Origin of the sequence: Corynebacterium sp. MSK041 (genome assembly GCF_030232265.1) — a bacterium.
Lineage (GTDB): Bacteria > Actinomycetota > Actinomycetes > Mycobacteriales > Mycobacteriaceae > Corynebacterium.
The window spans coordinates 284626-447518 of sequence record NZ_JASPJK010000001.1; the positions used below are offsets into that span (position 1 = coordinate 284626).

The 162893-nt window shown below is 60.0% G+C and carries 156 protein-coding genes, 4 tRNA genes and 2 pseudogenes (1 of these 162 running past the window's edge); 101 read left to right on the top strand and 61 right to left on the bottom strand.

Annotated features, from left to right (window positions below; genetic code table 11):
- The 10 genes from QP968_RS01440 to pyk form a co-directional block, all read left to right on the top strand.
- Nucleotides 1-368, top strand: partial view of an MFS transporter gene (locus QP968_RS01440; RefSeq protein ID WP_284854582.1) — the 3' end only. Its footprint begins 817 nt before the window's first position; only the last 368 of its 1185 coding nucleotides appear in the window; the start codon falls outside the window, past its left edge; the stop codon is at nt 366-368.
- Between the two features lie 10 nt (nt 369-378).
- A complete protein-coding gene (hisH, locus tag QP968_RS01445) occupies nt 379-1017 on the top strand; it encodes an imidazole glycerol phosphate synthase subunit HisH (RefSeq protein WP_284854584.1) in 639 nt (212 codons plus the stop codon).
- A gap of 23 nt (nt 1018-1040) precedes the next feature.
- Nucleotides 1041-1790 carry a bifunctional 1-(5-phosphoribosyl)-5-((5-phosphoribosylamino)methylideneamino)imidazole-4-carboxamide isomerase/phosphoribosylanthranilate isomerase PriA gene (gene priA / locus QP968_RS01450; protein WP_284854586.1) on the top strand — a complete coding sequence of 250 codons (750 nt, stop codon included), beginning with the start codon at nt 1041-1043 and terminating at the stop codon, nt 1788-1790.
- A 13-nt stretch (nt 1791-1803) separates the two neighbouring features.
- Nucleotides 1804-2589, top strand: coding sequence for an inositol monophosphatase family protein (locus QP968_RS01455; protein ID WP_284854829.1), 786 nt, complete (start codon nt 1804-1806; stop codon nt 2587-2589).
- An 18-nt stretch (nt 2590-2607) separates the two neighbouring features.
- Entirely contained in the window at nt 2608-3363 is a 756-nt protein-coding gene (hisF, locus tag QP968_RS01460; protein ID WP_284854588.1) for an imidazole glycerol phosphate synthase subunit HisF, read from the top strand.
- Entirely contained in the window at nt 3360-3713 is a 354-nt protein-coding gene (gene hisI / locus QP968_RS01465) for a phosphoribosyl-AMP cyclohydrolase (RefSeq protein ID WP_284854590.1), read from the top strand. Before hisF ends, hisI begins: the two co-directional genes overlap by 4 nt.
- Complete coding sequence (locus QP968_RS01470; protein WP_284854592.1) at nt 3713-4333, top strand: TIGR02234 family membrane protein; 621 nt, start codon at nt 3713-3715, stop codon at nt 4331-4333. Before hisI ends, QP968_RS01470 begins: the two co-directional genes overlap by 1 nt.
- A gap of 39 nt (nt 4334-4372) precedes the next feature.
- Nucleotides 4373-5230: an indole-3-glycerol phosphate synthase TrpC gene (locus QP968_RS01475; protein WP_284854593.1), complete on the top strand. Its 858-nt coding sequence runs from the start codon at nt 4373-4375 to the stop codon at nt 5228-5230.
- Nucleotides 5231-5248: 18 nt separating this feature from the next.
- A complete protein-coding gene (gene lgt, locus QP968_RS01480) occupies nt 5249-6181 on the top strand; it encodes a prolipoprotein diacylglyceryl transferase (RefSeq protein ID WP_284854595.1) in 933 nt (310 codons plus the stop codon).
- A 69-nt stretch (nt 6182-6250) separates the two neighbouring features.
- Nucleotides 6251-7690: a pyruvate kinase gene (gene pyk / locus QP968_RS01485; RefSeq protein WP_284854597.1), complete on the top strand. Its 1440-nt coding sequence runs from the start codon at nt 6251-6253 to the stop codon at nt 7688-7690.
- A 17-nt stretch (nt 7691-7707) separates the two neighbouring features.
- Here pyk and QP968_RS01490 read toward each other — a convergent pair whose 3' ends face one another.
- From QP968_RS01490 to QP968_RS01510, 5 genes are all read right to left on the bottom strand, one after another.
- Entirely contained in the window at nt 7708-8451 is a 744-nt protein-coding gene (locus QP968_RS01490) for an aminotransferase class IV (RefSeq protein ID WP_284854599.1), read from the bottom strand.
- Nucleotides 8452-8936: 485 nt separating this feature from the next.
- Nucleotides 8937-10793, bottom strand: a complete 1857-nt coding sequence (locus QP968_RS01495; RefSeq protein WP_284854601.1) for a chorismate-binding protein — start codon at nt 10791-10793, stop codon at nt 8937-8939.
- A 29-nt stretch (nt 10794-10822) separates the two neighbouring features.
- Nucleotides 10823-13210, bottom strand: a complete 2388-nt coding sequence (locus QP968_RS01500; protein WP_284854603.1) for a glycogen/starch/alpha-glucan phosphorylase — start codon at nt 13208-13210, stop codon at nt 10823-10825.
- Nucleotides 13211-13270: 60 nt separating this feature from the next.
- Nucleotides 13271-14557, bottom strand: coding sequence for an amidohydrolase (locus QP968_RS01505; protein WP_284854604.1), 1287 nt, complete (start codon nt 14555-14557; stop codon nt 13271-13273).
- A gap of 53 nt (nt 14558-14610) precedes the next feature.
- The gene (locus tag QP968_RS01510) at nt 14611-15948 is read right to left on the bottom strand and encodes a DUF4921 family protein (RefSeq protein WP_284854605.1); all 1338 of its coding nucleotides are present in this window, start codon (nt 15946-15948) and stop codon (nt 14611-14613) included.
- Nucleotides 15949-15979: 31 nt separating this feature from the next.
- Here QP968_RS01510 and QP968_RS01515 point away from each other — a divergent pair, with 31 nt between their 5' ends.
- Nucleotides 15980-16375, top strand: coding sequence for a hypothetical protein (locus tag QP968_RS01515; protein WP_284854607.1), 396 nt, complete (start codon nt 15980-15982; stop codon nt 16373-16375).
- On the opposite strand, the gene QP968_RS01520 is transcribed toward QP968_RS01515, so the two are convergent.
- Complete coding sequence (locus QP968_RS01520; RefSeq protein ID WP_502870897.1) at nt 16345-17535, bottom strand: glycerate kinase; 1191 nt, start codon at nt 17533-17535, stop codon at nt 16345-16347. The genes QP968_RS01515 and QP968_RS01520 overlap by 31 nt on opposite strands.
- Nucleotides 17536-17695: 160 nt before the next feature.
- Between QP968_RS01520 and gdhA the strand changes: the two genes are divergently transcribed.
- From gdhA to smc, 8 genes are all read left to right on the top strand, one after another.
- A complete protein-coding gene (gene gdhA / locus QP968_RS01525; RefSeq protein WP_284854609.1) occupies nt 17696-19042 on the top strand; it encodes an NADP-specific glutamate dehydrogenase in 1347 nt (448 codons plus the stop codon).
- Between the two features lie 92 nt (nt 19043-19134).
- Nucleotides 19135-19854, top strand: coding sequence for a DivIVA domain-containing protein (locus QP968_RS01530; protein ID WP_284854611.1), 720 nt, complete (start codon nt 19135-19137; stop codon nt 19852-19854).
- A 29-nt stretch (nt 19855-19883) separates the two neighbouring features.
- Nucleotides 19884-20438 carry a YceD family protein gene (locus QP968_RS01535; RefSeq protein ID WP_284854613.1) on the top strand — a complete coding sequence of 185 codons (555 nt, stop codon included), beginning with the start codon at nt 19884-19886 and terminating at the stop codon, nt 20436-20438.
- Nucleotides 20438-21202: a ribonuclease III gene (gene rnc / locus QP968_RS01540; protein WP_284854615.1), complete on the top strand. Its 765-nt coding sequence runs from the start codon at nt 20438-20440 to the stop codon at nt 21200-21202. The genes QP968_RS01535 and rnc overlap by 1 nt, the downstream gene beginning before the upstream one ends.
- A 9-nt stretch (nt 21203-21211) precedes the next feature.
- The gene (mutM, locus tag QP968_RS01545; RefSeq protein ID WP_284854616.1) at nt 21212-22057 is read left to right on the top strand and encodes a bifunctional DNA-formamidopyrimidine glycosylase/DNA-(apurinic or apyrimidinic site) lyase; all 846 of its coding nucleotides are present in this window, start codon (nt 21212-21214) and stop codon (nt 22055-22057) included.
- A gap of 10 nt (nt 22058-22067) precedes the next feature.
- Nucleotides 22068-23618, top strand: coding sequence for an alanine/glycine:cation symporter family protein (locus QP968_RS01550; RefSeq protein ID WP_284854618.1), 1551 nt, complete (start codon nt 22068-22070; stop codon nt 23616-23618).
- Between the two features lie 5 nt (nt 23619-23623).
- Nucleotides 23624-23908, top strand: coding sequence for an acylphosphatase (locus QP968_RS01555; protein WP_284854620.1), 285 nt, complete (start codon nt 23624-23626; stop codon nt 23906-23908).
- Between the two features lie 22 nt (nt 23909-23930).
- A complete protein-coding gene (gene smc, locus QP968_RS01560; protein WP_284854622.1) occupies nt 23931-27386 on the top strand; it encodes a chromosome segregation protein SMC in 3456 nt (1151 codons plus the stop codon).
- Here smc and QP968_RS01565 read toward each other — a convergent pair.
- Nucleotides 27383-27913 (bottom strand): hypothetical protein, encoded by a 531-nt coding sequence (locus QP968_RS01565; protein ID WP_284854624.1) that lies wholly within the window; start codon nt 27911-27913, stop codon nt 27383-27385. The genes smc and QP968_RS01565 overlap by 4 nt on opposite strands.
- Nucleotides 27914-27997: 84 nt before the next feature.
- Here QP968_RS01565 and ftsY point away from each other — a divergent pair, with 84 nt between their 5' ends.
- The 4 genes and pseudogenes from ftsY to ffh all read left to right on the top strand — a co-directional run bounded on the left by ftsY (nt 27998) and on the right by ffh (nt 33236).
- Entirely contained in the window at nt 27998-29524 is a 1527-nt protein-coding gene (ftsY, locus tag QP968_RS01570; protein ID WP_284854831.1) for a signal recognition particle-docking protein FtsY, read from the top strand.
- A gap of 184 nt (nt 29525-29708) precedes the next feature.
- Nucleotides 29709-31078: pseudogene (locus QP968_RS01575) on the top strand (ammonium transporter).
- 20 nt (nt 31079-31098) lie between these two features.
- Entirely contained in the window at nt 31099-31437 is a 339-nt protein-coding gene (locus tag QP968_RS01580; RefSeq protein WP_284854626.1) for a P-II family nitrogen regulator, read from the top strand.
- Between the two features lie 176 nt (nt 31438-31613).
- The gene (gene ffh / locus QP968_RS01585) at nt 31614-33236 is read left to right on the top strand and encodes a signal recognition particle protein (RefSeq protein ID WP_284854628.1); all 1623 of its coding nucleotides are present in this window, start codon (nt 31614-31616) and stop codon (nt 33234-33236) included.
- Nucleotides 33237-33404: 168 nt separating this feature from the next.
- Here ffh and QP968_RS01590 read toward each other — a convergent pair whose 3' ends face one another.
- Nucleotides 33405-35576 (bottom strand): acyltransferase family protein, encoded by a 2172-nt coding sequence (locus tag QP968_RS01590; RefSeq protein WP_284854630.1) that lies wholly within the window; start codon nt 35574-35576, stop codon nt 33405-33407.
- A gap of 320 nt (nt 35577-35896) precedes the next feature.
- Here QP968_RS01590 and rpsP point away from each other — a divergent pair, with 320 nt between their 5' ends.
- The 12 genes and pseudogenes from rpsP (at nt 35897) to QP968_RS01650 (ending at nt 46974) form a co-directional block, all read left to right on the top strand.
- Complete coding sequence (gene rpsP / locus QP968_RS01595) at nt 35897-36442, top strand: 30S ribosomal protein S16 (protein ID WP_284854632.1); 546 nt, start codon at nt 35897-35899, stop codon at nt 36440-36442.
- An 88-nt stretch (nt 36443-36530) separates the two neighbouring features.
- Nucleotides 36531-37031, top strand: coding sequence for a ribosome maturation factor RimM (gene rimM / locus QP968_RS01600; protein WP_284854634.1), 501 nt, complete (start codon nt 36531-36533; stop codon nt 37029-37031).
- Nucleotides 37028-37885 (top strand): annotated as a pseudogene (gene trmD, locus QP968_RS01605) (tRNA (guanosine(37)-N1)-methyltransferase TrmD); the annotation flags it as partial. The gene rimM and the pseudogene trmD, both read left to right, overlap by 4 nt.
- A 347-nt stretch (nt 37886-38232) precedes the next feature.
- On the top strand, nt 38233-40515 hold the full coding sequence (locus tag QP968_RS01610) for a Tex family protein (RefSeq protein ID WP_284854636.1): 2283 nt from the start codon (nt 38233-38235) through the stop codon (nt 40513-40515).
- Nucleotides 40516-40626: 111 nt separating this feature from the next.
- Nucleotides 40627-40974, top strand: a complete 348-nt coding sequence (gene rplS, locus QP968_RS01615; protein ID WP_034661593.1) for a 50S ribosomal protein L19 — start codon at nt 40627-40629, stop codon at nt 40972-40974.
- 141 nt (nt 40975-41115) lie between these two features.
- Nucleotides 41116-41817: a signal peptidase I gene (gene lepB / locus QP968_RS01620; protein WP_284854833.1), complete on the top strand. Its 702-nt coding sequence runs from the start codon at nt 41116-41118 to the stop codon at nt 41815-41817.
- Nucleotides 41818-42465 carry a ribonuclease HII gene (locus QP968_RS01625; RefSeq protein WP_284854640.1) on the top strand — a complete coding sequence of 216 codons (648 nt, stop codon included), beginning with the start codon at nt 41818-41820 and terminating at the stop codon, nt 42463-42465.
- Nucleotides 42462-42767: a DUF2469 domain-containing protein gene (locus tag QP968_RS01630; RefSeq protein WP_034661585.1), complete on the top strand. Its 306-nt coding sequence runs from the start codon at nt 42462-42464 to the stop codon at nt 42765-42767. The genes QP968_RS01625 and QP968_RS01630 overlap by 4 nt, the downstream gene beginning before the upstream one ends.
- 166 nt (nt 42768-42933) lie before the next feature.
- Nucleotides 42934-43323, top strand: a complete 390-nt coding sequence (locus QP968_RS01635) for a YraN family protein (protein ID WP_102724206.1) — start codon at nt 42934-42936, stop codon at nt 43321-43323.
- A complete protein-coding gene (locus QP968_RS01640; protein WP_284854643.1) occupies nt 43310-44830 on the top strand; it encodes a YifB family Mg chelatase-like AAA ATPase in 1521 nt (506 codons plus the stop codon). The genes QP968_RS01635 and QP968_RS01640 overlap by 14 nt, the downstream gene beginning before the upstream one ends.
- Nucleotides 44827-46026 (top strand): DNA-processing protein DprA, encoded by a 1200-nt coding sequence (dprA, locus tag QP968_RS01645; RefSeq protein ID WP_284854645.1) that lies wholly within the window; start codon nt 44827-44829, stop codon nt 46024-46026. The genes QP968_RS01640 and dprA overlap by 4 nt, the downstream gene beginning before the upstream one ends.
- A 51-nt stretch (nt 46027-46077) precedes the next feature.
- The gene (locus QP968_RS01650) at nt 46078-46974 is read left to right on the top strand and encodes a tyrosine recombinase XerC (protein ID WP_284854646.1); all 897 of its coding nucleotides are present in this window, start codon (nt 46078-46080) and stop codon (nt 46972-46974) included.
- On the opposite strand, the gene QP968_RS01655 is transcribed toward QP968_RS01650, so the two are convergent.
- Nucleotides 46922-47413 (bottom strand): M23 family metallopeptidase, encoded by a 492-nt coding sequence (locus QP968_RS01655; RefSeq protein WP_284854648.1) that lies wholly within the window; start codon nt 47411-47413, stop codon nt 46922-46924. The two genes, QP968_RS01650 and QP968_RS01655, sit on opposite strands and share 53 nt — an antisense overlap.
- Before the next feature lie 405 nt (nt 47414-47818).
- Between QP968_RS01655 and rpsB the strand changes: the two genes are divergently transcribed.
- Both rpsB and tsf read left to right on the top strand, forming a co-directional pair.
- Complete coding sequence (gene rpsB / locus QP968_RS01660; RefSeq protein ID WP_284854650.1) at nt 47819-48637, top strand: 30S ribosomal protein S2; 819 nt, start codon at nt 47819-47821, stop codon at nt 48635-48637.
- Between the two features lie 213 nt (nt 48638-48850).
- The gene (gene tsf / locus QP968_RS01665) at nt 48851-49669 is read left to right on the top strand and encodes a translation elongation factor Ts (protein ID WP_284854652.1); all 819 of its coding nucleotides are present in this window, start codon (nt 48851-48853) and stop codon (nt 49667-49669) included.
- A gap of 57 nt (nt 49670-49726) precedes the next feature.
- On the opposite strand, the gene QP968_RS01670 is transcribed toward tsf, so the two are convergent.
- Nucleotides 49727-50146: a hypothetical protein gene (locus QP968_RS01670; RefSeq protein WP_284854653.1), complete on the bottom strand. Its 420-nt coding sequence runs from the start codon at nt 50144-50146 to the stop codon at nt 49727-49729.
- 96 nt (nt 50147-50242) lie between these two features.
- Between QP968_RS01670 and pyrH the strand changes: the two genes are divergently transcribed.
- Both pyrH and QP968_RS01680 read left to right on the top strand, forming a co-directional pair.
- A complete protein-coding gene (gene pyrH / locus QP968_RS01675; protein WP_274708420.1) occupies nt 50243-50950 on the top strand; it encodes a UMP kinase in 708 nt (235 codons plus the stop codon).
- Complete coding sequence (locus tag QP968_RS01680) at nt 50950-51864, top strand: DMT family transporter (RefSeq protein ID WP_284854656.1); 915 nt, start codon at nt 50950-50952, stop codon at nt 51862-51864. The genes pyrH and QP968_RS01680 overlap by 1 nt, the downstream gene beginning before the upstream one ends.
- On the opposite strand, the gene QP968_RS01685 is transcribed toward QP968_RS01680, so the two are convergent.
- Nucleotides 51861-52940 (bottom strand): amidase family protein, encoded by a 1080-nt coding sequence (locus QP968_RS01685; RefSeq protein WP_284854658.1) that lies wholly within the window; start codon nt 52938-52940, stop codon nt 51861-51863. The genes QP968_RS01680 and QP968_RS01685 overlap by 4 nt on opposite strands.
- Before the next feature lie 86 nt (nt 52941-53026).
- Between QP968_RS01685 and frr the strand changes: the two genes are divergently transcribed.
- From frr to rlmN, 3 genes are read left to right on the top strand one after another with little or no spacing between them, the layout of a single operon-like run.
- Complete coding sequence (gene frr, locus QP968_RS01690) at nt 53027-53584, top strand: ribosome recycling factor (RefSeq protein WP_284854660.1); 558 nt, start codon at nt 53027-53029, stop codon at nt 53582-53584.
- Nucleotides 53585-53589: 5 nt separating this feature from the next.
- Nucleotides 53590-54477, top strand: coding sequence for a phosphatidate cytidylyltransferase (locus QP968_RS01695; RefSeq protein WP_284854662.1), 888 nt, complete (start codon nt 53590-53592; stop codon nt 54475-54477).
- 43 nt (nt 54478-54520) lie between these two features.
- Nucleotides 54521-55627, top strand: coding sequence for a dual-specificity RNA methyltransferase RlmN (rlmN, locus tag QP968_RS01700; RefSeq protein ID WP_284854663.1), 1107 nt, complete (start codon nt 54521-54523; stop codon nt 55625-55627).
- 79 nt (nt 55628-55706) lie between these two features.
- On the opposite strand, the gene QP968_RS01705 is transcribed toward rlmN, so the two are convergent.
- Entirely contained in the window at nt 55707-56135 is a 429-nt protein-coding gene (locus tag QP968_RS01705) for a DUF2631 domain-containing protein (RefSeq protein ID WP_284854665.1), read from the bottom strand.
- A gap of 129 nt (nt 56136-56264) precedes the next feature.
- Here QP968_RS01705 and dxr point away from each other — a divergent pair, with 129 nt between their 5' ends.
- Genes dxr through map form a run of 5 tightly spaced genes read left to right on the top strand, consistent with a single transcriptional unit; the run spans nt 56265 to nt 62593 of the window.
- Complete coding sequence (gene dxr, locus QP968_RS01710) at nt 56265-57446, top strand: 1-deoxy-D-xylulose-5-phosphate reductoisomerase (protein ID WP_284854834.1); 1182 nt, start codon at nt 56265-56267, stop codon at nt 57444-57446.
- A gap of 21 nt (nt 57447-57467) precedes the next feature.
- A complete protein-coding gene (locus QP968_RS01715; protein WP_284854667.1) occupies nt 57468-58679 on the top strand; it encodes a M50 family metallopeptidase in 1212 nt (403 codons plus the stop codon).
- Between the two features lie 25 nt (nt 58680-58704).
- Nucleotides 58705-59868, top strand: a complete 1164-nt coding sequence (gene ispG / locus QP968_RS01720; protein WP_284854669.1) for a flavodoxin-dependent (E)-4-hydroxy-3-methylbut-2-enyl-diphosphate synthase — start codon at nt 58705-58707, stop codon at nt 59866-59868.
- A 4-nt stretch (nt 59869-59872) separates the two neighbouring features.
- Nucleotides 59873-61690, top strand: coding sequence for a penicillin-binding transpeptidase domain-containing protein (locus tag QP968_RS01725; RefSeq protein ID WP_284854671.1), 1818 nt, complete (start codon nt 59873-59875; stop codon nt 61688-61690).
- 30 nt (nt 61691-61720) lie between these two features.
- A complete protein-coding gene (gene map / locus QP968_RS01730; RefSeq protein WP_269964800.1) occupies nt 61721-62593 on the top strand; it encodes a type I methionyl aminopeptidase in 873 nt (290 codons plus the stop codon).
- 118 nt (nt 62594-62711) lie between these two features.
- Here the strand turns inward: map and QP968_RS01735 are convergent, their stop codons facing one another.
- From QP968_RS01735 to QP968_RS01750, 4 genes are all read right to left on the bottom strand, one after another.
- Nucleotides 62712-63122: a hypothetical protein gene (locus QP968_RS01735; protein ID WP_284854674.1), complete on the bottom strand. Its 411-nt coding sequence runs from the start codon at nt 63120-63122 to the stop codon at nt 62712-62714.
- 52 nt (nt 63123-63174) lie between these two features.
- Entirely contained in the window at nt 63175-63531 is a 357-nt protein-coding gene (locus QP968_RS01740) for a hypothetical protein (RefSeq protein WP_284854676.1), read from the bottom strand.
- A 182-nt stretch (nt 63532-63713) separates the two neighbouring features.
- Nucleotides 63714-65120 (bottom strand): mycothione reductase, encoded by a 1407-nt coding sequence (mtr, locus tag QP968_RS01745; RefSeq protein ID WP_284854678.1) that lies wholly within the window; start codon nt 65118-65120, stop codon nt 63714-63716.
- Entirely contained in the window at nt 65120-66127 is a 1008-nt protein-coding gene (locus QP968_RS01750) for an alpha/beta hydrolase (protein ID WP_284854680.1), read from the bottom strand. The genes mtr and QP968_RS01750 overlap by 1 nt, the downstream gene beginning before the upstream one ends.
- 220 nt (nt 66128-66347) lie before the next feature.
- On the opposite strand from QP968_RS01750, the gene mqo reads away from it, so the two are divergent.
- On the top strand, nt 66348-67778 hold the full coding sequence (gene mqo / locus QP968_RS01755) for a malate dehydrogenase (quinone) (RefSeq protein ID WP_502870899.1): 1431 nt from the start codon (nt 66348-66350) through the stop codon (nt 67776-67778).
- Between the two features lie 4 nt (nt 67779-67782).
- Here the strand turns inward: mqo and QP968_RS01760 are convergent, their stop codons facing one another.
- A complete protein-coding gene (locus tag QP968_RS01760; RefSeq protein ID WP_284854684.1) occupies nt 67783-68985 on the bottom strand; it encodes a protein adenylyltransferase SelO family protein in 1203 nt (400 codons plus the stop codon).
- 61 nt (nt 68986-69046) lie between these two features.
- Between QP968_RS01760 and QP968_RS01765 the strand changes: the two genes are divergently transcribed.
- From QP968_RS01765 to QP968_RS01775, 3 genes are read left to right on the top strand one after another with little or no spacing between them, the layout of a single operon-like run.
- Nucleotides 69047-69292, top strand: a complete 246-nt coding sequence (locus QP968_RS01765; protein ID WP_284854686.1) for a type II toxin-antitoxin system Phd/YefM family antitoxin — start codon at nt 69047-69049, stop codon at nt 69290-69292.
- Complete coding sequence (locus QP968_RS01770) at nt 69292-69546, top strand: Txe/YoeB family addiction module toxin (protein ID WP_076598803.1); 255 nt, start codon at nt 69292-69294, stop codon at nt 69544-69546. Before QP968_RS01765 ends, QP968_RS01770 begins: the two co-directional genes overlap by 1 nt.
- A gap of 26 nt (nt 69547-69572) precedes the next feature.
- Nucleotides 69573-70541: a class I SAM-dependent methyltransferase gene (locus QP968_RS01775; protein ID WP_284854693.1), complete on the top strand. Its 969-nt coding sequence runs from the start codon at nt 69573-69575 to the stop codon at nt 70539-70541.
- 7 nt (nt 70542-70548) lie between these two features.
- On the opposite strand, the gene QP968_RS01780 is transcribed toward QP968_RS01775, so the two are convergent.
- Complete coding sequence (locus QP968_RS01780) at nt 70549-71277, bottom strand: DUF1648 domain-containing protein (protein ID WP_284854695.1); 729 nt, start codon at nt 71275-71277, stop codon at nt 70549-70551.
- An 86-nt stretch (nt 71278-71363) separates the two neighbouring features.
- Between QP968_RS01780 and QP968_RS01785 the strand changes: the two genes are divergently transcribed.
- On the top strand, nt 71364-72227 hold the full coding sequence (locus QP968_RS01785) for a putative endonuclease domain-containing protein (protein WP_284854697.1): 864 nt from the start codon (nt 71364-71366) through the stop codon (nt 72225-72227).
- Between the two features lie 95 nt (nt 72228-72322).
- Here the strand turns inward: QP968_RS01785 and yaaA are convergent, their stop codons facing one another.
- Entirely contained in the window at nt 72323-73045 is a 723-nt protein-coding gene (gene yaaA / locus QP968_RS01790) for a peroxide stress protein YaaA (protein WP_284854699.1), read from the bottom strand.
- Between the two features lie 44 nt (nt 73046-73089).
- Between yaaA and QP968_RS01795 the strand changes: the two genes are divergently transcribed.
- Nucleotides 73090-74868 carry a proline--tRNA ligase gene (locus QP968_RS01795; RefSeq protein ID WP_284854701.1) on the top strand — a complete coding sequence of 593 codons (1779 nt, stop codon included), beginning with the start codon at nt 73090-73092 and terminating at the stop codon, nt 74866-74868.
- A 9-nt stretch (nt 74869-74877) separates the two neighbouring features.
- Here QP968_RS01795 and QP968_RS01800 read toward each other — a convergent pair whose 3' ends face one another.
- Nucleotides 74878-75687 (bottom strand): DUF4439 domain-containing protein, encoded by an 810-nt coding sequence (locus QP968_RS01800; protein ID WP_284854703.1) that lies wholly within the window; start codon nt 75685-75687, stop codon nt 74878-74880.
- Nucleotides 75688-75725: 38 nt separating this feature from the next.
- Between QP968_RS01800 and rimP the strand changes: the two genes are divergently transcribed.
- The 9 genes from rimP to QP968_RS01845 all read left to right on the top strand — a co-directional run bounded on the left by rimP (nt 75726) and on the right by QP968_RS01845 (nt 84923).
- Nucleotides 75726-76289 carry a ribosome maturation factor RimP gene (rimP, locus tag QP968_RS01805; protein ID WP_284854704.1) on the top strand — a complete coding sequence of 188 codons (564 nt, stop codon included), beginning with the start codon at nt 75726-75728 and terminating at the stop codon, nt 76287-76289.
- Nucleotides 76286-77332: a transcription termination factor NusA gene (gene nusA / locus QP968_RS01810; protein WP_284854706.1), complete on the top strand. Its 1047-nt coding sequence runs from the start codon at nt 76286-76288 to the stop codon at nt 77330-77332. The genes rimP and nusA overlap by 4 nt, the downstream gene beginning before the upstream one ends.
- 83 nt (nt 77333-77415) lie before the next feature.
- Nucleotides 77416-77727, top strand: a complete 312-nt coding sequence (locus QP968_RS01815) for a YlxR family protein (RefSeq protein WP_284854708.1) — start codon at nt 77416-77418, stop codon at nt 77725-77727.
- A gap of 129 nt (nt 77728-77856) precedes the next feature.
- On the top strand, nt 77857-80598 hold the full coding sequence (gene infB, locus QP968_RS01820; RefSeq protein WP_284854710.1) for a translation initiation factor IF-2: 2742 nt from the start codon (nt 77857-77859) through the stop codon (nt 80596-80598).
- Between the two features lie 104 nt (nt 80599-80702).
- Nucleotides 80703-81137 carry a 30S ribosome-binding factor RbfA gene (rbfA, locus tag QP968_RS01825; RefSeq protein ID WP_284854712.1) on the top strand — a complete coding sequence of 145 codons (435 nt, stop codon included), beginning with the start codon at nt 80703-80705 and terminating at the stop codon, nt 81135-81137.
- Nucleotides 81138-82139, top strand: a complete 1002-nt coding sequence (locus tag QP968_RS01830; RefSeq protein WP_284854714.1) for a DHH family phosphoesterase — start codon at nt 81138-81140, stop codon at nt 82137-82139.
- Nucleotides 82136-83431, top strand: a complete 1296-nt coding sequence (locus tag QP968_RS01835) for an MATE family efflux transporter (protein ID WP_284854716.1) — start codon at nt 82136-82138, stop codon at nt 83429-83431. Before QP968_RS01830 ends, QP968_RS01835 begins: the two co-directional genes overlap by 4 nt.
- A gap of 5 nt (nt 83432-83436) precedes the next feature.
- Nucleotides 83437-84261, top strand: coding sequence for a metallophosphoesterase family protein (locus QP968_RS01840; RefSeq protein WP_284854718.1), 825 nt, complete (start codon nt 83437-83439; stop codon nt 84259-84261).
- Nucleotides 84258-84923, top strand: coding sequence for a 4'-phosphopantetheinyl transferase family protein (locus QP968_RS01845; RefSeq protein ID WP_284854720.1), 666 nt, complete (start codon nt 84258-84260; stop codon nt 84921-84923). The genes QP968_RS01840 and QP968_RS01845 overlap by 4 nt, the downstream gene beginning before the upstream one ends.
- Nucleotides 84924-84927: 4 nt before the next feature.
- Here the strand turns inward: QP968_RS01845 and truB are convergent, their stop codons facing one another.
- On the bottom strand, nt 84928-85836 hold the full coding sequence (gene truB / locus QP968_RS01850; RefSeq protein ID WP_284854722.1) for a tRNA pseudouridine(55) synthase TruB: 909 nt from the start codon (nt 85834-85836) through the stop codon (nt 84928-84930).
- 31 nt (nt 85837-85867) lie between these two features.
- Here truB and QP968_RS01855 point away from each other — a divergent pair, with 31 nt between their 5' ends.
- From QP968_RS01855 to QP968_RS01870, 4 genes are all read left to right on the top strand, one after another.
- Nucleotides 85868-86842 carry a bifunctional riboflavin kinase/FAD synthetase gene (locus QP968_RS01855; protein ID WP_284854723.1) on the top strand — a complete coding sequence of 325 codons (975 nt, stop codon included), beginning with the start codon at nt 85868-85870 and terminating at the stop codon, nt 86840-86842.
- Nucleotides 86843-86868: 26 nt separating this feature from the next.
- A complete protein-coding gene (locus QP968_RS01860; protein ID WP_284854725.1) occupies nt 86869-87822 on the top strand; it encodes a nucleoside hydrolase in 954 nt (317 codons plus the stop codon).
- Nucleotides 87823-87976: 154 nt separating this feature from the next.
- Complete coding sequence (gene rpsO / locus QP968_RS01865) at nt 87977-88246, top strand: 30S ribosomal protein S15 (protein ID WP_284854727.1); 270 nt, start codon at nt 87977-87979, stop codon at nt 88244-88246.
- A 159-nt stretch (nt 88247-88405) separates the two neighbouring features.
- Nucleotides 88406-90676: a polyribonucleotide nucleotidyltransferase gene (locus tag QP968_RS01870; protein WP_284854835.1), complete on the top strand. Its 2271-nt coding sequence runs from the start codon at nt 88406-88408 to the stop codon at nt 90674-90676.
- A gap of 68 nt (nt 90677-90744) precedes the next feature.
- Here QP968_RS01870 and QP968_RS11310 read toward each other — a convergent pair whose 3' ends face one another.
- Genes QP968_RS11310 through QP968_RS01880 form a run of 3 tightly spaced genes read right to left on the bottom strand, consistent with a single transcriptional unit; the run spans nt 90745 to nt 91965 of the window.
- Nucleotides 90745-90819, bottom strand: coding sequence for a hypothetical protein (locus tag QP968_RS11310; protein WP_502870900.1), 75 nt, complete (start codon nt 90817-90819; stop codon nt 90745-90747).
- Nucleotides 90786-91346 (bottom strand): AMIN-like domain-containing (lipo)protein, encoded by a 561-nt coding sequence (locus QP968_RS01875; RefSeq protein ID WP_502870901.1) that lies wholly within the window; start codon nt 91344-91346, stop codon nt 90786-90788. Before QP968_RS01875 ends, QP968_RS11310 begins: the two co-directional genes overlap by 34 nt.
- A 10-nt stretch (nt 91347-91356) precedes the next feature.
- Nucleotides 91357-91965, bottom strand: a complete 609-nt coding sequence (locus QP968_RS01880) for an AMIN-like domain-containing (lipo)protein (protein ID WP_284854730.1) — start codon at nt 91963-91965, stop codon at nt 91357-91359.
- A 129-nt stretch (nt 91966-92094) separates the two neighbouring features.
- Between QP968_RS01880 and dapB the strand changes: the two genes are divergently transcribed.
- The 7 genes from dapB to QP968_RS01915 all read left to right on the top strand — a co-directional run bounded on the left by dapB (nt 92095) and on the right by QP968_RS01915 (nt 101545).
- On the top strand, nt 92095-92841 hold the full coding sequence (dapB, locus tag QP968_RS01885; protein ID WP_284854732.1) for a 4-hydroxy-tetrahydrodipicolinate reductase: 747 nt from the start codon (nt 92095-92097) through the stop codon (nt 92839-92841).
- Complete coding sequence (thyX, locus tag QP968_RS01890; protein ID WP_284854733.1) at nt 92842-93594, top strand: FAD-dependent thymidylate synthase; 753 nt, start codon at nt 92842-92844, stop codon at nt 93592-93594.
- A 58-nt stretch (nt 93595-93652) separates the two neighbouring features.
- Nucleotides 93653-94561: a 4-hydroxy-tetrahydrodipicolinate synthase gene (dapA, locus tag QP968_RS01895; RefSeq protein ID WP_284854735.1), complete on the top strand. Its 909-nt coding sequence runs from the start codon at nt 93653-93655 to the stop codon at nt 94559-94561.
- A gap of 2 nt (nt 94562-94563) precedes the next feature.
- Nucleotides 94564-96585 (top strand): ribonuclease J, encoded by a 2022-nt coding sequence (locus QP968_RS01900; RefSeq protein ID WP_284854737.1) that lies wholly within the window; start codon nt 94564-94566, stop codon nt 96583-96585.
- A 77-nt stretch (nt 96586-96662) separates the two neighbouring features.
- A complete protein-coding gene (locus tag QP968_RS01905; RefSeq protein ID WP_284854739.1) occupies nt 96663-97292 on the top strand; it encodes a TIGR03085 family metal-binding protein in 630 nt (209 codons plus the stop codon).
- Nucleotides 97293-97353: 61 nt separating this feature from the next.
- A complete protein-coding gene (locus tag QP968_RS01910) occupies nt 97354-100161 on the top strand; it encodes an FtsK/SpoIIIE family DNA translocase (RefSeq protein WP_284854741.1) in 2808 nt (935 codons plus the stop codon).
- 211 nt (nt 100162-100372) lie between these two features.
- Entirely contained in the window at nt 100373-101545 is a 1173-nt protein-coding gene (locus tag QP968_RS01915) for a TerC family protein (RefSeq protein WP_284854742.1), read from the top strand.
- Between the two features lie 10 nt (nt 101546-101555).
- On the opposite strand, the gene QP968_RS01920 is transcribed toward QP968_RS01915, so the two are convergent.
- The gene (locus QP968_RS01920; protein ID WP_284854744.1) at nt 101556-101840 is read right to left on the bottom strand and encodes a YciI family protein; all 285 of its coding nucleotides are present in this window, start codon (nt 101838-101840) and stop codon (nt 101556-101558) included.
- On the opposite strand from QP968_RS01920, the gene pgsA reads away from it, so the two are divergent.
- The 4 genes from pgsA to QP968_RS01940 all read left to right on the top strand — a co-directional run bounded on the left by pgsA (nt 101839) and on the right by QP968_RS01940 (nt 104215).
- Nucleotides 101839-102408 carry a CDP-diacylglycerol--glycerol-3-phosphate 3-phosphatidyltransferase gene (gene pgsA / locus QP968_RS01925; protein ID WP_284854745.1) on the top strand — a complete coding sequence of 190 codons (570 nt, stop codon included), beginning with the start codon at nt 101839-101841 and terminating at the stop codon, nt 102406-102408. The two genes, QP968_RS01920 and pgsA, sit on opposite strands and share 2 nt — an antisense overlap.
- A complete protein-coding gene (locus QP968_RS01930) occupies nt 102405-102902 on the top strand; it encodes a CinA family protein (protein ID WP_284854746.1) in 498 nt (165 codons plus the stop codon). Before pgsA ends, QP968_RS01930 begins: the two co-directional genes overlap by 4 nt.
- 8 nt (nt 102903-102910) lie before the next feature.
- Complete coding sequence (locus QP968_RS01935; RefSeq protein ID WP_284854747.1) at nt 102911-103258, top strand: helix-turn-helix domain-containing protein; 348 nt, start codon at nt 102911-102913, stop codon at nt 103256-103258.
- 111 nt (nt 103259-103369) lie between these two features.
- Nucleotides 103370-104215 carry a PspA/IM30 family protein gene (locus QP968_RS01940; RefSeq protein ID WP_284854748.1) on the top strand — a complete coding sequence of 282 codons (846 nt, stop codon included), beginning with the start codon at nt 103370-103372 and terminating at the stop codon, nt 104213-104215.
- A 61-nt stretch (nt 104216-104276) separates the two neighbouring features.
- Here the strand turns inward: QP968_RS01940 and QP968_RS01945 are convergent, their stop codons facing one another.
- Genes QP968_RS01945 through QP968_RS01955 form a run of 3 tightly spaced genes read right to left on the bottom strand, consistent with a single transcriptional unit; the run spans nt 104277 to nt 106177 of the window.
- Nucleotides 104277-104891 carry an energy-coupling factor transporter transmembrane component T family protein gene (locus QP968_RS01945; protein ID WP_284854749.1) on the bottom strand — a complete coding sequence of 205 codons (615 nt, stop codon included), beginning with the start codon at nt 104889-104891 and terminating at the stop codon, nt 104277-104279.
- Nucleotides 104888-105580, bottom strand: a complete 693-nt coding sequence (locus QP968_RS01950; protein WP_284854750.1) for an energy-coupling factor ABC transporter ATP-binding protein — start codon at nt 105578-105580, stop codon at nt 104888-104890. The genes QP968_RS01945 and QP968_RS01950 overlap by 4 nt, the downstream gene beginning before the upstream one ends.
- A 9-nt stretch (nt 105581-105589) precedes the next feature.
- Nucleotides 105590-106177 (bottom strand): biotin transporter BioY, encoded by a 588-nt coding sequence (locus QP968_RS01955; RefSeq protein WP_284854751.1) that lies wholly within the window; start codon nt 106175-106177, stop codon nt 105590-105592.
- Between the two features lie 74 nt (nt 106178-106251).
- Here QP968_RS01955 and QP968_RS01960 point away from each other — a divergent pair, with 74 nt between their 5' ends.
- The 6 genes from QP968_RS01960 to QP968_RS01985 all read left to right on the top strand — a co-directional run bounded on the left by QP968_RS01960 (nt 106252) and on the right by QP968_RS01985 (nt 111850).
- Nucleotides 106252-106467, top strand: coding sequence for a DUF3046 domain-containing protein (locus tag QP968_RS01960; protein WP_284854752.1), 216 nt, complete (start codon nt 106252-106254; stop codon nt 106465-106467).
- A gap of 192 nt (nt 106468-106659) precedes the next feature.
- Nucleotides 106660-107769, top strand: coding sequence for a recombinase RecA (gene recA / locus QP968_RS01965; protein WP_284854753.1), 1110 nt, complete (start codon nt 106660-106662; stop codon nt 107767-107769).
- Between the two features lie 3 nt (nt 107770-107772).
- Nucleotides 107773-108384: a regulatory protein RecX gene (locus tag QP968_RS01970; RefSeq protein ID WP_284854754.1), complete on the top strand. Its 612-nt coding sequence runs from the start codon at nt 107773-107775 to the stop codon at nt 108382-108384.
- Nucleotides 108385-108426: 42 nt separating this feature from the next.
- Nucleotides 108427-109968 carry a tRNA (N6-isopentenyl adenosine(37)-C2)-methylthiotransferase MiaB gene (miaB, locus tag QP968_RS01975; protein ID WP_502870902.1) on the top strand — a complete coding sequence of 514 codons (1542 nt, stop codon included), beginning with the start codon at nt 108427-108429 and terminating at the stop codon, nt 109966-109968.
- A 10-nt stretch (nt 109969-109978) separates the two neighbouring features.
- Nucleotides 109979-110608, top strand: a complete 630-nt coding sequence (locus QP968_RS01980) for an Rv2732c family membrane protein (RefSeq protein WP_284854756.1) — start codon at nt 109979-109981, stop codon at nt 110606-110608.
- A gap of 66 nt (nt 110609-110674) precedes the next feature.
- Nucleotides 110675-111850, top strand: coding sequence for a Fic family protein (locus tag QP968_RS01985; RefSeq protein WP_284854757.1), 1176 nt, complete (start codon nt 110675-110677; stop codon nt 111848-111850).
- Here the strand turns inward: QP968_RS01985 and QP968_RS01990 are convergent.
- Nucleotides 111842-112894, bottom strand: coding sequence for a GNAT family N-acetyltransferase (locus QP968_RS01990; RefSeq protein WP_284854758.1), 1053 nt, complete (start codon nt 112892-112894; stop codon nt 111842-111844). The genes QP968_RS01985 and QP968_RS01990 overlap by 9 nt on opposite strands.
- A 2-nt stretch (nt 112895-112896) precedes the next feature.
- Complete coding sequence (locus tag QP968_RS01995) at nt 112897-114264, bottom strand: DUF349 domain-containing protein (RefSeq protein ID WP_284854759.1); 1368 nt, start codon at nt 114262-114264, stop codon at nt 112897-112899.
- A 123-nt stretch (nt 114265-114387) separates the two neighbouring features.
- Here QP968_RS01995 and QP968_RS02000 point away from each other — a divergent pair, with 123 nt between their 5' ends.
- Genes QP968_RS02000 through dapF form a run of 3 tightly spaced genes read left to right on the top strand, consistent with a single transcriptional unit; the run spans nt 114388 to nt 116775 of the window.
- A complete protein-coding gene (locus QP968_RS02000) occupies nt 114388-114984 on the top strand; it encodes a hypothetical protein (protein WP_284854760.1) in 597 nt (198 codons plus the stop codon).
- Nucleotides 114977-115897, top strand: a complete 921-nt coding sequence (miaA, locus tag QP968_RS02005; protein WP_284854761.1) for a tRNA (adenosine(37)-N6)-dimethylallyltransferase MiaA — start codon at nt 114977-114979, stop codon at nt 115895-115897. Before QP968_RS02000 ends, miaA begins: the two co-directional genes overlap by 8 nt.
- Nucleotides 115894-116775 (top strand): diaminopimelate epimerase, encoded by an 882-nt coding sequence (dapF, locus tag QP968_RS02010; protein WP_284854762.1) that lies wholly within the window; start codon nt 115894-115896, stop codon nt 116773-116775. The genes miaA and dapF overlap by 4 nt, the downstream gene beginning before the upstream one ends.
- Here the strand turns inward: dapF and QP968_RS02015 are convergent.
- Both QP968_RS02015 and QP968_RS02020 read right to left on the bottom strand, forming a co-directional pair.
- Complete coding sequence (locus QP968_RS02015; RefSeq protein WP_284854763.1) at nt 116725-117234, bottom strand: hypothetical protein; 510 nt, start codon at nt 117232-117234, stop codon at nt 116725-116727. The two genes, dapF and QP968_RS02015, sit on opposite strands and share 51 nt — an antisense overlap.
- An 18-nt stretch (nt 117235-117252) precedes the next feature.
- Nucleotides 117253-118026 carry a hypothetical protein gene (locus QP968_RS02020; RefSeq protein WP_284854764.1) on the bottom strand — a complete coding sequence of 258 codons (774 nt, stop codon included), beginning with the start codon at nt 118024-118026 and terminating at the stop codon, nt 117253-117255.
- 89 nt (nt 118027-118115) lie between these two features.
- Between QP968_RS02020 and hflX the strand changes: the two genes are divergently transcribed.
- Nucleotides 118116-119705, top strand: a complete 1590-nt coding sequence (gene hflX, locus QP968_RS02025; protein ID WP_284854765.1) for a GTPase HflX — start codon at nt 118116-118118, stop codon at nt 119703-119705.
- A gap of 15 nt (nt 119706-119720) precedes the next feature.
- The gene (locus QP968_RS02030) at nt 119721-121034 is read left to right on the top strand and encodes a uracil-xanthine permease family protein (RefSeq protein WP_284854836.1); all 1314 of its coding nucleotides are present in this window, start codon (nt 119721-119723) and stop codon (nt 121032-121034) included.
- A gap of 38 nt (nt 121035-121072) precedes the next feature.
- Here the strand turns inward: QP968_RS02030 and QP968_RS02035 are convergent, their stop codons facing one another.
- From QP968_RS02035 to lexA, 5 genes are all read right to left on the bottom strand, one after another.
- Complete coding sequence (locus QP968_RS02035; protein ID WP_284854766.1) at nt 121073-121342, bottom strand: HPr family phosphocarrier protein; 270 nt, start codon at nt 121340-121342, stop codon at nt 121073-121075.
- Between the two features lie 62 nt (nt 121343-121404).
- Nucleotides 121405-123384: a PTS fructose transporter subunit IIABC gene (locus QP968_RS02040; protein ID WP_284854767.1), complete on the bottom strand. Its 1980-nt coding sequence runs from the start codon at nt 123382-123384 to the stop codon at nt 121405-121407.
- Between the two features lie 6 nt (nt 123385-123390).
- On the bottom strand, nt 123391-124368 hold the full coding sequence (locus QP968_RS02045; RefSeq protein WP_284854768.1) for a 1-phosphofructokinase family hexose kinase: 978 nt from the start codon (nt 124366-124368) through the stop codon (nt 123391-123393).
- A 140-nt stretch (nt 124369-124508) separates the two neighbouring features.
- On the bottom strand, nt 124509-125288 hold the full coding sequence (locus tag QP968_RS02050; protein WP_284854769.1) for a DeoR/GlpR family DNA-binding transcription regulator: 780 nt from the start codon (nt 125286-125288) through the stop codon (nt 124509-124511).
- A gap of 111 nt (nt 125289-125399) precedes the next feature.
- A complete protein-coding gene (gene lexA / locus QP968_RS02055) occupies nt 125400-126074 on the bottom strand; it encodes a transcriptional repressor LexA (protein ID WP_284854770.1) in 675 nt (224 codons plus the stop codon).
- A 244-nt stretch (nt 126075-126318) separates the two neighbouring features.
- On the opposite strand from lexA, the gene QP968_RS02060 reads away from it, so the two are divergent.
- The gene (locus QP968_RS02060) at nt 126319-126690 is read left to right on the top strand and encodes a hypothetical protein (RefSeq protein ID WP_284854771.1); all 372 of its coding nucleotides are present in this window, start codon (nt 126319-126321) and stop codon (nt 126688-126690) included.
- A 60-nt stretch (nt 126691-126750) separates the two neighbouring features.
- On the top strand, nt 126751-127215 hold the full coding sequence (gene nrdR, locus QP968_RS02065; protein WP_034661433.1) for a transcriptional regulator NrdR: 465 nt from the start codon (nt 126751-126753) through the stop codon (nt 127213-127215).
- On the opposite strand, the gene hrpA is transcribed toward nrdR, so the two are convergent.
- From hrpA to QP968_RS02085, 4 genes are all read right to left on the bottom strand, one after another.
- Entirely contained in the window at nt 127212-131138 is a 3927-nt protein-coding gene (gene hrpA, locus QP968_RS02070) for an ATP-dependent RNA helicase HrpA (RefSeq protein WP_284854772.1), read from the bottom strand. The genes nrdR and hrpA overlap by 4 nt on opposite strands.
- Nucleotides 131139-131171: 33 nt before the next feature.
- Nucleotides 131172-132134 carry a hydrogen peroxide-inducible genes activator gene (locus QP968_RS02075; RefSeq protein WP_284854773.1) on the bottom strand — a complete coding sequence of 321 codons (963 nt, stop codon included), beginning with the start codon at nt 132132-132134 and terminating at the stop codon, nt 131172-131174.
- 90 nt (nt 132135-132224) lie between these two features.
- Complete coding sequence (locus QP968_RS02080; protein ID WP_284854774.1) at nt 132225-134798, bottom strand: DEAD/DEAH box helicase; 2574 nt, start codon at nt 134796-134798, stop codon at nt 132225-132227.
- 8 nt (nt 134799-134806) lie between these two features.
- On the bottom strand, nt 134807-135880 hold the full coding sequence (locus QP968_RS02085) for a PAC2 family protein (protein ID WP_284854775.1): 1074 nt from the start codon (nt 135878-135880) through the stop codon (nt 134807-134809).
- Between the two features lie 256 nt (nt 135881-136136).
- Here QP968_RS02085 and QP968_RS02090 point away from each other — a divergent pair, with 256 nt between their 5' ends.
- Nucleotides 136137-137321, top strand: coding sequence for a DUF4192 domain-containing protein (locus QP968_RS02090; RefSeq protein ID WP_284854776.1), 1185 nt, complete (start codon nt 136137-136139; stop codon nt 137319-137321).
- Here the strand turns inward: QP968_RS02090 and galE are convergent.
- The 6 genes from galE to QP968_RS02120 form a co-directional block, all read right to left on the bottom strand.
- Entirely contained in the window at nt 137318-138280 is a 963-nt protein-coding gene (galE, locus tag QP968_RS02095; RefSeq protein WP_284854777.1) for a UDP-glucose 4-epimerase GalE, read from the bottom strand. The two genes, QP968_RS02090 and galE, sit on opposite strands and share 4 nt — an antisense overlap.
- A 3-nt stretch (nt 138281-138283) precedes the next feature.
- Nucleotides 138284-138976, bottom strand: a complete 693-nt coding sequence (locus QP968_RS02100) for an iron-dependent transcriptional repressor DtxR (protein WP_284854778.1) — start codon at nt 138974-138976, stop codon at nt 138284-138286.
- Between the two features lie 143 nt (nt 138977-139119).
- Entirely contained in the window at nt 139120-140115 is a 996-nt protein-coding gene (locus tag QP968_RS02105) for a sigma-70 family RNA polymerase sigma factor (RefSeq protein ID WP_284854779.1), read from the bottom strand.
- A 173-nt stretch (nt 140116-140288) separates the two neighbouring features.
- Nucleotides 140289-140723: a D-aminoacyl-tRNA deacylase gene (gene dtd, locus QP968_RS02110; protein ID WP_284854780.1), complete on the bottom strand. Its 435-nt coding sequence runs from the start codon at nt 140721-140723 to the stop codon at nt 140289-140291.
- 16 nt (nt 140724-140739) lie between these two features.
- Nucleotides 140740-142275 (bottom strand): DUF7782 domain-containing protein, encoded by a 1536-nt coding sequence (locus QP968_RS02115; RefSeq protein ID WP_284854781.1) that lies wholly within the window; start codon nt 142273-142275, stop codon nt 140740-140742.
- A gap of 22 nt (nt 142276-142297) precedes the next feature.
- A complete protein-coding gene (locus QP968_RS02120) occupies nt 142298-142780 on the bottom strand; it encodes a DUF3099 domain-containing protein (RefSeq protein ID WP_284854782.1) in 483 nt (160 codons plus the stop codon).
- A gap of 57 nt (nt 142781-142837) precedes the next feature.
- On the opposite strand from QP968_RS02120, the gene QP968_RS02125 reads away from it, so the two are divergent.
- Entirely contained in the window at nt 142838-143092 is a 255-nt protein-coding gene (locus QP968_RS02125) for a DUF3039 domain-containing protein (RefSeq protein ID WP_420840183.1), read from the top strand.
- Nucleotides 143089-144840, top strand: coding sequence for a DEAD/DEAH box helicase (locus tag QP968_RS02130; RefSeq protein WP_284854783.1), 1752 nt, complete (start codon nt 143089-143091; stop codon nt 144838-144840). The genes QP968_RS02125 and QP968_RS02130 overlap by 4 nt, the downstream gene beginning before the upstream one ends.
- A gap of 54 nt (nt 144841-144894) precedes the next feature.
- Here the strand turns inward: QP968_RS02130 and QP968_RS02135 are convergent, their stop codons facing one another.
- Nucleotides 144895-146655: an RNA polymerase sigma factor gene (locus QP968_RS02135; RefSeq protein ID WP_284854784.1), complete on the bottom strand. Its 1761-nt coding sequence runs from the start codon at nt 146653-146655 to the stop codon at nt 144895-144897.
- Between the two features lie 241 nt (nt 146656-146896).
- A complete protein-coding gene (gene ppgK, locus QP968_RS02140; RefSeq protein WP_284854785.1) occupies nt 146897-147673 on the bottom strand; it encodes a polyphosphate--glucose phosphotransferase in 777 nt (258 codons plus the stop codon).
- 43 nt (nt 147674-147716) lie between these two features.
- Between ppgK and QP968_RS02145 the strand changes: the two genes are divergently transcribed.
- Together QP968_RS02145 and QP968_RS02150 are read left to right on the top strand one after the other, a co-directional pair.
- Complete coding sequence (locus tag QP968_RS02145) at nt 147717-148583, top strand: inositol monophosphatase family protein (RefSeq protein ID WP_284854786.1); 867 nt, start codon at nt 147717-147719, stop codon at nt 148581-148583.
- An 18-nt stretch (nt 148584-148601) separates the two neighbouring features.
- Complete coding sequence (locus QP968_RS02150; protein WP_284854787.1) at nt 148602-149636, top strand: pirin family protein; 1035 nt, start codon at nt 148602-148604, stop codon at nt 149634-149636.
- Here the strand turns inward: QP968_RS02150 and QP968_RS02155 are convergent.
- On the bottom strand, nt 149633-150682 hold the full coding sequence (locus tag QP968_RS02155; protein ID WP_284854788.1) for an LLM class flavin-dependent oxidoreductase: 1050 nt from the start codon (nt 150680-150682) through the stop codon (nt 149633-149635). The two genes, QP968_RS02150 and QP968_RS02155, sit on opposite strands and share 4 nt — an antisense overlap.
- Nucleotides 150679-151299, bottom strand: a complete 621-nt coding sequence (locus QP968_RS02160) for an NADPH-dependent F420 reductase (protein WP_284854789.1) — start codon at nt 151297-151299, stop codon at nt 150679-150681. Before QP968_RS02160 ends, QP968_RS02155 begins: the two co-directional genes overlap by 4 nt.
- A 297-nt stretch (nt 151300-151596) precedes the next feature.
- Between QP968_RS02160 and QP968_RS02165 the strand changes: the two genes are divergently transcribed.
- Nucleotides 151597-151890: a DUF4193 domain-containing protein gene (locus QP968_RS02165; RefSeq protein WP_284854790.1), complete on the top strand. Its 294-nt coding sequence runs from the start codon at nt 151597-151599 to the stop codon at nt 151888-151890.
- Between the two features lie 26 nt (nt 151891-151916).
- Here QP968_RS02165 and QP968_RS02170 read toward each other — a convergent pair whose 3' ends face one another.
- Nucleotides 151917-152468 (bottom strand): DUF3093 domain-containing protein, encoded by a 552-nt coding sequence (locus QP968_RS02170; RefSeq protein WP_284854791.1) that lies wholly within the window; start codon nt 152466-152468, stop codon nt 151917-151919.
- A 112-nt stretch (nt 152469-152580) separates the two neighbouring features.
- Here QP968_RS02170 and dut point away from each other — a divergent pair, with 112 nt between their 5' ends.
- The 4 genes from dut (at nt 152581) to dxs (ending at nt 157243) form a co-directional block, all read left to right on the top strand.
- Nucleotides 152581-153063, top strand: coding sequence for a dUTP diphosphatase (gene dut, locus QP968_RS02175; RefSeq protein ID WP_284854792.1), 483 nt, complete (start codon nt 152581-152583; stop codon nt 153061-153063).
- A gap of 50 nt (nt 153064-153113) precedes the next feature.
- Nucleotides 153114-153893, top strand: a complete 780-nt coding sequence (locus QP968_RS02180) for a DUF3710 domain-containing protein (RefSeq protein ID WP_284854793.1) — start codon at nt 153114-153116, stop codon at nt 153891-153893.
- Nucleotides 153893-155167: a class I SAM-dependent RNA methyltransferase gene (locus QP968_RS02185; RefSeq protein ID WP_284854794.1), complete on the top strand. Its 1275-nt coding sequence runs from the start codon at nt 153893-153895 to the stop codon at nt 155165-155167. Before QP968_RS02180 ends, QP968_RS02185 begins: the two co-directional genes overlap by 1 nt.
- 135 nt (nt 155168-155302) lie before the next feature.
- Nucleotides 155303-157243 carry a 1-deoxy-D-xylulose-5-phosphate synthase gene (dxs, locus tag QP968_RS02190; RefSeq protein WP_284854795.1) on the top strand — a complete coding sequence of 647 codons (1941 nt, stop codon included), beginning with the start codon at nt 155303-155305 and terminating at the stop codon, nt 157241-157243.
- Here dxs and QP968_RS02195 read toward each other — a convergent pair.
- Nucleotides 157240-158448, bottom strand: coding sequence for an HRDC domain-containing protein (locus tag QP968_RS02195; protein ID WP_284854796.1), 1209 nt, complete (start codon nt 158446-158448; stop codon nt 157240-157242). The genes dxs and QP968_RS02195 overlap by 4 nt on opposite strands.
- A gap of 42 nt (nt 158449-158490) precedes the next feature.
- Nucleotides 158491-159054 carry a DUF3000 domain-containing protein gene (locus QP968_RS02200; protein WP_502870014.1) on the bottom strand — a complete coding sequence of 188 codons (564 nt, stop codon included), beginning with the start codon at nt 159052-159054 and terminating at the stop codon, nt 158491-158493.
- 197 nt (nt 159055-159251) lie between these two features.
- Here QP968_RS02200 and hemQ point away from each other — a divergent pair, with 197 nt between their 5' ends.
- Nucleotides 159252-159953: a hydrogen peroxide-dependent heme synthase gene (gene hemQ / locus QP968_RS02205; protein WP_284854798.1), complete on the top strand. Its 702-nt coding sequence runs from the start codon at nt 159252-159254 to the stop codon at nt 159951-159953.
- Nucleotides 159954-159969: 16 nt separating this feature from the next.
- On the opposite strand, the gene msrB is transcribed toward hemQ, so the two are convergent.
- From msrB to QP968_RS02240, 7 genes are all read right to left on the bottom strand, one after another.
- Complete coding sequence (gene msrB / locus QP968_RS02210) at nt 159970-160386, bottom strand: peptide-methionine (R)-S-oxide reductase MsrB (RefSeq protein ID WP_284854799.1); 417 nt, start codon at nt 160384-160386, stop codon at nt 159970-159972.
- Nucleotides 160355-161557, bottom strand: coding sequence for a glycosyltransferase family 87 protein (locus tag QP968_RS02215; RefSeq protein WP_284854800.1), 1203 nt, complete (start codon nt 161555-161557; stop codon nt 160355-160357). Before QP968_RS02215 ends, msrB begins: the two co-directional genes overlap by 32 nt.
- Nucleotides 161558-161655: 98 nt before the next feature.
- Nucleotides 161656-162306 (bottom strand): dihydrofolate reductase family protein, encoded by a 651-nt coding sequence (locus QP968_RS02220; protein WP_284854801.1) that lies wholly within the window; start codon nt 162304-162306, stop codon nt 161656-161658.
- 156 nt (nt 162307-162462) lie between these two features.
- Nucleotides 162463-162538: transfer RNA gene (locus tag QP968_RS02225), tRNA-Gly, on the bottom strand.
- A gap of 71 nt (nt 162539-162609) precedes the next feature.
- A tRNA-Val gene (locus tag QP968_RS02230) sits at nt 162610-162681 on the bottom strand.
- Between the two features lie 20 nt (nt 162682-162701).
- Nucleotides 162702-162775: transfer RNA gene (locus QP968_RS02235), tRNA-Cys, on the bottom strand.
- A 41-nt stretch (nt 162776-162816) separates the two neighbouring features.
- Nucleotides 162817-162892: transfer RNA gene (locus tag QP968_RS02240), tRNA-Gly, on the bottom strand.
- Nucleotide 162893: the final 1 nt, after the last annotated feature.

The window sequence follows — 162893 nt, forward strand, 5'->3', positions numbered from 1 at the left end:
CGCCCGGTGCGCTGATGATCCCCGCGCACCTGTTTGGTGCAGCCGGTATGGCTGGTTTTGCGTGGTGCCTGTATGCCGATAGTGCACCCGCATGGATCGTGGCAGCTGCATTTGTATACGGCATTGGTTTCGGCCTGGTGCAAAACGAGTCCTTGCTCTCCCTGTACTACCGTTGCCCGCCATCGCAGATGAGCCTGGCATCCACGGTGTGGAATATCTCCTTCGACGGCGGGCAAGCAGCCGGCTCCTTTCTCTTCGGCTTCCTCATCGTGGGTATTGGCGCGCCCTGGTCCTTTGTGGTCGGGGCGGTGATCTTGCTGCTCGGCTTGATTGGGGCAGTGACGGACTACGCGCGCAGCCCCAACTAACATCACCTACATGAGTTCAGTCGTGGCGCTGCTCGATTACGGCGCAGGTAACCTCCGCTCCGCTCAACGTGCGTTGGAGCATGTCGGTGGTGATGTTGTTGTCACCCGTGACCCGATGGTGGCAGTGGAGGCCGACGGTTTAGTCGTCCCTGGTGTGGGCGCTTTTGATGCCTGTATGCGCGGGCTGCGTGACGTTGCGGGCCCCCGCATTATTGGCCAGCGACTCGCTGGTGACCGCGCGGTGTTAGGTATCTGCGTGGGGCTGCAAGTCATGTTCGACCGTGGCGTGGAGCATGGCATTGATACGGAGGGGTGCGGGCAGTGGCCCGGGGTTGTGGAAAAGCTTGATGCCCCTGTCCTCCCACACATGGGCTGGAACACGGTAGACATCGCGCCTGAATCGCAGATGTTCGCAGGCCTCGATGAGGACACACGCTTCTACTTCGTCCACTCTTACGGCGTGCAGAACTGGGAGATGGAAGAAGACGAGTTCATCGCAGCGCCGAAGGTGTCCTGGGCACAACACGGCAATTCTCGCTTCGTTGCTGCCGTGGAGAATGGACCATTGTGGGCAACGCAGTTCCACCCCGAAAAATCGGGTGACGCGGGCCTGCAGCTGCTGAAGAACTGGGTCGATTCACTGAGGTAACACGCACACCATAGAATGCGGATATGGAAAACTCTGGTTTGTTCACTGTGCTTCCCGCTGTCGATGTCGTAGACGGCAAGGCTGTGCGCCTCGACCAAGGTGAAGCAGGCACTGAGAAGATCTACGGTGAGCCACTTGAAGCAGCGCTGAAGTGGCAGGCTGACGGCGCGGAGTGGTTGCACTTCGTCGATCTTGATGCGGCGTTTGGGCGTGGATCGAACCATGAGCTCATGGCGGAGATCACACGTGAGCTGAGCATTAACGTTGAGCTGACCGGCGGTATTCGGGATGCCGAGAGCTTGGAGCGAGCTCTCAACACGGGCGCAAAGCGCGTCAACATTGGTACTGCTGCGCTGGAAAACCCGGAGTGGGCCAAGGATGTCATTTCCCGCCATGGTGACGCGATCGCGATTGATATTGCTGTGCGGGAGGAAAACGGCCAGTGGCGTACGAAGGGCCGCGGCTGGACTTCCGATGGCGGTGATTTATGGGAGGTGCTGGAGTTCTTCGACGAAGCCGGTTGCACCCGCTTCGTGGTCACGGATGTGAGCAAGGACGGCACGTTGGCTGGGCCGAACGTGGAATTGCTGCGGGAAGTCTCCGCAGCCACGGATGCCTTCGTCACCGCATCGGGTGGTGTGTCCACCCTGGACGACATCGCTGAGATTGCCCGCTATGCGGATGAAGGTATTGACAGCGTCATCGTGGGCAAAGCGTTGTATGAAAACCGGTTCACCCTGCCTGAGGCTCTCCGGGTCGCAGGGGGTAAGTAGGGCACCGATGGCCATGGACGAAATGCGCGAGTACCTGCGCATCGCCGAAGAAGCCGCTGACGAAGCGCGCAGGATGTTCGTCGACGGCTTAGGTAGCGTGCCTGCTTTGTATAAAGACAGCGGCGACTTTGCCACGGAGATGGACCTGCGCATTGAGGAGATGCTGCGTGACCAGTTGACTCCGGCCACGGGTATTCCTGTCCTGGGGGAGGAAGAAGGCGGGGTTCTGCGCAATGATGCGAGTTGGGTGGTGGATCCGATCGATGGCACTGCGAACTACGCTTCGGGCAACCCAAGCTGTGCGGTGCTCATCTCCCTCGTGGTGGATAAGCAGCCAGTGGTGGCTGTCACCGATATTCCTTTGTTGAACATGCGGTTGACTGCACGTCAGGGTTCTGGTGTGCACCTTAACGGCGAGCTCTTGCCCCCTGTGAACATGGCGGCGCACGTGTCCAACCAAGTGGGTGTTGGTGCAGTGGGCTCCGATGAAGGAAGCAGGATCCCACCAGATAGTCGCTTGCGGTTGATCAAGGCGTTGGAGTACGAGAATATGCGCCCACGCATTAGTGGTTCTGTGGGTATTGACCTCGCATTTGTTGCCCAAGGCGTGTACGAAGCGGCGGTGAGTTTCTCCCCGCACCCATGGGATAATGCCGCGGGTGTGTTGCTTGCTCGCAGTGCGGGCGCTGTGGTCACGGACATTGAGGGCAATGAGTGGGAGCTCGGTTCCTTAGGCGTCATTGCCGGGTCCCCGGATGTGCATGAAGCCGTGCTGCGTACGATTAAAAGCGTTGCTTGACCACGAATAGGAGGCCCCATGACCGTAGCCACACGAGTCATCCCATGTTTGGACGTAGACAACGGCCGAGTGGTCAAGGGAGTGAATTTTGAAAATCTGCGCGATGCAGGTGACCCAGTGGAGCTAGCCAAACTCTACGGCGAGCAGGGGGCAGATGAGCTGACCTTCTTGGATGTCAGTGCTTCCAAGGAAGGGCGTGGCACCATGCTCGACGTAGTGCGCCGTACTGCTGAGCAAGTGTTCATTCCTTTGACCGTTGGTGGTGGCGTGCGTAGCGCGGATGATGTGCGCGAACTGTTGCGTGCCGGGGCTGACAAGGTGTCTGTGAACACTGCCGCTATTGCACGCCCGGAGCTCCTTTCTGAGCTCTCCCGTGAATTTGGGGCCCAGTGCATTGTGTTGTCCGTGGATGCGCGTCGCGCCGGGGAGGGGTTTGAGGTGACCACTCATGGTGGCACCCGTTCGGCGGGTATTGATGCGATTGAGTGGGCCAAGACCGGTGAGAAACTCGGTGTTGGGGAGATCCTGCTCAACTCCATGGATGGTGATGGCACGAAGGCTGGCTTTGACATCGAGCTGCTCGAGCGCGTGCGCGAAGCGGTGTCCATCCCCATCATCGCCTCCGGTGGCGCTGGTAAGGCTGAGCACTTCCCGCCAGCTGTGGCAGCAGGTGCAGATGCTGTGTTGGCCGCATCCATTTTCCACTTTGGTGAGGTAAGTATCGCTGAAGTCAAGCAGAGCCTGGCTGATGCTGGGTATGAGGTGCGCCTGTGACACCTGAAGAAGCAGTCCTGGACCCCCAGGTGAAAGACCGAGTTCGCTTTAATGATGCGGGTTTGGTTCCCGCGATCGTCCAGGCGGATTCTGGGGAAGTTCTCATGATGGCGTGGATGGATGAACACGCTCTTGCCTACACCTTGGCCACACGCCAGGGCACGTACTATTCGCGTTCTCGCGCTGAGTACTGGATCAAAGGATTAACCAGTGGCAACGTGCAAGAAGTGCTCGAAGTCAAGCTTGATTGTGATGGGGATACCGTGCTGATGGTGGTCCGCCAAACTGGCGGTGCATGCCACACGGGTGACCGTACGTGTTTCGATGCTGATGTGCTGTTGGAGCAGTGATGAACAAAATTGGCGCTTTGTTGATGGGGGTCGGCGCACTTGTGCTGTGGCTTGCCTCTCGCATGACGTGGCTGACGGCTGATTATGCCGATGACCGTACGGGGGATGGTTCTGCACCGATCAACGGTGCGGAATGGTCAACTGAAGTCACTGCCGTTGTGCTGGTGTTGCTCGCCGCAACGATCGCAGGTCTAGCGCTGCGGCGTTGGGGCCGGCGCATCGTGGGCGCAGTGGGCGCAGTCGCGGCAGCTGCCGTGACAGCTGCACCGCTGAGCTTGCTGCTGGGCACACCGGCCCCGGAGCGTGTATCTGCTCTGTTGCTGTATGACGTCGAAGACAATGACACCGCTATCACTTCCTGGGCTGATATCACCGCGGTGAACACCGCTGTGGTGCCACCACTGCTCGCTGTGATGGGGGCACTCATTGCCGTTGCGGGTGGTGTGCTGTTGGCCTTACGTCCGGGGCAGGATGCGGCTACGGTGAGCAAATACGAGAAGTCCTCCCAGCGTAAAGAGAAGATCGAGCAGGACCTCGAAGCAGAACCCCAATCAGGGCGTGTTTTGTGGGATGCCATCGATGCGGATATTGATCCCACGGAAGACCACCGCTACACCTGATTTCATTCTCACCACCACGAACAGATACTCTCTGAAGATATGACCGCGGTGCAGGGCAATCAACAGGTTGTCATACCGGCGAGCGAAAATCCCGTCGTCGCCGGTGTTCTCGCGGACGTTGCCGCCCGTGAGGCGGTCATTCCTTTTCAGGAGATCAAAGCTCGCTCGCGCAGTTTGTCCGATAACCGCGATGCACTCGCCGCCTTACTCGGGCCTGGCTGTGGCGTGATCGTAGAAATTAAACGCACATCCCCGGTGTTTGGTCCCACCCACGTGACGCACACAGCGCAGTCCGTGGGTGAACTCGCCGCTGAGATTGAAGCCGGGGGAGCCGCACTCATCGCTTGCCAGACAGAGCGCTTGCGTTTCGACGGCTCCTTGCAAGACATGCAGGAAGCCCGCCGGGCAACGAGTTTGCCGATGGTGTGCCGTGATGTCATTGTTGACCCTTATCAGATCCACGAAGCCCGCTGCTTTGGCGCCGATATGGTGCCACTGCAAGTCGGGCTTTTAGAACAAGCGCGGCTGGAAAGTCTGTTGGACCGCGTTGAATCACTGGGCATGGTGGGTATGGCTGAGGTGCGAACCCCAGAGGAAGCTGACCGTGCGCTCGCGGCGGGGGCAACAGTGATCGGTGTGAACTCGTGGACCTTTGATACGAATGAGGTTAACCGTCAGGCCTTCAGCGAGATCGAGCCAGGTCTGCCCGAAAGCGTGGTGCGCATCAGCCTGGGTGGTGTGCGTAACGCACGCGACCTCATGGCAGCTGCTTCAACAGGGGCTGACGCAGTCATTGCCGGCGAGGCAGTGATGAATAGTGATGACGTTGCAGCCGCAACCCGCAAACTTGTGGCCGCTGGCCAGCATCCGGCCTGCCCTTCACGCCGCGGAAGCTAGCGTGGCACACTATTGGGCGTGACTACGCAGATCCTTGCCAACATTCCCTCGCCTCCACAGGGCGTCTGGTACTTAGGTCCGGTGCCTATTCGCGCGTATGCGCTGTGCATCATCACTGGCATCATCGTGGCCATGGCGTTGACAGTGCGCCGCTACAAGGCACGCGGCGGCAATCCGGACACCGTGTGGGACGCTGCGATCGTGGCTATCCCTGCCGGGATCATCGGTGGCCGTGCTTATCACGTGATCACGGACTATGACAGCTACTTCGGGCCCGGCAAGGACTGGAAGCAGATTTTCAACTTCTCCGCCGGTGGCCTGGGCATCATGGGTGCGGTGACGCTGGGCACGTTGGCAGTGTGGGCCTTGTTCAAGTACAAGAAGGTGTCTTTACTGCCATTCGCCGATGCTGTGGCCCCAGGCATCATCTTGGCGCAAGCCATTGGGCGTTTGGGGAACTACTTCAACCAAGAACTCTATGGGCGTCCCACCGACGTGCCGTGGGCGTTGGACATTTACTACCGCGTAGACGAGTCCGGTGCTTTTGCGCCACTGACTGGTAGGTCAACGGGGGAAGTCATTGCGAGTGTGCATCCCACGTTCCTCTACGAGATGATCTGGAACCTGTCCGTCTTCTTCTTCCTCATTTGGGCCGAGAAGAAGTTCCGTCTGGGCAATGGCCGCGTTTTTGTGCTCTACATCGCGTCTTACGCCTTGGGGCGTATCTTCATGGAATTCATGCGCGATGATGCCGCGAACCTCATCTTTGGGCTGCGCGTCAATATGGTCGTCTCAACCGTCCTCTTCATCGTGGCCACAATCGTTTTCATATGGATGAAGTCGAAGCAGAACACTTCGGAGGAAGAAGACAAAGAAGTGGACAAAGAAGTGACTGAAGTCAGCGGTGGTGCGGAGGTTAAATCCGACGTTGAGAAGCCTAAAATGCCATAGAGCGAAACCCGTTTAGTTTCGGTAGCGTAGGCGAGGTATCAGATCCCTCGCGCAGATAAGAAGAAGTGGATGACAGTGGACAGACGCACCAAGATTGTTTGTACTCTCGGCCCAGCTGTAGCCAGCAAAGAGGCAATCCTTGGCCTTGTGCGTGACGGCATGGACGTCGCCCGCCTGAACTTTTCCCATGGTGACTACCCAGACCACGAACAGAACTACAAGTGGGTGCGCGAAGCCACCGATGAAACTGGTAAAGCGGTAGGTATTCTCGCTGACCTTCAGGGCCCCAAGATCCGTCTTGGTCGCTTCGAGGGCGATGGGAAGACGTACTGGGAGACCGGTGAAGAAGTGCGCATCACCGTCGACGATGTTGTGGGCACCCATGACCGGGTATCCACCACGTACAAGCAGCTTGCGGAAGATGCACAGGCGGGCGACCGCCTGCTGGTGGATGACGGCAAGGTGGCTCTCGTGTGCACCGCCGTTGAGGGTAACGATGTTGTGTGCAAGGTCGTCGAGGGCGGCCCAGTGTCCAACAACAAGGGCGTTTCCCTGCCGGGCATGAACATTTCTGTCCCGGCTTTGTCCGAAAAGGACAAGGCGGACCTGCGCTTCGCGTTGAAGTTGGGCGTGGATTTCATCGCGCTGTCCTTCGTGCGCTCGCCGTCTGATGTGGACTTGGTCCACGAGATTATGGATGAAGTGGGCCGTCGCGTGCCCGTTATTGCGAAGCTGGAGAAGCCGGAAGCTGTCGACGCGCTTGAGTCGATCATCCTGGCTTTCGACGCAGTGATGGTCGCTCGCGGTGACCTGGGCGTGGAGATCGCGCTGGAGCAGGTGCCGTTGGTGCAAAAGCGTGTCATCCAGATTGCGCGTGAGAACGCGAAGCCGGTGATCGTGGCAACACAGATGCTCGATTCCATGATTGAGAATTCGCGCCCAACGCGTGCGGAAGCCTCTGACGTGGCCAATGCTGTGCTAGACGGTACGGACGCAGTGATGCTTTCTGGTGAGACGTCTATTGGTGTGGATCCGCGGAACGTGGTGCAAACCATGGACCGCATCGTGCGCGTGGCTGAGTCCATGGGCAATGTCCCACCGCTCAACCACATTCCGCGCACGAAGCGTGGCGTGATTTCTTACTCCGCTCGCGATATAGCAGAGCGCCTGAATTCTCGTGCACTGGTCGCCTTTACCAACTCAGGTGAAACAGCACGACGTCTGGCGCGTTTGCGCTCCCACCTGCCGCTGCTGGTGTTCACACCCCGCCAAGAAGTGCGCTCACAGCTGGCACTGACGTGGGGTGCGGAAACCTTCCTGTGCAAGAAGGTCGATGACACGGATGAAATGATGGCAGTGGTGGATCAGTCGCTGCTAGCCATTGAGAAGTACAAGGAAGGCGACACTATGGTCATCGTGGCCGGCACCCCGCCGGGTGTTGCTGGCACGACGAACATGATCCACGTCCACCAGTTGGGCGAGGATACCCGCCATCCGAAGAAGCTCTAAGAGGCCCCAGGGGCCTCTTAGAGGAACTCGAAGACGAAACCGTCCCACCACCAGTCGCGCCACTGCGCGTAGTCGGGATGAGGCGGGGGAGTAATCACCCCGATGCTGGTGTGAATCTCGCTGACTGGGCTGATGCCATGCAGTGAGTTGAGGAACCACAGGGGATGATTGGCGGCGAGCTCTGGGGTGATGTGGCGTGACTCAACTCGAATCCCTACGCTTTCAGCACGCTCGATGACTTGGCGCAGTGTGACACTGGGCAAACAGACGCCGTCGGGGATGTACAAAGTGTTGTCGCCCCACATCACCAGCGCGCCGGTGGTGGTTTCGAGCATCGAGCCATCGGGTGCGGTAATCACCGTGTCGTCGGTGTTGTTTTTCTGGTGTAGCTCGCGGTAGGCACGCAGTGCATCAAAATCAGGCCCCTTGACCAGTGGGTGTTTGCGTGGATCCGGTGCGTTGACATACGTCAGGCACGTTTCCCTGCGAACGGGTGGGGCCGGGCGGACGTCGAGAAGCAAAAGCGACGAGACCGCAGCGATGCGGGGGAAGAGCTCGCCTTGTTCAACTTGTTCAAGTAGTGCGAGCATGTCATCCACGAAGCCTGAGGGAAGTGGCCCTGCCGTGCGTGAGAAGCGTTCCACATGCAGCTGTAACCCGTTTGTTCTTCCAGATGAATGACGCCAAGAATCCGCAACATCGAAAGGCTCGTGCGGGAAGTCACGGGGCACAAATCCGTCATGCCAGGCGTAGTTAGTCATCGAAGACTCCGAAAATAGGAAGCAGTGTCTTTCCAAAGGATGATTTCACAGACGAACGATTATGGGGAACAGTGTCCACACTGGTGAAGAAGGATAACTAAGGAGGAATGTAGAGTTTTTGCCGATCTAAGCGATAGGCGGGTTGTAAGGGTATTCCATGACCAACAAGGAGGCGAACAATGGTCCGTCAACGTATAGCCACCCTCGCACTTGCAGGCACGGTCGCCTTCGGGGCCGTCACAGTCCACACGCCGAATGCCACTGCTGAACCTGCTCAACCACCAGAGGCTGGAGCAACGCAGTTGTCCTCAGACTTCAACCTCGTAAGCTTTGCAAACTCGCTTATTAAGCTGCCTCTGCTCATGCTCGGGTTGTCGAGCATTGCATGTGGATCCTCTGTCCCAGATGAATATCGGTGTGAAGGACTTCTTCCGTATGTTTGCCTACCTAAGAATAGGTAGAAGCAGAGTGGCGCCGTGCGTCTGTTAGCCACCGAAAGCGCCCAAGACAGACTCTGCTTTGAGGTCACGCTCCGCTAGTTCTGCTTCAGCATCGGAGGCGAGAACGATCGCACCACCAGCGCCCACCGTTACGGTGGAGCCGGTACGCACAGCGGTGCGGATGACCACAGAGAGATCGGCTTGGCCGTCGTAGCCGAAATAGCCCAGTGCACCGGAGTAGACACCGCGGGGGCCGGTTTCTAGTCTGTCGATGATCTGGCAGGTGCGCAGTTTGGGTGCGCCTGTCATAGAACCGGGTGGGAATGTGGCGCGCACCGCGTCGACGGCGGTAGCGCCAGCTTTTAGTCGACCGGTGATGATGGAGACGAGCTGGTGGACAGTGGCATAGCTTTCCACTTGCATGAGACCGGGAACAGCGACGGTGCCTGGTTCACACACGAGGGAAAGATCATTGCGCACCAGATCCACGATCATGAGGTTTTCCGCACAAGTCTTCTCGTTGCCCAGCAAGGCAGGATCTTCGTTGGCAGCGACCGTTCCCTTGATGGGTTTTGCTTCCACCTCGCGGCCACGAACGGTGAGGAACCGTTCCGGAGAGGCGCTTGCTACCTCCACGCCGTCGAAGACGAGGTGCGCGGTATAGGGCGCGGGGTTGTGCTTGCGGAGGGGCGCATATAAGTCGCCCGTGACCTCTGCGGTGTACGTGTCGGTTAAGCACACCTCGTAGCTTTCACCGGCGCGGAGGAGCTCCTGGGCCTCCTTGATACGCGCCAGGTAATCCGGAGTGCGCCATGAACCTGCGTCCATGTTTGTGGGCTCGGAGGCGTCGGTGTGCTCGGTGCTGTTGAGATAGCTTTCGAGGCGGTCCAAGAGGGACTCTGATTCCGAGTTGGTCAGGCAGCAGAGGTGTGCGATCTCATTTTTGTGGTCGTAGACGATGAAGGATTGTGGCCGCACGAAATAGGCGTCCGGGTAGGGGGAGGAATGGGAGAGCGTGATCGGAAGCGTGAGCTCAGCGCATTCGTAGCCGAGGTAGCCGATCACGCCACCGGTGAACGGTAGATCAGGTGCATCAAAGATTGGGGTGGATAGTTCTTGATCGAGAATCTGGAGGATGTCATCGCCCTCGCAGTTAAGCGAGTAGCGGAACGACCGTGAAAGATCACCGGCGGTATCCCCGAGAATAGAGAAGTTCCCGCGTGCATCAGCAGAATCAAGGAAGAATGCGTCGTTGCCGTCTTGCTTGATCGCGTTGAAGACGCGCTGGCAATCAATCACGCCGGGGACCTCACGGTGGATCAGGCGCCAACCGCCGAGGAAATTACGCATGAGAGTGGCGCCGTGCTGAGTGAGGATGGATTCCGGGTGGAATTGCACACCCCAGTGTGGTGCGTTATCCACTTTGAGGGCTTGGATCACGCCATCCTCGCTACGGGCATGAACGGTGACGCCGGGGATTTCTTCCACGTGGAGTGAGTGGTAGCGCACCACCTCAACATCCTGTGGAATGCCCGCGAAGATGCCATCGCCGGAATGCTTAAGGCGAGAGACAAACCCATGGCGGGGTTCGGGCGCACGGGTGACGCGTGCACCTGCCAACATGGCTAGGCCTTGATGGCCCAAGCAGACACCGAGGAGAGGAATGTGTGCTTCCGCGGCGGCTTCAATGACACCCCGGGATACACCGAAGTCTTCTTCCCGTTCGGGTGTGCCTGGGCCAGGGGAGATCACTACATGGCTGAACTCACCGGCGCGGACTCGCTCCGGCAGGTCAGCCCCCTCGTGCGCGGGCACAACAAGGGGTTCAACCCCGCTCACCTCGGTGATGAGGTGGGCGAGGTTGAACGTGTAGGAATCGTAATTATCAACGAGCAGGATCATTACACAGCATCATTGCAGATGCGTTGCCACTAGTTGATCGGGGTCGGCTTAATGTTCCACACCTCAGTTGCGTAATCGCGGATCGTGCGGTCAGAGGAGAAACGGCCAGACTCGCAGATGTTGATCCAGCACATGCGTGCCCATTGCAACGGGTCAGCGTAGTACTCCTCTGCCATGCGGTCGCGGGTCTCCTTGTAGGACTCGAAGTCGCCCAGGACGTAGTAGGGGTCCGGGGTGTTCCAGCCGCCGTCGATAAGCAGAGAATCGCGCAGGTCAGAGAACATGCCGGTGTGGTTGTCATCCAACGTGCCGTCGATAAACGCATCGAGCACGCGCTTGATCGCGGGGTTGTTCTCGTAGACCTCAGTCGGGTTGTAGGACCTCTTCAGCACCGGCAGTTCCTCTTCGCGAGCGCCGAAAATGTAGGCGTTGTCCTCGCCGACGGAATCAACGATCTCCACGTTCGCACCATCCATCGTGCCCAGGGTGAGCGCACCATTCATCATGAATTTCATGTTGGAGGTGCCCGACGCCTCCTTGCCGGCGGTGGAAATCTGCTCGGAGACATCCGTGGCAGGAATGATGTGCTCAGCTGGGGAGACGTTGTAGTTCTCAATGAACACAACGCGGATGTACTGGGACGCCACCGGGTCATTGTTCACCAGATCACCGATGGTGTTGATCAGTTTGATGATCGCCTTGGCGCGAACATAGCCCGGCGCAGCCTTCGCGCCGAAGATGAACGTGCGCTTCGGGATATTGGTCTCCCCGTCCTTGATGCGGAAGTACAGGTCAAGGATGTACATGGCATTGAGTAGCTGGCGCTTGTACTCGTGCAGGCGCTTGATCTGCGTGTCGTAGATGGAGTCCGGGTCAATCTCCACGCCTTCATGGACGCGAACCCACTCGGCGAAGTCTTTCTTGTTCGCCGTCTTGATGTCGCTGAGTTCCTTCATCACCGCGTCGTCTTCGGCGTAGTGGCGCAGCTCTTTGAGCTTGTCCATGTTGGTGACCCACTCATCGGAACCGACGAGGCGATCAAGCAGCTCGGACAGGCGTGGGTTGCACATACGCAGCCAGCGGCGTGGGGTTACACCGTTGGTCTTGTTGTTGAACTTCTGCGGGTACAGCTCGTACCAGTAGTTCAGCGTGTCACGCTTGAGGATGTCGGTGTGGATCGCGGCGACACCGTTGATGGAGTAGGCGCAGTAGCACGCAATCCATGCCATGTGGACCTTGCCGTCATGCACCGGGGAGTAGTGGTGGATGGCATCCGGCTCCAAGCCACGGGACTCCATGTCCTCGCGGTAGCGGCGGTCAATTTCCACCACGATCTCCCAAATGCGGTGGAAGAGCTGCTGGAAGATAGACACATCCCAGGTTTCCAGGGCCTCCTGCAGCACCGTGTGGTTGGTGTAGGCGAAGGTCTTGGTGGTCACGTCCCAGGCGTCTTCCCAGGTCATCCCGTGATCGTCGAGAAGCAGACGCATGAGTTCTGGAATACCCAGCACCGGGTGGGTGTCGTTGAGCTGCACGGAGTTGAACTCGGCGAAGCCACGCAGGTCCTCACCGTGGTGCTCGATGTAGTTATCAATCATCTCCTGCAGCGAAGCGGAGACAAAGAAGTACTGCTGGCGGACGCGTAGCACCTTGCCCTGGTAAGTGGTGTCATTCGGGTACAGCACGCGCGTGAGGTCATGTACGGCCTCGCGCTCCAGGATGGCGTCGGCGAAGCGCTGGGAATTAAAAGCATCGTAGTCGAACTCACGCATCGGGGATGCGTCCCAGAGGCGCAGCGTGCCCACGTTGTCCGTGCCGTAGCCGGTGATTGGCATGTCGTAGGGGATGGCACGGACGTGCATGTCATCGAATTTCACAATGCGCTGCTGCGTACCACGTCGAACGATGAAGGGGTAGAAGCTCTCCTTCCAGGCATCCGGATGCTCCTTCTGGAAGCCGTCGGCGATCTCCTGGCGGAATAGGCCGTAGCGGTAGAGCAGACCGTAGCCGGTGACCGGGTAGTCCTGGGTGACAGCGGAATCGAGGAAGCAGGCAGCCAGACGGCCCAAGCCACCGTTACCCAGCGCAGCATCATGCTCAGCTTCGAGAACATCGACGAAGTTCTGTCCGTTTTCTTCGGCCGCCTTGATCGCGTCGTCGACGAGACCCAGGTTGGTCAAGTTGTTCAACAGTGCGCGACCCATGAGGAACTCAGCGGAGAAGTAGGCCTGTTGGCGGGTTGCCTTGTAGGCCGTGCGGGTGGCATCCCAGTTGTCGGCGAATTGCTCCATCGCCGCGAGGGAAAGGCCAGTCCAGAACTTCTTCGGGGTAGACGTGTCAGGAGCAGAACCGGAGACCGAGCGGACGTGGCCTCCGACAGTGTCAGTGAACCGGGGCTGGGGGGTTGGCAGATTCATTTCTGGAAAATACCTCTGGACATCAGATAGTTGTGTCTCTAACGCCCGCCACTGTACCCACTAGTTGGTGGCAAGGTAGGTCAGCACGGCTGCCGCTGCGGCATGCGTTGCCGCGTGGACGGTTGGTTCATACTCCGGAAGGAAGGTGGGCATGTGGTTGACCGGCACATCTAGGTTGACTCGGTTCTCCGCCACGGCCTTGTCCCACACCGTGCGCGGCGTGGATCCAATAAGCCAGAAAATGTAGGGCACGCCAAAAGCAAGCGGGATGTTGGCAAAGTCTTCGGAGACCGTCGATGGTTCCGCGTCAACGGAATCTGCACCAAAGACTGCGTCGAAGGTGGTGCGTACTGTGTGGAAGGCCTCAACGTCATTGTCCAGCAGCTCACCGTGTGCGAAGTACTCAAAGTGTGGCTCTTCTTGGATGCCGGAAGCTTCACACTCAGCAATAACCACGCGCTGGATAGCGTCGTAAACCTTGTGTTTCACATCGTCGTTGTAGAAGCGACAGTTGAGCACTAACTCTGCATGGCTGGGAATGATGTTGTTGGTTGTGCCGGCATTGAGCTGGCCAACGGAGATCACAGCGAAATCCTTCGGGTTGACCTCCCGGCCAACAATGCCTTGGAGGCGAAGCACAATATGGGCGGCGGTGTAGGTCGGATCGATGGACGCGTGTGGCATCGATCCGTGGGCACCGCGGCCCGGAATGTGAATGCGGATGGAATCACAGGCGGCAAACTGGGGTCCCGGCTTGGATTGCACTTGCCCGGCACGACCCGGCATGACGTGTTGGCCCAGGCAGATGTCCGGGCGGGGGATGCGCTCAACCAATCCGTCAGTGATCATTTCGCTAGCGCCCCGCCCAATTTCCTCGCCCGGTTGGAACAGTGCGACGAAGGTGCCCGCCCAGTGCTTACGGTTGTTGTCCATGATGTCGCACAGGCTCAGCAAGGCGGTGACGTGCATGTCATGGCCGCAGGCGTGCATGAGGCCGGTGACGGTGCCATCTGCACGCGTGGCAGTGTCCGTCGAGGCATAAGGTGCGCCGGTGGTCTCCGTGACCGGCAGGCCATCAAAGTCCGCGCGGAAGAGCACCGTGGGTCCAGAACGGCCGTTGGTTTGTGGCCCGTTGTGGAACACAGCGACGATGCCGTAGATGCCGATGGGCGCGATGATCTGGCAGTCAAAGCGCTCCAGTTCCATGAGGATTCGCGCATGAGTGTTTGCTTCCTGCATGGACAGCTCCGGGTGTGCGTGGAGCTCTTCATACAGTTCGCGCTGCCACACGGGGTCCACCGTGTAGTTCTGCAGAATGTCCTTGATGGTGTTCGGCTGAACAGTCATGAGCGGGGCGCCTCCTGAAAAATTGCTGGTGCGGAGCCAGTGTATTAGTGGTACTAGCGGTTGAGCACTGGGTTATAACGCAAAACGTTGAGTGCAGGGGAGCACTCGGTGGCAATGCGCAGGTCGCCGGCGATTTTTCCGGCATCACGCAAACTGTAAAGAGCGCTGACCGTACGGTCGCGGATGTCATAGGGCGACAGAGTGTTCACGTACACGCGCGTGCCTCCTTCAAAGCCAGCGAGGGTGGACACACGCCACTTAATGTTGATGCGCCATGGCATGGGCATGTCCAGGTCGATGGGTTTGTGGTGCCATTCTTCGTTGCACGCCACCGCAGTTCCGGTGGCCGCGTGTGCTGCATGGATGAGGTCAGACATACCGCGGACCTCATCGTTGGTATGCAACCACGGCTCAGAGATCTCGGACTTGGAGTAGATGCTGATGGTGGGGTAGCGGTGGCCAACGCCCGCGGCCATGATGGCGTACTCATTCTCCGCGATGATGAGGTTGTGGCGGCTGGCGTAGTTGATGCCCCACTCGTTGTACATGTTGGGGTTGGCGCGCAGTTTGGCTATTTCCATTTCGGCTTGGACCCCGTGCTCATCAATAGCCACGAGCTGCTTGTGCAAGTGCTCAAACGAAGCGCCGGCTGGGGCAAGCCAGTTCTGGAAAACGGATACGTAGGGTGCGTAGCGGTTGCGCTGGTAGAGGTCATGCAGGGAGTCGATGGTGAATGCGATGAAAGCATGGTGTTCTTCGGGGCTCATGCTCCCAGATGAGGCGAGCTGTGTGCTGTCCGTTGCGCCATCGACGTAGTGCCTGCGCGCGATGATCACATCGTGCCCGCCACCGAAGTAAGCAGGGGCATGGTCGAGCAACTCTGCTTCGCTGAAAGGCTCAGTATGGCCCGCGGCTTTCAGTCGTGTGCGCACAATGTTGAACACGTGACGGCGCCCTGCCTCGTCGGCCAGGTAGTGCTCCATGTGTTCAGCCCGGGATTCATCCATGCTGAAGCCATAGTTTTGCGCCCAGTAGTCATAAGAGACGATCTCAAACAAGTTAGGCACGCGCCGAAATAGCGGTTCGGTGTCGTGGAGTTCATGCGGCATCAGGTCGCGTAGGATCTCCCATTTCCCATCGCGTGCGATGATGCGGGATTTCTCTGGGGGAGTGGCCAGCATGTTGTCGGAGCAGAAACTACACGCCGCCGTGAAATCCTTATCAGTCAGCTCGCGGGGCTCCTTGTGGGCAGCAGCCAAAGGCCGATTGCCACGCCCCGGCACTGTCCACACCTGCGTTCCGGAAAAGGGGTTGAGCTGTTTAATCGTCCCATCAGCCATGATGGTCAGCGGCTCGCGGGCAGCGGGGAGGGGGAACGTCGGGTGCGTCATAGGTTCTCAGGTTATCCGCTAGTCTTTGCTCATGCCTAGGATCCACTTCGATGTTCTCGTGCCCGACGCGTCTGCAGCGCAAGCTGTCGGTGATGCTTTCAGCCGTGCTGTAGAGATTCTTGTTCAGCACGGAAAGCTTGAAGATGGCAGCGTGCTTATCGACGAATCACCGGAGCTTTCCTCCGACACCCACGCACAGTTGCGCCGCGTGTATGAAGACGAGCGCGGGGAAGATCCTGCTGGGGCGCAGGTTACCCGCTATGTCATCACAGCTACAGGTGCGAGTTCCATGAATCAACTGGCAATGGGCCTGTCCCGTGTGCTCACGCCGAAGGCGACGCTGCCACGTGATCCCGTGGCATTGGAACGCCAGATGGATTTTGAACTCCCCGCGGTCTACCCCTGGGTTGTGGAGGTATTGAGGTAATCCACAGCCGCCTGGGCGCCAGCGCGCACAAGCTGTGCCCGGACATCCTCGGATTCCTCCCCGATATTCACGGCGATGACGCCCTCCGGGGTATCAATGTCGAATCGCCCAGCGCACACGGCCAGCGTTGCACCGGCCTCGGCAGCCAGCTCTGTCACCACTGAGGCAACCTTGCCGTTGACGCTTTGCTCGTCGTAGCTGCCCTCGCCAGTAACCACGAAGTGGGCGTTGCTGATTTTCTCACGCAATTTGTGTGCCGTAGCGATAGTGCGTGCGCCGGACACCACGTGCACGTGGTCCGTGTTGCCGTGAAGCATCTGTGAAAGCCACGTGATCCCTACTGGTACAGCACCCGCTGCGCCATAGCCCGGCTGCTGGGAATCAACACTGGTGACCTGGCACAGGTGCTCCAGTGCGGCGTCAACCTTCTCCACATCCTCTTCGGACGCGCCTTTCTGCGGACCAAACACACGCGCCGCGCCCTGGGGGCCGGTAGCGGGGAATTCAGTGTCGGACAAAAGCACCCAATCAACGGAACCCGCGGGGATGTTCAGATGCGCAGTATCAAAATCAGCAAGCTCCCCCAGGTTGCCGCCACCTGGCTTTAGCGGGTGCCCCTGGGCATCAATCGGGGTGGCGCCAAGTGCTACGAGGATGCCGGTGCCACCGTCGATGGTCGCCGAGCCACCCATGCCCAGCACGATGGTGGAAGCCCCGCGGGATTGGGCATCAGCGATAAGGACACCTGTGCCGTAGGTATCGCCAGTCAGCGGGACCGGGGTGTCTTTGACGGCAGGCAGGCCGGTAGCAGCGGAGATATTGATATAAGCGGTGGCGTCGGCGGCGTTGAAGACATAGCTCGCGTCGGTGAGACGCCCAGCAGCATCCGTTGTTGGCAGCGTGATGGTTTCACCGGAAAAGAGCTCTGCGGTCCCTTCGCCACCGTCTGCCATGGGGATGTGTTCAACGTCACAGTCAATAATGATGGACTGGATTCCTTCCGCGATCCACTCCGCTGCCTGCCTCGCGTTCGCCGTTCCCTTGAAGGCGTCCGGGGCGACGATAACCCGGACAGTGTCCGCATTGGGTTGAAAATCTGCTGGTAATCCGGCGGTGTCTTCTTCCGGGGTGTGGGCGGTGGAGAAAGTGTGTCCGGTCACGGTACTGCTCCTGCTTGTTGGTCCGGTTCTGAGGCCGGATGAAAAAACTTTTTCTAATTACGTAACGACGTTAGCAATCGGACCGATCTCGACTCCCCATTTCGTGCCCAGTGCCACTAAAGTGACAAAACTGTCGGCTAATAGATAGAAGGGATCGACTATGGCAACGAACGAAGACCAGATCGCTGGTTATTACCAGAAGCTGTTGAAGCGCAACGCGGGGGAGCCAGAATTCCACCAGGCTGTCGCCGAGGTTCTGGATTCCCTGAAGATCGTTTTGCAGAAGGATCCTCACTACAACGACTACGGCCTCATCGAGCGTCTTTGTGAGCCAGAGCGTCAGATTATCTTCCGTGTTCCGTGGGTGGCGGATGATGGGGATGTCCGCGTCAACCGTGGCTTCCGCGTCCAGTTCAACTCTGCGCTCGGCCCCTACAAGGGTGGCCTACGTTTCCACCCGAGCGTCAACCTAGGCATCATCAAATTCCTTGGTTTCGAGCAGATCTTTAAGAACTCCCTGACTGGCCTGCCCATCGGTGGCGGTAAGGGCGGCTCTGACTTCGACCCGAAGGGCAAGTCCGATGCTGAAGTCATGCGTTTCTGCCAGTCCTTCATGACGGAGCTGCACCGCCACATCGGCGAGTACCGCGACGTCCCTGCCGGTGACATCGGTGTTGGTGGCCGCGAGGTTGGCTACCTGTTTGGCCAGTACCGTCGTCTGACCAACGAGCACGAGTCCGGTGTCCTTACCGGTAAGGGCCTGACCTGGGGTGGCTCCCTTGTTCGTACGGAAGCAACTGGTTTCGGTTGCGTGTACATCACGAACAAGATGATGGTTGCTCACGGTGATTCCCTCGACGGTGCAAAGGTCATCGTCTCTGGCTCCGGCAACGTGGCTATCTACGCCATCCAGAAGGCCCAGGAGCTGGGCGCCACCGTCGTTGGGTTCTCCGACTCTTCCGGTTGGGTGGAAACCCCGAATGGTGTGGACGTGGAGCTGCTCAAGGAGATTAAGGAAGTCCGTCGCGGCCGCGTCAACGAATACGTTGAGGAGGCAGCCGGCGCAACCTTCCACGCTGATGGTTCGATCTGGGACCTCAAGGCTGACGTTGCTCTGCCGTGCGCAACCCAGAACGAGATTGATGGTGAGCACGCCCAGAAGCTCGTAGAGAACGGCATCAAGTATGTCGCTGAGGGTGCGAACATGCCGTCTACCGCAGAGGCCATTGAGATCTACCGTAGGAACCACATTCACTTCCTGCCGGGCAAGGCAGCGAATGCTGGTGGTGTGGCTACCTCCGCGCTCGAGATGCAGCAGAACGCATCGCGTGACTCCTGGAGCTTCGATTACACGGATGACCGTCTGAAGCGCATCATGGAGAACATTTACCGCAACACGTCTGCCACCGCCGCTGAGTACGACCATGAGGGTGACTATGTGGTCGGCGCTAACATCGCCGGTTTCAAGAAGGTTGCGGACGCAATGCTCGCGCAGGGCGTGATCTAAACACCGCCCGCAGCTATCCGCTGTAGCAATCCTCTGACACACCGCCTCGGCTTGCCGGGGCGGTTGTCTTTTCGCAGGTACTGTTTTGTAATATGTACCGCGTTTTTGAAGCTCTCGATGAACTAGTCAATACAGTTGAGCAGGCTTACGGCGTCCCGATGACGTCGAACTGCATGGTCCCGCGCAACGAAGTGCTCGCGCTTCTCGACGATATTCGGAATGCCTTCCCGGTTGAGATTGATGACGCGCAGGATGTGCTGGACAAGCAGGATGAAATCCTTCGCGGTGCGGAGGATCGTGCTGACCAGATCATTGGTCAAGCTGAGGACGAGGCTCAGCGCCTCGTCAGCGATGCCCACAATGAATCCGAGTCGATGTTGAGTGATGCGCAGGAGCGCTCCACGCGCATGGTGTCTGATGCTGAGCAGGATGCTCACGCAACCGTGACCCGCGCCCGTGAGGAATCCGAGCAGATGGTGGAGCGTGCACGCCGTGAGGCTGAGCGTCTCGTTGCTGACGGTAATGAGTCGTATGACCGCTCTGTTGCTGAAGGTCTGGAGGAGCAGAAGCGCCTCGTCTCCGAAGCTGAGGTCACCCGCCGTGCGGATGAGGAAGCGCACCGCATCGTGGAGAACGCTCACACCGAGTCGAATCGTCTGCGCACTGAATGTGATGAGTTTGTGGACGGCAAACTGGGTGAGTTCGAAGAGGCTTTGACGTCGGTTCTGCGCACTGTCTCCTCGGACCGTTCGGCTCTGCGCCAGGGCGCTGGCGTGTCGGGCCGACGGTATGAGAGCCCGCGCCGTCGATAAGCCTTCGTGCGGGTAGGCTAAGGGCCGTTATGGCTACAAATCCTTTTGTTTTCGATGTCGCGGCTGTCATGCGCGGTGATGGCCTCCCGGAAACGGTAACCAAGACTGGTCCCGCGCCTTCCCGTATTGGTCCGGAAATGATCGCAGTGCCGGAAGGCGCTGAGGTCACGGTTGAAGCGACGCTGACTCCGCTGGGCAGCGGCGTGCTCGTTGACGCGACGATGACCGCACAATTGCAAGGCCAGTGCGTGCGCTGCCTGCGTGAACTGACTCCGACGGAGAGCATCACCATTTCTCAGGTGTACTCGGGTTCAGATGACTTCATCACCGGTGATGCGGAAGAAGATGTGGATTCCGGCTCGGGTGATGATGTGCCCACCATCGAGGAGGGCAACGTGAATCTGGAACAGGCCTTTGTTGATGAGGCCGGCCTGACCTGGCCGTTTAACCCACAGTGTGAGCCGGCATGCCCTGATGATGCGGATGTTCCTGCTCCGGATGGCGTATCCGGTGAGAAGAATGATCTGCTTGACCCACGGTGGGCTGGGCTGGAGAAATTTCTGAATACAGACGGGCAGAAATAGTGCCACGCGCGAAGAAAAACAAGATTCCGGGAGACCAGGCTTGGGCCCAGGCTTTTGCGGCGGTGGATCATGCGCCGTTAGTAAACAAGCTCGGTGTGGAAGTTGAACACGACCTGTTGAAGCTCGCGTTAACGCACCGTTCTTTTGCCAACGAGCATGGCTTTTTGCCAAACAATGAACGCCTCGAGTTCCTTGGCGATGCTGTGCTGGGTCTATCCGTGGCCACCAAGCTGTTTGAGCTGCACCCGTCGCGGCCGGAGTCAGATATTTCTAAGATGCGCTCGTCGATCGTCTCCCGTTATGGTTTGGCTGATGTGGCGCGCGAGATTGATCTGGGCGCGCATGTTCTGCTGGGCAAGGGCGAAGAGACCACGGGTGGGCGTGCGAAGGAATCGATTCTTGCTGACACGATGGAGGCCATCTTCGGCGCGGTATACCGCCAGCATGGTTTCGAGCCTGCCCGTGACGTGATCTTGCGGTTGTTCGAGTACAAGATCAACACTGCTACTGCCACCGGCCGCCACCACGATTGGAAGACCACGTTGCAAGAGCGCCTGGCGGAGCTGAAGGCGGAAGCAGCGCTGTATACCGCCACATCGGTTGGCCCCGAGCATGATCAAACGTTCACCGTCCATGTCTTCTCCGGCGAGACTGAGCTGGGCATGGGCACAGGGCCGAATAAAAAGTTGGCCGAACAGCAAGCAGCACGCCAAGCCATGATGTTCCTTCATGATCACGCGGCGGCAGTTGCTGTTATTGATTAGTAGGTTCACATGCCTGAATTGCCTGAAGTGGAAGTGGTGCGCCGTGGTCTAGAGGACCACGTGGTTGGCTACACCTTCAGGTCCGTGGAGGTGCTTCATCCGCGTGCCGTGCTGGGCAATGATGCGGATCTAACTGAGGTGCTGCCCGGTTTGACGGTCACCGGCACCGGGCGCCGCGGCAAGTTCATGTGGCTCGAGCTTTCAGATGGCAATGCGTTGCTGGTCCATCTACGGATGTCCGGCCAGATGATCGTGGGGAAACCGGGGATGGCAAACAGCCGTCATCTGCGTATCCGCTCGGTGCTGGAACGCGACGGGGAAGAGATCGAGCTCGCCTTTATTGACCAGCGCATCTTTGGTTCCTGGCAGTGGGTGCCCATGACCTTCGACCGCGACTTGACCGTTCCAGCAAACATTCCGCACATTGCACCGGATCCTTTTGAGCAGTCCTTCGACGTGGTGGAAGTTGCGCGCACGATGCGCCGTAAGAATGTGGCAGTGAAAACGATCCTGTTGGATCAATCCGTGGTTAGTGGCATCGGATCCATTTACGCGGATGAAGCGATGTGGGCAGTGGGCGTGAAACCCACCCGCAAGGGAAAGACATTGCGGCAGCGTGATGCGGTAGCACTCCTCGAGGAGTCTCGGGAAGTCATGGCTCGCGCCCTAGAAGCTGGTGGCACGAGCTTTGATGCGTTGTACGTCAACGTGGATGGTGCGAGTGGCTATTTTGCGCGCTCACTCAATGCCTACGGGCGGGAAGATGAACCGTGTCCGCGGTGCGGCGCTCCAATTCACCGGACCACAGTGAATCAACGGTCTTCCTATTACTGTCCGGAGTGCCAGACGCTATAAACTTTCCGACATGAAAGCTGCGTATCTTTTTGTTGATGACACGCTCAATGGTGTCATCTGGAGTCTCGTGCCCTGGTTCCTGCTGGCAGCAGGCGTCTATTTCGGGCTGCGGACCCTCTTTGTTCAAATCCGTGCCGTGCCGGACATGTTCCGTGCCATCGCGGAAAGCCCGAAGGGCAAAGACCGTGCAGGGCGTGATTTGGATGAGGAGTACGGCGGACTGTCCGCCTTCAAATCCTTCACCATTTCTGCTGCCTCCCGTGTGGGCACCGGCAACGTTGCCGGTGTGGCCCTGGCTATCTCCATCGGTGGCCCGGGTTCAGTGTTCTGGATGTGGATGTTGGCCATTCTGGGTGGTGCAACCGCATTCGTGGAGTCCACGCTGGCACAGCTGTGGAAGACCAAGGATGAGAATGGGAACTACCACGGTGGCCCTGCCTACTACATGACTCGTGGTTTGGGCTGGAAGCACTTGGCTGCTGTGTTCTCCGTCTTCCTCGCCTTCACCTACGGCTTTGTGTACAACGCCGTTCAGTCCAACTCCATCGTTGAAGCTGTTGGTGGTTCTTTGGGCAATGACTCCAATATGCTGAAGGGCTTTGCTGCAGTGGTGCTGGCTAGCCTGACCGCGTTGGTCATCTTCGGTGGTGTCACGCGTGTGGCTAGCTGGACCCAGATCATCGTTCCGTTCATGGCGGGCGCCTACATCATCGTTGGCATCATCGTCGTGGTGCTGAACATCAGCGAGGTTCCTAACATGATCTCACTCATCGTCGGCCACGCACTTGGCTTCAAGCAAGTGGCTGGCGCGGCCGTGGGTGTTGCGTTCATGCAGGGTATGCGCCGTGGTCTGTTCTCCAATGAGGCCGGTATGGGTTCTGCCCCGAACGCAGCGGCAACCGCAACCGTGTCTCACCCGGTCAAGCAGGGTCTTGTGCAGACGCTCGGCGTGTACTTTGACACCCTCGTGGTGTGCTCCATCACCGCCTTCATTGTTCTGCTTGGCCCGGCGGTGAGCTACGGCCGTGATGATATTCAGGGTGCTGCTCTCACGCAGTCCGCGCTGGCGGACTCTGTTGGTGCGTGGGGTGCCCACTTCATCACCTTCATCCTGTTCTTCCTCGCCTTCTCTTCCGTGCTGGGCAATTACTACCTTGGCCAGGCGAATATCGAGTACCTGACCAAGAGCAAGACGGTGCTGAACATTTACCGCACCGTGGTGCTCGGCTTCGTGGTCTTTGGTTGCTTCGGCTCTGTTCCGCTGGTGTGGGCACTGGGCGACACGATGGCAGGTCTGCTGGCCATCATGAACATCATCGCGATCATCCCGCTGGGTGGCATTGCTATCAAGCTGCTGAAGAACTTCAATGAACAGCGCCGCCAGGACATCGATCCGGTCTTCCACCGCGACATGATGCCCGAGGTCAAGAACGTTGAGTTCTGGGATGGCTCTGATCCAGTGACGCGCCGCAGCATCGAAGACCGCGTCACGGTCGAGGAAGCCCGCCGCGATGGGAACATTGACGGCAACAACGATGAGGGCGGCCTGACCCGCATTTAATGCCTATGAGCACAATTCGGTTGACAGCCTTTGTCACTGGCCACGTTCAGGGCGTGGGGTTCCGGTGGTGGACACGCAGCCGCGCCTTGGAACTAGGCCTGGCCGGTTACGCTAAGAACCTCACTGACGGCCGCGTTGAGGTGGTGGCGGAGGGGGAGCAAAGCGACGTCGATAAGCTTTTAGCTCTGCTGAAAGAAGACCCCTCCACCGCGAAGCGCCCCGGCACCGTGACCCTCGTCGTACCGCAGTACAGTGAGCCGCGGGGTGCCCAGGGGTTCGTTGAGCGCTAATCATCTGGGTTAAACTTTTCCAATGCACTTAACATCGCTGACGCTGAAAGGATTCAAGTCCTTTGCGTCTGTGACGACGATGAAATTCGAGCCCGGCATTTGTGCTGTTGTCGGACCGAATGGCTCAGGCAAGTCCAATGTGGTGGACGCGCTGGCCTGGGTGATGGGGGAGCAAGGCGCGAAGAACCTGCGTGGCGGGAAGATGGAAGACGTCATCTTCGCTGGCGCGGGGGAACGGAAGCAGCTGGGCCGTGCGGAAGTCACGCTGACGTTTGATAACTCGGATGGGCGTTTGCCTATTGAATATGCCGAGGTGGCCATCACTCGCCGCATGTTCCGCGATGGTGCCAGCGAGTATGAAATCAATGGCTCCAGGGCGCGCCTCATGGACATCCAGGAGCTGCTGTCGGATTCCGGTATTGGCCGTGAGATGCACATCATCGTGGGCCAAGGCAAGCTCAGTGAGATCTTGGAATCGCGCCCGGAGGATCGCCGCGCGTTCATCGAAGAAGCAGCCGGTGTGCTCAAGCATCGTCGCCGCAAGGAGAAAGCACAGCGCAAGCTCACGGGGATGCAGGCGAACCTGGATCGCCTCACGGACCTCACCGATGAGCTGGGCAAGCAGCTCAAACCGCTCGCGCGCCAGGCAGAAGCAGCGAAACGTGCCGCGACCGTGCAGGCTGATCTGCGTGACGCGCGCCTGAAACTAGCCGGCCACCAGGTGGTCACCCTGCGTGAATCGCTTATCGACGCCACACGCGCCGCCGAACTCCACGCCGAGAAAGCCGCCACCGTTAGCCGGGAGTTGGAAGAGGCTGAGCAGAACCAGTTGGCGGTGGAAGCGAATCAGGCGCGTGTGGCGGAGGCTTCCCAGGAAGCGCAGCGCCTGTGGTTTGGTTTGTCCTCTTTGGCTGAGCGAACGTCCGCGACGTTGCGCATCGCGGGGGAGCGTGCACAGAACGCTATGGCAATACCTGAATTCAGGGGCCAGGATCCGGACGAACTCTTAGCGCGGGCTGAACGCGCGGAAGAGGAATACGAGGCAGCGCAAGAGGAGTATGAAAACGCTGCGGAAGCTCTCGAAGAGGCTGCTGAGGAGACTGCGGAGTTGGAGCAGCGCGCCAAGGCCGCGGAGGCTGAGCACTTGGCGCAGGTGCGTGCGATCGCTGATCGCCGTGAAGGCGTGGTGCGTCTGCTCGCGCAGGAAGAAAGCCAGACTGCCGCGGTGGAATCAGCGAAGCAAGAGGTAGAACGTCTAAGTATTGCCGCGGAAGAAACCCGTGAGCAGGCCCGTGAAGCAGAAGCTCAAGCCGAAGAGACCGCGCAGAAGATGGCGGAACTTACCGCTGACCGAGAGCCACTGACTCAAGCTCATGTACGAGCCGTGGCGGAAGCGGGTGCTGCAGAAAAACGCCTGGACCAACTACGCGATGAGCAGAAAGCGCGAGAAAAGTCGGTGTACTCGCTGAGCTCGCGCATAGCCACCCTGGCCGAAACCGCACCTGTGACGGAAGCCGCCGATGTTCTTGGAGCTGATTACCACCCTCTCGCAGAGTGGGTGAAGGCTGAGGCAGGATTGGAAAAGGCACTCGCCGCCGCGCTCGGTGCACATGCGGAGGCATTGGCGGGTCAGCTGGATGATTCCACGGCCATGGAACTCTCCGATGCTTCACGCGCTGTCGTGGTGGACACGAAAGCCGGGGGCAGGCAGTGGCGCCTGGACGGTAAGCCCCCGACAGGCACGAGCTGGTTGTTAGACCATGTCACCCTCGCTCCCGAGGTCGCGGGCCCAATCACACGTGTGCTTGTCGACGTCGTGGTGGCCACCGACATCACTCACGCCCGCGCCACAGTAGCGGATGATCCGCGCCTGCGTGCCGTGATCGATGACGGCACCATCGTGGGCGAAGGGTGGATCGCTGCTGGCTCCGGTGGTGCATCGAGCGTGGAAGTGGCTGCCCAGATTGAGCAGGCCACGGCTGATTTGGAGAAAGCCCAGTCTCAGCTTGATGAGCTATCCGGCACCCTCGAAGGCGCCAAAATTGCTGCGGACGAAGCGCGCGTAGCAGCAGCGGCAGCAAAGGCAGCACTCAAGGAACACGATGCCCACGCTGAGTCGTGGAAGCGTGACTACCAGCGTGTACTCAGCCAGGCAGAAAGCACCAAACAACAGCACGAACGGGCAGCAAAGCAGGCCACGGAAGCAGAGATCCGCTTCAACGACCAGGTGAAGCAGTTGGAGGAAACCCGAGATCGTCTCGCCCGCGTGGAACACGATGACACGGAAGAAGACGTTGATTCCTCTCTCCGGGATGAAGCCAATGATGCGCTGGCACGGGCCCGTGCACGTGAGATGGAGTTAACGCTTCTGGCACGCTCCGCCCAGCAAGTCGTTGAACAGATCGCTGGACGTGGTGCCGCGTTGCGCAGACAAGCCGAGCACGAGCGTGAGGCAAAAACACGACACCTCGCGGCGATGGCGCGTAAGCGCGCTGAGGCGGAACTAGCCGAAACCGTGGCAGAGCACGCCCAGACATTGGCGGCGCGAATTCAGGTTTCATTAGAGCGTGCCACGCAGCACCGCGACGAACTTGCTGACCAGATTAAACAGCTCACTGCCCGCCAGTCGCAGGTGCGTGAAACGGTTAGCGCATTGCGCCAGCAGCTCAACCGACTGGGGGATACCGCTCATGCGGCGGATATTGCGCGGGAGCAGGCGCAGGTGAGGATTGATGAGGCGGAAGCAGGAATCGCGGACAAGCTTGGCATTGCCATCGCCGACCTGTTGGCTGACTACACGCCTGGCGAGGATTTCGACAAGGCCGCGGAGACGAAGCGCCTCAAGCAAGCTGAGCGCGACCTGGCATCCTTAGGCAAGGTGAATCCGCTTGCTTTGGAGGAGTACAAAGCACTCGAGGAGCGCTACAGCTTCCTGTCCACGCAGCTCGCTGATGTGATTCAGGCACGCAAGGACCTCACCGGCGTGATCGACGATGTGGACGCGCAGATTCTGCAGCTATTCACGGATGCGTGGCATGACGTGGAGAAGGAATTTCCCAAGGTCTTTAACACCCTGTTCCCCGGTGGTGAGGCTCGATTGGTGCTCACCGACCCTTCGGACATGCTCACTACCGGTATTGAGATTGAGGCCCGTCCACCCGGCAAACGAGTCAAGCGTTTGTCGCTGCTATCGGGTGGTGAGAAATCCCTCACCGCACTGGCCATGCTCGTGGCTATCTTCCGCGCGCGGCCATCCCCGTTCTACGTCCTGGATGAGGTGGAAGCGGCCTTGGACGATGTGAACCTGCGTCGTCTTATTGCATTGCTCGAGGAGCTCCGCGAGGATTCACAGCTCATCGTGATCACCCACCAAAAACCCACGATGGATGTGGCAAACGTGCTCTACGGTGTAACCATGCGTGGCGATGGTGTCACCCGCGTCATTTCCCAGCGAATGAACCCCGCGCCGCGCTCTTAACGCGCCGGGCTGAGCTTCAGTCCCGTGCCGTTTTTGCCCAGGTATGCGTTGGTGCCATCGAAATAGAACGTGTTGCCGTCGATGAGCGCGCCACGCACCGCGCCATCGTAGAGGTGTCTTTCCATGTCGCAGCCCATCTTGGTTACGGGACGATCCTCGTAGGTGTAAGTGGCCTTGCCTTGATCCACGATGAGAGCTACGCCAAACCCATTACACGCCCCGCCACGCACGAGGTAGAGGCCATTCTCTGTGGCGCCGTCGCCGCGGGAGAAAGAGAGAGTGCGCCCAAGCGGATGCGACGCGGTCTTCCACTGGCCGTTGAGGATCTTCTCTACCTGCTCCGGTGTCGCCGTCTTCGCATTCGCGGGGATGGCTACTACCAGTGCCCCCGATTCTTCTGCGGGCGGTGTCGGCGTACTCGACCCAAAAGCACCGAAACCAGTCGCGGCGCTAATGGCAACGATCAGTGCGGTGATCACTGACAGCGCGATCGTGACAATGGGGTTCTTCAGCGCATCCAGGTTCATAACCCGCAGCCTAGTCCTTCTGTGAGAGCTGATTGAACCCGAAAGAACACGAACCGGGGTGTCGGTGGCACACTGGTTCGCATGATGAACTCAACTGTTTTGTGGATCATTGTCGCCGTTGTGGTGGTGCTGCTTATCCTCCTAGGCATCATCATCGCCGGCAATAAGCGGAAGAAATCAAAGGCAGTGTCCTTTGAAAAGAAGGACCCGGCCGCACCGAAGGAACTGACCCAGCAGGAGAAATCCGGAAATTACCAAGCCCAGGGAGGCTTTAACTTTGCGCCCGCCGCCTCGCCGGATGTACAGAAGGAGCCGATCCTGCGGGAGGGACAGAAGCTTGCCCCAGAGCCCCCGGCGCCCGTTGTGCCCGAGCCGGCAGTTGAACCGATAGCTGAGACTGAAGCAGCCGAGGAGATCCCCGCGGAGACCCCAGTGGAAGAGACCATGGTGGTTGAGCCGGAGGAGCCGGTGGAGCCCGTTGAACAGATTGAGCAGGTTGAACCGGAACCAGTAGAGGCGGCACCTGAAGCGGTTGAGGAACCAGCACCGGAACCCGAGGTGGTGGAGGCAGCTGAGGAGGCAGCTGAGGCTGCTCACGCCACAGTGGAAGCTGCGGATGAGGCACTAGAGCAGACTCCTGTTCCGGAGGAAGAGCCCGCACCGACTCCGGAGCCGTTGGATGATATTGCCCCGGCGACGGGTCGACTGGGCCGTCTGCGTGGGCGTTTGTCGCGCTCCCAGAATGCGATCGGACAGGGCCTGCTGGGCATTCTGACAGCGGGTGATCTGGATGAGGATGCTTGGGAGGAAATCGAAGACACCCTCATCATGGCGGACATTGGTGCGCCGTTGACCATGAAGATCACGGAAACGCTGCGTGAGAAGATCGCGCAGCGGGGTGTTTCTTCGGAGGAAGAAGCTCGCGCGATGCTGCGTGAGACGCTCGTTGAGGCCGGCAAGCCGGAGCTGGACCGCTCGATTAGGGCAATGCCGAATGATGGTAAGCCGGCGGTCATCCTCGTTGTCGGTGTCAACGGTACCGGTAAGACCACCACGACAGGCAAGCTGGCTCGTGTGCTCGTTTCGATGGGGCACAGCGTGGTTTTGGGTGCGGCGGATACGTTCCGTGCGGCGGCTGCGGACCAGCTTGAAACGTGGGGTCGTCGCGTTGGTGCGACCACCGTGCGCGGTAACGAGGGGGCAGATCCGGCCGCGGTTGCTTTCGATGCTGTGAAGACCGGTGTGGAGCAGCAGGCGGATGTTGTGATCGTCGATACGGCTGGGCGATTGCACACCGCGACCGGCTTGATGGATCAGCTGGGCAAGGTCAAACGCGTGGTGGAGAAGAAGTCTCAGGTGGATGAAGTCCTGCTCGTCCTTGACGCCACGGTGGGGCAGAATGGCCTGACCCAGGCGCGTGTGTTCAAGGAGGTCGTGGAGATCACTGGTGTTGTTCTGACCAAGCTGGATGGCACCGCGAAGGGCGGCATTGTGTTCCAGGTTCAGGAGGAGCTTGGCGTGCCCGTGAAGCTCGTGGGACTGGGTGAGGGGGCCGATGACCTCGCGCCATTCGAGGTGGAAGGCTTCGTCGACGCACTGTTGGGGTCTTAGCTGGACTTTTTATTGAGCTGACGTGAACCCGGCACCGTATTCATGCGGTGCCGGGTTTTGTGATTTGAATTACAGAAAAACTCAACATCATTGACGGCAGTATCTATCGTTCTATAGATTTTTTCTTCGGTGCAAATCGGTCGATCGATAGGTATTCAAAACGATTGGAATTGAGGTGATAGATATGACTGCAGATCAGGTTGCACTGGCATCGGGGAATGCCGGATGGATGCTCGTCTCCGCTTCGCTCGTATTGCTTATGACACCGGGCTTGGCGTTTTTCTACGGAGGTATGACGTCCCGCCGTAGCGTTCTGAACATGATGATGATGTCGTTCACAGCCATGGGGGTGGTGTCCGTCATATATGTGCTGTGGGGTTGGTCGATGTCCTATGGTTCACAATCAATCGGTGGGATTTTTGCGAATCCCTTTGAGTTCTTTGGGCTCCGTAACTCGATCACCAACGGGGGCGGGGCCTACATCGCTGGGGGCAATGGCTACGCAAACGTCATTGATATCGCTTTTCAGCTGACTTTCGCGGTGATCACCGTGGCGATTATCTCCGGTGCGATCGCCAGCCGTGTGAAGATCGGCGCATGGATGGTGTTCACCGGCGTGTGGGTCACGCTTGTGTATTTTCCCTCGCACACATGGTGTGGGGTGGGGGCATTCTTGGTGAAGGGGCGCGCTCGATCGCTGCGTGGATATTCGGGAGTGAAAACGGTGAGGCTCACATTGCTCCCATTGACTTTGCGGGCGGCACGGTCGTCCACATCTCCGCAGCCACTGCCGCACTCATCTTGGTATTGGTGATCGGGCAGCGCGAAGGATTCCCGCAATCCAACTCGCGTCCCCACAATCTCCCCTTCGTCATGCCTGGCGCCGCGCTGCTGTGGTTTGGGTGGTGTGGTTTCAATGGTGGTTCTGCGCTTGCTGCTGATGGCTTGGCGGGTCTTGCTTGAGTGAACACCGCGGCGGCTGCTGCGGGCGCCATGCTGGGGTGGCTGGCGGTAGAGAAGATCCGGGATGGCTACGCAACGTCGCTTGGTGCATCCTCTGGTTTGGTGGCAGGACTTGTTGCCATCACCCCGGCGGCAGGAGCACTCACCCCTATGACGTCCATTCTCCTTGGCGCGGACGGCGGCATTCTTTCGTGCTTTCGTGTGAGCCTGAAATACCGTTTCAACTATGACGACTCCCTGGATGTCGTCGGTGTTCACCTCGTTGCCGCTGTATGGGGGACAATCGGACTCGCGTTCTTTGCTCAAGGGAATGGAGTCTTCACCGGTGGGGGAGCAGATGGGTGGAAGCTTTTCGCAGTCCAGACGGTGGTGGCTATCGCGGCGATGTTTTTCTCTGGTGTGTTGACGTATCTCATCGCAATCGTCGTGAAGCACACCATGGGGTGGCGTGTCACGCGGGAGCAGGAATTCGCTGGTGTGGACTACTCCGTTCACCGTGAGACAGGCTATGACTTCGGCGGACCGGGTCTTCGGCCTGATGGAATTCCAGCTGGCAATAAGTTGGCTGCTGAAGCCACGGCCAATCAATAGGCAGAAGGAAGGGAAGAGACATGAAACTTGTCACAGCAGTAGTGCAACCGTTCACACTCGGTGACATCCGTCAGGCTCTCAGCGAGGCAGGAGTGAAAGGCATCACCGTCACTGAGGCTCAGGGAGCGGGCCGACAAATGGCCAGCGTCGAGTATTACCGGGGTGCCCGCTACACGTCGAACTTTGTACAGAAGGTCAAGATCGAGGTCCTAGTCACCGACGACCAGGAAGAAACCGCCGTAAACGCGATCTTGAATGCGGCGCATACTGGGGAAGTCGGTGACGGAAAGATTTGGGTGACGGAAGTAACCCGCGCCGTGCGCGTGCGTACGGGAGAGGAAGACGACGCAGCTATCTAGTCCGGAGAACGGAACCGGTTGACGGGAAATCCGGGCAATAATGTGGGGGAGGCGGCGTCGAGCTGAACCGCATGTGATTTTCGTGGTGGGTAGCAGTTAGGCTGTAACCCACCACTTAATCTTTTTAGCCACCGGGCTAGAGACATTTACTCAAAGACTTTCAAGGGAGCTTTTACGTGTTCGAGTCATTGTCCGATCGCCTTCAATCAGCACTCACCGGGCTGCGAGGCAAGGGCAAGCTCACGGAAGGGGACATCAACGCCACTGCCCGTGAGATCCGCATCGCCCTGCTCGAGGCCGATGTCTCGCTCACCGTTGTTCGCGCCTTCATTCAGCGTGTGAAAGAACGCGCGCTTGGCGCAGCTGTGTCTGAGGCACTGAATCCGGCGCAGCAAGTAATCAAGATTGTCGATGAGGAACTGACCAATATTCTCGGCGGTGAAACTCGTCGCCTGAACCTGGCTAAGAACCCGCCGACAGTGATCATGCTTGCTGGTCTGCAGGGTGCTGGTAAGACGACTCTTGCCGGTAAGTTGGCTCTCCACCTGTCCAAGCAGGGCCATGCCCCGATGCTGGTGGCATGTGACCTGCAGCGCCCGGGTGCTGTGCAGCAGCTCCAGATCGTCGGTGAGCGCGCCGGGGTGAGGACGTTTGCGCCGGATCCGGGTACCTCCCTGGATTCCAATGACCACGAGATGGGCACGTCCCACGGTGATCCAGTTAAGGTGGCGCTGGCGTCCATCGAGGAAGCGCGTCGCACGAATGCGGATGTGGTGATCATCGATACCGCTGGTCGTTTGGGTATTGATGAAACTCTGATGACGCAGGCCCGCAACATTCGCGATGCGGTGAATCCGGATGAGGTCCTCTTTGTCATCGATGCGATGATCGGCCAGGACGCGGTGAACACCGCGCAGGCCTTTGCCGATGGTGTGGACTTCACCGGCGTTGTGTTGACCAAGCTCGACGGTGATGCCCGTGGTGGTGCAGCACTGTCCATCCGTGAAGTCACCGGTAAGCCGATTCTCTTTGCTTCCACCGGTGAGAAGCTCGAGAATTTTGATGTCTTCCACCCGGATCGCATGTCCAGCCGCATCCTTGGCATGGGCGACCTGCTCTCCTTGATTGAGCAGGCCGAGACCATGATGGACCAGCAGAAGGCGGAAGAAGCCGCCCGCAAGCTGGGTACGGGTGAGCTGACTCTCGAGGACTTCCTTGATCAGCTGCTCATGATCCGTCGCATGGGTCCGATTGGCAATCTGCTGAAGATGATGCCGGGCGGCAAGCAGATGAACCCGATGGCAGACATGGTCGATGAGAAGCAGCTCGACCGCATCCAGGCCATCATTCGCGGTATGACCCCAGCGGAGCGGGAGGATCCGAAGATCCTCAATGCTTCTCGACGTCGCCGCATCGCCGCCGGCTCCGGCGTCACCGTTGCTGATGTGAACCAGCTTGTGGAGCGTTTCTTCGAGGCGAAGAAGATGATGGGCAAGATGGCCAACCAGTTCGGCATGGGTGGAATGCCCGGTATGCCGGGCATGGGTCGTTCCGCAACAAAGAAGAAACCGAAGGGCCGTAAAGGCAAGAACGGCAAGCGTAAGCCAGCGAAGCGCCAGGGCGGACCGAAGATGCCAGGGATGCCAGGGATGCCGGGCATGCCAGGGGGCCAGGGCATGCCGAGCATGGAGCAGCTTCAGCAGATGCAGCAGCAGATGCCGCCAGGAATGGAAGGCCTGGACCTGAATAATCTGGACTTTGGCAGCGCGATGAAGCGCATGGGGAAGAAGAAGTTCTAGGGATCAGCCCCTGAGAACTCACTCCCGGTGTAAAACTTTACATTGCTGCGGTAACTACCGAACGGTAGAAATTTTCTACCAGGTGTTTCAGCCGCGTCGATTTTTCGCATTATAATTTTCTACACACACCCGGCGAAGAGAAGTGGCCAAGGACAACCCTCGCACCCCTTAACTCTCGATGATCTGAAGATCTTCGAGGACCTCTTCATTTCGGTAGGGCAGATCCAAAGCATCGAAGATGGGTTGGATACTCTGCCACATGATCGGTGCGGTGGATTCTGCGTAGGCGTTCGAGATGTGGTTCTGGTCGCGGTAGACGTAGATGTTACCGATGATCGGTGGGCAGTAGGTCTCTTCACAGAACCAGTCAGCGGTATCCACCGTCCACTGCTTATCAGCGGCAAAGAGGTACTGCTCAGCCGGGTTCGTAGGGGCGTAGACCGTGGAGCGCAGCGTGGAGCAATCATTCATCGTGTTTCGGGCGAGGAGGCACTCATTGGGGTCCATGTGATCGCCCTCGCGGGAGAAGACCCACGGGTTGTCGCGCAGCCCCACGAAAGGAATGCCATTGAGGCGCAGCTTGTCCCACACGGTGGCATAGGCATCCGGCACGATATCAGGACCGATGCCGCCGGAACCAGCACGGCCAGCGGGGCGGGTGGCATTGGAGATGGCCAGGTCAGGTTGCAGGGCGATGATCTCCGCAAAAGCATTGCGGGACCATTCTGCGCAGACTTCTGAGACCGTGTCCAAATCATCCAAAACCAGCGGGCACTCCTGGCGCACGTAAGTGATCACCTTGAACCCACGCTCACGGCCGATCTTGTCCAGTGGAACCACCCACGGTTCCGCATGCGAGCCACCGAAAAGGACCACGGTGACATCAGAATCCGGGTCGCCAAAAACGCAGCCTTCGTGGGGGAGTAAGTCTCCTGGCTGGTCCATGAAGATCATGCAGCCACGGTCAACGGTTGGGGGCCACATGTCCGAGATGAAGTGCGGGTCGGGTGCAGCCAAAGCACGCGGCACATCAGCCCCGAAATGCGCCATGGCGCCGGGATACAGTGCCGGGTCAAGCTCGCCGCTCGCCTGTTCCACTTGCTTGTTGAACATGGGCAAGATAGCAAGCGTGCCGGCGAGGAGCACGGCGATGGCAACGCCGCCGATGGCGCGGGCGCGGCCGAGGAACGTCGATAAGCTAGCAAGCGCATTACGCACTGGCTGATCTGTTGCCTTCGGGCGCTTTCCGTGCTGGCGCAGAGGATCCTCGACGAGCTTGTACGTGATGTGAGCCAACGCGAGTGACGCCGCGATAACGCCGATGCCCAGCAGCACGGAAGGCTCGTCCTTGCTCGTGTACACGGTGAGCAAGATGAGCAAAGGCCAGTGCCACAAGTACAGGGAGTAGGCGACCTTGCCCAGCCAGGTCATCGGGGAGGACGAGAGCAGCTTAGCCACGACGTGCTGCGGGCCGCTGAGTACCACCAGCGCCGCACCGAGCAGAGGAATGAGCGCGGCTGGGCCTGGGAAGGCAAGGGAAGTTGGAATGATGAAGCCGGTGGCTGCGATCATCGTGACACCCAAGCCAGTAGCGGGGGCCTGGAACCTCGCGGGAATAGCCACCTTAGCGGGCAGCATAGCCAGCAAAGCGCCGAAGCTCAGCTCCCATAAACGGGAGGGCAAAGCGTAGTAATTGGCGGGTGTGCCCACGAAACCAAAACGGGATGCATAGGCGAAAGATGCGATGGTGATCAGAGCGAGGATGACCACAATCCAGCGACGCAGACGCTGAACACCCACATGGGCGCGAGTAACCAAAATGGCCACCAGAATGCCAGAGGTAATGGCGAAGAGATAGAACTGCCCCTGCACACTCATGGACCACAAGTGCTGCAGTGGCGAAGTCTGCGAACCGGCTGCTGCGTAGGCAGCATCCTGGCTGCTCAGCTCGTAGTTCTGGTAGTAGAGCACAGACGCCTTGAACTGGCGAGCAATTTCCTGGCTCATGACCTGCGGCGTGAGATATCGGATGCCGGCGTAGACAGCTGCGAGTACCACTGCCAGCGCTGGCAGGAGCCTTCGTGCGGTGCGCCAGAAAGGCCACCACGGGTTCAGCGACGGGTTTGGGCGCATGGCATAACGCAGCTGTGCGCCCATGAAGAAATAACCGGACAACAGTAGGAACACGTCCACGCCGCCAGAGACCCTGCCCACGAAGACGTGGAACACAACCACGAGCATGATGGAAAAACCACGCAAACCATCAAGGTCAAAACGGTACGGTGACGACGACACCGGCTGCTTGACCGTTGGTGTAGAGGTGCGAACTGAGGTTGTCATCGGGCTTGTGTCACAGAAAAATAGGGGATACAGGGAAGTGAAAGTACTAAACCTTCCGGTGACCTTACCCGTGATACGAGGCAGAGCTATAACCCAGCATTGTGCGGCATGCCCATTTTGGTGTGGGTAGCACTTCCCAGGTAGGGTATTGCGGGTTGCTTAGCAACACTCCTGCGTTAGCGCCGGACCCGATGGGAATCATGGATTCCCCTTCGACCGGCCCTAGTCACACGCAGACGAAAACCAAGGGCTGAACCGGCCCGCCAAACACGTGGCGGGTGTCTGAACTGCCCAGTGACCGAAGTAAAGGACTTTTAACCATGGCTGTCAAGATCAAGCTGCAGCGTCTGGGCAAGATCCGTAATGCTCAGTACCGCGTTGTCATCGCTGATGCCCGCACCCGTCGTGACGGTGCTGTCATTGAGAACATTGGTATCTACCACCCGAAGGAAGAGCCGTCGCTGATCAAGATTGACTCTGAGCGCGCTCAGTACTGGCTCGGCGTTGGTGCCCAGCCGACCGAGCCGGTGCTCGCTCTGCTGAAGGTGACCGGCGACTGGCAGAAGCACAAGGGCCTCGACGGTGCTGAGGGCACCCTCAAGGTTGCTGAGGAGAAGCCGTCCAAGCTCGAGCTGTTCAACCAGGCTCTGGAGGAGGCTTCCAACGGCCCGACCGCTGAGGCCATCACCGAGAAGCGCAAGAAGGCTAAGGAAGAGGCAGAGGCTAAGGCTGCTGCTGAAGCCGAGGCTGAGGCTAAGGCTGCTGCACAGGCAGAAGCTGCTGAGGCTGCCGCTGAAGAGGCTGAGGAAGCTCCGGCTGAAGAGGCTGCTGAAGAAGAGAAGGCTGAGGAGTCCGAGGAGAACTAAACTCCCTCAAGCTTTGAAGCGACTGCCCGTGTGCCACTTGGTGCGCGGGCAGTTTTTGCATTGATGGGTGCTGGTAGCCTTAGCTCCCATGAAGTTGCTCATCGGCAAAGTAGTCAAGTCCCACGGTGTCAAAGGGGAGGTCGCCGTGGAGGTGTTGACCGACGAGCCGGACATCCGTTACGCGGTCGGGGAGGTGCTTCACGGGAAGCAGGCGGGGAAGGAACAAGACCTGACCATCGCCTCGGTGCGCCCGCACCAGAAGCGCCTGTTGGTCACGTTTGAAGAGATCCCAGACCGCACCGCCGCGGATTCGCTGCGTGGAATGCAGTTCTTTGCCGAGCCGCTGGAGCGCGATGAGGACTCGGATGAGTTCTATGACCATGAACTCATTGGTCTGAAAGTCGTGCAGGACGGCAAGGAGATTGGGGAGGTCACTGGTGTGATGGATACCCCGAACCGGAAAATCTTGGAAGTCGCGTATCAGGGCAGGGAAGTGCTGGTTCCCTTCGTCATGGACATTGTTCCGGAGGTGGATCTGGAGGAAGGCTTCCTGGAAATCACCCCACCGGAAGGGTTGCTGGATCTATGACGGGTACGCCGGCATTGCGCATTGATGCGATCACGATCTTCCCCGACTATCTCGAGCCAATGCGCCACGCGCTATTGGGCAAGGCGATTGAGCAAGGCATCTTGGCGGTCGGGGTGCATAATCTGCGGGACTGGGCCACGGGCGGGCACAAAGCGGTAGATGATTCGCCGTTGGGTGGCGGTCCGGGCATGGTGATGAAGCCGGATGTGTGGGGCCCAGCACTCGATGAGGTGCACGCAGGTCGCGCTGGGTTTGATCTGGCCACCGCGGCAGCACACCGCAATGACAAGGCACGCCACGATGAAGTGGCAGAGGTTGCCGCGCGCCCGTACACCGTGCCCGCAGATGTGTGCGAAGGGGAGGACCCGGACGCGCCGTTGCTCTTGGTGCCCACGCCAGCCGGCAAGCCTTTTACCCAGGCTGATGCGCAGGCGTGGTCGCGGGAGAACCACATTGTGTTCGCCTGTGGCCGTTATGAGGGTATTGATCAGCGCGTTTTTGAGGACGCAGCGCAGCGGTATCGTGTGCGCGAAGTATCCATCGGTGATTATGTGCTTATCGGTGGGGAAGTGGCGGTGCTCGTCATCGTGGAGGCCGTCACGCGCCTGATCCCCGGCGTGCTGGGTAATACGGAGAGCCACGAGGATGACAGCTTTTCCGACGGCTTGTTGGAAGGTCCGAGCTACACCAAGCCGCGCGTGTGGCGCGGGATCGAAGCCCCGCCGGTGTTGACGTCAGGCGATCACGCCAAGGTGGAGCTGTGGCGCCGTGAGCAGTCCCTCAAACGCACCAGGGAAGTGCGCCCGGAGCTTATCGCCGCCGCGGAACTCACCGAAGAGGATCGCTTCATGTTGGACGCCCGCGATGTGGTGACGGAGCTGGACGTTCTGGGCTGGAAGCCCGGCGCAGAAAAGAACATGCGCACGGCGTTAAAGAAAGCCGGCTACCGCGATGCGCAGATAAGCACAAAAGAGCGCGGGACCGACGTGTGCTTTGGGCCGTCGATGCTGGAGACAGAGTATGAGCGGCGTGAGGGGCGGCCGAGCCCTGATCCGCTGGTGAAGCTGCGCGTCCATGGGCGCACAGCATTGAGCCTTGCCGATGCCACGCAGGCAGTGGTAGCGGCATTGCCCAAGGGTGCGGACTGGTATGGCTCCACCGTGGTGCAGCCCTAAGGAGTCCGCCGACTAGACTTCCCCGAATGACTGTCGCAGAGATTATCGCGAAAGAAATTCACGTCCGCGCCACCCAAGTAGAGGCGGCGCTCACCCTTCTCGCGGAGGGCAATACCGTGCCCTTCATCGCCCGCTATCGCAAGGAAGTTACTGGTGGGCTGGATGATGCGCAGTTGCGGCACATCGAGGAGCGCAACACGTACCTGCTTGAACTCGCGGAGCGTAAGGAAGCAGTGCTGGCCAGCATCGAGGAGCAGGGCAAGCTCACCGACGAGCTCAAGCACGAGATCCTCGCCGCCGACACGAAGGCCCGCGTGGAGGATCTCTACTTGCCGTACAAGAAGCGCCGCAAGACCAAGGCGGATATCGCGCGCGAAGCAGGGCTTGAGGAGCTTGAGCAATTGCTTATCGACGCCCCCAGCACCAACCCCGAAACCACCGCCGAAAAGTTCATCTGCGAGGGCTTCCCGGACACCAAGGCTGTTCTTGATGGTGCGCGCGCAATCCTGATTGACCGTTTTGCCACTGATGCTGATCTGGTTGGCGCCGTACGTGACCGTGTGTATGCAGAGGGCGCGATGCGTTCTGCCGTGGTGGAAGGCAAGGAACAAGAGGGCGCGAAGTTTGCGGATTACTTTGAATTTGCTGAAGACCTGACCAAGCTACCGTCCCACCGCATCCTGGCGCTGTTCCGTGGGGAGGCAGAAGGCGTGCTCACACTGAGTTTTGATCCGGGTGATGAGGCTGTTTATGAAGGCATGATCGCCGAGCGCTTTGATCTGCCGGTGCAGGAGTCGGAGTGGTTGGCCAAGGCAGTGCGCTGGGGCTGGCGGACGAAACTGCAGATCTCCGCGAACGTGGACGCCCGCATGCGCCTGAAAGAGAAGGCGGATGAGGGGGCGCTGGAGGTGTTCAAAACCAACCTGCGCGATGTGCTCTTGGCAGCACCTGCTGGCCAGCGGGCAACCCTGGCGCTTGATCCGGGTTATCGCAACGGCGTGAAATGCGCCGTGGTAGATGGCACCGGCAAGGTCCTGGCCACCAGCATCGTGTATCCGCACCAACCGCAGAACCGGTGGGATGCGGCGCGTGCGGAGCTTGCCGCTTTGGTAGCTGAACATGGAGTGGAGCTCATCGCGGTGGGCAACGGCACAGCCTCGCGCGAATCCGAAAAGCTGGCCGGTGAAGTAGCTGACCTCATCGCGCAGGCGGGTGGCACTCGCCCAACACCGGTGATGGTGAGTGAGTCCGGTGCGTCCATCTACTCGGCTAGCGCAATCGCGGCGGAAGAGTTTCCCGACATGGATGTTTCCCTGCGTTCCGCGGTCTCCATCGCGCGGCGTTTGCAGGACCCGCTGGCGGAGTTGGTCAAGGTGGATCCGAAATCCATCGGCGTGGGCCAGTACCAGCATGACGTGAACCAGGTTGCGCTCGCCCAAACTCTGGATGCGGTGGTGGAGGATGCGGTGAACTCCGTCGGTGTGGATGTGAATACGGCGTCCGCGCCGCTGCTGGAACGTGTTGCGGGGCTGTCCAACACGGTGGCCAAGAACATCGTGGCCTACCGTGATGAGCACGGCAGCTTCACTACCCGCAAGGAACTGGGCAAGGTGCCACGTCTAGGGCCAAAGGCCTTTGAGCAGGCAGCGGGCTTTCTGCGTATTCAGGGTGCCAAGGATCCGTTGGATGCCTCAGCCGTGCACCCGGAGGCGTACCCAGTGGTGGAGCGCATTGCCACCGCGACTGGGATGGACACCACGTCCCTCATTGGTAATACCGCGGTATTGGCCAAGCTTGCGCCGGCCGATTTCGCCGATGAGACCTTCGGCGTGCCCACGGTGACGGACATCATCGCGGAGTTGGACAAGCCCGGCCGTGACCCGCGCCCGGAATTCACCACCGCTACGTTCAAAGAAGGTGTGAATGAGATCAAGGACCTCAAACCCGGCATGATTCTGGAAGGCACGGTGACCAATGTCGCTGCCTTCGGCGCATTCGTCGACGTCGGCGTGCACCAGGATGGTCTCGTGCACGTATCTGCGATGAGCAATAAGTTCGTCTCCGACCCGCATGATGTGGTGCGCTCCGGCCAGGTGGTCAAGGTGAAAGTCATGGACGTCGATGTCGCGCGCAATCGCATCGGGCTGTCGCTGCGGCTTGAGGATGAGCCGGGGAAGCCCAGCAAGCCCAGCAAACTCGCAGGGAGGAAGAATGGGGCGGGGAACGGGGGACGTCGACAAGCGAAAAACGCGAAGCCTGCGCAGGGCTCGATGGCGGATGCTTTGAAGCGAGCAGGATTTGGGAAGTGACCCGGGGCTATGCAAGAATAGTCGGGTCTTGTAGCCGACATGAACCAGTCGAGCGCCCCAGGAGGGGAAGAGCCGCTAGGTTCCTCTGTCCAAATCTGAAAAGGAATTCGTATGTCTAACGGCATCATCGATAAGGTCGACGCAGGCCAGCTGCGCGACGACATCCCGGACTTCCGTCCTGGTGACACCCTGGGTGTTCACGTCAAGGTGATCGAGGGTAGCGTCACCCGTACCCAGCTCTTCGAGGGCTTTGTTGTCCGCCGTCAAGGCTCCGGCATCCGTGAGACCTTCACTGTCCGCAAGATCTCCTTCGGCATCGGTGTGGAGCGTACCTTCCCGGTTCACTCCCCGAACATTGACCGCATTGAGGTTCTGCGTCGTGGCCGTGTCCGCCGTGCGAAGCTGTACTACATGCGCGACCTGCGCGGCAAGGCTGCCCGCATCAAGGAGCGTCGCTAAACTTCAGCGCCTTCACGCCCCCTTCACCCACCGCTTAGTCTCGCGTGGGGAAGGGGGCGTTTTGCGTGCTCAGTGTTAAAGTGGTTCTCCGTGACTGATACCCCCCGCCAGCGTCCTGATAGCACCGAAGAAGACCGCACGATGCCGTGGTATGTGGAGATCCCGATGGTGGTTCTTCTCACCCTCGGCCTCATCTTCTTACTGCAAACATTCGTTGGCCGCGTGTACCTGATTCCATCTGCCTCCATGGAGCCAACGCTTCACGGCTGTGAAGGGTGCAATGGTGACCGCATCTTCGTGCAGAAGGTGTCCTACTACTTCTCCGACCCGGAGCCGGGCGACGTGGTGGTCTTTGAAGGAACCCCATCGTGGAACACGTCCTACCAATCCAACCGGTCGGATAACCCGTTTGTGGCGGGACTGCAGCAACTGGGGTCCTACGTGGGGCTTGTTGCGCCGGATGAGAACAACCTGGTCAAGCGCGTGATTGCTACTGGCGGTCAGACCGTGTCCTGCCAGGCAGGCGACCCGTCAGTGATGGTGGACGGCCAGCCCACGGACCAGACGTTTACCCTTCAGCCACCGGATAATCCGGTGCTGCCGGAAGGCGGTTCTGAGGAGTGCGGTGGCCAGTACTTCGGTCCGCTGACCGTGCCGGAAGGCAATGTCTTTGTCATGGGGGATAACCGCACCAATTCCTTGGATTCGCGCTACCACATGGGAGATGAGTACCAAGGCACCATTCCTGAGGAGAATATCCGCGGCAAAGTCTCCTTCATCGTCTTGCCGTTGACCCGCATTGGGCCGGTGAAAAACGGTGATGTGGAGTTGCTGCAACAGTAAATGCGCAGGCTGAAGCAGCTCCGCACGTACGAGGTGGCGTTGGATAAAGCCGGCCTCGGTCCCGTGGCGGGCATTGATGAAGCGGGTCGTGGTGCGTGCTTTGGCCCCATCACCATCGCCGCGTGCATTCTGCCCTCGCGCCCGCTGCCTGGGCTGGAGGGTCTCACCGACTCCAAGAAGCTGACGCCGAAGAGGCGGGAGCTGCTTTTCGACGAAGTGATCTCGGCCGCCACCGCCTATTCCGTTGTGCACATCAGTGCGGGGGAGATTGATCGCCGCGGCATCCAGAACGCGAACCTCGATGGAGCCCGCCGAGCTATCTCCGAGTTGGCTGTCGCGCCAGGTTTCGTGCTTGTGGACGCCTTCCGGATCCCCGGCCTGACCACCCCCCAACTTCCCATCGTGGGTGGGGATTACACTGCACGCTGCATCGCGGCAGCGAGCATCCTGGCCAAAGTCAGCCGGGACCGCCTGATTACCCAGATGGCGGAAGAGTTTCCGGAGTACGGCTTGGAGGGGCACAAGGGGTATGGCACGCAGGCGCATATGGATGCGGTGCGCCGTCACGGTGGAAGCCCTGAGCATCGCTACACTTATGCCAACGTTGCAGCAGCCCACCAGACGTATATGAGGAGCACCAAGCCATGAGCGCTGAGGAATTGGAGAACTACGAAGCAGAGGTCGAACTTTCTCTGTACCGCGAGTACCGCGACGTGGTCAGCCAGTTTTCCTACGTGGTGGAGACTGACCGCCGCTTCTACTTGGCTAACGGCGTGGAGCTGATCCCGCACACCGAGGGCAAGGATGTGTACTACGAAGTGCGCATGTCTGATGCCTGGGTGTGGGACATGTACCGTGCTGTGCGCTTCGTCCGCTACGTGCGCGTGATCACGTACAAGGACGTCAATATTGAGGAGCTGGATAAGCCGGAGATGGTCATCCCGGAATAGCCCGTCGTGTGCGCGCTCTGTGGATTAACAAGCGTTATCCACAGGGTGTTTTGTTTATTTAGGGCCACTTTTCATTCTGAGGGATCCGTTTGGCCTTTTGTGTCGTCTAAAGCAGTAGACCGCCTTGATGCGCGGTGCACATTGACACAAAAGATCGGAGAACACAATGGTGAAAAGTACGCCTGACGCTGGTGTGGATACGAACCAGTGGGTGCTGGGCACGCTTGGTGAATCACGTACAGCTGCCTGGTACGAGGAGATGGGATATGAGATTGTCCAGCTTGGGTACAGAACTAGGCGGGGCGAAATCGATGTGATTGCCCGCGCGGAGGACGGCACGATTGTTTTCATCGAGGTGAAAACGCGACGTGGCCATAGCTTCGGCGCGGCGGAGGCGGTCACGGCGCGCAAACTTAATCGCATCCGCGCCGCTGCATCTGAGTGGCTGATGGATAAGCCGTATACGCCCGTGCGTTTCGACGTTGTCGAGGTGCTTTATAACGGCCACATGTTCTTCCACCGCATGTACCAGGGGGTTGAAGATGGCGCTTGCTAGTACCTATAGCGCGGCTGTTGAGGGCGTGACCGCCCACTTTGTCACGGTGGAGGCCAACGTGGGTCCGGGTCTGCCGGGAATCCACATCGTGGGTTTAGGGGATAAAGCGGTGGGTGAGTCCCGTGACCGCATCCGTACCGCAGTAGCCAACTCCGTGTTGCCGTGGCCGCGCACGAAGATCATGGTGTCTTTGTCCCCGGCGAATCTGCCCAAGTCTGGTTCCCATTTTGATCTGCCCATTGCGTTGGCGGTGCTGGCCAGCATGGATCCGCGGGCGGAGCGAAAACTTAAGCGTTCACTCATCGTGGGGGAGTTGGCCTTGTCCGGTGAGTTGCGCCGAGTTGATGGCATCTTGCAGATCATCGTGCAGGCACTGAACAGCGACATTGAGCACGTGATCATCCCCGCGAGCAATGCACGGGAGGCAGCGCTCATTGGGCATCCATCAGTGAGGATCGCGAACAGTCTCACCGAAGCGTGGCAGTGGGTGATCGGGGAGCGCGAACTTCCCGGTTTGGAAACCGTGACGCACACCGTAGAACCAGTCCGTGTGCCTGATTTCCGCGATGTGATCGGCCAACCTCATGAGCGCCGCGCCATGGAAATCGCGGCAGCGGGTGCGCACCACATGCTCATGATCGGTTCACCAGGCTCCGGCAAATCCATGCTGGCAGAAAGGCTCCCGTCGATCTTGCCGGACCTCACACCGGAGCAGGTGGTGGAAGCAACCGCGATCCATTCTGTTTCCGGGAATTCCTCCGGGGAGGTGATTATGAGGGCGCCGTTTGTGGCGCCGCATCCGTCGTTAGGCAGAGCTGCCTTGATCGGAGGAGGCTCTGGCATTCCGCGCCCTGGTGCGGTGAGCCATGCACATCACGGGGTGCTTTTTCTTGATGAGGTCAGTGAGATCGACGCCCGCACTCTCGACGCCTTACGTGTGCCCCTGGAGAAGGGTGAGGTGCAGCTGACACGCGCGCGCCGGGTGGTGGTGTATCCGGCGAATTTCCAGCTGATCATGGCCGCCAACCCGTGCCGTTGTGGTGTGGACAATGCGGCGAAATGCACGTGCTCTTCGGGTGAGCGCGCCAAATACCTGCGCAACCTGTCTGGGCCGTTGCGGGACCGCATTGATATCAGCCTGACCACCACCTCGGTGGGCGGTGTGGTCACGGCGGCGGATCAGGAATCCTCTGCTGTCATTGCCGAACGCGTCTTGGCCGCGCGGGACCGATCCCAATGGCGGTGGGCTAAAGCGGGATTACCAGCAACGACGAACGGGCGCGTCCCCGGCGCGGTGTTGCGGCGTGACTTCCCGGCGGCGGAAGACGGCATGGGCGTGATCAGCAGTGCTTTGGCAAGCGGCATGATCACTCAACGCGGGGTGGATCGCCTGCTCCGCCTGTCGTGGACGCTGGCGGATCTTGCCGGGGTGGATCAGCCGCGGCTGTCTGAGGTGATGGACGCGCTGAACCTGCGTGAGATGGAACAGCAGGGGGTGGCAGCATGAGTTCGCTTGAATCTTGGGCATACCTGAACCGCGTGGTGGAAGGCCCAAATCGCCACTTGTTGGCTCTGCTTGATGCGGGCCGTGATGCGGATGAGCTCGCGCACGGTATCCGCACTCGCGCGAGTTGGCTCGGCGACTTGGGCCCGGCGACTGAATCGCGGTACACGTGGGATCAGCCCGCTGAGGATCTCGCGGCGGCAGCACGGGAAGGCTACGCGCTGCTCACTCCCGAATCACCGGAATGGCCACGCGATGAGATCGTGGCGTCCTTTGAGGTAGCCCGTGCAAAAGCTGAGCGCGAAAAAGTAGGTAATAAATCGACACTTCCGCCCGATGCCTATGCGCCGCATGCCTTGTGGGTGCGGGGGAACACGAATCTGGCGCAGCTCTTCGCCAGCTCGGTGGGCATCGTGGGCACGCGTGCGGCCTCCGCGTATGGGCACCATGCCACGACTGATTTGTGCCAGGGACTCGCGCGACACCAGCACACGATTGTCTCCGGCGGGGCGCTGGGCATTGACACGGTGGCGCATTCCACAGCGCTTGATGCCGGCGGGACAACCGTCGTTGTTGCAGCGTGTGGTGCGGGGCAGGTGTATCCGCGACGTAATGAGCAGCTGTTCGCGCGGATTGCTAATGAAGGCGGTGCGATCATCACGGAGTACCCACCCGGGGTGACGCCGGACCGCCACCGCTTTCTCACTCGCAACCGGCTGGTGGCCGCGTTGACGCAAGGCACCATCGTGGTGGAAGCAGCGTTCCGGTCCGGTGCGCTGAACACCCTGAAGTGGGTGGAGGTGTTCAACCGCGTGGGAATGGCGGTGCCAGGGCCGATCCTCGGGCCGGGATCCCTCGGCACGAATCTGGCTATTAGGGATGAGCGCGCAGCGATGGTCTTGAGCGCGGATGATGCCCACGAGCAACTCAGCCCCATCGGCACATCGGATGTGGATGGCCAGTATGAGATCGACTACGCCGCCAACGCCGTCCAGCAGCTCTCCCGCAACGAGCTACGTGTCTATGACTCGCTGCCACTCGCTGACACCGGTGGGCTCGAGGCCGGGGACGTCGCCCAAGCTTGCGGTTTCACCATCGGACTCACAGTTCATCTGCTCATGGCTCTGAATAAGAAGGGCATGGTCGTCCGCAAAGGCCAGCTCTGGGAGAGAGCTGATGGCGTGCCTCTAGACATCTAGACCAGGAGCGGCCATATACTGCCGGGAGATCTAACAACGGCAGGAGGCACGATGACGCAACTCGAAGCAGCCATCGATGACTTCGCCGACCACGCCCTCCTGGTCAAAGGCCGCTCCGAAGCCACCGTCAAGGGCTACCGCAGTGACTTACGGTCACTTGCGGAATTCGCCCCGCTTTTCGACGATTTCACCCTCCCCACCCTCCGTTCCTGGCTCGCCGCTGGCATGCGCGCCGGGCTGGCCCGCTCGACCATGGCACGGCGCACTGCTGCTGCGCGGGCGTTTTCCACCTGGGCTTATGAACATGGCCATCTTGAATCCGATGTGGCTGCCCGCCTGGTCACCCCGAAAGTCAACCGCCACCTGCCTGATGTGGTGAGCCCGAAACGTGCGGGGGAGCTCGTTGAGGCACAGATCAACCCCGACGCCGATGGGCCTGAGTCAGCCCGCGACCGTGCGATGCTCGAACTGCTTTATGCGACGGGGATGCGTGTCTCCGAACTAGCGGGTTTGGATGTGGACGATGTAGACCTCGGCCGGGGCCTTGCAAAAGTGACCGGTAAAGGCAATAAGCAGCGCGTTGTTCCTTTCGGGGACAATGCCTGCGCGGCACTTGATGCGTGGCTGTCGCGCCGGTGCGAGTTGGTGGCTAAGAACAAAGAGGGAACAGCCGGTCACGCGCTGTTCCTCGGGTCCCGAGGCGGACGCATTGATGTGCGCCAGGTGCGCCGTGTTGTCGAACGCGCCGCCCAGCGCACAGGTGATAGTGACCTAAGCCCGCACGCGCTGCGCCACAGTGCGGCCACCCACATGCTGGAAGGTGGGGCGGACCTTCGCGTCGTGCAGGAACTACTCGGGCATTCTTCCTTGCAGACCACGCAGATTTACACCCACGTCAGCGCGCAGCGTCTGAAAGCGGTTTACGACCAGGCCCATCCACGGGCTTAAGACGAATAGTCGGTGCGTCTAGCAACGTCAGTGGATTGATGTAAGAATCCGGGCCGGTTTTGGCGCCCCAGTGCAGCCCATCGTGGTCCCCATTGGGCGAGGCCATCCTCCCAATCGGCTGCCCCTCCCGGACCGCGTCGCCGACGGTCACCGACGGAAAGACCGGCTGGTACGTCGTGCGGATGCCATCGGCGTGGTCGATGGAGATCACCGGCACCCCAACAATCACGCCGACAAATGCCACCACGCCATCCTCGGCTGCCAGGATGTCCTGGCCTGGCCGGGCCGCTAAGTCGACGCCACGATGGCCCGGCATCCAGTTCTTCTCCGGTATGTCAGCGCCACGCGTTACCCGCGTGGCGCTCGGCGCACCAGTCGTCGGATCCACATACGCCCACGCGGGAGAGGCACCTCCGAGGAGTGCAGCTGACACTGTCATGGTTATAAAAATGCGTTGAAAAGGAATCATGGTGTCGATTGTGGGGAAGGGGGCGTCGATAAGCGAAAAGGGCCTGTGGAAAACGAGAAGTTATCCACAGGGGCGTGCCGTAAATTGGCGCATACGCTGGAGCAATGTAGACTTACACGGCAGCAACGCGTCCATTCGGGCGAGTTGACTACGCGCGGTGAAAATGCCTGGTCACAGCCTATCTTTGATAGGGGTAGTGGAGCAGGTGCCGCCACTTGCGCCGGTCCTTCCGTAACTAATCTGCGGGCGGTTCCACGTCCACGGACTATTTTTAGATTCCACGGGAGGTGCGAGTACGGCTCACCGCTAGGGTGTGGGGCAAACCCACACAACAAGACAAGAAACCGAGATATTTACTCCAAAGGAGACATTCCCATGGCAGTCGTAACCATGCGTGAACTCCTCGACGCAGGTGTGCACTTCGGCCACCAGACGCGTCGTTGGAACCCGAAGATGCGTCGCTTCATCTTCACCGACCGCAACGGCATCTACATCATCGACCTGCAGCAGACGCTGACCTACATCGATGAGGCATTCGAATTCGTCAAGGAGACCGTCGCACACGGCGGCACCATCCTGTTCGTGGGCACCAAGAAGCAGGCTCAGGAGCCTGTCCAGGAAGAAGCACAGCGCGTGGGCATGCCGTATGTCAACCACCGCTGGCTCGGCGGCATGCTGACCAACTTCCAGACCGTGTCCAAGCGCCTCGCCCGCATGAAGGAACTGCAGGCCATGGACGCAGCCGAGGACGGCTACGCAGGCCGCGGCAAGAAGGAAATCCTCATGCTCACCCGCGAGCGCACCAAGCTGGAGCGCGTGCTGGGCGGCATCTCTGAGATGACCAAGACCCCGTCCGCACTGTGGATCGTGGACACGAACAAGGAGCACATCGCTGTCTCCGAGGCACAGAAGCTGCGCATCCCGGTCGTGGCAGTCCTGGACACCAACTGTGACCCGGATGTTGTTGATTACCCGATCCCGGGCAACGACGACGCAATCCGCTCCGTCAAGGTTCTCACCCACATCATCGGTGAGGCAGTTGTTGCTGGTAAGCAGCAGCGCGAAGAGCGCGCTCTGGCCAAGGCACGCGAAGCAGCAGGCGACGCACCAGCTGAGGCGGCAGAGCAGGCTCCCGCCGCAGAGCAGGCTGAGGCTGAGGCAGCGCCGGCAGCTGAGGCTACTCCGGAAAACTAAACTGAGGTCATTCCTCACAACAGGTAACCCCCGCGTCCAGCAGTGCCCCGCCCCGCCTCGCACGAGAGCGTGACGGACGCACGGGCACGGGGGTTTCCTCACAACACAGTTGGTTTTAGTGAGCTGGGCATGCCGGCAAGGCATGTGTCCACTACGCTGTCAACTGACCTTTTACAAACTTTGAACAACCACCACGAGGAGGGTCGCCCCACTATGGCGAACTACACCGCTGCAGACGTGAAGAAGCTGCGCGAAACCACCGGCTCCGGCATGCTCGACTGCAAGAAGGCTCTGGAAGAATCCGGCGGCGACTTTGACAAGGCCGTTGAGATCCTGCGCATCAAGGGCGCTAAGGATGTGGGCAAGCGCGCTGAGCGCAACGCTCTTGAGGGCCTGGTGGCTGTCTCCGGCAACACCATCGTTGAGATCAACTCTGAGACTGACTTCGTGGCTAAGAACGACGAGTTCAAGCAGATCGCTCAGCAGATCGCTGACGCTGCAGCCGCTGTGAAAGCTAACTCCGTTGAGGAGCTCGCTGGCGCTGACGTCAACGGCGAGACCGCTGCTGATGTCCTGCAGGCACTGTCCGCAAAGATCGGCGAGAAGCTCGAGCTGCGTCGTGCGGCTACCGTTGAAGGCGAGAACATCGCTAAGTACCTGCACCAGAAGGCTGCAGACCTGCCGCCGGCAGTGGGCGTGCTCGTGTCCTACACCGGCGACAACGCTGAGGCAGCACACCATGTTGCTCTGCAGATCGCTGCTATGAAGGCTCGCTTCCTGGACAAGGACTCCATCCCGGCTGACGTCGTGGAGAAGGAGCGCGCAGTTCAGGAAGAGATCACCCGCAACGAGGGCAAGCCGGAAGCTGCTATCGAGAAGATCGTCGAGGGTCGTCTCGGCGGCTTCTTCAAGGACGTTGCTCTGCTCGAGCAGCCGTCCCTGGCTGACTCCAAGAAGACCGTCCGCCAGTTCACTGAGGAGAACGGCATTGAGGTCAAGGACTTCGTCCGCTTCGAGGTTGGCCAGGCTTAAGCCCTAGCTCACAGCCCTAACGCAGCATGTGCCCCAGGTTCGCCTGGGGCTTTTTGCTTATCGACGTCTCAGCGCCCACACCCCATCCCGCCCCTCAAACACCATCTGCGCATCTGGGTTCAGCGCTAACACTGCCTCGGCGTCGCCTGCACACAAGTCGACCTGGGATCGTTCCAAAGCCACCTTTGACACTTTGCCGTTGGGTTGTTGGACGAGCACCCAATTGGTGGAGTCGTATGAGTCCTCATAGTTGCGAAACACATGACGGCCAAGGAGGTCATTTGCCGCCTGGCCCGCGTACGGGCAAACAAGGAGGACTTGCGTGGCGTTGGGATAAACGTCGCTGACATGCAGCGTGACAGAAGCGTCACCCGCGTGTTCTGACAGTGCGTCCTGCAGCGCGTGTTGGTCAGCATGTGTGCCGCAGGATGTTAGAAGCAAACAGGAGAGGGTGGCAGTGGTGAGTTTGGCGCGCATCTGGGTCCTTCTCCTCCGGCAGCGTAAGATTGTCGCCAAGTGTATCTGACCCCCTTTTCAAAGGAGTTGACAAACGTGACCGAAGCCACGGCACCCATGCGTACAGGCTACAAGCGAGTAATGCTGAAGCTTGGTGGTGAGATGTTTGGTGGCGGCAAGGTCGGCATTGACCCTGATGTGGTTGAAAGTGTGGCCAAGCAGATCGCTGAAGTTGCCCGTGGTGGCACCGAGATCGCCGTAGTGATCGGCGGCGGTAACTTCTTCCGTGGCGCTCAGCTGCAGCAGCGCGGCATGGACCGTGCACGCTCGGACTACATGGGCATGCTGGGCACCGTGATGAACTGCCTGGCGCTGCAGGACTTCCTGCAGCAGGAGGGCGTGGACTGCCGTGTGCAGACCGCGATCAACATGGCGCAGGTGGCTGAGCCGTACCTGCCGCTGCGCGCATCCCGCCACCTGGAGAAGGGCCGCGTGGTCATCTTCGGTGCAGGTATGGGTATGCCATACTTCTCCACCGACACTACGGCAGCACAGCGTGCGCTGGAGATCGGGTGTGACGTTCTGCTGATGGCTAAAGCTGTGGACGGCGTGTACTCCGATGACCCGCGCACGAACCCGGACGCGGAACTGTTCACCGAGATCTCCCCGCGTGAGGCACTGGAGAAGGACCTCAAGGTCGCTGACGCCACCGCGTTCAGCCTCTGCATGGACAACAACATGCCGATCCTGGTGTTCAACCTGCTCAAGGAAGGCAATATTGCGCGGGCGGTTGCGGGGGAGCGCATCGGCACCCTCGTGCAGTAATGCTCATCCTCGCTGCGATGGCGGTGGGGGCGGTCATTCCCGCTCAAACCGCCGTGAATAGTCGGCTGCGCACGAGCGTGGGTGCGCCGCTGCCAACGAGCTTCTACTCCTTCACCGTCGCTTTTCTGTGCGCGGTGTCCTTGGCCGTGGCCACGTCTGGGGTCCGCTGGGATTTTGTAGCCGCTGCTGCGGAACCCTGGTGGGTGTGGATCGGCGGTGTCATGGGCACCGTGTTCCTCACCGGCAACGTTGTGCTGTTTCCGCGACTGGGCAGTGTGGAAACAGTGGTCATACCGATCCTGGGGCAAGTGATCATGGCGTTGGTCATCGACCAGTTTGGCCTCTTCGGTTCCCCACAGACGGAAATCAGCGCGCTGCGTCTTCTCGGTGCGGTGGTGGTATTCGCTGGCATTCTGTGCATTCACGTCCTCCGTCGCAGCAACACAGGAGCCCACGCGGACGGTGGCCTCTTGTGGGGGTGGCGTGCCTTCGGCGTGTTCATGGGTATGTGCTCCGCCACCCAAACCGCGGCCAACGGCTACCTGGGCACTGTCCTGGGCAGCTCCATCCAGGCGGGCGCAGTCAACTTGGCTGTCGGAGCAACGCTGCTCCTGCTTCTCAGCCTGTCCGTCCGCACCTCCCGCCAGGCCCTCCTGTCCAGCATCGAGTCCGGCCCGTGGTGGATGTGGCTCGGTGGCGTGTTCGGCGCGATCTTCGTCGTTGGAATGGCAACCCTGGCACCAATCATCGGCACCGGTGCCACCGTCATTGGTCAGCTCGCCGGCACGATCATCTGCGGCCAGATCATTGAACGCTTCGGCTTCTTCGGCAGCCCACAAACACCCCTGCACGCCAACCGCGTGCTCGGCCTCATCCTGGTCTTCCTGGGCGCGGTCTTAGTGCGCGCGCTTTAACGCCACTGACGCACAACCGGCTCAATGGCCTGCGCCAGCTGGAGTACCGTCGCATCATCCACGGTCAGCCCGCCTAGGTGAACAGGCCCCACTGCAACGGCAGGCCCGCCTGTGAGGTTGAACAAGGAACACCATGGTGTCCATTCGGTTTGCGCTATGAAGCTATCCGCCGGGGACAAACCAGGGAAGTAGTTCACCGCGGGCGGGTCGGTTGCAATCGTGGGAGTCAGCAGCACATCCACGTCCCACTGCGCAGCCACATGCGTGGCCAAGCCCGCTGCTTGCTGTTGAGCCAGGGTGACATCGCCCGGGGTCAAGGCCCGTCCCTCACGGCGCAACCACGCCACATACTCACTGTCCGCCGGGTCCACGTCCACAAATTTATGTGTGATCAACGTACGGAAGTAGCCAAACGCACGCTCAGCGCCAGAGAACGGTTCAAGCACATGCTTTTCGACGCCCACTAGTTCCTCCAACACTTCCCCCGCACGCTCCACCACCGCGATGCGCTTCTCATCCACGGGTGCGCCGGGGGTGAAGAGGGGGGAGGTGCAGATGCCGAGGCGGAGACGTCGAAAAGCATTCTTGCGAAGCCCATGAAGAGTGAGTTGATCTGCGACCGTTTGGGTTAAGAAGCCGTCGACCGTGCCTCTGCCGGAAGGCTTGAAACCCACCACTTCACACGCGGCGGCGGGCACGCGGAGGGAGCCGCCCGCATCGCTGCCATGCGCCGCGCGGTGCAGGCCCTCAGCCACCACAACCGCCGCGCCCGAGGACGACCCACCCGGCGTGGCCCCCGGATAGGCCGGGGACGCGAGCTCCGGCACCCGCTCCGCGTACACCGTGGCACCCATCTCCGCGGTGACGGTCTTGCCGTTGATGGCTGCTCCCTGGCGTTGCAGCCTGCTGAGAAACGGCGACGTCGTGCGCGCTTTGTATTCGCGCGCGGGATTCCCCAGCGTGGTGGGCATCCCCGCGACATCCGAAAGATCCTTCGCAGGGATCACCCAACCAGCCAACCGCCCAGCCGTCTGGGGGCGCACAGAATTGTCGAGGTAGGTGAAAGCAGGATGCATCGTGAAGTTCAGTGTAGAAGCGGCTGCTAAGTTAGTACACGACAACGGCGCGCACAATGCGCGCGATGAAAGGATGAACACCCCCCATGATCGACGACGTACTGCTCGACGCCGAAGACCGCATGACCAACTCCGTGGAACACACCCGCTCCGAGCTGGTGACCATCCGCACCGGCCGCGCGAACCCCGCCATGTTCAACGGTGTCATGGCTGATTTCTACGGCGCACCCACCCCGATCAACCAGATGGCCACCATCTCCGTGCCGGAGCCTCGCATGCTGTTGATCAAGCCGTTCGACCCGTCCACGATGGGTGAGATTGAGAACGCTATCCGCAACTCCGACCTCGGCGTGAACCCGACCGATGACGGCCACGTGATCCGCGTGACCATCCCGCAGCTCACCGAAGAGCGCCGCCGTGACCTGGTCAAGCAGGCCAAGGCCAAGGGTGAGGACGGCAAGATTGCCATCCGCAACGTCCGCCGCTCCGGCATGGAAGCCCTGAAGAAGATTCAGAAGGACGGTGACGCAGGCGAGGACGAAGTCACCGCAGCTGAGAAGGAACTGGACAAGACCACCGCCAAGTACGTGGAGCAAATCGATGACCTAGTGGGCAAGAAGGAAGCAGAGCTCCTCGAGGTCTAAATTCCGTGACGGACAATCCTTCAAACCAACACCAGCGCCGGGTTCACCTGCCAAAGCCGAAAAACTCGGCGGGCCGGAACCTGCCCGTGGCCATTGCCACGAGCGTGGTGCTCATCGCCTTGGTGCTCGTGGCCACCTACGTGGGACCTGTCATGTGGTACCCCGTGGTTAGCGTTGCGGCTGCGCTGGCGATGTGGGAGACATTCACCCGGCTACGTGAACACGGCTTTGGCGTGTACCGGTTTGCCAGCATCGTGCTGGGCATATGCATGATTGTGTCCACGTGGCCTTTCGGCTATACGGGCCTGCTGGCTACGTTCACCGTGAGTGTTCTGGCGCTCATGTTTGCGCGCCTGTTCTTCCACGGCCCGGACACCGCGCCGCGCAATTACGTGCGTGATACAGCGGTGAACATTTTTGTCCTCGTGTGGATCGGCATGTTCGGCGCCTTTGCCGCCATGATTTCCCGCCTGGAGGCGCCGGGGGTCACGGGCGGATTCTTCATCATCACGTTCATCGCATGCGTGGTGGCCTCCGATGTGGGTGGTTATACCGCCGGTGTTCTCTTCGGTTCCCACCCAATGGCGCCGGCGGTGAGCCCGAAGAAATCCTGGGAAGGCTTCGCCGGCTCGGTGCTCTTCGGCGCAGTGACGGGTGTACTCACGGGCATGTACCTGCTGGGCACGCAGTGGTGGGCAGGACTCGTCTTCGGCCTGGGCATCGTCGTGTGCGCCACCTTGGGGGACCTAGTGGAAAGCCAATTCAAACGCGAACTGGGCATCAAGGACATGTCTGCGATCCTGCCCGGACACGGCGGCATGATGGACCGGGTTGACGGCATCCTGCCCGCGGCTGCAGCAACGTGGCTGCTGATGAACGTCGTCGTGCTGTAACAATTGGCTATGACGTAGCAAACCAGGCAGAATGGGCCACGTCATGAGTGATTTTCCAAAGATCCAGTTGCTGGCCCCCAAGCGCGGCATGCCGCCGAAGCACTTCGCGGACCTGACCGTTGAAGAGCGCATCACTGCGTTGGGGGAGCTCGGCCTGCCCAAGTTCCGCGCCGACCAGATCGCGCGCCACTACTACGGCCGCTATGAGGCGGACCCGTCCACGATGACGGACCTGCCCGCTGCCCAACGTGAGACCGTTAAAGAAGCCCTGTTCCCACGCTTGCTCACCCCGGTGCGCACCGTGGAAACGGATAACGGTGACACCACCAAGACGTTGTGGCGTCTTCACGACGGAATCCTGCTGGAGTCCGTCCTCATGCGCTACCCAGGCCGCGCGACCCTGTGCATCTCATCCCAGGCCGGTTGCGGCATGGCGTGCCCGTTTTGCGCCACCGGCCAGGGTGGGTTGGACCGTAATTTGTCCACAGCGGAGATCGTGGACCAGGTGCGCGAAGCAGCCGCCATGATGGCGGCTGAAGGTGGTCGCCTGACCAATGTCGTGTTCATGGGCATGGGGGAGCCGCTGGCCAACTACAACCGCGTGGTGCAAGCGGTGCGCCAGATCATCTCGCCCGCGCCGGAAGGCTTTGGCATTTCGCAGCGCAACGTCACCGTGTCCACAGTGGGGTTGGCGCCCGCGATCCGCAAACTCGCGGACGAAGGCTTCAACGTCACCCTCGCCGTGTCCCTGCACACGCCTGACGACGAACTCCGCGACACCCTCGTCCCCATGAACAACCGTTTCTCCGTTGCCGACGTCTTGGACGCCGCCCGATACTTCGCGGACCAAACCGGCCGTCGCGTGTCCATCGAGTACGCGCTTATCCGCGACATCAATGACCATGACTTCCGCGCGGACATGCTGGGCAAAAAGCTTCACGACGCTTTAGGCCCCCTTGTCCACGTCAACCTCATCCCCCTGAACCCCACCCCGGGCTCGAAGTGGGACGCGTCCCCGCGGGAGCGCCAAGATGAGTTCGTCCGTCGCGTCATCGCCCAAGGTGTGCCGTGCACGGTGCGTGACACCAAGGGCCAGGAAATCGCCGCGGCGTGTGGCCAGCTCGCCGCCGATGAGAAGGCCGAAGCTTAACTTCTTCAGAACAGAACAAACCCCAGCCAGCATCTGCTGACTGGGGCTGAAGCTTTGCCTGAGTGGAGCTAACGGAGAACTAGTTGCTGAGCTCGTGGCGGCCCTGGGATGCGCGGAATGCCTCCGGCTCAATGTTGAGGGCGCGCAGCTGACTGTCGGTGAGCTCAGCGTACGGGCCGGTCATGGTGCGCTGGAGTTCGGTCCAGTCCTTCTCCTGGTAGCCGACCGGCTGGTTGAAGGCGGTGACGGTGCGGACCTGGGACAGCTCCGGGCGGATGGCAAACAGCACGAGGCCGAGAGCGATGAGCACAGCCAGTGCGATGAGCCAGATGGTCTCAACATGGCCCTGGTGGTTGCCGAAGTTGTAGGCAATGAGGAAAGCCACGGACACCCAACCAGCGATCTGGATGGTCTTCGGGGTCAGTTCAGACCAGCCCCACTTGGCGGAAGGCACATCAGCCTCGGAAACACCGTTGTAGACCTGGGGTGCGTCATCCTTAGCGCTCACAGCAAACTCCTTGACACGGGTTAGGGAAAAGAGTCAATGCACCTATTTTGGCATACGTGGTGCTGTGTTTTCGATTCATCCCCCCGAAACACCCCGAACCTCACCGTTAGTATGACCCCACATTCACTGATGCCTGCTCTGTGTGACAATGAAGCGGTGCGCAAAGTTGTGATTTTGGGTTCTACAGGTTCCATCGGTACGCAGGCCCTCGAGGTGATTCGGGACAACCCCGATGCTTTTGAGTTGGTGGGTATTTCTGCTGCCGGATCGGACCCGGCCACCATCGTTGCTCAGGCACGGGAGTGGGGGCTGGGGGCGGGGCAGGTTGGCGTCGCTAAGCAAGAAGCTGCTGATGAGGTGAGCCGTGAGCTCGGCGGCGAGGTCTTGCGTGGCGACGCGGCCGCGGAAACGCTGGTGCGCAACGCGAATGCTGACGTGGTGTTGAACGCGCTGGTGGGGTCGCTGGGCCTGGCTTCGACGCTGGCCACGCTGGACAGCGGTGCGGTGCTGGCGCTGGCGAACAAGGAGTCACTCGTCGCGGGCGGTGACATCGTGATGGCGCGCGGCGGCGAGATCGTCCCCGTTGATTCGGAGCACTCCGCGATGGCGCAATGTTTGCGGGCAGGCAGAGCCCAGGACGTGGAATGCTTCGTGCTCACCGCCTCCGGGGGGCCTTTCCGCGGGCACACCCGCGAGCAGATGTGGGACGCCACCCCCGCGCAGGCCGCCGCGCACCCGACGTGGTCGATGGGGCAGATGAACACCCTGAATTCCGCGACGATGGTGAATAAAGGCCTTGAGCTCATCGAGGCAACACTGCTTTTTGGTGTCTCCCCGGACATCATCGACGTGACCGTGCACCCGCAGTCCATCGTGCACTCCATGGTGACCTTCGTGGACGGTGCGACAATCGCGCAGGCGTCACCGCCATCGATGAAGATGCCCATCGCGCATGCCCTTGCATGGCCGGACCGCGTGGCGGACGTGCAGCCGAAGCTTGACTTCACGCAGGCGATGGATTGGCGCTTCGAGCCACTCGATGAGGAGGCTTTCCCCGCCGTGCGCCTTGCTCGCGATGTCGCGCGCGCCCGAGGCACCTTCCCCGCCGTGTACAACGCCGCCAACGAAGAGGCAGCCGCCGCGTTCCTAGCCGGAAAGATCCGCTTCCCCCAGATCGTGGACACCATCGACTATGTGCTGGATTCGGCGTCGGATTTTGCGGTGGTACCGTCATCCTTCGACGATATCGTGGCCGTGGAAACCGAGGCCCGCGCCCGCGCCATAGAGCGGGTTAAAACCATCAGTGCGTAGCGCCAGACGGAAAGGCAGTTCGTGGGACCATTCATCCTGGGCATTGTTGCCTTCGCGCTGTGTATCGCTGTGTCGATCGCGCTGCATGAGGCCGGCCACATGCTCACAGCGAAAGCCTTTGGCATGCGCGTGCGCCGCTTCTTCGTGGGGTTCGGCCCGAAGCTTGTGTCCGTGAAGAAGGGGGAGACGGAGTACGGCATCGCCGCGCTGCCGTTCGGCGGGTTCTGCGACATCGCCGGCATGACCGCGATGGATCCGCTCACCCCGGAAGAAGAGCCGCACGCGATGTACCGTAAGCCGTGGTGGCAGCGGGTTGCGGTGATGAGCGGTGGCATTGTGATGAACCTGTTTCTCGGGTTCATGGTGCTGTACCTACTGGCAGTCTCGTCCGGCATTCCGAACCCATACGCAGATCGCACCCCGACGGTGGGAGAGGTGTCGTGCACGTCTGACCAGGTGGATGCCAGGACGGTCGCCGACTGCGCGGGCCCTGGTCCGGCCGGTGAAGCGGGAGTGTGCCCCGGCGACAAGATCTTGGCCATCGACGGCCAGGAGATGCGCACCTTCGTGGAGATCCGCGAGTACGTGCTCACACGCCCAGACCAGACGGTCACGCTTGATGTGGAGCGCGCAGGGGAGCGCATGCTTATCGACGTCCCCGTCGCCTCCGTCACCCGCCTCACCCCCGAAGGAACCGCTTTTGAAGCCGGCGCGATCGGCGTGAGCAATGCCCCGGTGGAAGATGCCGTGAAGCGCTTTGGTCCGGTCGAAGCAGTGCCGGCAACCGCGCGTGTATCGGGGGAGATGCTGTCAGCATCCGTGAAGGGGATCATCGCGTTTCCGGGCAAGGTGCCGGGGGTGGCGGCGTCGATCTTCGGTGCGGAGCGGGATATGGAAGGCCCGATCAGTGTCGTGGGGGCCTCGCGGGCTGGTGGCGAGCTCGTGGAGCGGTCCATGTGGGCCGTGTTCTTCTCGCTTTTGGCCTCCTTGAACTTCTTCCTGGCGCTGTTCAACCTGATCCCGCTGCCGCCATTGGATGGAGGGCACATCGCGGTGGTTCTGTACGAGGCAATCCGTGACCGGCTGCGCGCGCTGCGCGGGCTGCCGGCGGGGGAGCCGGTGAACTACCAGAAGTTGGCGCCGATCACGTACGCGATGGCGGCGCTGTTGTTGGGTGTGGGTGTGTTGGTCATTGTCGCCGACGTGGTCAACCCCGTGCGTCTCTTTGGCTGACGGAACCGGTGTTAGTCTTAGGTCTATGAATCTTCCCATCGGTTTGGGCATCCCGGAAGGCCCGCCTCCGACTCTTGCTCCGCGTCGTAAAACCCGCCAGCTGTTCGTGGGTGGGGTAGGTGTTGGATCCGATCACCCGATTAGTGTGCAGTCGATGACGACGACGAAGACGCACGACATTAACGCCACCCTGCAGCAGATTGCACAGCTGACGGCGTCTGGTTGCGACATCGTGCGCGTGGCCTGCCCGAAGACGGTGGACGCGGAGGCGTTGCCGGCGATTGCACAGAAGTCGCCGATCCCGGTTATCGCGGATATTCACTTCCAGCCGAAGTACATCTTCGCGGCCATTGACGCGGGTTGCGCTGCTGTCCGCGTCAACCCGGGCAACATCAAGGAATTCGACGGTCGCGTAAAAGAAGTGGCTAAGGCTGCTGGGGACGCGGGTATCCCGATTCGTATTGGTGTTAACGGCGGCTCTTTGGATAAGCGTCTGCTGGAGAAGTATGGCAAGGCCACGCCGGAGGCTCTCGTGGAGTCCGCGGTGTGGGAGGCGAGCTTGTTCGAGGAGCATGGCTTCGGCGACATTGCTATCTCCGTGAAGCACTCTGACCCGGTGCTCATGGTGGAGGCCTACCGCCAGCTCGCTGCGAAGACGGATTACCCGCTGCACCTCGGTGTCACCGAGGCGGGCCCAAAGTTCATGGGCACCATCAAGTCCTCTGTGGCTTTCGGTGCGCTGCTCGCTGAGGGGATCGGTGACACCATCCGTGTGTCGCTTTCCGCTGACCCGGTGGAGGAGATCAAGGTCGGCGATCAGATCCTGCAGTCGCTGAATCTGCGCCCGCGCAAGCTGGAGATCGTGTCCTGCCCGTCATGTGGCCGCGCCCAGGTGGATGTGTACAAGCTCGCTGAGGAAGTCACTGCTGGCCTTGAGGGCATGGAGTACCCGTTGCGCGTGGCGGTGATGGGCTGTGTGGTTAATGGCCCCGGCGAGGCGCGTGATGCGGACCTCGGTGTCGCTTCCGGTAACGGCAAGGGTCAGATCTTTGTCAAGGGCGAGGTTGTGGAGACGGTGCCGGAATCGAAGATTGTGGAAACGCTGATTGCGCACGCGATGCGCATCGCGGAAGAGGAAGGCCTCGAGGAGATCGCGGGCGCCAAGGCGGAAGTCAAGGTGACGAAGTAGAACGATGAAGTCTCGGGTCCTTGCGCTGCTTGCGGTTCTGGTTGTTGCGTTCGGTGTGACCGCGTGCACGCCGAAGCCGAATCCAGCAAAGCCTGTGGCGGAGGATCTGCTCGATGCATTGCAGGACTTCGATTATGAGGCCCTCGCGCAGCTTGTCGACGTCCCCCAGAACGCCACCTCCTCCGCCTCCGCCACCGTCAGTGGCCTGCAGGCAGAGGCGTTGGATGCGACGCTGAACTACATCGAGCAAAAAGAGAACATCGCTACTGCCCACTACACCTTGGAGTGGGCGTTGCCGCGGGACCGGCACGTGTCTTATGACGCATCGATGACGCTGACGCAGTCTAACGACGAGTGGACTGTGCGCTGGCAACCGTCAGTGTTGCACCCGCGCTTGGGTGCGAACCAGCACCTTGAGCTGCGCACGGTTCCGGCGAAGCAAGCGAGTGTTGTGTCCTCGGATGGTGTGGCGCTGTTGAGTCCGGGGGTGGCGTATCGGTTGCTCGTCGATAAGGGTTCCGTGCGTAGTGTCTCGGAGACCGCGATCTCGATCTCCAATGCTTTGGCCAATGCCCATGCGACGGATAAGGCGGTACCCACGCGCGATGCGGGGGACTTGCAGAAGGAGCTGGAGGCGGCTTCCGGAGCGTACTCCGTGGCGATGATCCCTGCTACCGCCCATGCGGTCGCTGATGCCGCACTGAAGGGCATCCCCGGAGTGCGGCTCAATGAGGAAGCCGCGATGGTCAATGCGAATCCGGGTTTTGCGCCAGACATCATGGCGCGCATCGGGGAAGTTGTGCGCGGGGACTTGGAAGGCGATGCGGGCTGGAAAATTGCCATTGTGAATGAGAACGGCAATGAGCTCGAAGACGTGGAGAAGCACGACGCGAAGCCGTCGCCGTCGATTGGCATCAGCCTCTCGCACAAGGTGCAGGTCGCTGCGGAGAAGGCACTTGAGCCGATCGCCGGGCAGAAGGCGATGATCGTGGCCATTCGCCCGTCGACGGGGGAAATCCTTGCCGTTGCTCAAACGCCTGAGGCGGACAAGGACGGCAACCTTGCCCTCATGGGCCAATACCCACCGGGCTCGACGTTCAAGATCGTCTCCGCTGCTGCTGGCCTGGAAAAGCAGGGACTCAACCCGGACTCTATCGTGCCGTGCCCGGGAACGATGAATATCTACGGGCGTATCGTGACTAACTACGCGGGTTCTGGTGCTGGCGATGTGCCGTTGCAGACTGCGTTCGCGCGTTCATGCAACACCACTTTTGCGGATATTTCGACGAAGTTGGCGCCGGGGGAGCTAAAGGACGTCGGAAAGCAATTTGGCTTGGGCGTTGACTATGACATCACTGGCCTGGATACCTTGACTGGCTCGATCCCCGTTGGTGAGGAGCCGCTCGACCGTACCGAGGCCGGCTATGGGCAGGGCCATGACTTGGCCAGCCCGTTTGGCATGGCGCTCGTGTCCGCAACGGCCGCGCGCGGGGAGGTGCCGACGCCGTACTTGATTAAGGGCAAGGAGACCAAGGCCAGCGAACAGGCGCCGAAGCTTGAGCCGCACGCAGTGGCGGGGCTGCAGGACATGATGAAAGCCGTTGTCAGTCCTGGCGGCACCGCTGGTGGCATGAGTGCTGGCGGCGACATCCGCGGCAAGACCGGCGAGGCTGAGATCAACGGCGGCTCCCACTCCTGGTTCACCGGCTACCGGGATGATGATATTGCCTTTGCCACCCTCATCGTTCTTGGCGGCGGATCTGAGGCTGCGGTTGCTGTCACGGATGCGATGCTGCGCAATATCGATGAGGCGGGCGCCTAGACAGAAACCCGCGGGACTACCATGGCACCCATGAACCCACGCGGAAAACTGACACCTGGAAAACCCACCCCGATCCGCACCGTGCCGGATTCCATTGAGCGTCCGGAATACGTCTGGAAGGACACGGTCGCGGAGAACATTGGCGAGCCGTTTGTGCAGACACCCGAGGTCATTGAGAAGATGCGCGAGGCATCCCGTATCGCAGCCAACGCGCTGGAGGCTGCCGGCGCGGCGGTGGCGCCTGGCGTGACCACCGATGAGATTGACCGTATCGCCCACGAGTACATGCTTGACCACGGCGCGTACCCGTCGACGCTCGGCTACCGCGGTTTTGAAAAGTCTTGCTGCACGTCGCTCAATGAGATCGTGTGCCACGGCATCCCGGACACCACCGTGATCCAGGAAGGCGACATCTGCAATATCGACGTCACTGCCTACAAGAACGGCGTCCACGGCGACACTAACGCTACTTTCCTCGCTGGTGAGGTTGCCGAGGAGCACAAGCTGCTGGTTGAGCGCACACATGAAGCGATGATGCGCGGCATCCGCGCCGCCAAGCCGGGCCGTCAGGTCAACGTGATCGGTCGTGTCATTGAGTCCTACGCCAAGCGCTTCGGCTACAACGTGGTCACCGACTTCACTGGCCACGGCGTGGGCCCCACCTTCCATAATGGGCTGGTGGTGCTCCACTACGACTCTGATGCGTACACGGACGTGTTGGAACCAGGCATGACGCTCACGATCGAGCCCATGATTAACCTCGGCGGGCTCGACTACGAGATCTGGGACGATGGCTGGACCGTCCAGAACACCGACGGCGAGTACACAGCCCAGTTTGAGCACACCATCCTCATCACCGAGGACGGCAACGAGATCCTCACCCTCCCTGATTCCCAGCGCTAACCATTAGACCGCGGTACATCGCGCCGAACCAGGAGGGCAAACAAAAAGAAGACCGCGGGATACGCGGTCTTCTTAAAGTATCTAGCGCGCAGCTTCTAGAACTGCGGGACGCTGAGATTTAGAGCTGCGGCAGCAGGCCCTCGTGCAGAGCCCAGTTGCCCAGGCCGATCAGTGCGCCGAGGCCAGCGAGCAGTGCGAACCAGTCGATAGCGTCGCGCCACATCAGTGCCCACTGCGGGGTTTCGCCGTCCTTCTTTTCCTTGCCGAACAGGAAGGTGAGGAATGCCGGCTTATCTGCGTCGGTAGCGTGACCGAATCCAGAGAAGCCCTTGCCACTGGACATACCATCAAAGCCCTGCTTCAGGACGTCCTTGATCTCAGTGTTGTTCGGGTTCTTGGTGCTGGAGCCGGAGACGAATGCGGACGGAGCGGTCTCCTTGGCCTCCTCAGCGCCAGCGACGGTGACGCCACCGAAAGCGACGGCGGTTGCGGTTGCTGCAGCGAGAGCTGCGTTGCGGAACTTACGCATGTTGTTTCCTTACTTTCTAGAAGTTGAAATGAGTATGGGAGTTCGAACGCAGTTACTTAGCGTGCGGGCCGTACTTGATGAAGTTGTCGATCGGAGCGATGATCATGCCGAGCACAGCTGCCGCACCGAGGATAACGGTCAGGGAGTAGAGGAGCTTCGCGCCAACCGGCTGCTCGGAGAGGCTGCTCTGGGTGCCGAAGATCTCGCGACCCTTCAGGGTGTCAGACTCGGTCTCAGCGCCCTCGATCTTGAAGATTTCCTTGCCGATCTTGTTTGCCAGGCTTCCGCCCTGCTGGGAGCTCTGCTGGGTCTGAGCGTTGGCATCCTCGGCGATTGCGACGGAGGTGCTGCCGAAGGTCAGCGCGACTGCGGTTGCGCCTGCGAGGGCGATGTTGCGAAGGTTACGCATATTTACGATTCCTTTTCTAGTCCAATATGGAGAACGGGTGCGCGGTGGCACTCGGTTCGCTTCCAGGGAACGTTGAACAGGCTAGCGCATTCATGCTGGTAGACGCAAAAGTTGGCGGGTTTTAACTGTGAAAAACTTAGGAGCATGCTCAGGTTGATTACTGAACGGTGAAAGTTTTTGGCTTAGACCTCGGGAAAAGTGAAATCGAGGCCTAAGATGGCGTTCTCAGTTACCTCACCTAATGCGGGGTGAATCCAATATTGGTGGCGGGCAACGTCGCGCAGATCAAGGTCGAAAGCCATCACCGTGATCATTTGCTGGATGAGGGTCGATGCCTGCGGCCCCATGTAGTGTGCGCCGAGGAGGCGGGCGGTGCTCCGGTCGGCGACAAGTTTCACAATTGAGGTGGTGTCCTCCATCGCCCAGCCGTAGGCGACGTCGCCGTAGTTCTGGATCTTGCAGGTGACGTCGTAGCCTGCCTCGATAGCCTGTTGTTCCGTGAGACCAACGGTAGCGATCTGCGGGGAGGTGAACACCGCGGATGGCACGTGGTCATGGGGCATGGGCACCATGCCGGATTCATCGCCGGCAGCAACGCGCAGGATGTTGTGGCGTACCGCGCGTAGTTCCGCGTTGGCCACGTGCTTGAGCATGAAGGGCGAGGAGACATCGCCCAGCGCCCACACGCCATCAGCGGTGGTGCGACCGAACTCATCAACTTTCACGCGGCCATCCTCATGCAGTTCCACACCGCCAGCAGCCGCGCCGAGGCGGTCGCCGTTGGGCACACGGCCAGTGGCGACGAGGAGGGCGGAGGAGGTGACGGCGGTGCCGTCGTCAAGCATGAGCGTGACGCCGTGGTCATCGTGGGACGCGGAGGCAACGGTGCGGCCAAGGTGCGTTTCGTAGCGGTCCGTAGCCAGCGTATTAAAGCGTGCAGCCAGGTCACGGTCTAGATGGCGCATCAAAGGCGAACGGTTCACAATGCGCACGTGGGTGCCCAGGGATTGGAAGATGTGCGCGAATTCCATCGCGATATACCCGCCACCGAGGATGGTCAGGGACTCGGGCTGCGCGGGCAGGCGCATGACGGATTCGTTGGTCAGGTACGGCACGCCGGATTCAGCGATGACATCCGGGATGAAAGAACGGGACCCAGCTGCCAGGACGATCGTGTCGGCGGTGATCTCCGCAGGCTCACCATCGCGGGAGGTGCGAATGGTCTTCGGGCCGATGAACTCAGCATGCCCGTCGTAGATGTCGATGTTCGGGCACTCATCGCCGCGCCGGTACTCCTCACCACCGCGCGAGATCGCGTCGATGCGGTTGGTGAACACGCGGTCCACGATCGCCGGCCAGTCCGCCCCCTCGAAGGAGGTACGGATGTTGAGGCGCGCCGATTCCGCCGCTGATTCCGCGGTATCCGCCGCGACAACGAACATCTTCGTGGGGATGCAGCCGTGGTTGAGGCAGGTGCCGCCGAAGCGCGGGGCTTCGTCGATAAGCGCGATGCTCTTGCCGTCGAACTCGGGTGTGGGAAAAGAATTGCCGGAGCCGGAGCCCAGCACAATGTAGTCATAATGCGTCATTATTGAGCCTTTCGCTTTTCGACGAGCCCCTCCAGCCACCCATCCAACTCCCGGAACGCATTCTGGCGGGCGAGTGGGGCGGAGAGGAAAACATCATGAAGAGCGCCGTCAATGACGGCAGTGGTGGAACCAGGTGCGCTGGAGACATGCGGTGCCCAGTGCTGAATCTGCTTCACATCGAGCACTGTGTCCGCCGTATCGGCCGCCGCTGAATACGGTTTGCTCAGGTACGAATGCGAGGAACACAGCGTGAGAGTGGGCACGCCGGAGTCCACTGCGCCTTCGTGGATGTCCTTCTGGGCGACCATGACCGCGCGGAACCAGCCGAGAAACTTCTTGTGGCCGCCCATGGCTTTCTTTTCCGTGTCATAGTCCCAGCGACCATGCGCACCCTTATAAATAGATTCTCCGTAGGTTCCCTCACCGATCGAGGGGAGCGGGAACAAAGGGAAGCGCTTGCCCGCGGCATTCACAAGGGGAGTTGCTACCGCTACCACCCAGGAAGGGAACTGCATATCCAGCCACGGGCTGTTGAGCACCTGTCCGGCAACGAGCGCGTGCGTTGTCGGGTCATGCCGGCGCAGATGATCCAGCCACAGCGGGGTGATGAGGCCACCGGTGGAATGCGCCAGGGGAATGACGCTGCCGTGTTTCTCGGCGATGCGCTTGGTTGCCTCCGTCAGCTCGTCGAAGTAGTAGCGCATGTCCGTGGTGTAGTGCCAGCGCTGACCGCTGCGGTGGGCACGGCCGCATTTGCGCAGATCCAGCGCGTAGAAGGGGTAGCCGAGCTCCTTGTAGTGCTGTGCCACATGGTCCTGGAAGAAGTAGTCCGACATGCCATGCACCCACAGCAGAGCCGGCTTGCCCGTCACCTCATCCGGGAGCGCCTGCACCAGAACCGCAGACACGTCCCCCGCGTCATCCGGATCAGGTCCAAGGGGCAACGTGGCGCTCCGGTAATTACTGCCGAGTTCGTCCGTGGTCCAACTCAAGGAATCGAGATTCATGTCACACATCATAGGGGGCTGGATTTTAGTTTGATGCGGACATTTGATTTGGGTCCGATACCGCGTTTCGGGTGGAATGATGGGGAGGGGTAGTATTCACGTAAAGCAAACACGGCGACAAGATCGAAGAGGTCAAAAGGTGTCAACGAAGCAGTCCCAAACAGCGAACAACCACTCGACAGGGGACGAGGTTGATGTCCTCCTAGTTGGTGCGGGTGTCATGAGCGCGACACTGGGGGCAATGCTCCGCCAGCTCGAGCCATCCTGGTCTCAGCTCATTTACGAGCGCCTTGATGGCGCAGCGCAGGAGTCTTCCTTCCCCTGGAACAACGCGGGTACCGGCCACTCCGCACTGTGCGAGCTCAACTACACGCCGGAGAAGAACGGCCGCATTGATGTGACCAAGGCTGTGGCAATCAATGAGAAGTTCCAGGTCTCCCGCCAGTTCTGGACCCATCAGCTCAATGAGGGCGTGCTGTCTGACCCGACCGAGTTCATCAACCCTGTCCCGCACGTGTCCTTCGCGCAGGGCCACGATCAGATTGAGTACCTGAAGCACCGCTACGAGGCGCTGTCCGAGAACTACATGTTCCCGGACATGCAGTTCACCGATGACCGGGAGAAGTTCGCTGAGAAGCTGCCTCTCATGGCTGAGCAGCGCGATTTTGACGCTGAGCCTGTGGCCATCTCCTGGGTTGACGCTGGTACGGACGTCAACTTCGGTGCACTGACCAAGCAATTCATCGATCACTCCCAGACCCAGGGCACCGAGGTCCGCTACGGCCATGAGGTTGTGGACATCAAACGTGAAGGCAGCTTCTGGAAGGTCACCGCCAAGAACCTGCACACCGGTGCCAAGGAAACCACCAAGGCTCGCTTCGTCTTCGTCGGTGCTGGCGGCTACGCCCTCGACCTGCTGCGCAAGGCCAAGGTGCCTGAGGTTCGCGGCTACGCAGGTTTCCCCATCTCGGGTGCATGGCTGCGCACCACCAACCCGGAACTCGTGGCTAAGCACCAGGCCAAGGTGTACGGCAAGGCAAAGGTGGGTGCCCCGCCGATGTCCGTCCCGCACCTGGACCTGCGCGTTATCGACGGCAAGCAGTCTCTTCTCTTCGGCCCGTTCGGTGGTTGGACGCCGAAGTTCCTGAAGGAAGGCTCCTACCTCGACCTGTTCAAGTCCATCCGCGTGGACAACATCCCGTCCTACCTGGGTGTTGCTGCATGGAACTTCGGCCTAGTCAAGTACCTGGTGGAGGAAGTGTTCAAGTCCTTCGACGGCCGCGTGCACGACTTGCACGAGTACATGCCGTCCGCTGACGGCAAGGATTGGGAGGCTGTCATTGCTGGCCAGCGCGTCCAGATCATTAAGCCAGCAACCCCGCCACACTTCGGCTCCCTGGAGTTCGGTACCGCCCTGGTCAACAACCAGGATGGCACCATCGCTGGCATCCTCGGTGCTTCCCCGGGTGCGTCGATCGCTCCGGCTGCGATGCTCGAGCTGCTTGAGCGTTGCTTCGGTGAGCGCATGATCGAGTGGAGCCCGAAGCTCTACGAGATGATTCCTACCTACGGCAAGACCCTCATGCGTGAGCGTGACCTGTACGAGAAGCAGTGGGCAGAGACCCAAGAGGCACTGAAGCTCAACCGCTAAGTGCTTAAGTACCGCAGAAGGTGATGAACGGTTCGCCGTCATCCCCCTCGGGCTCGGCCATCCAGGCCGGGCCCGCTTCTGCGTTATAGGGGTCCGTTACGGCGGTGAGCAGCTCAATGAACGGCTGCAAGTCGCCATCGCGTTCAGCACTGCTGATGGCACGATCAAGCATTCGGTTACGCGGGATGAACAGCGGACCGCCGTGGTGTTCGTGGTTGTACGTGGTGATGTCATCCGCTTGGGCCAGCGCCTGCGGGGCAGGCACGTGTTTCTCCCACGCGCGGTGCCAGGTGGGTTCCATGTCTGCGAGGACTTCCTGCATTGCGTCGGTGTTGCTCACTGGTAATAAAGCCTCCGCCAGGCGCGTGAGGTTCCATGCCATGATGTCCGGCTGATTCCCAAATGCGTAGCGGCCCTGCGCATCGATGGAGGAAAACACAGCCGCCGGCCGAAACTTCTCAGTGAAGGCGCACGGGCCATAGTCAATCGTCTCGCCGGACAAGGCAACGTTGTCGGTGTTCAACACCCCATGGACAAAGCCGATGCGCATCCACTGCGCAACCAGGTCGAGCTGGCGTGCCATGACGGTGGCAAGGAGATCTTCCGGCGCGTCGAATCCGGCGGCGTCGATAAGCTTTTCTGCGAGCTCCGGGGACCGTGAGGCTGCATACTGAACCGATCCGATACGCAGGTGGCTACGCGCCACTCGTACCACGATCCCGCCCGGCACATAACCCTGCTGCCGTAGTACCGTCTCCCCGGTGGTCAACACCGCTAAAGAGCGGGTCGTGGGAACACCCACCGCGTGCATGAACTCGCTCACCAGATACTCCCGCAGCATTGGTCCGAGTGCCCCGCGACCATCCGAACCCGGGCGGGAGAAAGGTGTCGGGCCGGAGCCTTTGAGCTGAATTTCTATGCGGCCGTCCGCGGTGGGGAGGTCGCCGAGGAGGAGGGCGCGGCCATCGCCAAGCAATGGCACAAACTGCCCGAACTGGTGCCCGGCGTACGCGGTGGCGTGCCCGCCGTCGGCCCCCGATATCCACCGGAGACCGTCGTCGCTGTGCAGCCACGTGGGGTCTAGCCCGAGGTCCCGCGCCAGCGCTTCATTGAGCACCACGATTTGAGGGGCCGGGAAGTCCGCGCCGCGTGCTTCGACCGCCATGGAGGGCAGTGCGTCGGCGAAAGAGTGTTTCAGGGCGAGCATATGGCCAGCGTAGACAGGCTGACCGTGTGGTACGGTAAAGCGGTACAACTAAGGAGGGGTCATGGCACTAAGCGCTAGTGAAGCACGGCGGACGCTGTTCCCACTCATTGAGCGTGTTAACAACGATCGCTCTGTCGTGGAAATAACGTCCCGTTCCGGCAACGCGGTCCTCATGTCGGCGGATGATTACGCCGCCTGGGAGGAGACTGCTCATATCTTCCGTTCCCCCGCGAATGCACGTCGAGTTCTCGATGCTTACGAAGCTGCGCGTGCGGGTGAGTTTGTAGAGCACGCGATCGAGAACTAATGCGTCTGGTGTGGGTCGCCCACGCGTGGGAGGACTATCAGTATTGGCAGCGTGAGGACCGTAAGACGCTGAAGCGCATCAACCAGTTGATCCGAGACACGATGCGTGACCCGTTCGAAGGGATCGGGAAACCGGAGCCCCTCAAATATGGTGCGGAAGGGGCCTGGTCGCGGCGGATCACGCAGGAACACCGGCTCATTTATTTGGTGGACGGTGATGATCTGATCATCCTGCAGGCCCGCTACCACTACTGATGTGCCCCACCCTAGACTTGGGTGCCATGAACGGAACCGCCACGATGCGCACGCTCGATCGCCTCATCATCGACGAAGCGCCGATCCGCGCCACCGCCACCACTCTCATTTGCCACGACCCCACCTTGGACCTCACCCGCGCGGCGCTGGCGGAAGGTGGCCCTGTGGTGTTCCTGGACTCGGATTACGCGCGCAGCCAGGAGGCCGCGTCGCTTGGTGTCGTGGTTGCCGGTGATGTGCGGCTGGACGAGTTCCTGGCCGGTGCGAGCAGATCCGCCGTGGCAATAGGGGAGATGCCCAAGTCCCTAGCGCGGCTGGACTACCTCGCGCGTTCTATCGCTGGTGCTGGCTACGAAGACGTCCGCGTGGTGCTCGGCGGGAATAACAAGCACCTCTCGCGCGGCATGAACGCGACGCTCGCGGAATCTTTCAGCGATGTCAGTGCCTCTCGCGGTCGCGGGAAATTCCGCTGCCTCGTTGCCACCGGCCCGCGCTCCGTGACCTACGAGCCGGTGCGTGGGGACGGCCTCGTTGCCTACGGCGGCGTCTTCTCCGGTGCGAAACCGGACCGCGGTGGGGAGCTGCTGCGCTCCTGCCTGCCCGCTGAGCCGGGCAGGCTGCTTGATCTCGGCTGCGGCAACGGTTCCGTTACTCGTGCCCTTGATTCGCAGGCGACAGACTCCGATGCTGACGCTGTCCTCTCCGCCCGCGCCATCGGCCTGGATGCCACGTGGGATGATGCTGGCTCACGGTTCCCGGATGCATCCTTTGACACCGTCGCCCTGAACCCACCGTTCCACGACGGTACTGCCGTCGACGCCACCTTGGTGCAGAAGCTTCTCGACGCCGCCGTGCGCCTCCTCACCCCCAACGGCGAGCTCTACCTGGTGCATAACTCCCACTTGCGCTACCGCGGGGAAGTGGAGCGCCGCTTCACATCGGTGAAACAGGTGGCGCGTGACAAAACCTTCACCGTCTTGCGCGCAACGCAGTGACCTCAGCCTAGAACGTCAAAAACGGCGCCACTGTCACAATCACGATCAGCACCACGAGCGTGAGGACGTACCGCTTCACCGGTGCGTGAGCCCAGTTCAGATCCACCTTGCTTTGGTTGAAGGGGGAGACCCAGGCGACCATCGGGTCGTTGGATTTGTTGTAGAAGCCCATGCCGCCACCGAAGCCGAAGTACTTCTGGCGGGTGCGCTCCTCATCGTCGGTGGGCATGGCTGCCAACTGGTCCTGCCAGCGGGAGATCTGAACAAACGTGTAGCCCAGTGCGGCGATGATGCTGACTATCAGCAGGATGATGGTGGCGATGAGGTAATCCCCATAGGAGGGGAAGGTGAGAGTGAACTGCATGAGGCACATCGGCACGACGGTGGCCAACGCCAGCCATGCGAGTGAGCGCTGGGTGATGCTGAGTAGGGTGGCAGCCTTATCGGCGGCGGTGTTGGAGAAGGGGATAGCGGGTTCCTCGGCAGTAACAGGGAATCGCATCTGAGCCATGGCTGGCCGTGGCGCTGCGAAAGCCACGAGCACGAGGAGCAGCACGGAGTACCACACGCCGAAGGTAGCGGAGGGGATGGACTTCGGCTGGGTCCGGTCGACCTCACCACCTGGGCCCACGTGCACAGGAATATTGTCCGGCGCGGCATCAATATTCAGCACGATCAACGCGAAGCTGAACAGCGCAAAAGCTACTGCGACACCATAAATAGTTCGGGAGGACATAGAACAACTTTAGCCACGGAGGGAACCAAATCGGGGTCTAGGGCAGTCCAAGTAAATGAGAACAACAATTCACTAAAGGGGGACATATGGACGTGGGGAGAGAGCTGGGGTTGGTGGCGGGGCTCGTCGATAAGCGAAAAAGCGATGGGCTAATGGTGGCAGTGAGCGCATCACGTGCGATGTGTGCAGAAATGTACGCAACGCTGAGCTCTCATGAGAGGCGCTGGCTGCGCGCGGCGGCTGTGGCGCAAAGTCACCCAAAGGCTGTGGTGACGGGGCGTGCGGCCGCGCGGTTGACCAACATGTGGGTTGTTGCAACCAGCGAAGAGACGGTCGAACTCATGCTGCCCAGCGGTGGTGTGCCGCAACGATCGCGGTGGGCGGAAGGGGTGAGCTACCACCGTGGTGCCCTCGCTCCACATGAGATTGGGTATATCGAGGCCTACGGAGGGTTCGCAGTGACCACGCCGATCCGCACCGCGATCGATATTGTTACCCGTCACGGATTCGCCGAAGGGATCGTGGCCTTCGACTGGCTGCTCGCATCGCGTAAGGTGACCCGCGATGAGCTCCGCGCCACCGTTGATGCCATGCGCGGTAAGAAAGGAGTCGCGGTTGTGCGGAAAGTTCTCGCACATGCGGTGGCCAACTCCCAATCACCGTATGAAAGCTATGCGCGAGCATTGCTGATTTGCGCGGGGCTTTTTCCCACGACCCAAGCACCCATCGGGCCGTACCTAGTCGACCTGCTCATTGGCTTAGTTGTCATCGAGATCGACGGGAAAGTGAAGTACGACGGCACCACCTACCGGCCAGTTGCTGAGACTCTCCTCCGCGAACGTGAGCGAGAGGTGCAGATCCAGAACAGTGGCTATGTGGTGCGCCGGGTGAAACCGGCAGACCTGCTACGGGACCCGGAGGGGTTCGTCGCGGGGATCATGACGGCGTAGGCCGCTGCCGGGTCGGTTTGACGATGGCAAGTGGCGAAACCTAAAACACCAGGTCAGTTTTGGCCTTCAGTCGCCATAGTCAAACCGTTCAACAGCTAGACGACGAGCGTCAGCCGGTTCCCATCCACTTCCACCGTCATCCCGGCAGCCTCAGCGATGGCTGCGACACCCTCGATATCAGTGACCGAGTCCGCATCGGGAGCGGTGGCCAGCACGCGGGCGAGCTCGCCTTTGTAGTGCTTGTTGAAGTGGCTGACCACCTTGCGTGTGCCATCCTCCTGCAACGACTCGACGCGGACGGTGATCGCGTCGGGCACAGGGCCGAGTTGCTGGTAAGCGCCGGAGCGCATGTCCACGATCAGATCATCCACCGCGAGCAGAGCGTCGGTGATGGCGGTGCCCCAGCGGGCTTTCATGGTGGGGGTACTGCGCTGAGACGGAAGTTTCGAGCCACCGGAGAGCCGGTAGCGGGGGATCATGTCGCCGGCGCGGACAACGCCGAAGAGGGCGGAGCCGATGGCCAGGCGCGCCAGGGCGGGGTCGGGGAGGGTGTCGGCAGACAATGCGTCATAAAGCACTCCCGTATACCGGTAGATGGCGGGCATGACGGGCGCTGAGCGCAGCGAGAGGTTCTCCGCGGCTTCCTCGCGCTTGGTCGGAGGGAGTTTGAGCGCGGACATCATCTCGTCGAGCTCGAGTGCGGCAAGGTCATCCATGATCTCATTGCGGATCGAATCGAGGGATGGGAAAGAGACGTCGATGCCATCCATTTCGCCGCCGGGAGCTTTGGTTTCAGAAGGCGGAAGCACAATCAGCATGCCGTCCAAACTACATGTCCACGGGCAGGGTTAAGATGACGGGCATGATCACACGTTTGTCCACGCTGTTCCTGCGCACGCTGCGCGAAGACCCTGCTGATGCTGAGGTGCCCAGCCACAAGCTGCTGGTGCGCGCCGGGTATATCCGCCGTGCGGCGCCGGGCGTGTATTCGTGGTTGCCGCTCGGTTTGCGGGCTGTGCGCAACATCGAGGAGATTGTGCGCGAGGAGATGAACGCGATCGGTGCACAGGAGCTCCTGTTCCCGGCGCTTTTGCCGCGTGAGCCGTATGAGGCGACGAACCGTTGGACAGAGTACGGCGATGATCTGTTCCGTCTGAAGGACCGCAAGGGCACGGACATGCTGCTGGGCCCGACGCATGAGGAGATGTTCACGCTCGCCGTGAAGGACTTGTACTCGTCGTACAAGGATTTCCCGGTGACGCTGTACCAGATTCAGACGAAGTACCGCGATGAGGCGCGTCCGCGCGCGGGCATTCTGCGTGGCCGTGAGTTCGTGATGAAGGACTCTTACTCCTTCGACATGTCCGATGAGGGCCTGGATGAGTCCTACACGAAGCACCGTGGCGCGTACGAGCGGATCTTTGACCGCGTGGGCCTGAAGTATGAGATTTGCCAGGCCACGTCAGGTGCGATGGGTGGTTCCGCCTCCGAAGAATTCCTCGCATACTCGGACAACGGCGAGGACACATTTGTTGTCTCCACCGCGGGGGATTTCGCGGCGAACGTAGAGGCTGTGGTGACGGTTCCTCCGGCGGAGCAGCCGATCGAGGGCCAGCCGGAAGCGGTCGTGCATGACACGCCGAAGTCGGAGACGATTGAGACGCTCGTCGAGTGGGCAAACAGCGTGGGCGTGCTTATCGACGGCCGCCCGGTCGAAGCCGCTGACACCCTCAAGTGCATGGTTGTGAAGGTCAACGATCCGCGCCAGGTGGACGAGGATGGCAAGCCGGTCGGCCCGCAGCTGACTGGTGTGCTCATCCCGGGTGACCGCGAGCTGGATGAAAAGCGCCTCGAGGCGTCCCTCGAACCGGCCACCTTTGAGCTGGCCAGCGAAGAGGACTTCAAGAACAATTCCTTCCTGGTCAAGGGCTACGTCGGCCCGAAGGCACTGAACGCCAACGGTGTGAAGGTCTACGCCGATCCGCGCGTGGTTGCTGGTTCCTCCTGGATCACCGGTGCGGATGCGCCGCAGAAGCACGTTGTTGGCCTGGTGGCTGGCCGCGATTTCGAGGTCGATGAGTTCATCGAGGCAGCGGAGATCAAGGAGGGTGACCCGTCGCCAAGCGGCAACGGCACTGTGAAGCTGGCGCGCGGCATTGAGCTGGGCCACATCTTCCAGCTTGGCCGTAAGTACACCGAGGCGATGGATGTGCAGATCCTCGACGAGAACGGCAAGCGTGCTGTTCCGACAATGGGGTCTTACGGCATCGGCGTGACCCGCATGCTCGCCGTGATCGCGGAGCAGACCCACGATGAGAAGGGCCTGGTCTGGCCGAAGGAGATCGCGCCGTACCAGGTGCACCTCGCCGTGGCTAACAAGGATGAGGCCGCGCTCAAAGAGGGTGAGCGCCTGGTGGGCGAGTTTGAAAAGGCCGGCATCGATGTGCTTTTCGACGATCGCCCGAAGGTCTCCCCAGGCGTCAAGTTCAAGGATGCTGAACTTCTGGGTATGCCGTTCATTGTGATCCTCGGTCGTTCCTTCGCCGACGGAATCATTGAGCTGCGTATCCGCGGTGGTGAAACGCTGGAGGTTCCGGCGGATCAGATCGTGGACAAGGTGCGCGAACTGGTCAACGGCTAGCGCTAACGGCTAGTTCTGGCTGGCTGCGCTTTGGGCGTGGCCGGCTAACAGGATGGCCAGTTCACGCCATTCGGGGGAATCAGCATTGGCGGCTGCGGCGCGCCAATGCTCAACCAGGTTGTTTTCTAGCGCGTCGACGAACGCCGTGGCTTCAGCCGGGTTTGTCGGTGCGCCGTCGGGGATCTCATAGCCGGCTTCGCGGGCGGGAAGCTCCGCAGTGGGGAAGGTGTGGTGGAGGGTGGCCACGCGGGCGTCATGAAGCAGCCGCAGATCGTTGATGCGGCTGTGGAGTTGCTCGTCGGCGTAGGCGCTGGCGATGTCCAGGCCGAATTCCACGGCGTACTCGGCGCTGACGAGCTCCTTGGCGGCATTGAGGGGCTCAAGCCCCTCAATGGGGGGCTTAAAGCCATCAATCGGGAGCTTCGCGGCGGCAGCAGCGTCGATCGCTTGAGCAATCACGAGATCGCGGGATTCGGCGGGGACTTTATCGGCGGCTGTGGCGGTGCGGGTAACAAGGTCCTCCGCGGTACCGCTGGCGGGAAGGTCGGTGTCGCCGTACGTGACGTTGCAGGAGGTGGGCACATCGCCGTGTTCATTGGTTCCACACAGGCGCCGTGCTTCCTCTTGAAGTTGGTCAGCGTGGGTGGCGCGGAGTTCGTTCCACTCGTTGTTGCCACCGAATTGATCGGCGGAGGCCTGCTTGGCTAGCTCCATGATGGTGCCGTTGGCGCGCGGGCCAAAGAGATCGGCGGGGGAGCAGGCGGTTAGTGGCAAGACTGCGACGATGCATAGGGCAGCGAAATGGCGGGGGGACTTCACGTGGTCGACCCTACCGGCAGGGCAGTACAGTGGCCTGCATGGCATTCCCGCAAGTTGAAGAACTCACTGCTCTGATCCGCCCAGTTACTGATGCGCGGGGCTTTGACATCGAAACCGTGAAAACGGTCAAAGCTGGCAAAAAGTCCCAGGTCGTTGTCGCTGTGTCGGGTGATGACGCGCCGACGCTGGACCAGTTGGAAGAGGTGTCCAATGAGCTTTCTGAGCTTTTCGACGCTGCCGAGGACCGCGGCGACGTCAACTTCGGCGCCGGCTACACCTTGGAGGTGACCACCCCTGGCATTGATCTGCCACTGACGGAGCTCCGCCACTGGCGCCGTAATCGGGGGCGACTGGTGAAGCTGAGCGGGGAGGTCTTCCGTATTGGCGCCGTGGATGAGGCAACCGAGCAGGTGGTGCTCATCGTGCCGGTGAAGAAGGGGGAGCCTGGTGTGCGCGTGGTTCCTATTTCGGATGTGTCGGGTGCAGTGGTAGAAATTGAGTTCAACGCTCCGCCACAAACAGAGATCGACGTGGCGGAAACACCCTTCGGCGAGATCGCTGAGATCGCCGAGGAAAGCACCACCGGGAAGGACGACAAGTGAATATTGACATCGCAGCACTAAAAAACATTGAAAAGGAAGCCGGCATTCCGGTTGAGGACCTTCTGGGCACTATTGCTGCTGCACTGCTGCACGCCTACCGCGAGCACAAGAACGATGGGATGACTCCAACGGCTCCTACTGAAGGTTCCAAGGCGCGGGTGGACATTGATACCGAGACTGGTGATGTTGAGGTCATTGTCAGCGAACTGGATGAAGAAGGCAACGCCGTCTCCGAATTCGATGACACCCCGGTGAACTTCTCTCGCGTGGGTGCTTTGGCTGTGCGCGACGCGATTCTGAAGCGTCTGCGTCAGGCTGAGGCGCAGCGTGCATTCGGTGAATACTCCGAGCTCGAAGGCAAGGTTGTCTCTGGTGTTGTGCAGCGTGATGCGAATGCGAACGCGCGCGGCATCGTCGTGGTGCAGTTGGGTACCGAGTCTGACCCGCAGGACGGTATCTTGCTTCCCGCCGAGCAGATCCCGGGTGAGAAGCTCGAGCATGGTGACCGCGTGAAGGCCTACGTGGTGGGTGTTTCCGGTGGTGAGCGAGGCACGACGGTGAACCTGTCGCGCACGCACCCGGAACTCGTCCGTGGTCTGTTTGCGCTCGAGGTGCCAGAGGTTGCTGATGGGGCAGTGGAGCTGGTGTCCATTGCGCGTGAGGCTGGCCACCGTTCCAAGGTCTCCGTCAAGGGTGTAGCTAAGGGCATTAACGCTAAGGGGGCCTGCATTGGCCCGCGTGGTGCGCGCGTGACCAACATTATGGAGGAACTTGGCGGCGAGAAGATCGACATCGTTGACTACTCCGATGACCCAGCCGTGTACGTGGGCAATGCGCTGGCACCGTCCAAGGTTGTCCGCGTGGAAGTTCTCGATCATGATGCCCAGACTGCCCGAGTGACCGTGCCGGACTACCAGCTGTCCTTGGCCATTGGCCGTGAAGGTCAAAATGCTCGTCTGGCAGCGCGCCTCACCGGCTGGAAAATCGACATCCACTCCGATTCCGGTGTGGGGACGACAGATCAGACCGACCAAGCGGAGTAACAGTTCGCGCCAAAGTGGCGTAAGGTGGTTCAGTGGCTTCAATCTGGCAGAACTGCTGGGGTAGGGGTCGTCGATAAGCGAAAATGAGCAAGAAACATGAACCAGTCCGCATGTGCATAGCCACACGCCAACTGCAACCAGCAACAAAGCTCCTCCGCATCGTCGTCGACCCGGCTGATCCAACACGGATCATCCCCGACCCCAAGCGGATCTTGCCGGGACGCGGAGCGTGGATCACACCCACGCTCGCTGCGTGTGAGCAGGCGGAATCACGCCGCGCCTTCGGGCGGGCCCTCCGCGTGTCTGCGAAAGTGGACACTAGCCATGTGCGCAAGTACATCGCCGACGTGGAAACCACCACGCCGGCGGGCAAAACAGTAAGTGAAAAGGACTAAAGAACTGATGAGTCTTCAACCATGAAGCAGAAAATGCATCAGCGATGAACGTCATGACCATCGTCTAGAGGTCGCCCGCGTAGCTCCGCGAGCTGCCGTGCCACCTCTAGCCTGACCAAGAGGAGACACGTGCCCGGAAAGCTACGCGTTCACGAACTGGCAAAACAGCTCGGCGTAACAAGTAAGGAACTACTCGCCACCCTGAAAGAGGAAGGCGAGTTTGTAAAGACTGCTTCTTCCACCATCGAACCCCCGGTGGTGAAGAAAATGATTGCGCTCTACGAAGAGCGCGGTGGCGGTGCTGCCGACGCGAAGGATGCGAAGGCCGCAGAAGCACCGAAGAAGCCGGCGGCGAAAACCGCTGCAAAGCCGGCTGCTAAGCCTGCCGCAAAGCCGGCACCGAAGTCTGCTGCTGCGAAGCCTGCTACGCCAGGTCCGAAGCCGGCTGCGCCGAAACCAGCTGAGGCTGCAAAGCCGGCTGCGCCCAAGCCTGCTGCGCCAGGACCGAAGCCGGCAGCTCCGAAGCCGGCCGCTAAGCCAGGGGATGCGGCATCTGCAATGCCACGCCCGATGCCGAAGCCGGGTGGTCGCCCACGCGTGGCTAACAACCCGTTCTCGTCCAACACTGGTGGCCCACGCCCACAGCCGCGTCCTGGTGGCAACCGTGGCGGCGGTGCAGGTGCTGGCGGGGGTCAGCGTCGTTCTGGTGGCGGCCAGGGCCAGCGTGGTTCCGGCGCACCGCGTCAAGGTGCACCGAGCCCAGCGGATATGGCTAATGCGCCAAGCCCGGGCCAGATGCCGTCGCGCGCCGCTACCCGCGGTGGTGGTCGTGGCCGTGGTCAGGGTGGCCCCGGTGGTGGTCGTGGCCGTGGACACGGCGGACCGGGCGGTCCCGGTGGCTTTGGCGGACCCGGTGGCGGGTTCCGCGGCCGTGGCGGTCGCCGTGGTGGTACCGCCGGTGCTTTCGGTCGCCCAGGTGGCGCACCTGGCCGTGGACGCAAGTCCAAGCGCCAGAAGCGTAATGAGTACGAGGAGATGCACGCACCGAACGTCGTTGGTGGCGTTCGCCTGCCGGATGGCGGCGGTAAGACCGTTCGCCTGCGCCAGGGTGCGACCCTGTCTGACTTGGCAGAAAAGATTGGTACTGAGGCATCGAGCCTCGTCCAGGCTCTGTTCAACCTCGGCGAGATGGTGACGGCGACGCAGTCTGTCTCCGAAGACACCCTGCAGCTGCTGGGTGCGGAGATTAACTACGAAGTCCAGATTGTCTCCCCAGAGGATGAGGACCGTGAGCTGCTCGAGTCCTTCGACTTGCAGTTCGGTGAGGACGAAGGCGGTGAAGAGGCGCTCGAGCAGCGTCCACCGGTTGTGTCCGTCATGGGTCACGTTGACCACGGTAAGACTCGCTTGTTGGACTCCATCCGCAACGCCAACGTTGGTCGTGGTGAGGCTGGCGGTATTACCCAGGGCATTGGTGCGTACCAGACTGAGGTCACGCTTGATGGTGAACCCCGCAAGATCACCTTCCTGGACACCCCGGGCCACGAGGCGTTTACCGCCATGCGTGCCCGTGGTGCGAAGTCCACGGACTTGGCCATCCTCGTGGTCGCTGCAGATGACGGCGTGATGCCGCAGACCGTGGAAGCCATTAACCACGCGAAGGCAGCTGATCTGCCGATCGTGGTTGCTGTGAACAAGGTGGATAAGCCTGAAGCACAGCCGGACAAGATTCGTGGCCAGCTCACTGAGTACGAGCTGGTGCCGGAGGAGTACGGCGGCGACACGATGTTCATTGACATCTCCGCGAAGAATGGCACCGGCATCGATGAGTTGCTGGAAGCTGTTCTGCTCACCGCCGATGCATCGCTGGAGCTCACCGCTAACCCGGACATGGATGCGCAGGGTCTGTCCATTGAGGCGCACCTGGACCGTGGCCGTGGTCCGGTGTCCACCGTGATCGTTCAGCGCGGTACCCTCCGCGTTGGCGATTCCATCGTTGTGGGCGGCAACTTCGGTCGCGTTCGCCGCATGATTGATGAGTGGGGCAATGACGTGGAAGAAGCAGGCCCGTCCTGCCCGGTCCAGGTCCAAGGCCTCAACGGTGTTCCGGGTCCTGGTGATAACTTGCTCGTGGTCGAAGATGACCGCGTTGCGCGCCAGATCGCTGCACAGCGTGATGCCCGCCAGCGTGCTGCTATGCAGGCCCGCAAGAAGAAGCGCGTCTCCCTGGAGAACCTGGATCAGGCACTCAAGGAGACGAACACGCTCAACCTCATTCTCAAGGGCGACAACGCCGGTTCGGTGGAAGCCCTGGAGGAGGCGCTGCTCAAGATCGAGGTCGACGACGAGGTGGATGTGAACATCATCGACCGCGGTGTCGGTGCGGTCACGCAGACCAACGTCTCTCTCGCTGCGGCGTCGGATGCTGTCATCGTGGCCTTCAACGTTCGCTCCGAGGGCAAGGCCACGGAAGAGGCCAATGAGGAAGGTGTGGAGATCCGCTACTACTCGGTGATCTACCAGGTCATCGAGGATGTGGAGGCTGCTCTCAAGGGCATGCTCAAGCCGGTCTACGAGGAGCGGGACCTGGGTACCGCGGAGATCCGCCAGATCTTCAAGGCATCCGCTGTGGGTCTCATCGCTGGTTGTATGGTCACCACTGGCAGTGTCAAGCGTGGTGCGAAGCTGCGCCTCGTGCGCGATGGCAACGTGATCACACCGGACGCAACCATCACCTCCCTGCGCCGGGAGAAGGACGACGTCACCGAAGTGGCCAAGGGCTACGAGTGCGGTATGGTCCTGTCCTACCCGGATATCCAGGTGGGCGATGAAATCCAGGCCTACGAGATGGTCGAGGTACCAAGGACGTAGGTGGGGGATGAGAGAGGTCGTCGATAAGCACATGCTTATCGACGACTTTCTTTAGCCCTGTAGACTTAAACCCTATTCTGCTGCTGACATCAAAGGAGTGACGTATGGTTGACAACACGCGCGCACAACGCCTGGCAAAGAGAATCCAGACGATCGTGGCTAGCGCTATCGAGCGCCAGATCAAGGACCGCCGCTTGGAATTGGTCACCGTCACTGATGTCCGCGTGACCGGCGATTTGCATGACGCGACTGTGTACTACACGGTGCGCGGCGCGAATATTGATGATGAGCCGGATTATGAGCAGGCGGCGGAAGCCCTCCACCGTGCTCGTGGTCAGCTGCGCAAGATCGTCGGCGATGAGCTGGGCGTGCGCTTCACTCCAACGCTGGCTTTTGAGCTGGACACCGTGCCGGAGGCATCCGCCCGCATGGAGGAGCTTCTCGCTCGTGCGCGTGCCCGCGATGAGGAGCTGGCTGAGCTGAAGAAGAATGCCACCCCGGCGGGTGATGCGGACCCGTACAAGACGAGGGACGAATAAATGGCCGGTGACATTCAGGCCGAATATCGGGCCTTGTTTGGCCCCGGTGAAGGTGACTTCGCCGGTGTGGCCGCGAAGCTGCGCGCGGCGGATGAGGTGCACATTGTCACCCACATCCGGCCGGATGCGGACGCGGTGGGATCTGCTCTCGGTCTGAAGTATGCGCTTGATGCGCTGGGTGTGCCGTCATCGGTGTACATCGGGCAGAAAGAGGAGCTCCCAGAAAACATCCGCACCGTGCCTGGTGTGGGAACGGTAGCGTTGGGGAAGCCGCTGCCATCTACCGGCCTGGTGGTGACCACGGATTGTGCGTCGTTAGATCGCACTGGCATGTACCACGACGAGCTGGCAAGCCACCCGGAGCGTGTTGTGGTGATTGACCACCATGCTTCGAATCCCGGTTATGGGGCGCTGAACTTGGTGCTGCCGTCTGAATCGACGACGGTGATTATCCGTGAACTGCTGTCCCATATGGGTGTTGAACTCACCCCTGATATTGCGTACTGCCTGTACGCGGGCCTGGTAACAGACACCGGGAGTTTCCGGTGGGGCACCGCCCGCATGCACATCCTCGCCGCTGAGCTGATGGAACATGGTGTGGACACCCGCGCCGCAGCGATGGACCTCATGGACGCGGTGTCTGCTGATGATTTGAAGCTCATGGGCGATGTCATGGCGGGTATGGAAACCCGCGTGGCGGGCCGCTACACCATCTCTGTACTGGCGATTGATGATGCGCATTTGCGTCACATGAACCAAACCGCGATCGAAGCCATCATTGAGTACTCGCGTGCGTTGACCGGCAGTGATATCGGTGTGGTGTTCAAGGAAATCCACCCGGGCTATTGGTCTGTGTCCCTGCGTTCGAGCGTGGTCAACGTTGCGGACGTGGCTGCCATGCACGGTGGCGGTGGACACGTACCGGCTGCGGGATACTCTGTGGCGGGGGCTGTGGACGCTGCTATCGACGCGCTGCAGCAGTCTGTTTCGGAGCTTCCGTGACGGATGTGACCGCCCGGCGGGTGCTTGCACTCGCCCTTCCTGCCCTTGGTGTGCTCGCGGCGAATCCGCTGTATCTGCTGCTGGACACCGCAGTGATTGGTCGCCTTGGCGCGGTGGAGTTGGCGGCGCTTGCAGCGGGTGCCACTGTGCAATCCACGGTGACCACGCAGTTGACGTTTTTGTCCTACGGGACGACAGCACGCTCAGCCCGTTTCTATGGGGCGGGTAATAAAGACCAAGCGATTGCTGAGGGTGTGCAGGCCACATGGGTCGCCCTAGGCGTGGGTGCGTTGCTGGCCACGCTGGTGTGGATCTTCGCCCAGCCGATCGCGCTGTTTCTTACCAATGATCCCGCGACAGCTGGCCAGGCAGTGTGGTGGATGCGCACCGCTGCTTTTGCTATTCCGTTGACGCTGATCATCATGGCGGGCAATGGCTGGCTGCGTGGCATTCAGAACACCCGGCTGCCGTTCGTGTTCACGTTGTGTGGCCTGATACCGGGTGCCATCGCGTTGCCCTTCCTTGTAGCCCACTTCGGACTCGTGGGGTCAGCGGTGGCCAACATCATCGGGATGGGGCTCACCGCAACGGGTTTCATCGTGGCGTTGACCCGTGCGCACAACGGGCCGTGGAAGCCGGATTGGCGTGTGATCAAGCAGCAGCTGGTCCTGGGGCGTGATCTCATCGTGCGCTCGCTGTCCTTCCAGGTGGCGTTTGTCTCCGCGGCGGCGGTGGCAGGCCGCGTTGGTGTGGCAGCACTCGCCGCGCACCAGATCATGCTGCAGCTGTGGAATTTCCTCACGTTGGTGCTCGACTCTTTGGCTATTGCCGCGCAGACTCTCACCGGTGCTGCGTTGGGCACCGGCAGGGTTGATACCGCACGCGATGTGGGGCGCCAGGTGGTGCGTCTCTCCGCGGGCTTCGCGCTGATCTTGGCGGCGATCTTCGCGGTCGGTGGTCCGGTTATCCGTCGTATCTTCACCTCCGAGCAGATGGTGTTGGATGCCATGGTGGTGCCATGGTGGGTGCTCATCGCCATGGTCGTGGCCGGGGGAGTGCTCTTTGCTCTCGACGGCGTGTTGTTGGGTGCCAGCGACGCTGCGTTCTTACGCACGCTCACAGTGGCCTCGGTGGTCTTCGGTTTCCTGCCAGGTATTGCCGTTGCCTACTGGGCTGGTACAGGTCTGACGGGTATCTGGTGTGGTTTGGCCGCGATGATCGCGCTGCGATTGGTTGGTGTGATCTGGCGGTTTAAATCCATGCGCTGGGCACTCACAGTGGTAGGAACATAAGTACGATGACTGAGCAGCCAAGAGACAAGCGGACCACCACCTTGTGGGCGGTCTCTGATTTGCATGCGGCGGTGAAGGCGAACCAGCCGCGGTTGGAGGAGATCCAGCCGAATGATCCCTCCGACTGGCTCATTGTCGCTGGTGATGTTGCAGAACGCACCGAGCTGGTGGTCCAGGTGATGCAACAGTTGGTGGAGCGTTTCCACACCGTCATTTGGGTGCCGGGAAACCACGAACTGTTTTGTCGTGGGATGGACCGGTACAAGGGGCGCGAGAAGTATGAGCACTTGGTGGAGAAACTGCGCGCCATCGGGGTGATCACCCCGGAAGACCCGTACCCAGTGTTCGCGGGTGTGACCATCGCGCCACTGTTCACCTTGTATGACTACTCTTTCCGCGGCCCCATGATGAGCGTGGAAGAAGCACTCGCGTCCGCACGGGCGCGCGAGATCGTGCTCACGGATGAGGTGGCCATCGCCCCCTTCGTGGATATTCGCGCGTGGTGCTGGGACCGGTTGGCGTACACGACCAGGAGGCTTTCCCGGGTCGAGGGGGAGACCATCTTGGTCAATCACTGGCCACTCATCCAAGAGCCAACGGACAAGATGCTGTGGCGTGAGATCGCCCTGTGGTGTGGCACCCGGCATACCCGGGGGTGGGCGAAGCGCTATAACGCCCGCGCGGTCATTTACGGCCACCTGCACATGCCTGGGGTGGAAACGTATGAGGGCGTGGACCACATTGAGGTCTCCTTGGGCTACCCGGATGAGTGGCGCCGGCGCGGGGATGTGCCACAGTGGCCGTACCCGGTGATGGAGGTGGAGCAGTGATTGATCGCGATCTGTTCCCCGCACCCGCTCGTGTGGTGTACATGTTCACCGACCAGGCCAATGGTGACACGGATTTAAGCAACTACAACGAGTTGCATCCCGAAGAGCGCATCGTGGTCAGCCGTGCTGTGGATTCCCGGAAGGGGGAATTCGGTGACGCACGCTGGTGCGCGCATGAGGCGCTGCGCGAGCTCGGTGTGGATTCAGTCCACGCGATTTTGCGTGGGGAGAAAGGAATGCCGTTGTGGCCGGAGGGCTACACCGGTTCCCTGACTCATACGGAGGGACTGCGCATCGCGGTGGCAGCGCCAACAAAGGAGTTGAGGACCGTGGGTATTGATGCGGAACCAGCCGAACCGCTGCCGGACGGTGTGCTGGAGGAGATCGCCCGGCCACAGGAGCGTCAGTGGGTAGATGCCCAAAAGGCTGCGGGCCACGACTGGGCGGACCGCCTGTTGTTCTGCGCGAAGGAAGCCACCTACAAGGCATGGTTCCCCATGACGTTGCGCTGGCTCGGCTTCGAGGACGCGGAGATTGATATCCGTGAGGATGGCACGTTCATCGCCTACATTCTGAAACGCCCAACGCCGGTGCCGTTCATCGAGGGCCGGTGGGTTGTCTGCGGCGGCTATGTGTGCGCCAGCACCTTCGTGGTGCGGTAGCGCCCTAGAGGGTGGACGGGCGAGCGACGAAGATCGTCGCTAAGCGTGAGCCTTTTTCTTTGACCAGCGCGACCGCGCGACCGTCCGGACCGACTGCGGCGTGCACGCCGTTGAGTCCGCGTGGCTCGAGCCATTTGCCCATTGCGAGCGCCGCGTACTCGTCGGCGGTGACCTCAAGGACAGGCCACGCGGTGGTCAGCGCCTCATCCAGCGACAAGGACAGCTGCGCTGATTCCTCCAGATCCTCCAGCGTGCGCGCATGCGCGAGGGTGAAAGGCCCCGATGCTTCACGACGCAACGCGGTCAAGTGCCCGCCCACCCCAAGTGCCTCACCCATATCGCGGGCAAGCGAACGGATGTAAGTGCCGGAAGAGCAATGCACGCGGGCGTCCACGTCCAGGAAAGAGCCCTCGTGGCGGATCTTGGAAACATCGAAGGAAAACACCGTTACCGGCCGCGCCGGGATGATCACTTCTTTGCCTTCGCGCACGAGTTCGTGGGCGCGCTTGCCGTCGATTTTGATGGCGGAGACCTTGGAGGGAACCTGCATGATATCCCCGGTCAATGCGGCGACTTGGGCCAGGATCGCCTCATCGGTGAGCGCGGAGGCATCTGTCTGCGAGACGATTTCGCCTTCCGCATCATCGGTTGTCGTAGCGGCGCCGAGGCGGATGGTCGTGGAGTACACCTTCTCATCGGCCACGAGGTGTGCCAGCAGCTTCGTGCCCCGTTCAATACCGGCGACAAGAACGCCGGTGGCCATCGGATCAAGCGTGCCAGCGTGCCCCACTTTGCGGGTGCCAAAGAAGCGTCGCAGTCGCGCGACAACATCATGGCTGGTCATGCCAGCTGGTTTGTCCACAACGACGATGCCGGATGTGGACAGGGGGTCAGGGTTTTGGCCAAGGTTCATGGGTCTAACCCTATGCACTACGCTAGCGCGAGTGGATATTTTGTCAGGGCTCGCTGAGGTTCCCGCCGGTCTGAATGGCCCGGTGGTCACCATTGGGGTCTTCGACGGGGTGCACCGTGGCCACCAAAAGCTCATCGGGCATGCGGTGGACCGCGCCCGTGAAGCCGGTGTGCCTAGCGTGTTGATGACCTTCGACCCGCACCCAGTTGCCGTGTTCGCGCCGGAGTACACCCCGGACGTGCTCATGCCGCTGGAAGAGCGCGCCCGCCTCATTGAGGAGCTCGGCGTTGACTACATGCTGGTCATCGACTTCACCAAAGAACTCGCGGGGGAGAGCCCGGAGGATTACTTCGTACAGGTGATCGTGGATAAGCTCCATGCTTCCCGCGTCGTCGTGGGGGAGAACTTCACCTTCGGTGCGGGAGGGCTGGGCACGGCGCGCACGATGCAGGAGCTCGGTGAAAAATATAGCGTGGATGTGGACATTGTTTCTTTGCTTTTCGACGGCTCCTCCCGCGTCTGCTCCACCTCCATCCGCCACGCGCTGTCCGAGGGTAATGTGGGCCAAGCGTCTGAATTCCTTGGCCGTGCTTTCTCCGTAACAGCGCGTGTGGAGCGCGGCGCCGGACGCGGTGGACGTGAACTGGGCTACCCAACGGCGAATCAGTACGTCTGCGATAACGAGGCCGTGCCAGGTGATGGCGTGTATGCCGGCTGGTTCACCGTGCTGCCTGAAGAAGGCACTGGCCCGATTGACGGGGACATGGAGCTTGGGGTCCGCTACCCGGCGGCGATCTCCGTGGGCACGAACCCCACGTTTGGGGATGCGCGCCGCAGCGTTGAGTCCTTCGTACTGGACCGTGACGCGGACCTGTATGGGCGACTGGCGCGCGTGGAATTCGTGGCGAAGGTGCGCGACATGGTGAAGTTTGATTCCGTCGACGAGCTGTTGGACAACATGGCGCGCGACGTAGCAAACGTACGCACCCTGCTTGAGCACGCTTAAGTGCTTACCGGTTAGGCTTGGGCGCCATGACCCGCAAAATGATTCTGGATCTTGATACCGGCATCGATGATGCCCTCGCTCTCGCCTACGCACTGGGCTCTGAAGAAGTGGACCTCATCGGTGTGACCGGCACCTACGGCAACGTTCTTGTTGAAACCGGTGTGCGCAACACCCTGGCCATTCTCGAGCTCTTCGGTCGCACCGATGTCCCAGTGTTCGCCGGCCCGGGACACGCTAGCGCGAAGGAGTCCTTCGAGGTGCTAGAGATCTCCGAGTTCATCCACGGCAAGAACGGCATCGGCGAAGCCGAGCTGCCGGAGCCCACGCGCCGGGTGGAGCCGAAGTCTGCGGTGGACTTCCTCGTGGAGTCAGTGGAGAAGTACGGCGATGAACTCGTGATCGTCCCCACTGGTCCGTCTACCACGATCGCTGCGGCGGCGAAGGTGAGCAAGACGTTTGCGGAAAAAGCCCACATCGTCATGATGGGTGGCGCGCTCACCGTCCCAGGCAACGTGTCCCCGTGGGCGGAGGCCAACGTCAACCAGGACCCAGAGGCAACGGACGCGATTTTCCGCAGCATGAAAGACATCACCATGATCGGCCTGGATGTCACGCTGCAGACCCTGCTCACCACCGCCGAGACCGCACAGTGGGAAGCACTGGGAACCCCGGGCGGGGACTTCCTAGCCGCTGCCACGAATTACTACATTGGCGCCTACGACACCACCGCACCGCACCTGGGTGGCTGTGGCTTGCACGACCCGCTGGCCGTCGGTGTTGCCATTGACCCAACGCTGGTGACCACCCTGGACATCAACCTCAAGGTCGACACCGAAGGGGCAACCCGCGGACGCACCATTGGTGATGAAACTCGCCTCAATGATGAGACGAAAACCGCCAAGGTTGCCGTGTCTGTAGACAAGCAGCGCTTCCTCGAAGAGTTCATGCGTCGCCTCACTGGCTTGGCGGAGAAGAACTAACACATAGAAACACATAGCGCGGAATTAACAGTTTCCGCTCATAGTGCGGTACTCTTTCCTCTTCGGTAGCGGCTCGCGTGACTGTGGTTCGCAGCAGTCCCCGCCACTGAATTCCGATGAATGCGAACTGAAATAACCAAGGAGAACAATTCCCATGGCTTTGACCACTGAGAAGAAGGCCGAAATCCTCAAGGAGTACGGCGTACACGAGACCGACACCGGTTCCCCGGAGGCTCAGGTTGCACTGCTCACCGAGCGCATCAACAACCTCACCGAGCACCTCAAGGACCACAAGCACGATCACCACTCCCGTCGTGGTCTGCTGCTGCTCGTTGGTCGTCGTCGCGGTCTGCTGAAGTACCTGCGCGAGAACAACGTTGAGCGTTACCGTGACCTCATCGCCCGCCTGGGTCTGCGTCGATAAGCAAAAAGCTTTTCTTCCAGAACGAGCAACGGCCGTCATTTTTGGCGGCCGTTTTTCGCGTGCATACGGTGTTTTGGGTGGCCAGCTGGTAGTGTGCCTGGGTGTAAAAAAGATTCATCTCGGCGGCACCGACGACCGCCACGAACCCATGAAAGGGATCTGTTGAGCAAGAACACAAAACACACCCCGGATAACTCTGTTGAATTCCACATTGATGAGGAATTCGGTGTGACCGAAGCAACCGCCATCCTGGACAACGGTGACTTTGGTACCCGCACTGTCCGGTTTGAAACCGGCCAGCTGGCACGCCAGGCTGATGGCTCGGTGACCACCTACCTCGACGACGACACGATGCTGCTGGCCACCACCACCGCATCCAACCAGCCGCGCGAAGGCTTTGACTTCTTCCCGCTCACCGTTGACGTGGAAGAGCGTATGTACGCCGCTGGCAAGATTCCGGGCTCGTTCTTCCGCCGTGAAGGTCGCCCGTCCACACAGGCAATCCTGGCGTGCCGTCTCATTGACCGTCCGCTGCGCCCGACCTTTGTGAAGGGTCTGCGCAATGAGGTCCAGGTTGTTATCACCGTGATGAGCTGGGACCCGGAGGAGTACTACGACGTCGTGGCTATTAACGGCGCGTCCGCCGCAACGCAGCTGTCGGGGCTGCCGGTCTCCGGCGCTGTTGGTGGTGTGCGCATGGCGCTCATCGCTGATGAGAAGCACCCGAAGGGCCAGTGGGTTGCGTTCCCGAACCACGAGCAGCACGAGCAGGCTGTCTTTGAAATGGTCGTGGCTGGCCGCATCGTTGAGAAGAAGAAGGGCCGCCGCAAGGTCCAGGACGTTGCCATCATGATGGTGGAAGCGGGCGCTGGCGTGAATGTGATGAAGCTGGTGGCTGACGGTGCACCGGCACCGACGGAATCCACCGTCGCTGAAGGCCTTGAGGTTGCGAAGCCATACATCAAGACCCTGTGCGAGGCGCAGAATGTTCTGGCGGAGAAGACCGCGAAGGAAGCGCAGGAGTTCCCGCTCTTCCCGGCATACAGCGACGAGGTCTTTGACGCTGTGGAGAAGAAGGCTTCCAAGAAGCTGGCCAAGCTGCTCACCATCGCGGGCAAGGCTGAGCGCGATGATGCGACCAACGAGTACATGGAGGAGATCGAGGAGAGCCTGCTGTCCTCCTTCACTGCTGAGGACGCATCCAAGGAAATCCGCGCTGCTTACAACGCGCTGATGAAGCAGATTGTGCGCGAGAAGATCCTCACCGAGGGCTTCCGTATCGACGGCCGTGGTGTCACCGACATCCGCGACCTTGGCGTCGAAGTTGAACTGATCCCGCGTGCCCACGGCTCCGCACTGTTCGAACGTGGTGAGACCCAGATTCTCGGCGTGACCACCTTGGACATGCTGAAGATGGAGCAGCAGCTGGATTCCCTCCACCCGGAGACCTCCAAGCACTACATCCACCACTACAACTTCCCGCCGTACTCCACGGGTGAGACCGGCCGCGTCGGTTCCCCGAAGCGCCGCGAGATCGGCCACGGTGCCCTTGCTGAGCGTGCCCTCGTACCGGTGATCCCGTCCAAGGAGGACTTCCCGTACACGATCCGCCAGGTCTCTGAGGCTCTGGGCTCCAACGGCTCTACCTCCATGGGTTCCGTGTGTGCATCGACCCTGTCCTTGTACAACGCTGGCGTGCCGCTGGCTGCACCGGTCGCCGGTATCGCCATGGGTCTTGTCTCTGGCGAGGTTGATGGTGAGACCAAGTACGTCGCCCTGACCGACATCCTCGGTGCCGAGGATGCCTTCGGCGATATGGACTTCAAGGTTGCCGGTACCCCGGACTTCATCACCGCCCTGCAGCTGGACACCAAGCTCGACGGCATCCCGTCGGACGTTCTGGCCAACGCTCTGAATCAGGCCAAGGACGCTCGCGTGACCATCCTGGACACGATGGCTGAGATCATCGAGGGTCCGGATGAGATGAGTCCGCTGGCACCGAAGATCACCACGGTGCACGTGCCCGTGTCCAAGATCGGTGAGGTCATCGGCCCGAAGGGTAAGACCATCAACCAGATCACCGAGGAGACCGGCGCTGACATCTCCATCGAGGATGACGGCACCATCTACGTTGCTGCTGCTACCGGTGAAAGCGCGGATGCTGCGATCGAGCAGATCAACGCGATTGCGAACCCGCAGCAGCCGAAGGTGGGGGAGCGTTACCTGGGCACCGTTGTGAAGACGGTTGCTTTCGGGGCGTTCGTGTCCCTCACACCGGGCCGTGATGGTCTGGTGCACATCTCCAAGCTCGGCGGCAACAAGCGCATCGAGAACGTAGAGGACGTGGTCAATGTCGGCGACAAGATTGAGGTGGAGATCGCGGACATCGATAACCGCGGCAAGATCTCGCTTGTTCCAGTCGAAGACTAAGCACGTGCTTATCCCCGTAGCCCCCGGCCAGTTCTGAAACGGAACCAGCCGGGGGCTTCGTCATGCGCTTATTTTTGGACGTCCACGACTACGCGTGTCGGGTTCTCAATCACTTCGATCTTGAAGGGGCGCTTCTTGTCCACACCGATGTACCAGGTGGAGTCGCCTTCGTCCCAGCCGGAGTAGAGACAACGTCGGTGATGCTGGGGGCGTGCCCATCTGAGCCTTGTGGGGCTTCATAAGGGTCGCTCACACCGCGTACGAGAACACGGAGTGCGGCGCCACCGTTGACGGGGACATCAAAGCCGGACCCGGGTTGGCTGGGCTGATCGTCGTACTCCGCCATGATCCACGGCGTGCCAGTGCCGCCGATATCGAAGACGAGGCGATCAAATGTGTCATGCGCACCAATGCGTACACCGGTGACCTTGTACGAGCCGTCCAGGTGGTCCTTGATCTCCACGCGGTCCGTGGCAAAACCCTCCGCGGCAGCTGGTTCTGGGGCGGCTTCCTCCGTGGTCTCCATCGTTGTGGTGATGGTGTTCGGGGGAGCTGATTCACGCAGTGTCATCACCGCTTCGTCAGGTTCTTGCAGTTGAGAACAGGCGCTAAGCGATATGGCGGCGAAGAACACGCTGCACACTGCGCCTACGCGACGGGCAGGGAGCATTACCGTGTGCCTACTTCTGAACGTCCACCACGACACGCGTCGGGTTTTCCAACACTGTCACCTTGTACGGGCGCTGTTTGTCCAGCCCGATGAAGTACTGGGAGACAGCCTCGAAGGTGCCACTGTTGGTCACGTCCTTGATATTGCCGGAGGCAAGCCCAAGGGTGGTCTTGCCGGCGTACTTGGCGTCCGGGGTTTGATCGAGGGAGGTGCCATGAATGGTGATCTCGAGGGCCGCCTCACCCGGGACGTCCACCGGCAGACCGGAAGCCTGCTGGAGAGGTTCATCGGAGTAGCCAGCCAGGAACTCTGGTGTGCCATTGCCCTCGAATTCGAAGACGACGCGGTCGTAACCCTCGTGCGAACCCGAGCGGATGTCAGCGGTGCGCAGCTCGGACTTCATCTCACCAGTGAAGGTTCCCGTGGATTCCGTCGAGTACTCCCCAGGAACATCCTGGTTGTCGATCGTGGAGGCCATGACCGTCTTCGTGTCCGTTGTAGTGGAGGTGGACGGGCTGCCGTTCGGCTCTGAAATGCTCTCCGAAGGAGAGCAGGCCGCCAAACCCAAGGCGCTGGTTGCGAGAAGAGCGATTGTTAACGCGTGTGACTGGTGTTTCATATGTTGTAGTTTATCCGACAATCGCTTGGCTCGTTGGAGGCAAGGCGGAGCGATCGCTTGGCGGTGCAGGGGATAGAGTGGGGCGGAGTAGAAAACAAAGAGTCACAAGATTTCAAGGGGTTGACAGCCATGACCATCAAAGTGGGAGTTCTTGGAGCGAAAGGGCGTGTGGGGTCCGCGGTCGTGGCGGGCGTCAACGCCGCCACCGATCTGGAATTGGTTGCGGAGGTGGATGCAGGTGATTCCCTCGATGTTCTCGTGGGAAGCGGTGCGCAGGTCATCGTTGACTTCACTACCCCGAACGCTGTGATGGGCAACCTGGAGTTCTGCATTAATAACGGTATCCACGCCGTGGTGGGCACAACTGGCTTTGACGAGGAGCGCTACCAGCAGGTACGCGACTGGTGTGCAGCCAACGAGGGCGTGGGTGTTCTCATCGCCCCGAACTTTGCTATTTCCGCGGTGCTGGCCATGGCCTTTGCCCGACAGGCTGCCCCGTTCTTCGACTCCGCTGAGGTTGTTGAGTATCACCACCCGAACAAACTCGATGCACCTTCGGGCACGGCGCTGAAGACGGCGCAGGGGATTGCGGCGGCGCGCGCTGAAGCCAACATGGGCGCCATGCCTGATGCGACCGAACAAGCCCTCGATGGCTCCCGCGGCGCTGACGTTGACGGCGTGAAGGTTCACGCCGTACGCATGCAGGGCATGGTTGCGCATGAGGACATCATCTTCGGCACCACCGACCAAACGCTCACCATCCGCCAGGATTCCTACGGCCGCGATTCGTTTGTGCCCGGCGTGCTTACTGGTGTGCGTGGCGTGGCAGATCACCCGGGCCTCACCATCGGTCTCGACTCCTACCTGGGCCTGTAAATGTCGCAGAGCAAAACCCTTAACGTCCAACTCCTCGCCGCCACCTCTTTCGCGGCGCCCGCCGACGTGGACTGGGAGCAAGACCCGGATGCCACTGACGCGGAGGCGCTCGTCGAATTTGCAGGCCGGGCGTGCTACGAAACCTTTGACAAGCCCAACCCGCATACCGCGGCTAACGGGGCGTACCTGCGGCACATTCTTGAGGTCGGGCACGATGCACTGCTGGAGCATGCCACCGCAACGCTGTACATCCGCGGCCTCTCCCGTGCTGCCGGAAACGAACTGCTGCGGCACCGACACTTGTCGTTTTCACAGCTCTCCCAACGCTTCGTGCCGTCGAGTGAATCCGCCGTGGTCATTCCCGATGCGATTGCGGCCGACGAGGATCTGCGTCGTATTTTCCTCGCCGCCGTCGATGAGACGCGCTTCGTCTACGAGGAACTCCTCGGCGCGCTGGAAGGCAACCTCGAGGACGAACCTAATGCGCTGTTGCGTAAGAAGAAGGCGCGCCAAGCCGCCCGCGCCATCTTGCCCAACGCCACCGAAACACGCTTTGTGGTCACCGGCAACTACCGTGCATGGCGCGATTTCATCGCTGCGCGTGCCAGTGAACACGCGGATGTAGAGATCCGTGAACTTGCCGTGGCCATCCTTGAGGTGTTGAAGAAACAAGCACCGTCGCTTTTTAGCGACTTCCTCATCAGCACCCTCACCGACGGTACCGTTATGGCCACAAGCCCATACGTCGGCTAGCTTCGTTGAGCCCCGCCGGTCACTGATTGGCGGGGCAAAGAATGTACCCTAGGTAGCCATGGGCATTTCAACGAAAGCACAAACTGGTGCAGATGAGTTCGGAACCATCGGCGTTGCCATGGTCACCCCGTTCGACACACGCGGCGAGTTGGATCTCGCCGCTGCACGAAAGTTGGCTGTCCACCTCGTAGACAACGGCATCGATTCCCTCATCCTCGGCGGAACCACGGGTGAATCCCCAACGACCAGCCCCGAGGAAAAAATCGAACTGATCAAGGCGGTGCGCTCCGAACTGGGGGACCGCGTCAAGATCATGGCGGGGGCAGGAACGAATGACACGCGGACGTCCATAGCTTTGGCGCAAGCTTCTCGTGATGCTGGCGCTGACTCTCTCCTCGTGGTCACCCCGTACTACTCCAAGCCCTCCCAGGCGGGGCTGCTAGCGCACTTCACTGCTGTCGCCCAGGCCACCGACCTGCCGGTCTGCCTCTACGACATTCCTGGACGCTCTGCTATTCCCATCGCCGGCGCAACAATTCGTGCCCTGGCGGATCTGCCCACCGTCAAAGCCGTCAAAGACGCCAAAGGTGACTTGCTAGAAGCCACCACGATTATCAATGACACCGGGTTGGCCTGGTACTCTGGCGACGACGTTCTCAACCTGCCGTGGTTCTCCGTCGGCGCAACCGGAGTCATCTCCGTGATCGGCCACGCAGCCCCAGGTCTTATGAGAGAAATGGTTACAAGCTTCGAGGAAGGCGACCTCGCCCGCGCGCGGGAAATCAACGCCACCACCATGTGCGTGCTCGCTCAGCAGCAAGCCGTGCTCGGTGGAGTGACATTTGCAAAAGCCGCCCTGCGCCTGCAGGGCATTGAGGTTGGAGATCCCCGCCTGCCCATCGTCGCACCCGACGAAACGCAGCTGGAGGCTCTCCGCCATGACATGGAAAAGGCTGGAGTCCTTTAAGTATGAACGAAACCCGCAACCGCTCGCGCAAGGTGACCCGCAAGGCGGGCCCGCCGGAGACGAGCGATCAGCAGCCGGTGTTCCAAACCGCTGACACCCAACCGCAGGAAAACCGTGGCAACGGTAACGGCGGCAACGGCAATAACGGCAATAACAACCGTGGTAACGCCGGTAATAACCACGGTGGTGGCAACCGTAATCGTGGTCGCGGCCGGGGCCGTGGTCGCGGGCGCGGTGGTGACAACCGCCGTAACCCCGTCAAGGGCATGCAGGGTGCAGACCTGACGAAGCGTCTGCCGGAACCGCAGAAGCCCGCGAATGGCTCGCTGCGTATTTACGCGCTCGGTGGCATCTCTGAGATTGGCCGCAACATGACCGTGTTTGAGTACAACGGTCGTCTTCTCATCGTGGACTGTGGTGTTCTGTTCCCGTCCTCTGATGAGCCGGGTGTGGACCTCATCCTGCCGGACTTCGGTCCGATTGAAAATAAGCTGGATAAGGTGGACGGGCTCGTGGTTACACACGGGCACGAAGACCACATCGGCGCGATCCCGTGGCTGCTCAAGCTGCGCCCAGATATCCCGATTTATTCGGCGAAGTTCACTAACGCGCTCATTGCGGCAAAGACCAAGGAGCACCGCCAGCGTCCGAAGTTGCACGAGGTCAACGAGAAGTCGGAGATCACCGTCGGCCCGTACAACGTGCGCTTCTTCCACGTTGGTCACTCCATCCCGGACTGCTTGGGTGTTGTGATTAAGACTGGTGCAGGCACTGTCTGCATGACCGGTGACGTCAAGGTCGACATGACCCCGTACGACAACAAGCCCACCGACCTGCCGGCGCTTGCTCGCTATGGCGATGAGGGCATTGACCTGTTCTTGTGTGACTCCACCAACGCCACCATCCCAGGCATTTCCGCCTCGGAGGCTGGTATTGAGGAGAACCTCATTCGCATCGTGCAGGCCGCGAAGCAGCGTGTTGTTCTCGCATCCTTCGCGTCCAACGTCTCGCGTGTGCAGATGGCCGTCAACGCGGCTGTGGCTTCCGGCCGCAAGGTTGCTTTCAACGGTCGCTCCATGATTCGCAACATGGAGATCGCGGAGAAGATGAGCATGCTGCGTGCCCCGAAGGGCACCATCATCCCCATCGAAGAGGCTGCGAAGATGGCGCCACACCGCGTCATGCTCATCACCACTGGTACTCAGGGTGAGCCGATGGCTGCGCTGTCGCGCATGTCCCGCCGTGAACACCGTCAGATTACGGTGCGTGACGGTGACACGATCATCCTGTCCTCTTCGCTCATCCCGGGCAATGAGGAAGCAGTGTTCGCCGTGATCAACAACCTTGCCCAGATTGGTGCGAATGTGATCACCAACGACGATGCGCATGTCCACGCCTCCGGCCACGGTTACGCCGGCGAGCTGCTGTTCCTTTACAACATGGCTCGTCCGCGCAACGCTATGCCGGTGCACGGCGAGTGGCGTCATCTGCGTGCGAACAAGGAGCTGGCTATCGCTACCGGTGTGAAGCCGGAGAACACGGTGCTGGCGCAGAATGGCGTTGTCGTGGATATGGTCAACGGCAAGGTCAAGGTCGCAGGCCAGTACCAGGTGGGCAACCTCTACGTCGATGGCACCACGATGGGTGACGTTGACCCAGACGTGCTGGCGGACCGCACCAATCTGGCTGCCGGTGGCGTTATTTCCATCACGTGTGTGATTGATGACCGTACGGGGCGCCTCATTGAGAAGCCGACCGTGTCCACTACGGGCCTCATCGATGATGACCGTGAGGTTAAACCTGTCATCGTCGAACTCGTGGAGAACACCATGTTCGACCTCGCTGCTGAGGGTGAGAATGACCCGTACCGCATGGTTCAGCAGCTCCGTCGCCGCATTTCTCGCACGATCGAGCAGAAGTACAAGCGTGAGCCTGTCATTCTGCCGACGGTTGTACCGATGAATGCCGACGACGTTACGCCGGTGTCCACTGAAGACATCGAAGCATCGCGCGAATCGCTGTAGCTTTTCGCTTGTCGACGACTCTTCCTGAGGCCCCGTTCCTACCTTATGGAGCGGGGCTTCGGTCTATTCTGGGCAGCATGTCGTTTCAACAGTCTGAACGCTCAAAGCTTGCCCAGTTGCTCCTAGAGGTGGGTCCCGATGCGCCAACGTTGTGTGCTGGGTGGACCACCCAGGACCTGGTGACACACATGTACATCCGGGAGAACCAGCCCCACCGGGCGGTGGGCTATTTGATGCCGGCGCTGAAGTCGGTGACCGCGTCTGCTGAGGAATCAGTGAAGCAGCGCAACTATGAGGACGTGGTGCGCGCGTGGGCAGCGGGGCCACCGGCGTTTGTGAAGCCACTTGATTCGCTGATAAACGTGTCCGAGAACTTCATCCACCACGAGGATGTGCGTCGTGGTGGGGACCGCCCGATGGAGCCACGTGAGTTTTCTGGGGCGGTGGAGAAGAAGCTCATGTCCGCGGCGGCGATGATGGGCAAGCTGGCTCTCTCGAGTGGGAACGTGCCCGTGATTCTTACCCCGCCGAACCTTCCCGCAGTGACGCTCGGCGGTAAGCGGGGTGTGGCAGTGGATGGTTCCCGCGTCGTCCGCGTGAAGGGTGAGCCGGGGGAGTTGCTGTTGTGGGTGACCGGCCGCGACAAAGTCAAGGTGGAGATTAGCGGCGAAGCAGAGGATATCGCGGCAGTCAAGCGTCGTATCTAGACCCACTATGGCCGGTGTGGCGTATGTGATTTGAGGGACGCAAGGTATTACAGTGGTCCCCATGTCTGCCACCAGTACCTCACGCCGAAATAAAGGCCGCTCACAGACGGGCCCCAAGGGCCGCGCTAAGCGATCAACCGGTAGCTACGGCTACCGCTCGTCTTCGGGCGCTGCCGATGCCTCCGATGAGAGGGTTGGTTCTGCCGTGGGTGCTGTTGGCCGCGGTGTGGGAAACGCCGCACGCGACATTACGGGTGCCTTCAAGGTTGTGGGTGGCCGGGGGCGCCGGCGCCGTGAAGAAATTCAGGATGACTACGACGCCACAGAAGCCGCCCCCTACGAAGAAATGGACGAGGACGTGAACTCCCGTCGCGCCCCTAGCGCCGATGCGATCGGCCTCATTCTCATTGGGCTTGCGGCCGTCCTTGGTGCCTCGGTGTGGATGGACGTTGCCGGCCCCGTCGGCGCGTTGATCGCTAGCGGCACATCGTGGGTCATTGGGGCCGGTGCATTGGTGTTGCCGGTGGTGCTCGTTGGTATCGCTATCGCATTGATGCTGAACCTTGGGGACTCTGCTTCGGAACGGGCACACAGTGGAGTTGGCCTGACGATCATTGCCGTGTGCATGCTCGGATTGATCCACATTTTTGCTGGTTCGCCGGGGGATTGGGAGAGCCGCCGTATAGCGGGCGGTGCTGTTGGTGCGTTCATCGGCGGGCCACTGAGTGCCGGGTTTACGCCATTCGTTGCAGTTCCACTGTTGGGCCTGGTCATCGTGTACGCGGCCCTGTTGGCTACCGGTATTACGGTGCGTGAGTCTTTCGACTATATTCGTGGCTTGTTCAGCTCCATTGCAAGCAGTGCTCATACCCCAGATCCCGAGGATGAGGACCTTTACGCGGACGCAGACGATGACATTGATGCCATCGCGGAGGAACGCCCCCGTGCTCGTCGTCGCACGCCGATGGACAACTACCCAGTCGATGAGCCCACGCTTTTCGACGGGGACAGTACCGCCCCCGCTCCCGAGGAGCCCAAGAAGAAACGCTCCACACGCAAGAAAGTGGGAGTGGCACCATCCATCGTTGATGAGCCAGACAACGAGACCAAGATTCTCGAACGCCCGGCTCCTGCAGCGGAGACTACAACCGATGCGGTCTCCGCCTCGCGGGAAGAGATGCGTAAGGCAATCATCGCTCGTTCTGGAATTGATGCGGCGGGGAAGGCTGGGGGAGATGCAGAAAAGCCTTCTCCTCGCGTCCCCGAGACGACGACGGACTACAAGATTCCGTCTACCAGCCTGCTCATTGCGGGTAAGACCCCGAAGACGCGCACTGAGGCCAATGACCGCATGATCGAGGCGATCACTGAGGTCTTTGAAGAATTCAACGTTGATGCCCAGGTGACTGGGTTCTCCCGCGGCCCGACAGTGACGCGCTACGAGGTTGAGCTCGGGCCCGGCGTGAAGGTGTCCAAGATCACCAACTTGCAGTCCAACCTGGCCTACGCCGTGGCTACGGACAACGTCCGCCTGCTCACCCCGATCCCCGGTAAGTCTGCCGTGGGTATTGAGGTCCCCAACGCCGACCGTGAAATGGTTCGTCTGCGTGACGTGCTTGATGCGCCGACTGTGCGTGGTGATCACGATCCGATGCTTATCGGTCTGGGCAAAAACATTGAAGGCGACTTCGTCTCTGCATCCGTGCAGAAAATGCCGCACCTGCTCGTGGCGGGTTCCACGGGTTCTGGTAAGTCCGCGTTTGTGAACTCGATGCTCGTGTCGCTGCTTACCCGTGCGACGCCGGAAGAGGTCCGGCTCATCCTCGTTGACCCGAAGATGGTGGAGCTCACGCCGTACGAGGGCATTCCACACCTGATCACCCCGATCATCACCCAGCCAAAAAAGGCAGCTGCTGCCTTGCAGTGGCTCGTGGAGGAGATGGAGCAGCGCTACATGGACATGAAGTCCGCGCGCGTGCGCCACATTAAGGACTACAACGCGAAGGTTCGCGCGGGCGAATACACCGCGCCACTCGGCTCGGAGCGTGAGGTGCGCCCTTACCCGCTCATCATTTGTGTGGTGGACGAGCTCGCCGACCTCATGATGACGGCGCCGAAGGAGATCGAGGACTCCATCGTCCGCATCACTCAGAAGGCGCGTGCCGCTGGTATCCACCTGGTGTTGGCAACGCAGCGTCCGTCTGTGGACGTTGTCACCGGCTTGATCAAGACGAACGTGCCGTCGCGCCTGGCGTTTGCCACGTCCTCGCTCACTGACTCCCGTGTCATCTTGGACCAGGCGGGTGCAGAGAAACTCATCGGTATGGGTGACGCGCTGTTCATCCCGCAGGGCGCCGGCAAGCCACAGCGTCTGCAGGGCGCGTTCGTCTCTGATGAGGAGATCCAGGCCGTCGTTGAAGCTGTCAAGGAACAGGGCGAGCCACACTACACCGAGGGGGTCACCGAGGAGAAGGCGCCGGAGAAGAAGGACATCGACGAAGAGATCGGCAAGGACATGGACGATCTGCTCGAGGCTGTCGAGCTCGTTGTCACGTCCCAGCTCGGGTCGACCTCGATGCTGCAGCGCAAACTGCGCATCGGTTTTGCCAAGGCTGGTCGCCTCATGGACCTCATGGAGTCCCGTGGCGTTGTCGGCCCCTCCGAAGGCTCGAAGGCCCGCGAGGTGCTGGTCAAGCCGGAGGAGCTGGACACCATCATCTGGATGATCAAGGGTGCAGATCCCGCTGAGGCCCCCAAGGAGGTGCTCGAGGAACAGGAGCTTGACGACGAGACCTCCGACGCACCCGACGCCCCCGACACGCCCAACACGGTGACCGCCACATACAACCCCACAGGCGGCGCGTTCTAGCGCCAATGCTCACTGCTCCGGCGGGGCGGTGAGGCGCAGATGGCCAAAACCGTGTAGTGTTGCCCCTCGTTGGAGGGGAGTACCCCGGAAGCGGTGGCGATCGTCAACACGGAAGTGGAATGTTTCCCGGTCGGGCCGGCCAGTCGTCGATAAGCATGGCGGGTGGGGGAGACCTCCGGTTGTTACTCATATCTAACCGGAGGTTGCGTACATGCATGTGCCCCTTTCTATTTGGCTGATCACCTCGGCGGTGATCCTCGGCTTCTTCGTCTTTGACTTCGTGTCCCACGTGCGTACGCCGCACGAACCGTCCATGAAAGAATCAGGCGGCTGGGCAGCGTTCTATATGACGATGGCCTGCATCTTCGGCGGCATCGTGTGGTGGCTGTGGGATGCCGAACACGGCGTGCAGTTCTTCACCGGTTACATCACTGAGCTGTCACTCAGTGTGGACAACCTGTTTGTGTTCGCACTCATTATGGGTGCGTTTAAGATCCCGCGCGCATATCAGCAGAAGGTGCTGCTCATCGGCATTGTGATCGCGCTGATCTGCCGTTTGGCCTTCATTCTGCTCGGCGCAGTGATCATTGAGGCGTGGTCCGACGTCTTCTACATTTTCGCCGCATTCCTGTTGTACACCGCGATCAAGCTTGTTTATGACGAAGCCACTGACCAGGAAGACCCAGACCCGAACGACATGTTCGTGGTCAAGACCCTGCGCAAGGTCATCCCGGTGACGAAGTCGTACCACAGTGACCGTCTGTTCTCCGTCACAGAAGCGGGCAAGAAGGCAGTGACCCCGCTGTTCGTGGCGCTTCTGTCCATTGGCTTTGTTGACGTCATGTTTGCCTTCGACTCCATCCCGGCGATCTACGGCATTACCCAGGAAGCATTCCTGGTGTTCACCGCTAACGCGTTTGCGCTGTTGGGTCTGCGTCAGCTCTACTTCCTGCTCAACGGTCTGCTGGATAAGCTTGTGTACTTGCCGTACGGCCTAGCGGTGGTGCTTGGATTCATCGGTGTGAAGCTGCTGCTGCACGCGCTGCACGAGAACAACCTGTCCTTCATCAACGGTGGTGAAAACGTCAACGTGCCGGAAGTCAGCACGGTGCTGTCGCTCGTGATCATCGTGGGAGTGCTCATCGTGACGGCTGTAGCGTCGATCATCAAGGAGCGTTCAGACATCAAGGCGGGCCTGCTGGAACGCGACGCGATGAAGTACCACGTGGACTATGATGACCACGGGAACCGCCGCAAGGTGGATGCCCACGGTAACCACATCGAGTGGATCGATGATCCGGCAACCTCGGGCAAGGGGGACCACACCGCCACCGGATCGCGGGAAACCTCGCACCTGGATGTCAAGCGTGGCGGTGCCCGCTAGATCGCAGAAACTACTCCCACACGTTGATGACGGGGCTCCACTCGCGGAAGTCCCGGTCCGCCAGAGCGCCTGCTGTCAAGTACGGGTCCTCCGCCAACAGTTCGGCGGCAGCCCCTAACGAGGACCCGTCGCGCATGCGCAGGATGATCACGGACTGGTTCCCATCCCCGTACGGCCCGGCGGCAATGACATACCCCTGATCTTTTAGTCGGGCGATGAAAGAGCGGTGGGCGGGACGGGTCTCGTGGATAAGAGAATGCTCCCCGTACGTGTAGGTAACAATAAAGTGGGTCATGGACGCGGATTCTAATAGGGTTGGGGGTGTGAAACAGTCCAATTGGAATCTTCCGAACGTTCTGACATCTTTGCGCATCATTTTCACGCCGGTGTTCGCGTGGCTTGCGCTGAGTGAGCGCTGGTGGTGGGCGTTTGGTCTGTTCGTGGCGTTGATGATCACGGACAAACTTGATGGTGATATTGCGCGCGCACGTGGTCTGATCACTGACTTTGGCAAGATCGCGGACCCGATTGCGGATAAAGCGTTGATGATTACGGCGCTGGTGACACTGAATATTGCCAGCTCGCTGCCGATCTGGATCACCGTGGTCATTGTGGTGCGTGAGCTGGGTATCACGGTGTGGCGCATGTGGATGTTGCGTCAGGGCAAGGTGGTGCCGGCGTCGAAGGGTGGCAAGCTCAAGACTGTGCTGCAGACGCTCGGCGTGGCGCTGTACCTGTGCCCGCTACCAAGCTGGATGGATGTGCCCACGCTTGTTGTCATGCTCATTGCCGTTGTGGTCACGGTGGTTACGGGCGGGCAGTATCTCGTCGACGGCGCCCGCGCGAATAGGAAGGCAGCATGAGTCTCGCGAGCTCGCTTATTCGCGTCCTCCAGGCCCACTCCCACACCCTTTCCTTCTGCGAATCCCTCACCGCAGGCTTGGCGTGCGCGACGGTAGCGAACGTGTCGGGCGCGTCGGCTGTGCTGCGTGGTGGGCTGGTGACGTATGCCACGGACCTTAAGGGGAGTTTGGCGGGCGTGCCCGCGGATGTTTTGGTCGAGCATGGGCCTGTGTCGCCTGTGACTGCAGAACACATGGCGCGCGGTGCACAGCGCGTGTGTGGCTCCGATTGGGCAGTTGCTCTCACGGGCGTTGCGGGGCCGACCCCTCAAGACGGGCACCCGGTGGGCGAAGTGTACGTTGCTGTGGCAGGGCCCATGCGCACCATCGCGGAGCGCGCGCCGCAGTTTGCCGGAGACCGGCAAACCATCCGGGAGGCCGCAGTGACAGCAAGTTTGGAGATGCTGGAACGTGAAATTCGGGAATGGGAACAAAAAGAAGGGATGGTTCGTTAGAACACGTGATGGCAACAACAACGACTCTTAAGTACCAGCCCGCACCGGAGGTTATTACCCGCGAGAAGGTGCGTGAACCGCTGCTGCGGGAAGCCCTTGGCATGTCCCTGCGCGCATTCCGTGCGGATAAAGGTGTGACGCTGCGTGAACTGGCATCCCAGGCACGTGTTTCACCCGGCTACCTGTCCGAACTGGAACGAGGCCGCAAAGAAGTGTCCTCTGAACTGCTTGCTTCCGTGTGTGTTGCACTGGACACCACGGTGTCTGAACTGCTGATGGAAGCTGCGGCGAACCTCTCGCTCCAAGCCATGGCAGACGAGCTGGCACACACACCTCCTGCCGCCGCAGAGGTTTAGTGCGGTCTCGAGTGACGCGCGCGCGGGCGCGCTCCGCTACCATATAGACGAACATTTCTTAACAACAATCTTCTGCTGCAGTTCTGCACACGAAAGAAAGGCAAATGCACCGTGGCTAATCCTTTTGTTAAAGCTTGGAAGTACCTGATGGCGCTTTTCGACAACAAGATCGAAGAGCATGCTGACCCCAAGGTTCAGATCGAGCAGGCTATCGGCGAGGCGCAGCGCCAGCACCAGGCTCTGTCCCAGCAGGCAGCAGCAGTGATTGGTAATCAGCGTCAGCTGGAGATGCAGCTCAACCGTCGTCTGGCGGATGTGGAGAAGCTCCAGTCCAACACCCGTCAGGCTCTGCAGCTGGCCGATAAGGCACGTGCTGATGGTGATAACCAGAAGGCTACCGAGTACGAGAACGCCGCTGAGGCTTTCGCTGCTCAGCTGGTCACCGCCGAGCAGGGCGTTGAGGATACCAAGCAGCTCCACGACCAGGCTCTGCAGCAGGCACAGCAGGCTAAGCAGGCCGTTGAGCGCAACGCGATGCAGCTGCAGCAGCAGGTCGCTGAGCGCTCCAAGCTGCTCTCCCAGCTGGAGCAGGCCAAGATGCAGGAGAAGGTCGCCGAGTCCCTGCAGTCCATGAATGCCATCACTGGAGGTAACCAGCCGAACTTGGACCAGGTGCGTGAGAAGATCGAGCGCCGCTACTCCAAGGCCCTCGGCCAGGCTGAGCTTGCACAGGGCTCTGTCCAGGGCCGCATGGCTGAAGTCGAGCAGGCTGGCATCCAGATGGCTGGCCACTCTCGCCTCGAGCAGATCCGCGCTGAGATGGGCCAGCTTGAGTCCGGCAAGGGACAGCAGGCCATCGAGGGTGGAGACACTGGCGCTGCTGACTCCACGGACACCACGGGCGTGTCTGACGATGCAGTGGCTGAGCGCATGCGTGAGCTGCGCGGCGAGAGCTAAACCACTTTCAACGTCTAACCCCGGCATGTGGATGCACTCCACGGCCGGGGTTTTGCGTTGCCTAATCGACGGCGCCACGCGCCATGAGTGCTTCACCCGTCATCTCGGCTCTGCGGATGCTGCGGATCACCAGGGGAGTGCCGAAGGCCAAGAGGGAGAAGCGCGCACCGCGAGCTTTGCGGGCCTCGAGGGATTCGTTCGCGGTGTTCAGGATGATGGGGATCTGACGGATAGTCAGGGCAATGGCGAGTGAAATGGTGTCTACAGGGACGCCAATGCGCGTGAGCGGTGCCATGTTTGATTCCAAAGCGGCAAGAAGTTCCTCAACGGTTGTGGTGAGGGTAAGCAGCGTCGCCGCGAGGAAAGAAGCGATAAGCCCGATGGTGACGGTGATCATCCTTTCGAAACCGTTTTGCCACCACATGAACGCCGCGAGGAACGCCATGAAAGGCAGGACGGGAGCGATCTGGCGCCAGGTGGTGCGCACGGGGATGCGGGCTACTGCGTAGAGGAAAAGGACCCCACCCAGCACAGCAGCTGTGTGCCAAGGACGAGTGGGCAGCCATGTGGTCAAGATGATCAGCACCACGATGGCCAGAAATTTCAGCGTGGGTGAAGCCCGGTGCACCAGGGTGGTGCCGGGGACGTAGACGCCGAGGGGGAGCTCACGGATCATGGGGAGGTGCGCTCCATGAGGTCGGTGTAGAAGGAGATGGCATCGCGAGGGGTGCCGTCGTAAGCAATGGCCCCGTCGTTAAGACAGATGACCCGGTCAAAGTTGTGGAGCATGTCAAGGTCATGGGTGACGACGATGACTTGCTGCTCCAACCCCTCCAGCTCCCGAATGATCCGTTTGCGGTTGTGTAGATCAAGCAGGGTGGTGGGCTCATCCGCAATGATTGTCTCCGGCTCGATGACCAAAACGGCGGCAAGCGCCAGCATCTGTTTCTCGCCCCCGGACAACGTGTGCGGAGAGTTTTCTGCCAAAGCAGTGAGCCCGAACCTCTCCATCATGGCGTCGACGCGACGGTTGACTTCAGCTTTGGGGAGTTTGAAACGTCGCACGGAAAAGGCGATGTCCTCACGGACACGCGGCATGACAATCTGGGCCTCCGCGTCGGAGAAGATGAAGCCCACCCGGCGACGGATGTGTTTGCCGTGCGTGGTGGTGGGGGAGGCGTCGAAAAGCACACGGCCTTGAGTGGGTTCAATGAGGCCGTTGATCAAACGCACGAGCGTCGATTTGCCGGACCCATTTGAGCCGATGATTCCGATGCGCTGCTCGGTAAGAGTTAGCGACACGGGCTCAAGGATCGTTGTTCCTTCGTAGACGACTCCTGCGCCGTCGAACGTGATAGTGGGCACGGGGCAAGCTTATCGACGACGCAGTTGCGGGAACGCCGCATGGACAGCGAGAGCGATCAAAACCATGACCGTAAGCTTGGCCAGGTCGGGAAGGATGAACGCTCCCTGGGCAGCGACCGCGGTACCAAGGGTCATGTCCGCGCGCCACATCATGCCGAACGCACCGAAGAAATATTGCAGGAAGACAGCGGCGAGGCCAGCAATGGCGAACAACGCGGCCATGGCCGTCTTATTGTCTCGTGGTGCGCGGTAGGCAATGTAGCCAGCTGCAGCGGCGCCAAGGAGGTAGCCGAGCAAGTAGCCGATACTGGGGCCCGCGAAAGCTTGAATGAGCGTGCGGCCGCCGGCGAGGACTGGGAATACGAGGCTGATGAGCAGGAACAGGCCGGTGGCTAGGAAACCACGGCGACCACCGAGCACGAGGCCTGCGAGGATGGTGGCCACATTCTGCAGCACGATGGGCACGCCAGCCGCGCCGACTGGGATGGAGACGAACCCAAGTACGCAAATGAGCGCGGTGAACATGGTGATGAGCGCAAGATCTTTCGCCACGTTGGCGTTAGAGGGCGAAGAAGATGTAGAGACAGTGTTAGACATGCCGGATACTTTAATGCACAAACTTGAACACTGTTCAATAGGTCCCTTTGAGTGAGGGTTGTATGGTGGTGGCCATGCGCTTGACGGAGTTCCAGCAACGCGTTACCGACGAGTTTGGTGACGCAAAAGGTCAATGGGTCGTCTCTTCCCACGTCTTTCCGGGGGAGGGGAAGACGGCTGCGGAACTGATCGAAAGCGGAGTCGATCCCCGGGTTGTTTGGGATGGCCTGTGTGAGGCCTTTGACGTGCCGGAAGAGCGACGCCTCGGTATTGACCGTCCTGGAAAATAAACTCCAGAAAATTTTCTTTCGAACATCCGTGCGTGTATGTTCGGGGGTGGTGTCCGATATCGCATTAATGTAATTCGCAGCAACGGGGAACCGGATGCGGGGTTAGAGCGGTCTAAGTAAGTGCACCACTTATTTAACTTGAACTGCCCCGCACGGGGAGACGGTGAACAACGAAAGGACAAAGAGACACCCATGGCAACGAAGAAGAAGGCTGGTTCAGCAGCCAACGATCGCCAGAATGCGCTTGATGCCGCAATGGCGATGATTGAGAAGGACTTTGGCAAGGGCGCCATCATGCGCTTGGGCGATGAGAAGCGCCCGCCGATTCAATCCATCTCTTCCGGCAACACGGCGATTGATGTGGCGCTGGGTATCGGAGGGTGGCCACGTGGCCGCGTTGTGGAGATCTACGGACCGGAGTCTTCCGGTAAGACCACGGTGGCGCTACACGCCATCGCTGAAGCACAGCGCGCCGGCGGCATTGCTGCGTTCATTGACGCGGAGCACGCTCTTGATCCGGATTACGCCCGGAAACTCGGCGTGGACACCGATAATTTGCTGGTTTCGCAGCCGGACACCGGTGAGCAAGCGCTGGAAATTGCGGACATGCTGGTGCGCTCTGGCGCGATTGACATCATCGTCATTGACTCGGTGGCAGCGTTGACGCCGAAGGCCGAGATTGAGGGCGAGATGGGTGACAGTCACGTTGGCTTGCAGGCTCGCCTTATGTCCCAGGCGCTGCGCAAGATGACGGGTGCGCTGTACAACTCCGGTACCACCGCGATCTTTATTAACCAGCTGCGTGAGAAGATCGGCGTCATGTTCGGGTCCCCGGAGACCACCACGGGCGGTAAGGCCCTGAAGTTCTACGCTTCCGTGCGCTGCGATGTCCGCCGAATTCAGACGCTGAAGGATGGGCAGGATTCCATTGGTAACCGCACGCGCCTCAAGGTGGTGAAGAACAAGGTCTCACCACCGTTCAAGATCGCCGAGTTCGACATCATGTACGGCGAAGGCATTTCGCGTGAGTCCTCCATCATTGACATGGGCGTGGACAACGGGATCATCAAGAAGTCCGGTTCCTGGTTCACCTATGAGGGCGACCAGCTGGGGCAGGGCAAGGAGAAAGCCCGCACTTTCCTCAAGGAGAACCCGGACCTGGCCGATGAGCTGGAGCGCAAGATCTTTGAGAAGCTCGGTGTCGGTGAGTTCGCTGGCCAGGATGAACTGACGGATGACCCCGTGGACATGGTCCCCAACATCGACTTCGACGATGAGGAAGCTGCTCCAGCTGGAGAATAATCCGTGAGGGAAAGACAACAGCCGGACCCGGAGAAAATCCGCGCATTACAAAAGGCGCTCGAGGAATACTCCGGGCAGGAACCGCTTATCGACGAAACGCGGGAGAAAGCCCTCTCCCGCATCCGCGAACGTGCCCTCCTTCTCCTGGATTCACGGTCGCGGTCCCGCCAGGAGCTGCGCGATCGGCTGGTGAAAGCTGAGTTTGAGCCAGAACTTGTTGATGAGGTGTTGGATTCCTTCCAGCGCAACGGCTTGGTCGACGATCTGGCTTTCGCGCGCGAGTGGGTGCGTCAGCGTTTTGAGCGGCGCGGTAAGTCCGCCGCCATGCTGGACGTGGAGCTGCAACGCAAAGGCGTGGGGGACGCCGACCGGGCAGAGGCACTCAGCGTCATCGAACGCGAAGACGAGCGTGAAGTGGCGCGTGGCCAAGCGGTGAAGAAGGCGCGGCAGGTCAAACGTGTGCCTGAAGATCGGCAGCAGCGGGACAAAGAGTTGCGTCGTATCGTCGGGGTGCTCGCACGGAGGGGATTCAACTCCGGTATGTCGCTTCAGATCGCGCGGGAGGCCTTGGCAGAGCGTTGTGCAGAGTTGGAATCGGAGTCGGTGGAGGATTAGCCACGACTCGTGGTGACAGTTAGGAGAGTTCACCGCGCGGGAATAGACTGTCCCACCGTGACAACCGCAACACAACCTTCCCTGACACAGCCCCGCACGTACGAGGTACGCACCTTCGGCTGCCAAATGAACGTGCACGATTCCGAACGCCTGTCTGGCCTGCTTGAAGAAGCGGGGTACACGGCGGCACAGGAGAATGAGGAAGCTGACCTCATCGTGTTCAACACGTGCGCCGTGCGTGAGAACGCGGACAAGCGACTCTACGGCACGCTTGGGCAGCTGCGTGAGGTGAGGCGCAATCACCCAGGCATGCAGATCGCCGTTGGTGGCTGCCTCGCGCAGAAGGACCGAGACGTGGTGGTGAAGAAGGCGCCGTGGGTAGATGCCGTGTTTGGTACTCACAACATGGCGGCGCTTCCGGCGTTGCTTGACCGTGCGCGGGTAAGTGAGGAAGCCCAGGTTGAAATCGTTGAGGCCTTGGAGCACTTCCCGTCGGTTCTACCGGCGAAGCGGGAATCGTCCTATGCAGGTTGGGTGTCTGTGTCCGTGGGCTGCAACAACACGTGCACGTTCTGCATCGTGCCATCCTTGCGTGGCAAGGAGCAGGACCGTAGGCCGGGCGACATTCTCGCCGAGGTCAAAGCGCTCGTGGACCAAGGCGTGAGCGAGGTGACACTGCTCGGCCAAAACGTCAACGCATATGGCGTGAACTTTGTGGATCCGGAGTTGGACCGCGACCGTTCTGCTTTCTCGAAGCTGCTGCGCGCCTGTGGTGAGATCGAGGGCCTTGAGCGCGTCCGCTTCACCTCCCCGCACCCGGCGGAGTTCACCTCCGATGTCATTGATGCGATGGTGGACACCCCGAACGTGTGCCCGCAGCTGCACATGCCGTTGCAGTCAGGTTCGGACAAGGTGCTCAAGGACATGCGCCGTTCATACCGTTCGAAGAAGTTCCTGGCCATTTTGGATGAGGTGCGGGAGAAACTGCCGTACGCCTCAATCACCACAGACATCATCGTGGGGTTCCCAGGTGAGACGGAAGAGGACTTCCAGGCTACCCTCGACGTGGTGGAAAAGGCCCGGTTTACCTCCGCGTTTACGTTTCAGTACTCGCCGCGCCCCAGTACCCCGGCGGCGGAAATGCCTGACCAGATCCCTAAAGAGGTCGTGCAGGAGCGCTTCGAGCGTCTGCTGGCGCTGCAGGAGCGCATCAGTGAGGAAGAGAACATCAAGCTCATTGGCACAGAGCAGGAGCTTCTCGTCCAGGAGAGCAACGATAAGAAAGAGACTGGTCGCATGTCCGGCCGTGCGCGTGATGGACGACTCGTGCACTTCACGGTGTCCGGCAACATCGATGACACCGTGCGTCCGGGTGACATCGTTCATGTGACGGTTACGGAAGCCCGCCCGCACTATCTCATTGCGGATTCAGGCATTCACTCGCATCGCCGCACGCTCGCTGGCGATAATGCTGAGGCGGGCCAGGTGCCCACCACAGCACCTGTCGGCGTTGGCCTCGGTTTGCCTAAGATTGGGGCACCAAGCCCATCACCCGCCGCGTCCGCGTGCGGTTCATGCGGATAAGGAGAGCAGATTGCTTAACGACGTCACCCCAACCCCCGAAAAACCCCTCGCCACCCGCCTCGACCTCGGGTGGCGTAAGTGGGTCCTCGTGGCGGTGATTGCCGTCTATGTGATGACTCTCTTCCTGCCATACGCCGCCGGTACTCCGGGATGGCAGGTGCTCTCGTTTACAGAGCCGGCTGATACCCACATTGCATTGGCAGAGCGCGTATTCACGCTGGTGTCCTTCGCATCACTGGTTGTGTTCAGCGTGCTTGCCCTCGCGCTTCGGGACACATCCCCGGCGATGGTGGCGTGGTTGACGGCCTGCATCGGCCTTGCCACAGCTCTGTTGGGAACATGGATGCGCCAGACCGGTACAGCCGGTGGCTCCACCGGTGCCGGCATGTACCTTGCCATCGTGTGCCTGGTTGTGGCCGTGCCGATTCTCACATCAGCATGGCTACGCCGCGATGAGGAGCAGACCCGCTACGAGGAGACCCGTCGCGCCAACCCCGAAGCTAACCCGGTTGCGGACGTCCAGTCCGCTGCCACCCAAGCCCACTCACACGCCGACTCCGCGCAGGATGTCCCCGCACACCTCGTCGACGATCGCCGCGCCCAGGCCCGCGAGCGCCACCAAAATTCCAAGAGTGAGTGATCCTGAAGGATCCTCTCTGCGACGTCCTACTGGAGATAGGATAAGCACTTATCCTATCCTCTAATCATGTCTTGGCCTAGGTTCCGTACTGAAACTTTGCCGTGGGTGCCCCGCGGTGAGATGTCGCGTCGCGCCCGAACGAAGGCGCCGACCACGTACGAGAGTGTGCTTGTTCCCGCGATAGCACGGGAGGTTTTGGATCTTTCGGCTGATCTTCAGGCGGAAGTTGAGCGGGCGACGATTGCTGTCGCGCGTTTTGACGCCACGGTGGCACACCGTCTCATTCCGTTTACGCCACTGCTGCTGCGGACTGAGTCGGTGGCGTCGAGCAAGATTGAGAATCTCTCGTCCTCAGCGCGCAGTGTGTTGGAAGCCGAGTTGACGGGCAGTAGACGTGGCAATGCCGGGCTGATTGCGAGCAATGTCCATCAGATGGAGGCAGCGAAAGATCACGACGTTGAACAGCTCGCTGATCTTCTAGAGCTTCATCGAATTCTGCTCGCTGACAGCGCGCCCACTATTGCTGGTGTGTTGCGGAATGAACCCGTGTGGATTGGGGGCGCGGACCAGTACCCGTTGGATGCCTACTTTGTTGCGCCACATCAGTGTCACCTTTCAGAAGCGTTGGAAGACTTTCTGGAATTCTTCGCACGTGACGATCTTCCCGCCTTGGCCCATGCAGCGGTGGCGCATGCGCATTTTGAGAGCATCCACCCGTTTGCCGATGGCAACGGGAGAACAGGCCGTGCGCTGATTCACGTTCTGTTGCGTCAGCGCGGGCTGACCAGGCAGACCTCGTTGCCTATCTCAGCGTCGCTTTTGGCAGATGTGGATAGGTACTTTGCAGCGTTGGATGCCTATCGCGACGGCGATGTCACATCGATCATCAGCTTGTTCGCGCACGCTGCTTATGAGGCGATGAGGCGGGGTGAATGGTTTGTTGCTGAGCTCGATGGCGTGCGCGAAGAGTGGGAAGGATTAGTCACCGCGCGTAAAGACGCGACTGACTGGAGGGCACTGGATGTCCTCATTTGCCAACCCGTTATCACCGTGGCCGCTTTGACGGAGGAACTAGGTATCACCCCGGCGGCGGCGCGTGCGACGCTCGTCCGTCTTGAGGAAAATGGGATTCTCATTGGTGCGCAGATGTCGAATAAAGTGCGCGCGTGGCGCGCTCAGGATGTGCTTGATCTTCTGGATGAGTTTGGAGATGGTATGCGGCGCAGTATTGCATCAACCTGAGCGCTTCTGCCAGGCAGTAGAGCTGGAAATGATCTTGGCGTTGGCGGCGCGGAGCAGGCACGTGACAGGTTCGCTGCCAGCGGGGGCGGATACGTAGCAGGTTTCCACCTTGGGCCATTCGGTACGCGCAGCGGCGAGAACGCTGGAGAGAAGTTGTTTGGCGGAGCCTTGACCGCGTGCATCGGGGAGGACGTAGACGAGGCCGAGTTCCATGAGGGTGTCATCGTCGACGTCGTAGTGGACGGCCTCGGCCAGCCCAATGAAACGGTCGCCAGACCGCAGAAGTGCGGTGAGTTGGTTGCCGCCGCGGTCGCGGAGGCGGGCGCTGGCATCGCGGACGCGCTGTTCGGTCCAGTCGACTATGTCGAGTGTGAGCTCGCCACGTGGGTAGTCCCGGGAAGCAGCGCTAATGAGCGTTCGGAATCCGGAGAGATCTTCGGGCGAGAAGTCCATGTTGTGGACGATGGTGCAGGTGGGGGACTCAGGCAAGCCAAGGCCATCAAGCACAAAGGTCGCCTGGGTTTCCCGGTATGCCTGGGTGTAGCCTGCGTCGGCGAGGAGCGCCGCCGCAGGAGAGCTGGCACCCGGGGCGTGGGTGTCCCAAAGATGGTGGATGGGGCGGTGGGTGGTGGTGGAGAGGGCGTCGATAAGCAATAAAGCTTCTCCCCACGGCTCAGGCGGCACGGGTTCGCCGGGCAGTGGTGCGATGGCGGCGTCGAGCGTGACGGTGGCTTCGATGATGCTGGTGTCTTCGAGCAATGGCAATGAGACGAAGACCCAGGCAGAGATGTCCGCGAGGTCAGATGCATGGAGCTCCGGATAGCCGTGTGCACCGAGTGGGCGGGGTGCCGCAACATCGGTGAGTGCGAAGAGGAGCGCCTGGGATTCGGCAGACCCTTCAAGCCGTTTAGCCAGGTGGGTGGCGGTGACGCCGGAGTGGGCATCGCCGGTGATGTCCTGGATGGCCAGTGTGGCGGAAAAAGCGTAGGCGCCGACAACCTCATCGGCGTCGACGCTACGTGGATTGAGCAGAAGGGCGTGCAAGGCTAGCTATCGATGGCCTTGGCGGCAACGTCAGCGAATTCCTGCCACTGCTCCGCCTGGGCGCGCAGCTCAGCAGCAGCCTTGGCATCGCCCTTGGCTTCGGCGGCTTCAGCCTTGGCGCGGAAGTCATCGGCCTTGACCTGGAACTGGTTGGCCTTATCCTGCTGGACCGGGTTGGACTTGCGCCACTGCTTCTCTTCGGCGGCGGCAACGCGCTGTTCGATCTCGCCAATCTTGTCTTCGTACTCGCGGACCTTGTTGCGCGGGACGTAGCCGATTTCATCCCACTTGTCCTGCAGTTCACGCAGCTTGGCCTTGGCTGTGCCGAGCCCCTTCTCTGGGTCGATCAGCGGGCCGTACTCTGCGATGAGTTCATCCTTGGCCTTTGCGTTGGCCTCGAACTCACGGTCGCGTTCGTCGTTGACGGCGTTGCGTGCAGCGAAGAAGTGGTCTTGGGCGGCGCGGAAGCGCTTCCACAGTTTGTCATCCACATCGCGCGGGGCGCGGCCGGCGGCCTTCCACTCCGTCATGAGGTCGCGGAACGCGCGGGCGGTGTCACCCCAGTCGGTGGAGTCCTTGATCTTCTCGGCGCGTTCGATGATGTCTTCCTTGGTGGCCTTCGCGGCGGCACGGCCACGGTCTAGCTCAGCGAAGTGGGCACCGCGACGGCGGTTGAAGGAATCGCGTGCCTTGGAGTAGCGCTTCCACAACGCGTCATCGGTCTTACGGTCAATGCCACGGATGGTCTTCCACTCGTCAAGGATGGCGCGGATGCGGTCACCGGCGGCCTTCCACTCGGTGGAGTTCGCCGCCAAATCTTCAGCTTCAGCAGCTAGGGCTTCCTTGCGGGAGATTGCTTCGGCGCGGCGGGTTTCCTTTGCTTCCTTGGCCTTTTCACCAGCCACATCAGCGTGCTCTAGCACTGCCTTGAGCTGGGTTTCCAGGGAGTCCAGGTCACCGACAACAGCCTGTTCGTCCAGGGAATCAATGAGTTGCTGGGCCTGTGTGCGCACAGACGAAGCGTCTTCCGGGCGGGTTGCCAGGCGATTGTCCAAGAGAGCAACCTCAGTGGACAAGTCCACGAAGCGCTGGGCGTAGTGCTCAAGGCCTTCCTCCGGGGTGCCGGCCTGCCAGGAGCCGACAGCGCGCTCGACGCCACCGCGGGTGACGTACACGGTGCCTTCAGCATCAACGCGACCAAACTTCGCAGCCTCGGAAGCATCCACCGACGGTGTAGTCGGTGCGACGGGGGCTGGTGCTGGGGTGGCGGCGACACCAGCGCCAGGGCGTGGGCCCGGCTTGGGGGTCCGGGAGGGCATGGCGCCGGGGTTGGGAGTCGGGGTCTTGCCTTCAATGGGTGGCTGCGTCATGGTGAGGCATCCTTTCGCTTTCATTTGTGTGCCGCGCGACACGGCTGCCGTAATGGTTTGCAACTTTACCGTCACCGGTGCTGCGGTGTCAGACGTTGCCCACGGATGGATAGGCTACTAGGCGTGAATCAGTTCAATGTGCTCATCATTCCGGGGTCTCCGGCGCTTGTTGTGGAGCTTGCACCCCGTGATGGTGCTGGCCGGGAGCTCACAGCCGCGATCCGCACGTTGATCGCCCACGACACCCGCCCCATTCACATCGTGGGCTCGCGCGATGAGCGGTGGTACACGCGTCACACTGGGTCGTTCGCGGCGTGGGGTGCTCCGCAGGTGAACGTGGGCGGCGGTAATTACGCCGCGGAGCTCGTTGCACGGTATTGCCTTGGGCCCGCATCGGCGCGCGTGACGGATTCGCGTGGGACTCTGCAGTCACTTGACCCAGACGTGCTCACCGTTGTCGTCCTCGACGGTTCAGCGGGTCTCACCCCGCGCGCGCCACTCGCGCTCATCGAAGGGGCAGAAGCCACGCATGAGCAGATGGCACGGTTCTTGGATGGCACAGCAACGTTGCCGCAGGACCTCGCGGAGTACGGCGTGATCGAACCTGCGCTGTGGGAACAGCTTGCTGCCCAGCCCGCGAGGAACAAGCAGCTCATTGCCACGGATTCCTCGTTGGGGGTGGGCAGGTTTGTTGCCACATGGGAGGTTGATCATGGATAAGACACCCATTGCAGTGGTGGGGCCGACGGCGTCGGGGAAGTCGCTCTTAAGCATTGCTCTGGCACACGAGCTTGATGGTGAAGTGGTCAATATCGACTCGATGCAGCTCTACCGCGGCATGGATATCGGCACCGCGAAGCTCACACCCGCCGAACGCGAGGGCGTGCCACATCATTTGCTGGATATCTGGGATGTCACGCGCACAGCGTCCGTCGCTGAGTATCAGGCGCGCGCGATTGAGACAGTCGAGGACATCGCCGCGCGCGGCAAGGTTCCCATCCTCGTCGGCGGATCCATGATGTACGTGCAATCGCTTATCGACGCCTGGCAGTTCCCACCCACCGACCCCTTTGTTCGCGCTAAGTACGAACAACGACTAGAGGAGATCGGTGTGCAGGCCCTCCATGCGGAACTGGCCGAGATTGATCCACAGGCCGCGAGCATCATTGAGGACAATGATCCGCGCCGTACTGTGCGTGCGCTCGAAGTCATTGAACTGACCGGCAAACCCTTCCAGGCATCCCAACCGCCGAAGGACGCCCCACCGCGGTGGGGAACGCAGATCCTGGGTCTGCGCACGACAGCGGAGTGGCTCAACCCACGCATTGAACTACGCACACACCAGATGTTCGAGCGTGGCTTTGTTGAGGAGGTTCAAAGCCTGGTTGCGGATGGCCTTGTTGCGGATTCCACTGCGGGGCGTGCCATTGGTTATGCCCAGGTGCTCGCCTACATGGCGGGGGAGTGCACCCTTGATGAAGCGATTGAATCGACCATCATGGGCACCCGCCGCTACGTGCGCCGCCAACGCTCCTGGTTCAACCGGGACAAGCGCATCAGCTGGCTCGATGCCACTCTGGCGGATGGAGAGCCGGAAGCGCTGCTTCAAGCAGCACTAGAATCGCTCAGGTGAGTAATAACACCGAGCATGCCGCCACCCTTGCCTTCATCAAAGCGCACGGGACCGAGAACGACTTCGTCGTTGTCATTGATGTGGATGACGAACTTGAAAAGCATGGCGTGCTCACAGCCGACCTTGTTGCGGCATTGTGCGATCGGCGCACCGGAATCGGTGCGGATGGTTTCCTGCGTGTTGTTCGTGCGGAGAATGGCTGGTTCATGGACTACCGCAACGCGGACGGCTCCATTGCCGAAATGTGCGGCAACGGCATCCGCGTCTTTGCCCACGTGCTAGCTGCACTCGGCTTGGAGGAGCGCGCACACTTTGACGTGGATACTCGCGCCGGGATCAAGCACGTCGCCGTCCACGAGATCAGTCCGACGCATGCTGTCATCGAAGTGGACATGGGGCGCGTTGCGGTCACCGGTGTTTCCACGGCAGGCATGGGGGAGTTCTCCTTCGCTGGCCTGGGCGTGGACGTGGGGAACCCGCATCTGGCATGTGTCATTCCGGGAATGACATCGAAACAGCTCGCTGGTATGGACTTCACACAGCCGATGTATGACACCGAATTTTTCCCTGACGGCGTCAACGTGGAGATCCTCACGGAAATGCACGACGGTGAGGTGTCCATGCGGGTGTGGGAACGCGGTGTAGGGGAGACACGCTCCTGTGGTACGGGCACCGTGGCTGCTGCCCGCGCAGCACTGGCAGACGCGGGAATTGAAAACGGGACTGTCACAGTGAACGTGCCGGGCGGGGCAGTCACTGTTGCGCTCACCGATGACAACGCCACAATGACGGGTCCGTCCGTCATCGTCGCCCGCGGGGAGGCTGAATTAATCGGCGTTGCGGGCGGCGCGCCGGGCATCAGACCAGGAACACGCTAACTCACTAGCGCGCTGATCGGCGATGGTAATGAGCTTTTCTAGTTCGTGGCGGGAGAGGTCGCTTTGCAGCAAGTGCGTATCCACGCGGGCGAGGAAGCGACGGGATGAGTCCAGACGCAGCTGAAAATCCTCTACCTCCGGGATGTCGCTGTTGGGCACCGCGAGTGCGCGGTAAGTGAGGGTTCGTTGCGTGAGGGCTTCGAGGTCAGTGCCTGAGGTGAAATCGTCGTACCAGTCGATGATCTCCGCGATGTCATCGCGCGCAACACGCAGGGAAGCTTTGAGGGCTTCAATCTCCGGGTCGACGGTGGAATTACGGAATCCGACGAATGCGATCGCGGCGAGCCCAATACCCAGGACCAGGCCCAGGAACCCCAGACGGGCCACCAGCAAAATGGCAACCACCATCGCGAGAGTCAGCCAAATAGCTGCCTCTCGGTTGCGGTTGCTCCTAGGCATGGGGTGCTCCTAGTGGTTCTAGTGGCCACCACAGCCACAGCTGCCGCCACCGCCACCGCAGCCGCCACCGCCGCCGCAGCCAGCTGCCATCATCACCGATGCGGCAAGGACCGCAGTGCCAGCGACAACGGAGTTACGCTCCGGCAGCTCGCCACCAAAGGCATCAGCGGGCACGACAACGTCGAAGGGGAAGGCACCATCGACAGACAGGTGGATGAAATGCTCACCCGTCAACGCATTGGTGCGGTGCTCCGCTTCCAGCACGCGGGCAGAGAAACGCGCTGCAGCATCCGGAGTGGCGGGCTTGCCACCGGAGACGATCTCGGCACCCTCGGACACGATCGTGCCGAGTGTCTCACCGGTAGCGGAAAGGTAATCGTCCACGCTTGCGTAGTGCTGCACATCAACGCCGAGGGCGGTGAAGCCCATTTCTTGCCATTGGAGCGTGGATTCGTCGACAAGCAGGGGGCCCTGCGCGATGTTCGCGGTGACTGACGTGATCACATTGCCCATTGGATCGACGATCTCGCAGAACCCGACAACATCATTGACCATGCTCACGTGCGCATACGAGCGTGTAGTGGAGGCAAAGCCAGCGAAAGTGGCAAAAGGTTCCACAGCCAGGATGTTCAGCTGTGCGCCCGAAGGATCGGCGAACTGAATCAACTGTCCGCCCCGGACCTCACCCGTCACTTCAAGCTGGTTTGACGCAATCGCGGCCTCCACCGCGTCCTGCCAACGCGTGAAGTTCATGCCAATGCTGGAAAGATCTTTCGTGATCGTGTCGCTCATACGCCCGACTTTAGCGTCGCGGTGGGGTTGGGGAACAATCCGGTGACACGTTTGGTTGCCTGTGACCACCATGAAACAATAAGGACTCAATGACACAACCTTTTTCTTCTTCGAACTCCTCTTCCTCTTCCGCTTCCTCATCTGCTGAGGGGCAGCAGACGAGCCATGATGATTTGTTGGCGGAGGCGTTTCGCGACACCACGCCCTCTACGCGTAATGCGGAGGCGGATGCTCTTATCGACGAAGCTTTCGGCACCCCCACCGTCGGCTCGCTCGATTTGGCTGAACGTAACTCTTTCCGTCGCGTTATCCGGGACACGGAGATCCGCTCGGAGGACCACGAGGACATCTACGAGGTTGAGTACCGCAAGCTCCGGCTGGAGCAGGTCATCCTGGTAGGCATGTGGACGGAGGGGACCACAGCTGAGGTTGAAGCGAACATGAATGAATTGGCCGCACTCGCTGAAACAGCAGGTGCGGAGGTTGTGGAGATGCTTTACCAGAAGCGCGACAAACCGGATCCGGGCACATACATCGGCTCGGGCAAGGTGAGCGAGCTGCGCGATATCGTGCATGCGACCGGCGCGGACACCGTTGTGTGTGATGGTGAACTTTCCCCAGGTCAGATGGTGGCGCTGGAGGAAGCGCTCAAGGTCAAGGTGATTGACCGGACCATGCTCATCCTGGATATTTTCGCGCAGCACGCGAAGTCGAAGGAAGGTAAGGCGCAGGTCAGCCTCGCCCAGATGGAGTACCTATACACCCGCACCCGTGGTTGGGGTGGCAACCTGTCACGCCAGGCTGGTGGCCGTGCGGGCTCCAATGGTGGTGTGGGTCTGCGTGGTCCGGGTGAGACCCGGATTGAGGCGGATCGTCGTCGCCTGCGCACGGAGATGGCGAAGCTGCGCCGGGAGCTCGCGGGAATGAAAACGGCCCGCGACGTGAAACGTGCGCAACGGCAGCGGTCGACGATTCCCAAGATTGCTATTGCCGGTTACACCAACGCCGGTAAGTCCTCCTTGATCAACGCAATGACGAATGCGGGTGTGCTGGTGGAAGACGCCTTGTTTGCCACCCTGGATCCGTCCACCCGTCGTTCGGAACTTGCGGATGGTCGCACAGTGGTGCTCACTGACACGGTGGGCTTCGTGCGTCACCTGCCTACGCAGTTGGTTGAGGCGTTCAAGTCCACGCTTGAGGAAGTTGCCGGTGCGGACCTGATGCTGCACGTGGTCGACGGTTCTGACCCCTTCCCGTTGAAACAGATCAAGGCTGTCAATGAGGTGCTCGCGGAGATCACCCGGGAAACAGGGGAGGACATCCCGCCAGAAATCATTGTGGTGAACAAGATTGATCAGGCGGATCCGGTGATTTTGGCTGAGCTACGCCATGCTTTTGCGGATTCGAAGCACCAGGTCGTGTTTGTGTCTGCGCACACCGGTGAAGGGATCAGTGAGCTTGAGGGCCGCATTGAGATGTTCCTCAACACTCTTGACGCGCACGTGAAGCTGCTCGTCCCGTACACACGCGGTGACATCGTGTCGCGGGTGCATGAGGAGGGCACGGTGCTCTCCGAAGAATATGAAGAGCAGGGCACGCTTATCGACGTCCGCTTGCCCCGCATCCTCGCCCAGCAGTACGCCGAATTCGCTGTGGACAGCACCGGTGCTAGTTTCTAGCGAGTGAGCTCATTTCTGAAAAGTGTGTCGTGGTCCCTCCACGGCGACGGTAAACACATTAAGCCGGGTGGCGTTGTGGCCCCCGATGAGCGACTGAGTTGGTCGCGCACTGTTGGTATTGGCATGCAGCATGTGGTGGCCATGTTTGGTGCCACCTTGCTGGTCCCCACGTTGACAGGTTTCCCGGTGAACACGACCCTGCTGTTTTCGGGTCTGGGCACCATCATCTTCTTGCTTCTCACGCGGAATCGTCTGCCTAGCTACCTCGGTTCCTCCTTTGCGTTCATCGCGCCGTTGACTGCTTCGCAGCAGCACGGCATCGGTGCGCAGCTCGGTGGCATCTTTGTTACTGGTCTCGCGCTGGTGGCTGTGGGTGTGATTGTCTCCTGGGCAGGCAAGCGCGTCATCGATGCTGTCATGCCACCGGTAGTCACCGGTGCAATCGTGGCCTTAATCGGCCTCAACCTGGCGCCCACCGCGGTGGCGAATACCCAGACCCAACCGGTAGTTGGTTTGGTTACGTTGTTTGCCATTCTGATAGCAACCGCCTGCTTCCGTGGCATGGCTGCGCGTTTGTCCATCCTCTTTGGTGTTGTTACCGGCTGGGTTTTTGCTGCTGTAACCGGCAATCTCGCAGAGGACGCCGGTGCGACCATCGCTGCTGCACCTTGGATTGGCCTACCGCAGTTCCACACCCCGGAATTCCACCTGTCCGCCATTTTGGTCACCCTGCCGGTGCTGGTTGTACTCATCGCTGAGAACGTGGGCCACGTGAAGGCGGTTGCGGAGATGACCCAGCGTGATCTCGACGACCTTGCCGGCCCCGCCTTGATCGGTGACGGCCTGGCCACCACCCTGGCTGGTGGATTCGGTGGTTCTGGTACCACCACCTATGCGGAGAACATCGGTGTGATGGCCGCTACCCGCGTGTACTCCACCGCCGCCTACTGGGTTGCTGCTGGCTTTGCCATCCTGCTCGCGTTCATCCCGAAATTCGGTGCGCTCATCTTCACCATTCCCGCCGGTGTCCTGGGCGGCGCCTGCCTGGTGCTGTATGGACTCATCGGCATGCTTGGCGTGCGTATCTGGCAGGACAACAAGGTTGACTTCTCCAACCCGATCAACCTCACCACAGCTGCAGTGGCGCTCATCGTGGGTATTGGCAACCTCACCTTCGAGGTGGGCAACGTCACCCTCGAAGGCATTGCGCTGGGCTCCATTGGCATCATCGTGCTCTACCCAGTCATGCAGTGGGCCTACCGCACCTTCGGTGAAGGCCACCTGCTGCCGGAGGAAGAACCACAGGAGCTTGAGGTTCCGCGCACCTAGGCCCCTGCAGGTCGCTTAGGTAGGAAACTGTGGTGCGCCTAGTCCTCGTCAAGATTTGAGGCGATCAGCACGGCGATCTGTTCCATGGCTGCCGCATTATCGGATGTGACCGTGACATCATCGCCGTGTTCGGCTCCCATGGCCATGATCATGAGGGCGGATGCCGCATCGGTTTCATCCCCTTCATCCCCACCCACCAAAGTGAGAATGATCTCCTCCTCATACCCGCCAGCTGCTTCGGCAATCAAGGTTGCGGGGCGAGCATGCAGGCCAACTGTGGAACCAACAGTCACGGTTTTGGATGCCATGTGGTTGTCCTTTCGAAGATGAGGTAGGGGTTCAGTTTCCCCATCGTAGAGAAACTTTGGGTTCAGGCAGCTGGTTTTCTGTGCCACAGCCCTTTTGTGGCGAGCACCGCGACGGCACCCACAGCAACGCCCACGGCAAGCGCGATGAACATGCCCCACCACGGCTCATAAGCGAAGATGACAAAAATGCCGCCGTGTGGTGCACGCGCACCAACACCGAGCGCCATGGAAGTGGCTCCTGCGGCAGCACCGCCGAGCATCATCGACGGAATCACGCGCAACGGATCTGCAGCGGCAAAAGGAATCGCACCTTCCGACACAAAGGACAGCCCTAGAAGCCATGCAGATTTGCCTGTTTGTTGTTCTGCTGAAGTGAAGAGCTGGGCACGCAGGAACGTCGCAACAGATAGAGCGATCGGTGGCACCATCCCGGAGATCATCACCGCGGCCATGATTTCAAAGGCGGCATCTGTGCCCGCGGAGAGGCCAGCGGTGCCAAAGAGATACGCTGCCTTGTTTACTGGACCACCGAGGTCGAAGCACATCATGAGACCGATGATGATGCCCAGCAAAATCGCGGATGATCCCGTCATGGAATTCAGCCAGCCTTGCAAAGCTGCCATGATGTCGCCCAAAGGGCGGCCGAGGAGCAGGAACATCACCAAGCCAACACCAAGGGAAGCCAGCAGCGGAATGACTGCCACCGGCATGAGTGATGCGAGCCAGCGAGGTACTGTCCATGAGCCGATCCAGTGAGCAAGAGCACCAGCTAAGACACCAGTGACCAACCCGCCGATGAAGCCAGCACCCAGCATGATGGAGATCGCCCCGCCGATAAAACCGGGTGCGATACCGGGGCGGCCCGCGAGCCCGTAAGCGATGTAGCCGGATAAAGCAGCCACGACGAATTGCATGCCCATTTGTCCAATGGCGAAGAAAATCGCGCCGAGGTAGAGGGCCCAGCCGGAGTGGGTGAAGGCGGTGAGGTTGCCGTCGATAAGCACTTCATGGCCCGGCAAGTTTGTGGGTGAGTAAGTGACCGGAATGACGTGCCAGCCGTGGGCTACATCGTAGCCACCGATGAGGAAGCCGAGTGCGAGTAAGAGACCTCCGGCCGCAACGAAGGGCACCATGTAGGAAACACCAGTCAGGATGGCTTGCTGGATGAGTTTGAGCCAACCCGTTCCGGCTGGTGCAGTGTGAGTGTTGGTAGCTGACACTCGAGGTGCATGTGGGTTACTTGCCGCCGCGATTGCCTCATCGATCAAGGCGTTCGGGTCATTGATACCGCGCTTGACTGAGACATTGACTAGTGGTTTTTCGGCGAAGCGTTCGGGCTCGTGGATGGCAACATCGTGGGCAAAAATCACGGCGTCCGCATTGGCAATGTACTCTGGGGTGACAGGTCTCCTGCCCGAAGACCCTTGTGCTTCAACGCGCAGCTCCACATCATCGCGGCCACGTGCAGCGTGTTCGAGTGCATCCGCCGCCATGTACGTGTGCGCAATGCCTGTCGCGCACGAGGTCACAGCAACGATGCGCTTTCTAGGTTTAGCAGCAGCTCCGCGCATCCCTGCCTTCTTCACCTCTGCGCTGAGTACCTCATCGACAACGTTTACAACGTCCTCGCGGGTTTGCGCATGACGGAGTGTTTCAGTGAACTCCCCACGAACAAGTGCCCGAGCTAGCTTGGACAGAATCTGCAGGTGAGCTTTGTTACCGCCTTCTGGGGCGACAATGAGAAAGACGAGGTCCGCGTCACCGTCAGGCCCAGCGAAGTCCACGGGGTGCGAAAGACGGGCAAAGACGAGTGTAGGTTCCGTGACAGCAGCAGTGCGGCAATGGGGAATAGCTACTCGGCCGTTTACACCGGTGCCCGCTCGTGTTTCGCGGGTGATGGCGGCATTGGCCAAAACGTCCGGTTTATCGGTGCGGCCGGCAGTGGCAACGATCTCGGTTAGGTGACCAATAACGTCCGCCGGTGTGCTGCCGAAATCCGCATCCAGCGCCACCAGTTCAGTCGAGATAGTAGAGCTGCTCATCGTGGATTACTTCCCATCGTGGCTGGGGAAGACTGACACAACAGTTCGTGCCAGATCCAAGTCATCCGGGGTGGGGATGGCAGTGCCTGGGTTAGAGGCAGCAGCGGTGCCATAAGCCACGGAATGGCGGAGTGCTTCCGGATAATCTTGCCCGCGCATCCGTGCAAGAACGTAGCCAGCCAACGCGCTATCACCCGCGCCCACCGTGGAACGAACGTGTGCTGGCGGGGGAGTGGCAACCCACGCGCCACGAGAGGTGACCAAGCATGCACCCGCACCACCAAAGGTGACGAGGAGTTCGGGCACGCCACGGGACACGACGGACTGGGCGACCTCCACGACGGCGGCTAGATCCCCTCGCGCCGCTGCGTCTTCGAGTGTTTGCCCATCAACACCTGCGAGCTGCCCCAACTCGTAACCGTTTGGCTTAATAATGTCCGGCGTGGAGTCCTCCAGACCTTCACCCAATGCAATCAATGGTTCATCCGAGGTATCCACCGCGATGAGCGCATCCGGATTAGCTCTGCGCACGATAGCTACCAACGTGGAGTACCAATCGCGAGGAGCGCCTGGCGGTAAAGAACCAGCGAGGACGACCGCGTTTGCCTTAGGTGCATGGGTTGCTACCGCTTCTTCGAGAGCAGCGATGGTTGCCGGTGTTAAGCGTGCGCCTTGTTCATTGAGCTTGGTGGTTACCCCAGCAGCGTCAGTAATCGTCGAGTTTGCGCGCACATGTCCCTCCACCGCAATGGTGTGAAGAGGGATCGCTGCCTTATGGGCAAGGGCAACAAAAGGATCAGTTTCATGTGCTGGAGCCAATGCCAGCGTGGATTCTCCAGCTTTTAGAACCGTGTGGGCAACATTGATTCCTTTGCCACCGGGTTCACGGGAACGGGCGCGCACGCGGATGACTTCACCGGCGGTGAAGTTGTCCACGGTGAAGGTGACATCAACGCTTGGATTCGGCGTGAAAGTAAAAATCACGGGCGGCTGGCCCCTCAAAGTCGTAGGTGGGGTGGAGCGAGAAAACTCCTCTGCCCGAGTATGCCCGATGCCGTATCTACGGCGTGCTAGAACCGGGGTTAAACCCATGCGACGGACGGGCTAGTTGTTTCTGGTCCGCCTTAACCTGCTTGGATGACGTTGATGCCACGTTCTGTTAGCTCATCCACGTAGGACGCCGGTGCATCAGAGTCGGTGATCACCACATCGATGGAATCAAGGGGCGCGAAGCTCACAAGGTAATCCGTGCCCAGCTTTGAGGAGTCGCACAACACCACGACCTTACGGGTGTTAGTGACCATCGCGGATTTCACCGCCGCTTCTTGTGCGTCCGCGGTGGAAAGGCCGTGGTCTACCGTTAACGCATTAGTACCAATGAAAGCTACGTCCGCGCGCAAAAGAGCCAAAGTGCGCAAAGCAGTATCACCGACGACAGCCTGTGTAATCGTACGAACAGTCCCGCCAAGCAGTTGGACATCAAGGGTGCCCAGGCTCGACAGGTCGAGAGCGATCGGCAGTGAGTTGGTAACGAATGACAAAGAAGGTGCTTCAGGCCGGTCCTTGATCAACCCGGCAAGTGTGTTAATCGTCGTGCCAGAGTCAAGGAAAACAGAACCGCCAGGCGCGGGCAGAAAATCTAATGCGGCCCGAGCGATGGCGGATTTAGCTGTGGCTGCCGTACGATAGCGGGTTTGAAGGGGGAACTCGGCAGTGAGGTAGGACTGGTTCGACACGGCACCACCGTGGACACGCTGCACCACACCGTCGCGGTCAAGGGCCGCGAGGTCCCGGCGGATAGTTTCAGCAGTGACATCAAAACGCTCAGACAATTCCGTGACGTTCACGCGGCCTTCAACTGCGGTCATTGATGCGATCTGGCGGCGACGCTCCTCGGCGTACATGGGACTTCCTTGAATGCGGGGGATGCTAACAAATCCTCATTATGTACGCGTGAAGTGAAAACGGGGCCCGGTTAGTTCTGCCTGAGCCCGTTTCACCCCCGTGAGGGTGGGTTAGAGCTTGCGGAAAACAGAGACGACCAAGCCCATGATTTCTGCTTCGTCGCCCTTGATGGGTGAAAAAGCATCATTGTGGGGAAGCAGCCACACGCCGGTGGAGTCCTTGTGGAACTCCTTCACCGTTGCCTCACCGTCGATGAGTGCAGCGACGAATTGGCCTTCCTCCGCGACTGGCTGAGTGCGCACTGCAACCCAATCTCCATCCAAGATGCCGGCGTCACGCATGGACTCGCCTACGACTTGAAGCAGGTACAGGTCGCCGTCGCCGACGAGTTCTGATGGGAGAGGGAAGTACTCTGTGACATTCTCTTCCGCCAGGATCGGATTGCCAGCGGCGATCTGGCCAACCACGGGGATGTATCGCGGTGCGGCTGCCTCTTCCGGAACGTTTGTATCCTTCTTGTTTGGTTTCCGCCCGGTGTGGGGGAGGTGGCGCAGGTCCACTGCGCGAGGCTTGTTCGGGTCACGCCGTAAAAAGCCTTTCTTCTCAAGCTCTTTGAGCTGGTAGGCCACAGACGATGTGGACTGAAGTCCTGCAGCGTCGCCGATTTCTCGGATGCTTGGCGGATAGCCACGCAACACCACAGCGTCCTGGATAACTTCCAGGATGCGGCGCTGGCGGTCAGTCAAAGTTTTAACGTCTGGCTTCTTGTCTTCTTTCTTGGCCATGTCTTGTTGTCCTTCCTTGATGGGTGCCTTTGCAAGAGTCTTGTTTGTTTCTAATGAGTTCCCTCACTTCTCGTTTCTACCACGAGTAAGCAAATTTGTTCGATATTTTTCCGCTACGTCTGGACAAAGTTTTCTCTAGTTGCTATAAATCGAACATAGAAGCTATCGAACATTCAAGCGAAGCAGTTAATCGAACATGTCTCACCGGTTCGTAGAATCGTAGGCAGAACAGAAAGGAACCATCATGACAATCTCTATTGCGCGACCTCACAGCGCTGATATTGTACGCAACGATCTTCGCCGCACCGTCCAGCCGGCGGATGTATGGGACATCAACTCCACCCGGACTCGGCGCCCACATGTTGCCAATGTTCGAACGTTGGGAGAGTCTGATCGAAAGGAAAGTCTAACCCGCTACCGGGCTGCTGCTCACACTGCGGGGGCTTTCGAAAACATTGAAGATCGCCGTGAAAAGCGTGGCACTATTGCCATGGGCATTCTGTTGGGCCTTAGCCTTTTCATTGGCTCTGCACTCGGTGGTGCTTTCTCCGGTGGGGAGATCGATCCGGCTGCTACGGCAACGAATGATGTGGTTGCCAGCATAAGTGCCCGCTAGGCCGGTGCAGCTGCGTAGCAGCTAGATATGACGTGCACGGAGAGAGTAGAATCCTCTCCTGTGCATTGCCCTTTCTGCCATAACGATCATTCCCGTGTCTCGGACTCACGTCTCGTAGACGCGGGTTCTGCTATTCGTCGTCGACGTGAGTGCACCGCGTGTGGGGGCCGGTTCACCACGGTTGAAAAAGCCATCCTCACTGTGGTCAAACGAAATGGTGTCAGTGAGCCCTTTGATAGAGACAAGCTGATTGTTGGTGTGCGTCGCGCGTGCCAGGGCCGTGATGTTTCAGATGATGCCCTGAAACGTCTTGCCCAAGAGGTGGAAGAGATTGTGCGTGCACAAGGCAGCTCACAAGTTCTTTCCAATGACATTGGTCTTGCCATCCTGGAGCCCCTGCGGGCGCTCGATGAGGTGGCTTACCTGCGCTTCGCGTCGGTATACAAGTCTTTCGAAAGTGCCGATGATTTCGAATCGGAGATCCGGCTGATGCGTCGCCGCGATCGCGGCATTGATGAGCTTTAGAGCTTATCTACCATCTTTTCAATCCTCCGTGGGCTCACCGGTTTGGATGTGCCCAGACGCTGCGCGAAAAGACTGACGCGTAGTTCCTCGATGCGCCAGAGAATCTCTTTGACTGGCTTTGATCTTTCTGCCCCCTTGGGTAGGCGAGCGAGCTTGGCATCAAGATACGCCTTGACGTCATCGATCACGGCTTGGCGGTCCGCATCCTTGTCAGGATCGTGGTTCATCTCATCCAGGCGCATCTGTACTGCGGACAAATAGCGCGGCAGGTGCTGCAGATGTTCCATGCCGTGGATGGTGATGGCGTTTTTTGGTAACAGGAAGGCCATTTGAGCCTTAATGTCATCAATGGCTGGGCCACTCCAGTTGTTCAGTTCAGCTGCGATGTTGATGTATTCGGCGACACCGCCTGCGATGCCGACGACAGCACGCCGCACGGCACCAGGAACCTCGGGTTTCACCTTGTTAAGTAAGGCATCGAATTCCTCAGGTGTGCGCACCGGTCCGCCGTGGGTAAACATCAGATCACGGATGGCGGCGATGCGTGCATCTTCGACGAGCCCAGTGGCACCACCGTGGGGATATTTATCCACGGCAACGCGTTGGCGTAGTGGAAGGCCTTTGGTCATCTGCGTTGGGGATACGGAGATCTGGCGCATGAGCATGGCCAGTGTGGCCGTGACCATCGAGGCATCGGCAGCAGCTTTAGTGGGGAATACCTTGACGCGCACGCCGTCCTTGGTTGCTTCCAAGGCAGGGAAAGCATCAACGTTATTGCCTTCAATGTCCGTGGTCACAGTTTCGGGCACCGCGCCGAGGGTGTCGGCTGTCCACTCTTTGGCGGCATCCGTTTCCGCTTTCTTTGTCGCCTTTGCCACCGACGAAGTGATTTGGCCCGAGCGACGTTTCTTGAGTTCCGCCAGGCTCTTGTCGTGGTCGGTGATCGTGCCACGTCGATCGACAGAAGCAAAAGTCATCTTCAAATGCGCTGGCAACGCTTCGGGGTGGAAGTCGGTTGCGTTGATGCCGTGGCCGCCGAACGAGCGCAGGATTTCCGCGAGCTGCTCCGTCAATGGCGCCTCAAACGGGATGAGCTTCTCCATTGCGCGTGCAGCGAATTCGGGCGCTGGGACCACCGTCTTACGCAACGCCTTGGGCAGGGAGCGGATGAGCTCAGTCACAAGTTCTGCGCGCAGGCCAGGAACGAGCCAATCAAAATCCGTGTCTTCCAGTCCGGCCAACAGGGGGACAGGAACAAGTACGGTGACTCCGTCGAATGGATCACCAGGCTCAAACTTGTACTGGAGCTCATAGTTAATGCTGCCCTGGCGCCATTTGTCGGGGAAGGCGGCTTCGGAGGAATCGGCCGCAGCATCGTCGATAAGCTTTGACGGATCGAAATCGAGGAAATCTGGTGATTGGTAGCGCTTCTTCTTCCACCAGGCGTCGAAATGACGCCCGGTGCCAATGTTGTCGGGAATGCGGGCATCATAAAAATCGAACAGTGCGTCTTCGTCGACAACGAGGCCACGACGGCGCACCTTTTCCTCGATGGCGCTAGCCTCTTCCAACAGTTGAGCGTTGTGCTTAAGAAAAGCGTGGTGTGCGTTCCATTCACCCTCGATGAGGGCATGGCGGATGAACATGGTGCGAGCGGCGTCCATGTCCACGTGGTGGTAGGGCACACGCCGGTCCGCAACCACGGTGACGCCGTAGAGCATTGACTTCTGGTGCACCATGGGTGCTGCACGCTTGGTGGACCAGAAGGGCTCTGAATAGGAGTGCTTGAGCAGGTTCGCGGCTACCTTTTCCACCCAAGCTGGGTCGATCGCAGCGACATCACGTGCCCACAGGCGTGAGGTTTCCACTAGTTCCGCAGCCATGATGAACTCCGGTGGCTTCTTGGCCAACACGGAACCAGGGAACACCATGAAACGGGTGCCGCGGGCGCCCTTGAATTCCTTGGAATGACCGTCGCGCGCACCAATGTTGGACAGCAAGCCGGTGAGGAGCGACTGGTGGACAGCCATCGGATCCCGCTCGCCGGCCTCAGCGTGGCGTAGTTTGTTCCAGCCGAGCTGCTTCTGAGCCTCCCGCAGCTGGCCAACAAGATCGAACCATTCGCGAATACGCATGTAGTGGAGGTATTCCTTCTTCATGCGTTTGCGGAAGGCATTGCCGGACAACTCATCGCGGGCATCTTTGATGTAATCCCACAAATTCAAAGAGGCGAGGAAGTCTGAAGTTTTGTCCTTGAAGCGGGCATGCGCTTGATCCGCTTGGGCCTGGAATTCGAGAGGACGCTCGCGGACGTCCTGGATGGTCATGGCGGCCACAATGACGGTGACGTCGGCGAGCACACCCAGACGGTTGGCTTCAACCAGCATGCGGGCCATGCGTGGGTCTACCGGGATCCGCGCAATCTCACGCCCGATGGAGGTGAGCGCCGGTAGGTCATGGTCCTCCTTGTCCGTGATGGCGCCGAGTTCGTGCAGCAACATGAGGCCATCACGAATGGCTTTCTGCTCTGGGGGTTGGACAAAGGGGAACTCAGAAATATCACCGAGGCGGAGGTTGATCATCTGCAAGATGACGCTGGCCAAGTTAGTGCGCAGAATCTCCGGGTCAGTGAACTCAGGGCGTGAGTTGAAGTTCTCTTCGGAGTAAAGGCGGATGGCAATGCCATCGGCGATGCGGCCCGAGCGTCCGGAACGTTGGTTGGCGCTAGCCTGTGAGACCTCCTCAATGGGCAGACGCTGGACCTTCGTGCGGGTGGAGTAGCGGGAAATACGCGCTAACCCGGTGTCTACCACGTAGTGGATCCCCGGAACTGTCAGGGAGGTTTCTGCGATGTTGGTGGCCAGGACGATGCGGCGACCAGAGTGCGGGCTGAAAACACGGTGTTGTTCCGCGTTGGACAGGCGGCCGAATAGGGGAGTGACTTCGACGTTGCGCCAATGCTGTTTCTCAATGACTTCCATGGCGTCGCGGATATCGCGCTCGGACGCGAAGAAGCACAGGATGTCCCCGTCGCCCTCTGCCATGAGCTCCTTAAGAGCAGCAATGAGCCCGTCGAGCATGTCGATGTCCACGACTCTTGTTTCGCCCTTTTTGTTGGTCACCTCAGTTTCCAGTGGGCGATAGCGGATCTCTACCGGATAGGTGCGGCCGGAGACCTCAATGATGGGAGCAGGTGTACCGTCCTTGTCCGCGAAGTGTGCGGCGAAGCGCTCTGGGTCGATTGTCGCGGATGTGATGATCACCTTCAGGTCAGGCCTGTGGGGCAATAATTTCTTCAGGTAGCCCAGCAGAAAATCAATGTTGAGGGAACGCTCGTGGGCCTCATCGATGATGATCGTGTCGTAGGCATTCAAGTATCGGTCGCGCTGCATTTCAGCGAGGAGAATGCCGTCTGTCATGAGTTTGACGGCGGTGGTGGCGGATACGCGATCATCAAAGCGAATGGCGTAACCCACGGATTCACCGATGTTCTGGCCAAGCTCGTCTGCAATACGTTCGGCCACCGTGCGTGCAGCGATACGGCGCGGTTGAGTGTGCCCAATCAGTCCACGGCGTCCCCGTCCCAGTTCAAGCAGCATTTTGGGGATCTGGGTGGTTTTACCGGAGCCGGTCTCGCCCGCGATGATGACCACCTGGTTATCGCGGACAAGGTCCATGATCTTTTCGCGCTGCAGGGAAACCGGGAGGTTATCCGGATAGGTGATCTCGGGGACATGTTCATTGATCGCGGAGACTTTGAGCGCTGCAGCGTCCATGTCTTTGCTTATCGACGCCAAAGCCTCCGCCGACCGTGCCCTCTTCAGCCGACGATGAAAGCGGCGAACAGCGGCGATAGGGAGCTCATCAAGCCGGGAATAGAGGTCGCCGCGGGTGAGGGCTTGTGGGGGTTGTGAGTTCGTCATATTCACCGCGGAAGTCTACCGGCAGCGGTGTATTTACTCGATTCGCAGGCCCAATGGCTCCGCCGCAGCAAGGGTCTTTTCGTACGACTCCTTGACCGCCTCACCGAGAGCAGCGAATTCCTCTGCTCGGGCAGAGGATTTTCTGAACACAATCCCAACGTGCCGTTCAGCGGGGACAGAAGGATCAAACTGCGCGAAGGAAATACCTTTCCGCGTGCATTCAGCTGCGACCGCTGAGGCTGGCAACAACGTGCATCCCTGACCTGCTGCGATGAGCTGGATGATGGTGGTGAGCGACGCTGCGCGGCTGACGGAATCTCTGCCATATCCAGCGTCGACTTGGGCGAGGCGGCAGAGGTCCATGACGTGTTCGTGCATACAGTGCCCGTCATTTAGCAATAGAAGACTGACGTCATCGAGGCTTTCCAAGGTCAAATCCTTGCGCCCTTCGAAGGGATGGCCTTGCGGCAACGCGACGATGAAGCGTTCTGTGTACAGCTCAATTTCTGTGAAACCTTGTTCCTTCGACGGAAAAGCGATGAGGGCGAGATCGATCTTCCCATCGCGCAAGGAGTCCATGAGGACAGGCGTTGTTTCCTCAATGATCGTCGGTTCAAGGTTGGGGAATTTCTCCTGGATGATCGATAGGAATTCAGGGAGAAGATACGGCGCGATTGTGGGGATGACACCGATGGAGAGCTGCCCAGTGAGAAATTCGCGGCCACCGTAGATCTGCCCCTTGAGAACATCAACCGCTTCGAGTACGGCGCGGGCGTACGGTACGAGCTTCTGGCCGATAGGAGTGACGATGACTTTGCGGGTGGAACGCTCAATGAGCTGAAGCTCTAGCCCTTTCTCCAGGGTGGAGAGACCCTGAGAGAGGGAAGGCTGAGTGATGGAAAGTTTCTCTGCTGCCGTACCAAAGTGACGGTTTTCTGCCAGTGTGACAAACATGCGCAATTGGGCCAGCGTAGGCAGGAAATCTTTATCGGACATGCCTATGACCATAGATCGAGTCATAGGTTTTTGGGCAAAAATAGTTCTTTAATTTCACAATGCGATGATCGTGATGCCCTAGTGGACTACCTAGACGTGGCGCATGACCAATGAACTCAGTCGCACTTCACCTGCAGCATCAGACGCATCCAAGTCCACCGTGCCATGTAACTGGAACGCATTATCGCCTGCTGGATCTTTGATGATTTGGGTGACGGTCCAAGCACGCGTCTGAGTCTCTGTGAGAGAGAAGTACTCAGGCCCGCGTGCATCACCGTCTAGTTCAACATCGTCGTATTCGTCGAAGTAATCATCCATGAGTGCCGGCCAATCTGGCTGGTCTGCCACATCCATGTAGTCCAGCATCTCCGCCAGTTCCTTCTCCTTTTCGTAGGCAAACAGCTCCACGAGGCGGAAGAAGTAATTGCGCACCATGATGGTGAAAGCGCGACGATTCGCCGTGAGTGCCGTGGGATCTTCCACTCCAAAAGCGAGCTCGCGTTCCAGATCATCGCGGCTGATCGGGGTGGATTCGTCGCTCATGTGGGCCCATTCGTCGATAAGCGAAGAATCGACCTGGCGGATGAGCTCCCCGAGCCACACGATGATGTCATCGAGCCGCTCCGTCATATACGCGTCCGGAATGGAGTGTGACAGTGTCCGCCAGGCATCTGTGAGGTAGCGCAGGACAACGCCTTCGCTGCGTGCGAGACCATAGGTGGCAATGACATCGGAGAAGGTCATCGCGTGCTCGATCATGTCACGCACAACGGACTTGGGGGACAGTTCGAATTCTTTCGCCCACGGGTTGCCCTGCGCAAACGTCTCGTATGCTTGCTCCAGCTCCTCCTTGAGTGGCTGCGGATACGTCACGTCCTCAATGAGCACCATGCGCTTGGTGTAGTCCACGCCCTCGGCCTTGAGAGCCGCAATCTCCTCACCACGCTCCTTCGTCTGCTGCGCCTGCAGCAACTGGCGCGGATCATCCAAGATGGCCTCAAACGCAGAGATGACATCTAGATCGTATGTATCGGACGCCGGATCCAGCAGAGTCAAAAACGCCAATGCGAAAGGGGACAACGGCTGGTTCAGCGCGAAATCCCGATCAAGTTCCGCCGTGAGCGTGTACGGGCGAAACGCCGGTGAATCAGGGGTTCGTTCCACCACTCCAGCAGCGATCAAGCCGCGGAAAAGATCAAGAGCGGTGAGGATGTCCTGGTTCTGCTTTGCCCGTGTGTCATGGTTGCCACGCAGCAGGTTCTTCATATGCTCGTAGCCATCACCCGGACGCGCAATCACGTTGAGCAGCATCGAATTGGATACCTGGAATTGGCTGGTCAGCTCCTCTGGTTCAGCCTGGGTGAGACGCTGGAAGGTGTTCTCCGACCAAGAAATCTCCCCATCACGGGCGGATTTTTTGCGGATCTTCTTCAGCTTCTTCGGGTCATCCCCGGCCTTGCGGCGCAGCTTCACGTTCTCAATCTCGTGCTCCGGCGCTTCGACGATGACCGTGCCCTCGGTGTCAAAGCCCGCACGGCCGGCACGGCCAGCAATCTGGTGGAACTCACGGGATTTCACAATGCGCTGGCGGGTGCCGTCATACTTAGCCAGACCCGTCATCAACACCGTGCGAATCGGAACATTAATGCCCACACCAAGAGTGTCCGTACCGCAAATGACTTTGAGCAGACCCGCTTGCGCCAGGCGCTCAACCAAGCGGCGGTACTTGGGCAGCATGCCCGCGTGGTGGATACCAATGCCACGACGCAGCAGTTTTGACAGTGTCTTGCCGAAGGTGGTGGTGAAGCGGAAATCCCCGAGCGCTTCCCGGATTGCTTCTTTCTCCTCGGGGGAGACCATCGGAATCGACGTCAACGCTTGGGCGCGTTCCGTTGCTTCACGTTGGGAGAAGTGCACGACGTAAATGGGAGCCTTGCCGTCTTTGAGCAGCTCCTCAATCGTCTCGTGCACCGGTGTGAATACGTAGTGGAAATCTAGTGGCACTGGACGCTCAGAACCACCGACGAATGTGGTTTCCCGGCCCGTCCGGCGAGTGAGATCCTCCTCTAACCAGGCCGTATCACCAAGAGTGGCGGACATGAGCAGAAACTGCGCCTGCGGCAGTTCCAATAGTGGCACCTGCCATGCCCAGCCACGCTCCGGGTCGGAATAATAGTGGAACTCATCCATGACCACCTGGCGGATGTCGGAGTTCTTGCCCTCACGCAGCGCGATATTGGCCACGATTTCTGCCGTTGCCGCGATGATGGGTGCGTGCCCATTGACGGTGGCATCACCCGTCATCATGCCCACGTTCTCTGGGCCGAAAATCTCACACAATGCGAAGAATTTCTCACTCACCAAGGCTTTGATGGGGGCAGTGTAAAAAGTGCGCTGGCCACGCGCCATGGCAATGAAGTGAGCAGCATTAGCCACCATGGACTTACCAGAGCCCGTCGGCGTGGCCAGAATGACATTGTCACCAGCCAAGACAGCCAGGGATGCTTCCTCCTGGGCAGGGTAGAGGGTAATACCGCGCGATTGGGTCCAGCGGATGAAGGTGTCCCACACCGCATCGTCGAAAAGCGATGCGGGAACATCCTCCAGATCACTCAGCGCGTCACCGAGTGTGAGCGGGGTACCAGCTGCTCCTGTTGATTCCATGTGCCTGCCTACTCGCCGTCATCCGTCGACGAGTCATAGTTATCAGGGCTATCAGGCGTGGAATCCGCGTCATCCTCGGAGGAACCAAGATCCATCTGCGGGTCATGCTCCCACATCAGGTCCTCTGCAGCCGGACCCAAACCACGCGTGCGGTCCCGGTCATCGATCGCCGCGAGGAAGTTCTCAAACGCCTCCCCAATCTCCTCCCCACTAGGCACCTGAGCTTCCCCCGGCATCATCTTCTGCGGATTCTTCTTCCGGTATGACTCCATCTCGCGGTCATAGTGCTGCTCAAGCTGGTGCACGACCTGCGAGATCTCCTCAGAATCATTGGTCTGCTGCGCAAGCTGAAGATTCACGCGCTCAATATCCTGCTCAATGGCACGCAGCGGGAACTGCAGCTGCGAGGTGTCGGACACGGACTGCAGCAGCTGGAACACCGCATGCGGGTAGGGCGATGCGGACACATAATGCGGAACATGCGCGGTGTAACCGGCAACGCGGCGCCCGCGGGCATGAAGCTCACGCTCAATCATCACCGAGGCAGCACCAGGCATAGACACCATGCCGTCATACGTGAACATTGTGCCCACTAATTCACGGTCATTCCCATGAGCAGACACCACCAAAGGGCGCGTGTGGGGGGCACCCATCGGGGCGGCGTACAGGCAGATGGTTTTATCCACATTGAAGTGGTCCACCAGATCAGCCACCGACTTAGAAAACGCCTCCCAGCGCAGATCCGGTTCCGGGCCGGACAGGAGCAGGAACGATGTGCCCTTGGAATCGCGCAGAACACGCATGTCCAACTCGATGGACTCCATGTCCGTGATCTCGTGCTCGCTCATGGTTACCATCGGGCGGCGCGAGCGGTAATCAATCAACTCATCGTTATTGAAAGTGGCCACCGTGCGTGAATCCAATGCGGCCTTCAGGTGCCCAGCGGCTCCTTCCACGGCATGGCCCGCATCCGCGTAGCCCTGCATTGCGATGATCAAGGTGGGGCCGGAGGACGCGCCGCCGTCGACGGCAGGGGCCGGGTATTCCAGCTCATACATGTGACGCTTGTCATCTGACGCCATTGAAAACATCCTCCTTCTCACGTTCTACCGGTGAACGCACACATCCTCTACAACGATGCCTGCGCATATTTTCATTCCCACCATACGGACCCACCGCGACATGGTGTGCGACATCCCTTGGAATGGCACCTAAAAGAGAGGGTTCTACGGTGCGCCTGTGGAATTTTGCTGAGATTCCACAGGCGCAGAACACAAAAATTGGCCAGTTTTTGAAATGAAGGGAACCGTTTGGGGGTGTGAAGCAGTCAAAGAAGATATGACACATTCACACAACCCGCAGAGGGAAAACAATTCATCCGATCCGTTCTTCGACCCATGGCTGTCCGACATCCCGTTGGTGGACAGTCCATCCAACATCATTGCCACGATTCCGGGCACGTTGGGCTATTACCCCCAAGAATCCGTTATTGTCATTGGTCTTGTGCCCGATGACGAGGACCCGCATAGGCCCGTCCTGGGGCCCGTTCTGCGCGCTGACATCGTTCATGCTCATCACGTCCGCAAGGCAATAGCCACGCACCTCAACGGTGCTTGCTTGACGTACTTCGCACTGATTGTCACCCGCATTCCGGACTCAGACAGTGCACGCTCCGCCATCGCAGAGCTAGAAAGCATTCAATGTGGCGGAGGACACCCGCTCATCGGGTTCTGCTGGGCTGTCAGCGAAATCGCCCAAGGCACCCCGTACCAAATGGTCTTCGGCCCAGAGGTCGCCCCAGACTGCATCGAATGGGAGCGCGGCATCATTGGATCAGTCATTGCTTCCCCAGCGATGCAGGCCATGCGTGACAACGGCACTTTGCCAGCGCTGACGCGTGAAGACACCTTTGCCTTCTTTGACTGCGTGCAGGAGTGCTGTACGAACAAGAAGGTTGCCAAAACAGCTCAGGCTTTGACCGTCGCTGCAAGGAAAGAAAGTGATGAGCTCTGCCGCAAGCTGGATTGTGGTGAGTCTGGTGCTGCAGAGGTCGTGCGCGCCGCGGGACAGGCTTTGCGGAGCGTGCAACCACTGCCACTCGTGGGGGATGATGCGCACCCCACGCTCGAACAGCTCTTTAAAGATGAAGATGAGCTCCGCGCGCTCGTTGTATCCCTCATGCGGGCACCACTGCGAGACTGCCTCATCGGGCAAGCAATTGATCACCCTGAAACAGCAGCCACAGCTTTGATTACAGTTGCCCGGAACTTCCGTGGCGTCATCCGCGCCAATGCGTTGAGCTTGTGGGCACTCGTGGCTATCAGCCGGGGACTATCTTCGTGGGCATCAACCGCACTCGCCTGCGCACAGGAGGAAATGCCACAGCATTCCATGTCGGCGATTTGCTTGCAGGTCATGGCAACAGGGCAGCAACAACAGTTGGTCACCACCATTCTTGAGGGCTGTGAGGTCGCGTGTGCTGCGTTGCTGGCACGAGAGAGCGGTGGGGAAGAAGCAGCTTAGCCGCGAGCTTGGGTGTACTCCCACGCATCGGCCACGATGGTGTCCAGATCAGTGCGTGTGGGGGACCACCCAAGCTCTTCTTTCGCGCGCTCGGAAGAAGCGATGAGGGTGGCCGGGTCACCGGCACGACGCGGTGCAACCTCAGCGGGAATGGGGTGTCCCGTGACGCGACGGCACGCCTCAATGACTTCCTTCACTGAGTAGCCATCACCAGATCCAAGGTTGAAAATCCGGTGGGTGCCAGGAGAGTTCGTCTCCAACGCGAGCATGTGTGCATCGGCGAGGTCCCGAATATGGATGTAGTCGCGCACGCATGTGCCATCCGTCGTAGGCCAATCATCGCCGTAGATGAGGATCTTCTCGCGCTTGCCCTGCGCCACCTGGAGAACCAGTGGGATCAGGTGCGTCTCCGTGGCATGGTTTTCGCCGTAGCCGCCGTAAGCACCTGCAACGTTGAAGTACCGCAAGCTGGTGGCCCCCAAACCGTAGGCGGCAGCATACGACGTAATGGCGTAGTCAATAGCAAGCTTCGTCGCACCATACGGATTCGTGGGAGCAGTGGGCATATCTTCGGTGATGGGCACACGCTCTGGTTCGCCATAGGTGGCAGCAGTGGAGGAAAACACAAGCGAGTTCACTCCGTGCTCACGCATCGAGTTGAGCAGCTTCAGAGACGTTTCAAAATTGTCACACCAGTACTCATCTGGCTTCTCCACGGATTCACCAACAAGGGAACGGGCCGCGAAATGGAGCACACCGTCGACGTTGCCACCGGAGAGGACATCATCGATCACATCGTTGATGGCGCCCTCCACCAGATTCACGCCGGGCACAACCGCATCGCGGTTACCCGTGGAGAAGTTGTCTACAACCGTGACATCGTGGCCTGCGTCCAAGAGCACCTTGGTGCACACGCTTCCTACATATCCGGCACCACCAGTGACAACGAGTTGAGCCACGGTTTAACCCTCCAGCTTCTTCACGCGTAGCGCGTGAACCAGGTCCGGTGTCAGCTCAATCTCCGAGCCATTCTCCGTTGTGACAGTCACAGCACCATGCGGTTTGCCTGTGAGCGTCACCTTGGTGCCACGATTGATACCAAAGCGGCAAATAGAGGAGTATTGCTCCGAATCAAGCTGAAGAATCTCATTGATCTGCACGACCTCAGCTTTGACTGGTTCGTTGAGGTTCAACTCATTCACCCGCACGCCCAGGTCGAACTCCTTGTCCGCCGCGTATCCCAATTCACTCAGTGCTGGGATGGGGTTGCCAAAGGGGGAGCGGGTGGGATCCTCCAACACGTCAATCAGCTTGCGCTCTACCTCTTCACTCATCACATGCTCCCAACGGCATGCCTCGGCGTGAACCTTGCTCAGGTCCAATCCCAACACGTCTGTGAGGAGGCGTTCCGCCAAGCGGTGCTTACGCATCACAGAGGTTGCAAGCTCACGGCCACGCGGGGTGAGGGACAAAGAGCGGTCATGCTCCACAATGATGAGACCGTCACGCTCCATGCGTGCCACCGTCTGAGACACCGTGGGGCCCGACTGGTCTAGGCGTTCGGCGATACGCGCGCGCAGCGGAACGATGCCTTCTTCCTCCAGCTCGTAGACCGTACGCAGGTACATCTCGGTGGTGTCAACCAGATCTCTCACAGTAGATATCCTTTTGGACTCATCGCAGGACAAACTCTGGCCAATGGTAGCCGAGAATAGTGGCCGCGGGGCGTATGACAGGCAAACACCCGGTCCACTCAAGGCAAAGAGTGGAAGCCGGGTGAGGTGAAAAAACTTGTATTTTAGAAGGCGTAGTCGCGCAGGCGATCCGCGCGTTCACCAGCACGAAGTTTGCTCATCACTTCGCGCTCGATTTGGCGCACACGTTCGCGTGATAGCCCGAACTTGCGGCCAATCTGATCGAGTGTGCGAGGCACACCGTCATCGAGGCCGTAGCGTAAACGAATCACATCTTGCTCGCGCTGCTCGAGGCCACCGATGATGTCATTGATGTCATCGTGCCGCAGCACAGAGACTACAGCGTCCTCAGCGTCCGCCGCTTCTGCATCCTCAATGAAATCGCCCAACGGTGCTTCTTCGTCCGCGCCCACCGGCATGTCCAGACTCACCGGATCGCGCGACTGGCGCAGGAGCATCTCAATCTTGGCTTCCTCAATGCCGGATTCCTCCGAGAGCTCCTCATTCGTGGGTTCACGGCCGAGGGACTGGTACATCTCACGGCGAATGCGGGAGAGCTTATTTACCTGCTCTACCAAGTGGACTGGGAGGCGAATCGTGCGGGACTGGTCGGCCATGCCACGAGTGATAGCTTGGCGGATCCACCACGTTGCGTAGGTGGAGAACTTAAAGCCCTTTGCGTAGTCGAACTTCTCCATCGCACGGATGAGGCCAAGGTTGCCCTCCTGGATGAGATCCAAAAGCGGCATGCCACGGCCGGTGTAGCGCTTAGCCAAGGAGACGACCAGGCGGAGGTTTGCTTCCAGCAGGTGGGAGCGGGCCTTGCGGCCTTGCTTTGCCAAAATCTTCAGATCGCGGGTCTTCGCGCGGGTGAGCTTCACCTCAGGATCATCGAGGAGATGCTGGGCGTACAGGCCGACCTCAATCTGCTGTGCGAGCTCCACTTCCTCCTCGGCGTTGAGTAGAGCAGTCTTGCCAATGCCGTTGAGGTACACGCGGACAAGGTCCGCCGACGGGTTGTCATTCGTCTGATTACGTCGGCTCCCGCGATCAACCTTTTCCTCGTTGTTGTCGACACGATCCACATTGGGTTGGGTCATGGTGATCGGGCTCCTTTAAGTCTCGCGAATCTAACCTATTAACGCCGGACCAGGCAGCTTTGTTCCCAGAATTGAAGAACGTCTGTTTTTGCTGCTCACATTGGGTTCAATGTGGGCCCGATGTAGGAGCAAACGAGTTTAAAACCTACCTGTTGGACTTTATCAGCAAACGCTCAACATTCAACAAGAACGGTGAAAGGACCTGAGTTCACGGAAGCAACATCCATCATTGCTCCGAAGCGGCCCTGTTCGACGTGGATGCCACGCTCCGTTAAAGCTCGTGCAATCTTTCCGATGACGGGCTCTGCAACATCACCTGGTGCCGCCTCAGACCAAGAAGGACGGCGTCCTTTCTTTGTCTGCCCCATGAGAGTGAACTGGCTGACCAAGAGCACCGGTGCGCCAGTATCTTCTACGGAGACCTCACCTTCAAGAATGCGAAGCTCCGCAATCTTTCGGGCCATCACTTCCCACGCGTCATCGCTGTCATTGCGGCCGATACCCACCAAGGCGAGGATGCCACCGGTGTCGGGGCAGTCAATCGCGCCGACGACCTCTCCGTCAACGGTGACGGAGGCTTGGGTAACGCGAGTCAGAATAGCTTTCATGTGGGTATAGCTCCTTCTAAGCGCTGTGGCGGCGGATCAGGTCAGCGGGCAGGACGAAACCATGCCGGATCAAATCCACGACGATGCCGGTGGCCTCCACAGCCAGTGCCTCTTCTTGTGCATCATCGAGGCCCTGCGCTGCCGCCCACAACGCCACGATCTCACTCAACGGTAAGCCATCAGGATTCAGTCCAGAGACAATGGATGCCACAGCATCATCGATATCGTGAGTGAAGCGTGGCCCATCCGTGCGGGTCAAGCGCTTCACCTTCGGCTCAAAGCCCATACCGTTATGCGCATCCGCCACGCTCACATCTTCTAGCGCAACACCAGGTCGCACAGCATAACGCGACTGCAAAATGTCCTCTTGGGACGAGCTGCGCAGCCACTCCATTCGCATGAAGTATTCCTCCACCTCGGGGCCGAGGGGATCAGTCAATGGCTGGTCCAATGTTTCAAAGGTGAGTTCACTCGGCGCATCCCCAATATCCCGAATGAAGATCCAGCCAAAGCCCACCGCACGCACACCGGCATCGCGGAAGTGTTGCAGCCATGCACGAGTACGTTCAATCCCGTCCTTGGAACGCGGATCTACAGATTCATCCTTAAGCCAGGTGGATACATACAAAGCTGGGTCCACGATGTCGCGTTGGCACACCCAGGCCGACACTCCTGTTTGTGGGAACCAGGACGCCACACGACGATCCCACGGCTCATCATCAGCATGAATCCATGCGCCCAGAATGAACGCGGTGCCATTTTCTGCAAGATGCTGTGGCACCGTATGCACCACCAACTCGCTGGCGCCATCGAGATTCAAACCGGAATCCCGGTACACGTGGCCTACCTCCGGAAGGCCCACCACGAACGGGGGATTGGCAACGATACGGTCGAATTTCTCCCCGATAACAGGTTCAAACCAGGAGCCTTCGCGGATGTCCACGTTGGTCACACCGGCACCGGCCATCGTGGCACGAGCAAAATCCAGTGCACGTGCATGCAGATCTGTGGCCACCACGCGCTGCGCACACCCAGACTGAGCCAAAGCCTGAACGCCCGAACCAGTGCCAAGATCCAACACGGAATCCACAGGAGTCAGCGGGGTAGCGGACAACAAGGACAAACTCGCCGCACCCACACCCAGAACATGATCAGGCCCCGGAACGTGTTGCGTCACCGAAGCATCACAATCAGAAAAGACAAATCTGTCCTCACCGGCGATGACGTGCGGGCGCACATCAACTGCGACAGTCACGTCACCGGAGGGGGTTGTGGTGGCCCATCCATCGTCGATAAGCGCTAAAGCAAGACGCGGTGAGAGTATGTCCGCAAGCTCCGTGGGCGTGAACGGCTGGCGCAAGAGAAAGAACCGAATCAAATCAGACAGGCGCGACCCATCGCATGCAGCTAGCACCGCGCCGGGCTCACCCCGGTAAAGCGCATCCGTGGCATCTGGGCCCAGGTGCGCGGCGATGGAATCTGCGGTGAGGCCTGCCTCACGCAATTCGCGGGTTAACTCCCGTGCAATATCTGCCGAAAAAGCTGCGGACACGATGTCGCCTTTCTACGTATGCCTAGATGTGGTCGATTGTGCCTGGATTCTCATCGTGCTCGCCACTGTCCGCGCGCCCAGAGGACAATTGCGCCTGTTGGTGGGCAACAAGCATCTGGTGGCGTGCAGCGGCCGGCTTGTACACATTCTGTGTCCGCTTGTCCCGCACCTCATTGCTGTCATTCGCAATGACCACGGAGATCCATGGCAAGGGGATGGAGATGCAGAAGAAGATGAGTGCGAGCCACCAGTTGTGCCACCACAACACTGCTGCGATGGATAGCAGTACGAAGGGGATACGCAGGCCCTGCAGAATCAAGTACTTGGTTTCGCGGGAGCGACGATTCTCTGAAGGGGAGCGACGGGCGCTGGTGATCAACTGCGCGCGACGGTGCAGAAGTTTCCTGTGTGGCTTGGACGTCGCTGATGGCTGCGCCTGCGTGGAATCCGTTACGGCAGCATCGACGATGATGTTGTCGTCATTGTCGCCGTGGGCAGTGCTCATAGGCACCAAGGGTAGACCGGTGCCCACGGCTTATGCGACTTACCGTGGGAATGAGGCATGATGGTGTCTGTGACTCAGACAACCACCAAAACGATCGAACGGCCCGATGTCCGCGAAGACACCTCGCAGGACAACGACACTCCGAAGTTTTTCCACTACGTAAAGAAAGACCAGATCGTCAACTCCGCTGTCTCCGGCGCCATGGTTGTCGCCCTGTGCGGGGAGACGTTCCCTGTGCGTAAGCAGGCGAAGCCAGGTTCGCCCGTCTGTCCGGACTGTGAGCGGATTTTCAAGGGGCTGCGCAGGAAGTGACCCACGCCGCCGCGGGGCCGACTCTTCGTCTCTGGCAGCAGGAGGCCCTTGATCAATTCTTTGCGCACAAGCCCAAGGATTTCCTTGCCGTGGCTACGCCCGGTGCCGGAAAGACCACCTTTGCGTTGACGCTCGCCAGCATGCTGCACGCGGAGAAAACCGTGGAGCGCATCATCGTGGTGGTGCCCACGGAACACCTCAAGGTGCAGTGGTCCCAGGCGGCAGCGCGGTTCGGTTTGTCGCTTGATCCGGCGTTTACTAACTCGTCGGCGGTGAACCCGGCCTATGACGGCGTCGTGGTCACCTATGCCCAGGTGGGCATGCACCCGTTCAAGCACCACGCGGTAGCAAGTGCTCGTCGCACTCTCGTGATTTTGGATGAGATCCACCATGCCGGCGATGCGAAGAGCTGGGGTGACGGTGTGCGCGAGGCATACAATGACGTGGAGCACCGTCTAGCGCTCACCGGTACGCCGTTCCGGTCTGATGATTCGCAGATCCCCTTTGTTACCTACACCGAAGATGGGGAAGGGCATCTTGTCTCCCGCGCGGATTACACCTACGGCTACGCAGAAGCGCTCAAAGATGGCGTTGTGCGCCCCGTAGTCTTTCTGGCCTACAGCGGTGAAGCCCAGTGGCGAGATTCCGCCGGCGAAGAATATTCAGCTCGGCTGGGGGAGCCACTCGATGCGGCACAAACTGCACGCGCGTGGAAGACAGCCCTTGACCCGAAGGGGGATTGGATCGCTGCGGTGCTCCAGGCAGCGCATACTCGTCTGCTGAAAATCCGTGCGAACATGCCGGATGCGGGTGGGCTCGTGATCGCCACCGATACAACCACCGCGCGTGCGTACGCGAAGATCTTGCAAAAGATCAGCTCTACGCCCGTCACCGTGGTGCTTTCCGACGAACCCGGGTCTTCCAAACGCATCGACGAATTCTCTGCCTCCCAAGACGAGTGGATGGTGGCAGTGCGCATGGTGTCCGAGGGAGTGGACGTTCCCCGCCTGGCGGTTGGTGTATACGCCACATCAGCATCCACACCGCTATTTTTCGCCCAGGCTATTGGCCGGTTTGTGCGTTCCCGCATGCCGGGTGAGTCCGCATCCATCTTCCTGCCTTCCGTTCCGGTGCTTCTGCGCTTGGCGGAGGACATGGAAGTCTCCCGTGATCACGTCTTGGGCAAGCCTCACCGCGAACAGGGTTGGTCCGATGAATTGCTGGAGCAGGCCAACCGCCAGCAAACCGAACCAGATGAGGGACCGAGCTACGAGTCCATCGGTGCTTCCGCTGAGCTCGATTCCCTGATCTTTGATGGCTCCACCTATGGCACGCCCACCCTCGCAGGCACGGAAGAGGAACAAGACTTCCTCGGCCTCCCAGGGCTGCTGGATGCAGAACAAGTGAAAACCCTTCTGCGTAAGCGCCAAGCCGATCAGCTTGATGCCCGTGAAGCAGAGGAGAAAGCCCAACAAAAGCAAAAGGCAGCGCAAGAGGCTGCGGAGAAAAGTGGGTTGGGGCTTGGGGGAACGCGCATAACCGAAAGGCCCTCGAGCGGCGTCGCATCGGAAGACATCCCGGCGTTGAGGCAAGAGCTCAACACACGCGTATCAATTGTTGCATCACGCACGGGGCGCCCACATGGCGCGATCCACACGGAAGTGCGTAAAGCATGTGGTGGTCCGCCCACCGCACTGTGCACAGCGGAACAACTGCGTGAGCGCATCGCATACCTGCGAGATTGGTAACTCCCCGGGCTGAAATGAACAGCACCGGGGAGTGGGGGAGTACGGAAGACGGATCTAGTCCAAGTAATCGCGCAGCACCTGCGAACGTGACGGGTGGCGCAGCTTCGACATCGTCTTCGACTCGATCTGACGGATACGTTCACGCGTCACGCCGTAAACCTGACCGATCTCGTCGAGCGTGCGTGGCATACCGTCCGTAAGCCCGAAGCGCAGACGCACAACGCCAGCTTCACGCTCAGACAGCGTGTGCAGCACGTCCTGGAGCTGATCCTGCAGCAAGGTGAAGGACACGGCGTCAACGGCAACGACTGCCTCGGAATCCTCAATGAAGTCACCGAGCTGACTATCGCCCTCGTCACCAATGGTCTGGTCCAAGGAGATGGGCTCACGAGCGTACTGCTGGATCTCCAGCACCTTTTCCTCAGTGATGTCCATTTCCTTCGCCAGCTCCTGCGGGGTCGGCTCACGCCCAAGGTCCTGCAGCAGCTCACGCTGAATGCGGCCAAGTTTGTTGATGACCTCGACCATGTGCACCGGAATACGAATGGTGCGTGCCTGGTCAGCCATGGCGCGGGTAATGGCCTGGCGGATCCACCACGTTGCATACGTGGAGAACTTGTAGCCCTTGGAGTAGTCAAACTTCTCCACCGCGCGGATGAGGCCCAGGTTGCCTTCCTGAATGAGGTCCAGGAAAGCCATACCGCGGCCGGTGTAGCGCTTAGCCAAAGAGACCACTAGGCGCAGGTTTGCCTCCAGCAGGTGATTCTTTGCTTTACGTCCATCACGTGCCACGGCGCGCAGGTCACGCTTCACGGCAGGGGTGAGCTTGGCATCCTTGTCGCCCTCATCGGCGGCACGCTGCATTTCATCCAGGCGGTACTGGGCGTAAAGCCCAGCCTCGATCCGCTTAGCCAGGGAGACCTCCTGCTCAGCGTCCAGCAGGGCAACCTTGCCAATCTGCTTCAGGTACGCACGAACCGAGTCAGCGGAAGCGGTGAGCTGTGCATCCTTACGCGCCTGGCGCAGTGCAGCGGACTCCTCGATGTCCCAGACAGACGGTGCCGAGTTACCAGCATCATCCTCATCCTCATCCGCGGATCCAGCCGGTGCGGACTCACCGGCCTCGCTTTCCTGGCCGAGCTCAGGAACGAATTCAGAGTCATCCTCTTCTTCGTCCTCATCGTCGACGACCTCGTCCTCATCATCGAGGTCCTCATCCTCAGCGAGCTCCGGATCATAATCATCATCCAGCTCATCGCCGTCCATGTCATCGTCGATCAGTGCATCATCCACATCATCCGCGGCATCTGCCTCATCGGCATCGAGCTCGTCCTCCAGCTCGTCTGCCTTCGTGGCCTGCGCTGCAGCAGTCTTCTTCACTGTCTTCTTCGCAGCCGTTTTACGCACGGTCTTCTTAGCCGTGGTCTTCCGGGCTGTTTTCTTAGCGGTTTTCTTTGCTGTCTTTTTAACAGTCTTCTTTACCGTCTTCTTCGCCACCTTTTTCGCCGGCGCGGCCGTCGTAGACTCTTCAGTGGCTGCCACATCCGCATTGTCAGCAGCAGCAGTGGTCGAGGCGGCAGCCTTGGCAGTGGTCTTCTTCGCCGCGGTCTTCCGTGCCGTCTTTTTCACAGTCTTTTTCGCCGTCTTTGGTGCGGCTTTCTTCACTGCCTTCTTGGTGGTTTTCTTTGCGGTCTTTTTTGCAGTCTTCTTGGCGGTTGCGCGCGCAGGAGAAGCCGCCCCGGTGTCACCGGGTGCCTGGGTTGCCGCGTCGGCGGTTTCAGGGCTCTTCTTGCTGGAAGGGGTGCTAGCTGCCACGTACGACCTTTCGTGCACTCATCACTGCTAATGGATGTTGTCCGCCCCACGGTACGCGCATTTGCGTTGACGGGGGTCAAGCCCCGCGGGGTGAATCCAACAACCTCACATGCTGAAGTCTATTTTGCCATCCCATGGAGATAGGCAAGACGACCAGTGGTTAAAGGACAACCGTACAGCATACGCACGCACAGCTGAGCTTCGCCACTGTTTTGTGGTTTTTCTTTCAGGGGTTTATCCGCTACGGTGCGACATCTTTGGTCACGGCCATTGCTGCACCGACAATACCTGCGCGGTTGCGGAGCTGGGCGGGGACAACCGGTGTGTCAACGGTGAGGTAGGGCACCCATTTATCGGCCTTGCGGGAGATACCACCGCCAACAACAAAAGCGTTGGGGTTAAACAGCCGCTCGTATTCTTTGAGCACTTTATCCACGCGCTTTGCCCACTGTTTGTAGCTGAGTTCTTCGCGGTCCCGTACAGCGGATGACGCCTGGTGCTCTGCTTCCTTTTTGCCCACCATCATGTGACCAATTTCGGTGTTGGGGAACAGTGTGCCATCCACCAGGAAAGCGGAACCAATGCCAGTGCCGAAGGTGAGGAAGAGAACAGCACCAGACCGGGCAAGCTCATCGCCGAAGGCAACTTCGGCGAGGCCTGCCGCATCCGCGTCATTAAGCACTGCAATGCTGCGGCCAGGCAGGTGCTCCTCGAAGAGGTCGTGGACGTTGGTGCCAATCCATGAGGAATCAATATTCGCGGCGAGGCGCGCAACCTGATCCTTCACCACTGTTGGCATGCAGATGCCCACCGGGCCGTCCCACTTCAGCTTGTCGACGATCTCCGCGACCGTCCTTGCAACCGCCTCAGGAGTGGCTGGTTGCGGAGTTTCAATCTTGATGCGCTCCGTAACAAACTCACCGGTGTCCATGTTGACCAAAGCGCCCTTGACGCCGGAGCCACCAATATCGATGCCGCAACAGTAGTTCCCACCTGCGGGGAGATTCCCGTTATTCATACCGGCCGAGTTTACCTATCAATCTCACCTAAGGTTGGGCACGATGACTGGCACAGAAAATCACATGGACTATGACACGACTGAACTGCTAGCCGTGGCCTTGGAAGCAGCGCTTGGTGCAGCGAAACTCGTGCGCACCCGCCGCGAGGAACTCGTCACATCGGGCGCGTTGGCACGCACAACCGAAACAAAATCCTCCGACGTTGACCCAGTGACGGTGGTGGATAAAGAGTCGGAGGCGTACATCACGCACACTCTCACGGAGCTGCGGCCTGATGATGGCATCGTCGGGGAGGAAGGCACATCTCTTGATTCCCACTCCGGTGTCCGCTGGATCGTGGATCCCATCGATGGCACCGTGAATTTCCTCTACGGAATCCCGCAGTACGCGATTTCTATTGCTGCAGCTGCCGGTGATGACCTGCTTGCTGCTGTGGTGATCAACGTGGCTACTGGGCGCACATTCATCGCGCGCAAAGGGGAGGGGGCCTTCGTGGAGAGTGATGAAGAATGGCACCAACTCACCTGTGCGCCCCAGCAGCCCGACAGCGTCAGCCATGCGCTCGTTGCCACTGGTTTTTCCTACACCCCCGAATGGCGTGCGCAGCAGGCCACGATCATCACTGAACTTCTCCCACAGGTACGCGACATTCGGCGTATGGGGTCGGCTGCGCTTGACTTGTGTGCATTAGCGGAAGGCACCGTCAACGCCTACTACGAGCACGGAATCCACCCGTGGGATTACGCCGCTGGGGCGCTCATCGCTGCGGAAGCCGGTGCGTACGTGCAGCACCCAGGGCTAAGCGCGTCCGGTAAAGACGGCGAACTAACCGCAGCCGCCGCGCCGGGTGTGTGGGAGGAATTCCGTGAGGCGCTGGCTTCGGCGGGGGCGTTTGAGCCTCTGCGTTAGTGTGCCGATTGGAACAGTATGAGTCAGGATGAACAGCACATGTTGGCAGCTCAGTCTAGAGCGGATGATTTCAGGCCCGTGGAGGTCATTCTGCCACGGGATGTGCCGCTCGGTGGTCCACGTGGAATGAAGGTGCACCGTACGATTCCGCATCGACAGCGACCGATGATTGGCGCGTGGTGCTTTGTCGACCATTACGGCCCCGATGGCGTTGCAGTTACTGGTGGGATGGATGTCGCCCCACATCCACACTGCGGGTTGCAGACGGTGTCCTGGTTGTTTCAGGGGAAGATCGCACACATTGATTCCGGTGGTGGGCGCGGTGTGGTGCATCCCGGTGAAGTGAATCTCATGACGGCGGGCGAGGGGATTTGCCACTCCGAAACTTCAACCGCGGACACATCCGTCCTCCATGGTGTGCAGTTGTGGATCGCGCTGCCGGAAGATGCCCGGCGTACCGCTCCACGAGCATTTGAACATTACGTGCCACCGGAGGTCACGCTTGGTCCCGCAGCCCAGCCAACGGGAGTGATGCGGGTGTTCTTGGGGGAATTCGGGGGTGAGCGAAGCCCCGTCGATACGCATAGCCCTCTTCTTGGGGTTGAACTTCGCATTGCGCCAGGTGCTGAGGTTGAACTGGCGCTCAATCCTGACTTTGAGCATGGATTGCTTGTCGACGTCCCTGGGATCCACCTGGAAAACATTCCCCTCCCAGCGCGCGCAATTGGCTACATGGGCGTGGGGGAGACAGCGATGCGTATTCACAACACCACGGATGAGTGGGTTTATGCCGTACTCATTGGTGGTACGCCCTTTGAGGAAGAGATTGTGATGTGGTGGAACTTCATCGGCCGTGACTATGAAGAGATCAAAACAGCACGCGCCCAGTGGCAGGACAGGTCAGAGCGATTCGGTGAAGTTGAGGGGTACGTAGGCCTTGGTGGCCCCGGTAAAAATGGTGACGGAATGAGTTGGTTGCCGGCGCCGAAGCTCCCCAATGCCACGTTGAAACCGCGCCGGAACCCGGGGCCCACGGCGCGGGTCCAGCATTAGCTTTCGGCGAGCATGTCGCGCACGAGTGGAATGACCTTGGTGCCGTAAAGCTCCACGGAGCGCATTCGGGCGGAATGCGGAATGTGTCCAACGGTGGAGTAGACCATGTCGTAGCGCCCAAGATCGAGGGTGCGAACGGTGTTGGCGATCTTCTTTGCCACGGTCTCGGGGGATCCCACGGTGAGTGCGCCATGGTTGATTTCCGCCTCAAACCGGTCACGGGTTAGTGGCGGCCACCCACGAGTGACACCGATGCGGTGCTGGGCGGCGGCGTACTCCTCGAAGATGATCTCCTTGGCTTCCTCATCAGTATCCGCAACAAAGCCGGGGGAGTGCACGCCCACGGGATGAGCGGCGGTACCAAGTTGCTCGGTGGCCTGCTTGTACAGGTCTACGTAGGGTTTGAAACGCACAGGTGCCCCGCCGATGATCGCTAGCATGAGGCGGAAACCATAACGTGCAGTGCGCACCACAGATTCCGGTGAACCACCAACACCAATCCACGTGGTCAGGCTACGTTCCGTCTTCGGGTACAAGTCCGCGTTCTCCAGTGCGGGACGCGTGTGCCCGGACCAGGTAACTGGCTCCTCCTTAACAATCTCCGCCCACAGATTGAGCTTTTCCTCAAACAGGCGGTTGTAGTCCTCCAGCTTGTAGCCGAACAGAGGAAACGATTCCGTGAAGGAGCCACGCCCAAGAATGACCTCCGCGCGACCATTGGACAATGCGTCAAGGGTGGCAAACTGCTCAAACACGCGTACCGGATCATCGGAGGAGAGCACAGTCACGCCTGAAGCCAATTTCATGCGCTTCGTGACAGTAGCAATTCCGGCCAACATCGTTGGTGGGGAAGAGATGGCGTAATCCGGCCGGTGGTGCTCACCAACGGTGAAGGTGTCCACCCCAATGGAATCCGCAAGCACGGCTTCCTCCAACGTTGCGCGGATAGCCTTCGCGTGCGTGAACAGGGAGCCATCCGCCTCACGCGGTAGGTCTCCGAACGTATCTAGGCCGAACTCAATAGCTGTGGGATCTAACGTGGTCATGGCATCTCCTTCTCATGGTCAATCAACAGTGTGCGCAGTGTTAGTGCGTCCACATTCGCGCCGAACGCTGGATAGCCGGGCTGTAAAGCGATGCCAGCGTCGAGGGAATCTAGCGACAATGGCTCAAAACCGAAGTCGCGAACGAGCGTGCCCACGAGGGCGACGTCCTCTGCGCTGTCACCCGCGACAGCGATGGCTTTGCCAGTGCCAGGGCCCTCATCGAGGTCGTGGTAACCCATGTGGTTGAAAGCCTTGACCACGCGGGAATCCTTCAGATGTTCTTGCACCAGCCGTGAAGAATGTGCCTCGGCCAGTTCGGGGTCATGGCCGTCCGTTTCCCACCAGTAATTCATGGCATCAATTACGAGCTTTCCGGCTAGTGCATGTGCGGGTAACTGGCGGAAGTTGCGGAGGGGAAGCGCGAGGATCACAACATCGGCAGTATCCGCGACCTCTCGGACCGTAGCGGTACGCGCGCCGGGCACGAGGGCGCTGACGATGAGCTCGATTGCTGCTGGATCACCGGAGCTGGCCAACGTTGTGTCATGCCCTGCTGCGACGGCGAGTCTGCCTAGGACGGTGCCAAGTTTGCCCGCGCCCAGGATTCCAATGCGCATCCTCAATCCCTCCCTTTATGTGACGTGTCACCAACACTAGCATTATGGCGCGCAAGATCTCTAGTGAGGGGAGTCTTTTGACCAGCACGGAAGCGCGTGAAGAGCTATCTGGAATGCCACATTCACTCCCGTGTGGCGACACGCCGAAACTACCCTCCGCGGGGGAAACATGACATCTAGGCAATCGTGATTTAGTATCGCGTCGAAAGTACGCAATAAAGGTCATTGCATCGACTGCTTCCGCGCAGCGGAACACGGTCATGCAGGGCACAGAAAGTATCAGAAGGAGACCCCTTAGTGGCCACTGATTATGATGCTCCCCGCCGGCGCCTCGATGACGAGATTGAGACGGACTCGCTCGAAGGCCTGAAGGCGGCCGAAGCTGCTGGCAGCAGCATGGATGATGACGGGGAAGTCGTGGACGCATTTGATCCGCCAACGGTGGATCTCACCGGCGAGGAACTCAACGTGTCCGTTGTGCCGAAGCAGGACAATGAGTTCACCTGTGCCTCTTGCTTCCTTGTGCAGAAGAACAACCGCCTCGGCCACACGGACGACAACGGCGCCAAGATCTGCCTCGACTGCGAGTAATTCCCCGGAGGGGAGGCAGTAGGGGGTTACCGGCTGAGCGGCTCCACCGCCGCATCGGCTTGGTCAGGCACGAATGCGCGCAGGAGTGCTTCGGGGTTCTTTGTGGAGATGAGCCAGTACGGCGTGGGGTCCTCTGGGTCATCTAGGACGAGTAGTGCCAGCTCCTTCACCCATGCATGGTGGACTAAGTAAGCGGCGGGGTCGAGCTGCCGGCCGAGCGCATTTTGCTTCGCAGTCTTAGGAACGGCGAGGGAGCGGGAGACAACCGTGTTGGGCAAATTCGCATCGCCGACCACGAGCCATCGTGTTCCATCGGAGTCTTGCTCCACCTTCAACACGGTTGAGGACAAGTAGGTGAGGTACCACGCCAAGAGTGCGCCCACGATGAGGAATGTGGCGATCAAGTACACCAATGAGCGGTTGTGTCCGACCTGCGCTCCCATGAGTCCAGCAAAAGCAGCGGCCAATACCCACCACCACACGGGCACCCATTGGCGTTCGGAATAGAGCACGGTGCTCGTGGCCGGGTTCACAGTCGGTGCAGTGGTTGCGTTGGCTGACTCGTTGTTCTCACTCACGGCTCCTATGTTAGGCATCCTTCTCATGCTTGAACATTCTGTACCCGCGTTGCCCATGTGATCCCCGGCGCACTCGCGCGCAGAAGGTAGCGGGTGACGTAGTGTGGGGCGCGTGACAGATACGACGAATATTTCTGGACTTAGCAGTATCGGCCCGATTCCGCTGAAGCGGCTTGACCCTGATTTGCCGTTGCCACAGCGCGCGCATCGTGGTGATGCTGGGGTTGATCTTCATGCAACGGAAGACCTGACCCTTGCCCCGGGAGAGCGCAAGCTCGTGGGTACGGGTATTGCATTGGCTTTGCCGCTGGGCACTGTCGGTTTGGTTCATCCGCGTTCCGGTTTGGCTGCAAAGCATGGCGTGACCATTGTGAACACTCCTGGCACGATTGATGCGGATTATCGTGGTGAGATCAAGGTCTGCCTGCTGAACACGGACAGGGACACACCTTTTGAGGTAACGCGTGGCATGCGCATCGCCCAGCTGGTTGTTCAGCGCGTGGAATTGCCGGACTTCGTCGAGGTGGAGGACTTGGATGAGACGGAACGCGGTGCGGGCGGCTACGGCTCCACTGGTGTTCACTCTTTTTCCTAAGAGATCCCCATCCCTACACCCTTTCAACAACGACTAAAGCGAGGAAGATCATGGCACTGTGGCCATTTGGGAAGAAGAAGCAAGCAGAAGTATCCAATGAGGATCAGGCAGAAGCCAAGGAGCTTATCGACGTCGCACAGGAGTCCACCGACGCCCTAGACACCACTGACACTGAACCTTCTGTTGGTGTTGCTGATTCGAGTACGGATCCGGTGTCCATCCCACACGACGCGATTGGCGGGGAGTCCGGCCCATTTGATGGGGACAACGTGGATATCAATGACTTCGATTTCAGCGATGTCTCTGATGGTGTGTTGAACTTGGGCTCCATTGCGCTGCCGTTGCCAAAGAACTCCCAGGTGCAGGTGGAAATGGGGGAGAACGGCCCACGCATGTTGCATGTGGTGACGGAGTTTGGCCGGATGACTCCAGTGGCGTTCGCCGCACCGAACTCTGGCGGGATGTGGGAGGAGTCCTCCGACGAGATTGCCGAGGGGATGCGCGGTGAAGGCATGCCCGCCGAATTTGAAACCGGTCCGTGGGGCCGTGAGGTTGTTGGCAGTGGGGACAACGGCGTTATCCGCATCATCGGTGTGGAAGGCCCGCGTTGGCTCTACCGCATGACGCTGGCTGCCCCGCACGGCAAGGAAGACGATCTGGCAGAGTTGGCGCGCGGTGTTATCGCCCGCTCGTTCATTTACCGTGGCACCACCCCGGTTCTGGCGGGAAATTCTCTGCCGGTGGAAATCCCCGCCCCGTTGGCAGCGCAGTTGCAGCAGGCAATGGCGCAGCAGGCCCAGCAGGCACAACACCCGGAGAATGAGAACTAATGTCTGACCCTTCAGGGGACCTCACTCGTGGTGCCACGCTGACGTTGCGACCCCATGCGATGGCTCATGGCGGCGAGGCGGTTGCGTACGCACCTGATGGTCGCGTCGTCTTTATTGGTGGGGCCATTCCGGGTGACACTGTGAGCGTCACGCTTGATCGGGTGAAAAAGCGTTGGGCGCGGGCTGATGTAGTGGAGGTTCTTGAACCTTCCCCAGACCGTGTGGAGCATGCCTGCCCAGCTGCCGCTGCGGACGCGGGCTGCTGCGATTACTCGCACATCGCGCCGGCGGCACAACAGCGCTTCAAACGTGAGGTTCTCATCGGGCAGCTGGTTCACCATACCGAGTCCAGCCTGGTGCTTCGGGGCTTTGATCTTGCCATTGATCTTGAGGAAGAAACGCTTGAACCAACACTCGGTTGGCGCACGCGCACTCGCTTGGGGGTAGGCCAGGATGGTCGCGCCGGGGTACGCAAAGCCCGTAGCAATGACATCGTTGCGGATGTCGCGTGCACGCAGGTGGTCCCGGGAGCTTTGGATGGAATCGTCGGGCCAGGCGCGCGCACCTTCACGCCGGGAGCAGAACTTGTCGTGGTGATGGATTCCCACGGTCAGCGCCATGTTGTTGAAACCGCCAAGGCTCAGCGCGGGCGACGCATTGAGTGGATGGAAACGGTTATTGAAGGTGATATGGCCGTCACAGAAGTAGTGCCCGTGGAAGCCGGGGGACAGGTAGAAGACTTTGAATTTGTCTTCCCGCCAACCGCATTCTGGCAGGCACACAGTGCCGCGCCGGCAACGTACTCCCGTTACATCACCGATTGGGCAGCCGATGATTATGAGCGGCCAATTGGGTGGGATTTGTATGGCGGGGTGGGGGTGTTTGTGCCGTCGATAAGCAAAGCGATGGGTGGCCACCCACATATTGACAGTGTTGATTACTCGGTTGCCGCAACCCAAGAAAAGCAACAGTGCCTGTCAGGCTTTGATGTTACGGTGCATAGCCACCCAGTTGAAACAGGACTTATTGGTTTCGCGGATCCAGGCCTTGTCGTCCTCGACCCTCCCAGAACGGGTGCAGGTGCGCACGTTGTTGAAGATATTGCGCAGTACAACCCGCAGCGCGTAATTCATATTGGATGCGATCCAGCTACCTTTGCGCGAGACCTTGCTAGCTGGGGAAACAATGGGTATGTGGTTGAGCGGATGGCACTGGTGGATGCTTTCCCGATGACCCATCATTTTGAAGTTGTGTGCAGCCTGGTGCCCGCATAGGTTTGGCTGCAAAAACTTCCAAGGGTTCCGCCGAGGCAAACTCGGTGGCGTGTAAAGTTGTGCAGAACAAGCGGTGGCCGTAACAGCCTGCCGCTAAAGCAGAAACCAAGCGATGTGAAGGAGCAGCGAGGATACGTGAAAAAGCTTGAAGATCTATCGCTTCCCGCTGACGTGAAAGACATGTCAGTGGAGGAGCTCGAGCTTCTGGCTGATGACATCCGCGAGTTCCTCATCCAGAAAGTCTCAGCCACCGGCGGACACCTTGGGCCGAACCTCGGAGTGGTTGAGCTGACGCTTGCTCTGCATGCGGTGTTTGATTCGCCGAAAGATCCGATCATCTTCGATACATCGCATCAGTCGTATGTACACAAGATCCTCACTGGACGCGCAGATCAGTTTGACACCCTGCGTAAGAAAGATGGCCTCTCGGGCTACACCAGCCGGGCGGAATCAGAACATGATTGGACGGAATCCTCCCACGCGTCCGCAGCACTGTCTTATGCGGATGGCTTGTCCAAAGCGAAGGTGCTGCACGGTGAGGCTGATAGCCGCGTCGTCGCCGTTGTCGGCGATGGCGCCTTGACCGGTGGCATGTGCTGGGAAGCCCTGAACAACATTGCTGAAAGTGAACGCAATGTTGTCATCGTGGTCAATGACAACGGCCGTTCCTACTCCAAGACCATCGGTGGTTTTGCCCGTAACCTGGACAATATCCGCTCCCAGATTGCCTCCATCCGCATTCAGCCCGGTTATGACGAAGTGATGGAACAGGGCAAGCGCACCTTGAAGTCCATGGGCTGGGTTGGGGAGCGTGCTTTTGGTGCTTTCAAGGCCGTCAAGGACGGTATCAAGCACCAGGTTGTACCAACACAGATGTTCCAGGACTTGGGCCTAAAGTATGTTGGCCCGATTAATGGGCACGATATTGGTGCGCTGCTTGGTGCTTTCCGTTATGCCCAGCAACATGACGGTCCGCTGCTGCTTCACGTGGCTACGGAGAAGGGACATGGTTTTGCCCCGGCAGTTAATGACATTGCGGATCAGATGCACTCCACCGGTGTGATTGACCCGGTGACAGGCGAAGCGCTGGGTAAGTCACGTCCCGGTTGGACCGGTGTGTTTTCCGAAGAGCTTCTTCGTGCTGCCCATGAGCGCGCAGACATTGTTGCCTTGACCGCGGCGATGGCCGGCCCGACGGGTCTTGCCCCGTTTGCGGAGAAGTTCCCTTCCCGCTTCTTCGATGTGGGTATCGCAGAGCAGCATGCGGTGACCTCCGCGGCTGGTATGGCCCTCGGAGGACTGCACCCGGTGGTGGCTGTGTACTCCACTTTCTTGAACCGGGCCTTTGATCAGCTGCTCATGGATGTTGCGCTGATCAACCAGCCTGTCACCCTCGTGTTGGACCGCGCGGGTGTCACTGGCAGTGATGGTGCGAGCCACAACGGCGTGTGGGACATGGCGTTGACCTCCATTGTTCCGGGAATCCAGGTCGCTGCGCCGCGTGACGCTGATCGGTTGCGTGAGGAATTCCGCGAAGCCATTGCTGTGGACACCGGCCCAACGGTTGTGCGTTTCCCGAAGGGCGATGTCGGCCCGGGCATTGAAGCGGTGCGTCGCACGGCAGGAGGCATGGATATCCTCGTTGAGCCGACGGCCGACGCTGAGACTGATGCCACTGGTGAGGATGCTTCCGTGGATATCCTGCTGGTTGCTATTGGTGAATTCGCCGGCCGTGCCGTGGAGGCAGCAGAAGCCCTTAACGCGGACGGCTACAACATCACCGTCGTGGACCCTCGATGGATCATCCCCGTGAACCCGGAACTGGTGGACATGGCTGCGGAAGCAGACCTGGTGGTGGTCTATGAAGACGGCATCATCCGTGGCGGCGTCGGCTCGGCGCTGGGTGAGGTGCTGTCCACTGCTGAGGTGGACACCCCGTTGCGTCACCTCGCGTTCCCGGATGTATTCCCGGGACACGCGACACGTGATGAGCTGCTTGAGGATGTCGGCTTGGACGCTGCCTCCGCCCGTGAATCCATCCGTAGCTGGGTTCAGGGGCTCGCCGACCGGGACTAATCCGTTGTGGCGTTTACTGTGCTGTCGAGGTCCACGTTCGCATTGAACAAAGCAGCCGTGTGCTCAATCTGCCACGGACGCGCACCCAGATCAGCCAGGAGCGTAGCCACTGAATGAGTCTGGTTCACCACGTCACCTTCAGTGAGGGCCCACACGGCTTCCCGCAGGATGGCCGGGGTGAGGAGGACCTCCGGGGCGATGCTCATTTCAGCGGCGGTTTCTGCGATTGCCGCACGCATCGTCTGCAACGCTTCCCAGGACTCGGGATGATGGCGCTGCCACGTTGATTTTCCGGGGGAGCCACCCGTCGCACGTTGCTTCTGGGGCCAGGTGGCAGGGTCGGATGCGTAGGCTTCCTCCACCACGGTGAACCATTTACGGGTGGCGCCGCGGCGGCGACGCGGAAAGCCGTCGATACGCCCTAACTCACTTGGATGTGAGGGCTGCTCCTTCGCAATCGCAATGATGACTTTGTTAGGCAGAATCATCGTGGGGGAGACATCGCGGCGGGAGGCTTCTTCATCGCGTGCAGTCCACACTGCTTGCGCCACCGCGCGTGAACGTGGGCTGCGCAGTGCTGATGTGCCTTTGAGCATGGTCCACGTCCGCTCCTCCGCTGACCAGTGCGCAAACTCATCAACGATGTGGGAAAACTCCTGCTCCGCGGCATCTATCTTGCCTTGGAGCCCCAACAGTTCTGCTTGTGCATCTGCCAGATCTCCAAGGTAGTTCACGTCATCGGCGGCATAATCGAGCCAATCTTCAGGCAGCGGAACAGCAGACCAATTCTCGCGACCATGGCCCTTCTCAAGCTCGACACCACAAAATTCCAGGACCATGGCGCCGAGGTTTGGCTTGCTGTAGCCAGCAATACGTCCGGCCAGCGCCGTATCAAAAAGTCGTCCGGGGTGGAGGCCCAATTCAGCCAGGCTGGGCAGATCTTCGGGTGCAGCATGCACGATCCACTCAGCACCATTAACCACGGGGGCGAGTGCGCGCGTGAGTTCGGGGCGGTGTCCTTCCGGAGCGAACAAATAAGTGCCAGCACCACGACGATGGATTTGAACCAAAAACGCACGGTCGTCATAGCGATACGCAGAGGCACGCTCCGTATCGATAGCAAAAGGGCCACGCCCCGCCAAGAGGGCACTCGCCGCGCGTTCAAAGCCGTTTGGCGTATCGACGAGTTCGTAGCGGGCACACATACCCAACAGGATAGTTACCCCTGACTGCAGCGCGTTGTTGACCTAGCGGCGGTCGAGGCCAGCAACGCCTTCCGGCGGGAGACCTGCCACGTGAGCCAAAACCTTAGAAAAGGCCTCAACGTGGTGGGATAGGTCAGTGGTGGCGGCAGTCCAGGAGGCACGCATCTCAATCTGGTACGCGCGTGGTGGGCCACCAATGTCCCCGAAACGAACGGAAGCCGTGGACGTCACTGTGCCACCGAGGTCGGTGTACTCCGCGTTGGTTTCTTCCAGAGATTCACCCAGCCACTGCCATGCCACGTCCGGCAGGAGGGGATCGGAGGCAACGTCATCGTCCATGTCGGCCTGGATGTAGGCGACCAAACGCATGGAGCCTTCCCAGGTCTCCTCGCTGGAGGGGGAGTACAGCAGGATCAGACGGCCGAAGGCATCCCCCTGTGAATCGGTGGGGATGGGGCCACTCTCATCCATGCCAGCTACCTCAAGGCCAATGGCATGGCTGTACGGTGCTGGGCGCTGGGGCGGGCGGATTGTTCCCAGGCTAATTTCCGGTCGCAGTTGTGCGCGATGCATGGATTCGACTGCCTCGGTAAACTCCGCAGGAATTTTTGCGGATTCTTGGGAGGTTTGTGGCTCAGGAGCCGCGGCGAGCGTGGGTTGGTCCGAATGTGTCACGGGTTCCAAGCTATCCAGTGACTGCCAAAAATCTGTGGAGGCGCGCCGTTAGTCCTCGTATCGTGCTAGACATGAGAGGGATAGAACTTTCGATGGATAATCCCGTGAGGTAAGGAAGGATGCACCCCATGACACAGCCAGACCTTGAAAAACTCAACAGCACCCAGCGGTATGCCCAATGGGCGACTTTCCGCGTGATACCGGGGGCTCTAGGCGCTGATCGTGCAGAGGCTATCGCGGAGGCAAAGGCCTTCTTCGCTGATCTTGAGGCCGAAGGCAAAGTCGTTGTTCGCGGTATCTATGACATCTCCGGGATGCGCGCCGAAGCAGATGTGATGATCTGGTGGCACGCCGAGGAGTTCACGGACTTGCAGAAGGCCTACAACGAGTTCCGCCGCACCACGGCGTTCGGTGAGTGCTTGGAGGTGTTCTGGGTTGGTGTTGGCTTGCACCGCCCCGCGGAGTTCAACCGTGGTCACTTGCCAGCCTTCATTATGGGTGAGAAGCCGCAGGCTTGGATCACGGTCTACCCGTTCACCCGTTCCTACGACTGGTACATCATGGATCCAGACAAGCGCCGCCAGCTGCTCATTGAGCACGGCCGTGCCGCGGCTGGTTTTGAAGATGTTCGGGCGAACACGATGTCTGCTTTCGCGCTTGGTGATTATGAGTGGATGCTCGCCTTTGAAGCACCCACGCTGGAACGTATTTCCGATCTCATGCACAAGATGCGCTACACCGAAGCGCGTCTGCACGTGCGTGAGGAGCTGCCGTTCTTCTCCGGCCGACGAGTGGCAGACATTGCGGAGATCATCGAGGTCTTGCCTTAAATGTCAAGCCGAAGGTCTACTGCACCGGCTTTTCTTCCAGCGTCATGGCAATCGAGTTGATGCAGTAGCGCAGATCCGTTGGGGTGTTGTAGCCCTCGCCGGCAAAGACATGGCCCAAGTGGGAACCACACGTGGCACACAACACCTCAGTGCGCACCATGCCGTGGGAGGTGTCTTCGCGTTCGATGACCTTGTCACTGTCCGCAGGCGAGAAGAAGGACGGCCAGCCACAGTGTGATGGGAACTTCTCAGTGGAGCGGAACAGCTCCTCACCGCATGCACGGCAGTGGTATACGCCCTCGGTGGTGGTGTCGGTGTATTCGCCCACCCCTGGAGGTTCGGTGCCTGCTTGGCGCAGCACATGGAATTCCTCCGGGGTGAGCCGCTCACGCCACTGCTGTTCAGTCCAGTCGCTGTAGTTGTGCTGCGTCATGGAGTGGTGTCCTTCCGTCTTCTTTATCATCCGTGTTGTCCGAACCACCCGTTACTCGGTGCAGTGCCAAAGTAGCTGCCCACACTGCAGTGGCGATGATGAAGATCGCCCACCCGGCCGTAGGTAGGAACGTATTTGTCCAGCGACCGGCAACAGGATTGTCGTATACCACCCAACTCAACGGGGAGAGACACAAAATGATTCCCACCCAGGCGGTGGGGGTGTGGAAGACACTGGCAGCACGCGCCACCGTGAACACAGCAGGGAACAACATCATGGAGTAATACGCCTGTCCCAGGGAGGATAGAAGGCAGACTCCTGCCAGCAGCACAGCTGAGGTTGTGGCTGCCCACATCCATTCGTCGCTCCAGCGCCAGCGCGCCAAACCGATAACGGCCACGAGCACAGCCGCGGCAAAGAACAAGAACAGTGCGCCGTGGAGCCATGCCGGCATGCCAAAGTACACAGCCGCACCGGCCAGCGACGAGTTGGCGTAGTCCCTCGTGATGCCCAGGTAGGGGATCACCACATCGATGTAGTCGCGGGCACCGGGGGTCAATGGCCAAGCAATGGCGTTGAAGAGCACCGGCACCACACCCGCCGTGATCACCGCACCCCAGTTCATGCGCAGAAGTGGCAGGAGGATCAGTGGCGCGAACATCGGCTTGATCAGGATGCACAAGCCCAGCACCACACCAGCGGCCAGCGATGGACCACGCAGGAGGAAAGCCAGAAAAGCGACGAGCCCCAAAAGCAAGATGCCATTGATGTTGGAGAAGGTGAGAGTGTTGGTTACAGCTTCCGTGGCAAAGCCAAGTGCAATGGCGCCGGGGAAAATCGGGTGCTTCAATGTGAAACCGGACAAGCGGGTGAGCCACGCCAGAGCCACGAGGATCGCCAGCGCATTCGCCAGAATGAACAGCGGGCGGATAGTCTCCGTCGAACTGAACAATCCCAATGGCGACAACAACAAGGTCGCGCCAGGGTTGTACAGGTAGTGCGGGTCAACGGTGGCGTAGTTCTCGGAGTAGACCGGCACGCGCTCTACGAACCGGCGGGCTGCGGCCCACACGGTGGTGAAGTCGTCGGTGATGGTGCCGGGAAGCGCTAAAGCCACGATGCGGTGGATGAACAGGAACATGGCTACGGGCCACAAGGCGGCGTTAGCCACCACTTCCCACCTCGGGCCCCGGTTAAGGGCCGGTGCGGTCCATACAGTTCTCAGGGCATCAACGCGGGTACTCACCCCATTAACGTACTAAACGCCGCCTACGAGGTCTTCCGAACCCGCCGGTAACGCGTGAAAAGATAGTCCCCATCGGCCACGGCATCTTCCAAGGCGAAGCGTTCATCAATGTCGCCTGCCAGCCCAGCGGGCTCTCCGTTGGCGTGGGGGTCGAGGGTGAGATGGAGGACGTCGATAAGCGAATGCTTGAACATCTCCGCGTACAACGTCGGCCCGCCTTCGCACACGATGCGACCGAAGCCCCTTGCGCGAAGCTTATCGACGACTTCCGGCACCTCACCGCCTACCACCAACTCACATCCAGCAGTTTCTAGTGCTTTCCGGCGTGATGCGAGCGCCGGATCAACCAGCGACTCCTGTGGCGTCACGATGATCGGGGGAGTGCCACTGAACAACTTCGTGGTGGTGTCGAAGTTGAGGGAGCGCGACACCACCGCCATTCGTGTATCTGCTGGGCCGTAATCCTCCGCCTTGACGGTGCCGGAACCCACGAGGATCACATCGGCCCATTCGCGTAACCCCTGGAGCACCGCCGAATCCGTCTCGTTGCCCAACTCGCCTGACGTGCCACCGGTGGTGAAGGAGCCGAACAACGTCGTAATCGCAACCGCCCGGATCTCCTCTTGGGCGGATGTTGGACCGATGATCGTGTTGACCGTGTCCACGTGGTTCATTGGACCTCCATGGAGAGCTTCGTGCTATCTAGATCCGGAAAGGCTACAGGAATTACCTAAAACGCGGTGCGGACATTCTGTCACCGATCTGGGTCGCGACAGCTGATAGGAAAATCCCCCGGGCTGTCTTGGTGGCAGACAATCCCGGGGGAGAAGTGGAGCGGATGACGAGACTCGAACTCGCGACCCTCACCTTGGCAAGGTGATGCGCTACCAACTGCGCTACATCCGCATGCGAGCACTTAATGCTCGCATGGAAAGATCACTTTGTTGATCAATCCGTGGATCCGTGACGGATCCTTGTGCGCGATACTGGGATCGAACCAGTGACCCCTACCGTGTCGAGGTAGTGCTCTACCGCTGAGCTAATCGCGCGAACTATTCAGTTAAGAATATGGAGGTGGAAACGGGAATCGAACCCGTGTACAAGGTTTTGCAGACCTTTGCCTCACCACTCGGCCATTCCACCGCGGGCGATTGCCGCCTCTTTGACAGTACCAATGAGGTACTTGGAGCGGATGACGAGACTCGAACTCGCGACCCTCACCTTGGCAAGGTGATGCGCTACCAACTGCGCTACATCCGCA

Bases quoted from the DNA above. Each gene is read 5' to 3' on its own strand.
- pyk (WP_284854597.1), top strand. From the start codon at position 6,251: ATGACAGTGGACAGACGCACCAAGATTGTTTGTACTCTCGGCCCAGCT.
- QP968_RS01740 (WP_284854676.1), bottom strand. From the start codon at position 63,531: ATGCGTAACCTTCGCAACATCGCCCTCGCAGGCGCAACCGCAGTCGCG.
- QP968_RS01500 (WP_284854603.1), bottom strand. From the start codon at position 13,210: ATGAATCTGCCAACCCCCCAGCCCCGGTTCACTGACACTGTCGGAGGC.
- dxr (WP_284854834.1), top strand. From the start codon at position 56,265: ATGCCTGCTCTGTGTGACAATGAAGCGGTGCGCAAAGTTGTGATTTTG.
- QP968_RS01775 (WP_284854693.1), top strand. From the start codon at position 69,573: ATGAACGGAACCGCCACGATGCGCACGCTCGATCGCCTCATCATCGAC.
- QP968_RS02035 (WP_284854766.1), bottom strand. From the start codon at position 121,342: ATGGCATCCAAAACCGTGACTGTTGGTTCCACAGTTGGCCTGCATGCT.
- QP968_RS01955 (WP_284854751.1), bottom strand. From the start codon at position 106,177: ATGTCTAACACTGTCTCTACATCTTCTTCGCCCTCTAACGCCAACGTG.
- QP968_RS01770 (WP_076598803.1), top strand. From the start codon at position 69,292: ATGCGTCTGGTGTGGGTCGCCCACGCGTGGGAGGACTATCAGTATTGG.
- lexA (WP_284854770.1), bottom strand. From the start codon at position 126,074: ATGGCCAAGAAAGAAGACAAGAAGCCAGACGTTAAAACTTTGACTGAC.
- QP968_RS01725 (WP_284854671.1), top strand. From the start codon at position 59,873: ATGAAGTCTCGGGTCCTTGCGCTGCTTGCGGTTCTGGTTGTTGCGTTC.
- QP968_RS01475 (WP_284854593.1), top strand. From the start codon at position 4,373: ATGACCGCGGTGCAGGGCAATCAACAGGTTGTCATACCGGCGAGCGAA.
- QP968_RS01900 (WP_284854737.1), top strand. From the start codon at position 94,564: ATGAACGAAACCCGCAACCGCTCGCGCAAGGTGACCCGCAAGGCGGGC.
- rimP (WP_284854704.1), top strand. From the start codon at position 75,726: ATGGCATTCCCGCAAGTTGAAGAACTCACTGCTCTGATCCGCCCAGTT.
- QP968_RS01780 (WP_284854695.1), bottom strand. From the start codon at position 71,277: ATGTCCTCCCGAACTATTTATGGTGTCGCAGTAGCTTTTGCGCTGTTC.
- QP968_RS02020 (WP_284854764.1), bottom strand. From the start codon at position 118,026: ATGAGCGACACGATCACGAAAGATCTTTCCAGCATTGGCATGAACTTC.
- QP968_RS01915 (WP_284854742.1), top strand. From the start codon at position 100,373: ATGCATGTGCCCCTTTCTATTTGGCTGATCACCTCGGCGGTGATCCTC.
- QP968_RS01470 (WP_284854592.1), top strand. From the start codon at position 3,713: ATGAACAAAATTGGCGCTTTGTTGATGGGGGTCGGCGCACTTGTGCTG.
- QP968_RS02120 (WP_284854782.1), bottom strand. From the start codon at position 142,780: ATGAGCACTGCCCACGGCGACAATGACGACAACATCATCGTCGATGCT.
- QP968_RS01610 (WP_284854636.1), top strand. From the start codon at position 38,233: ATGACTGTCGCAGAGATTATCGCGAAAGAAATTCACGTCCGCGCCACC.
- QP968_RS01630 (WP_034661585.1), top strand. From the start codon at position 42,462: ATGAGCGCTGAGGAATTGGAGAACTACGAAGCAGAGGTCGAACTTTCT.
- QP968_RS01685 (WP_284854658.1), bottom strand. From the start codon at position 52,940: ATGCATCCTGCTTTCACCTACCTCGACAATTCTGTGCGCCCCCAGACG.
- dapA (WP_284854735.1), top strand. From the start codon at position 93,653: ATGGGCATTTCAACGAAAGCACAAACTGGTGCAGATGAGTTCGGAACC.
- yaaA (WP_284854699.1), bottom strand. From the start codon at position 73,045: ATGCTGATTGTGCTTCCGCCTTCTGAAACCAAAGCTCCCGGCGGCGAA.
- QP968_RS02085 (WP_284854775.1), bottom strand. From the start codon at position 135,880: ATGGCGTCAGATGACAAGCGTCACATGTATGAGCTGGAATACCCGGCC.
- thyX (WP_284854733.1), top strand. From the start codon at position 92,842: ATGTCGCAGAGCAAAACCCTTAACGTCCAACTCCTCGCCGCCACCTCT.
- QP968_RS01985 (WP_284854757.1), top strand. From the start codon at position 110,675: ATGTCTTGGCCTAGGTTCCGTACTGAAACTTTGCCGTGGGTGCCCCGC.
- QP968_RS01905 (WP_284854739.1), top strand. From the start codon at position 96,663: ATGTCGTTTCAACAGTCTGAACGCTCAAAGCTTGCCCAGTTGCTCCTA.
- QP968_RS01680 (WP_284854656.1), top strand. From the start codon at position 50,950: ATGCTCATCCTCGCTGCGATGGCGGTGGGGGCGGTCATTCCCGCTCAA.
- QP968_RS01640 (WP_284854643.1), top strand. From the start codon at position 43,310: ATGGCGCTTGCTAGTACCTATAGCGCGGCTGTTGAGGGCGTGACCGCC.
- QP968_RS01960 (WP_284854752.1), top strand. From the start codon at position 106,252: ATGCGCTTGACGGAGTTCCAGCAACGCGTTACCGACGAGTTTGGTGAC.
- QP968_RS02050 (WP_284854769.1), bottom strand. From the start codon at position 125,288: ATGTACGCCGAGGAGCGTCGCCGCCAGATCGCATCAATGACCGCAGTT.
- QP968_RS01530 (WP_284854611.1), top strand. From the start codon at position 19,135: ATGTACCGCGTTTTTGAAGCTCTCGATGAACTAGTCAATACAGTTGAG.
- QP968_RS01875 (WP_502870901.1), bottom strand. From the start codon at position 91,346: ATGCTCCCTGCCCGTCGCGTAGGCGCAGTGTGCAGCGTGTTCTTCGCC.
- rplS (WP_034661593.1), top strand. From the start codon at position 40,627: ATGTCTAACGGCATCATCGATAAGGTCGACGCAGGCCAGCTGCGCGAC.
- QP968_RS01760 (WP_284854684.1), bottom strand. From the start codon at position 68,985: ATGCTCGCCCTGAAACACTCTTTCGCCGACGCACTGCCCTCCATGGCG.
- QP968_RS02195 (WP_284854796.1), bottom strand. From the start codon at position 158,448: ATGTGTGCCCGCTACGAACTCGTCGATACGCCAAACGGCTTTGAACGC.
- lepB (WP_284854833.1), top strand. From the start codon at position 41,116: ATGCCGTGGTATGTGGAGATCCCGATGGTGGTTCTTCTCACCCTCGGC.
- QP968_RS01945 (WP_284854749.1), bottom strand. From the start codon at position 104,891: ATGATCCGTGAGCTCCCCCTCGGCGTCTACGTCCCCGGCACCACCCTG.
- QP968_RS02180 (WP_284854793.1), top strand. From the start codon at position 153,114: ATGGCACTGTGGCCATTTGGGAAGAAGAAGCAAGCAGAAGTATCCAAT.
- QP968_RS01815 (WP_284854708.1), top strand. From the start codon at position 77,416: ATGAGCAAGAAACATGAACCAGTCCGCATGTGCATAGCCACACGCCAA.
- dtd (WP_284854780.1), bottom strand. From the start codon at position 140,723: ATGAAAGCTATTCTGACTCGCGTTACCCAAGCCTCCGTCACCGTTGAC.
- QP968_RS01930 (WP_284854746.1), top strand. From the start codon at position 102,405: ATGAGTCTCGCGAGCTCGCTTATTCGCGTCCTCCAGGCCCACTCCCAC.
- ftsY (WP_284854831.1), top strand. From the start codon at position 27,998: ATGAACTCAACTGTTTTGTGGATCATTGTCGCCGTTGTGGTGGTGCTG.
- pgsA (WP_284854745.1), top strand. From the start codon at position 101,839: ATGGACGCGGATTCTAATAGGGTTGGGGGTGTGAAACAGTCCAATTGG.
- rpsB (WP_284854650.1), top strand. From the start codon at position 47,819: ATGGCAGTCGTAACCATGCGTGAACTCCTCGACGCAGGTGTGCACTTC.
- QP968_RS01935 (WP_284854747.1), top strand. From the start codon at position 102,911: ATGGCAACAACAACGACTCTTAAGTACCAGCCCGCACCGGAGGTTATT.
- QP968_RS01920 (WP_284854744.1), bottom strand. From the start codon at position 101,840: ATGACCCACTTTATTGTTACCTACACGTACGGGGAGCATTCTCTTATC.
- tsf (WP_284854652.1), top strand. From the start codon at position 48,851: ATGGCGAACTACACCGCTGCAGACGTGAAGAAGCTGCGCGAAACCACC.
- QP968_RS01650 (WP_284854646.1), top strand. From the start codon at position 46,078: ATGACGCAACTCGAAGCAGCCATCGATGACTTCGCCGACCACGCCCTC.
- gdhA (WP_284854609.1), top strand. From the start codon at position 17,696: ATGGCAACGAACGAAGACCAGATCGCTGGTTATTACCAGAAGCTGTTG.
- QP968_RS02160 (WP_284854789.1), bottom strand. From the start codon at position 151,299: ATGCGCATTGGAATCCTGGGCGCGGGCAAACTTGGCACCGTCCTAGGC.
- QP968_RS01515 (WP_284854607.1), top strand. From the start codon at position 15,980: ATGCCTAGGATCCACTTCGATGTTCTCGTGCCCGACGCGTCTGCAGCG.
- QP968_RS01505 (WP_284854604.1), bottom strand. From the start codon at position 14,557: ATGACTGTTCAGCCGAACACCATCAAGGACATTCTGCAGAACTACACG.
- QP968_RS02040 (WP_284854767.1), bottom strand. From the start codon at position 123,384: ATGAGCAGCTCTACTATCTCGACTGAACTGGTGGCGCTGGATGCGGAT.
- QP968_RS02060 (WP_284854771.1), top strand. From the start codon at position 126,319: ATGACAATCTCTATTGCGCGACCTCACAGCGCTGATATTGTACGCAAC.
- QP968_RS01995 (WP_284854759.1), bottom strand. From the start codon at position 114,264: ATGACGCAGCCACCCATTGAAGGCAAGACCCCGACTCCCAACCCCGGC.
- QP968_RS01785 (WP_284854697.1), top strand. From the start codon at position 71,364: ATGGACGTGGGGAGAGAGCTGGGGTTGGTGGCGGGGCTCGTCGATAAG.
- QP968_RS02155 (WP_284854788.1), bottom strand. From the start codon at position 150,682: ATGACCACGTTAGATCCCACAGCTATTGAGTTCGGCCTAGATACGTTC.
- QP968_RS01535 (WP_284854613.1), top strand. From the start codon at position 19,884: ATGGCTACAAATCCTTTTGTTTTCGATGTCGCGGCTGTCATGCGCGGT.
- QP968_RS01910 (WP_284854741.1), top strand. From the start codon at position 97,354: ATGTCTGCCACCAGTACCTCACGCCGAAATAAAGGCCGCTCACAGACG.
- mtr (WP_284854678.1), bottom strand. From the start codon at position 65,120: ATGACGCATTATGACTACATTGTGCTGGGCTCCGGCTCCGGCAATTCT.
- dapB (WP_284854732.1), top strand. From the start codon at position 92,095: ATGACCATCAAAGTGGGAGTTCTTGGAGCGAAAGGGCGTGTGGGGTCC.
- QP968_RS02150 (WP_284854787.1), top strand. From the start codon at position 148,602: ATGAGTCAGGATGAACAGCACATGTTGGCAGCTCAGTCTAGAGCGGAT.
- hemQ (WP_284854798.1), top strand. From the start codon at position 159,252: ATGACACAGCCAGACCTTGAAAAACTCAACAGCACCCAGCGGTATGCC.
- QP968_RS01655 (WP_284854648.1), bottom strand. From the start codon at position 47,413: ATGACAGTGTCAGCTGCACTCCTCGGAGGTGCCTCTCCCGCGTGGGCG.
- QP968_RS01670 (WP_284854653.1), bottom strand. From the start codon at position 50,146: ATGCGCGCCAAACTCACCACTGCCACCCTCTCCTGTTTGCTTCTAACA.
- QP968_RS01840 (WP_284854718.1), top strand. From the start codon at position 83,437: ATGACTGAGCAGCCAAGAGACAAGCGGACCACCACCTTGTGGGCGGTC.
- QP968_RS01555 (WP_284854620.1), top strand. From the start codon at position 23,624: ATGAGCACAATTCGGTTGACAGCCTTTGTCACTGGCCACGTTCAGGGC.
- QP968_RS01860 (WP_284854725.1), top strand. From the start codon at position 86,869: ATGACCCGCAAAATGATTCTGGATCTTGATACCGGCATCGATGATGCC.
- smc (WP_284854622.1), top strand. From the start codon at position 23,931: ATGCACTTAACATCGCTGACGCTGAAAGGATTCAAGTCCTTTGCGTCT.
- priA (WP_284854586.1), top strand. From the start codon at position 1,041: ATGGAAAACTCTGGTTTGTTCACTGTGCTTCCCGCTGTCGATGTCGTA.
- QP968_RS01795 (WP_284854701.1), top strand. From the start codon at position 73,090: ATGATCACACGTTTGTCCACGCTGTTCCTGCGCACGCTGCGCGAAGAC.
- QP968_RS01495 (WP_284854601.1), bottom strand. From the start codon at position 10,793: ATGATCCTGCTCGTTGATAATTACGATTCCTACACGTTCAACCTCGCC.
- hrpA (WP_284854772.1), bottom strand. From the start codon at position 131,138: ATGACGAACTCACAACCCCCACAAGCCCTCACCCGCGGCGACCTCTAT.
- rpsP (WP_284854632.1), top strand. From the start codon at position 35,897: ATGGCTGTCAAGATCAAGCTGCAGCGTCTGGGCAAGATCCGTAATGCT.
- hisH (WP_284854584.1), top strand. From the start codon at position 379: ATGAGTTCAGTCGTGGCGCTGCTCGATTACGGCGCAGGTAACCTCCGC.
- rimM (WP_284854634.1), top strand. From the start codon at position 36,531: ATGAAGTTGCTCATCGGCAAAGTAGTCAAGTCCCACGGTGTCAAAGGG.
- QP968_RS02125 (WP_420840183.1), top strand. From the start codon at position 142,838: ATGATGGTGTCTGTGACTCAGACAACCACCAAAACGATCGAACGGCCC.
- rbfA (WP_284854712.1), top strand. From the start codon at position 80,703: ATGGTTGACAACACGCGCGCACAACGCCTGGCAAAGAGAATCCAGACG.
- dprA (WP_284854645.1), top strand. From the start codon at position 44,827: ATGAGTTCGCTTGAATCTTGGGCATACCTGAACCGCGTGGTGGAAGGC.
- recA (WP_284854753.1), top strand. From the start codon at position 106,660: ATGGCAACGAAGAAGAAGGCTGGTTCAGCAGCCAACGATCGCCAGAAT.
- rlmN (WP_284854663.1), top strand. From the start codon at position 54,521: ATGAGTGATTTTCCAAAGATCCAGTTGCTGGCCCCCAAGCGCGGCATG.
- QP968_RS01830 (WP_284854714.1), top strand. From the start codon at position 81,138: ATGGCCGGTGACATTCAGGCCGAATATCGGGCCTTGTTTGGCCCCGGT.
- QP968_RS01750 (WP_284854680.1), bottom strand. From the start codon at position 66,127: ATGAATCTCGATTCCTTGAGTTGGACCACGGACGAACTCGGCAGTAAT.
- miaA (WP_284854761.1), top strand. From the start codon at position 114,977: ATGGATAAGACACCCATTGCAGTGGTGGGGCCGACGGCGTCGGGGAAG.
- hisF (WP_284854588.1), top strand. From the start codon at position 2,608: ATGACCGTAGCCACACGAGTCATCCCATGTTTGGACGTAGACAACGGC.
- frr (WP_284854660.1), top strand. From the start codon at position 53,027: ATGATCGACGACGTACTGCTCGACGCCGAAGACCGCATGACCAACTCC.
- QP968_RS02145 (WP_284854786.1), top strand. From the start codon at position 147,717: ATGACTGGCACAGAAAATCACATGGACTATGACACGACTGAACTGCTA.
- rpsO (WP_284854727.1), top strand. From the start codon at position 87,977: ATGGCTTTGACCACTGAGAAGAAGGCCGAAATCCTCAAGGAGTACGGC.
- QP968_RS01880 (WP_284854730.1), bottom strand. From the start codon at position 91,965: ATGAAACACCAGTCACACGCGTTAACAATCGCTCTTCTCGCAACCAGC.
- truB (WP_284854722.1), bottom strand. From the start codon at position 85,836: ATGAACCTTGGCCAAAACCCTGACCCCCTGTCCACATCCGGCATCGTC.
- QP968_RS02090 (WP_284854776.1), top strand. From the start codon at position 136,137: ATGACACATTCACACAACCCGCAGAGGGAAAACAATTCATCCGATCCG.
- QP968_RS02185 (WP_284854794.1), top strand. From the start codon at position 153,893: ATGTCTGACCCTTCAGGGGACCTCACTCGTGGTGCCACGCTGACGTTG.
- QP968_RS01765 (WP_284854686.1), top strand. From the start codon at position 69,047: ATGGCACTAAGCGCTAGTGAAGCACGGCGGACGCTGTTCCCACTCATT.
- QP968_RS01510 (WP_284854605.1), bottom strand. From the start codon at position 15,948: ATGACGCACCCGACGTTCCCCCTCCCCGCTGCCCGCGAGCCGCTGACC.
- QP968_RS02105 (WP_284854779.1), bottom strand. From the start codon at position 140,115: ATGACCCAACCCAATGTGGATCGTGTCGACAACAACGAGGAAAAGGTT.
- map (WP_269964800.1), top strand. From the start codon at position 61,721: ATGAACCCACGCGGAAAACTGACACCTGGAAAACCCACCCCGATCCGC.
- msrB (WP_284854799.1), bottom strand. From the start codon at position 160,386: ATGACGCAGCACAACTACAGCGACTGGACTGAACAGCAGTGGCGTGAG.
- QP968_RS01580 (WP_284854626.1), top strand. From the start codon at position 31,099: ATGAAACTTGTCACAGCAGTAGTGCAACCGTTCACACTCGGTGACATC.
- QP968_RS01550 (WP_284854618.1), top strand. From the start codon at position 22,068: ATGAAAGCTGCGTATCTTTTTGTTGATGACACGCTCAATGGTGTCATC.
- QP968_RS02220 (WP_284854801.1), bottom strand. From the start codon at position 162,306: ATGAACCACGTGGACACGGTCAACACGATCATCGGTCCAACATCCGCC.
- QP968_RS01590 (WP_284854630.1), bottom strand. From the start codon at position 35,576: ATGACAACCTCAGTTCGCACCTCTACACCAACGGTCAAGCAGCCGGTG.
- QP968_RS01735 (WP_284854674.1), bottom strand. From the start codon at position 63,122: ATGCGTAAGTTCCGCAACGCAGCTCTCGCTGCAGCAACCGCAACCGCC.
- QP968_RS02080 (WP_284854774.1), bottom strand. From the start codon at position 134,798: ATGGAATCAACAGGAGCAGCTGGTACCCCGCTCACACTCGGTGACGCG.
- mutM (WP_284854616.1), top strand. From the start codon at position 21,212: ATGCCTGAATTGCCTGAAGTGGAAGTGGTGCGCCGTGGTCTAGAGGAC.
- QP968_RS02075 (WP_284854773.1), bottom strand. From the start codon at position 132,134: ATGTCCGATAAAGATTTCCTGCCTACGCTGGCCCAATTGCGCATGTTT.
- QP968_RS01455 (WP_284854829.1), top strand. From the start codon at position 1,804: ATGGACGAAATGCGCGAGTACCTGCGCATCGCCGAAGAAGCCGCTGAC.
- QP968_RS01490 (WP_284854599.1), bottom strand. From the start codon at position 8,451: ATGACTAACTACGCCTGGCATGACGGATTTGTGCCCCGTGACTTCCCG.
- QP968_RS01565 (WP_284854624.1), bottom strand. From the start codon at position 27,913: ATGAACCTGGATGCGCTGAAGAACCCCATTGTCACGATCGCGCTGTCA.
- ispG (WP_284854669.1), top strand. From the start codon at position 58,705: ATGAATCTTCCCATCGGTTTGGGCATCCCGGAAGGCCCGCCTCCGACT.
- mqo (WP_502870899.1), top strand. From the start codon at position 66,348: ATGAGCGCGACACTGGGGGCAATGCTCCGCCAGCTCGAGCCATCCTGG.
- ppgK (WP_284854785.1), bottom strand. From the start codon at position 147,673: ATGAATAACGGGAATCTCCCCGCAGGTGGGAACTACTGTTGCGGCATC.
- hflX (WP_284854765.1), top strand. From the start codon at position 118,116: ATGACACAACCTTTTTCTTCTTCGAACTCCTCTTCCTCTTCCGCTTCC.
- QP968_RS01635 (WP_102724206.1), top strand. From the start codon at position 42,934: ATGGTGAAAAGTACGCCTGACGCTGGTGTGGATACGAACCAGTGGGTG.
- pyrH (WP_274708420.1), top strand. From the start codon at position 50,243: ATGCGTACAGGCTACAAGCGAGTAATGCTGAAGCTTGGTGGTGAGATG.
- QP968_RS01625 (WP_284854640.1), top strand. From the start codon at position 41,818: ATGCGCAGGCTGAAGCAGCTCCGCACGTACGAGGTGGCGTTGGATAAA.
- QP968_RS02015 (WP_284854763.1), bottom strand. From the start codon at position 117,234: ATGCCTAGGAGCAACCGCAACCGAGAGGCAGCTATTTGGCTGACTCTC.